149 protein-coding genes, 9 tRNA genes, 1 rRNA gene, 3 pseudogenes, 1 riboswitch and 1 other annotated feature are annotated in these 175,774 nt (G+C 39.0%); of the genes and pseudogenes, 132 read left to right on the top strand and 30 right to left on the bottom strand.

The window, feature by feature from the left end:
- Positions 1 to 10 precede the first annotated feature (10 nt).
- The 15 genes from rrf to gor all read left to right on the top strand — a co-directional run bounded on the left by rrf (position 11) and on the right by gor (position 7,945).
- Positions 11 to 126 (top strand): 5S ribosomal RNA (gene rrf / locus OZ002_RS07335).
- A 13-nt stretch (positions 127 to 139) separates the two neighbouring features.
- A tRNA-Val gene (locus OZ002_RS07330) sits at positions 140 to 212 on the top strand.
- 3 nt (positions 213 to 215) lie between these two features.
- Positions 216 to 288 (top strand) — tRNA-Lys (locus tag OZ002_RS07325).
- A gap of 7 nt (positions 289 to 295) precedes the next feature.
- Positions 296 to 377, top strand: a tRNA-Leu gene (locus OZ002_RS07320).
- Positions 378 to 393: 16 nt separating this feature from the next.
- Positions 394 to 466 (top strand) — tRNA-Thr (locus OZ002_RS07315).
- A gap of 11 nt (positions 467 to 477) precedes the next feature.
- Positions 478 to 549: transfer RNA gene (locus tag OZ002_RS07310), tRNA-Gly, on the top strand.
- A 16-nt stretch (positions 550 to 565) separates the two neighbouring features.
- Positions 566 to 651 (top strand) — tRNA-Leu (locus OZ002_RS07305).
- A gap of 10 nt (positions 652 to 661) precedes the next feature.
- Positions 662 to 735: transfer RNA gene (locus OZ002_RS07300), tRNA-Arg, on the top strand.
- A 21-nt stretch (positions 736 to 756) separates the two neighbouring features.
- Positions 757 to 830, top strand: a tRNA-Pro gene (locus OZ002_RS07295).
- A gap of 56 nt (positions 831 to 886) precedes the next feature.
- Positions 887 to 960, top strand: a tRNA-Arg gene (locus tag OZ002_RS07290).
- A gap of 135 nt (positions 961 to 1,095) precedes the next feature.
- On the top strand, positions 1,096 to 1,563 hold the full coding sequence (locus OZ002_RS07285; protein WP_002289036.1) for a CtsR family transcriptional regulator: 468 nt from the start codon (positions 1,096 to 1,098) through the stop codon (positions 1,561 to 1,563).
- A gap of 6 nt (positions 1,564 to 1,569) precedes the next feature.
- The gene (locus tag OZ002_RS07280; protein ID WP_002289035.1) at positions 1,570 to 4,062 is read left to right on the top strand and encodes an ATP-dependent Clp protease ATP-binding subunit; all 2,493 of its coding nucleotides are present in this window, start codon (positions 1,570 to 1,572) and stop codon (positions 4,060 to 4,062) included.
- Between the two features lie 220 nt (positions 4,063 to 4,282).
- On the top strand, positions 4,283 to 5,206 hold the full coding sequence (locus OZ002_RS07275) for a peptidase U32 family protein (RefSeq protein ID WP_156249330.1): 924 nt from the start codon (positions 4,283 to 4,285) through the stop codon (positions 5,204 to 5,206).
- A gap of 5 nt (positions 5,207 to 5,211) precedes the next feature.
- Positions 5,212 to 6,465: a peptidase U32 family protein gene (locus OZ002_RS07270; RefSeq protein ID WP_002318037.1), complete on the top strand. Its 1,254-nt coding sequence runs from the start codon at positions 5,212 to 5,214 to the stop codon at positions 6,463 to 6,465.
- A 133-nt stretch (positions 6,466 to 6,598) separates the two neighbouring features.
- Entirely contained in the window at positions 6,599 to 7,945 is a 1,347-nt protein-coding gene (gene gor / locus OZ002_RS07265) for a glutathione-disulfide reductase (protein ID WP_002307823.1), read from the top strand.
- A gap of 1,297 nt (positions 7,946 to 9,242) precedes the next feature.
- Here gor and menA read toward each other — a convergent pair.
- The 3 genes from menA to pplA all read right to left on the bottom strand — a co-directional run bounded on the left by menA (position 9,243) and on the right by pplA (position 12,337).
- Positions 9,243 to 10,196, bottom strand: a complete 954-nt coding sequence (gene menA, locus OZ002_RS07260) for a 1,4-dihydroxy-2-naphthoate polyprenyltransferase (RefSeq protein ID WP_002289029.1) — start codon at positions 10,194 to 10,196, stop codon at positions 9,243 to 9,245.
- Positions 10,197 to 10,208: 12 nt separating this feature from the next.
- Positions 10,209 to 11,312 (bottom strand): FAD:protein FMN transferase, encoded by a 1,104-nt coding sequence (locus OZ002_RS07255; RefSeq protein WP_002307822.1) that lies wholly within the window; start codon positions 11,310 to 11,312, stop codon positions 10,209 to 10,211.
- A gap of 89 nt (positions 11,313 to 11,401) precedes the next feature.
- On the bottom strand, positions 11,402 to 12,337 hold the full coding sequence (gene pplA, locus OZ002_RS07250; protein WP_002307821.1) for an extracellular electron transfer flavoprotein PplA: 936 nt from the start codon (positions 12,335 to 12,337) through the stop codon (positions 11,402 to 11,404).
- 301 nt (positions 12,338 to 12,638) lie between these two features.
- Between pplA and OZ002_RS07245 the strand changes: the two genes are divergently transcribed.
- The 4 genes from OZ002_RS07245 (at position 12,639) to OZ002_RS07230 (ending at position 17,035) form a co-directional block, all read left to right on the top strand.
- On the top strand, positions 12,639 to 14,573 hold the full coding sequence (locus tag OZ002_RS07245; RefSeq protein WP_156249329.1) for an NAD(P)/FAD-dependent oxidoreductase: 1,935 nt from the start codon (positions 12,639 to 12,641) through the stop codon (positions 14,571 to 14,573).
- 456 nt (positions 14,574 to 15,029) lie between these two features.
- Positions 15,030 to 15,446: a NusG domain II-containing protein gene (locus tag OZ002_RS07240; protein WP_156249328.1), complete on the top strand. Its 417-nt coding sequence runs from the start codon at positions 15,030 to 15,032 to the stop codon at positions 15,444 to 15,446.
- A gap of 13 nt (positions 15,447 to 15,459) precedes the next feature.
- Complete coding sequence (locus OZ002_RS07235; RefSeq protein WP_002289378.1) at positions 15,460 to 16,026, top strand: Gx transporter family protein; 567 nt, start codon at positions 15,460 to 15,462, stop codon at positions 16,024 to 16,026.
- A gap of 22 nt (positions 16,027 to 16,048) precedes the next feature.
- The gene (locus OZ002_RS07230; RefSeq protein WP_002289380.1) at positions 16,049 to 17,035 is read left to right on the top strand and encodes a polyprenyl synthetase family protein; all 987 of its coding nucleotides are present in this window, start codon (positions 16,049 to 16,051) and stop codon (positions 17,033 to 17,035) included.
- Between the two features lie 154 nt (positions 17,036 to 17,189).
- Here the strand turns inward: OZ002_RS07230 and scm are convergent, their stop codons facing one another.
- Complete coding sequence (gene scm / locus OZ002_RS07225; RefSeq protein WP_156249327.1) at positions 17,190 to 19,202, bottom strand: collagen-binding MSCRAMM adhesin Scm; 2,013 nt, start codon at positions 19,200 to 19,202, stop codon at positions 17,190 to 17,192.
- Positions 19,203 to 19,488: 286 nt separating this feature from the next.
- Here scm and OZ002_RS07220 point away from each other — a divergent pair, with 286 nt between their 5' ends.
- Complete coding sequence (locus OZ002_RS07220) at positions 19,489 to 20,013, top strand: DinB family protein (protein WP_002307817.1); 525 nt, start codon at positions 19,489 to 19,491, stop codon at positions 20,011 to 20,013.
- A gap of 316 nt (positions 20,014 to 20,329) precedes the next feature.
- Here OZ002_RS07220 and OZ002_RS07215 read toward each other — a convergent pair whose 3' ends face one another.
- The 4 genes from OZ002_RS07215 to OZ002_RS07200 all read right to left on the bottom strand — a co-directional run bounded on the left by OZ002_RS07215 (position 20,330) and on the right by OZ002_RS07200 (position 24,149).
- Positions 20,330 to 21,298, bottom strand: a complete 969-nt coding sequence (locus tag OZ002_RS07215; RefSeq protein WP_002328258.1) for a biotin--[acetyl-CoA-carboxylase] ligase — start codon at positions 21,296 to 21,298, stop codon at positions 20,330 to 20,332.
- A gap of 156 nt (positions 21,299 to 21,454) precedes the next feature.
- Entirely contained in the window at positions 21,455 to 22,261 is an 807-nt protein-coding gene (locus OZ002_RS07210; RefSeq protein ID WP_049142097.1) for an ABC transporter ATP-binding protein, read from the bottom strand.
- The gene (locus OZ002_RS07205; protein WP_002289390.1) at positions 22,258 to 23,163 is read right to left on the bottom strand and encodes an ABC transporter permease; all 906 of its coding nucleotides are present in this window, start codon (positions 23,161 to 23,163) and stop codon (positions 22,258 to 22,260) included. The genes OZ002_RS07210 and OZ002_RS07205 overlap by 4 nt, the downstream gene beginning before the upstream one ends.
- A 17-nt stretch (positions 23,164 to 23,180) precedes the next feature.
- The gene (locus OZ002_RS07200; protein ID WP_002322823.1) at positions 23,181 to 24,149 is read right to left on the bottom strand and encodes an ABC transporter substrate-binding protein; all 969 of its coding nucleotides are present in this window, start codon (positions 24,147 to 24,149) and stop codon (positions 23,181 to 23,183) included.
- Positions 24,150 to 24,876: 727 nt separating this feature from the next.
- On the opposite strand from OZ002_RS07200, the gene rpoB reads away from it, so the two are divergent.
- Complete coding sequence (rpoB, locus tag OZ002_RS07195) at positions 24,877 to 28,494, top strand: DNA-directed RNA polymerase subunit beta (RefSeq protein WP_002295964.1); 3,618 nt, start codon at positions 24,877 to 24,879, stop codon at positions 28,492 to 28,494.
- A gap of 78 nt (positions 28,495 to 28,572) precedes the next feature.
- Positions 28,573 to 32,226 (top strand): DNA-directed RNA polymerase subunit beta', encoded by a 3,654-nt coding sequence (gene rpoC, locus OZ002_RS07190; RefSeq protein ID WP_002295965.1) that lies wholly within the window; start codon positions 28,573 to 28,575, stop codon positions 32,224 to 32,226.
- A 595-nt stretch (positions 32,227 to 32,821) separates the two neighbouring features.
- On the opposite strand, the gene OZ002_RS07185 is transcribed toward rpoC, so the two are convergent.
- A complete protein-coding gene (locus tag OZ002_RS07185) occupies positions 32,822 to 33,847 on the bottom strand; it encodes a LacI family DNA-binding transcriptional regulator (RefSeq protein WP_002300082.1) in 1,026 nt (341 codons plus the stop codon).
- A gap of 273 nt (positions 33,848 to 34,120) precedes the next feature.
- Between OZ002_RS07185 and OZ002_RS07180 the strand changes: the two genes are divergently transcribed.
- From OZ002_RS07180 to msrA, 11 genes are all read left to right on the top strand, one after another.
- Positions 34,121 to 35,806, top strand: a complete 1,686-nt coding sequence (locus OZ002_RS07180) for an alpha-amylase family glycosyl hydrolase (protein WP_002307805.1) — start codon at positions 34,121 to 34,123, stop codon at positions 35,804 to 35,806.
- Between the two features lie 13 nt (positions 35,807 to 35,819).
- Positions 35,820 to 37,103: an ABC transporter substrate-binding protein gene (locus OZ002_RS07175; protein ID WP_002339684.1), complete on the top strand. Its 1,284-nt coding sequence runs from the start codon at positions 35,820 to 35,822 to the stop codon at positions 37,101 to 37,103.
- 69 nt (positions 37,104 to 37,172) lie between these two features.
- Positions 37,173 to 38,042, top strand: a complete 870-nt coding sequence (locus OZ002_RS07170; RefSeq protein WP_002302347.1) for a carbohydrate ABC transporter permease — start codon at positions 37,173 to 37,175, stop codon at positions 38,040 to 38,042.
- Positions 38,039 to 38,875, top strand: a complete 837-nt coding sequence (locus OZ002_RS07165; protein ID WP_002288133.1) for a carbohydrate ABC transporter permease — start codon at positions 38,039 to 38,041, stop codon at positions 38,873 to 38,875. Before OZ002_RS07170 ends, OZ002_RS07165 begins: the two co-directional genes overlap by 4 nt.
- Before the next feature lie 25 nt (positions 38,876 to 38,900).
- Positions 38,901 to 39,968 (top strand): zinc-dependent alcohol dehydrogenase, encoded by a 1,068-nt coding sequence (locus OZ002_RS07160; protein WP_049142101.1) that lies wholly within the window; start codon positions 38,901 to 38,903, stop codon positions 39,966 to 39,968.
- The gene (locus OZ002_RS07155; RefSeq protein ID WP_002288129.1) at positions 39,965 to 40,792 is read left to right on the top strand and encodes a sugar phosphate isomerase/epimerase family protein; all 828 of its coding nucleotides are present in this window, start codon (positions 39,965 to 39,967) and stop codon (positions 40,790 to 40,792) included. The genes OZ002_RS07160 and OZ002_RS07155 overlap by 4 nt, the downstream gene beginning before the upstream one ends.
- 44 nt (positions 40,793 to 40,836) lie before the next feature.
- Positions 40,837 to 41,862 (top strand): Gfo/Idh/MocA family protein, encoded by a 1,026-nt coding sequence (locus tag OZ002_RS07150; protein ID WP_125179130.1) that lies wholly within the window; start codon positions 40,837 to 40,839, stop codon positions 41,860 to 41,862.
- Positions 41,859 to 44,042 carry a glycoside hydrolase family 65 protein gene (locus tag OZ002_RS07145; protein WP_104857389.1) on the top strand — a complete coding sequence of 728 codons (2,184 nt, stop codon included), beginning with the start codon at positions 41,859 to 41,861 and terminating at the stop codon, positions 44,040 to 44,042. Before OZ002_RS07150 ends, OZ002_RS07145 begins: the two co-directional genes overlap by 4 nt.
- Positions 44,042 to 45,172, top strand: coding sequence for a glycerate kinase (locus OZ002_RS07140; protein WP_010723554.1), 1,131 nt, complete (start codon positions 44,042 to 44,044; stop codon positions 45,170 to 45,172). Before OZ002_RS07145 ends, OZ002_RS07140 begins: the two co-directional genes overlap by 1 nt.
- Positions 45,169 to 45,846, top strand: coding sequence for a beta-phosphoglucomutase (pgmB, locus tag OZ002_RS07135; protein WP_002288121.1), 678 nt, complete (start codon positions 45,169 to 45,171; stop codon positions 45,844 to 45,846). The genes OZ002_RS07140 and pgmB overlap by 4 nt, the downstream gene beginning before the upstream one ends.
- 83 nt (positions 45,847 to 45,929) lie before the next feature.
- The gene (msrA, locus tag OZ002_RS07130) at positions 45,930 to 46,457 is read left to right on the top strand and encodes a peptide-methionine (S)-S-oxide reductase MsrA (RefSeq protein ID WP_081156784.1); all 528 of its coding nucleotides are present in this window, start codon (positions 45,930 to 45,932) and stop codon (positions 46,455 to 46,457) included.
- Between the two features lie 200 nt (positions 46,458 to 46,657).
- On the opposite strand, the pseudogene OZ002_RS07125 reads toward msrA, so the two are convergent.
- Positions 46,658 to 47,344, bottom strand: a pseudogene (locus tag OZ002_RS07125) (prepilin peptidase).
- Positions 47,345 to 47,423: 79 nt separating this feature from the next.
- Between OZ002_RS07125 and OZ002_RS07120 the strand changes: the two are divergent.
- From OZ002_RS07120 to OZ002_RS07045, 16 genes and pseudogenes are all read left to right on the top strand, one after another.
- Positions 47,424 to 48,962 (top strand): gluconokinase, encoded by a 1,539-nt coding sequence (locus tag OZ002_RS07120; RefSeq protein ID WP_275038856.1) that lies wholly within the window; start codon positions 47,424 to 47,426, stop codon positions 48,960 to 48,962.
- Positions 48,963 to 49,081: 119 nt separating this feature from the next.
- Positions 49,082 to 49,549, top strand: a complete 468-nt coding sequence (locus OZ002_RS07115) for a Dps family protein (protein WP_002297290.1) — start codon at positions 49,082 to 49,084, stop codon at positions 49,547 to 49,549.
- A 534-nt stretch (positions 49,550 to 50,083) separates the two neighbouring features.
- Positions 50,084 to 50,512: a 50S ribosomal protein L13 gene (gene rplM, locus OZ002_RS07110; RefSeq protein WP_002323724.1), complete on the top strand. Its 429-nt coding sequence runs from the start codon at positions 50,084 to 50,086 to the stop codon at positions 50,510 to 50,512.
- Between the two features lie 15 nt (positions 50,513 to 50,527).
- The gene (gene rpsI / locus OZ002_RS07105; RefSeq protein ID WP_002287505.1) at positions 50,528 to 50,920 is read left to right on the top strand and encodes a 30S ribosomal protein S9; all 393 of its coding nucleotides are present in this window, start codon (positions 50,528 to 50,530) and stop codon (positions 50,918 to 50,920) included.
- Positions 50,921 to 51,436: 516 nt separating this feature from the next.
- A complete protein-coding gene (locus tag OZ002_RS07100) occupies positions 51,437 to 51,658 on the top strand; it encodes a hypothetical protein (protein WP_125179441.1) in 222 nt (73 codons plus the stop codon).
- Between the two features lie 79 nt (positions 51,659 to 51,737).
- On the top strand, positions 51,738 to 53,261 hold the full coding sequence (locus tag OZ002_RS07095; RefSeq protein WP_125179442.1) for a class I SAM-dependent DNA methyltransferase: 1,524 nt from the start codon (positions 51,738 to 51,740) through the stop codon (positions 53,259 to 53,261).
- On the top strand, positions 53,251 to 54,507 hold the full coding sequence (locus OZ002_RS07090) for a restriction endonuclease subunit S (protein WP_197322356.1): 1,257 nt from the start codon (positions 53,251 to 53,253) through the stop codon (positions 54,505 to 54,507). The genes OZ002_RS07095 and OZ002_RS07090 overlap by 11 nt, the downstream gene beginning before the upstream one ends.
- Before the next feature lie 3 nt (positions 54,508 to 54,510).
- On the top strand, positions 54,511 to 57,588 hold the full coding sequence (locus tag OZ002_RS07085) for a type I restriction endonuclease subunit R (protein WP_125179443.1): 3,078 nt from the start codon (positions 54,511 to 54,513) through the stop codon (positions 57,586 to 57,588).
- A 252-nt stretch (positions 57,589 to 57,840) separates the two neighbouring features.
- Positions 57,841 to 57,969 (top strand): annotated as a pseudogene (gene rpsI, locus OZ002_RS07080) (30S ribosomal protein S9); the annotation flags it as partial.
- A 441-nt stretch (positions 57,970 to 58,410) separates the two neighbouring features.
- Positions 58,411 to 59,655, top strand: coding sequence for an NAD(P)H-dependent oxidoreductase (locus OZ002_RS07075; protein WP_325083007.1), 1,245 nt, complete (start codon positions 58,411 to 58,413; stop codon positions 59,653 to 59,655).
- A 167-nt stretch (positions 59,656 to 59,822) separates the two neighbouring features.
- The gene (locus tag OZ002_RS07070; protein WP_002307777.1) at positions 59,823 to 60,206 is read left to right on the top strand and encodes a transcriptional regulator GutM; all 384 of its coding nucleotides are present in this window, start codon (positions 59,823 to 59,825) and stop codon (positions 60,204 to 60,206) included.
- 17 nt (positions 60,207 to 60,223) lie between these two features.
- Positions 60,224 to 60,763 (top strand): PTS glucitol/sorbitol transporter subunit IIC, encoded by a 540-nt coding sequence (srlA, locus tag OZ002_RS07065; protein ID WP_002307775.1) that lies wholly within the window; start codon positions 60,224 to 60,226, stop codon positions 60,761 to 60,763.
- 30 nt (positions 60,764 to 60,793) lie between these two features.
- Entirely contained in the window at positions 60,794 to 61,801 is a 1,008-nt protein-coding gene (gene srlE, locus OZ002_RS07060) for a PTS glucitol/sorbitol transporter subunit IIB (RefSeq protein ID WP_002307773.1), read from the top strand.
- A gap of 38 nt (positions 61,802 to 61,839) precedes the next feature.
- Positions 61,840 to 61,953: pseudogene (locus OZ002_RS07055) on the top strand (PTS glucitol/sorbitol transporter subunit IIA); the annotation flags it as partial.
- A 243-nt stretch (positions 61,954 to 62,196) separates the two neighbouring features.
- Entirely contained in the window at positions 62,197 to 63,138 is a 942-nt protein-coding gene (locus OZ002_RS07050; protein WP_002307771.1) for a sugar-binding transcriptional regulator, read from the top strand.
- Positions 63,139 to 63,298: 160 nt separating this feature from the next.
- The gene (locus OZ002_RS07045; RefSeq protein WP_002307769.1) at positions 63,299 to 63,658 is read left to right on the top strand and encodes a PTS glucitol/sorbitol transporter subunit IIA; all 360 of its coding nucleotides are present in this window, start codon (positions 63,299 to 63,301) and stop codon (positions 63,656 to 63,658) included.
- A 450-nt stretch (positions 63,659 to 64,108) separates the two neighbouring features.
- On the opposite strand, the gene OZ002_RS07040 is transcribed toward OZ002_RS07045, so the two are convergent.
- From OZ002_RS07040 to OZ002_RS07030, 3 genes are all read right to left on the bottom strand, one after another.
- Complete coding sequence (locus OZ002_RS07040; protein WP_231691964.1) at positions 64,109 to 64,822, bottom strand: Rgg family transcriptional regulator; 714 nt, start codon at positions 64,820 to 64,822, stop codon at positions 64,109 to 64,111.
- A gap of 450 nt (positions 64,823 to 65,272) precedes the next feature.
- Positions 65,273 to 65,512, bottom strand: a complete 240-nt coding sequence (locus OZ002_RS07035; protein ID WP_002307766.1) for a zinc ribbon domain-containing protein — start codon at positions 65,510 to 65,512, stop codon at positions 65,273 to 65,275.
- Positions 65,513 to 65,964: 452 nt separating this feature from the next.
- Entirely contained in the window at positions 65,965 to 66,705 is a 741-nt protein-coding gene (locus OZ002_RS07030) for a DNA alkylation repair protein (protein ID WP_231691965.1), read from the bottom strand.
- 1,229 nt (positions 66,706 to 67,934) lie between these two features.
- Here OZ002_RS07030 and OZ002_RS07025 point away from each other — a divergent pair.
- From OZ002_RS07025 to OZ002_RS06980, 10 genes are all read left to right on the top strand, one after another.
- A complete protein-coding gene (locus OZ002_RS07025; RefSeq protein WP_125179127.1) occupies positions 67,935 to 68,150 on the top strand; it encodes a hypothetical protein in 216 nt (71 codons plus the stop codon).
- Between the two features lie 2 nt (positions 68,151 to 68,152).
- A complete protein-coding gene (locus OZ002_RS07020; RefSeq protein ID WP_125179126.1) occupies positions 68,153 to 69,070 on the top strand; it encodes an ATP-binding cassette domain-containing protein in 918 nt (305 codons plus the stop codon).
- Positions 69,063 to 69,845, top strand: coding sequence for an ABC transporter permease subunit (locus OZ002_RS07015; protein WP_002307763.1), 783 nt, complete (start codon positions 69,063 to 69,065; stop codon positions 69,843 to 69,845). The genes OZ002_RS07020 and OZ002_RS07015 overlap by 8 nt, the downstream gene beginning before the upstream one ends.
- Entirely contained in the window at positions 69,846 to 70,526 is a 681-nt protein-coding gene (locus OZ002_RS07010) for a response regulator transcription factor (RefSeq protein WP_325083003.1), read from the top strand. It begins immediately after the preceding gene.
- Entirely contained in the window at positions 70,519 to 71,415 is an 897-nt protein-coding gene (locus OZ002_RS07005; protein ID WP_125179124.1) for a sensor histidine kinase, read from the top strand. Before OZ002_RS07010 ends, OZ002_RS07005 begins: the two co-directional genes overlap by 8 nt.
- A 196-nt stretch (positions 71,416 to 71,611) precedes the next feature.
- Entirely contained in the window at positions 71,612 to 73,261 is a 1,650-nt protein-coding gene (locus tag OZ002_RS07000; RefSeq protein WP_125179123.1) for a MutS-related protein, read from the top strand.
- Positions 73,262 to 73,576: 315 nt separating this feature from the next.
- Complete coding sequence (locus tag OZ002_RS06995; RefSeq protein ID WP_002287494.1) at positions 73,577 to 74,512, top strand: ABC transporter ATP-binding protein; 936 nt, start codon at positions 73,577 to 73,579, stop codon at positions 74,510 to 74,512.
- Positions 74,505 to 75,275 (top strand): ABC transporter permease, encoded by a 771-nt coding sequence (locus OZ002_RS06990; RefSeq protein ID WP_002287492.1) that lies wholly within the window; start codon positions 74,505 to 74,507, stop codon positions 75,273 to 75,275. The genes OZ002_RS06995 and OZ002_RS06990 overlap by 8 nt, the downstream gene beginning before the upstream one ends.
- 415 nt (positions 75,276 to 75,690) lie before the next feature.
- Positions 75,691 to 76,674, top strand: a complete 984-nt coding sequence (locus tag OZ002_RS06985; protein WP_002287490.1) for a tRNA dihydrouridine synthase — start codon at positions 75,691 to 75,693, stop codon at positions 76,672 to 76,674.
- Positions 76,675 to 77,244: 570 nt separating this feature from the next.
- A complete protein-coding gene (locus OZ002_RS06980) occupies positions 77,245 to 78,282 on the top strand; it encodes a zinc-binding alcohol dehydrogenase family protein (RefSeq protein WP_125179121.1) in 1,038 nt (345 codons plus the stop codon).
- 88 nt (positions 78,283 to 78,370) lie between these two features.
- On the opposite strand, the gene OZ002_RS06975 is transcribed toward OZ002_RS06980, so the two are convergent.
- Together OZ002_RS06975 and OZ002_RS06970 are read right to left on the bottom strand one after the other, a co-directional pair.
- Complete coding sequence (locus tag OZ002_RS06975) at positions 78,371 to 78,694, bottom strand: AzlD domain-containing protein (protein ID WP_002287484.1); 324 nt, start codon at positions 78,692 to 78,694, stop codon at positions 78,371 to 78,373.
- Positions 78,681 to 79,388, bottom strand: coding sequence for an AzlC family ABC transporter permease (locus OZ002_RS06970; RefSeq protein WP_002287482.1), 708 nt, complete (start codon positions 79,386 to 79,388; stop codon positions 78,681 to 78,683). The genes OZ002_RS06975 and OZ002_RS06970 overlap by 14 nt, the downstream gene beginning before the upstream one ends.
- Positions 79,389 to 79,473: 85 nt before the next feature.
- Here OZ002_RS06970 and OZ002_RS06965 point away from each other — a divergent pair, with 85 nt between their 5' ends.
- Positions 79,474 to 79,815, top strand: coding sequence for an FGGY-family carbohydrate kinase (locus OZ002_RS06965; protein WP_002301008.1), 342 nt, complete (start codon positions 79,474 to 79,476; stop codon positions 79,813 to 79,815).
- Between the two features lie 170 nt (positions 79,816 to 79,985).
- Here OZ002_RS06965 and OZ002_RS06960 read toward each other — a convergent pair whose 3' ends face one another.
- Positions 79,986 to 80,834, bottom strand: coding sequence for an SWIM zinc finger family protein (locus OZ002_RS06960; protein ID WP_002287480.1), 849 nt, complete (start codon positions 80,832 to 80,834; stop codon positions 79,986 to 79,988).
- A 597-nt stretch (positions 80,835 to 81,431) separates the two neighbouring features.
- Here OZ002_RS06960 and OZ002_RS06955 point away from each other — a divergent pair.
- Both OZ002_RS06955 and OZ002_RS06950 read left to right on the top strand, forming a co-directional pair.
- Positions 81,432 to 82,295, top strand: coding sequence for an AraC family transcriptional regulator (locus tag OZ002_RS06955; RefSeq protein ID WP_325082997.1), 864 nt, complete (start codon positions 81,432 to 81,434; stop codon positions 82,293 to 82,295).
- A gap of 99 nt (positions 82,296 to 82,394) precedes the next feature.
- Positions 82,395 to 82,883, top strand: coding sequence for an effector binding domain-containing protein (locus tag OZ002_RS06950; RefSeq protein ID WP_275038854.1), 489 nt, complete (start codon positions 82,395 to 82,397; stop codon positions 82,881 to 82,883).
- Positions 82,884 to 83,145: 262 nt separating this feature from the next.
- Here the strand turns inward: OZ002_RS06950 and OZ002_RS06945 are convergent, their stop codons facing one another.
- On the bottom strand, positions 83,146 to 83,613 hold the full coding sequence (locus OZ002_RS06945) for an Rrf2 family transcriptional regulator (RefSeq protein ID WP_002287477.1): 468 nt from the start codon (positions 83,611 to 83,613) through the stop codon (positions 83,146 to 83,148).
- Positions 83,614 to 83,735: 122 nt separating this feature from the next.
- Here OZ002_RS06945 and OZ002_RS06940 point away from each other — a divergent pair, with 122 nt between their 5' ends.
- Positions 83,736 to 84,587, top strand: coding sequence for an SDR family oxidoreductase (locus OZ002_RS06940; RefSeq protein ID WP_002325509.1), 852 nt, complete (start codon positions 83,736 to 83,738; stop codon positions 84,585 to 84,587).
- 250 nt (positions 84,588 to 84,837) lie between these two features.
- On the opposite strand, the gene nagE is transcribed toward OZ002_RS06940, so the two are convergent.
- From nagE to OZ002_RS06925, 3 genes are all read right to left on the bottom strand, one after another.
- A complete protein-coding gene (nagE, locus tag OZ002_RS06935) occupies positions 84,838 to 86,796 on the bottom strand; it encodes an N-acetylglucosamine-specific PTS transporter subunit IIBC (RefSeq protein WP_002332249.1) in 1,959 nt (652 codons plus the stop codon).
- Entirely contained in the window at positions 86,793 to 87,665 is an 873-nt protein-coding gene (locus tag OZ002_RS06930; RefSeq protein ID WP_002287471.1) for a PRD domain-containing protein, read from the bottom strand. The genes nagE and OZ002_RS06930 overlap by 4 nt, the downstream gene beginning before the upstream one ends.
- Positions 87,666 to 88,006: 341 nt before the next feature.
- The gene (locus OZ002_RS06925) at positions 88,007 to 88,879 is read right to left on the bottom strand and encodes a LysR family transcriptional regulator (RefSeq protein WP_002302687.1); all 873 of its coding nucleotides are present in this window, start codon (positions 88,877 to 88,879) and stop codon (positions 88,007 to 88,009) included.
- Positions 88,880 to 89,006: 127 nt separating this feature from the next.
- Between OZ002_RS06925 and OZ002_RS06920 the strand changes: the two genes are divergently transcribed.
- The 7 genes from OZ002_RS06920 to OZ002_RS06890 all read left to right on the top strand — a co-directional run bounded on the left by OZ002_RS06920 (position 89,007) and on the right by OZ002_RS06890 (position 95,768).
- Positions 89,007 to 89,576 (top strand): DapH/DapD/GlmU-related protein, encoded by a 570-nt coding sequence (locus tag OZ002_RS06920; RefSeq protein ID WP_125179119.1) that lies wholly within the window; start codon positions 89,007 to 89,009, stop codon positions 89,574 to 89,576.
- Positions 89,577 to 89,642: 66 nt separating this feature from the next.
- Positions 89,643 to 90,380, top strand: coding sequence for an SDR family oxidoreductase (locus OZ002_RS06915; protein ID WP_002307739.1), 738 nt, complete (start codon positions 89,643 to 89,645; stop codon positions 90,378 to 90,380).
- A gap of 230 nt (positions 90,381 to 90,610) precedes the next feature.
- Positions 90,611 to 91,879: a glycoside hydrolase family 73 protein gene (locus tag OZ002_RS06910; RefSeq protein ID WP_002287463.1), complete on the top strand. Its 1,269-nt coding sequence runs from the start codon at positions 90,611 to 90,613 to the stop codon at positions 91,877 to 91,879.
- A 487-nt stretch (positions 91,880 to 92,366) separates the two neighbouring features.
- Positions 92,367 to 92,831 (top strand): MarR family winged helix-turn-helix transcriptional regulator, encoded by a 465-nt coding sequence (locus OZ002_RS06905; RefSeq protein WP_002287461.1) that lies wholly within the window; start codon positions 92,367 to 92,369, stop codon positions 92,829 to 92,831.
- A complete protein-coding gene (locus OZ002_RS06900) occupies positions 92,815 to 93,444 on the top strand; it encodes a nitroreductase family protein (RefSeq protein ID WP_002287459.1) in 630 nt (209 codons plus the stop codon). The genes OZ002_RS06905 and OZ002_RS06900 overlap by 17 nt, the downstream gene beginning before the upstream one ends.
- Positions 93,445 to 93,796: 352 nt before the next feature.
- Positions 93,797 to 95,275, top strand: a complete 1,479-nt coding sequence (msr(C), locus tag OZ002_RS06895; RefSeq protein WP_002287458.1) for an ABC-F type ribosomal protection protein Msr(C) — start codon at positions 93,797 to 93,799, stop codon at positions 95,273 to 95,275.
- 46 nt (positions 95,276 to 95,321) lie between these two features.
- Positions 95,322 to 95,768, top strand: coding sequence for a DUF2798 domain-containing protein (locus OZ002_RS06890; protein ID WP_002287457.1), 447 nt, complete (start codon positions 95,322 to 95,324; stop codon positions 95,766 to 95,768).
- Positions 95,769 to 95,966: 198 nt separating this feature from the next.
- On the opposite strand, the gene OZ002_RS06885 is transcribed toward OZ002_RS06890, so the two are convergent.
- Positions 95,967 to 96,482 (bottom strand): PadR family transcriptional regulator, encoded by a 516-nt coding sequence (locus OZ002_RS06885; protein WP_002287456.1) that lies wholly within the window; start codon positions 96,480 to 96,482, stop codon positions 95,967 to 95,969.
- A 116-nt stretch (positions 96,483 to 96,598) separates the two neighbouring features.
- Here OZ002_RS06885 and OZ002_RS06880 point away from each other — a divergent pair, with 116 nt between their 5' ends.
- Together OZ002_RS06880 and OZ002_RS06875 are read left to right on the top strand one after the other, a co-directional pair.
- Positions 96,599 to 97,801 carry an MFS transporter gene (locus OZ002_RS06880; protein ID WP_002296013.1) on the top strand — a complete coding sequence of 401 codons (1,203 nt, stop codon included), beginning with the start codon at positions 96,599 to 96,601 and terminating at the stop codon, positions 97,799 to 97,801.
- Between the two features lie 370 nt (positions 97,802 to 98,171).
- Positions 98,172 to 98,498: a hypothetical protein gene (locus OZ002_RS06875; protein WP_002287453.1), complete on the top strand. Its 327-nt coding sequence runs from the start codon at positions 98,172 to 98,174 to the stop codon at positions 98,496 to 98,498.
- Between the two features lie 254 nt (positions 98,499 to 98,752).
- On the opposite strand, the gene OZ002_RS06870 is transcribed toward OZ002_RS06875, so the two are convergent.
- The 3 genes from OZ002_RS06870 to proB form a co-directional block, all read right to left on the bottom strand.
- Positions 98,753 to 99,097, bottom strand: coding sequence for a hypothetical protein (locus OZ002_RS06870; RefSeq protein WP_002307733.1), 345 nt, complete (start codon positions 99,095 to 99,097; stop codon positions 98,753 to 98,755).
- Positions 99,098 to 99,172: 75 nt separating this feature from the next.
- Entirely contained in the window at positions 99,173 to 100,420 is a 1,248-nt protein-coding gene (locus OZ002_RS06865) for a glutamate-5-semialdehyde dehydrogenase (protein ID WP_002298218.1), read from the bottom strand.
- On the bottom strand, positions 100,417 to 101,223 hold the full coding sequence (proB, locus tag OZ002_RS06860) for a glutamate 5-kinase (protein ID WP_002287451.1): 807 nt from the start codon (positions 101,221 to 101,223) through the stop codon (positions 100,417 to 100,419). The genes OZ002_RS06865 and proB overlap by 4 nt, the downstream gene beginning before the upstream one ends.
- Before the next feature lie 229 nt (positions 101,224 to 101,452).
- Here proB and OZ002_RS06855 point away from each other — a divergent pair, with 229 nt between their 5' ends.
- The 12 genes from OZ002_RS06855 to OZ002_RS06800 all read left to right on the top strand — a co-directional run bounded on the left by OZ002_RS06855 (position 101,453) and on the right by OZ002_RS06800 (position 111,834).
- Positions 101,453 to 101,980: a dUTP diphosphatase gene (locus OZ002_RS06855; RefSeq protein ID WP_002287450.1), complete on the top strand. Its 528-nt coding sequence runs from the start codon at positions 101,453 to 101,455 to the stop codon at positions 101,978 to 101,980.
- Positions 101,981 to 102,042: 62 nt separating this feature from the next.
- Entirely contained in the window at positions 102,043 to 103,413 is a 1,371-nt protein-coding gene (gene radA, locus OZ002_RS06850; RefSeq protein WP_002287449.1) for a DNA repair protein RadA, read from the top strand.
- Between the two features lie 33 nt (positions 103,414 to 103,446).
- Positions 103,447 to 104,604 (top strand): PIN/TRAM domain-containing protein, encoded by a 1,158-nt coding sequence (locus OZ002_RS06845; protein ID WP_002287448.1) that lies wholly within the window; start codon positions 103,447 to 103,449, stop codon positions 104,602 to 104,604.
- Between the two features lie 169 nt (positions 104,605 to 104,773).
- Entirely contained in the window at positions 104,774 to 106,234 is a 1,461-nt protein-coding gene (gltX, locus tag OZ002_RS06840; RefSeq protein ID WP_002287447.1) for a glutamate--tRNA ligase, read from the top strand.
- Positions 106,231 to 106,470 (top strand) — a binding site (T-box leader). Its footprint overlaps the gene before it by 4 nt.
- A gap of 85 nt (positions 106,471 to 106,555) precedes the next feature.
- On the top strand, positions 106,556 to 107,092 hold the full coding sequence (epsC, locus tag OZ002_RS06835) for a serine O-acetyltransferase EpsC (RefSeq protein ID WP_002287446.1): 537 nt from the start codon (positions 106,556 to 106,558) through the stop codon (positions 107,090 to 107,092).
- Positions 107,089 to 108,501 (top strand): cysteine--tRNA ligase, encoded by a 1,413-nt coding sequence (cysS, locus tag OZ002_RS06830; RefSeq protein ID WP_002322772.1) that lies wholly within the window; start codon positions 107,089 to 107,091, stop codon positions 108,499 to 108,501. Before epsC ends, cysS begins: the two co-directional genes overlap by 4 nt.
- Positions 108,498 to 108,893 (top strand): Mini-ribonuclease 3, encoded by a 396-nt coding sequence (locus OZ002_RS06825; protein WP_002293091.1) that lies wholly within the window; start codon positions 108,498 to 108,500, stop codon positions 108,891 to 108,893. The genes cysS and OZ002_RS06825 overlap by 4 nt, the downstream gene beginning before the upstream one ends.
- Positions 108,886 to 109,746 carry a 23S rRNA (guanosine(2251)-2'-O)-methyltransferase RlmB gene (rlmB, locus tag OZ002_RS06820; protein ID WP_002318842.1) on the top strand — a complete coding sequence of 287 codons (861 nt, stop codon included), beginning with the start codon at positions 108,886 to 108,888 and terminating at the stop codon, positions 109,744 to 109,746. The genes OZ002_RS06825 and rlmB overlap by 8 nt, the downstream gene beginning before the upstream one ends.
- 3 nt (positions 109,747 to 109,749) lie before the next feature.
- Positions 109,750 to 110,280 carry an NYN domain-containing protein gene (locus OZ002_RS06815; RefSeq protein WP_002318843.1) on the top strand — a complete coding sequence of 177 codons (531 nt, stop codon included), beginning with the start codon at positions 109,750 to 109,752 and terminating at the stop codon, positions 110,278 to 110,280.
- Between the two features lie 76 nt (positions 110,281 to 110,356).
- Positions 110,357 to 110,935, top strand: coding sequence for a sigma-70 family RNA polymerase sigma factor (locus OZ002_RS06810; RefSeq protein ID WP_002287436.1), 579 nt, complete (start codon positions 110,357 to 110,359; stop codon positions 110,933 to 110,935).
- Positions 110,936 to 111,049: 114 nt separating this feature from the next.
- Entirely contained in the window at positions 111,050 to 111,295 is a 246-nt protein-coding gene (locus tag OZ002_RS06805) for a Veg family protein (RefSeq protein ID WP_002287434.1), read from the top strand.
- 92 nt (positions 111,296 to 111,387) lie between these two features.
- Complete coding sequence (locus OZ002_RS06800; protein WP_252704083.1) at positions 111,388 to 111,834, top strand: GNAT family N-acetyltransferase; 447 nt, start codon at positions 111,388 to 111,390, stop codon at positions 111,832 to 111,834.
- Positions 111,835 to 111,893: 59 nt separating this feature from the next.
- On the opposite strand, the gene mscL is transcribed toward OZ002_RS06800, so the two are convergent.
- Positions 111,894 to 112,355, bottom strand: coding sequence for a large conductance mechanosensitive channel protein MscL (gene mscL, locus OZ002_RS06795; RefSeq protein WP_002287431.1), 462 nt, complete (start codon positions 112,353 to 112,355; stop codon positions 111,894 to 111,896).
- A 251-nt stretch (positions 112,356 to 112,606) separates the two neighbouring features.
- Between mscL and yfmF the strand changes: the two genes are divergently transcribed.
- The 7 genes from yfmF (at position 112,607) to rny (ending at position 122,208) form a co-directional block, all read left to right on the top strand.
- Entirely contained in the window at positions 112,607 to 113,875 is a 1,269-nt protein-coding gene (yfmF, locus tag OZ002_RS06790; RefSeq protein WP_002287428.1) for an EF-P 5-aminopentanol modification-associated protein YfmF, read from the top strand.
- Entirely contained in the window at positions 113,868 to 115,154 is a 1,287-nt protein-coding gene (gene yfmH, locus OZ002_RS06785; RefSeq protein WP_002287425.1) for an EF-P 5-aminopentanol modification-associated protein YfmH, read from the top strand. Before yfmF ends, yfmH begins: the two co-directional genes overlap by 8 nt.
- Before the next feature lie 737 nt (positions 115,155 to 115,891).
- Complete coding sequence (locus OZ002_RS06780; protein WP_002287423.1) at positions 115,892 to 116,815, top strand: RodZ domain-containing protein; 924 nt, start codon at positions 115,892 to 115,894, stop codon at positions 116,813 to 116,815.
- A 208-nt stretch (positions 116,816 to 117,023) separates the two neighbouring features.
- Positions 117,024 to 117,602, top strand: coding sequence for a CDP-diacylglycerol--glycerol-3-phosphate 3-phosphatidyltransferase (gene pgsA, locus OZ002_RS06775; RefSeq protein WP_002298210.1), 579 nt, complete (start codon positions 117,024 to 117,026; stop codon positions 117,600 to 117,602).
- 239 nt (positions 117,603 to 117,841) lie between these two features.
- The gene (locus tag OZ002_RS06770; RefSeq protein ID WP_002296026.1) at positions 117,842 to 119,083 is read left to right on the top strand and encodes a competence/damage-inducible protein A; all 1,242 of its coding nucleotides are present in this window, start codon (positions 117,842 to 117,844) and stop codon (positions 119,081 to 119,083) included.
- 108 nt (positions 119,084 to 119,191) lie between these two features.
- Positions 119,192 to 120,241, top strand: coding sequence for a recombinase RecA (gene recA, locus OZ002_RS06765; protein ID WP_002287328.1), 1,050 nt, complete (start codon positions 119,192 to 119,194; stop codon positions 120,239 to 120,241).
- Between the two features lie 410 nt (positions 120,242 to 120,651).
- On the top strand, positions 120,652 to 122,208 hold the full coding sequence (gene rny, locus OZ002_RS06760) for a ribonuclease Y (protein WP_002287336.1): 1,557 nt from the start codon (positions 120,652 to 120,654) through the stop codon (positions 122,206 to 122,208).
- 78 nt (positions 122,209 to 122,286) lie between these two features.
- Here the strand turns inward: rny and proC are convergent, their stop codons facing one another.
- Entirely contained in the window at positions 122,287 to 123,093 is an 807-nt protein-coding gene (gene proC, locus OZ002_RS06755) for a pyrroline-5-carboxylate reductase (RefSeq protein ID WP_002296027.1), read from the bottom strand.
- Positions 123,094 to 123,233: 140 nt separating this feature from the next.
- On the opposite strand from proC, the gene mprF reads away from it, so the two are divergent.
- The 9 genes from mprF (at position 123,234) to thiT (ending at position 134,015) form a co-directional block, all read left to right on the top strand.
- On the top strand, positions 123,234 to 125,807 hold the full coding sequence (gene mprF / locus OZ002_RS06750; protein WP_252704082.1) for a bifunctional lysylphosphatidylglycerol flippase/synthetase MprF: 2,574 nt from the start codon (positions 123,234 to 123,236) through the stop codon (positions 125,805 to 125,807).
- A gap of 153 nt (positions 125,808 to 125,960) precedes the next feature.
- The gene (gene ispE, locus OZ002_RS06745; protein ID WP_002296028.1) at positions 125,961 to 126,812 is read left to right on the top strand and encodes a 4-(cytidine 5'-diphospho)-2-C-methyl-D-erythritol kinase; all 852 of its coding nucleotides are present in this window, start codon (positions 125,961 to 125,963) and stop codon (positions 126,810 to 126,812) included.
- A 244-nt stretch (positions 126,813 to 127,056) separates the two neighbouring features.
- Positions 127,057 to 127,995, top strand: a complete 939-nt coding sequence (locus OZ002_RS06740) for a metal ABC transporter substrate-binding protein (protein WP_002287342.1) — start codon at positions 127,057 to 127,059, stop codon at positions 127,993 to 127,995.
- A 22-nt stretch (positions 127,996 to 128,017) separates the two neighbouring features.
- A complete protein-coding gene (locus OZ002_RS06735; protein ID WP_252704081.1) occupies positions 128,018 to 128,698 on the top strand; it encodes a metal ABC transporter ATP-binding protein in 681 nt (226 codons plus the stop codon).
- The gene (locus OZ002_RS06730; RefSeq protein ID WP_002287344.1) at positions 128,671 to 129,495 is read left to right on the top strand and encodes a metal ABC transporter permease; all 825 of its coding nucleotides are present in this window, start codon (positions 128,671 to 128,673) and stop codon (positions 129,493 to 129,495) included. Before OZ002_RS06735 ends, OZ002_RS06730 begins: the two co-directional genes overlap by 28 nt.
- Positions 129,496 to 129,661: 166 nt before the next feature.
- On the top strand, positions 129,662 to 130,480 hold the full coding sequence (purR, locus tag OZ002_RS06725; RefSeq protein ID WP_002287345.1) for a pur operon repressor: 819 nt from the start codon (positions 129,662 to 129,664) through the stop codon (positions 130,478 to 130,480).
- Between the two features lie 353 nt (positions 130,481 to 130,833).
- Complete coding sequence (gene glmU / locus OZ002_RS06720) at positions 130,834 to 132,207, top strand: bifunctional UDP-N-acetylglucosamine diphosphorylase/glucosamine-1-phosphate N-acetyltransferase GlmU (RefSeq protein ID WP_002298200.1); 1,374 nt, start codon at positions 130,834 to 130,836, stop codon at positions 132,205 to 132,207.
- A gap of 93 nt (positions 132,208 to 132,300) precedes the next feature.
- The gene (locus OZ002_RS06715; RefSeq protein WP_002287347.1) at positions 132,301 to 133,272 is read left to right on the top strand and encodes a ribose-phosphate diphosphokinase; all 972 of its coding nucleotides are present in this window, start codon (positions 132,301 to 132,303) and stop codon (positions 133,270 to 133,272) included.
- 5 nt (positions 133,273 to 133,277) lie between these two features.
- A riboswitch (TPP riboswitch) is annotated at positions 133,278 to 133,380 on the top strand.
- Positions 133,381 to 133,445: 65 nt separating this feature from the next.
- Complete coding sequence (thiT, locus tag OZ002_RS06710) at positions 133,446 to 134,015, top strand: energy-coupled thiamine transporter ThiT (RefSeq protein WP_002301201.1); 570 nt, start codon at positions 133,446 to 133,448, stop codon at positions 134,013 to 134,015.
- 80 nt (positions 134,016 to 134,095) lie between these two features.
- Here the strand turns inward: thiT and OZ002_RS06705 are convergent, their stop codons facing one another.
- Positions 134,096 to 134,869 carry a hypothetical protein gene (locus tag OZ002_RS06705; protein WP_002298196.1) on the bottom strand — a complete coding sequence of 258 codons (774 nt, stop codon included), beginning with the start codon at positions 134,867 to 134,869 and terminating at the stop codon, positions 134,096 to 134,098.
- Positions 134,870 to 135,135: 266 nt separating this feature from the next.
- On the opposite strand from OZ002_RS06705, the gene OZ002_RS06700 reads away from it, so the two are divergent.
- From OZ002_RS06700 to OZ002_RS06615, 18 genes are all read left to right on the top strand, one after another.
- Positions 135,136 to 136,836 (top strand): patatin-like phospholipase family protein, encoded by a 1,701-nt coding sequence (locus tag OZ002_RS06700; protein WP_049142423.1) that lies wholly within the window; start codon positions 135,136 to 135,138, stop codon positions 136,834 to 136,836.
- On the top strand, positions 136,806 to 137,024 hold the full coding sequence (locus OZ002_RS06695; protein ID WP_002287352.1) for a YdbC family protein: 219 nt from the start codon (positions 136,806 to 136,808) through the stop codon (positions 137,022 to 137,024). Before OZ002_RS06700 ends, OZ002_RS06695 begins: the two co-directional genes overlap by 31 nt.
- A 19-nt stretch (positions 137,025 to 137,043) precedes the next feature.
- Positions 137,044 to 137,934: a YicC/YloC family endoribonuclease gene (locus OZ002_RS06690; protein ID WP_156249306.1), complete on the top strand. Its 891-nt coding sequence runs from the start codon at positions 137,044 to 137,046 to the stop codon at positions 137,932 to 137,934.
- Positions 137,935 to 137,951: 17 nt separating this feature from the next.
- On the top strand, positions 137,952 to 138,236 hold the full coding sequence (locus tag OZ002_RS06685; RefSeq protein WP_002287356.1) for a hypothetical protein: 285 nt from the start codon (positions 137,952 to 137,954) through the stop codon (positions 138,234 to 138,236).
- Between the two features lie 730 nt (positions 138,237 to 138,966).
- Positions 138,967 to 139,581, top strand: coding sequence for a guanylate kinase (gene gmk / locus OZ002_RS06680; RefSeq protein ID WP_002287358.1), 615 nt, complete (start codon positions 138,967 to 138,969; stop codon positions 139,579 to 139,581).
- Positions 139,582 to 139,585: 4 nt separating this feature from the next.
- Positions 139,586 to 139,891 carry a DNA-directed RNA polymerase subunit omega gene (rpoZ, locus tag OZ002_RS06675; RefSeq protein WP_002287365.1) on the top strand — a complete coding sequence of 102 codons (306 nt, stop codon included), beginning with the start codon at positions 139,586 to 139,588 and terminating at the stop codon, positions 139,889 to 139,891.
- Between the two features lie 252 nt (positions 139,892 to 140,143).
- Positions 140,144 to 142,552 (top strand): primosomal protein N', encoded by a 2,409-nt coding sequence (gene priA, locus OZ002_RS06670; RefSeq protein WP_002287367.1) that lies wholly within the window; start codon positions 140,144 to 140,146, stop codon positions 142,550 to 142,552.
- Positions 142,553 to 142,566: 14 nt separating this feature from the next.
- Positions 142,567 to 143,058 carry a peptide deformylase gene (def, locus tag OZ002_RS06665; RefSeq protein WP_002287369.1) on the top strand — a complete coding sequence of 164 codons (492 nt, stop codon included), beginning with the start codon at positions 142,567 to 142,569 and terminating at the stop codon, positions 143,056 to 143,058.
- Positions 143,051 to 143,989 carry a methionyl-tRNA formyltransferase gene (gene fmt / locus OZ002_RS06660; protein ID WP_002301208.1) on the top strand — a complete coding sequence of 313 codons (939 nt, stop codon included), beginning with the start codon at positions 143,051 to 143,053 and terminating at the stop codon, positions 143,987 to 143,989. The genes def and fmt overlap by 8 nt, the downstream gene beginning before the upstream one ends.
- Complete coding sequence (gene rsmB / locus OZ002_RS06655; RefSeq protein ID WP_002298188.1) at positions 143,989 to 145,347, top strand: 16S rRNA (cytosine(967)-C(5))-methyltransferase RsmB; 1,359 nt, start codon at positions 143,989 to 143,991, stop codon at positions 145,345 to 145,347. The genes fmt and rsmB overlap by 1 nt, the downstream gene beginning before the upstream one ends.
- A gap of 12 nt (positions 145,348 to 145,359) precedes the next feature.
- A complete protein-coding gene (locus tag OZ002_RS06650) occupies positions 145,360 to 146,100 on the top strand; it encodes a Stp1/IreP family PP2C-type Ser/Thr phosphatase (RefSeq protein WP_002287376.1) in 741 nt (246 codons plus the stop codon).
- Complete coding sequence (pknB, locus tag OZ002_RS06645; protein WP_002287377.1) at positions 146,097 to 148,166, top strand: Stk1 family PASTA domain-containing Ser/Thr kinase; 2,070 nt, start codon at positions 146,097 to 146,099, stop codon at positions 148,164 to 148,166. The genes OZ002_RS06650 and pknB overlap by 4 nt, the downstream gene beginning before the upstream one ends.
- A 164-nt stretch (positions 148,167 to 148,330) precedes the next feature.
- Positions 148,331 to 149,230: a ribosome small subunit-dependent GTPase A gene (rsgA, locus tag OZ002_RS06640; protein ID WP_002287379.1), complete on the top strand. Its 900-nt coding sequence runs from the start codon at positions 148,331 to 148,333 to the stop codon at positions 149,228 to 149,230.
- A 12-nt stretch (positions 149,231 to 149,242) separates the two neighbouring features.
- Positions 149,243 to 149,893: a ribulose-phosphate 3-epimerase gene (gene rpe / locus OZ002_RS06635; RefSeq protein WP_002287380.1), complete on the top strand. Its 651-nt coding sequence runs from the start codon at positions 149,243 to 149,245 to the stop codon at positions 149,891 to 149,893.
- Positions 149,894 to 150,532 (top strand): thiamine diphosphokinase, encoded by a 639-nt coding sequence (locus OZ002_RS06630; protein ID WP_002287382.1) that lies wholly within the window; start codon positions 149,894 to 149,896, stop codon positions 150,530 to 150,532.
- A 154-nt stretch (positions 150,533 to 150,686) separates the two neighbouring features.
- Positions 150,687 to 151,541 carry a rod shape-determining protein MreC gene (mreC, locus tag OZ002_RS06625; protein WP_002296044.1) on the top strand — a complete coding sequence of 285 codons (855 nt, stop codon included), beginning with the start codon at positions 150,687 to 150,689 and terminating at the stop codon, positions 151,539 to 151,541.
- Positions 151,542 to 151,544: 3 nt separating this feature from the next.
- Positions 151,545 to 152,054 (top strand): rod shape-determining protein MreD, encoded by a 510-nt coding sequence (mreD, locus tag OZ002_RS06620; protein WP_002287385.1) that lies wholly within the window; start codon positions 151,545 to 151,547, stop codon positions 152,052 to 152,054.
- A gap of 254 nt (positions 152,055 to 152,308) precedes the next feature.
- A complete protein-coding gene (locus tag OZ002_RS06615) occupies positions 152,309 to 153,886 on the top strand; it encodes a C40 family peptidase (protein WP_002338733.1) in 1,578 nt (525 codons plus the stop codon).
- 67 nt (positions 153,887 to 153,953) lie between these two features.
- Here OZ002_RS06615 and OZ002_RS06610 read toward each other — a convergent pair whose 3' ends face one another.
- On the bottom strand, positions 153,954 to 155,753 hold the full coding sequence (locus OZ002_RS06610; protein ID WP_156249305.1) for a M3 family oligoendopeptidase: 1,800 nt from the start codon (positions 155,751 to 155,753) through the stop codon (positions 153,954 to 153,956).
- A gap of 122 nt (positions 155,754 to 155,875) precedes the next feature.
- On the opposite strand from OZ002_RS06610, the gene OZ002_RS06605 reads away from it, so the two are divergent.
- Together OZ002_RS06605 and OZ002_RS06600 are read left to right on the top strand one after the other, a co-directional pair.
- Positions 155,876 to 156,382, top strand: a complete 507-nt coding sequence (locus OZ002_RS06605) for a VanZ family protein (RefSeq protein WP_002287389.1) — start codon at positions 155,876 to 155,878, stop codon at positions 156,380 to 156,382.
- 78 nt (positions 156,383 to 156,460) lie between these two features.
- Positions 156,461 to 157,183, top strand: a complete 723-nt coding sequence (locus OZ002_RS06600) for a YebC/PmpR family DNA-binding transcriptional regulator (RefSeq protein ID WP_325082968.1) — start codon at positions 156,461 to 156,463, stop codon at positions 157,181 to 157,183.
- A 77-nt stretch (positions 157,184 to 157,260) separates the two neighbouring features.
- Here OZ002_RS06600 and OZ002_RS06595 read toward each other — a convergent pair whose 3' ends face one another.
- Both OZ002_RS06595 and OZ002_RS06590 read right to left on the bottom strand, forming a co-directional pair.
- On the bottom strand, positions 157,261 to 158,661 hold the full coding sequence (locus OZ002_RS06595; protein ID WP_002298179.1) for a L,D-transpeptidase family protein: 1,401 nt from the start codon (positions 158,659 to 158,661) through the stop codon (positions 157,261 to 157,263).
- A gap of 169 nt (positions 158,662 to 158,830) precedes the next feature.
- On the bottom strand, positions 158,831 to 159,805 hold the full coding sequence (locus OZ002_RS06590; RefSeq protein WP_002287399.1) for an L-lactate dehydrogenase: 975 nt from the start codon (positions 159,803 to 159,805) through the stop codon (positions 158,831 to 158,833).
- 352 nt (positions 159,806 to 160,157) lie between these two features.
- Between OZ002_RS06590 and pth the strand changes: the two genes are divergently transcribed.
- From pth to lysS, 12 genes are all read left to right on the top strand, one after another.
- On the top strand, positions 160,158 to 160,718 hold the full coding sequence (pth, locus tag OZ002_RS06585; RefSeq protein ID WP_002287401.1) for an aminoacyl-tRNA hydrolase: 561 nt from the start codon (positions 160,158 to 160,160) through the stop codon (positions 160,716 to 160,718).
- A 16-nt stretch (positions 160,719 to 160,734) separates the two neighbouring features.
- Complete coding sequence (mfd, locus tag OZ002_RS06580; RefSeq protein WP_156249304.1) at positions 160,735 to 164,256, top strand: transcription-repair coupling factor; 3,522 nt, start codon at positions 160,735 to 160,737, stop codon at positions 164,254 to 164,256.
- A gap of 14 nt (positions 164,257 to 164,270) precedes the next feature.
- Positions 164,271 to 165,866: a putative polysaccharide biosynthesis protein gene (locus tag OZ002_RS06575; RefSeq protein ID WP_156249303.1), complete on the top strand. Its 1,596-nt coding sequence runs from the start codon at positions 164,271 to 164,273 to the stop codon at positions 165,864 to 165,866.
- Positions 165,867 to 165,876: 10 nt separating this feature from the next.
- The gene (locus tag OZ002_RS06570) at positions 165,877 to 166,146 is read left to right on the top strand and encodes an RNA-binding S4 domain-containing protein (RefSeq protein WP_002287407.1); all 270 of its coding nucleotides are present in this window, start codon (positions 165,877 to 165,879) and stop codon (positions 166,144 to 166,146) included.
- A gap of 66 nt (positions 166,147 to 166,212) precedes the next feature.
- Complete coding sequence (locus OZ002_RS06565; protein WP_002287409.1) at positions 166,213 to 166,638, top strand: FtsB family cell division protein; 426 nt, start codon at positions 166,213 to 166,215, stop codon at positions 166,636 to 166,638.
- A gap of 45 nt (positions 166,639 to 166,683) precedes the next feature.
- Positions 166,684 to 167,154, top strand: coding sequence for a S1 domain-containing RNA-binding protein (locus tag OZ002_RS06560; protein ID WP_125179101.1), 471 nt, complete (start codon positions 166,684 to 166,686; stop codon positions 167,152 to 167,154).
- A gap of 119 nt (positions 167,155 to 167,273) precedes the next feature.
- Positions 167,274 to 168,719, top strand: coding sequence for a tRNA lysidine(34) synthetase TilS (tilS, locus tag OZ002_RS06555; protein WP_125179100.1), 1,446 nt, complete (start codon positions 167,274 to 167,276; stop codon positions 168,717 to 168,719).
- The gene (gene hpt, locus OZ002_RS06550; RefSeq protein WP_002287415.1) at positions 168,719 to 169,264 is read left to right on the top strand and encodes a hypoxanthine phosphoribosyltransferase; all 546 of its coding nucleotides are present in this window, start codon (positions 168,719 to 168,721) and stop codon (positions 169,262 to 169,264) included. The genes tilS and hpt overlap by 1 nt, the downstream gene beginning before the upstream one ends.
- 89 nt (positions 169,265 to 169,353) lie before the next feature.
- On the top strand, positions 169,354 to 171,465 hold the full coding sequence (ftsH, locus tag OZ002_RS06545) for an ATP-dependent zinc metalloprotease FtsH (protein ID WP_002287418.1): 2,112 nt from the start codon (positions 169,354 to 169,356) through the stop codon (positions 171,463 to 171,465).
- A 216-nt stretch (positions 171,466 to 171,681) separates the two neighbouring features.
- Positions 171,682 to 172,569, top strand: coding sequence for an Hsp33 family molecular chaperone HslO (hslO, locus tag OZ002_RS06540; protein ID WP_002298174.1), 888 nt, complete (start codon positions 171,682 to 171,684; stop codon positions 172,567 to 172,569).
- Positions 172,570 to 173,574 carry a tRNA dihydrouridine synthase DusB gene (gene dusB / locus OZ002_RS06535; RefSeq protein WP_252704079.1) on the top strand — a complete coding sequence of 335 codons (1,005 nt, stop codon included), beginning with the start codon at positions 172,570 to 172,572 and terminating at the stop codon, positions 173,572 to 173,574.
- A gap of 110 nt (positions 173,575 to 173,684) precedes the next feature.
- A complete protein-coding gene (lysS, locus tag OZ002_RS06530; protein ID WP_002296055.1) occupies positions 173,685 to 175,181 on the top strand; it encodes a lysine--tRNA ligase in 1,497 nt (498 codons plus the stop codon).
- The last annotated feature ends 593 nt before the right edge of the window (positions 175,182 to 175,774 follow it).

The following is a 175,774-nucleotide window of genomic DNA, read 5'->3' as shown; positions in this document are numbered from 1 at the left end:
AACACCACAGTGTGGTGGCGATAGCGAGAAGGATACACCTGTAACCATGCCGAACACAGAAGTTAAGCTTCTTAGCGCCGATTGTAGTGAGGGGTTGCCCCTTGTGAGAGTAGGACGTCGCCACGCTTAAGTTATCCATGGAGGTTTAGCTCAGCTGGGAGAGCATCTGCCTTACAAGCAGAGGGTCAGCGGTTCGATCCCGTTAACCTCCATATGAGCCGTTAGCTCAGTTGGTAGAGCATCTGACTTTTAATCAGAGGGTCACAGGTTCGAGCCCTGTACGGCTCATATTTTTGCGGGTGTGGCGGAATTGGCAGACGCACTAGATTTAGGATCTAGCGCCTTACGGCGTGGGGGTTCAAGTCCCTTCACCCGCATAATTTAAGTTTACATGCCGGCTTAGCTCAGTTGGTAGAGCATCTGATTTGTAATCAGAGGGTCGAGGGTTCAAGTCCTTTAGCCGGCATCTTTAAACACGCGGAAATAGCTCAGTGGTAGAGCACCACCTTGCCAAGGTGGGGGTCGCGGGTTCGAACCCCGTTTTCCGCTTTGCCAAAGCAATCGCGCCGGGGTGGCGGAACTGGCAGACGCACAGGACTTAAAATCCTGCGGTGAGTGATCACCGTACCGGTTCGATTCCGGTCCTCGGCATTTCAAATATGCGCCCATAGCTCAACTGGATAGAGTGTTTGACTACGGATCAAAAGGTTAGGGGTTCGACTCCTCTTGGGCGCGTAGTCTTTTTTATTTTTTTAACGGGAAGTAGCTCAGCTTGGTAGAGCACTTGGTTTGGGACCAAGGGGTCGCAGGTTCGAATCCTGTCTTCCCGATTTTTTTATCTTGCTTTTTGTTTTCAAATGATTTATAATTTTTTTAAATTGAATATGCGCCCATAGCTCAACTGGATAGAGTGTTTGACTACGGATCAAAAGGTTAGGGGTTCGACTCCTCTTGGGCGCGTCGATACGGAATAGTATATTCCGTATTTTTTTTTGTTGATTCTAAAGGATTTATTTAACAAAAAGCGTTCTTCTTTCTTTCTATTACCAAATTCGTTATAATTAAGGTCAATATTAGTCAAAGGGAATGAATAAGATGGCACATCAGAATACCTCGGATTTAATTGAATCATATATAAAGAAAATTCTGGAAAATAGTGAAATGATCGAGATTCGAAGGATTGAAATGGCAGACCTCTTTAACTGTGTTCCTTCACAAATCAACTATGTGATTAATACCCGTTTTACCATCCAACGTGGTTATCTAGTAGAAAGCAAACGTGGTGGTGGTGGTTATATACGAATTGCAAAAGTAAGGATTTCAGATAAAAAACAATTACTTGAGCAGATAAATCAGTTATTTGATGATACAATCAGTGAGAAAAATGCTTTTGCTATTATTCAAAAACTTTATGAAGACCAAATAATTACAAAAAAAGAAGGAAACTTGATGTTGAGTGCAATTGCAAAAAACACATTGAATTTCAATGAATATGAAGATCATACACGTGCTCGGATTCTCCGAGCATTTCTGGAACGTTTAAGTTATGAAGATGGGAAGTGAGATTAGATGGAAGAACTTTTTACTGAAAGAGCCCAAGCAGTATTAGAAATTGCACAAGAAGAAGCAAAACGATTGAAACATCAATCAGTTAGTTCAGAACATGTTTTACTAGCCTTAGTGGTCGAGCAAAATGGAATTGCTGGAAAAGTATTACGTGAAATGGATTTGAATGAAACGGAAATTTATGAAGAAATTGAACATCTGATTGGTTATGGTGGTATCCGTTCTTACCCTAAAGGAGTCTTTCTTCCATATTCACCAAGAATGAAACAAGTTTTTGCTTTAGCTAGCAGCGAAGTGAAGAAAACTGGTTCTCAAAAAGTTGGAACAGAACATATTTTGATGAGCTTATTAAAAGATGAAAGTATCATGGCTACTCGAATCATGATCAACTTAGGTATCAGCCTTTCAAAAGCCCGTCAAGTTCTGAAACAAAAAATGGGGCTAGCTGGTGATTCTGCTGGAAAAGGAATGAATCGTCGTAGAAATGTAAATGTACAAGATAAAAGGCAAACACCGCAAGGAACACCTACGCTAGATTCATTAGCACGTGATTTGACGAAATTAGCAAAAGAAAACAAGCTGGACCCAGTTGTTGGTCGTTCGAGAGAAGTGAAACGGCTTATCCAGATTCTTAGCCGACGGACAAAGAATAACCCTGTACTGGTGGGTGAACCTGGTGTAGGCAAAACAGCCATTGCTGAAGGGTTAGCTCAAAAAATCATTTTAGGTGAAGTGCCAGAAGACATGCAAGAAAAGCGCCTGATGATGCTTGATATGGGATCTTTGGTTGCTGGTACGAAATATCGCGGTGAATTTGAAGATCGAATGAAAAAGGTCATCGACGAAATCTATAATGATGGTCAAGTAATCTTATTCATTGATGAATTGCATACCTTAATTGGTGCAGGTGGAGCAGAAGGAGCAATTGATGCTTCGAATATCTTGAAACCGGCGTTAGCTCGAGGAGAATTACAAACGATCGGAGCAACGACCCTAGATGAATATCAAAAATATATCGAAAAAGATTCTGCATTAGAGCGACGTTTTGCTCGCATTCAAGTAGATGAGCCAACTCCTGAAGAAGCAGAAGTGATTCTTCAAGGATTACGTACAAGATATGAAGAGCACCATGGAGTGGAGATCACAGATGAAGCTGTACGAGCAGCAGTCAATCTTTCTGTTCGTTATATCACTTCTCGTCAACTACCCGATAAAGCAATTGATTTGATCGATGAATCAGCAGCGAAAGTCCGTTTGGATCAAACCGATCACTTAACAAAATCAACTGTGATCAAACTAGAAATCGATGAACTAGTACAAGAAAAGGAAGCAGCGATCCAAAAACAAGACTTTGAAAATGCTGCTCAATTACGCAGACAAGAAAAAGCACTACGTAAAAAGCTGCAAAAAGTTTCTGCAATTGAAGCAAAACAGGAGCAAGGTTATTCTGATCGTGTAACAGAAGAAGATGTTGCTACAGTTGTATCGGAGTGGACTGGTGTCCCTCTACAGCAGTTGGAGAAAAAAGAAAGCGAACGCTTGTTAGAACTGGAAGGACTTCTGCATGAACGTGTCGTTGGTCAAGATGAGGCTGTCAAAGCAGTTTCACGTGCGATCCGCCGTGCACGAAGCGGATTGAAAGATCCTGATCGTCCAATTGGTTCATTCATGTTCCTTGGACCAACTGGTGTCGGAAAAACAGAATTGGCCAAAGCACTTTCAGAAGTCATGTTTGGAAGTGAAGATGCCCTGATCCGTGTTGATATGTCAGAATTTATGGAAAAATACAGTACAAGCCGATTAATCGGGTCTCCTCCAGGATACGTAGGGTATGATGAAGGTGGACAGTTGACAGAAAAAATTCGTCAAAAACCATATTCAGTGATTCTCTTAGATGAAGTGGAGAAAGCACATCCAGACGTTTTCAATTTACTTTTGCAAGTATTGGATGATGGTCATTTAACAGATTCTAAAGGTAGAAAAGTGGACTTTAGAAATACAATCATGATTATGACTTCAAATATCGGAGCGACACAAATTCGAGAAGAAAAAAATGTCGGATTCAATGTCCAAGATGTTACTAAAGATCACAAAGCCATGCAAAAACGTATCTTAGAAGAGTTAAAGAAAGCTTTCCGACCTGAATTCTTGAATCGAATTGATGAGACTGTCGTCTTCCATTCATTGAGTAAAGATGAAATCCATACAATCGTCCAAATCATGAGCAAAGCGATTATCAAACGATTGAAAGAACAAGATATTCAAGTGAAAATCACACCATCTGCAATCGATGTGATCGGGAAAGCCGGATTTGATCCTGAATATGGTGCACGTCCAATCCGTCGCGCACTTCAAAAAGAAATTGAAGATCGATTGAGCGAGGCTTTGCTTGGCGGAGAAATTCGTTTAGGTGACCACGTAACAGTAGGTGCTTCAAAAGGTAAGATCACATTGAATGTTCGAGGACCTAAAAAGGAAACAGTAGGTTCCCTATAGTTACTTGGTCTGTGTAGCTGAATTTTTATAATAGTAAGACTTGATTAAGAGGTTGTGACAAGATTTTTGTCACAATCTCTTTTTATATTTGAACAGAATATATCGAACTTTATTTTGATTTTTTGTGAAATAATTTTCAAAAATCCGACTTTAAATAGAAGAAGTATTGGAAAGTTTTTAGAGCTATGCTACTATTATGAAGTTGTAGGAGGAGAAAATTATGATCGAACTCATAACCACAGTAGAAACTATTGAACAAGCAGAACAGTTGCTTGCTGCAGGTGCAGATACACTATATTTCGGTGAAGAGCAATTTGGATTGCGTCTGCCTGCTTCATTTACACAAGAAGAACAGCGACAATTGGTAGAATTAGCGCACAAGTATGGTAAAAAAGCGAATATTGCTGTAAATGGGATCATTCATCCTGAAAAAATGAAAAATGTACCTGAATATTTGGCTTTTTTAAAAGAAATAAACGTAGATGTGATCACAGTTGGTGATACAGGTATTATTTATACGATGAAAAAAAATCCTGAATTGCGTATACCGTATATTTATGATGCTGAAACATTAGTAACGAGCGCACGTCAAATCAATTTCTGGGCGAAAAAAGGCGCAGTTGGAGCAGTACTTGCTCGTGAAGTTCCTTTTGAAGAGATGAAGGCGATGGAAGAAAAACTCGATATTCCTGTAGAAACCCTTGTGTATGGTGCTACATGCATCCATCAATCCAAACGTCCACTGCTACAGAATTACTATAACTATACGAAACAAGACGAACAAAAAGATCGTGAAAGAGGTCTTTTTATCTCGGAACCTAAAAAAGAAGAGACACATTATTCTATTTATGAAGATAGTCATGGCACACATATTTTTGCCAGCAATGATCTGAATCTCTCGAATGAATTGAATGAACTTTATCAGCATCATTACTGTACATGGAAATTGGACGGATTATTTACTCCAGGCGAAAAATTCGTAAACATCACTCGACTATTCGCCGAAGCAAAAAAACAAATTTTAGAAGGTAGCTGGGATCAAGAAAAAGCGGAAAAAATGACTAGCGAAATCAGTAAATTGCATCCTGAAAACCGTGAATTAGATACAGGATTCTTTTATATTGATCCTTCTGCTATCAAATAAGGAGTATGATGAAAGAAATGACAGTAAAAAGAAAATTGAAACGACCAGAAATCCTAGCGCCAGCAGGAACACTGGAAAAGTTAAAAACCGCGATCCATTATGGAGCAGATGCAGTATATATTGGCGGGAATGCATATGGTTTAAGAAGCCGTGCAGGTAATTTTACTTATGAAGAAATGGCTGAAGGAGTTGCTTTTGCAAAAGAACATGATGCGAAGGTATACGTTGCTGCTAATATGGTCACCCATGAAGGAAATGAAGATGGAGCAGGGGAATTTTTCCGCAGTTTGCGTGATGTCGGTATTTCTGCAGTAATTGTTTCTGATCCAGCTTTGATCGAAATTTGTGCGACAGAAGCACCAGGTCTGCCGATCCATTTATCCACTCAAGCTTCAGCAACTAATTTTGAGACATTGGAATTCTGGAAAGAAGAAGGGTTGGAACGTGTCGTTTTAGCTCGTGAAGTTTCAATGGAGGAAGTGGCAGAGATTCGTAAAAATACGGATATCGAAATCGAAGCATTTATCCATGGTGCCATGTGTATCTCTTATTCTGGTCGATGCACATTGTCCAACCATATGTCGATGCGGGATGCAAACCGTGGCGGATGTTCTCAATCTTGTCGCTGGAAGTATGGATTGTTCGATATGCCTTTTGGTCAAGAACGAAACAGTTTAACTGATACAGGCGAAGTGGAAGAAGAATTCTCGATGAGTGCAGTGGATATGTCAATGATCGAACATATTCCAGAATTGATTGAAAACGGCGTAGACAGCTTCAAGATCGAAGGAAGAATGAAATCGATCCATTATGTATCTACGGTGTCAAATGTCTATAAAGCGGCTGTAGACAGTTATATGGAAGATCCTGAAAACTATGTCTGCAAGCAAGAATGGATCGACGAGTTATGGAAAGTAGCACAACGAGAATTAGCTACAGGTTTTTACTACAATACACCAACTGAAAACGAACAATTATTCGGTGAACGTCGTAAAATCCCAGTATATAAATTTGTCGGTGAAGTATTATCTTATGATGAGGCAACACAGATTGCTACGATACGTCAGAGAAACTTGTTTTCTGTAGGAGATGAAATCGAATTTTATGGTCCAGGATTCAGTCATTTCAGTCAAACCGTTGAAGTTATGCATAATGAAGAAGGCGAATCCATTGACCGAGCACCAAATCCAATGATGATTTTAACTATGCCAGTCGCACAGCCGGTGAAACCTGGAGATATGATCCGAAAACGTAAATAAGGAAAAAGCTGATATATCCCTGTTTTAAGCATCTTCGCATACAAAATTCAAGAAAAGTGTTACACTTGTTTTCTGTAGAAAAAGGATCGTTAAATAAAGGTTTTGATTGATCTCTTCAATAAGGAGGAACAAAATGCAAATATATGATTACATCGTAATTGGTGGCGGCTCTGGCGGTATTGCTTCAGCAAACAGAGCAGGGATGCATGGCGCAAAAGTTTTGCTGATTGAAGCGAATGAATTGGGCGGAACATGTGTCAACGTCGGTTGTGTACCTAAAAAAGTTATGTGGCAAGCAAGTACGATTTTGGAAACAATTGAACGAGATGCCTCAAGTTACGGTATCCAAGCAGATTTAAAAAATGTTGATTTCGCCGGTCTAGTAGAAAGACGAGAAAAATATATTGATTTTCTACACGGTGCTTATCAAAGAGGATTAGATAGCAATCATGTCGAGGCTATAAAAGGTTACGCTACTTTTATCGATAGTCAAACGATCGAAGTAAACGGTGAAACCTATCGTGCTCCTAAAATCTTGATCGCTACTGGAGGCCGTGCAAGTAAAATGACCATTCCTGGTGGAGAATACGCCATTGATTCAAATGGATTTTTTGAATTAACAGAGTTACCTAAGAGAGCAATCGTTTTAGGTGCTGGATACATTGCGGCTGAACTTTCAGGTGTATTTCGTGGTTTAGGTAGTGAAGTCATGTGGGCATATCGAAAAGAACGACCACTTAGAACGTTTGATAAAATGCTTTCGGACAATTTGATCCAAATGTACCAAGAAGCTGGAATAAAAACTTACGCACATCATATTGCTAAAGAAATTACTAAAAACAATGACGAATATACGGTGCTATTTGAAAATGGTGAAACCTTAACTGGTGATTGTGTACTTTTTGCCGGTGGACGTGTACCGAATACCGAAAAATTAGGTCTGGAAAATACAAATGTGGAATTGGACAAAAAAGGGTTTATCAAAGTAGATAAATACCAAAATACAACGGATGAACATATTTTTGCTGTTGGTGATGTGATCGGTAAATTAGATCTGACTCCTGTTGCAATCGCAGCTGGTAGACGTTTATCAGAACGTTTATTTAATGGAAAGAAAGATTCTTATCTTGACTATAAACTTGTTCCGACAGTCGTCTTTACGCATCCACCAATTGCAACAATTGGTTTGACAGAAGAAGAAGCATTGGAAAAATATGGCGAAAATGAATTGAAAGTTTATCGTTCACGCTTTACCCCAATGTACTTTGCATTAAATGATTATCGCCAAAAATGCGAAATGAAATTGATCTGTGTCGGAAAAGAAGAAAAAATCGTCGGCTTACATGCTATTGGTGTTGGTGTCGATGAGATGCTGCAAGGTTTTGCCGTGGCTATCAAGATGGGTGCAACTAAAGAAGACTTTGACAATACAGTAGCCATCCATCCAACAGGAGCGGAAGAATTCGTAACGATGCGATAATTTAATATTAACAGTTCCAACAGCTTTTTATTGAACAAACCATGTAAAACCAGAAAATCAGTATACTGATTTTCTGGTTTTTTGTTTTTTAGTTATTTATGTAAGATTGCTTCGATAATTCTCAAAACGAAATAAGTAGGGAAGTTGGAGATTTTGATTATCTTCGTAACTGACGAAGAGTAAATGAATCCATTTGGTATGCACTCTTAAGTTCAAAATATTGGTATCGATGTTTAAAAGAAATAGAAATGTATCGAAGAACAGATGATTAAAAAAGTGTGACTTTGTATAAATAAATTAGAAGAAGCAAACGAGGATGTTAAAAGAATACCATATAGTTACCAAACCAAGAAAGTTCTCGTCAAGTTCGCTGGTACGAATCAAATCAAGTGAAAAAAGGGACTGTGACAAAAGTTGTGTCATAGTTAGTCACTTTTTCCGAACAAATGGTGTTCTCCTGCCAACTCCCAATCACAAGACACAATATTCATAAAACATGAGAAGCTGTTTTTTGAACTTGTTCCTTGCGACTCGGAGTTAAACGGCAGACTCACGACCTCTTTCTTAAACGGTGTACAATCAGCTGTCCTTCGGTATTAGCTCAAAAAACGGCAAAATATGAGGGACTATTTTTCCATTTGTTTCTCTAATACTCAGGACAAAACGCTGATTTTACAACCTCTGATAAACGGTGTTCAATCAGCTGTCCTTCGGTATTAGCTCAAAAAACGGCAAAATATGAGGGACTATTTTTCCATTTGTTTCTCTAATACTCAGGACAAAACGCTGATTTTACAACCTCCTGATAAACGGTGTTCAATCAGCTGTCCTTCGGTATTAGCTCAAAAAACGGCAAAATATGAGGAACTATTTTTCCATTTGTTTCTCTAATACTCAGGACAAAACGCTGGTTTTACAACCTCTGATAAACGGTGTTCAAAAGCCAGTTTCTCGGTATTAAGCCAAATTTATGCAAAAATGTGGAAAGCTATTTTCACAAAATTTTTCTTAATACTCGAAACTAAGCGACTTTTTCAAAACCTCTGATAAACGGTGTTCAAAAGCCAGTTTCTCGGTATTAAGCCAAATTTATGCAAAAATGTGTAAAGCCATTTTCACAAAATTTTTCTTAATACTCGAAACTAAGCGACTTTTTCACAACCTCTCGATAAACGGTGTTCAAAAGCTTGCATCTGGGGTAATAAGCCCAACCAAACGAAAAATATAAGGAGCTATTTTTATTTGGCTGTTCTTATTACTTGATGCAGGGCAGTTTTTTCACAACCTCTTCATGCTGTTAAATGGCTTGCATAATGATTGTTAGTAATAGCCCCAATACATAACTGGCATTGAATAAGACCATATTTTTGATGGAATAGCTGAAACTGATAGGCTGGGGTAACGTTTGCTTGAATTGATCCAAATGCTTCTTCACAATTGGCAAAGTCAAGAAGGTGACTAAGATCGGCCATTCATAGATACCACTCAACAGTCCCATCAAAATCACAAAATAACAAGCATACATCAATAGTTGGAATAACACTGTCCCTGCAGGACGTCCGATATAAAAAACTAGTGTATAGCGATGATTTTCAATATCACGGTCAAGATCCCGCAAATTATTAGCCAACATGATATTGGCAATCGTAAACACCAAGGGTAAGGAAGCTAATACGATTGCTGCTATAGCCCAAAGATTTCCTACCAAAGCAAATTGTCCAGATGAAAAGTTGACTGTCAGATCATAGACATCTGAACCGAATGTATTGACATAAACGACCATGGCAAAAATTCCAAGGCCCATAGTCACCCCACTGAAAATTTCCCCTAAAGGCATTCGAGATAAAGGAATCGGTCCGAATGTATAGAATACTCCAATAAAACAACAGATAAATCCCATCAAAAGTAAAAGCCAACCCGTATTGATCGTTAAAATAACGCCGATAACAAAAACAAATGCAATCATAGCTAAAATCATGTTTCGAATCAATACAGGAGATAGATTTCTGCGGCCAATGACATTTTCTTCATACTTATATACTTCAGAATGAGCCTTTTCATAATCCATGTAATTATTGATAGCGGTAGTCGCTAAATCAAAAACTAGCATTCCAATAAAAAATAAAAAAGTGTTTAGCCAATGTATCTCATGAAAAAAAGCGATAGAGAATAATACCCCTACCGCAAAAGGAAATACACTAGCCACCTTTGTTCGTATTTCAACTACTTCTAAAAAGATTTTTAGTGTCATGGTTCGTACTCCTTATTTTAGTTCAGAACGGTCACCCATCGTGTAATGGGAGTCCTCCGATAATTTGAAGGTGTCTTTGATTGGATCGGTCACATATACTTTATCGTCTTTTGTCACGAAGATCGCTTCCGTCCCGTTATTCAATTCGCTTTCGACGTATTCCAGTCCTTTTTTCACACCCATTGAAAAGACTGCTGTAGACAACCCGTCACCATCAATTGATTTATCTGTTATGATCGTGACACTTGCGATATCATTGTCGAACGGATAACCCGTTTTTGGATCAAACAAATGATGGTATTTTTTGCCATCTACTTCTAAATAACGCTCGTAAATTCCAGAGGTAACTAATGTTTTGTTCCGTTCTTTAATAGAACCTAAAACAGATCCGCGAGCCATGTTCGGATCTTGGATGCCGACTGTCCAGTCTTGGTTTTCGCCTCTTGGGCTGTGGCCTAAGACATAGACATTACCGCCCAAGTCAACGATGGCAGTGGTCACTCCTTGTTTTTTCAAGACTTTCACTACTTCGTCCGTAATGTAACCTTTGGCGATTGCACCTAAATCGATGATCATTCCTTTTTCTTTTAGATAAACAGTTTTTTCTTTGTCATTTAGTTCGATCTTATGATAATCCACTAATTTCAATGCCTGATCGATTTCTTCTTGGGAAGGTTTTCTGGCGTCATCAAAACCGATTCGCCATAATTGTGTGATTGCACCAATCGCCATATCGAATCCGCCTTGAGAATCTTGACTATATTCGTAGGCCCGCTTGACTAACGTGTAGACGTCATCAGAAACTTTTACTGGTTTGATCCCAGCTTGCTCATTCACTTCATCGATCTCAGAACCTTTTTGATTGATCGTGATTTTATCACCAAGTTCTTTTACTCGATCGAAGGCAGGTTTCAATGCTGATTCTTTGCCTTCATCATACACACGGATACGAACGTAAGTCCCTAACAAGAACTGTTCATCAGAATACGGATCTTTTAATATTTTGGTAGACGCTGAACTTTCAGTGGTTGTTTTATTTGCTGAATTGCTGCATCCAGTTAGCACCATAAAAGAGATGCCCAGTGTGATTAAGGAAAATAGTAGTTTTTTCCGCATTTTTTTCCTCTCTTCATTTTGAAAGGTGAGACGACTGCCTAATCTGGCTATCGTCCCACCCTCCAACTTTTATTAGTATGATTATGTGATTATTTTTCTGTTACGATATTATCTACTTCGATTGTTTGAGTGTCGCCTTTTTCAGCTGCATTCACTAATTGTTGTGCGTACATGATGAATGAATGTGAGCTGTGTGTAGCACCTGTAACAACTTCTACATCAGCAGGTGAGCCATCTTCTTCGCCCATTGCTTTGACGAATTCGTCGTTCAGAGTAGGGATGTAAGTTTTTGGTTCTGTACCGCTTTTTGCTTTCATATTTTCATTATATTCTGTATCATCTTGTTTTGATTTACCGTCTTTGTCGATATAATCAAAGTTTGATTCAGTTACTTTGCCGCCAGCAACTGTCATTTCGAATTGCACACGGTAGCCGTTAGAGTAGTTCTTTTCTTCAAGCTTGTAAGTGCCGTCTTTCAAATCAGCACCATTGTCGATTTCGATTGTATCTGTGTTACCAGCTTGAGCAGCTTGGATCAATTGTTGTGCGTAGTTTTGGAAGCTTTCAGATGAGTGAGTAGCTCCAGTTACGACTTCCACACCGCTTGCGCTTTGTGCTTTTAAGAATTGGTCGTTCAACTCAGGAATGTATTTTTCTGGGTTTGTGCCAGATTTTGCTTCCATGTTTTTGTTGTATTCTGCATCTTTTGTTTTTGATTCGCCGTTTTCATTGACGTTATCATATTTTGATTCAGTGATTTTGCCGTCTTTTACAACCATTTCAAAGACTGCACGGTAACCATTTGAATAATTTTTTTCTTCTAATTTATATGTGCCGTCTTGCAAATCTCCGCCAGCTACAACTTTTGCAGATGATTCTGTTGTGCTTTTTGCAGTCGAAGATTGTGCTGTAGATGATTCAGAAGAAGAGTTTGAGCTTCCGTTGTCATCTGCGCCGCAAGCGCCTAACACTAGAGCTGAAAATGCTAATACGGCAAATCCAGTTACAAAACGTTTTTTCTTCATTTTAATACCCCACCATTCCATTTTTAGTCCACAATTTTTCTTTGTGATTCATTATACATTCTAATCTTTTTGGCCTATAAGTCAACTATTTTTGATAAATAACCCATGTAATATTTCAAACGTTTTCTTTCAGCAAATTTCGTGAAAAAACGCTTTATTTTAAAATTTGAAAAAAATCCAAAAGGAGTTAGACAAAAGAACAGAACATCTATATAATATATGGAGATTGTGTAATAAGTATCAAACTAAAAGAATTATCATATATTCATTATATAGATAGTCTATAAGGAGCGGATGATCAATGGCAAAGCAAAATATTGTCGTTGTAGGAGCAGGATATGCCGGTGTTTCAGCTACAAAATACTTGGCAAAGAAACTGAAAACAGAAGATGTAGCAATTACTCTGATCGATCGTCATTCGTACCATACTATGATGACCGAGTTGCATGAAGTAGCTGGCGGACGTGTAGAACCAGAAGCAATCCAATACGATCTGCAGCATTTGTTTGCTCGTCAAAAGAATGTACAACTTGTCACAGACACTGTAATCGGTATCGATAAAGAACAGAAAATCGTCAAGACCAAATTAGGTTCCTATCCTTTTGATCAGCTGATCCTTGGAATGGGCGGAGAACCGAATGACTTTGGTACACCTGGTGTCAAAGCACATGGATTCACCCTTTGGTCATTTGAAGACTCTGTAAGGATTCGTGAACATATTGAGAAAACAGTAGCAAAAGCTGCATTGGAACCAGATGATGAACTGCGTAAAGCCATGCTGACTTTCGTTGTCTGTGGTTCTGGATTTACCGGTATTGAAATGATTGGGGAACTGATCGACTGGAAAAATCGCCTAGCCAAAGATTATAAATTAGATCCAAACGAAATCACACTGATGGTCGTAGAGGCAATGCCGACGATCTTGAATATGTTGGATCGAAATGATGCTGCAAAAGCTGAACGCTATTTGCGTAAGCACAACGTGGAATTATTATTGAATGCACCAATCGTAGAAGTGGCTGCTGATCATATCAAATTGAAAGACGGACGCAACATTCCGACTCACACACTGATTTGGACAGCTGGTGTCAAAGGAACTTCTGACGCTGCTGACTTTGGATTAGAATCAGCACGCGGACAGCGGTTGATCGCCAATGAATATATGCAGGCAAAAGGCTACGAAGATAAAAACATCTATATCATTGGTGATTTAGTCTTTTATGAAGAGTTCCCAGGAACACCGACACCGCAGATCGTTCAAGCTGCTGAACAAACAGGACACACGGCTGCAGCGAATATCGTGGCTTCGATCAAAGGTGGAGAAAAGCACAAATTCAAAGGGAACTATCAAGGATTTATGGTTTCTATTGGAGCCAAATGGGGTGTGGCGAATTTATTTGACAAGATTCATCTAAGTGGATTTTTAGCTATCGTGATGAAACATATCGTTAATTTGAAATATTTCTTTGATATTCGTTCTGGTTATTATATGTTCCAATATTTAATGCATGAGTTTTTCCATATCAAAGATGATCGCAACGTGACTCGAGGACATTCTTCTCGTTACGGCAACGTCTTATGGAGTGTGCCACTTCGTATTTTCTATGGTTTAGTTTGGTTCGTTGAAGCCTCCAAAAAAATCATTGGTAATGGTGAAGTGTTAAAACCAAGTACTTGGTTTGGTGAAGGATCATGGTTCACTGGAAACAGTGTGTTCCCTTGGACATGGGAATACAATGTAACAGATGTTGCCAGTGGTGCTTCTGCTGCTGGTGATGCAACCACAGCTGCCAGCGGAGCAGGGGCAAGTGCCGGAGAAGCAGCGACTCAAGCTGCACATTTTGGTTTGAGTTATGCATACGGTGAAGAACCAATGGCTGTGATTGAGAAGTCACCAGACTGGTTCACAAAGATCATGCAAGTGATCATGCCAAACAATGATGTAGCAATGTTCTTCCAAAAATTCATGGTATTCTTTGAAATTTCCTTGGCATTAGCATTGATTGCTGGATTATTCACATGGTTATGCAGTGCGACAACGATTGTATTGGTGATCACGTTCTGCTTATCAGGCATGTTTTACTGGGTAAACATTTGGTTCATTTTTGTTGCTTTCGCATTGATGAACGGTTCCGGACGTGCGATTGGGTTGGATCGCTGGGTAATTCCATGGCTACAACGTACACTAGGTAATTGGTGGTACGGTAGACCAAGTTCCCAGTACGGCAAGAAATAAATAGATAAAGATCGTTATTTGAATGCAAGATTTCAATAGAAAGGGGCTGAGACAAACCGTCACAGCCTCCTTTTTATGTAAAATTAAAGGAATAAGATGCCCGAGATAAGCCTCCATGAGCAAGACACAGGTGTCACAACCTCTGTTACAACCTCTTGTTATAAACGGTGTTCCAGAAGTAGCTTCTTCGAAAAATAAGCCGAAATTTCACAAAAACTTGAAAAGTAATTTTCGTAAATTCCTTCTTATTTCTTGAAGTTGCCTACTTCTGTCACAACCTCTTGTTATAAACGGTGTTCCACCTGCTGCTTCTCGGTAATAAGCCCAAAGAATTAGAAAACATGGAAAGCTGTTTTCTATTCTTCGTTCTTATTACTCAAAGCAAGACACAGGTGTCACAACCTCTTGTTTTTATGCTAAAATTGGGTGAGTTAATCTGGAAAAAGGAGAACAAAAATGAGCCTTAAAGAATTTGCTGAAAAAAGTCTGCTCAAACCTTGGGATGTTTTTATTATTTTGCTTTTGACTGTTCTTTCTTTTTTACCAGTCATGATTTTTGGTCTTCAGCAAAACACCGCAACAGCAGAAAAAGAAGCGGTACTGCGTGTGGATGGCACAGAAATCAAAACATTCCCTTTGATGGCTGGAGAAGAGAGCTACACATATACTTACAAAGATGAACACGGAGATTATAACTTGATCGAGATAGATGGCGATCGAGTACGGATAAAAGAAGCAGATTGCGATGACCAGATCTGCGTACGTCGAGGCTGGGCAATGAAAAATGGCGAAACCATCGTCTGTTTGCCACATAAATTAGTGATCGAAGTCCGTTCAACAGATGGAGGTGACGAAGACAGTCTGATTTATTAGACCTTCACACACCATGAGTAAATTACAAAAAATGATTTATATTTCGCTGCTTGTTGCACAAGGAGTGATCATTGGTTTATTGGAAAATATGATCCCTTATCCTTTTTCTTTTGCGCCTGGTGCAAAACTAGGCTTAGCCAATCTAATCACGATCGTTGCCATTTTTACCATGAAAAAACGAGACAGCTTCTTACTACTTTGGTTACGACTATTCCTGACTACTTTGCTAGGCGGAACGATTTCCACATTCCTTTATAGTATGAGTGGTGCTTTGCTTAGTTATTTTGGAATGTTATTGGTCAAGCAATTAGGACCAAAACGTGTCAGTATCATCGGAATTAGTGCGGCCGGCGGTTTCATGCATAATGTCGGACAGCTTTTGATGGCTTCTTTCATTGCACAATCATGGACAGTCATGTTGTACTTGCCAGTCCTTTCAGTTTTAGGGATTTTATCAGGGATTGCAATCGGGATCGCAGCGAATTATCTTTTACGACATGTGCAGACACTTCAACGATTCCAAAAAGATTATGAGCAGGGAACCAAACAAAAATGGAGCCCAATGTTTACCAAAAAATAATCGTCACACAAGGAGTTTTTTTATGAAGCTACATCCAATGTGGGAAAACTATCCTGCTTTAAGTAAAGAATTGACAGAAACACTAAAACGGATGGAAGAAACTGTCCGCCTGAAAAACAAACCTGTCGAACAAGCAATCAAAGAAACGATCCATGCCGGCGGAAAGCTGTTGCGTCCTGCCTATCAGCTATTGTTCTCACAATTTGGACCAGAGCAAGATCGAGACAAAGCCATCGCTTTGGCAGCTTCTATCGAAATGCTCCATACGGCCACACTGATCCATGATGATATCGTTGATGAAGCGGATCTGCGACGTGGTCAGCCTAATATCCGTAGTCAGTTTGGTAATGTCGTTTCTGTCTATGCAGGAGACTATTTATTTGTCTGCTGTTTTAAACTATTGTCTGATTACTCCACTTCCTTGAAAAGTCTCCAATTGAATTCTCGCAGTATGGAAAAAGTATTGAATGGCGAATTAGGGCAGATGGATGATCGCTATAATTATGAACTTTCTGTAAAAGAATATTTGGAAAATATTTCAGGTAAGACAGCTGAACTGTTCCAATTAAGTTGTTCTGTTGGCGCTTTTGAAAGTGGAACAAGCGAGCGCTTCGCAAAAAAAGCAGGAGATATCGGACTTTCTATCGGGATGGCCTTTCAGATTATCGATGATATTTTAGATTATACAAAAGAGAGCCAGGAAATCGGCAAACCTGTACTAGAAGACATGCGTCAAGGGGTCTATTCTTTACCGTTGATCTACTCTTTGCAAAAAAACAAACCAAAGTTACTACCTTATTTAGAGAAGAAAGCGGCAATGACAGAAGAAGATGTCGACGCCGTACGCAAAATCGTTGAACATACAGGAGGCGTGGAAGAAGCTAGGAAGTTAGCGGCCTCTTACACAGAAAAGGCTTTGAAGGAAATAAAGAAATTACCTGCCACCTCTCTTCGAACAAAAGAGAATCTCTTTTCCCTTACCCAACTGATTTTGGATCGCAAAGACTGAATAGGGAAAGGTTCGATACGTAAATAAATTTCTCAGAAGGAAATCTACGTGTTTTTTGACAAATTGAATTGTAGTTCTTGTATTTATGATAAAAAGCAAAAATAAAGAGCAACGTCCGTTAGCGACGTTGCTCTTTTTTATCTTGAATATTTTTTTACCTTTTCGATTTCTTATAACTCATAAAAGTGATTCTTAAACCGATTACAAGTAATATAACGCCTGCGAGTGTTATCCAATTATTCGATTGACTTCCAGTTTTAGGAAGTGCTCTTTTTGATTTGTTTCCATTGTCATTGCTTGTTTTATTAGTTAAGTTAAAGTTCGTCCTGTTATCCGAACTTGTTTTTGAGAAGGAGACACTTGCATGACGTGTATCGCTTGTGGTAGACGACGTGTCTGTACTATCGCTTGAAGTTGATGAATCTGAGCTATCACTTGTGGTAGAGATTGTATCTGTACTGTCGCTTGAAGCTGACGTGTCCGTGCTATCACTTGTTGTGGTAGATGTATCCGTACTATCGCTTGAAGTTGATGAATCTGAGCTATCACTTGTGGTAGAGATTGTATCTGTACTGTCGCTTGAAGCTGACGTGTCCGTGCTATCACTTGTTGTGGTAGATGTATCCGTACTGTCGCTTGAAGTTGATGAATCTGAGCTATCACTTGTGGTAGAGGTAGTATCTGTACTGTCGCTTGAAGCTGACGTGTCCGTGCTATCACTTGTTGTGGTAGATGTATCCGTACTATCGCTTGAAGTTGATGAATCTGAGCTATCACTTGTGGTAGAGGTAGTATCTGTACTGTCGCTTGAAGCTGACGTGTCCGTGCTATCACTTGTGGTAGAGGTAGTATCTGTACTATCGCTTGAAGCTGATGTATCGGTACTATCACTTGTAGTGGTAGTTGAATCTGAGCTATCACTTGTGGTAGAGGTAGTATCTGTACTGTCGCTTGAAGCTGATGTATCGGTACTATCACTTGTAGTGGTAGATGAATCTGAGCTATCACTTGTGATAGAGGATGTATCTGTACTGTCACTTGAAGCTGACGTGTCCGTGCTATCACTTGTGGTAGAGGTAGTATCTGTACTGTCGCTTGAAGTTGATGAATCTGAGCTATCACTTGTGGTAGATGTATCTGTACTGTCGCTTGTGTCTGTCGTATCTGTACCATTGTCGCTGATAAATATTTCGTTAGGATCCCAACGATTGGTAGCTGCATCTAAAATCACATTTGTCCCTATAATCGTTCCGTCTTGGTTTTGAGTAATGCGGATAGTAGCATTAGGCGCAAGTATTGTTCCTTGAAAAGGAGCACTGATTGTCAAATCAGTCATCTCATTTCCAAAATTCCAAGAGATATTCGCATCCGAAAAATCTTCTGTTTCATGATTTGAACGATCATTGTATTTGATTGGTGACTGTACGTTCAATGCAGAAGAACTGTTGATGACATTAAATACAACTACTTGATCATTTGGATTGATGATTTGAAGTGGCGTATTCATCGTTAACACTTCTGCATCGATATTTACCAATAAAAACCCGGTATCTGATAAACCAGTTAAATCGATTGTCCGATTGTTCATGTCTGGAAAATCTGCAACAGTATATGTTTTAGCTGGAGTGATGGTTGCAAGATCATTTGCTGCTACATTCAATTTAGCAAATTCCTGCTCGAAATCAATATATTCATGCCCAGCACGATCTTTATAAAAATCATCTGGAGTTAAGTGATCAAGCCTGGATCCATTGACTGTAGGATGACCATCTTGAAGTGCTACATCCACGTTACTGCCAACGACAAATTTATTCATTCTTGTGCCACCTGTAGGTATGCCTGAAGAATTAGCGAAAGAATCAGTTTTTTGTATATAATTTATTTCTTGGTTCAATAAACCTTCATGAAGCTCTGTACCAAAATTATTTTTTGCATCAAGTTCATGTGTTGCTATATTTCCGTCTGTATGTGCATTCACAGTTGTCTTATTTTTAGCAAATACGTGGAATTGACTAGCAATTCCTAACAAGCCATAGTTACCAGTTAGATCATTATAAATATTCCCAGGGTCTTTAGGAATGTATGTTTCCGCTGAAACGGCCACACCATACGAAAAGATATTGAACAACAAAGCAACTAGGACTAGTAAACTTGCCCTTTTTTTCATTTTTCCCCTTCCTTTCCTTTCAAACATTTTCCTATTATACTCTTTTTCTCCTAGTCTTAAACTGTTCGTTTGAAAAATCATTGATTATTTATAGAATATTAATGAAACGTTCATATTGTTGCTTCTTGTTCAATTGATAGTTCGACACTATCTTTTTCTTTCAATCTCCAAACTATTGATGATGGTGACTGTTAAAGTGTAAAAAATAAGGGTGTGTAGTAACATATAAGTAGGTATCCTAGAATTAGGAAAAAGTAAGTAGGATAAATAAAAAGGAGGAAAATAAATGGATTATTTAGATATGCTATGCGAGAGTGTGGATCGGGCATACGATCGGTTTGAACGTTTGTTTGAAGGCGTCTCTATTGAGGAGGCCAATCGTTTTCCAGTGGAAGATAGAGCACCGCAGATCAAATCAATGACTTGGCTGGCTTGGCATACCGCTCGGGAATTAGATTTCCAGATTGCTGATTTAGCAGGAACCTCTCCAATTTGGCATAGTCAAGACTGGGAAAGCCGGTTTCCGATGACGATAGCAGATAACGAACAAGATTGGAAGCACAGTCTGGAACAAGCAAAGCAGATCCAAGCTAATCAAATAGAAGATCTGCTAGGATACTTGCGAGGAGCTGCTGATTTTGCTATTTCTTACTTAAGAAGGCTGGCACCTTCCGAGTTAGATGAAGTAATTGACGAGAACTGGACACCACCAGTCACCCGAGGAATGCGTCTCGTTTCTATTATTGATGATGCTGCTATGCACTCTGGTCAGGTGATCTATGCGAGACGTTTGTTGGGATTAAGAGATTAAGGCACTAGCTAAAAAAGAACTTACGGCAAAATAAGTCGCAAGTTCTTTTTTGTTTTTATCGTTACCCATGGTCTATCTATAAGATCGAAAAAGGAAGCGGCCTGCTATCTCTTTTGATCGTGTAAACTAATGACTCTCTTGTTTTTTGCATTGATTCATTTAAAGAAAGTGTACCATGCTTTATAGATATTTTTAGAACACCTTTTTCTAGAGGATAGAGAAACTGTCAGCTGATAGAATAAGGAGAGTCTTTTGAAGAGAATTCAGAAAAAAGGACACTGTATGAGATCAGGTGTCCTTTTGTGAAATCTGATAATTATTGCGTACGGATAGATGTGAGACTGATTTCGCCAGAAGACAAACTCATCTCCTGTTCATTTGTTTGGACGATCAGTTCGCCATGATCACCGATTTCTTTTGCAAGACCGACATAAGTCGTTCCTTTTTGATTGAACGACACGGTTTTTCCCAATACGAATGATTTTTCTTTATAGAAGTCCAACGCTTTTTCTGGGTGAGAAAGATAAGTGAACAATTCTTGCCAGATTTTGCTGATTAGCTGATTCCTTGTGACACTAGCTTGTCCGTCGGGAAAGACAGAGGTGGCTTTTTCTTGGAGATCAGCTGGAAAATGATTTTGAGGAACAGAAAAATTAAGCCCGATCCCAATGATGATATGACTGATCCTGCCGCTTTCCATATCACTGACTGCTTCAGATAAAATCCCACAGACTTTTTTTCCATCCATGTAGATATCATTGACCCATTTGATCGAAGCAGAACGACCGGTTACAGATTCAATGGCTTTCACACAGGCACTGGCTGCGATGATCGTATATTGAGGCAATTCATCAAACCGTTTGTCTGGATGGAGCAAGAGACTCATGTAGATTCCTCGTCCAGGTTCAGCGAAAAAAGGCCGTCCAAAACGTCCACGAGCTTGTTCTTGTGTATCAGCAACAAATAACTTCGAAACAGAATCTCCTTGAGCTGCTGCCAGTTTGGCATCTTTCATCGTAGATTCAGAAGTCAACATCGTTTGTACTTTCAAATCAGGAATAAACGACCGTAGCTCTTGCTGGATTTCTTTTGCATCTAGTACGTCAGAGGGCAGGTAACGATACCCTGTAGGCCCGTGCTCAAAACGATAGCCTGCCTTTTCCAATTCTTTGATGGCTTTCCAAATACTTGTCCGGGAAACTTCCAGTTGCTGTGCCAACTTTTCTCCGGAAAGAAAATCTGGTGTCTTTTTCAATAATTGAAGTACCTTGTCTTTCGTTGTCATGGCATCAAGCTCCTTTCTCATCCATTCTATCAGGAAGAAGGAGAGAACAAAATAGTTTTCGAAGAAACAACGGTTGATACATAAAGCAAAAACGAAAGAAGGAAAGAGAAAAAAGAAGAGGGTGGGCGTTCATTTTTTGTCCCAGCCTCTTTCTGATTATGAAGATAAAAGTACTTGATCGTCTTTTAATGCCGTGCCGCTGTTTTGTTTGAACAACGCTAATAATTGGGGCACTGTGAGCTGCTGTTTTTCCTCTTGCTGGATATCTACGACGATCCTTCCTTGATGCAGCATGATCAGTCGATTCCCATAGCGGATCGCGTCTTCCATGTCATGAGTGACCATAAAAGCAGTGAGATTCTGCTCAGTGATCAGCTTTTCTGTCAATTCCATCACCCTTTTGGAAGTAGCAGGGTCAAGCGCTGCAGTGTGTTCATCTAATAAGATCAGTTCTGGACGCTGTATTGTGGCCATCAATAGCGTAATAGCTTGACGTTGTCCTCCAGACAGCAAACCGATTTCTGAGGATAAACGATTTTCCAAACCCAAATTCAGCCGAGCCAGCTGGTCTTTGAAAAATGTTCGGTCTTGTGGTTTGACACCACGGAAGAAGCCGCGTTTTTTTCCTCGTTTCATAGCAAGAGCGAGGTTTTCTTCTACCGTTAAACGAACGGCTGTCCCTAGTTTAGGATCTTGGAATACGCGACTGATGGATTTCGAACGTTCGACAACAGATTTTTTCGTGATATTTTTTCCATTCAATAAAATTTGTCCCTGATCGACAGAAAATGTACCGGCGATGCTGTTCAGCAAAGTAGATTTACCAGCCCCATTTCCACCGATGATCGTCACGAAGTCGCCGGGATCTAAGGAAAGATTAATGCCTTTCAGGACATGATTTTCGTTGATCGTTCCTTTTTCAAAGGTATGATGGAGATTTTCCAATGTTAAGACGTCATTCATTTGACACTACCGCCTTTCTTTTTTTGAGGTAAATGGAATTTTTGCTGGATCTGCGGGAAAGAAAGACAGATCACTAGCACGAAAGCAGAAGCAAGTTTCGAATCACTTGGTTCAACATTCAGTTCGAAGACTAACGCTAAAATAAAACGATAAATGACCGCACCTAAAACGACAGTCAAGAGACGGAGAAATAGTGGCTGGTTACGTAACAAAACTTCTGCGATGATAATAGAAGCAAGTCCAATTACGATCGTTCCAATACCAGAATTCAAATCAGCAAAGCCGTTGTTTTGCGCAAGCAAGGAGCCAGAAAGAGCAATGCATCCATTAGAAATCATATAACCGATGATCTTCATATTATCTGTGTTGATCCCGTTTGCTTCGCTCATTGCCAGATTATCGCCAGTTGCACGAATAGCAAGTCCTGTTTCTGTACGTAAGAACAAAACAAGTAAACATACAACGATCAAAGCAAAAAGCAGACCGACGATCAGTACAGCGTTGTCTTTTGTTATGCCGAATGACTCGACCCAATGAAAGATCGTTGGCTGACCCAATAAAGAGATGTTCGGCGCACCCATCACACGGGATGTGACAGAATATAAACCAGTCATGGTGATGATCCCTGCAAGAAGGGCGGGAATTTTCAATTTTGTGTGAAGCAGTCCGGAAACAAGCCCTGCTGCCGCACCCCCTAAAAAGCCTAGAAGACAAGCTGTCAATGGATGATAGCCATTTGTAATACTTACTGCCGCGATCCCTGCACCTAAAGGGAAGCTTCCTTCAGCAGTCAAGTCGGCAATGTCCAAGATACGGAAAGTGACGTATACACCAATCGCAAGTAGGGCCCATAAGACCCCTTGCGATGCAGATGATAAGAAAAGAGAGAGCAAATTTGTCATGAGAATCCTCCTGTGTTTTATTCAGCTTCTTTGATGCTGTCTGGATTGATGCCTAATGCTTTGGCCATGTCTTTATTGACATACAGTTCCAAATCATTCGCTGTTTCGACAGGAAGTTCACTTGGCTTCTTGCCGTCTAAGATTTTTGCTGCCATGATCCCTGTTTGTTTGCCCAAGCTTTCGTAGTCGATTCCTACTGTTGCTAGACCGCCGTCTTTGACTTGATCAACTGCGCCAGCAACGACAGGTGTTTTTGTTTCTTTTGCGACTTCACCGACAACACTTGCCGCACTTGCGAACGTGTTATCAGTAGGAATATAGATTCCATCTACATCTTTAGCTAGACTTTTCGTCACTTGTTGGACATCATTTGTGGAATTTGCTGTCAGTACTTTGACTTTGACGCCCGCTTTTTTCAATTCTTTTTCTGCCAAATCAGCTTGGATCTTAGAGTTTGCTTCACCGTTGTTATACATGATGCCGATTGTTTTGGCGTCTGGCACGATATTTAACAGTAAGCCGATTTGTTTTTCGATTGGCACCATATCTGTCGTGCCAGTCACATTGCCGCCAGGTTTTTCATTGGATGTGACTAAATGGGCTTGTTCCAAGTCTGTGACCGCTGTGACAGTCATCGGGATAGTGGTTGTTTCATTTAATAAAGATTGTGCTGCTGGAGTGGCGATTCCAAGTAGCAAATCAGGATCTTCTTTGACGAGTTTCTCACTCATACTTTTCAGGTTGTCTTGATTGTTTTGGGCATTTTGATAATCGATTGTTAGATTATCGCCTTCTTTATACCCTTCTTCTGCTAATCCTTCTTTGAATCCTTTATAGGCAGCGTCTAACGAGTTATGTTGTACAAGTTGCAATACGCCAATTGTTTTTTGTCCATCTGATGCCTCTGCGGAATTGTCTTTTTGTGCGCAACCTCCTAAAGCTAGTAGCAGGGCAGCGCCTAATCCGATGATTATATTTTTTTTCATTTCTTTTTCCTCCTTAATTTTGGGAAACAAAAAATCCATTCAGACAAAATGTCCAAATGGATTGAAAAGTCGGAAAATAAATTGAAAAAGTAGAATGCTTGATACTTTTACTTTGTATTTTCACTGCTCAGCCACTTAGCATTTTGTCTACGTGGCTTTTTGCTGCAATACAAAGTTCTTTAGCCATCATAGATACAAACTGTCGTTTAACGTTTGTATCCATCATGATGAATACAAACCTATCTAAAGTAGCTAAAGTAAAAGTTATTCAGTTGTGTTGGTGCGATTTGGTTGATGTTGGTTCGCATAGAAGTTCCTCCACAAGATGAATTTTCTAAAGTATAACCGAGATAAAAAGGTCTGTCAATTAAGAATTGTCAGATAATTGAAAACATAAAATTGAAAACATTAAGAAAATATTGCGAAAAAGCAGAAGAAACGCCAGGAAGTGTTGACTTTTATAGAAAATAAGTGTAGTATATGAAGTTGCAAAAACTATCTGATGAAGAAAAGGCAGAAACGAAATATTGTCCGTTTCGGCTTTAATATAAGGAAACAAAAGTAGAAGCTCACGAAGTAAGGTTTCAAGAGAATGTTCTATTTTTGGTTTTTTTTTGCCTAAAAGCCGCAAAAAATGTCTGTTGTTACCTAAAAATAATATTTGAAATATTATTGTAACAATTGATCGGGTAGTCTTTTTGAATGACATTTTAGAGGGGTGAAGAGCTTGGCTGGACACGTAGTAAAATACGGAAAACATCGCGAACGTAGAAGTTTCGCAAGAATCAGTGAAGTGTTGGAATTACCAAATTTGATCGAAATTCAAACAGACTCTTACCAATGGTTCTTAGATGAGGGACTTAGAGAAATGTTTGAAGACATTTTGCCAATCGATGACTTCAATGGCAATCTATCTTTGGAATTTGTAGATTATGAATTGAAAGAACCAAAGTATACAGTAGCAGAAGCTCGTGCGCATGATGCAAACTACTCTGCACCATTACATGTAACATTGCGTTTGACAAACCGCGAGACTGGCGAAATCAAAGCACAAGAAGTATTCTTCGGTGATTTCCCATTAATGACAGAACAAGGAACATTCATCATCAACGGGGCAGAGCGAGTAATCGTTTCTCAGTTAGTCCGTTCACCAGGTGTCTATTTCCATGGAAAAGTCGACAAAAACGGAAAAGAAGGATTCGGTTCTACTGTTATCCCTAACCGTGGCGCTTGGCTAGAAATGGAAACTGATGCAAAAGACATCTCTTATGTACGTATCGACCGTACACGTAAGATTCCTTTAACCGTATTAGTTCGTGCGTTAGGATTTGGTTCCGATGATACGATCTTTGAAATCTTCGGCGACAGCGAAACATTACGCAATACAGTCGAAAAAGACTTGCATAAAAACGCAAGCGACTCAAGAACAGAAGAAGGTTTGAAAGACGTTTACGAACGTTTGCGTCCAGGCGAACCTAAAACAGCAGATAGCTCACGTAACTTGCTGAATGCTCGTTTCTTCGATCCAAAACGTTACGACTTAGCAAACGTTGGTCGTTACAAAGTAAACAAAAAATTAGATTTGAAAACACGTCTATTGAATCTGACATTAGCTGAAACATTAGTTGATCCAGAAACAGGCGAGATCATCGTTGAAAAAGGAACAGTTCTGACTCACCAAGTCATGGAAACACTAGCTCCTTTCATTGATAATGGCCTAAATTCAGTGACTTACTATCCATCAGAAGACGGTGTGGTCACAGATCCAATGACTGTCCAAGTCATCAAAGTATTTTCACCAAGAGACCCTGAACGTGAAGTAAACGTGATCGGAAACGGCTATCCAGAAGCAGCTGTAAAAACGGTTCGTCCAGCCGACATCATTGCTTCAATGAGCTATTTCTTGAACTTGATGGAAGGTATCGGCAATGTCGATGATATCGACCACTTAGGAAACCGTCGTATCCGTTCAGTCGGTGAACTTTTACAAAACCAATTCCGTATCGGTCTAGCACGTATGGAACGTGTGGTTCGTGAAAGAATGTCGATCCAAGATACTGAAACATTGACACCTCAACAATTGATCAATATCCGTCCAGTTGTGGCAAGTATCAAAGAATTCTTTGGTTCTTCTCAGTTGTCACAGTTCATGGATCAAACAAATCCTCTTGGCGAATTGACACACAAACGTCGTCTTTCAGCCTTAGGACCTGGCGGATTGACTCGTGACCGTGCCGGTTATGAAGTTCGTGACGTTCACTACTCCCACTATGGTCGTATGTGTCCGATCGAAACTCCTGAAGGCCCAAACATCGGGTTGATCAATAGTTTGTCCAGTTATGCGAAAGTAAATAAATTCGGATTTATCGAAACACCTTATCGTCGTGTAGACCGCGAAACAGGTCGTGTAACCGACCAAATCGACTACTTGACAGCAGACATCGAAGACCATTACATCGTAGCCCAAGCAAACAGCCCATTGAATGAAGATGGAACATTTGCTCAAGACGTTGTTATGGCTCGTGCTCAAAGTGAAAACTTAGAAGTATCTATTGATAAAGTAGACTACATGGACGTATCACCTAAACAAGTAGTTGCCGTTGCGACGGCATGTATTCCTTTCTTGGAAAACGATGACTCCAACCGTGCCTTGATGGGTGCCAACATGCAGCGTCAAGCAGTGCCGTTGATCAATCCTCAAGCACCATGGGTTGGTACTGGTATGGAATACAAATCAGCGCATGACTCAGGAGCTGCTTTGTTATGTAAACATGATGGTGTCGTTGAATACGTTGATGCTTCTGAAATCCGCGTACGCCGCGACAACGGTGCATTAGATAAATACGATGTAACAAAATTCCGTCGTTCAAACTCCGGAACAAGCTACAACCAACGTCCAATCGTTCATTTAGGTGAAAAAGTCGAAAAAGGGGATACTCTGGCAGACGGACCATCTATGGAACAAGGTGAAATGGCTCTAGGCCAAAACGTTTTAGTTGGTTTCATGACTTGGGAAGGGTACAACTATGAAGATGCGATCATCATGAGCCGTCGTTTGGTAAAAGATGACGTATACACTTCTATCCATATTGAAGAATATGAATCAGAAGCCCGCGATACAAAATTAGGACCTGAAGAAATCACACGCGAAATCCCTAATGTCGGGGAAGACGCATTGAAAGATTTAGACGAAATGGGCATCATCCGTATTGGTGCAGAAGTCCAAGATGGCGATTTGCTTGTAGGTAAAGTCACGCCAAAAGGGGTAACAGAATTATCTGCAGAAGAACGTCTATTGCATGCGATCTTTGGCGAAAAAGCTCGTGAAGTCCGCGATACATCATTACGTGTACCACATGGCGGCGGCGGGATCGTTCACGATGTGAAAATCTTTACTCGTGAAGCTGGAGATGAATTGTCACCAGGCGTAAACATGTTAGTTCGTGTTTATATCGTTCAAAAACGTAAAATCCATGAAGGAGATAAAATGGCCGGTCGTCACGGAAATAAAGGGGTTGTATCCCGTATTATGCCGGAAGAAGATATGCCATTCCTACCTGATGGAACACCAATCGATATCATGCTGAATCCTTTAGGGGTGCCTTCACGTATGAACATCGGGCAAGTATTGGAATTACACTTGGGTATGGCTGCACGTCAGTTAGGTATCCACGTAGCAACGCCAGTATTTGATGGTGCAAGTGATGAAGACGTATGGGAAACAGTTCGTGAAGCCGGTATGGCCAGCGATGCGAAAACTGTTCTGTACGACGGACGTACAGGTGAACCATTTGATGGACGTGTGTCTGTCGGTGTGATGTACATGATCAAACTTGCTCACATGGTCGATGACAAATTGCATGCACGTTCAATCGGACCTTACTCATTGGTTACACAACAACCATTGGGAGGTAAAGCTCAATTTGGTGGACAACGTTTTGGTGAAATGGAAGTATGGGCACTGGAAGCTTACGGTGCGGCTTATACTTTACAAGAAATCTTGACATACAAATCAGATGACGTAGTCGGACGTGTGAAAACATACGAAGCAATCGTCAAGGGTGAACCAATTCCAAAACCAGGTGTACCGGAATCATTCCGCGTATTGGTGAAAGAATTGCAATCACTAGGTCTGGACATGCGTGTCTTGGATATCGAAGAAACAGAGATCGAACTTCGCGACATGGACGATGAAGACGACGATTTGATCACTGTTGATGCTTTGACAAAATTTGCCGAACAGCAAACTGCCAAAGAATTAGAAAAGAAAGCTGCTGAACAAGTGGAAGATGAAAAAGACGATGTCATCCAAAACTTTGAAACCGCAGAAGATAATTTAGACTAATCCGGTCTATGAGCTGCAAGGCGGTCGAAGATCAGCCGTCTTGCGGTTTGCCATTAAATGAAATGGAGGGAACCCCTTTTGATCGATGTAAATAAATTCGAAAGTATGCAAATAGGTTTGGCTTCTCCCGAAAAAATCAGAAGCTGGTCTTACGGTGAAGTAAAAAAACCTGAGACGATTAACTATCGTACCTTAAAACCTGAACGCGAAGGGTTGTTCTGTGAGCGGATTTTTGGTCCTACAAAAGACTGGGAATGTGCCTGCGGAAAATACAAACGTATCCGTTATAAAGGAATCGTTTGTGATCGATGCGGAGTGGAAGTTACTCGTTCGAAAGTTCGCCGTGAACGCATGGGACATATTGAATTAGCAGCTCCTGTTTCACATATCTGGTACTTTAAAGGGATTCCTTCACGTATGGGTCTTGTATTAGACATGAGCCCACGCGCTTTGGAAGAAATCATTTATTTTGCTTCATATGTAGTCATCGAACCAGGAAATACGAATTTAGAGAAAAAACAATTGTTGACAGAACGCGAATATCGCGAAAAACGTGAACAATATGGACAAGAATTCCAAGCTGCTATGGGTGCAGAAGCGATCAAACAATTACTTGATAATGTTGATCTAGATGCAGAAGCAGCCGAATTGAAAGAAGAATTGAAATCTGCACAAGGACAAAAACGTACACGTGCAATCCGCCGTTTGGATATTTTAGAAGCATTCCGCGCTTCAGGAAATCAACCAAGCTGGATGGTTATGGACGTTATCCCTGTTATTCCACCAGATTTACGCCCAATGGTTCAATTAGAAGGTGGACGTTTTGCAACAAGTGACTTGAATGATCTTTACCGTCGTGTAATCAACCGTAATAACCGTTTGAAACGTTTGTTAGACTTGAATGCACCTGGAATCATCGTTCAAAATGAAAAACGTATGCTGCAAGAAGCAGTAGATGCATTGATCGATAACGGTCGTCGCGGACGTCCAGTTACTGGACCAGGTAACCGCCCATTGAAATCTCTTTCTCATATGTTGAAAGGGAAACAAGGTCGTTTCCGTCAAAACTTGCTAGGTAAACGTGTCGACTACTCCGGTCGTTCTGTTATCGTTGTTGGACCTTTCTTGAAGATGTACCAATGTGGACTTCCAAAAGAAATGGCTATCGAATTATTCAAACCATTCGTGATGCGTGAGCTTGTTCAACGCGAACTAGCTTCAAACATCAAAAATGCGAAACGTAAAATCGAACGTCAAGAAGACGAAGTATGGGATGTTTTAGAAGACGTAATCAAGGAACACCCAGTATTGCTGAACCGGGCACCTACGCTTCACCGACTTGGTATCCAAGCATTCGAACCAGTTTTAGTACAAGGACGCGCAATCCGTTTGCATCCACTTGTATGTGAAGCTTATAATGCCGATTTCGATGGAGACCAAATGGCTGTCCACGTTCCATTGAATGAAGAAGCACAAGCAGAAGCACGTATGTTGATGTTAGCTGCTCAAAACATCTTGAACCCTAAAGATGGTAAACCAGTTGTTACTCCTTCTCAAGATATGGTTCTAGGTAACTACTACTTGACAATGGAAGAAGAAGGACGCGAAGGCGAAGGAATGGTCTTCAGAGATCAAAACGAAGCCGTTATAGCATGGCGCAACGGATATGTTCATTTACATTCACGTATCGGTGTGAACCCTAACTCATTAGGTGAAAAACCATTTACTGAATGGCAAAAAGAACGTACGATGATCACAACAGTTGGTAAGATCATCTTCAACGAGATCATGCCTCCTGAATTCCCTTATCTGAATGAACCAACAGACTTCAACTTGACCGTCCAAACACCGGACAAATACTTTGTTGAAGCTGGTACTGATATTCCTGCACATATCAAAGAGCAAGAATTAGTATTACCGTTCAAGAAGAAAAACTTAGGAAACATCATCGCAGAAGTCTTCAAACGATTCAAAGTAACAGAAACTTCTAAGATGCTTGACCGTATGAAAGACTTAGGGTATAAACATTCAACACATGCCGGTATCACAGTAGGGATCGCTGACATCAGTGTACTGAATGAAAAACAAGAAATCATTGAAAATGCCCATAAACAAGTTGAAACTATTACAAAACAATTCCGTCGTGGTCTGATTACAGATGACGAACGTTATGAACGTGTCATTGCTGTTTGGAACGCTGCAAAAGACAGCATCCAACAAAAACTGATGGAAGGTTTGGAAGCGAAAAACCCAATCTTCATGATGTCTGATTCTGGAGCTCGTGGGAACATTTCCAACTTTACACAGCTTGCCGGAATGCGTGGGTTGATGGCCGCTCCTAATGGTCGAATCATGGAATTGCCAATCATTTCGAACTTCCGTGAAGGACTATCTGTCTTGGAAATGTTTATCTCAACTCACGGGGCTCGTAAAGGGATGACCGATACAGCCTTGAAGACTGCCGATTCAGGTTACTTGACTCGTCGTCTGGTTGACGTGGCCCAAGATGTAATCATCCGTGAAGAAGATTGCGGTACTGACCGAGGTCTTGAAATCCAAGCAATCCGTGAAGGAAATGAAATCATCGAATCATTAGAAGATCGTTTAGTGGGACGTTACACTCGTAAAGAAGTACGTCATCCTGAAACAAATGAATTGATCATTGCAGGAAACCAATTGATTTCCGAAGACATCGCAAAACAAATCGTTGATGCAGGTGTCGAAACAGTGACAATCCGTTCTGTCTTCACATGTAATACAAAACATGGTGTCTGCAAACATTGTTACGGACGCAACCTTGCAACTGGCTCTGACGTTGAAGTCGGAGAAGCAGTTGGTACGATCGCCGCTCAATCAATCGGTGAACCTGGTACTCAGTTGACGATGCGTACATTCCATACGGGTGGGGTTGCCGGAGACGATATCACTCAAGGTCTTCCTCGTGTCCAAGAAATCTTTGAAGCACGTAATCCGAAAGGGCAAGCAGTGATCACAGAAGTAACAGGGGATGTCATCGATATCTCAGAAGATCCTGCAACACGTACCAAAGAAGTAACAATCAAAGGAAAAACAGATACACGTACGTATACTGTTCCTTATACAGCACGTATGAAAGTAGCAGAAGGCGATATGATCCACCGTGGTGCACCATTGACAGAAGGATCAATCGATCCAAAACAATTGTTGCAAGTTCGCGATGTATTATCTGTTGAAAACTACTTGCTTCGTGAAGTACAACGTGTTTACCGTATGCAAGGGGTAGAAATCGGCGACAAGCATATCGAAGTAATGGTTCGTCAAATGCTGCGTAAAGTTCGTGTAATGGATCCAGGTGATACAGATATCTTACCAGGTACATTATTAGACATCGCAGACTTTAAAGATCAAAACTACAATACGCTAGTCTCAGGAGGCGTTCCTGCAACTTCTCGACCTGTCTTGCTAGGTATTACAAAAGCATCATTAGAAACAAATAGTTTCTTATCTGCTGCATCATTCCAAGAAACAACTCGTGTCTTGACGGATGCTGCGATCCGCGGTAAGAAAGATCCTCTTCTTGGTTTGAAAGAAAATGTTATTATCGGTAAGATCATCCCAGCTGGTACTGGTATGCAACGTTACCGTGACATGGAACCAAAAGAAGTCGGTGTAGCAAGCGAAAATGTCTACAGTATTTCAGATATTGAAGCACAAATGGCTGCAGAAGACGCAATGAACAATCAAACAAAATAGATATTTTACAAAAGAGGTTGTGACAAATTATTGTCACAACCTCTTTTTTGATTTGTCTAAAATAATTTGTCTAACTAGAAGAAAAGTGGGAAAGGATCTTACAACATCGGTTCGTATCCCATTAAGGTATCGGAACGATCATCTTCCCAGAGAAGTCAATCAATAAAAATAAAGATAGATCATTTTTTGAATGCAAAATAAATTCATGGGAAGATAGAGCGGTTATTTTTAATATTTTGCTAGCTATTAGTGAATAGTTCCTCGAATACAACAAAACCAGTAGACATGTCTAGTTATTCTATTTATGTTTTAGAGATAAGTATCCCCAAATAACATGGATTGAAATAAGGGTAAATGAGTTTAAAAAAATGAACTATAAAAACTTATACACAACGTGGTTAAAAATAGTTTTTTCTTCCCTGTGGAAAAAATAGTTTAACACAAACATTATAGTTATCCACAGCTATCTAAAATAGATGGAAAATAAAGAAAAATCCGCTAAAATACCGGGAGGGGGTAATGGAGGATGAGTGATTGAAAAAAGAACAGAGTAACTGACTTATCCTCAGTGTTTCTGTTCTTTTATAAATCTGCCCTACATTTCTTGTTGTTGGATCGAATCTGTGAGAGTAATCTCGGTTGAAAGAATGATTCTTTTTTCTTCTGGGTATTGGTGATGGATCAATTGGAATAAAAGTTCTGTGGCTTTGATTCCTAACTGATTTGTTGGAATGTCTATCCGAGTCAGCTGTGGCGAAAATAGGGAGGACAATAAGGGATCACTGAATCCTGCGATCGAAAGATCATCAGGTATCTGCTTTCCAGTTTGTTCTGCCACTTTGTAAATACTCAATGATTTTAATGCATCGGTAGAAAAAATCGCAGTTGGTCTTTCTCGCAGCTTCATTAAATCATTCATTGCTGCCATGCTGTCTTCTAAGCGAAAGCCGCCGTCTATGATCCATTCATTACGGATATCTAGGTGATGATCAAATAAGCATTGACGGTAACCATTGAGACGATCATTGGATACATAAACTTCTGTCGGAGCATGGAGACAGCCGATATGACGGTGTCCATTCTTGATCAGTGTTTCCACCAAATCGTAACTATCCTGGAAATTATCCGTGTCCACTGAGTAGATGTTCGTGTAGTCGTTTCCGACTTTTCCGATTACCACAATAGGAATATTGTATTGATCCAATTCAAAAAGAAGTGTTTCATCCATCGTAGAGCTTAAAATAATAATTCCTCGAATCATTTTTTCTTGGATCTTTTTCGCGCATTTTTCTAGCTCTTCTTCTGGTGTTTTTGCCGTTTGTAGAATCAAGTCGAAGTTATTTTGTTCAGAAACGGCAGAAATGGATTGAATAACATCTGAAAAAAAAGGATTGCCATAGGTCGTATGAGAAGTACGATGAGATAATGCTAGAATCGCGTCAAAACCATTTCCTGACAGTCCTCTTGCAATTTTGCTCGGTTCATAATTCAATTCTTTGATTGCTTGAAGTACACTTGCTTTTGCTTTATCAGAGATATTTGGCTGGTTATTTAATACTCTGGAGACAGTTGATTTGGAGACATTGGCTTTGTTCGCAATGTCATAAATAGTAGGTTTCAATTTTATATGCACCTCCTTTTTGGGAGCGTTTTAGAATAATTCCATAGTACAATAGACATTCTTTTTTGTCTATGATTTTGAAAATTTAGGAATAGCTTGCATGATCATGAGAGACCATATTTTTTTAAGAAGCTATTAACTATTGATACATAAGCTTTCTTATTTGTATTTTTTGTATATCAAAATTATTTAAAAAAATGCTATTGACAGTAAGCGTTTTCCATAATATGATCAAATCGTTGGGAACGCTCCCAAAAAAGAAAGGGGAATCCGATGTATACAAAACTTTTACAAGCGATTTATCGCGACTCAGATTTGGCTGAGAAAACCGCCTCTATGATTGAACAAAAAGTCAGTGATTATCAGCAGAAGAAAGGCCAGGCAGGCAAACTGCATTGGGACGAAGAAGATATTTTCTTGATTACTTATGGGGATCAATTTTTTGAAGAGCAGCAACCAACTTTGCGTACATTTAAAAAATTTTATCGGAAGTATTTGGCAGATACATTTAGTGTTGTTCATTTCTTGCCATTTTTTCCATATACATCTGATGATGGTTTCTCCGTTTTAGATTATCAGGCAATCAACGACCATTTGGGCACATGGGACGATGTAGAAGAAATGAGAAGCGAAACACGGTTAATGTTCGACTTTGTCTGCAATCATATGTCTGCCGAAAGTACTTGGTTTCAGGAATATTTAAACTTGAATGATACGTACAAAGATTTTTTTATTGATTTGCCACTGGATACAGATACAAGCAGCGTGACTAGACCAAGGACTAGTCCACTACTTACAACTTTCATCGACAAAAACGGGAAAGAAAAACATGTATGGACGACTTTTAGCGAAGATCAAGTAGATTTGAATTTTAAAAACCCAGAAGTTTTATTGAAAATGATCGATATTCTTTTGTTTTACCTAGAAAAAGGCGCTTCATTTATTCGTTTGGATGCTGTGGGGTTTTTATGGAAAGAACTAGGAACTTCTTGTATACACTTGCCAGAAACGCATAAGATTATTCAGTTATTCCGTGCAATCGTTGATGAAGCAGCTCCAGGAACGGTATTGATCACCGAGACAAATGTGCCACATAAAGATAATATTAGTTATTTTGGCGATGGCAGGAATGAAGCACAGATGGTCTATCAGTTTTCACTGCCACCTTTGACTCTTCACGCGATACGCTCGGGAAATACAAGTAAGTTGAAAGAATGGTTAGAAACAATCAATTTTACATCGAAAAAAACGACCTTTTTTAATTTTTTAGCTTCCCATGACGGAATCGGATTAAACCCGATAAGAGGTATTCTGCCGGAAAAAACGATCCTTGAATTAGTGGAACAGCTGAAGAAAGAGGGTGCCCGAGTAAACTACAAGAAAAACCCAGATGGAACGACCAGTCCATATGAGATAAACGCTACGTATCTAGATGCGTTAAGTTCTCCAACAGATACGACGGAATGGAGAAGCAAACGCTTTTTAGCAGCTCATTCATTTTTGGTAACGTTACCAGGCGTGCCGGCAATTTATATTCAAAGTGTGCTGGGAAGTCGAAATGATTACAAAGGCGTAGAAAAAACAGGAGAGAATCGAAAAATCAATCGGCAAAAATTTTTGTTAGCTGATATTGAGAAAGAGTTGCAGACAGATCCATTAAGAACAGCAGTATATGGTGAATTGACCCAGATGCTATCTATTCGAAAAAAAGAAAAAGCCTTCCATCCGAATAGTTTGATTTACTTACTGGACTCAGCAGATTCTTTTATCAGTTTTATTCGCGAAGCGAAGGAAGAGAAAGTCTTAGTTATCCATAATTTTTCCAATCAATCAGCAGGTTATCTTTTACCAAAAGGAGATTACCTAGACCTGTTTTCTGGACAAATTATCCATTGCAGTCAAGAGCGAAAGTTGATATTCCAGCCGTATGAATATATGTGGCTGAAAATAATAAAATAAGAGGTGGAAAAAAATGAAAAAAATTATTGTTACTATCTGTCTGCTAGCTACTGGATTTCTTCTTACTGCTTGTGGTGAAAGTCAAAGCTCTAACGAATCACAACAGACAACGATTCAATTCATGCACTCTTCTGTCGAACAGGAACGATTAAGTGTGATCAATGAACTGGTTGCTGATTTTGAAAAAGAAAATCCAGACATCAAAATCAAGCAAGTGCCGGTAGAAGAATCAGCGTTCAATACGAAAATCGTTACGTTAGCTCGTTCCGGTAAATTACCAGAAGTAATGGAAGTCAGTCAGGATTTTGCTAAAGTGATGGATAAAGATGAACTGATCGATCAGACGGCAGTCCAAAACGTTATCGAGGAAGCTGGAGAAGATAATTATTATGACGGAGCCAAAAACCTTGTTCGTTCAGAAGATGGAAAAAGCTATATTGCTGCACCAATTAGCGGCTGGGTTCAAGGTATTTGGTATGACAAAGAAAAATTATCAGAAGCTGGTTTTTCAGAACCAGAAAATTGGGATGATATTTTAAAAATTGCTCAACATTTCACAGATAAAGAGAATAAACAATATGGAATTGCTATGCCTACTGCTGAAGGAACAATGAGTGAGCAAGCGTTCTCTCAATTTGCTTTGTCAAATGGAGCAAATGTTTTGGATGATGAAGGCGAGGTAACGATCGATACGGAAAAGATGAGAGAAGCATTGTCGTTTTATCAAAACTTATCCCAATACACGATGCCAGGCTCTAATGATGTGACAGAAATCAAAGATGCTTTCATGAATGGAACAGCACCAATGGCAATCTATTCAACTTACATTTTGCCTTCTGTTTATGAAGCGGGGAACTCAGAAAATATCGGTTTTGCTATCCCAACACAAAAAGATCAAGCTGTCTATGGCACAGTATCTGGATTGACGATTTCTTCTGGTCTAGACGAGAAACAAAAAGAGGCTGCTGAAGCATTCACAGCTTTCTTATCTCAACCGAAAAACATGGAAAAGTGGGTCTTGATGTCTCCTGGTGGTGCTCAACCAGTGAATAAACAAGTAGTCGAACTGGATGGTTACAAAGAAAATGAAGTCATCAAGTCTTTTGGCGAGTTGCCATCTGAGATTGCTAGTGCTTTTGATGAAGTACAAGTCTTTGGACTAGTCGGGGAAAAGAATTTCACGAAAATGGGAGATATCACAAGCTCAGGTGTGATCGGAAAAGCAGTGAACCAAGTAACTGTCGGAAACGAAGATGTCGATCAATCTTTAGCTGACGCACAAAAAAATACGAAATAACAAGAAGTTCTGCCAATGGTGTTCGAAAAAAGTAGATAGCTATTGGCAGATTATCAGGGGGAGGTTTCAATGAATCGTCCAAGGAAACATTCTGACTTAAAATTAGCCATGGGACTTTTAGCACCAAGCATGCTTTTATTAGCTGTTTTAGTGCTGATTCCAATGCTTTCCAATATTCAGATCAGTTTTTTCGATATGCCGCTGAATCCTAACTTAGACGCCGTTTTTATCGGATTAAGCAATTATCTTGAAATTTTAAGTGATAGTGAATTTTATCGTTCTTTAGGTTTAACAGTTGCTTACACATTCTTAGTTGTAGCAGGCAGTACAGCTTTAGGATTAGCCGTAGCTATTTTGCTTAACCGCAAGTTCAGATTTAGGAAAACGGTGCGTTCACTGATTTTATTAAGTTATGTTACGCCATCTATTTCTTTGATTTTTGCTTGGAAATATATGTTCAATAATAGTTATGGAATCGTCAATGATCTGTTAGTAGATAGGTTGCAGCTTTTCAACGAAGCACCGCTGTGGTTCGACCAGCCAGTTGCTAGCTTCTTTATGGTCGTTTTGTTTGCGATCTGGAGATACTATCCGTATGCGTTTATTTCATTTTTGGCTATTTTGCAAACAGTCGACAAAACGCTTTATGAAGCAGCTGAAATGGACGGTGCAAATGCTTGGCAGAAGTTCAAGATCGTGACACTGCCGGCAATCAAACCAGTACTAGCAACTGTGATTGTTTTACGATCTATCTGGATGTTCTATATGTTTACAGATGTCTATCTACTGACGAATAAAGTCAATATCTTAGGCGTTTATTTGTATCAGACAGCCTTTGCGTTCAATGATCTTGGAAAAGCAGCAGCTATATCGATTCTATTGTTCATCATTATTGCAGCGGTCGTCTTGCTCTCACGAAAGAAGGTGGACTTGAAATGAAAAATAAAAAGAGCAGGAAAATCTTATTTTACGCGACGATTTTGTTGCTATTAGCTGTCAATTTGTTTCCATTTTTGATTATGCTGATGACATCATTCAAGGATTCACAAGAAGCAATTGCAACGACACAAACTATTTTTCCGAAAGAATGGACTTTTGAACATTATCAGGATATTTTCAATGCTGAGATTTTTCCATTCATCATGTATTTCAAAAATAGTTTAGTGATCTCCTTGATAGCCTCCGTAACTGCAGTAGTGATTGGGATCAGCGGGGCATACGCTTTGTCAAAACTACGCTTCAAAGCTCGCTCGAAAATCAATGCTAGCTTTTACACCGTTTATATGTTTTCCGGTATTTTGATCGTTGTTCCATTATTTAAAATCATTTCCGGTCTAGGTTTGTATGATACCAATACAGCACTGATTATCACGATGGTCGTTCAAACACTTCCTACTGCGATATTCATGCTAAAAAGTTATTTTGACACGATTCCGACTGATATTGAAGAAGCAGCAATGATCGATGGTCTTAGCCGGATCCAGATTATTATTCGGATCATTATACCATTGGCTATTTCTGGAATCATTTCTGTCTTCGTTTATTGCTTTATGGTTTCGTGGAATGATTATTTATTTGCTTCGATTTTCCTGTCGACCTCCGAAAAATTTACTTTACCAATCGGTTTGAACACATTATTCAGTACACCAGACTACATTTGGGGACGAATGATGGCCGCTTCATTGGTGACCGCTTTACCAGTCATCATTATGTATGCGTTATCTGAACGATTTATTAAAGGTGATTTAGTCGAAGGCGGCGTAAAAGGATAAAAAGAAAAGAAAGAGGAAAGAAAAGATGAAAAAATTAGTTGCATTAGAACCAAGAATAGCCGGATTCAAAGATTACGAAGACCGTGAGATCGAAAAGAACGAAGTACGTATCCGAGTAATTTTCGCTACTCCAAAACCAGGAACAGAAATTGTCGACTTTAGAGGATTAAGTCCATTTATCGATGAAGAATTTTCGGAAGAATGGCGCCTATTCTTGCCAAGAGAAGAAGGAAGCCAACGCGGTGTGGTATTTGGCGAATTTCAATTAGGAAATATGATTGTCGGTACGATCGAAGAAACGGGCAGTTTGGTGACAGAGTATCAAAAAGGAGAGTTAGTCTGCACTTATGGACCCATTCGTGAAACGCTGATTACAAACGGTGTTGATAATTATAAACTACGTAAACTTGATCGGTTGGATCAATGGAAAAATGCAGTATGTTACGATCCTGCTCAATTCGCTTTAGGTGGTATCCGGGAAGCACATGTTCGAGCAGGTGATGCTGTAGCAATCTTCGGTTTAGGCGCTATCGGGCAAATTGCGATTCAATTAGCTAAAAAAGCAGGTGCTACTACCATCGTTGGGATCGATCCCATAGCGCAACGTAGAGAATTAGCAGAAAAATACGGTGCCGATTACACGCTAGATCCTATGAAAGCAGATGTCGGTTTTCGTCTAAAGGAATTGACAGATAAACGTGGAGTAGATTCAGTTATTGAAACGAGTGGCAGTGCTGCCGCATTACAAGCTTCTTTAAGAGGGATCGGCTATGGCGGGATCATTTCTTATGTTGCCTTTGCTAAACCTTTTCCAGCTGGGTTTAATCTTGGTCGCGAAGCACATTTCAATAATGCAAAAATCGTCTTTGCTCGAGCATCTAGTGAACCAAACCCAGATTACCCAAGATGGAACCGTAAACGAATCGAGGACACATGTTGGGAATTATTGATGAACGGTTACTTGGATTGTGAAGAAATCATTGATCCAGTTGTGCCATTTGTAGAAAGCGCAGAAGCTTACATGCGTTATGTAGATCAGCACCCAGAAGAAAGTATCAAAATGGGTGTTCAAGTACAAGGAGGAGAACAATGAAATTCGGTACGCAAGATCAAGCATTTTTCCCAAGAGACATTTTAGAAAAATTTAGATTTATCAAAGACTGTGGATTTGAAGAATACGAAATCGACGGTAAGTTGTTAATAGAAAATATCGACACAGTCAAACAGGCAATCAAAGAAACAGGGATCCCAGTAGTGACAGCTTGTAACGGCTACGATGGGTGGATCGGTGACTTTATCGAAGAACGGCGTCTTAATGGTGTACGTCAAATTGCTGAGATTTTGCGTGCACTAAGCGAGGTTGGAGGCAAAGGAATCGTTATCCCAGCAGCTTGGGGAATGTTCACTTATCGATTACCGCCGATGGTTTCACCCCGAAGCAAAGAAGGAGACTATAAAGCAGTCAGCGAATCACTTCGTTATTTAGATAAAGTAGCCGAAGAAACAGGTACGGTTATTTATTTGGAGCCTTTGAACCGATACCAAGACCATATGATCAATTTGTTAGCGGATGCGCGTCATTATATTGACTCTAATCAATTGAAACATGTGCAGATCATCGCTGATTTTTATCATATGAATATTGAAGAAGATGATATTTCAAAAGCATTGACTACGCAAAAAGAGTATGTGGGTCATATCCATTTAGCAGATAATCATCGCTACCAACCAGGATCTGGCGCAATTGATTTTACTCGCCATTTTCAAACGCTACTTCAAAATGAGTATGAAGGTTATATGGTATATGAATGTCGTTTGCGAGGAGAAAATGAAGTGAAAATTTATCAGGAATCATTGCAATACTTGAAAAACTGTCTGGAAACAGCGCGTCATTTAAATGATTTAGAGAAAGAATAGAGAAAGAAAAACAATAAGTAAATAAGCAAAGGAGGGAGAAATAAATGAAGAAAGTAGCAATCATAGGCGCTGGACAAGTAGCAGAAAAAGTACATGCTGCTTATTATCAAAAAAGATCAGATGTCTTAGAATTGGCCGCTGTGGTTGATCCAGTCAGCCAGCGAGCAGAAGACTTTTGCCGACGTACAGGATTTTCTCATGCGTATACATCAGTTACACAAATGCTGAATGAGATTTCTCCCGATATCGTGAGTGTCTGTACACCCAATCGCTTTCACTTCGAACATGTATTGGCTGCCCTCGAAGCTAATGCTTCAGTGATGTGCGAGAAACCACCAGCTATGACAGCTGATCAAGCAAGAAAGATGGCAGAGACAGCCGATAAAAACGGGCAGATTTTGGCTTATGGATTCCAGCATCGTTTTTCTGACGAAGCAACAATGATCAAGAATTATCTTGATGTTCTCGGGGATATTTATTACGTAGAAGCGAATGCGCTTCGTCGGTCTGGTGTTCCAGGCTGGGGAACGTTTATCGACAAAGAACTTCAAGGAGGCGGGCCTTTGATCGATTATGGCATTCACATGCTTGATACAGCGATGTATATTACTGGATTTCCTAAAGTAAAAAGCGTTCGGGCGTACAGCTTCCAAAAAATTGGTACGAAAAAAAATTCAGGGAAATTCGGGAAATGGGATCCAAGCAAATTCACAGTAGAAGATGCAATTTTTGGCACACTGGAATTAGAAAACGGCAAGATCATCCAACTGAATACTTCGTTTGCTTTGAATATTAGAGAAGACAAACTGAATGTGGCTTTTTGTGGCGATCAGGCAGGTGCTAATCTGTATCCAGGCGAACTATTCGAAGATGTAGATGGAAAGCTGGTTTCCTTACAAAAGACCACACCAGTTAATGACCCACATGAACTAAGTATGGCTCATTTTGTGAATCGGGCGCTCGGTGACCAAACTCAGATGATTGCAGATGGCTGGCAAGGATATGTCATCCAGAATCTGGTGGAAAATTTATATCGTTCGGCAGAAACAGGAGAAGTTATTACCTTATGAAAGTAGAAGAAAAACAATTTGATTTAGAGTATATCAATAAGTATGCGAGTCAGATGACCATTGGGAATGGATTTTTTGGTATTAGAGGAAGCCAGGAGGAAGACTATCGGAATCAAGTAAGGGGAATGTTTGCAGCTGGTGTATATAACCGACCTTTAGGAGCAGAATCAGCCGAGTTAGTGAATCTTCCAGATGTCATCAGATGGGAAATAAAAATCGACGGTGAACATTTTTCTCTTGAGACGATGAAAGTTCTTGCATACGAGCGGGCACTAGATTTAGAAATGGGAGAGCTTAAACGCTATGCGCTCATTGAAACTGCTCAAGGAAAAAAAGTGGAAGTCATTACTTGTCGTGTGGCTGATCAAAATAATCTCCATCAGGCAGCCCTGAAAGTGGTCATCAAGCCGTTGACCGAAGACTGCCAAGTAGACGTGAAAACAGGTATCGATGGACAGCAAACCAATTTTGGTACACAGCAGTTGGTTGAAAAAGAACTGCGAGTATTTGGTGACGATTTGATCAGTGCATCCTACCAGACAACAGAAAGTAAAATTGATATTGGGATTGCAGCTAAATTCAACAAAGCAGGTGTATTCCAAGCAAAAAATCGCCGGATCACCGCTTCCTTTTCAGAAAAGATCAGAAAAAATACGTCCTTTACGCTGGAGAAGATCATCGTGCTCTCTACCTCTCTTCAGCAAACAGACCCGTTTAAGAAAAGTATTGCCCAAGCCCAGAAAAGCGTTAGTTATACAGAAATTTTAGAGCAGTCGATGTCTTATTGGACAGATTTTTGGCATCAGCATCGGATAACGATCCAAGGTGATTCTTCTTTCGATCAGTTAGCGATGGACTTCGCTGCTTACCATTTACAGATTATGACTCCCCGCAATGATCCAAGTGTTAGTGTAGGGGCGAAGGGACTAACTGGCGAAGGTTATAAAGGGCATGTTTTCTGGGATACGGAAATTTTTATCCTGCCTTTCTTTTTATATCAGTTTCCTGAAGTAGCAAAGAATTTGCTGCTGTACCGTTATGATCGATTAGAAGGCGCACGGCAAAAAGCAAGAGATTATCACTATCAAGGTGCACTTTTCCCATGGGAAAGCGCACACACTGGTCAGGAAGAGACACCCAAATTTGCTGCATTGAATATCAAAACCGGAACAAGACAAGAAGTTGCTTCAGCTGCCGCAGAACACCATATCAGTGCAGACCTTGCTTATGCCGTTCAAGAGTATGTCCAAGCAACAGAGGATCAATCGTTTTTAGAAACAAAGGGAAAAACGCTCATTCATGAAACAGCAGCTTTTTGGCTGAGCAGAGCTGTAAAAGTCGATGATCATTTAGAGATACACAGAGTCATTGGTCCAGATGAATACACAGAATATATCGACAATAATGCATATACGAACTATCTGGCGCATTATAATGTGGCCTTAGCTGTTAAATATCAAGCTGGCGATCCGCTTTTTTTGAAAGAATGTCAAAATTTTTTAGACAAGTTATATTTGCCAGTGCCTAACAAAGAACAGCTGATTCCGCAAGATGACACGTATCTCAGTAAGCCAGTTATTGATTTGACCACTTACAAAGAACGTCCTGGCAGCCAGTCTATTTTACTTGATTATGCCCGTAGCGAAGTAAATGAACTCCAAGTCAGCAAGCAAGCAGATCTTGTCATGCTGTTATACTTATTACCTGAGTATTTTTCTCAACCAATCGTTTCTAAGAATTTGCATTACTATGAAAACAAAACAATCCACGACTCATCGTTGAGTAAAGCGATTCACGCCATAGAGGCTTGTCGTATCCAAGAAATGGAATGGGCGTATCATTTATTCCAAGAAGCGTGCCTGATTGATTTAGGACCAGATCCGCATTCATCAGATGACGGAATTCATGCTGCTTCATTAGGAGCACTATGGCTAGCAGTTATATTTGGTTTTTCAGGTATTATAGTAACGAATGGAACTCTTTCTATTTCTCCAAGACTTCCTTCAGCATGGGAAAAAATTTCTTTTCCTTTTATTTGGAAAAATCACAGGTTGCTATTTGTTTTGACAAAAAAACAAATAGTAATAAAAAAAGAGACGAAAGAAACATTACCTATTTTTGTCAATGGAGACCAATACCAGCTGGAAAAAGAACTGATCTTGGAACGGAGGGGAAAATAATGCGTATTCTGATTGCGCCAGATTCTTTCAAAGAAAGTCTGACAGCCTTAGAGGCAGCACAAGCCATTCAATCAGGTTTTCAAGAAGTTTTTGTTCAGGCTGAATATGATCTGCTACCTATAGGCGATGGAGGAGAAGGAACGGTTTCATCATTAGCAGACAGTTTAAGGTTGAAGCGGCAAACAGCAGTCGTTACTAATGCATTTGGCAAAAACAAAGAAATCCAGTACGCTTCAGACGGTCAAACTGCGATTTTTGAAATGGCAGAAATCGTCGGATTGAAAGATGTCCCACTAAACCAACGACAGCCACTTAGGTTATCCACGCGAGGAGTAGGAGAACTGATACGACAATTGTTGCAACAAGGTGTTCGACACATCATCATCGGCGTTGGCGGAAGTAGTACCAACGATGGCGGCATCGGCATGGCAGAAGGTCTAGGTTATGCTTTTTATGATCAAGATAATCAAAAAGTAGAAGCACTGGGAGAAAATCTAGGTAAAATTGCTACAGTTGATAAAACGAACGTGCCTATTGAGCTGATTAAAGCCAAAATCACTGTCATTACTGATGTTACTAATCTTTTATGCGGAAAAGAAGGCGCTTCTTTTGTTTTCGGACCACAAAAAGGCTTGAAAGAAAATGAATTAGCAGTGGCTGACCAAGCCATGCATGATTTTTATATGAGATTTGCCCCTCAAGTAATCGAGGCATCGGGCAGTGGTGCTGGTGGTGGAATGGGTGCAGGACTGTTAGCATTTGCTTCAGGGAAAATAGTCTCTGGCATCGACTACGTATTGGATTTACTGGAGTTCGATAAACGGGTACAGCAAGCAGACCTCGTAATCGTAGGCGAAGGACGTCTAGATGGACAAAGTCTAAAAGGAAAAGCGCCAGTTGGGATTGCTAGAAGAGTACCAGAGGGCGTTCCTGTGATAGCTATTTGCGGAAGTGTTGGTAAAGGAAGCGAAAAAGCAGCAGATGTTGGCATTTCGGCCGTTTTTCCGATCCTTCCTGCAGCTGTGCCTTTACAAGAAGCTTTACAGCAAGCCACTGATAATCTTCATCGCACAGCTAAAAACATCGCATCTTTACTTCAAGTCGTTCATTTTCAAGGAGGTAATCGATGAAAATCAAAGCAGCACTATTCGATTTAGATGGCGTTCTTGTAGACACAGCTCGTTATCATTACGAAGCGTGGCTGGTTTTAGCTAACCAGCTGTCCATTCCATTCACTGAGAAAGAAAACGAGCAACTGAAAGGAATATCCAGAACCGAGTCACTAGAGCGATTGCTGTCATTTGGAAAAATGGAACAGAAATTCTCAGAAAAAGAGAAATCAGCCTTTGCTGAGCAAAAAAACAATCTATATCTTCAAGCGATTCAAAAAATGGATGAAACATCCGTTTTGCCTGGTGCAATAGCTGTTCTTGAGTACTTGAAAAAAACAAACATCAAGATCGGATTGGGATCAGCAAGCAAAAATGCACGTCTCATTTTAGAAAAAACGAATTTGACAAGTTATTTTGATGTCCTTATTGACGGCACGCAAGTATCAAAAGCAAAACCTGATCCAGAAGTTTTTCTCAAAGGAGCACAGCAATTGAATGTACCGCCAAATGCATGCTTGGTCATTGAAGATTCAGAAGCTGGCTGTCAAGCAGCTTTGGCTGGTAACATGCATGTATTGGGAATAGGTGAAAACATAAATCTTCCTTCTGCTGAATATGTGATTCCTGATTTAACCGTTTTTGATCAAGTACGTTCGTTTTGGCATTTATCAGAAGCCGTATCACGTATATAATAGTTTCCGTTTTTTTTGTCACAAGCAAAACGTTATCCTCCTTTTGGAAATCAAGGTATGATGAGAAAAAAGGGGGATTTTATATGACAAAAAAAGCAGTTTTCGCAGGCGGATGCTTTTGGTGTATGGTCAAACCATTTGAAGAGCAGCCAGGGATCATTTCTGTGACATCAGGTTATACTGGCGGGCATGTACCAAATCCAACTTATGAACAAGTAACAACAGGCACAACAGGGCATACAGAAGCAGTAGAGATCGAATATGATCCAGAAGTTATTTCTTATGATCAGTTGGTGGAAATCTATTGGCAGCAAACCGATCCGACTGACGCGTTAGGACAGTTCGCTGATCGTGGTGATTCTTATCGACCAGTGATCTACTATAATGATGAAGAAGAACGAAACATTGCAGAGCGTTCAAAACAAGCATTGCAAGACAGCGGGCGATTTGATAAGCCAATCGTGACAAAAATCGAACCAAGAAGCGAATTTTATCCTGCAGAAGATTACCATCAGGATTATTACAAGAAAAACAAGCTCCATTACAATCTTTATCGAGAAGGTTCTGGACGTGCCGGTTTCATTCGTCGACATTGGGGCGGCAAGAAATAAGAAGCCGAAAAAGCTACTTATGGAACACCGTATATCAGAGGTTGTAAAACCAGCATTTTGAGCTAATACTGAGGGTCAGCTGATTGAACACCATTTAGTGGAGAGGTTGTGAACCTGTCGCCTAGCTCCAAGTCACAAGGATTTGGTAAGAGAACACTATATATCAGAGGTTGTGACAAGTCGTTTGTCACAACCTCTTTTCAATACCTAAGATGAAGGACAATCAGCAACGCACTGCTCAAAAAAGGAATGAAAGGCAGTTTTTCCATCTTTTTTTTATGACAGATAAAGTAAACAGAAAAAACGGATATTCCAAACAGACTAGCAAGAAACAAGATCTGAAGCAACTCTTCCAGAGACAAGCCACCACTTCAAGAAAGCATCAACAGAGTATCACCAGCTCCGAGATAGGATTGACCATAGCGAAGGCACACACCGCCTACGATAAATGTTAACAGCACACTTTGCCATTGGAAGACGCCGGCCTGCAACCAAAAAATCCATAAGACTGCCCAGGAGCAGAATAGCGTGTGAGAATGGACCATGAAGTAAAATAAATCCATCAACGAAAATAGCAAAGCCGAAAGCATCCATATGAATGTCGAATAATTTCTTGCAGAAGAAAAAGTAAAGAACCAGGCAAAAAGACTACCACATAAGACTTCTGCCAACAAATAGTAGAAGGGCAACCGACACCGGCAATAGCGACAGCGAAATCGTTGGACGATGATCGAGAGAATCGGAATCAATTCATACCAAGAAAGCGAACGACAGCATTTGACACAATGAGATCTAGGATAAATAATAGAGTGACCTAACGGAATCCGCTGGGCGGTTAAACATAAAAATGACCCGATACAGCAACCAATGATAAAATAAAGTAACACGCTATCTCCCCCTTTTCAAAACCAAGATACGCAAGCTGAAACTAAATTTTTGTACATACATAAAATTTGAGGTGAAAAAATGAACGTTTCAATCGGATTAGATATCGGAACCACACAAACCAAAGCAGTTGCTTTCACAGATGAAGCCCAAGAAGCAGCATCCGCTTATTTTCGCTACCCTTTGATCCAAGAAACACAAGGGATGGCAGAACAAGATCAGGAATTGATCTTTCAAGGCGTCTGCACCGTTATAAAAGAAGTAATTAAACAGTTGCCTTCAGACACAATCATTCAATTTGTCTCCTTCTCCTCTGCGATGCATAGCCTGATATTGTTGGATGAAGAGAAAACACCGTTATCTCGAATGATCACTTGGGCAGATAATCGAGCAGCGGACGAAGCAGAAAAACTGAAATATACCGTGCTTGGCAAAGAATTTTATCGGCAGACTGGGACACCGATTCATCCAATGACACCATTGAACAAAATCAAGTGGCTGCAAAACAGCCAACCTGAATTATTCAAAAAAACTGCTTATTTTGTCGGTATCAAAGACTATATCTTTTATAGATTGTTTGGCGAACTGATCAGCGACTACGGAACAGCTTCAGGAACTGGATACTTTGATATCCATGAATTCCAATGGGCAGAAGAAGTGCTTGACTACTTGGACATTCGGATAGAACAATTGCCGCAAGTACTTCCTTCCACCTATCAAGTAACAGGTCTACCGTCAGAAACAGCAGCAGAACTAGGTTTACCAAATGATATATCATTTATTTTGGGAGGGGCAGACGGGCCGCTTTCTAATCTAGGGTTAGGTGCTTTTGGTGATACGATCGCCGCTTTGACCGTAGGAACGAGCGGAGCACTTCGTTTTATTACTACTCAGCCTCAGTTCCATCCAGAACTGGAGACATTTTGTTATGTTCTGGATCAGAAACATTGGGTAGTGGGAGGAGCGACCAGCAATGGTGCTGGCATCTTTGATTGGGCAGGGCATACATTTTTACAGGAAGTCGTTCAATCTGCTAAAGAAAAAGGAGAAAATCCATATGATGCACTGCTTTCGGCTATTGCTTTTGTGCCAGCGGGTGCCAATGGTCTGATTTTTCATCCCTATTTGCTTGGGGAGCGAGCACCGCTTTGGGACGCAGATGCGTTTGGCAGTTTTATCGGCTTACAGCGGCAACATACAGAAAAAGAAATGATGAAGGCGATTCTAGAAGGGATCTGTCTCAACCTTTATCGGATTTTAAAAGGAGTTTGCCAAGAAAATCAGCTCACAGAAATCCGTGCTACAGGCGGGTTTGCTCAATCTCCGATTTTTCGTCAGATGATGGCTGATGTACTGGGTTACCCGCTTGTTTTCCCTACTGTCACAGAAGCATCCGCATTAGGAGCCGTGATTTTAGGCTGGCGAAGCATTGGAAAGATTCAAAGTATCAGTGAAGCACAGGAATTGATAGAATTGAAAGAGCAAGTCGGAGTACAAGAAAACGATCATAAAAAATATCAGAAAATCTATCCATTATTTGTTTCGACACAAAAGCACTTAGCACAGACTTATCAGCAATTTGCTGAACTGCGAGAAGAATTAGCTGATTCTGAAAAATGATTGGCTTTACGGATAAAAAAGCGAAATGAAAATCGTTCTCAGGTAAAGGATTTTGTTGTACTTTTCATTGAAAGTCTACTATTATTTTAAGTGTAAGAAAATGTTAGGAGGCAAGAAAGATGAAATTCCAACAAACCAAAGAAGTATTAAATCAATTAGTTGCAGATCTAAGCCAAATGTCTGTTGTTGTTCACCAAACACATTGGTACATGAGAGGACCAGGTTTCCTTACATTGCACCCAATGATGGATGAATTCATGGATGATTTGAACGCTCAGTTAGATGAAGTATCCGAACGCTTGATCACATTAGACGGTTCACCTTATTCTACATTGCGTGAATTTGCAGATAACACGAAAATCCCTGATGAAATTGGCCGCTGGGATCGTACTATTCCAGAACGTTTGGAAACACTTGTTGCAGGCTACCGTTATCTAGCAGATCTTTACCAAAAAGGAATCGAAGTTTCTGGAGAAGAAGGCGACGATCCAACACAAGATATCTTTATCGAATTCAAAACAGCCACAGAAAAACGTATCTGGATGATCCAAGCTCATTTGGGCAAAGCGCCAGAGATCGACGCGTAAAAACTGTTGTTGAACTTGACCGAAAAAGAGGTTGTGAAATCAGCGTTTTGACCTGAGTATTAGAGAAACAAACGTCAAAATAGTTCCTCATATTTTGCCGTTTTTTGAGCTAATACCGAGGGTCAGCTGATTGAACACCGTTTACCAAGAGGTCGTAAACCTGCCGTTCAGCTCCGAGTCACAAGAAACAATTTCAAAAAACAGCTTCTTATGTTTTATGGATATTGTGACTTGTGACCGAGGAGTTGGCAGGAGACCGCCGTTTATTTAAAATAAGGGGTTGTGACAAGACTTTTGTCACAGCCTCTTTTTGTTTTTTATTTTGACAGGAAACGACCCTTTTATATAAAAGAAAGAAAAAGAAGTAAAGTTTCATATAAATTTTTCAATCAAGCAGAAAAACGTTGACATTGACTAGATTAGCGGGTAATATGTTAAATGGTATTGTTTGCCCCACAAAGAGCCCCGGAAACTCGAAGTGTATGTCAAACATCAGAACTTAAATTGGAGGAAAATAACGTGCGTACAACATATATGGCCAAACCAGGCGAAGTAGAACGTAAATGGTATGTAGTAGACGCAACTGATGTTCCATTGGGACGTCTTTCAACAGTTGTTGCATCTGTACTACGTGGTAAAAATAAACCAACTTTCACACCTCATTTGGATACTGGCGATTTCGTCATCGTCATCAATGCAGACAAAGTGAAATTAACAGGTAAAAAAGCGACTGACAAAATTTATTACCGTCACAGCAACTACCCAGGAGGATTGAAATCAATCACTGCTGGCGAATTGCGTGCTAAAAATTCTCGTCGTTTGATCGAAACTTCTGTAAAAGGTATGCTTCCTAAAAACACTTTAGGCCGCAAACAATTTACAAAATTGAACGTATACGGTGGAGCAGAACATCCACATGCAGCACAACAACCAGAAGTTTTAGACATCACAAACTTAATCTAATAGGAGGGAATTTCATTGGCACAAGTTCAATATATCGGCACAGGCCGTCGTAAAAACGCAGTTGCTCGCGTACGTCTAGTACCAGGAACTGGCAAAATTACTGTAAATAAAAAAGATGTTGAAGAATACATTCCACATGCTGACTTGCGTGAAGTAATCAATCAACCTTTCGCTGTTACTGAAACAAAAGGCGCATATGACGTATTTGTTAACGTAAACGGCGGAGGATACGCTGGACAATCAGGAGCTATCCGTCATGGTATCGCTCGTGCATTGCTAGAAGTTGATCCTGACTTCCGTTTAGCGCTTAAACGTGCTGGCTTGCTTACACGTGACGCACGTATGGTCGAACGTAAAAAACCAGGTCTTAAAAAAGCTCGTAAAGCTTCACAGTTCTCAAAACGTTAATATCGTTCGAGCAAAACACACCTTCTATTTGGAAGGTGTGTTTTTTATTTTAATTTCTTAAAAAATATATTTTTTCGTTTTGATCTCTCGCTATCTTAAGATATTATCAGTATCTAATGTTTTTTTATTTGAGATTATGTAGCTGCTTATCCATATTACATATAACTATAGTTTGGTTAGTAATAGTTTTCTGGTCCAATAAAAGATATGGAAGTTTAACATGAGGTGTTAGAGTTATAATTATTAATTCAAACTTTAATTAATAACACGCTATTTTTATTTTGCTAACTTTAGATTCATCATTAAATGATTGTATAGGCACTCAAAAATATAAGGAAAATATCCAATCAGTTGTTAAAGGAATTTTTAAAAGGTGATGAAAATAAATTAGTTAAAATTTATTCAAATGAAATTAAAAGTGTTGCGTATCTTTTATAAGAGACCTAAGTCTACAGAGTTGATTTATTAAGATTTATAGATATAATTGATTAAGTTAAATAAGGATGATGGATAAAAATGAATACAAAACGTACTTACGTGGAAATCGAAAAAGATTTCCATCATTTGAGGAAAAGGAACTATTATCCAAAACAGTATAATGAGAAATTACAAGCATTGATGGATGAGCTAAAAGAAAACTATGATTTTTCAGTTTATACAGAGGAGAATTCTAGAGCAATTGCTTTGCATTATCATATGTCTCAAAAATTTCAAACGGATAAACCCAATCTATTTTGAATGGGTTTTTTGTTGTCCTAAAACTGCTTAAAAGCTGTTATAATAGTAAAGCATGACAATGATTAGGAGGAAGTAAATAATGGTCTCAGCAGAACTTAAAATTGAAGATAAACTGTGGGCAGCTGCAGATAAACTAAGAGGAAGCATGGATGCTTCAGAATATAAAAATGTCGTTTTAGGATTAATATTTTTAAAATATGTTTCAGACAGTTTTGAAGAAAAGTATGAAGAACTAACCAAAGATGAGTATGCGGATCCGGAAGATAAAGATGAATATTTGGCTGATAATATTTTTTGGGTACCTGCTGAAGCAAGATGGGAAAAAATCAATCGTGATGCCAAAACGCCAAAAATTGGCGAAACGATTGATGAAGCGATGATTGCTATAGAAAAAGAGAATCCATCTTTGAAAAATGTATTACCTAAAAATTATTCAAGACCTCAATTGGACAAAACTCGTTTAGGAGAAACAGTCGATTTAATTACTAACATTAAAGTAGGGGATTCCGAAAACCGTAAAACTGATACTTTAGGAAGAACCTATGAATACTTTCTTGGAAAGTTTGCAAATGCGGAAGGAAAAGGTGGAGGGGAATTTTACACCCCACGTTCAGTCGTTTCGTTATTAGTTGAAATGTTAGAGCCATATGCAGGACGTATTTATGACCCTTGTTGTGGAGCAGGGGGGATGTTTATTCAATCAGAAAAGTTTGTAGAGAAGCATCAAGGGAAAATTGGTGATATTTCCGTTTATGGACAAGAATTTAATCCAACAACATGGCAACTTTGTAAAATGAATCTTGCAATCAGAGGAATTGACGGAAATATCGGCACCCATAATGCTGATACATTCCAAAATGATTTACACAAGGGGTTGAGAGCGGACTATATTTTAGCAAATCCTCCCTTTAATATTAGCGACTGGGGTCAAGAAAAGCTACTAGAAGATTCTCGTTGGAAATATGGTACACCACCAAAAAATAATGCCAATTATGCTTGGATTCAACATATGGCGTCTAAATTAGCACCAGAAGGAACTGCAGGTTTTGTATTAGCCAATGGAAGTATGTCTACATCAACAAAAGATGAGTTTGAAATTCGTAAAAATCTAATCGAAAATGATTTAGTAGAATGTATTGTGACCTTACCAAGTCAAATGTTTTATAATACTCAAATTCCTGCATGTTTATGGTTTGTAACAAAATCCAAAGCTAAAAAAAATGAACGCAATCATCAAGGTGAAATTTTATTTATTGATGCCAAAAATGAAGGATTTATGGCTGATAGAACAACAAAAGAGTTTAGTGAAGAAGATATTAAAAAAGTGGCAGATGCTTATCACGCATGGAAGGGAACCAATGACAAAGAATATACTGATGTAGCAGGTTTTTGTTTATCAGCTTCATTGGAAACTGTTAAGGAGCAAGACTATATTTTGACTCCGGGTCGTTATGTAGGTTTAGAAGATGAAATAGAAGATTCTGAGCCATTTGAAGAAAAAATGGAACGATTAACTACATTGTTATCGGAACAATTTATTCAATCTCATCAATTAGAAGAAGATATCCGAAAAGCACTTGGAGGGATTGGATATGAAATATGAAATAATTAAGCTACAAGATGTAGTCGATAAATTAGGAGATGGATTACACGGTACTCCGATATATGATAATAATGGTGAGTACTATTTTATTAATGGCAACAATTTAGATGACGGGAAAATTGTGTTTAAAGAAAATACTAAAAAGGTAAGCAGAGAAGAATATCATAAATATAAGAAAGATTTAAATGATAGGACAATACTAGTCTCAATTAATGGAACACTTGGTAATGTGGCTGTATATAAAAATGAAAAAGTAATGTTAGGGAAAAGTGCTTGTTATTTTAATGTTATAGAAAATGTGAATAAAGATTATATAAAGTACGTGATTATGTCTCCAGATTTCAAAAAATATCTAGAGCAACATTATACAGGAACTACAATAAAAAATGTATCATTAAAAACCATGAGAAATTATACATTTAAATTACCGAGTGAAAATCATCAATTACTTGTTTCTAAAATACTTTCCTCATTGGACTCAAAAATAGAATTAAACAATCAAATTATTTCTAATCTTGAAGAATTAGCTTCTACATTGTTCAAACGATGGTTTGTTGATTTTGAATTTCCAGATGAAAATGGAAATCCATATAAATCAAGTGGTGGAAAGATGGTTGATAGTGAATTAGGTAAAATTCCTGAAGGATGGGAAATAACTGAATTAAAAAGTATAGTTGATGTGGTTGATAATAGAGGAAAAACGCCACCTTTAGAAAAAGATAAAACAGATTTTCCTATTATTGATGTAAAGACTTTAAGTGGTAACGGTAGAGTTGTCAATTATAACAAGGCTCAAAAATATGTTAGTGAGGAAACCTATAGTTCGTGGTTTAGAAGTGGTCATCCCAAAATAAATGATATTTTGATATCGACAGTTGGGAGTATAGGTGAAATAAAAATGTTTTTGACTGATAAAGGAACAATTGCTCAAAATGTTGTTGGTTTAAGAGCTAAAAAACACTTAGAATATCATTTATACCAATTTTTATTATATAATAAGTCCAATTTGATTACTTATAATATTGGGAGTGTGCAGCCAAGTATAAAAGTTACTCATCTTCTTAAACACAAGGTACTTTTACCTAATAAAAAAGATTTAAACAAATTTAATAGTGTTATGATTGGTTTAACCGATAAAATTATTAATTTAAGTAAAGAGATAAACAGTCTAACAGAAATTAGAGATTCATTATTACCAAAACTATTATCAGGAGAAGTAGAATTACCAGAAGATGAGGAGGTATAATTTTTGGCTGAAGAATACAGTTTTAACGAAAATGAATTAGAATTAGTCGCTTTACGTTGGTTAGAAGAAGTGGGATATACTTCTGTTTCTGCCAAAGAATTAGAAGATAGTGGGATGTCTAAACGAAAGGACTACAAGGAAGTTGTTTTGATAGACCGTTTGAAAGAAGCTCTTGTAACAATTAATCCTGATGTATCGATGGCAGTAATTGATGATGCAATAAAGACGATTACTGTCCATAAACATCCCGATATGGCGGTCAATAATCAAACTTTCCATAGATATATTACAGATGGTATTGAAATTCCTACACGAGAAGGCAATCGCAATGTTACAAAACGTATTTTATTATTTGATTTTAATGAACCTAGAAACAATGACTTTTTAGCTGTCAATCAATTTATTGTAGAAGAGGATAATCAACGCAAAAGAACGGATATTATTCTATTTATCAATGGATTGCCTATTGTGCTGTTTGAATTGAAGAATGCTACGGATGAAGCGGTGGGTATTTCAGACGCTTATAACCAATTACAAACATATAAACAAGAAATCCCTTCATTACTTACGTTTAATGAATTCATGGTTGCTAGTGATGGAGTGCAAGCAAAAGTGGGGACTTTATCAAGTAATGAAGAACGTTTCATGGTTTGGCGAACAATTGATGGGAAAGTGGAACCTGGAACAGCTAGTAGTCAATTAGAAGTGTTGATAAAAGGAATGTGCAATCCAGAAGTACTACTTGATTTACTGCATCATTTTATCTTATTTAAAACTGATGGGGATAAAACGATTAAGATTTTAGCGGCTTATCATCAATATCATGCAGTGAATCGTGCAGTAGAAGAAGCAAAACGTGCGGTTAGCACTGAAGGAGATAATAAAATTGGGGTTGTTTGGCACACCCAAGGCTCAGGTAAAAGTCTATCAATGGTTTTTTATACTGGGAAATTGGTGCAAGAATTAAACAATCCGACTGTTGTAGTTTTAACTGATAGAAATGATTTAGATGACCAATTGTTTTTAACGTTTAGTCAATCAAGTGATTTATTACGGCAAACACCAAAACAAGCCAATGATGGGGATGAGTTAAAAGAGTTATTGTCTGTCAATGCAGGTGGCATCGTTTTTAGTACCATGCAAAAGTTTGCACCTAAAGAAGGCAATCAAATGGATATATTAACTGATAGACGAAACGTTATTGTAATGGCAGATGAAGCTCATCGTTCTCAATATGGATTTAGTGCGGATGTGAATGATAAAGATGGCACAATCAAATACGGGTATGCTAAATACTTACGAGATGCGTTACCTAACGCTTCCTACATTGGTTTTACAGGAACACCTATTTCTAGTGCAGACAAGTCTACAAAAGCTGTGTTTGGGGATTATATAGACGTATACGATATGACCCAAGCGGTAGAAGATGGAGCTACAGTAAAAATCTATTATGAAAGCCGCATCATCCCTGTATCACTTCCTGATGGATTAGATATAGATGATTTAGTAGAAGACATTGTGGAAGGTCAAGAAGATGATGTTGCTTCAAAAACGAAAGCAAAATGGAGTCGGATAGAAGCTATTACAGGTTCACAACCTCGATTAGAAAAATTGGCTCAAGATTTTGTGAAACACTTTGAAACAAGACAAGAGGCTTCTTTCGGTAAATCAATGATTGTTACAATGTCTAGAAGAATTGCGATTGATTTATACCAAGAAATAATTAAACTTCGTCCTGATTGGCATTCTGCTGATGATGATAAAGGGAAAATTAAGATTGTAATGACAGGTTCAAGTAGTGACCCAGATTATTGGCAACCTTTTATTGGGAATAAGACAAGACGTGATAAATTAGCGAAGCGAATGAAAGATGATTCTGATGAACTTCAAATTGTCATTGTTCGAGATATGTGGTTGACAGGTTTTGATGTTCCGTCTATGAACACGATGTATATTGATAAACCAATGCAAGGACATAATTTAATGCAAGCAATCGCTCGTGTAAATCGTGTATTTAAAGACAAAACAGGTGGATTGATTGTCGATTATATTGGGATTGCACCGAACTTGAAAAATGCTCTACAAGAATATACACCAAATGACCAAAAACAAGCAGGTATTGATACCCAAGTCGCTGTGAATTTAGTCAAAGAAAAATATGACTTGATTACCAATACGATTTTAGATAAATTCGATTATTCTGATTTCAATTCAACAGATTATGCGAAAAAATTACAAGTTATTACAAATGCTGCAAACTATATTTTAGGATTAGATGATGTTGAAGATGTTAAGAGGTTTAAAGATTTAGTAACGGAAATCACTCGAGCGTATGCTTTGTGTGTGACAGAGGAAGAAGTCCAACAATACAACGCTGAAATTGCCTTTTTTAAAGCTGTAAAAGTATATTTAATTAAATTAAACTTTGTAGATGGAGTAAAATCTCCTCAACAAATCGATGAAGAACTGAAGCAATTAATTTCTAAGTCTGTTGTAACGGAAGATATTGTGGATATTTACGATTCTCTAGGATTAGAAAAAGCTGAATTGTCTATTTTGTCTGATAAGTTTTTAGAAGAAATTAAAGAAATGCCACAGAAGAATCTTGCTTTACAATTACTTGAAAATTTATTAGCAGGAAAAATAAAGTCTATTCAAAAAACGAATGTTGTTCAAGCAGAAAAATACTCTGAACTATTGAAAAAATCAATCAATAAATACAATACTAGAGGAATTACTTCTGAAATTGCCATTCGTGAATTAATTGAATTGGCAAAAGACATGAAAACAATGAAAGAAGAAGGCGAAGAATTAGGCTTGACAGTCGAAGAAAAAGCCTTTTATGATGTTATCTCTAAAAATTCGGATGAAGATGAACAAGTTCTAAAAGATATTGCAGTAGGTATCGCTAAAACAATTGAAGAAAATATGACAATTGATTGGACAAAACGTAGTTCTGAGAAAGCCCGAATGAGAGTTGAAATCAAACGTTTTTTGAGAAAAAATAAATTTAAGACAGATTTAGAAACCATTGATTTAGTGATTACACAAGCAGAGCTAATGGCAGAAAACTTAGTTTAGAGGTAAAAATAGAAAAGCCTTAATTTTAGGCTTTTTTATTTTACCCACGTACATAGAAATTTTTTCCATATTTTAATAAATTGGGTCTATTTTATTTTTGAAATGTTATCTAATCCCTTGATACATATGGCTAAACTCCATTTAATTTTTGGGTCTGGATTTTGATATTTTGAGGTAAATCGAAGAATTTAATACTGTATTCTAAAGGGGAATAAATGGTGAAAAAAACCATTATAAACGTTGATATATAAGGATTTCCGTTTAACGCTTAAACGTGCTGGCTTGCTTACACGTGACGCACGTATGGTCGAACGTAAAAAAACAGGTCTTAAGAAAGCTCGTAAAGCATCTCAATGCTCAAAACGTTCATATATCTTGTAGATCAACGATTCAGACGCTTCACAACATTGTTTGTGAAACGTCTTTTTTGTTGTTGACAACATTTTTGTATGCTTTTTTGAGATAAATTACGTTAAGCAATTTCACCAACTGGCATTTGCATCACGCTAAGTGTTCACGTAAGTTCGAGTAATATTTATATCGATATAGATCAATGCATCTGGAATTTGTTCAAGGATGAGACAGATTTTTTTGCTATAAAGTAACATCGATGTATCTCGTCTTATGCATCATTGTCTGAACAAGATCTCTTTGACGACGATCAATCGAATTCATTTAGTATCTATAATAATGTAATTTGCGATAATAAGCCCTTTTTGTCGTTTGGTAATATAGTTGACATTTGACAAAAACAATGATATAACTATTTTGTAAAATCAAATGACGTAATTGTTGTCATTTGACAAATAAGGAGGAGAAATCATGACATTATATACAAAATTATTACAACGAGAAAAGGATGGCCACCCAATTAGAGTTGGAGTGATTGGCGCAGGACAAATGGGTTTTGGGATGATTTCTCAAATATCAACTATTCCTGGGATGATTGTCTCTGGTATCAGTGATATTAACCTGGAAGCTGCTAATCGTGCGGCAGAAGCTTATAAATCGAGTTCGGCTCTAAAACATGACATTTTGATCAGTCCAGATTTCAAAGACGTGATTAACTCAGATAAAGTTGAAATTATTGTTGATGCAACTGGTGTTCCTGAAGCAGGGGCACAAATTTCTTTGGAATCGTTGATGGCAAAAAAACATATTGTGTTGCTAAATGTAGAAATTGATATCACCATTGGCCCATTAATGAATAAAATGTATGGAGCTACTGATTTGATTTATACTGGATCAGATGGAGACGAACCAGCAGCAACAATGCAAATGTATGAATTTGCTAAAAGTATGGGTATGGAGGTTTTGGTTGTTGGTAAAGGAAAAAATAATAAATTGATGGTTCATGCCAATCCTGACACAGCAGCTGAAAAAGCAAAAAAACAAGTGATGAGTCCTAAAATTTTAGCCTCATTCCAAGACGGTACAAAGACAATGGGGGAAATGAACTTACTATCCAATGCAATGGGGTTTGTACCTGATGTGGTTGGAATGCACGGCATCTCAGCTGATTTGGATGGCACTGTCAATAAATTAGATCTAAAAGAAAATGGGGGAGTTTTAAGTAAATTTGGGGTTGTTGAGTATGTAGATGGTATTGCTCCTGGTATTTTTTGTATTGTTAAAGGACAAAATGAAGGCGTGGCCCACGAAATGAACTACTTGATGAAGAAAGGAGATCGTGATCACCACATTTTATATCGTCCATTTCATTTATGTTCACTTGAAACCCCAATTACAATTGCTCGTGCAGTATTGGAGCAAGATACAGCAATTTTACCTATGGGAGCACCAATTTCTGAAACAGTCTGTGTGGCGAAAAAAGATATTAAAGCTGGTGAAAAAATTGATGGTATTGGTGGATTCTGCGTTCGTGGTGTATTAGAAACACATGAAGATATGGTAACAAACGCTAATATTCCAATCGGGTTGATTGCTGGAGCAATTGCTAAACGTAATATTAAAGATGGTGCATTTTTAACGATAGAAGATGTAGAATTGGATGAATCAACTACAGTTTATAAACTACGCAAATTACAAGATGAAACATTTGCATAATTTGTAATAGATGATCTTCCTCCAGCTTTTTTTTGTACTTTATTATCTTTGTATGATACAAAACGGCTCCTATTCGTCTTGTGACGAGGGAACAATTCAATTACAATTAATAAAGATTGACATCACTATTTTCAATTGAAGAATGATGGCTGGAGGAGAGAGTTTTTATGCGAGGTTTAACCATTTTAGGAACACTTATTATCGTCGCTCAGGTGTTACTCAGTCTTTATCAAATCCGTTACTATAATGCTTTTATGAATAAACTAATTAAAAGATACGATACATGTCCTGGATACACGTTAACAACTGAAGTGGAAAAAAATTGGATTTCTTCGGTAGTACTCGTGGTTATAACAGATAGTCAAGATACTATTACAGAAGCTTATATATACGCTGGACTAACCATTTTTTCGCAGTTTAAACCGTGTGATGTTTTGACAGGAAAAACAATTTCACAAAATTTAAAAAATGAAATTGCCAAAGAAAAACCAACTCTTAAGCAGAGAGCGATTCATTCATTTTTATCCAAAAAAATGAAATCGGTTACTTAAAATAAGGAGGAAAAAAAATGAAATATATTGAATGGTTTGGCAAAAACTTTATTGGCTTATTTGAGGCTGGCGGAGAACAATTTATGGCTTTTATGACTGGTATTATTCCTTTGTTGATCGTTTTGCTGACGTTTACTTATTCTATTATTGCCTTTATTGGTGAAGAACGCGTAAATAAAGCAATTAAAGCAAGCGCCAAGTTTTTGCTGCTACGATATACTGTTATGCCAGTACTATCTGTTCTTTTATTGACAAATCCTATGGCTTACACATTTGGTAAATTCGTTGAAGAAGATGAAAAACCTGCCTTTTACGATGCAGTAGTTTCATTTCTACACCCAGTGACTGGCCTGTTTCCCTATGCAAACGCTGGTGAATTGTTTGTTTATCTTGGAATTGCCAATGGTGTTATGAAAGCCGGTTATGATCAAGGGAGTCTTGCAGTTCGTTATTTTTTATGTGGTATCGTTATAATTTTTGTACGTGGCTTCATTACTGAAAAAATCACTAAATTCTTAATGAAACGTGAAACATCAGCTAAAACAGAAGTGGCATAATCTGGCTAAACATATGTAGGGGGAAGAAATATGTATAAAAAAATTTTTGTAAAGAAGGGTAGTAATGGTTGGGGGCGAGGCTTAGAAATTCAACCAGAAGGTAAGAAAACAAAAATCATTTCTGTGACTGGTGGTGGGATTCACCCTGTTGCGCAACGGATGGCAGATTTAAGTGGTGCTGAAGTGATTGATGGTTTCTCTAATTCAGTTCCAGAAGAAGAAATCCTGGCAGCAGTTATTGATTGTGGTGGTACTGCTCGTATCGGTGTTTATCCAATGAAACGTATTCCGACCGTGGATATACTGCCATCTTCGCCATCAGGACCTTTATCAAAACATATTACAGAGGATGTTTTTGTGTCAGGTGTAAAGCCTGAAGATGTGGAAGTTGTGGGGGACGTGGTGACGACGGAAGCAAATGCGGCTACTAGTCCAGCTTCCGTCGTCGATGAAGACTTTGTTGAAACATATGCCAAAGTAAAAGCAGATCATGTCTCAGCTAATGCTAAGAAAGACAGTATATTAGTTAAATTTTCTCGTGGTATTGGGAAAGTCATGGGGATTTTTTACCAAGCAGGTCGCGATGCTGTAGATATGATTTTAAAGAACATCATTCCGTTCATGGCATTTATTTCCATGATTATCGGAATCATTAATTATACTGGTATAGGGGATTTAATTGCAAAAGGACTGGCACCTTTTTCTGATTCGATTATAGGCATGCTTGCGATTGCTTTTATCTGTAGTATGCCTTTCTTGTCACCGATTTTGGGACCTGGTGGAGTTATCGCACAGGTCGTTGGTGTATTGATTGGCACACAAATTGGTGCAGGAACAATCCCAGTTGTGTATGCCTTACCTGCATTGTTTGCGATCAATGCACAAGCAGGATGTGATTTCATTCCAGTAGGTTTGTCTTTAGGAGAAGCTAAACCTGAAACGGTACGCGTTGGTGTGCCTGCTATTTTGTATAGTCGCGTCATCACTGGCGTACTAGCAGTAGTTATTGCTTGGGTATTCAGTATTGGAATGTATTAAGGGAGGAAGATGATTTGGTTTAATGAAAAGTTTTAGAAGTAGGGAAAATGATTTCTGCATTTGAAAAAGAAAAATTACTGATTCTATTTGAACAAAATACAACAAATGAGTTAAAAACAAATTATGTGATTCATGAATTGGAGACAACATGAATACACCGTTACTTACGTTGGTGAATGTTACAAATAAGAACTTTAAAGAATTAAGACATATCTCCATCTATTTCAAATTCAGTAAGGTTGAAGCTCTTCTAGGCGCAATTGTTATAGAACCAGATAACTTTTCATCAATACAAGAAAAACGAATTAATCAATTTTTACTAATAATTTTTTTATCTGTGTCATATGCCAATCTATATGTTATATTTTACTAAAAAGGCAAATAGGAGAGATGTTATGGATCGCGCTGATGAAAAAGAATTGGTTAAAATTGCGTCAATGTATTATGAAGAAGGGATGACACAAGCAGAAATCGCGAAAATTATAGGCGTTTCTAGATCGTTAGTTTCTAAAAATTTAATTGATGCTAAGGAAGCAGGGCTTGTTGAAATATTCATTAATAGCAAGAGTGTTTACTCGGTAGAACTTGAAAGGAAACTTGAGCAAAAATTCAACCTGAAAAGCGCTATAGTCGTTGATACAATGGACTTAGCTGGATCTGAAGTTGATAAGATGATTGGTCGGCAAGCAGCTTTGTATTTGCAAAAAGCATCAAAAAAAGCAACAAAAATTGGAATGTCTTGGGGAAAATCATTGAGAAAACTAGTCGATAATTATCCTTTCACCAATCAACCTGATGTGACAGTATATCCACTGATTGGTGGTATGGGTGATGATTATGTTGATATTCATTCCAATCAATTGTCATATGATCTAGCAAGAAAAATGAGGGGAAAAGCTAAGTATCTTTACGCCCCAGCGTTAGTATCTAATCCACGTATTAAAGATGATTTATTCGAAAATCCTACTATCTATAGTGTTATAGAAGAAGGTCGTGATGTTGATATTGCCTTGGTTGGGGTTGCTAGTCCATTCGAGAAAAGTACTATGGCTGAAATCGGCTATATCAAAGAACAAGATATTTCTGAGCTAAAGAAAAGTGGGATTAAAGGAGATATTAACTCGCGGTTTTTTGATGAAAACGGTAAAGAGGCTGACTGTCAGCTAAATAAAAGTGTGATCGGTGTTAATCTGGAAGACATAAAAAAAATTCCTACGGTGATTGGTATCGCATATGGAATAGAGAAGGTTGAGTCAATAAAACTTGCTTTAGAACATCAATTAATTAATGTTATTGTAACTACTGATAAAGTGGTGAATGAGTTATTAATAGACTAGAATTAGATAATATGAAAGAGTACTGGACGCTACTTACACCATGTAATCAATAAATACGACTTGAAAATATATTTTTTTCTACGTTAGCTTAAGTTAAACTTAGTAAACAGTTTTGCTATGTAATTTCTTTAATTGTATTAATACGAGAGGAAGTGGCAAGATGTATAAAACAACAATCACTGAAATAGGGGACCTTGTACCAGATTTCCAAGAGGAGCGTCTTTTGATTCTTTTTGGTCCTAAAGCAACACCAGAATTACGCTCAATTAGCGTCATACATGATCATGTGGATGAAAAAAAGAATGTTATAGTAAAAGGTGGAAAGCTTACTATTGCTGGTAAAGAATATATAATTGGTGAGGTTGGTTCGGCAGCTAATGCAAACTTCAATGAATTAGGTCATGTTTCTATCTATTTCCGTGATGGTGAAAATGAAGTGTTACCAGGAGCAATAATTGCTAAACCCAATGAGTGGCCAGATTTTAAAGTTGGAGAGGAAATTATATTCTCTAATAAGTAACAACAAAGTCCACTCAACTATTTTGAGTGGACTTTGTTGAAAATTGAAAGATATCTCTTGATAAAACGTCCGATCATATTTAAATAAACTATTGGTATTTTTTGGATAAAAAGTAGAGGTTGTACTATTGAGAAGTAAAATAAAAATGTCTATTTTTATTTTACTTCTTTGGCATGTTCCTATAAATGGCATGGGTTTACGACTATTTGTAAACTAATACAAACCTTTAAGTAAATCATTTATTGAAGTTTCAAAAAAACGAATATCAGTCAATTCTATCATTACAAGGCGCTTTCTTGTTTTTGTAGGTGTTATTTTTTGATTTAGAAATTAAGTTGGTGAGGTACTTTTTCTTCTATTATGATGGAGAGTAGCAGATAAATGGACAGTTATTTGTCTAATAGCTAATTTTAATTTTTTAATCATTCGTTATTTTTAATAGAGCTGTTTTTAAGGATGAGTGCTTTTCTTTTCCTTTTGCTTTTTATATACTCTGGCTCTTTTGACGTGTTCTGCGGAGATTCGAAGGTAGGCCATACGTACTTCTTCATCTAGGAAGCAAAGATCACAGATTGTCTGGATTCGTTGGGTCTCTGAACGGATGAAATCATCGTCTTCTCGAAAAACAGCAGCAATCAATTCAAGTTGAGAAAGACGCAATGTGATGACTAAGCGTCCTTGTAAACTCGGATGTTCTTTCACTAAAGTTTGGAGGTCGGGAACTAAAGACAATGCTTCTTCATATCTATCAAAGAGTAGCTGGATCAAGGCATAGTTAAGTAGATGATTGGCATATTTAAAAGACCAGTCTTCTTCAAAATCACGGTAGTTCTGATAATTCTTTTTAAAGCGTGAGAGGAATAAAGGGCGGATATCATCTGCCAACATTGGCAAAATGATGCTTGCGTTATTCATTTCCTTTAGCGTCCACGTCTCCATCTGCATCAAATAATCTTCCATGAACTTCATTTCTTCGGTATTGACTTCGCTTGTCTGTGCATCGATTCGATCAATAATAGCGAGTAAGTGGATGAGGTATGCATAAAAACGTTCTTCTTTTTTCTTACTATCTTTGTACTTCAAATAAAACTTAGGTACTTTTTCCACATGTTGGAATCGTTGGGTTTCTTTAACACTAGCGCCAACTTCTAAAAGTAAGGTCATATGGGCATGACGTAACCCATGATTTGTTACTTTTTCTCTAATTTTTTTATTGTTGGTACAATCAGCACGTAACGGCTGGTTAACTTGGTCATTAGCGAAGAAAAAGGTTATCAAAGAAGCATAGAAAACGAAAAAATGGAAAAAAAGCTAACCTTAAGTAACATTGCGCTTTTAAAATAAATCAATTAAAACGTTAAGAAACCCATTTTTATGTATCTTTATCGAAGTCACGTGCATAAAAAGCAATACGGAAACTGAATATAGATTTGCAATAAATTTTTTGGTTTATATATTGATACACAAAATAAGAAACTCTTGAACTTGAATTAAACAATTTTCTCAAGAGTTTCTTATTTTGTGTGGGAAATAGATCGGTAGATTATTTCTGGTTTTAATTTGAGGTAAGTTTTAACGTATACTAAAAAATAAACTTTCTGAACTTTGAATAGATTAGTTCTTCCAAGCTGGTTGTTCAGACAAATATTGAATGGCTGCTAATTCGGCGTCCTCTGCTTTCATATTTTGGGAGCTAACCAAAAAGTTAGTCATTCCAATTTTTGCATCTTCATAGGACCACATGGTACCGTCTTCATTTGTACAGTGACTACAATAATTTTTAGATGAATCTCCTAAGGCAAAATCTGATTCCGCTTTCATTTCCATGCCACATGATACACAGTTTACAGACATTCGAATCACTCCTTATATTTTATATCAACTATTATAACAGATTACAACAGATTACAACAGATTACAACAGATTATAACAGAATTTTCTGAATATATAAGCGTATGGCTTTTATTCCAGTAATAGTGTATTTTTTCAAGTGAAGCCCTGAGTAATATCAAGTATGTTTTCGAGTCAATCATCTGGAAGAGCTCAGCTAGTTCTTTAATAGAAAAAGCGACGCTCTATTATTGATTTCCATTTTGTTTAAGTATTCTATTAAAAGTAGCGATAAGCGTGAGTTAGCTAATTTACCGAACTTTGTTTCGTTTGAGAATATATTTTTGAAGTTTTAGATTTGTTGTTAAGTGCGAAATAAAAGTTTACAATACAATCTTTGCAGATAATATATTCAGAAAAGTAATTTGATTTTGTTATACTAAAATTATATGGTGAAAAAAAGAACTATACGGAATTAGTTGTTTGTTTCAAATGAACTCTTGCCCATTTTAGATTTTTTAGAAATCAATCTACTTCTTTCTGGAACTGAAACTAATAAAACCAGTTCTTTAAGAGCATCTTTTCCTATCCATATCTTGCTTTTTATATCAGATTTAGTTAAATCATGAGCAATTTCTATACTCATTTCTTTTGCTGGAATATCTATTTTTCCCAACTCTCTAATCGCCCAAGAAATCGCTTTCTTTACATGCAATCGTTCATCGTTACTATAATTTTTGCATAGAAGAAGGTAATCAGAAATCTCTTTATGGTTTATGACTGAATGAGTGGACATAGATGCAATCAATGTAAAGGCTGCTCTTTTGTAGTATAAGTCGTTCATCGTAACCCACTTGTGAATATAGAAGTTAAAATGTTTAGAGTGAATTAAATTTGTTTTACAGAAAAGATCACACAAATCCCAAGAAACTATCCTCGACATAAACCAATCTATTTCATCAGGCGAATATTCAATTGTTTTCATGAGAAGTGTACCTAGTATCTTTGCCTCATGATAATTGGTTTCCCAAAGTGCCTTTATAAATTCCTTATTTGCGTTATCTTTCTTTAGTCGTGTAGCAATCTTCCTTAAACAAGCTGTACTGACACCAATTGTTTCTTTCTCGGGAATTCCGAGTTTTATTATATTGCTTTTGTATTTTTCTGACGAATACTGAGATAGTTCTTCCAGTAATGACATGATATTTTTTGTCACTTTAATCCCTCGCTTTCTTAGTGGATAATTTTTAGCGGATAATTTAATTATATATTAAAAACACTTAGATTTCTTGTTTTTGTCTATTAGAGCAATATTTTGACGTATATTTTGATAAATCGATGATTACTATATGAGTGTGGAGCAACACGGTTAATTCTTCCGTTAAAATATAACCTTTCTTTATTTAGACAAGGATGAACAAAATAAGTTGAAACAAATAATGATAGAGGTATCTGAGAGGATTAAAAATGATTACTAAAATACTACATTCAAATTTTCAGAGACTCAATTTCATTTTTGAATAAGCATAGATAGACGTTTCTAAATTATATGTTATAGTCGAATGTTATTATGAAAAAATTTGACCATAGTGCGTGTTGGATAATATAGATTTCTTTGGAATGATTTTATCAAACAATTTCAACAGTCAATAAGCTCAAAGAAAATTCTTCGAGTAAATAAATTTAATTCAAGGCCAGTAATTATTTTTTTCAATCCGTCAACTCGTCAAAGTTGATTTTTAGGGTGATAACTTATGGTAATGATAGGGGATTACTTCAAGTAGTTGTGAATAAACATATAACATAGAATCATTGCTTTTAGAGCTAAAAATCATTTAATATTCTTTAATAAAACCTTGATTTGATTAACTAGGTCTTAAAAAAGCCCGTAAAGCTTCACAGTTCTCAAAACGTTAATTGCGATTATCGTTCGAGTTCACGAGTTACGAGAATCGTACTGGGCGAAGCAATGCTGAGCGCAGTTACCTTGATTCTAACTTTTCTGGCACTTTCCACAATTTGGAAAGTGCCTTTTTTGTGCTTTTAGCTATGTTAATAGGTAGGATTCTTGGTCTATAATATCATTCGATCTATAAACAAACGGGAAAAAGATCAAGTATCTTCAAACAATATTATTTATCCGCTTCTGAGGTTGTGACAGAAGTGGTCAGCTTCAAGAAATAAGAAGGAATTTACAAAAATTGCTTCTCATGTTTGATAAATATTGTGACTTGTGACCGAGGAGCTGGCAGGAGAACACCGTTTATTCGGAAGAAGGGATTGTGAAAAGTCTTTTGTCATAACCTCTTATTTGGTAGCTAATTGTAAATCCCAAACGGCATGTATTATTTTTCATAAGTCCGTTTTTAAGGATTAATGTTTTCTTTTGCTTTTTATATGGTCTAGCTTCAGCGAGAAGTTCCAACGCATATACAAGGACGTCTGATGTCAACGATAACAACGATTACCATGGTGGCCAGTCCACTTGGGTTAGCACTGTTTGGTGCGCTCTTTGTTTGGCAGACAACTCAACCACGTCTGCGAGACAGTCTGATTTTTCTTGAAATTCAATTGGAAAATTTACACTTTCTTTATACATTTCTGGCTGCTTTCTTTATACCCGTCAACTATACTTCACTTATCAATAAGAAAGAAGGATAAGTATGGATTTTGGAAATGAAACGGTCTTGAAAGCAACTGGTATAACCAAAAAATACGGTGCTGCCAAAGCATTAGATAAAGTATCGATCAAAATCAAACGTGGAATGATCTATGGTTTGATTGGGGAAAATGGAGCGGGTAAGTCTACCTTTATGAGAACTATTATGGGTTTGATCTCGATTGATGAAGGTTCGATCGAATTATTTGGAACGACGGATTTGCAGGCAGCAAGACGACGTATGGGTCAATCGATTGAAACCCCTGCTCTTTATCCAGAATTAACTGCAAGAGATAACCTACGTATCCAAGCAGCGAACGGCGGTGTGTCGGATAGAGAAATCGAAGACCTGCTGAAAATGATGCGATTGGAAAATACAGGGAAAAAGAAAGCAAAGAATTTCTCTTTAGGTATGCGCCAGCGTTTAGCTATTGCAAATGCACTGATCACGAATCCAGAATTTTTGATTTTGGATGAACCGACGAATGGGATGGATCCAGCAGGGATGGCAGAAATGCGAGAAATCATCCAACGTTTGGTAAAAGAACGGGGCATCACCGTCTTGCTTTCTAGCCACTTGCTAGATGAATTGTCACAGATCGCCACTCACTATGGTATTTTGCATGAAGGACACTTGATCAAAGAATTATCGAAAGAAGAATTGGCACAAGAATCTCGTCAATTTATAAAAATTGACACTTCGGCGACGGAACAAGCAGTAACGGTTCTCGACTCTCTTGGTTATAGGGATTATTTTGTCCAATCTAGCCGTGTTATCCAGCTTTTTGAAGGAATTGACCAAGTAGCAGCCATCAATCAAGCATTGGTAGAGGCAAAAGTTCCTGTGGATGGTATCCACCTAGTTGGGCAAAAACTGGAAGATTATTTCTTACAATTAACTGGAGGCAATCCACATGTTTAATCTATTAACTGCTGAAAAAATAAAAGTATGGAAGAGCCGTAAAATGTGGGTCTCACTAGGACTGATGGTCGTACTTCCGCTTTTTTATTCTTGGAACGAATGGTATATGCATACAAAATACGGCAATGAATTAAACCAAGCAACGGATACAGTCATCAACGGTGCAACAGGGATTTTAATGGTGGAAAAAATGGCTGCATGGATTCTTCTGGCTTTCGCAGCATTTGCGTGCTTTTATATTGGGGAAGAATTTCAAAACGGTACGATTCGCAATACGTTATCTTTAGGACGGAATCGAATGACTTATTATGTGTCGAAACTTCTCGTTACGCTTTTGATCACAACACTTGGCGTGGTTTTGATTACGGGGCTAGCCATGATTGCTTACACACTTGCTTTCGGATTTGGTGAAGTTGAGGGAATCAAAAACTATGGAAATTATGTTCTAAAAGTATTTCCTGTATTGCTTCTGCTGACATTAGGGACATTATCTGTTCCAGTGGCTTTGACATTCATCACTAGAAGTACCAGTGTCAGTTTGCTTCTTTCTTTTCTTTATATCATGGGAACGGCCTTCGTTCCCGGTGTTTTCGCAAAAATCAAAGGCTTGGAATTTCTAACGGAGTGGTTTACGGAAACGTGGCTCATGTATACGGACTTTGCGCAACAAGCAACTTATTCGCAAGCACCGAAAATGATTCTGGTCAGTCTAGTAACAATCGTGGTATCATCAGCTCTAGGAATGTTTATTTTCCAAAAATCTGACATTAAGTAGGTGGTCCTGCTGGAAACTATTTTGGTTATCGAAGACGATGAAGCTGTTCATTCCTTACTGGAGGAGGTTCTTGAACAGAGATACAAACTTCTTGATGCTTATTCAGGTACGGAAGGAAAATTATTGTTAAGCACATATCCTGTCGATTTGATCCTTCTAGATCTTATGCTTCCAGGGCTTTCAGGTGAAGCATTGTTAGCAGAAATCCGACAGACATCGAATGTTCCGATCATCGTTCTTTCAGCAAAAAGCGATCAAAGAGATAAAGTTTCCTTGTTGGCAGCAGGAGCGGATGACTATGTGACGAAACCATTTGATATCGAAGAACTGTTGTTACGAATCGGCATCCAACTTCGTCATCATACTTCTGTCCAAGTAAAAGATCTGTCGCAACGCATCTATTACAAGGAAATCTTACTGGACAAAGAGTCAAGGGATGTAAATGTGAATGGTGTGGCTGTCCATTTGACAGGAAGAGAATTCGATCTGCTGAAGCTTTTTTTAGAACATCCGAAAAAAGTATTTTCGCGAGCAAATCTTTATGAAACAGTTTGGCAAGAACCATATTTTGATAGTGAGAAAACAGTGAATATGCATATTTCCAATCTTCGAGGGAAGCTAGCAAAGGCACATGCTGTGTATATTCATACGGTGTGGGGAGTGGTGTTTAGATTTGATTAAGTGGCTGTTGCTTCTCGTTGTTATCTTTATGGGAAGTTTTATTTTCTTCCTGCAAAGGGAAATCAAGCGATTAACTAAGAAAATCGCCACTCTTTCTGAACGACAAGAATATGGTGGTCGTCTTTCAGTCGAATTTCGAGAAAAGAATCTAATGGACCTAGTAGATGCACTGAATAGATGGGTGGATGAAAATGAACAAAAAGGACAAGTATTTCAAGAAATGGAAGAAAACATCAGACTATCGATTGTCGGACTTTCTCATGATCTCAGAACTCCTTTGACTGCTATTAACGGTTATGTACAATTACTGGAACAGGTAGAGGATACGGAGAAACGGGAGAAGTATTTAACGATCATCAAACAATCTGTTGCAAGATTACTCAGTATGACGGATCAGTTTTATGATCTTGCTCGAATAGAGACGAAGCAAAAAGAAATGGATCTCCATACGCTTTCTTTTTCTAAAGAGGTGGAAGAAGTATTTTTCTCTTTTTATGAACAATTTTCTGAGAAAAATATCCAGGTAGCGTTCGCTGAACACTCGATAAATACAACTGTATTAGCAGATCCGCTCATGTTGCTACGAGTGCTGCAAAATATCATACAGAATTTATTGCGTTATGCAGATGGACAAGCAAAGGTGACATTTTCAAAAGAGGATCCATTCATTCGATTAACAGTGGCCAATCCTATTAAACCAGGAGTGCAAACCTCTGTTGAAAAAGTCTTCCAGCGTTTTTATACCGAAAATACCAGCCGCACAAATACGGAATCTAGCGGAATCGGGCTTTACCTGTCAAAAAAATTGGTGGAAGGAATGGGGGGAGAGATGACCGCTAAATTAGACGGGGGCATCTTCTCCATCTCCGTCAAGTTGCGGAGGGTTTAATTGGCTCTAATTTACCTGAAGTGAATGACAAAAAAATTGTATCTCGTTTTAAAGACATCTTCTTTTTTGGAAGGTGTTTTTATTTTGGTGTGATTGATACGAATTAGGTAACGAAGACAGTTATTTTTGTACCCCCCTTTTCAAATAGCGCAACAGTGCTATACTAAAACTAACAAATCAAGGAACGGAGAGGGATATGGGCCAAAGAGAATTTATCGTTTTAATTATTATTGCAGTTGTTATTTTATTAGTTGTTTTAGACATTTTTTCACGTTTGAAAGTAAAGGAAACAGTTCGTAGTAATTGGGGAAAAATTCCTTATCAACCGAGATTTGATAAAGAAGAAAGTTTGAAGGATGCGTGGCTCACGGAGAAAAAATTCCGTTCATGGGATAGTGAAATCGACGATCTTACTTGGTATGACTTGGATATGTTCGAAGTATTTGAAGGGATCAACAGTACCTATTCTAGTGTAGGTTCAGAAGCGTTGTATCAGCGTTTACGCAGCTTTGATTTTGGAGAAGATTATCAGTTAGAAAAACTAATTGCTTTTTATCAGGAAAATCCTCAACTGAGAGAAAGAATCCAATATCAATTCGCTCTTTTAGGAAAAAAAGATCATAATTTTGCAAAACAATATCTAGCGGATGGAAAAAGTAAAAAGATTGGACGCGTAGGTTTATTTATTTTTCTTGGCTTGCTTCCGCTGGTGGGTGTAGGTTTGCTTCTTTTAGGGCAAGTACTAGGAATCTATCTAGCAATCGGTGGCTTAGTATTCAATACGGTCTATTATCTAGTGAAGAAACAAACACTAGAAACAGAGCTGAATAGCATGAGTTATTTGGTTTCAACGATTTCAGCCGCCAATCAGTTAGCAAAGATGACGACACCACTTCAAAAAGAGCTGAAACAGCAAACCAAACCATTAAGAGACATCCCTAAATTAGGTTTTTCATTTCGCATGAAGAGTGATAGTGAAGCAGAATTGATTTTTGAATATGTCAACATCATGTTCATGCTGCCATTTATCTCCTATCATTTCGTTCTCACTAAATTAGAAAAGCATTCAACTGAAGCCATCAAGCTGTGGGAATTGCTGGGAGAATTGGAAGTTGCAGCAGCCGTTTTGAATTATCGCACCTATATGCCGATCACTTGCCGACCAGAGTTTACTGAGGGCGGTGTGACAGCGAAAGATATCTATCATCCATTGTTAAAAGAAGCGGTAGTGAATCCAGTCAACTGGCAGAAGAATACATTAGTCACGGGTTCCAATGCATCAGGAAAATCTACGTATGTCAAAAGTATAGCCATCAGCTGTATTCTAGCACAGACGATCCAAACAGCGATTGCAGAACAGTTTACCCTGCAACCTGGACATGTGTTGACTTCCATGGCAATCGAAGATGATTTATTTGAAGGCGACAGTTATTTTGTTTCAGAAATCAAATCGATCAAACGTTTGCTGGACCAAGTGGCTTCCAAAGAACGCTGCTACTGCTTCGTAGATGAGATTTTAAAAGGAACAAATACGATCGAACGGATTGCTTCTTCCGCTTCAGTCGTTCGGTGGCTTGCGGAGTATCCATCTTTAGCATTTGTCGCCACACATGATATCGAATTGACAGAGATTTTAAAGAATTATTGTGAGAATGTCCACTTTGAAGAACAAGTAACAGAAGGAAAAGGAATCAGTTTTGATTTCAAATTAAAAGAAGGACCTTCAAGGACCCGAAATGCGATTGCCTTGCTGAAAGTTTTGGATTACCCAGAGACTTTAGTAGAAACCGCAAAAACGGAAGCCACGTCATTTGATGAAAAGCGGCAGTGGCATGTATTGGGATAGGCGAAGTGATCGAAAGTATTTATTGGATCAAAAATCTTGGCTTGTGCTTCCGCCGTTTATACGTGTTTAGAGCGTGAGACAAAAGTGTTCTTTACTTTTGTCTCACGCTCCTTTTGTTGCACATATGAATAGTAATCCTTTATCTTCGATTTGTTTTTTCTGAAAAGGTTGTCTGACTTCGTCCGATTGATGTCTTTCATTAGGAGATTTTCCTGAGCCCAGCAACCTGATTTTTCGCTGGAACCAAGTTGTTTTTTCATCTGCTGTATTCCATGATACAATAAAGAATCATGTCTATAAGGAGATAGGAAATAAATGGCAAATGCGCTTGAAATAAATAATTTGAAAAAGATCTATGGAAGTGGGGTCGAAGCATTGCGGGGAATCGATCTTTCGGTGAAAGAAGGAGATTTCTATGCGCTATTAGGGCCAAATGGAGCTGGGAAGTCTACAACGATCGGGATTATTACTTCTTTAGTCAATAAAACATCTGGAAAAGTGAATGTCTTCGGTTATGATCTGGACAAGGATCTAGTTCGAGCAAAGCAACAGATTGGATTGGTTCCACAAGAGTTCAATTTTAACCCTTTTGAAACGGTCCAGCAAATCGTCGTGAATCAAGCCGGTTACTACGGTGTCTCTCGCAAAGAAGCGATGAAACGCAGTGAAAAATATTTGAAGCAGTCCAATCTTTGGGAAAAGAGAAATGTCCGTGCACGTATGCTTTCCGGGGGAATGAAGCGAAGACTGATGATTGCTAGAGCACTGATGCATGAACCACGTTTGCTGATCTTAGATGAACCAACAGCAGGAGTTGACATCGAGTTGAGACGCGAGATGTGGGAGTTTCTACGAGAATTGAACGAAAATGGTACAACGATCATTTTGACGACGCATTATCTAGAAGAAGCTGAAATGCTTTGTCGCAACATCGGAATCATCCAATCGGGTGAACTGATCGAGAATACAAGTATGAAAGAGCTTCTGTCAAAACTGCAATTTGAAACATTTATCTTTGATTTAGCGCCATATGATACCAAACCTGTGATTGAAGGATATGCTTGTACATTTGAAGATGAGCAGACAATCGCTGTCGAAGTTGAACGAAATCAAGGGGTGAACGGAATCTTCGATCAGCTTACAAGACAAGGAATCAAAGTTCTTTCTATGAGGAATAAGTCGAATCGTTTAGAAGAACTGTTCTTGAAAATCACAGAAGAAAATAATCATACGGAGGAGAAAAATGTTTAATCTTTATTTTACTGCATTAAAAAGTTTAGCTATCAAGGAAACGAACCGCTATTTGCGTATATGGGTCCAAACACTGGTTCCGCCAGTGATCACGACATCCTTGTATTTTGTTATTTTCGGAAAAATGATCGGTGGGCGGATCGGTGACATGGGTGGTTTTTCATATATGGAATTCATCGTTCCTGGTTTGATTATGATGTCTGCTATCACTAGTTCGTATGCCAATGTTTCTTCGTCCTTCTTCTCTCAAAAATTTCAGAAAAATATCGAAGAAATCTTGGTAGCACCTGTTCCTACGCATGTGATTATTTGGGGCTTTGTGATTGGTGGTGTGGGTCGCAGTATTCTCGTCGGCTCTCTCGTAACGATCATTTCCTTGTTCTTTGTACCACTTCATGTGTATTCATGGTTCATGGTCATCATTACATTATTGATGACGGCAATCTTGTTTTCATTAGCAGGACTGCTCAACGGGATTTTTGCTCAGTCTTATGATGATGTATCGATCGTGCCTACATTTGTCTTGCAGCCGTTAACTTATCTAGGTGGCGTTTTCTATGCCATCTCTATGTTACCGCCCTTTTGGCAAGCTGTTTCAAAAGTCAATCCGATCGTTTATATGATCTCCGGTTTCCGTTACGGATTCCTTGGAACGATCGATGTGCCAGTAGCAACATCGATGATCGTACTTGTGTTATTCATCGTTGTTTTGTACGCCGTTACTTGGTATTTGATCAATAAAGGAAGAGGATTGAGAAGTTAGAAAAGAGGTTGTGAAATCAGCGTTTTGACCTGAGTATTAGAGAAACAAACGGGAAAATAGTTCCTCATATTTTGTTGTTTTTTGAGCGAATACCGAGGGTCAGCTGATTGAACACCGTTTAGTGGAGAGGTTGTGAAAAAGCTGTTCTGCATCAAGTAATAAGAACAGCCAAACAAAAATAGCTCCTCCTATTTTTCGTTTGGTTGGACTTATTACCGCAGATGCAAGCTTTTGAACACCATTTATTCCGGAAAATGGACTGTGATAAGATTTTTGTCACAGTCTTTTTTTTGCTCAATCAGAAACATCTTTTAAGCTGTTCACTTTGCTTCTTTTTTTGTTTCCTAGTATAATGACAATGTTTTTGAGAAAGATTGCGACTTCACTGCTTGATAGAATGGAGAGTAACAAATAAATGACTACTAATTTTTGGAAAGAGCTGCCAAAGCCTTTTTTTGTTTTAGCACCAATGGAAGATGTAACAGATGTTGTATTTCGCCATGTCGTAAAGCATGCAGCAGCACCGGATGTCTTCTTTACTGAGTTTACAAACTCAGACAGTTTCTGTCATCCAGATGGAAAAGACAGTGTACGAGGAAGATTAACATTTACAGAAGATGAACAGCCGATGGTTGCCCATATTTGGGGAGACAAGCCAGAATTTTTTAGAGAAATGAGCATTGCTATGGCAGAAATGGGCTTCCAAGGAATCGATATCAACATGGGCTGCCCAGTCCCTAATGTAGCAGAACGTGGAAAAGGCAGTGGCTTGATCCTTCGTCCAGAAGTAGCGGCACAATTGATTGAAGCAGCTAAAGCTGGCGGTTTGCCTGTCAGCGTCAAGACGCGTATCGGCTATACGGAAATGTCTGAGATGGAAGAATGGATCAGTCACCTACTTCATCAAGATATAGCCAATCTTTCTGTCCATTTGCGTACGCGTAAAGAGATGAGTAAAGTAGATGCACATTGGGAAGTCATTCCTAAAATCATTGCTTTACGTGACCAAATCGCTCCACAAACACTAATCACGATCAATGGAGATATCCCCGATCGCCAGACAGGAGAAGAATTGGCCGAGAAATATGGCGTTGATGGCATCATGATTGGCCGAGGGATTTTCAAGAATCCTTATGCATTTGAAAAAGACCCGAGGGAACATACAGAAAAAGAACTGATCGGACTACTTCGTCTGCAACTAGATCTGCAAGATCATTATTCAGAAATCATCCCGCGTTCCATCACAGGACTACATCGTTTCTTTAAAATCTATATCAAAGGATTTCCAGGAGCAAATGACTTGCGAGTTCAGTTGATGAATACGAAATCTACTGATGAAGTACGAGAGATCTTAGAGACCTTTGAAAAAGAACATCCAACGCTTTTCAGTGAACAATGATTTCTTGCTTGAACACCGTGAATTAGAGGTCGTGAAAAAGCTGTCCTGCATCAAGTAATAAGAACAGCCAAATAAAAATAGCTCCTAATGTTTTTGAATTGGTTGGGCTTATTACCGCAGATGCAAGCTTTTGAACACCGTTTAAGGAAGAGGTTGTGAAATCAGCGTTTTGACCTGAGTATTAGAGAAACAAACGGGAAAATAGCTCCTCATATTTTGTCGTTTTTTGAGCTAATACCGAGGGTCAGTTGATTGAACACTGTTTATATCAGAGGTTGTGAGCCTGCCGTTTAACTCTGAGTCACAAGGAGCAATTTCAAAAAACAGCTTCTCATGTTTGATGAATATTTTGACTTGTGACCGAAGAGTTGGTAGGAGAACACCGTTTATAAGAGGTTGTGACAAAAGTCTTGTCGCAACCTCTTTTTTAACCAAAAAAGTGCAAATAGTTTACTTTAAGTAAGAGAATAATTATGATGAATAAAAAAGGTGGAACAAATAGCATACTATATATATTGAAATGAACACTGTATGGATGCTCCAACTTGATGAAGCTAAGGAGGAATTCGTATGTCAGAAAAGGAATTAATGAAGGTAGTCGGTTTTTATGAAGGGTTGCCGATCGATGATCCAAAAAGCTTTATTGATGAAAAAGAACAGCTACCTGTACCCAGTTCACGGGATCTTCTGGTAAAAGTCAACGCAGTATCTGTTAATCCTGTCGATACGAAACTTCGCCAAGATAACGGGATAAGAAATGCTTTACGTATCTTAGGTTTTGATGGAGTCGGGAAAGTTGTTGCTGTAGGTGACGAAGTGCAAAAATTTTCTGTCGGCGATCGCGTTTTTTACGCAGGTACAACAACAAGAGCAGGAAGCAATCAAGAATACCAACTAGTTGACGAACGTATTGTCGCTCTTGCACCAAAAAATCTTTCAGATGAAGAAGCTGCAGCCTTGCCGTTGACCTCATTGACCGCTTATGAATTGTTATTTGAAAAATTTGGTCTAACTCCAGAAGAAAATGCCAATCGCGGGAAAAAAATCTTAGTGATCAACGGATCCGGGGGCGTCGGTTCGATTTTGAATCAACTAGCGCATTGGGCTGGCCTAGAAGTCTACGCGACTGCAAGTCCGAAGAATTTTGAATGGCTGAAAAAAACAGGTGTAGACTATCCAATCGATTATCATCACGACTTAAGTAAAAGTTTTCGTGAATTAGGAATCGATCAAGTAGAGTATGTCGCTGTATTATTCGATATTACCCGCTACTTTGATCAAATCAAGCACCTTGTCCGACCATTTGGACATGTGGGAACGATCGTAGGGATCAAAGAGCCGTTAGATATAGGTGTTTGGAAAAACCAATCTATCAGCTTCGACTGGGAGTATATGTTCGCTAAAACAGACTATAACTATGAAATCGAAACGCAAGGAGAAGCTTTAGCGCACATTGCTGCTTTAGCAAATGAAGGGATTATCCGCAGTACATTGAGCAAGGTCTATTCAGATGGGATGAATGCGAAGAACTTGAAACAAGCAACCAAAGACGTAGAAACAGGACATATGTTAGGAAAAGTCGTTGTTAGTGGTCCGTTCAACGGATAAGCAAGAATACGCCGATTTTTTTCTTATTTGACTTTGATAAAAACAAGAGCGCATGACAGTAATTTGCCATAAGCTCTTGTTTTTTTATTTATAATAAGCGAATCAACGAAAGGGAAAGAATTCCTGCCAAGACGATCACCAATAAGCTTTTTGAAAGAATAGCAGCTAAAAGTGTAGGAACTGAAGCCAAAGCATTTTCGAGATTGATCTGCGGCAGATGTCCGATATTTTGGGTAAATAGACTGCTGAACCATAAAGCAGACATAATGACGATCGGGACAAAACTTAAATACTCAAGCAACGGTTGCGGTAAATCGAATTTTTTCAGTAAGACAAATGGTAGGACCCTAGAAAGCCAAGTTGCTAAAGTACAACCTAAAATAGTCAGCAATGTAAACTCAAAAGAAGGCATGTTTGATCCACACCCCCAATCCGCACCCAATCAGTGTTACAACTACAATCACTAAGTTGCTTGGGATAAAAATCAGTCCGACATATACCAGAATCAAAGTGAGACCAATCAGGATCAACTGTAATCGTTTAGAGGTGTTTCTATCAGAAATGACTTGAAGATAAAGTAACCCGATAAACATAGCGACGATGGCGAAATCCAAACCAAACTTTTTCGGATCAGTAATAAAATTCCCTAAAAGTGCGCCAACAAGAGAAGAACCCACCCACGTCAAATAAGAAATCCAATTAGCTGTATTCATCCAACGAAAGTTTAACTTTTGTCCAGTATAGTTCAATTTATTCATTCCCAGTGCGAAACTTTCATCTGTCAGCAATGTGCCAATCAGCAGATTTTGAAGCAGCCGATTTTTCTTGAAATAAGGAGCAATCGTCATACTCATCAGAATCATTCGGGAATTGACTAGAAAGGTCGAGAAAACGATGGAAAGCAATGGGCTGTGACTAGCAAGCATGCTGACTGTGATAAATTGGGCAGAACCAGCATAGACCAGCAGGGACATCAACGTGACGACTAGTGGATGAAATCCGGCAGCTTTCCCAACGATACCAAATGCAAGTCCAATACCGATATAACCGAAAACGGTAGGTAACGTGTCTTTGATCGCAGTTTTTATATCTAACTTTTCATCCAATAACAAAACTCCTTTAGCAGGACATAAATTTTCATAATTGTCGTTAAACTTGTGAATATTCTAAATTTTTAATGAGCATTTGTCAATGGTGGGATTGAAACGTAAAGAACTAGCGGGTCGCAGATTTACACGTATTGTTTCGGTGGGAGGAGGCGCGAAAAATCTTGCATGGCTACAAATCCAAGCTGATATTTTCGATGCAACGGTCTATTGTTTAAGTGTGGAGGAAGGACCTGCATTAGGCGCAACAATGATTGCTGCACTAGGGTTAGGGTGGTTCGACACACCTGAAAGTTGTTGTCAGAATTTTATCCAATATACAGATGCAGTGGAACCTCTCTTACAAAATGTAGAAAAGTATCATAAAATCTATCAACAATGCCGGAAAATCTATCCAGCAACGAAGGAAATTTGTCATGACTTATAAAACAAAACGCGTACCTAATAGTCAAATGACTAATATTGGGTACGCGTTAAGTCTTCTTTACTTCATCCTTTGCATGATTCGTGTTTTTAAAGCAAGGTCTGCTGTATTTCTTGTGGATTTAGGATGGTTGTTATCGTTTACTTGCTATTTTTCATTGAAATCGTCTTTCTTTACCGTTTCTTTAGTTTTTTATCTATTTTTTTCTTTTGGTTAGAAAATTCTTTTTCCCGAAAGTCTTCTTTCAGGATTTTTATGGAGTAGCGTTTTGAATAAGAGGCGTCAGTATGATCGACTTGGCAGACGAACCAAGAGAACATTTGCCTTTTTTCTGCATGAGGTGCTTCTGCTAATAATTCTTTCCATAAATAATAACAGTCCTCTATCAGAAGAAGGGTTCGTTCATCCTCAGGCTCCCAATAGAATGTTTCGAGAGTAGCAATCACTTCATTGATCAATTCGAATGCGGGAAGATAGGCATTTTGCTGAATAAGCGATTCAACTGCTTCTTGGATGAACTTTCGCATCTCCATGATGAACTTCGCTGTTTTCCTGTTTTTGTTTTTCTTGATAATATGATCGTATTTATGGATGATAGTTGTTAATTTATCTGAATAATTTATTGCATGAAATGGCATCTTAACTTTGAAGCGTTCGATAAAGTGCGGATGTTCTATAAGAATCTCTGTTAAAAGCTCCCGTACAAGAGAGGAACTAGCGGAGGAAACAAGGGACGAGAGTTCGGAAAGTGAGTAGTTGGATTTTTTTATTGGACGTTCTTCGTAAGCGAATAAGACAGCAGCCATGTGTTTGCATTTTTTTCCTTCTATGGCATATAGACAATCACAAGTCATGTTGGTCTTTTCATCCCAAGTGATCACTACCTTATAATCTTCCGTGCCAGAAACTGTTGCGGACAAGTACTTGCTTGTATAGTTCAAATGACGGACAAAACCGTGCAGATGATAGCTGTAACCGCGTTCCAAAACGTTTTCAGGAAAATACTCAAGCCAATTATTCATCTAGTTCTCCTTTCATGAAACACTTATTTATATTTAGTATAAAGAAACATTTAAGAAAAAAGTAGCTGATTTTACATATTTGATAATCACTTTTGCTCGAATTGTCAAAAATTCATTCTCCTTTTCTTTTCTTAGAGAATGTGAGAAAAAGTAAAAGAATAGCGTGTTTTAAAGATGGAACTTTTTTTGTTTTTTATTTATCTGACAAAAATGAAGTGATTTTGTTAGAAATAAATAATTGTTCCAATTGATAAAAGAGGTATGATGTATCGCAAAGAAAAATCCAAGCAGCGTTCTGATCAGCAGTTTGAACAACAATTTGCTTTGTACAGTAGGTAGTAAGCGGATTAACTAAGGGAATAAAAGATATTTTTACCGCTTTGTTTACTTAGAATCTGTCTTCCCCAAAATTTATTTTTCTAAAGGTAAAACATAGATAGGCAGATAATACCAATTATCCGTTACGAAACGCTGCTTGAGAATTTTCTTTAGATCCATACAACATTTTCTACATCTGACTAAATTGGTTCCTGATTCATCAAGTAATTGACTTTCTTTGATAATATGATAAAAAGGCAAGCAAGGAGGAGGATAAATATGCTTAAAGATATGAACCAATTGATCGATTACATCGAAGAACATTTGACAGAAGGACTTTCCTATAAAATAATAGCCGAAAATACAGGAATCTCTGAATATCAGTTAAAGCGCATCTTTACGTTTATTGCAGGGATGTCGCTAATGGACTATATCAAAAACCGTAGATTGGCTTTGGCTAATCGCGATCTTCTAGATGGATCAAGAGTGACAGAAACGGCGTTTAGATATGGATATGAAACAGTCGAAGGTTTTTCAAGAGCTTTTCGTGATTGGTCAGGATATCTGCCTTCAGAAATCAGCAGATACGGCATACAAAAATCTTTTCCACGCTTGACATTTTTTATTGATGTCAGAGGAGGAAAATCGATGGAATTTCGTATCGAAAAGAAAGAACAGTTTTATGTGGCAGGTGTGGCGAAAAAAGTTCCTGTCAAATTTGAAGGAGTCAATCAAGAAATACAAAAGTTAGCGCAGACGATCACGGAGACTCAAAGGGAAGAGATGCATAAGTTAGGAGATTTATATCCAAATCAAGTAATCAACGTTTCTTATGGATTTGATGGAGACCGCTTGGAAGAAAAGGGCAGTTTGATGCACATGATTGGCTTTGCTACGACAAAAGAAAATCCGTACGCTGATTTAGAAATGCTTGCTATAGAAGAACACACTTGGGCCATTTTTCCTAATAAAGGGCCATTTCCCCAAACTTTACAAGATACTTGGGGGAAAATCTATGCAGAATGGCTTCCTTCTTCAGATTATGAGTTAGTCGAAGCTCCCGAGATCTCTTTTACAAAATGGGGAGAGGATTTCAGTAATGTTTACAGTGAGATTTGGATTGCAGTGAAAACAAAAAAATAGTTAAAAAATAAAAATATCCCTAGAAAAAAGAGCGTAATCGTGTCATTTCCCTTTAATTTTATGTAAGATGAACTTAATATAATAGAAAGGGTGGGAGAAATGGCAAAGTATAGGATCGAAGAAAAACCAGATTTTACGGTGACGGGTGTTGGTGTGGAATTGAAGAGTAGCAGTAGCAATACGGATTTTGTCGGTTTGGCTGCAGAGAAACAAGCATTTGAGCAAAAAGTTATCGGTAATGGAACAATAGATGCATTGAAACAAGCTGCTGAAAATCATTATTTCTTTACAGTCAACGAACCCTATAACGGGAAAATGATGTACTATGTCGGTGTTCAAACGATTCAGGATGTTCCAAACACTACGCGAATCATCCCATTTCCAAAAGGAATGTATCTCGTTGTAAGCGCTTTAGCAGAATCGCCCGAAGAATTAAGAAATGATTTGACGAATACGGCCTTTGGGCATGTTTTAAGAGAAGTAGAAGATTACGCCTATGTTGGGGGGCCAAATGCTGTAGTCGAAATGGGAGTTACCAACGGGAAATATATGGGAGAAATCTGGATACCGGTAGTCAATAAACCATGATAATATAGAGGTCGTGAAAGTAGCGCTTTGACCTGAGCATTAGAGAGGAAAAATGGGAAATAGCTTTCCATATTTTGCATTTTTCAGAACTAATGCCGAGGGTCAGCTACTTGAACACCGTTTATCAAGACGTCATGACTTCAGCGCTTTGACCTGAGCATTAGAGAGGAAAAAGGGGCATGACAAGGCTTTTGTCCCCCGGAGAATAAAAGAATTTATGTAGACGATTCCGATCAGAAAAATGCAGGTCCAGTAGAGAGAATTATAAAAATCTCTCTACGAGGCCTGTGTTTTCTGGTCTTTTTTCTTTTTCCAAAACGGCTATTTTATGTATCAGACTATCAAGTGTGATCTTAGCCATTTCTTCTTCTGCTTTTTTCTGCAGCCGAGCGTAGCTTTCTTCTAAAGCTTCTTGGATATTCGCACCAACGACGCAATTTGGATTTGTTTTTGGATCGACTTGGATAAGCTGTGTATTACCTTCGATGCTGCGATAGACATCTAGTAAAGAAATCTGATCTGGACTTTTGGCAAGGGAAGGCTGCGGTTTTCCGGTTTTTGTAAAGATCAAACCGGATTTTTTGAGCTGACTCATGATTTTACGTACATTTGCTGCATTTGTTTCGATACTACTGGCAATCATCTCACTAGAAAGTGATCGGGTATCTTGAAACATTTCAATATAGGCAAGTACATGGATTGCATCACTAAATTGCAGAGAATACTTCATCAGTTGTCATCCTTTCATTTTTTTTGCTTGACTTATCTTACCACACTCTTTATGATAAAGGTGTAATTTATAAATGTACAGCTGTAAATCTTAACAAATAAAAAGAATAGGGAGTGGCAAATATGCATTATTTAGTAACAGGAGCAACTGGAGGTTTTGGTGGTTATGCGCTGGAATTCTTAAAAAAGATGGTTCCACAAAATGAAATCTATGTACTAGTACGTAGTGAAGAAAAAGGAGAAGCGCTAAAAGAAGCTGGATTTAATATACGTATTGGTGATTATGATGATTTAGACTCAATGAAAGAAGCGTTGAAAGGAATAGATCGATTGCTTTTTGTCTCTGGCGTTCCAGGAAATCGTCAAGCCGAACATGAGAATGTAGTGAAGGCAGCACAAGCAGCTGGGGTATCTTATATCGCTTATACAAGTTTTGCAGATGCCGATCACTCGATCAGTGTATTAGCGCCAGATCACCAATTCACTGAAAAAATGATTAAGGATTCAGGTATTTCCCATACATTTTTACGGAATAATTGGTATGTAGAGAATGAATTACCTATCATTGGGCAGGCTTTAAAAACTGGTCAATTCGTTTATGCTGCAGGAAATGGAAAAACAGGTTGGGCATTGAAACGTGAATATGCAGAAGCTGCAGCAAAAGTACTAGTAGAAAGTGACTCTCCAGAAATCTTAGAATTATCCGGCAATCTAACTGACTATGAAGAATTAGCCAAGGCATTAGAGCGTGCGACAGGTAAAGAGTTAGAAATTATTGAAGCAAGTGATGCAGCGTTTGTCGAAAATCTAAAAGAAGCCGGATTCCCTCAAGAAGCAGCTGACATGTTTTTAGCGATCCAACATGATATTAAAAAGGATCAGTTAGCTATTTCCTCTGATGATTTAGAAAAAGTATTGGGAAAACCATTAACTTCTCTTGAAGCAGCATTAAAAGAAATATTGGATCAGGAATAATGTATAAAGAGGTTGTGAAAAAGCCGATTAGTTTTGAGTATGAAGAAAAATTTTGTGAAAAAGCTGTTCTGCATCAAGTAATGAGAAGAGTCAAATAAAAAATAGCTCTTCATATGTTACGTTTGGCTGGACTTATTACCGCGGAGTTGGCAGGAGAACGCCGTTTTTATTCGGAAAAAGGAGCTGAGACAAGATTTTTGTCTCAGCTCCTTTTTGTTTATCGATAAAAAAGTCTGGGGAAGACGATGGCTCAGGCTTTGTTGGAAACAGAGCCGATTTTATCATTTGCTTTTACATCACGTGCGGGTTCGATTTCTAAGCTTTGGACTTTGTCGCCATTTGTGAATACAACGACCATATCCGTGTTTTTGCCTGCAGATTGAATAGCGGCAAGATCAACTAAAGCAATCAATTGACCTCTTGCGACTTTTTGACCTTCTTCTACATATAAAGTGAATGGTTCGCCTTTTAAGTCAACAGTGTTGATGCCCATATGAAGCAAGACTTCGATACCAGCATCTGTTTGGATTCCGACAGCATGTTTCGTTGGGAAAATGTTTGTGATCGTACCAGCGATTGGAGAGAAGATTTCTCCATTTTCTGGTAATACAGCATAGCCGTCACCCATCATTTTTTCCGCGAATACATCATCTGAAACTTCAGTGATTGGAATCAGTTTCCCATTTGCGATAGCGTAAATATCTTGTTCGATCGTTCCACCGGCAAATGTTTCTGTTTTAACCACGGTGTTTGTTTGTGCAGGTCGTGCTGCAGCACCACCATGTAGTTTTGCCATCTCATCTGCAACGAATTGTACTTCTGTACCTACGATGACTTGCGCATTTTTTCCGTCGATGATCTTCATACCAGGTACGCCAGTGGCTTTGATTTTATTTTGATCGATCAGGCCTGTATCTTTGACTTGCAAACGAAGGCGTGTAGTACAGTTATCGATCGAAGTTACATTGTCGGCTCCGCCTAATGCAGCGTAGATTTTGCTTGCTTGTGCCGCATATTTATTGTCTGAATTAGTCGTTGCAGTATCGTCATCTGAAAGATCTGCTTCCTCACGGCCAGGAGTCATCAGATGGAATTTTTTGATAGCAAAGTTAAAGCCAAAGTAGTAAATCACTGCTGTTACTAATCCTTGGACGATCAACATCAATGGCTGATTCGCAATCGGATTTTTCAAAGATAGGAAGTAATCGACAAATCCGGCACTAAAGGCAAATCCTGCTGTCCAATGGAAGAATGCACTCACTGCTAAAGAAATCCCAGTGAAAATTGCATGCAAGACATATAATGGCCAAGCAACGAACATAAATGAAAATTCAAGTGGCTCTGTTACACCAGTAAAGAATGAAGCAAAAGCTGCTGCTAGCATCAATGAAGCTGTTTTTGCTTTGTTTTCTGGACGTGCATTTCTGTAAATAGCATATGCACCTGCTGGAAGACCAAACATCATGATTGGGAAAAATCCAGCTTGATACATTCCTGTTACGCCTTTTGTTCCTTCAGAAGCCAAGAATTTACCAATATCATTGATTCCTGCTACGTCAAACCAGAACACGGAGTTCATTGCTTGATGCAATCCTGTAGGGATCAGTAAACGGTTGAAGAAGCCGTAAAGACCCGCACCAACCCAGCCTAAACTCAAAATGAATTTAGCAAAAGAAACTAAAGCAGAGTAAACCGGAGGCCATACGAGCAGTAGCACTGCACTGATCAGCAGCATGACAAAGGCAGCCAAGATTGGCACTAGACGCTTGCCGCTAAAGAAAGATAAAGCCATCGGTAATTTTGCTTCGTGGAAACGATTATAAAGAGCTGCCGCAATCAATCCGGCAATAATACCAATAAATACGTTACTGATCTGAGCAAAAGATGGATCAACTGATTCTGGTTTGATATTCAATAAAGTAGCTACTGAATCAGTTTTTAAAACATTTACTGGAACTTCAAATGCGACCAAACCTGCCAAGGCAGCAGCACCTGATTTGTCCACTGACATCCCTAGTGCTAACCCAACGGCAAACAGCAAAGGTAATTGACCTAAAACTGCGTTACCGCCAGCTTGTAAAAAATGAGCGACAATGTCGTTACTATAAGATGCCCACCAGTTTCCGATCCCTACTAGTAGAGCAGCAGCAGGTAAGACCGCAACTGGAAGTTGAAGGGAACGTCCCATTCGTTGTAGATATGCTTTCAATTTTTTTCCTCCTCATGATTGTTAACATTTGTTTGTACGATTGCGCTTCTTAAACGCTCGATATGGATGGCCAAGTAACCCAGTTCTTCTTTCGTGATCGCGAGCTGGTATTCTTTGGTCAGCAACACACGGATTTTTTTAGAAATCTTATAGCTTTCTGGGTATTTTCGTTTGACCATTTCTACGATTTCCGTGTCTAAAACAGCATATTGTTGCGCATGGGTTCGTTGTAGAAGCAGTCGTAAATGATTCACCAGTCTTGAATAATTCAGTGAAAATGGTTCTGAATGGATATCTGTTTCCAATTCTGATTCCACTAAATGGATGATGTCAGATACAATCGTCACTTCACGGATACTGCGATGGTTATTGTTCCGACCGCTTCGTCCGCTGTGAATATGGATTGCGATATATCCTGCTTCGTCATAAGTATATGGAATCCCAAGCTCTTTTGTCAGATACTCTACTGCCCATTGAGCAATACTGAATTCATCACTGTAAAGCACTTCGATTTCTCTTAAAAGTTTGTTGCGGATGACGATACCGTTATTGATGTTCTCCGCAGAAAAAGCAATGTGGTCGGTCAAAGCGATCAATACATGTTCATTCAACTTTTCCATCAAAACAGTTTCCGCATGATCAATGATCGTTTCTGCTGCAAATAAAAAGCGTTCATCGATCTGATTAAGTAAATTTTGCAACTTGATTTGACCTTCTGGTTCCATGACAAATATCCGTTCGACATCACGATCAAAAATCAAATCATTTCTTTTTCTGTCAAATCCAATCCCTTTTCCAATAGCTACTTTTTCCTGTCCACCGTCATCTACCAATACTGCATTTTGATTAAAGATCTTTTTGATTTTCATGCGCGCACCCTTTTTGAAGATTTGGTTTTCACGTTTGCTAGACCAGTTGATTGCGGCCAAACAAAAATAGACACGAAAAACCTCCTAGGGAAACCATGTTCCTCAGAGATTTTTCATGCCTAGTATGATCTAGTCACATGAAACGAATTATTGTTAACGTAATCAATTTTATATAGACAGTTATGTTTTGTCAATTCTTTTTTTATAATTATAGTAATTTACTGGAATTATCAGAAATAAAAGGAAGGAACAAATTAAGAAACTTATGTTATTTAATCGTTGGATCTTTTGCTTATCTTATTCGTTGTTAAAAAGCTGAAAGCGAAGGAAAAAAACTCTACTTAACTGTATTTCTCCGTTAGGACATCTAAAAATTTACGAGCAGCAGGAGAAAGAGGCTGGTCTTTTTTCCAAATGAGATTCAGTGAAGCTTGTAATGGCGGATCGAGTGGGATGAATACTTTTTCCGTCCCATAAGTATTGATGATCCCATCTAGAGCTAATGCACCAAAAGTCCCGTTATCGACCATCAAAGAAGCATTGTACAATAAGTTATATGTTCCGACGATCGATAACTGATCTATGCTGAAACCTAGCCATTCAGCTAGTTGACTGTCCACTGACGTTTGCCGGGAAATGATCAAAGGAACAGTTTTCAGTTCCTGCGGATGGATGACTGTTTGCTTTGCTAAAGGATGATTCCGATGTATCAAAAGTCCCCAACGATCTTGGGCTGGCAGTCGAAATGACTGGTATTTTTGTTTGTTTGTCGGTTCGATTACGAGTCCAAAATCAAGTAATCCGCTATCCAGTTTGTCTATGATATCATCTGCATTCCCGCTATATAAATGAAACTGGATATCAGGATGCGCCTTGATCAACGAATGAAGGCTATCAGAAATGAAAGAGATTGCTTTAGTTTCGCCTCCGCCAATGTAGATTTCTCCAGAGATGATTGCGTCATTTGTTAAATTGTTCGCCGTTTTTTCTACCAACGACAAGATTTCTTTTCCTTTTGAATAAAGATATCGACCAGAATCCGTCAACTGTATCTCTCGGGAGCCTCGAGTGAAAAGTGTCACACCAAGTTCTTCTTCTAAATCTTTCAGTTGTTTTGAGAGAGTAGGTTGCGTGATATGCAGAGATTTTGCTGCTCGGCTGATATTTTTTTCTCTAGCTACTGCTAAAAAATACGTCAGTATACGAATATCCATTTTTTCCCTCCTGTTTTTAAAAAAGCATACCACTAAGTATAGTTAAAAGGAATAGTTAAGTATGTTTTATAAGTATTAGACATGATAAGCCGTCCGTTATAAAGTAAGGATAAAAGGAGGGAGCAAAATGACAAGCCTCATCGAAAAACAAATCGTCAATAAAGAGATTCGAGTAACGGATCCGCTCTTTGAAGTGATCCATCAGATCCAAGCTGAAAACGAAGAGCCTTTAGCAGCGCTGAATACTGGGTACCATGAACCAGCAGATATCCGCAAACGACTAGAAAATATCATTAGTGACAAAGTAGATGATACGGTGACTGTTCTGCTGCCTTTTTATACAGATTTCGGCAAACATATTAGTATAGGGAAAAATGTCTTTATCAATCGTCAAGTGATGTTCGTTGACTTAGGTGGCATCTGTTTAGAAGATTCAGTATTGATTGGTCCTCGTGTCAACCTCATCACGGTGAACCATCTAACCGATCCAAAAGAACGAAGAGGCTTGTCAGTAAAGCGAATCCACATCAAGAAAAATGCTTGGATCGGAGCAGGAGCAACTATTCTGCCAGGCGTAACGATTGGCGAGAATGCCATTGTTGCAGCGAATGCAACTGTTACGAAAGATGTCCCAGACAATACCATCGTTGCAGGAATCCCTGCCAAAATCGTCAAACCTGTCGAACGGATTATTTGAACAGTAAGATGAAATAAGAGATAGTGAGTATAAGCAAGAGATTTTTCAAAACAGGAGGAGAATAGAATGAATGATTTATCAGAAAAAGTGATTGTCATCATGGGCGCTTCAAGCGGAATCGGTGAAGCAACAACGAAGCTGTTAGCAGAAAAAGGGGCTAAACTAGTTATAGCTGCACGCCGAGAAGATCGCCTAAAAGCAATAAAAGAATCTTTACCAGAAGCTGAGCTATATATTCAAACAGCAGATGTAAGAGATTTTGCACAAGTCCAAGCAGTTATCAATTTAGCGATGGAAAAGTTCGGTCGAATCGATGTATTGTACAATAATGCAGGAATCATGCCAACCGCTCCATTAGTTGAAGGTCACCGTGATGAATGGCAAAATATGCTTGATATCAACATCATGGGTGTGTTAAATGGAATTTCCGCCGTACTTCCAATCATGGAAAAACAAAAATCTGGGCATATCATTTCAACTGATTCTGTGGCGGGACATGTTGTTTATCCTGATTCCGCCGTTTATTGCGGAACAAAATTTGCTGTCCGTGCAATCATGGAAGGATTACGTCAAGAGCAACGGCAAAATAACATCAAATCTACGATCATCTCTCCAGGAGCTGTTCAAACTGAATTATATCAAACCATCAGCGACAAAAAGGCTGCTCTTGAACTTCATGAAGCGCAAAAAGAATGGGGATTGACCTCCGAAGATATAGCTTCTGCTGTAGCATTTGCGATAGAAACGCCAGACCGGATGTCTGTCAGTAACATGATTATCCGTCCGACGACACAGGAAGTATAATCCATAACGGATAATATCCAAAGAGAATTACTTGTTAAATAGTTATTCAAACGACCATCAATTTAAGGCGTGAATGGAGAAGAATATTCTTCATTTACGTCTTTTTATGCAGAAAAAGCAAATTTATCAAAAAGAAAAAAATGTTATTTAAATATGGACATTGACTTGCTTTTACTTTTTTAGTTACACTGTTATTTAGGAAAAGTTTCATAATTCAAAGGAGAAAAAAGATGAAAGCAAAGAATTTATTATTTAGCGTTATTCTTTTAGGAAATCTAGCAGTTGCCAACACAACAGTGCTAGCTGAAGAATCGACAGAAACTGTCGCAACTCAGACATCGAGTTCTTCAGAAACAGGAATTGAAAACGATACAGAGAGTACTTTGCAGTCAGCTACTGTCTCAGAAAATACAATTTCAACCGAAGAACCAACAACTGAAACAACAGAACAAACACAAACCGAAGACAGTACATCAGCAGAAGCTCAGAACAATCCAGAGAATGCAGAAGAAATCACGAATCAATTGACAGATGGGCAAACATTGACACATACCCATCAAGCAGATTTGTCTGAATTCGAAAACTATACTGGCTATGCTTTTTATGCTCGCTCATCTGCTAATTCTCAACAAGCGTTCATTGATAGTATTGCCTCAACTGCACAAAGTTTGGCAAGTGCCAATGACTTATATGCATCAGTCATGATTGCTCAAGCCATCGTTGAAAGTGGCTGGGGGAACAGTACTTTGGCTTCTGCCCCTAATTACAATCTATTTGGGATTAAAGGAAGCTATAATGGCCAATCTGTTACGATGCCTACTTCGGAATATGTGAATGGGCAATGGATTACGGTGAATGCCGCTTTTAGAAAATATCCTTCGTACAAAGAATCATTGCAAGATAACGTAACGGTATTGAAGACGACTTCTTTTCAGCCAGGCGTTTACTACTATTCCGGTGCATGGAAAAGCAATACGAACTCTTACAAAGATGCTACGGCTTGGCTAACAGGTCGTTATGCCACTGCGCCTAATTATGGTTCTACATTGAACAATGTAATCGAAACCTATAATCTGACACAGTATGATACAGCACCAACTTCAACTTCTCCGATGTATCGTCTGTATAACCGTCATACAGGAGAACATTTATATACATTGAATGCCGGAGAAAAAAATTATCTGCCAACTGTAGGCTGGGAATATGAAGGGATTGCTTGGCAAGCACCAAACAGCGGACAACCTGTCTACCGTTTATACAATCCTTACAGTGGAGACCATCATTACACAATGGCACAATCTGAGATCAACTCTTTAACAAAAATCGGTTGGCGTTATGAAGGTCTAAGTTTTTATTCTGGTGGTTCCAAGCCAATTTATCGACTATTTAATCCAAATGAAAAAACTGGTACCCATCACTATACCTTGAGTGCTAAGGAAAGAGATTGGCTAACACCGATGGGCTGGAGATATGAAGGAATAGGATTTTATGGTTATTAAAAAGAGGTTGTGAAAAAGCTGCCCTGCATCAAGTAATAAGAACAGCCAAACAAAAACAGCTTTTCATGTTTTTTGTTTGGTTGAACTTATTACCGCAGATGCAAGTTTTTGAACACCGTTTACTCAAAAAAGGTTGTGACAACATCTTGTCATAACTTTTTTATTACCGTTTAAGCATACTGATCCAATTTCTAATATTCGACGGGATTCTTGCAAAAGGCGATTTCGGAAATTTTTGGCGGTGTAAAATTTTCTACTGCAGAAGAGCTATCTTCTATAGTTTGATAGGAATCAATAATCTTGGTTTTAGCGTTGTGCTTTCTTTATCATTTTTTCCGTTCATTCTACAAAAAATTTCTTTTCTCTATACTTTTATATTGAGAGCGTTTTTTTTTATTACACAGCTGATTCTTTGACTTTTTTCTTTTTTTATTCTATTATTGACAAGTCAATCGTTGACGAGTCAATTATTAGAGAGGAGGAAATTATGTCTTTAGAAGAGATTAGTCACCTTTTATATCAAATCAAATTAGCCGATCAAAAAATCGTCCAGATCTTTGAAGAAAATATCGGTATAAGTCTTACTAGATACGAGATCATGATGAGACTGAAAGAAGAAAATCCATTGCTACAAAGCAGTTTGCAAGAAAAGTTGCAGATTGATCAAGGAGCAGTTACTCGTCATCTGAAGGTATTGGAAGCAAATGGCTATGTTTCGCGTCAGAGAAATCCTCAGAACAACCGGGAAGTGTATGTAGCGCTAACAGAAAAAGCCCAGAAGAAAATCGAGCATTGTGAAATGGACCATAAAGATACAGGTTCCGTGCTATCCCCGGCTTTCAGCGATGTAGAAATGAAACAATTTCTAACACTTTTAGATAAATTGAATACCCAACTTTGCAATATAACAACAGAAACGAAAGAGGTTAATAATAATGGAACAAAAAAATGATTTTTCAACAATTATGACTGGTAGAAGATCCGTTCGCGTATATGATGAAACATACAAAATCCCACACGAAGAAATGCTGGAAATGATCAAAGAAGCGACGACTGCACCTTCTTCTGTCAATATGCAACCATGGCGCTTTGTGGTCGCTGAAAGCGAGGAAGCAAAAGAAATCTTGCGTCCTTTGATCCGTTTCAATACGAGACAAAATGATACTTCTTCTGCAATGGTCATGATTTTTGGCGATATGCAATGTTACGAATATGGCGAAGAAATCTATAACCAAGCTTACGAATCAGGGAAGATGCCAAAAGAAGTCAGAGATCAACAATTAGCTGCGATCATTCCTTATTACAAGAGTTTTTCAAGAGAAGAAATGAACGATGTAGTCAAAGTCGATTCTAGCTTAGCGGCTATGCAATTCATGTTAGTTGCGCGTGATCATGGCTATGAAACAAATCCAATTGGTGGATTCGAAGCAGATCAGTTGGCAGAGGCATTTGGTTTGGATAAAGACCGTTATGTTCCAGTTATTATTTTATCAATAGGAAAAGCGGTAGAAGAAGGTTACGAGTCTGTTCGTTTAGCACCAGAAAAGATCACTACGTTCGAATAAAAGGTTTTCAGTTACTATTCAGTAGCTATTGCTTTTTTTGAATCGTGTGTGGTAACCTAATAAAAAGGAGGTCGGAAAAATGACTGCATCGATGAAATTACGTTTCGAACTTTTGAATAACAACTAAATAAATTCAAAAGACATGTATAAACAACAATTTCATGGATGGAGTATGTCCATTTTTTCGAACGACAGTAGAATAGGTGAAAGCTATGACAGATTTGGTGATTTAGTCATAGTTATTTCGTTCAGAGTAGGAAAAGATGTGATGCAGTTTTTTTGCAAACAGATTTTTCTGCTCTTTTTTAGTATCGATAATTGTTGTTTTACATGAAATAGGAGTGTAAAACATATGGAAAATTTAGCAGTAAATATAACAAATCTACAAGTCAGCTTTGGCAACCAGCTAGAACTATCTATTGATTCTCTTCGTGTCTATCAGCAAGATCGTATAGGGATCATAGGAGAAAATGGTGTCGGTAAATCGACTTTGCTCAAACTAATAGCCGGTGAACTTTTTCCCGATCATGGGAAAATCCAAACAGAGATCACCTTCAACTACCTGCCTCAATTAACCTATCTCGCTGAAGCAAAGGACCTAAATTTGGAATTAGCCAGTCATTTCCAGTTAAGACTGGAAGAAACTTCAGAGCGGAAATGGAGCGGAGGGGAAGAACGAAAGATCGAGTTGATACGTCTTCTTTCTTCTTATGAACAAGGGATGCTTCTAGACGAGCCAACAACCCATCTAGATAGAAAAAGTATTGATCGACTGATTGAAGAGCTTCGTTATTATTATGGTACGCTGGTTTTTGTTAGTCATGATCGCTATTTTCTAGATGAGCTAGCATCGAAAATCTGGGAAGTAAAAGACGGAGAAATCCGAGAGTTTTCGGGGAATTATAGTGCCTATCTCACTCAAAAGGAATTGGAGAAAAAGACTCAGCTACGAGAAGCAGAGTCGATCATGAAAGAGAAAAAACGATTGGAAAAATCGATCCAAGAAAAGAAAAAACAAGCGGAAAAGTTGGAAAAAGTGTCCAGTAAAAAGAAAAAGCAACAAATCAGACCGGATCGGTTGTCTTCCTCTAAACAAAAAGACAGTGTACAAAAAGCCATCCAAAAGAATGCGAAAACATTAGAGAGAAGACTCCAAAAAATAGGAGAAACAACCAAGCCGCAGCAGATGAAACAAATCCGTTTTCCAGTACCAAAATCTCTTGAACTCCACAGCCGCTATCCCATCATGGGACAAAATGTCCAATTGGAAAGAAGTGGGAGAACATTACTGGTAAATGGTGATTTTCAGTTTTCTTTAGGTAAAAAAATCGCGATTGTCGGTGAAAATGGTTCAGGTAAGACAACCTTATTAGAACATATCCGCAAACAAGGAGAAGGAATCCTTCTCTCTCCGAAAGTAAGCTTTCAAGTATATCAGCAAAAGGGTTATCAAATGACATCTGAAGAATCCATCATTCGTTTTGTCATGAGACAAACAGAGTTTTCAGAATCGCTTGTCCGTAGTTTGCTGAATCACTTAGGGTTTGCTCAGGAAACTTTGACGAAACCGTTATGTACATTAAGTGGGGGAGAAGCGACCCGTCTGACGATTGCTTTGCTTTTTACTAAGCCAAGTAATGTGTTGCTGTTAGATGAACCGACTAATTTTATTGATATGGCAACGATCGAAGCTTTAGAGAAGCTAATGCAAATATATCCGGGAACGATTTTGTTTACTTCTCATGATTCTTACTTTGTCGAGCGTACGGCTGATGAAGTTTATGAAATAAAAGGGCAGAAAATAAAAAAAGTACTTACGAGAAATTTTTAAATGTGCTACGATGATTTTCGTGACAAATTTAAAGGAGTGGTACAGATTGCCTACAAATAAAAAAGAAGGAATAATTTTTACAACAATGATGTGTTTTTTGATGGTCTTGGGGATGAGCGCGTATAATTTATGGCTGCATCAAGATCTTCATTTATCAAGTTTGTTGATTGGTCTAGTGCCTGGATTCGTGGTGGCTTTCATTTTGGATGTCTTCATCATCGGTGTGCTGGCGAAAAAAATTGCCTTTAAACTACCAGTAAATCCAGAAAGCAAGGTCCAAATGATCTTAACTATTTCATGCTTGATGGTTTTAGGAATGGTGACATGTATGTCTTTATTCGGTGTGATCATGGAACAAGGAATACCTGATCAATTATTCTCTGCTTATATGAATGCTTGGAAAATGAATGTGATTGCCGCTTTACCGTTGCAGTTGATCATCGTTGGCCCGCTTTCAAGAAGTGTGCTAAAAGCAATTCAAAGTAATGAATGATGGAACACTGTTATTTGAAAAAAGGCCTTGGCATGCTTTTTGTCATAGTCTCTTGAATGCAGTTCTAGAAAAATAGTGATCCGAACGATAGGTTTTGGCCTGTCGTTCGGATCGCTTTTTCTTTTCCAACTGTATTGCTCTTTTATTGAAGATAATTTGCTCTTCAATAGATATTTCTAGAAAGGTTCTGTTTATCCCTTACTCAAAAAACTGCTGCATTTGTTCTCTTACTTGCTGACACCATTGGAGTTCCTGCTGACAAAGCATAATTCTGCGCTGGATCACAACATAACGTCCAAATTCTTGTTTCTTGTCTAGCGAGAGGTCATTCAATTTTTTTTGATTTTTTTGCATGATTTTGTTCAGCTGTTGTTCTCTAGTGAATAGCAGTCCAGTAGCTGTTGTTTTATCGAGCGTCGAAAAAGCATAGATTTTTGCTAGAAATTCATCTTTTTGCGTAGGAGCGGGAGTTTCCTCTTTGATCCATTCCTCTACAAGAGCACGTCCTTCATCAGTCAAGTGGTAGATCTTTTTTTGAGAGTGCTCGTCTTTGTCCAAAACGGTCACATAACCCTGCTGGTCTAACTTGGCAAGCGTTGTATAGATCTGACTGTGATGGGCTTCCCAAAAAATTGTGATCAGCTGCTTCAATTCATACCCAGAACGTGGTTTGGATAAAAGCACGCATAATAATATATAGGCTAAAGTATTCATAAAAATCCTACCTCTCGTCTTATTTTCTTTATTATATCACAGTAAAGTTTCCACGTTTTACATGTGCATATTGACATGTAAAATAAATCATGTATGATGCTAATAGAGAGAAAGGGATGGAAATATTGGAGAATCAAATAGATATACAAGAACAAACAAATGAAGAAACAAAGGGGAAAAGTTCAGCGCTAGTTGTAGCAGCTACCTGTATGATCGCTTTTATGGGAGTGGGTCTAGTAGACCCAATCTTAAAAACGATTGCTGCACAGTTAAACGCTACGCCAGCTGAAACGACCCTGTTATTTACTAGTTACATGTTAGTCACTGGTGTGGTGATGCTATTTACAGGTTTCTTATCTAGTCGGATCGGTTTGAAAAAAACATTGATGACAGGATTGTTTATCATCGTTGTATTCGCTGGTCTTGGCGGATTATCTGGGAATATCGGAATGCTGATTGGGTTACGTGCCGGCTGGGGTGTCGGGAATGCTTTATTTGTCTCTACTGCTTTAGCAACGATCGTCAGTATTTTAGTTGGTAACACAGAAAAAGCAATCATGATGTATGAAGCAGCACTTGGCTGCGGAATGGCTGTTGGCCCTCTAGTCGGTGGGGTCTTGGGCAGTGGTTCATGGCGTTATCCATTTTTTGGGGTAGCATTTTTGATGTTTTGCGGTTTTATAGCCCTAGCGGTACTTTTACCTGAAACTGAGAAACCAAAGAGAAAAGTAGGCCTTTGGGAAGGTGTCAAAGCGTTAAGCAATCATAAACTTCGTTCAGTTGGACTAATCGCATTGTTATATAATTTCGGATTCTTTACTTTACTTGCGTATGCGCCATTTTTATTGATTGGCTATTCTGAATTAGAAGTCGGTTTTGTATTTTTTGGCTGGGGTGTGCTTCTGGCTATTGCTTCGATTTTCGTTGCACCGGCTCTTGAGCGGAAGTTTACGACTTATCGGACAATTTTAGCAGCATTTGTCTTATTCATTATTTGTTTGCTGTTATTAGGAGCTGGAACTTCTATGCCAGTCCTTGTACCGATCAGCATTGTGTTAGCAGGATTTTTCCAAGGAATTATCAATACACTGTTGACGACGATTGCTATGGAAATACCAGGTCTGCAACGAAACGTTGCTTCGTCCAGCTATAGTTTTGTCCGCTTTTTCGGTGGAGCTTTAGCACCATTTATTGCAGGTGTGATTGGTGAACATATTGGTGAAAGCTATGCGTTTTATTTTGCAGGTGCCATTGTTCTTATCAGTGTATGTTGTATCATTTATCACCGTAATTATTTTGCTACAAATGAAGAAGAATAAGAAATCAGAGGTTGTGAAAAAGCTGTCCTGCATCAAGTCATAAGAACAGCCAAACAAAAATAGCTTCTCATATTTTACCGTTTTTTGAGCTAATACCGAGGGTCAGCTGATTGAACGCCGTTTACCAAGAGGTTGTGAGACTGTCGTTTAACTCTGAATCACAAGGAAAAATTTCAAAAAACAGTTTCTCATGTTTGTTGAATATTGTGACTTATGATTGAGGAGTTGGCAGAAGAACACCATTTATTCGGAAAAAGGGGATGTGACACGATTTTTGTCACATTCCCTTTTTTTCTCAAAATAATGAAACTGGAAAATTTTCAGTAGGTAAGCTAAAATTCATTTAAGAAAAAGAATGGGGGGATAATAGATGCTGGAAGAATATTTTCAGGAAGTCGGGTTGACACTCGTTGAATTACCCATTGAATTTTCAGATGATCGGTTGATTTATCGTGGCTATATCAAAGAATTGCCAATAATCAATGCGGAAGGCGAAACTAGAAAAGCGATGCAGCAAAAAATAGCTGGTATGTATCAGGTGTATCGGGAACAGCTACTGGCTGAATCAGCGGAAGAAGAAAAAGAAAAAACGATGAACTTGTCCATGGATGAGCTGCTTCGTTATTATGATGGCGAAACATTTGACGGATTTTCGCTTCTTAACGAAGAGGAAACAGATTTACCAGGCAGCTGGTAGGCGAACACCGTTTATATGGGAAGAGGCTGGGACAGAAGCGTTTAACTCCAAGAAATAAGAAGAAATTCACGAAAATTGCTTTTCAAATTTTTGTGAATTTCAGCTTATTTCCGAAGGAGTTGCTTCTGCTCCCGCCGTTTATACATGTTTAGAGCGTGGGACAAAAGTTTTTCTTTACTTTTGTCCCACGCTCTAAAAAGTCCGGCAGTTTTTTGCCGATCTTCAAGGCACTCTACTTATCGTACGGATATTTTTTAGCGGAAAGTCCGATTCAAGTGGTTTTTATTCAGCTGATATTTATAAGATAAGTGAAAAATCCCAGCAATCAGTAGCGTAATCGTGTAAGCGATTGAATGATCGAAAAAAGAATAGTAATTGATTGTCGCTAATAAGCATAATGCAACCATGTAACTAATGTGCAAGCGTGTAACCAGCCCTTTTGGCCCGATTTTGTCAAAATACTGCGACCATTTTTCCCGTTGACTCCCTATGCTTCGTTTTTTGAATTGAAAGAAAAGGGATAAAATACCGACTCCCAGAAAAGCAGCGATATTCAGAGAAATAAGGTAAATAAAAAAAATCATTAAAATTTCAAACATATTGACACCTTTCTAGTTGGATAGAACCTTTACAGAAAAAAGGCAAAAGGCGGGAATAATGTTTCACACGAAACATTATTCGCGGATTTGTCCATCGCCATAAATGATATATTTTGTGGAAGTTAATTCATTTAACCCCATTGGACCACGGGCATGCAACTTTTGAGTAGAGATACCAATCTCTGCACCAAAACCAAATACCGATCCGTCTGTAAAACGAGTGGAGGCATTGACATAGACAGCCGCCGCGTCCACTTCATTTAAGAAACGTTGACTAGCCGCATAACTATCTGTCACGATCGTTTCTGAATGTTTAGTATTATGCCGATTGATATGTGCAATTGCTTCATCCAAAGAATCGACCACTTTGACAGCAAGGATATAATCTAGATATTCAGTATCCCAATCTGTGTCTTCTGCTAAAGCAGCCGTCTCTAGATATTCTAACGCACGAGCATCCGCACGTAAAGAGACCCCGTGTTCTACCAGTTCTTTTTCAATAGCTGGCAAGAAAAAAGGTGCGATCTCAGAATGGATCAGCAATGTTTCTGCCGCGTTACAGACAGATGGACGGGAAGCTTTTGCATTGACGATGATGTTCACTGCCATAGATAACTGTGCTTCTTTATCGATATATACGTGATTATTTCCTGTACCTGTTTCAATGATAGGTACCGTTGCCTGTTCTTTGACTCGTTGGATTAATTTTGCTCCGCCTCGAGGAATCAGCACATCTAAGTATTCTGTCAATCGCATCAACTGTCCTGCAGTTTCATGAGAAGTATCATCGACAAACTGGATGGCATAAGGAGATTCGCCAGCACTGACCAGTACTTGCTGCAATAATTGGACTAATAATTGATTCGAGAAGAATGCTTCTTTGCCACCGCGAAGGATAACGGCATTCCCTGATTTGAATGCTAGACTAGCTGCATCTGTCGTGACATTTGGACGAGATTCGTAAATGATGCCGATTACGCCTAGTGGCACGCGCTTTTTGCCGATTCTCAATCCGTCGGTGTTCGTCCACATCTCATCTACTTTTCCAATAGGATCGTCTAACGAAGCAATTTTTTCGATCTCTGTAGCCATGGCATTGATTCGCTCAGGTGTCAGCTGCAAGCGGTCTTGCATCGTTTCACTGATATTGTTTTCGACTGCTTTTTCTAAGTCTTTATGATTTGCTTCAATGATCGCTTGTTGATTCTTTTTGATGGTTTGTGCCATTTGAACAAGTAGCTCATTTTTGCGGTTTGTAGGCATAAGTGCTAGTTGTTGCGCGCTATCTTTTGCCTGTTGTCCTAATTGCATCAAGTCAGTCATTTCAAGTCCTCCTTAAATAAAGTACCTACTTCTTTTCCTGCAAGAATATCAAAAATAATTGCCGGATTTTTTCCATTTGCTAAAATCATTGCGCTGTTTGCTTCAAATATCCTAGAAGCGGCTTTTAATTTACTCTGCATACCGCCTGTTCCAAATGTGCTACCAGCACCACCTGCTTGTGCCAGAATCTTTTCATCGATTTTATCGATATAGCGATACATCTGAGCCTCGGGATTTGTAGTCGGATTATCTGAATAAAACCCGTCGATATCAGAAAGGACGATCAAAAGGTCTGCCGCGACAAGTTTTGCCATGATGGCTGACAGCTGATCATTATCGCCAAATTTTGTCAGATGATCTAATTCATCCACTGCTACAGTATCGTTTTCGTTCACGATAGGGATCGTGTCCATAATCAAAAGCTGTTCCAATGTATTCCTCACATTTTTACGACTTTCAGGATAATCTACCACGTCTCTTGTCACGAGGATCTGTGCCGTCTGTTGATTATATACACTGAATCTTTGATTATAGATATTCATCAGTTCGGCTTGACCAACAGCCGCCGCAGCTTGCTGTTCAGGGATCAAAGTCGGACGTTCTGACAAATGTAATTTATGCATACCAACGCCTACAGCTCCTGATGAGACTAAGATCACTTCCTTTCCCCGATTTCTAAGATCAGAAAGGACAAAAGCTAACTGATCGATTGCCGCAAGATTGATATTTCCATTGGGATAAATCAATGTACTTGTTCCTACTTTGACAATAATTCGTTTTGCATTTTTAATTTCTTTACGCATGTGACACCTCAATCAAATATCCACTCATTAATTTCGTTCTATTCTACTTGTTTTGACGAGTAAAGTCATGTAAAAAATAGTTTTTTTGTACAACTTGCAGTCGTTTGGAAAAAGAACGAATTAATGGTTTACTTTAAGATAGCAGAATTTCTTGAAGAATTTGTAAAGAAAGTCTTTTACAGCCTCGGATATGTTAGAATAGGAGTAGTTTATTTAGGGAGGAAAACCGGTGAGAAAAAGAGGATTTGAAGTTATTTCTAAATATAAAGATCAAAATATCAATCTACCGCAGCGCGCTACACATCATGCTGCTGGCTATGATTTTGAAGCAGCAGAAGAGGTCGTGATTCCAAGTATCTGGAAAGCAGGCTGGAAAAAGGGGTTGGAAACAGTCGCAGATGGATTGAAAAAAGATGTATCAGAAAATGAAAAACAATTGAAACCAACCCTCGTGCCTACTGGAATCAAAGCTTACATGGGAGAAGATGAATTTTTGCAGCTTGCTAACCGTTCAAGCAATCCGTTGAAGCGGTTTTTAGTGTTGACAAACGGAGTAGGTGTGATTGACAGTGATTATTACAATAATGAGGCAAATGAAGGCCATATCATGTTCCAATTCACCAACTTTGGTTTCAAGGATGTAGTGATCAAAAAAGGCGAGCGTATCGGCCAAGGGATCTTTTTGCCGTTTTTAAAAGCAGATCAAGATCAAACGACTGCTCAACGTCAAGGCGGATTTGGTTCTTCCAGTAAATAAAACGTTAAAGATACTTAAGCTTGATTTAATGTCTCATGATTAGGATAAAAGGAGGCGGTACAATGGCAAAAAAATCAAAAGTACAATTTGTTTGCCAAAATTGCGGGTATGTGTCGCCTAAGTTCTTGGGACGCTGCCCAAATTGCGGAAAATGGAATACGATGGTCGAAGAAATCGAACAAGATACAACGGACCGCAGAACTCGGACAAGTTTGACAGGAGAAAAAGCAAAACCAACAAAAATCGCAGACGTCGTCCCTAAAAAAGAACCTCGGATCAAAACAAAATTAGAAGAACTGAACCGTGTGTTAGGCGGAGGTGTGGTGCCAGGGTCTATGGTCTTGATTGGTGGCGATCCAGGTATCGGGAAATCCACTTTGCTGTTACAAGTTTCTCAGCAATTAGCAGCCATAGGCGGAAAAGTTTTATATGTATCCGGCGAAGAAAGCGCAGAGCAGATAAAATTACGCGCGGAACGCCTCGGAAGTATCAACACAGAATTTTATCTATACGCTGAAACAGATATGAACGAAATCAGTCGTGCCATCGAACATATCTCCCCTGATTATGTTATCATTGATTCCATCCAAACGATGACGCAGCCAGACATCACAAGTGTGGCAGGAAGTGTCAGCCAAGTAAGAGAAACCACTGCAGAACTACTCAAAATCGCTAAAACAAATGGGATAGCCATTTTTATCGTCGGTCATGTTACCAAAGAAGGCTCGATCGCCGGCCCAAGAATGTTAGAACATATGGTGGATACGGTGTTATATTTTGAAGGTGAACAACATCATAGTTTTCGGATTTTGCGAGCAGTAAAAAACCGATTTGGCTCAACGAATGAGATTGGGATTTTTGAAATGCATGAGCATGGATTGGAAGAAGTCGCTAATCCTTCACAGATTTTCTTAGAAGAACGCCTAGACGGTGCAACTGGCTCTGCTATCGTTGTGGCAATGGAAGGGACACGTCCAATTTTGGTAGAGATCCAAGCATTAGTCACACCTACTATGTTCGGAAATGCCAAACGAACAACAACAGGTCTTGATTTCAATCGGGTATCTCTGATCATGGCAGTGCTGGAAAAAAGAGCTGGGTTGCTTCTTCAGAATCAAGATGCTTACTTAAAAGCTGCAGGTGGGGTAAAATTAAATGAACCAGCGATTGATTTAGCTATCGCTGTCAGTATTGCTTCAAGCTATAAAGAAAAAGGAACACAGCCAACGGAATGTTTCATCGGTGAAATTGGACTGACTGGAGAAATCAGACGTGTCAGTCATATTGAACAACGAGTCAAAGAAGTCCAAAAACTCGGCTTCACAAAAGTATACCTACCTAAAAACAACTTAGGTAACTGGGAAGCGCCAAAAGGAATCGAGATAGTTGGAGTAGCAACTTTGGCTGAAACGTTGAAGCGTGTGTTCCGCTAACTAATAAATGATTGTCGAAACGGAGGAAAAACGATGCAAAAACGTGTCATTACTTTGCTGATGATCATTGTCGGCGCAAGCTTGGGTATTTCATTTTTACCCTCAGCTTGGCAGGCAATCGGTCAACAGTCAAACGGATGGCTGAATAATACATTTACCAACAGCCTGTTAGGCGCACTTATTTTCTTTTTATTATCTTTGCTGTTGGCCAAACATATCTCAGCTATTATCAAACAAGTAGAACAAAAACTAAGTGAGGTCAGCTTGACTTATCTTCTCTTCGGTGCGATCGGTGCGATCATCGGATTGACTTTAGGTGTTGTGATCTCGACCCCTCTTTACAATATGGAAATTCCATTCGTCAATAGTGTATTGCCGATTTTACTGATGATCATCTTAGGCTATCTGGGATTGAGAATGGGAACGACACGAATCGAAGAATGGAAGAAAGTTTTTGGTTCACGAAGCAAAAAAATCGAGCAAGAAACAGCTAGTCAAGTTGAGAGTCAACTGTTAGAACGAAAATCAGGAGAAAATTTCCATAAATATAAAATCTTGGATACAAGCGTGATCATTGACGGTCGGATTTATGATATTACAAAGACTGGATTCTTAGAAGGAACCTTGATGATCCCTAATTTTGTTCTTTACGAACTACAATACATCGCGGACTCAGGGGATAGTTTGAAACGTGTGCGTGGTCGTCGCGGATTAGATATCCTAAATGCCTTGCAAAAAGAAGAGGGTATATCTGTCGAAATGTACGATGGAGACTTTGAAGATATCAGTGAAGTAGACAGCAAATTAATCAAATTGGCTAAGCTTTTAGATGGTGTCATTGTAACCAATGACTATAACTTGAATAAAGTTTCTGAATTCCAAAATGTACCTGTTCTTAATATCAATGCGTTGGCAAATGCCGTAAAACCAGTCGTCATCCCTGGTGAAACGATGAATGTTCTAGTAGTAAAAGCCGGGACAGAACGCCAACAAGGAGTAGCCTACCTAGATGACGGCACGATGGTTGTCGTAGAAGATGGACAGCATTACATGAATGAACGTATCGAAGTCGTTGTAACAAGTGCCCTTCAAACAGCTGCTGGACGCATGATCTTTGCTAAACCTGCACATGCAGGACGAGGAATCGACAATAAAAAAGAGACAGAGAAAAAGACTAAACAATCAAAATAAAAAAGAAATTCAGCCAACTGGTAAGGAAATTCAACCAGTTGGCTTTACTATTTACCTTAGAAAAGGTAAAATTTGTGCTGAGTGGCTTTAAATAAATGATATTTGAGAAGCCGTAACTGACGGAATTTTTGCTGTTAGTCAAAGTCTAGTTTGAAAGAAGAGGAAGAAAATGACGAAAGTACGCGTACGCTATGCACCAAGTCCAACTGGGCACCTGCATATTGGAAATGCAAGAACTGCATTATTCAATTATTTGTTTGCCCGCCACAATGATGGAGACTTTATTATTCGTATTGAGGATACTGACCAAAAACGTAATATCGAAGATGGCGAAAAAAGCCAGTTGGAAAACCTTGCTTGGTTGGGAATGAATTGGGATGAATCTCCTGAAAATCCTGGAGAATACGGCCCTTACCGTCAATCTGAACGTAAAGAAATCTATCAACCGCTGATTGATCAGTTGCTTGCTAGCAATCGAGCATACAAATGCTATTGCACAGAAGAAGAATTAGAAGCAGAACGGGAAGCACAACGCGCAAGAGGAGAAATGCCTCATTACGCAGGAACATGTGCGAACTTGACACCTGAAGAACAAGCAGAAAAAGAAGCACAAGGTCTAGAATCTGTTGTACGTTTCCGTGTGCCTCGCAATACAGAATACGCATTTACAGATATGGTGAAAGGCGCTATTTCGTTCGAATCCGATAATATCGGTGGCGACTTTGTCATCCAAAAACGCGATGGTATGCCAACTTATAATTTTGCTGTTGCGGTCGATGATCATTTGATGAAAATCACTCACGTTTTACGTGGAGATGACCATATTGCCAATACACCAAAACAACTGATGATCTATGAAGCATTTGGCTGGACACCACCAACCTTCGGACATATGACATTGATCATCAACAGTGAAACAGGTAAAAAACTAAGCAAACGTGACGAATCAATTTTGCAATTTATCGAACAATATCGCGAATTAGGCTATCTACCAGATGCAATGTTCAACTTTATTGCATTATTGGGCTGGTCACCTGTGGGCGAAGACGAAATCTTCGAACACCAAGAATTGATCAAAATGTTCGATCCAAAACGCCTAAGTAAATCACCCGCAGCTTTCGATGCGAAAAAACTGCAATGGGTAAACAACCATTACATCAAAGCAATGGATCTAGATGCATTTACTGACATGTGTCTGCCTTATCTAATCGCTGATGGACGTGTAGCAGAAAATCCAGATGAAAAGACAATCGAATGGGTGAAGAAGATCGTTAGCCTGTATCAACCTCAAATGAGCTATGCTGCAGAAATCGTTGATCTGTCTACGCTATTTTTCAATGAACATCCTGTATTGAATGAAGCAGCAAAAGAAGTACTTGCTGGTGAAACAGTTCCTACTGTTCTCCACGCATTCAAAGCACAGCTAGAACAAATGGAAGTAGTAGATGCTCCAACTGTCAAAGCTGCCATCAAAGCTGTTCAAAAAGAAACTGGCGTAAAAGGAAAAAATCTTTTCATGCCAATCCGTGTAGCTGTATCAGGACAAATGCATGGTCCAGAACTGCCTGAAACGATCGAATTGCTTGGTCGTGAAAAATCATTAGCACATTTAAATCAAGTACTGAACTAAACACGATGAACAGAAAAAAGTAAGCAGCTGATCATTACAAGAGAGATACCGGGTGGTGCAAGGTATCAATGAATGGTTGCCGAAATGCCTCTGGGAGTGGTCTTGGCGAAACACAGAAAACAGGAAAAACTGTTTTATAGGAAACAAAGTAGCCAAGAACGTATAACAGGCGTTAGCTGTCAGAGATAATCATTGATTATGAAGAAAAGTGGAACCACGCGGAAAGCGTCTTTTGATAAGGAAACTTATTTAAAAGGCGCTTCTTTTCTTTATAAGAAGATGATTTCCTACATAAAATTCTTACGAAAGGAGTGGAAAGTCATGAGTTGGTTTACCCGAGCGATTGATGCAGCAAAGAGAAACGATCCGGCTGCACGTTCGACAGCTGAGATCGTTTTGACATACCCTGGTTTTCATGCCTTGTTTTGGCATCGTTTCTCTCATTTTTTATATCAGCACCGGCTCTTTTTATTGGCGAAGATCAATGCTCAATTCTGGCGTTTCCTGACAGGTGTTGAGATCCATCCAGGAGCAACGATTGGCACTGGCGTGTTCATCGACCATGGAATGGGAATCGTCATTGGCGAAACCGCAGAAATCGAGGACGATGTGATTTTATTCCATGGCGTAACATTAGGCGGCACAGGAAAAGAAACGGGTAAAAGACACCCAACTGTTAAACAAGGAGCCATGCTCTCTGCGAATGCGCAGATATTAGGACCGGTAACGATCGGAAAAAACGCCAAAATCGGTGCAGGTGCCGTTGTGTTGAAAGATGTTCCAGACGACGCTACAGCGGTAGGAGTACCAGCAAAAGTCGTTCGAATCAAAGGAGAAAAAGTGAGGAGATCAGAATGATAAAAATCTACAATACATTGACCAGAAAAAAAGAAGAATTCATCCCTATACAAAAGGGACATGTCGGTATGTATGTCTGCGGACCGACTGTGTATAATTATATCCATATCGGAAATGCTCGTAGCACCATTGCTTTCGATACAATTCGACGCTATTTTGAATATCGAGGCTATAAAGTCGATTTCGTATCGAATTTCACGGATGTAGACGATAAAATCATCCGTACAGCAAACGAATTAGGTATTACAGCACCAGAAGTTGCTGATCGTTTCATCCGAGCATTTGAAGAAGATACGAAAGCGTTGAATGTCGAGCCTGCTACACTGCATCCAAGAGTCATGGATCATATGCCAGATATTTTAGCATTTATTCAAGTGTTGGTTGAAAAAGGCTATGCTTATGAATCTTCAGGTGATGTGTATTACCGTACCCGTAAATTTGAAAATTATGGGAAATTAAGTGACCAATCCATCGATGAACTGGAGGTCGGAGCAAGTCAGCGTACAGGGGAAGAACAGCAGCAAAAAGAAGACCCATTAGATTTCGCTTTATGGAAACAAGCAAAACCTGGCGAGATTTCTTGGGATTCACCATGGGGCAAAGGACGTCCCGGTTGGCATATTGAATGTTCCGTTATGGCAACAAAACATTTAGGAGAAACGATCGATATCCATGGTGGCGGGCAAGATTTAGAATTTCCTCATCATGAAAATGAAATCGCACAAAGTGAAGCGAAAACAGGGAAAAAATTCGCTAATTACTGGATGCACAATGGTTATGTAACGATTGGCGAAGACGATGAAAAAATGAGTAAATCTCTAGGGAATTTCATCACTGTACATGAAATGATCAAAAACGTTGATCCACAAGTCTTGCGTTTCTTCATGGCGACCACACAATACCGTCGTCCGATCCGCTACAGTGAAACGACGATGAAAGAAGCAGCCACCAATTTACAACGACTGAAGAATACGTTTGACAATTTGAAATTCCGCCAAGAAACTGCCTCAGAGAATTTGGCAGATGATGCGGATAAAATCGCTTTGTTAGAAAATTTAGAACAGCGATTCATCGAAGAAATGGACGATGATTTTAATGCAGCAAATGGGATCACAGTGGTCTATGAGCTTGCTAAGTGGCTGAACACTTATCTAGACCAGCCGAAAGTTTCTGCCGCTGTCTTGGCACAAGGAGAAGCTTTATTCTCGCAATGGCTTTCGATCTTCGGTATTTTATTTACAGCAGAAGAGTTATTAGATGAAGAGATTGAACAATTGATCGAAGAACGAAATCAAGCAAGAAGCAATCGTGATTTTGCCCGAAGCGACGAAATTCGTGATTTGTTGAAAGAAAAAGGGATCTTATTAGAAGATACACCGCAAGGAACCCGATGGAGAAGAGAAGCATGAGAGATTACACACAATTGAACGGTTTAGCCTTGGCTTATGTTGGAGATGCGATTTACGAAATCTATGTTCGTGACCACCTGATTGATCAAGGAGAAACAAAACCCAATAAGTTGCATCGTGCGGCAACGAATTATGTTTCTGCGAATGCACAAGCCTTTTTGATTCAGCAAATGCTGGAAGAACATCTTTTGACAGAAGAAGAAGAACTTTATTATCGCAGAGGAAGAAATGCTAAAAGCCATACGAGCGCAAAAAATGCTGATGTTACGACGTATCGGGTCGCAACAGGGTTCGAAGCGCTCATGGGCTATCTGCATTTGACAAAACAAACCGAGCGGATGGAAGAATTGATCCGCTGGTGTATTCAGAAAGTTGGTGAAAAAAATGGGTAAAGAAAGAACAAACAAACATCAATCGAAACGTGGATTTGAAGACAAAAAACAAAATAGATATCCAAATAAAAAGCAAACTGGACGAAATCAGTCAGTTTCTGATCAAAATGAAGAAGCATTAGAAGATAATTTCGTCTTTGGACACCATGCCGCAGTAGAAGCGCTACAACAAGGGCGAGGGAATAAACTCTTTCTTCAAGAAGATTCACGAGGAGAAAAAGTAGAAGAACTGAAAGAAATCGCACGTGAACAAGCTGTGCCAGTCAAATGGGTTCCTAAACAAAAATTAGAAACTTTGAGCGATCACGGCGTGCATCAAGGAGTCGTTCTTGCGATTACACCTTATGAATATTTATCCCTTGACCAACTGATTGAACGAACAAAAGAGAAAAAAGAAGACCCCTTCTTTTTGATTTTGGATAGCATCGAAGATCCACACAATTTTGGGTCGATTTTACGGACAGCAGACGCAAGTGGCGTCGATGGTGTGATCATACCAAAACACCGAGCAGTTGGAATCACACCTATCGTAACAAAGACTTCCACTGGGGCAGTCGAACATGTCCCTGTTGCACGCGTGACGAATTTGGTACAAGCTGTGCAACAGCTCAAAGAAACAGGATTTTGGGTATTTGGCACAGATATGACCGGCACAAACTTCCAAAAATGGAATGCCAAAGGATCAATTGCTTTAGTCATTGGTAATGAAGGCAAAGGAATGAGTCCAGGATTGAAAAAAGAAATGGATGAATTGCTGACGATCCCGATGACCGGGCACGTCCAGAGCTTAAATGCCAGTGTTGCTGCTGGTTTGCTTATGTATCAGGCTTTTTCCCAACGTCAGGGGGAGTAGACCATGAAAAAACAGCTGTTGATTGTAGACGGCTACAACATGATTGGTTCGTGGCCGGAACTTGTCCAGCTTAAAAAGCAGGACAAAATGGCGGATGCAAGAGAAGCTCTTTTACATCGTTTATCAAATTATGCGAAATATGAAGGACTGGAAGTCATCGTTGTCTTCGATGCCCAACTAGTTCCGGGCATCCAACAAAATTATAAGAAATACCAGTTGGATGTTGTTTTTACGAAAGAAGACGAAACGGCTGACAGTTATATCGAGAGAATCGCTGGTCAGCTGAATGACCGTTTGACACAAGTGACAGTGGCGACAAGCGATTTAGCAGAACAGTGGATGATCTTTTCCCAAGGAGCATTACGAACTTCTGCTTATGAATTATATAAGACGATAAAAAAAACGGAAAAAACAATAGCCCAAGAAAATAAAGATATGCATTTTATTGATTTCCGACGTAATTCTCCATGGAATGAAGAGCAGTTAAAAAAATTGTCCCAAAAATTGGACGATTTAATGAGAAAAAATAAATAACATATCGTTCTAATCAGTTCTATGAATCATTGATGATAAGATTCCTCCATAAACGAATTTATGGAGGAATTATTTTATGTCTGAGGAGTTATTGCGCGCTGCACGTAATGGTGACGAAGAAGCATTTGCTGCCCTGTATCAAAAATATTTTCCACTTTTACTACGTTTGAAAAACACCTATTATTTAAGAAATTATGTTTCTGAGGATTGGGAACAAGAAGCAAGGATCGCTTTATATCAGGCATTGAGAACTTACGAAAAAAGCAAAGGTGTTAGCTTTGGAAGTTATTATAAAAGCATTATAAGCAATCAAATCTATTCTCTATTGAGGAAGCAGAACGCGCTGAAGCGTCGTGATCAAAAAGATGAAGTCTCAATCGACCAAAAAATAGAGACAGAAGGACCAGACTTTTTAGCAGAGATCACATTGCAAGAACCTTTAGCGATTCAGCATCTTTTATTAAAAGAAGCAATCGAAAATTGCGAAATCCAGTTTTCAAAAATAGAAGCTAAAATTTTTCATTATTATATGCAAGGCGTTGATTTTGTAGACATGGCTGAATGTTTAGCAATGGATCACAAGCAAGTAATGAGCGCTTACGGGAGAGTAAAACTCAAAATAAAAAAACACTTGAAATTTTATAATGAGGAATAATTTAGAAAAATCTTAATGATCTTCTTATTTATTTTTATTGCATTTCTTTTTTTTTTATGGTAAACTTGAAAATTTTAAAAATATGTGGTATAGTTGATAGTAGAGGTGAACTGTATGCCAACAACTTTAGCTTCAATCAAGAAAGATTTAGAAGGTCGTATCGGCAGCCCAATCATGTTGGTTGCTCAGACAGGAAGAAAGCGTCAAACAGAACGCCGCGGCGTTTTAACAGAAACCTATCCTTCAGTATTCGTTGTTGATTTGGATCCTGAAGAAAATTCTTTTGAACGAGTATCTTACAGCTATTCAGATGTACTTACTCGGACAGTTGAGATCGAATTTTTAACTGAAGCAGTTTAAAAAGCAAACGAGCCTGAGATTCGTAAGGTTCGTTTGCTTTTTTGTGTGCGAATCGGTATGCTAAGAATAAAAAAGCAGGGGGCGTTTGCTTAGTGGAATATCAGGTAAAGAAATTTGAAGAATTGTCAACAGCAGAGTTTTACGAGATCGTCAAAGAACGAATCGCAGTTTTTGTTGTGGAACAACAGTGTCCTTATCAAGAAGTTGATGACATTGATGGACAAGCTTGGCATACGTTTTTTCAAGATACTGATGGGAAGATCCTTGCCTACACGCGAGTATATGAAGAAGCGGAGAGTATCCATTTTGGACGTGTCCTTGTTCATCAGGACAACCGTAAAGATGGGTTAGGAAAAAAGATTGTTCAAGAAACGATTAACATGATCCAGAAAAATTTTCCAGAAAAACCAATCGTGATCGGCGCACAAGAATACCTACAAGCTTTTTATGAGTCGTTTGGATTCAAGGCAATCTCAGATGTGTATTTGGAAGATGATATTCCACATATCGACATGAAAAAGGAACAAGTAGCAAGTTAAGAATCTAAAAAAAGAAAGCCGACACTGAAAATCGGCTTTCTTTTTTTTTAGATTCTTTATTATTTAGAAGTATCGGAAAGATTTGTTTGCTCTACTGGATGTGTATTGTCTTCTGCCACTTGTTTGGCAAGAAGATCGCGTATGTCACTAAGATAATCTTCTGCAGTAGGAGTTTCTTCTACTTCCACTTGCTCTTCTTTGGAGCGTAAATTCTTCGCACGGTTTGCCGCTTTGACAACTAAGAATAAGACAAAACCAGTGATCAGAAATGTAATGATAGCACTAATAACGTTACCAAACGCAAATGTGACGCCTTTTGTCGGCGACCAGTCAAGAATTGAAAGTGCTCCTTCTAAATCAGAAGTACCTGTGATCATTGCGACAAACCAACCTATTAGTGGTGTGATCAAGCCTTGCACCACTTGGTTTACGATGCTTGTAAACGCACTACCAATAACAACGCCGACAGCAAGATCCAAGACATCTCCACGCATGATGAACTCTTTGAATTCTTTGATCATGAATGACCCTCCCTTCTTTTATTTGTCTTTAGTATATCGAAAAATAAAAAATAAAAAAACAATATACGCTTTTAGCCGTCTGTTTCTTTTGATAAAAAACATCTATGCTATACTATAAAGTGTAACATCATTTAGAAAAAACGGCGAATTGCCTGAACTTATAAATTTCAAGCAGAGGAATAAGTAAAAAAGGCAGGTTGACCCATTAAAAGAGTAAGCGGGCAATCATCTGTGAAAAGGAGCATATAAATATGGTGTATCAATTGGCAGAAGGCGTGAATCTTCATGTCTTACCAACAAAACAATACAAAACGATCCGGATTTTTATCCGTTTTACTGCGCGTCTGCAACAAGAAGTCATCACGAAACGTTCACTTCTCAGCAGCATGTTGGAAACAAATAGTTTGAATTATCCGGATCAGACAAAGTTAAGTGCGCAACTTGCAGAGCTTTATGGCGCAAGCTTTGGATTATCAGTTAGAAAAAAAGGAAATTTACATTGGCTAAACGCAGGGATCAGTTTTGTGAATGGTGAATATGTCAATGATCCAAACCTTTTTTCTCAAGCGGTAGATTTTTTAAAAGAGGTTTTATTTTATCCAAATATTAAAAATCATCAGTTTGATCAGTTGACGTTTGACTTGGAAAAGAACAATCTGCGTCTATATTTGGAAAGTTTGAAGGAAGATAAACAAACTTTTGCTTCCTATGCCTTGCAAGAACTTTATTTTGAAAACAGCCCGGAACAAAAGATCCCAGGGTTGGGCGTAGTCGAAGATCTGGACAAGATCACTGCTAGTTCGCTAGCGTCCTACTATCAAGAAATGATGGCAAATGATCAAATCGACATTTTTGTTGTCGGCGATGTTGATCCGGACAAAGCAGCTGAAGCAGTTGGGCAATTACCATTTGAGTCGCGGGAAACAGTTTATCCAGATCTGTTTTATACCCAGCCTCAAGTGAATATCGTGAAGGAACGACAAGTACGTGAGCCAATCGTTCAAGCAAAGCTGAACCTAGCTTATCAGACAAATGTATATTACGATGAACCAGAACGTTTTGCGCTAATGGTCTTTAACGGTTTATTTGGCGGTTTTCCTCACTCTAAACTTTTCATGAATGTCAGAGAGAAAGAAAGTCTAGCTTATTATGCCTCTAGTAGCGTGGATACGTTCCGAGGATTCATGAGTGTCCAAACCGGTATCGATGAAAAGAACCGAAATCAAGTACTTCATCTGATTCACGAGCAATTAGAAAGTTTGCGAAATGGTGAAATAACAGAGTTGGAACTGTCTCAGACAAAAGCAATGCTGAGAAACCAATATCTGCTTTCTCTAGACTCTCCGCAAGCGGCAATCGAAGCTTCTTTTTTGGACAGCTGGCTGCCGGAAACAAAATTATCTGATGAAGAATGGTTGAAACGTATGGAGAGCGTAACGATCAAAGAGATACAACAAGTAGCTGAGCAAATCGAATTGCAGGCAATCTTCTTTTTAGCAGGAGGAAATGCAAATGAATAAAACAGAATATGAGCAAATCAATGAAACACTTTATCATGAAGTACTGCCAAACGGTTTGACCGTGTATTTGTTGCCTAAAAATGACTATCACAAGACATATGGTTTGTTCAGTACGAATTATGGTTCGATCGATAACGAATTTATTCCCTATGGTGAAAAAGAAAAGGTGAAAGTTCCAGATGGAATTGCCCATTTTTTAGAACATAAGTTGTTTGAAAAAGAAGATGGTGATGTCTTTCAATTATTTGGGAAACAAGGAGCTTCCGCCAATGCTTTCACAAGTTTTACGAAAACCAGCTATCTGTTTTCTACGACGGATCAGGTAGAAAAGAATCTGACGACTCTGATCGATTTTGTACAAGCACCTTACTTCACAGAAGAAACTGTAAACAAGGAAAAAGGAATCATCGGTCAGGAAATCCAAATGTATGAAGACGACCCTAACTGGCGGATGTTTTTTGGCATACTAAATAACTTGTATCCTACACACCCATTGCATATCGATATTGCGGGCACGGTTGAAAGTATCGACAAAATCACAGCTCAAGACTTGTATACGTGCTATCGGACGTTTTATCAGCCAAGCAATATGGTTTTATTTGTAGTTGGTAAGATGGAGCCTGAGAAATTGATGAAACTTATTCGGGAAAACCAAGAAGCAAAAAATTTCCCTCCAAAGCAAGAAATTGTACGTTATTTCCCTGAAAACACAAAAGAAATCATCAAACAAAGTGCATTGGAAGCAGCCATTACACGAGATAAATTTGTACTTGGTATTAAAGGATTAGACACATTGCCGCAAGAAGGAACAGAACTGTTACGCTATAAAACAGCAATCAATCTGTTGTTCCAAATGATTTTAGGCAATACTTCTCGAAACTATCTAGCGATGTACAATCAAGGAATTATCGATGACAGCTTTGGTTTTGAATTCAGCTTGGATCGTGAATTTCACTTTGCGGACTTCAGCGGAGATACGGACGAACCAGAGAAAGCAGCAGAAAAAGTCAAAGAAATCATTCTTGGATTCGCTGATGATCCGGAAGTGTCAGAAACAAATCTCGATTTGCTGAAGAAGAAAATGCTTGGACAATATTTCCAATCATTAAATTCGATCGAATATATTGCCAATCAATTTACGCAAAGTTTATTTGGCGATCGAACTTTATTTGATCTTCCTGAAATCATCGATTCGATCCAAATGAAAGACGTACTGGCAGCTGGGGAAGCATTTATAAGTGAAGAGGCCTTCAGCGAGTTTTACATGAGACCAAAATAAACCAGTATTTTATGAGGAAAAGTCTTAAATTTCGTTTTAGACTTGTAGTAGGAACCTCCTCCAAAATCAGCTTTTATGGTATTCTTAGTTGTGTTGGAAAAATTAGTGAGAAAATAAAACAAATCATGCTCTCTTTTAATCAACTTATATTAAAATAAAATCAAACGAAGTAATCAAAGAGGTTGTGACAGAAGTGGTCAGCTTCAAGAAATAAGAAGGAATTTACGAAAATTGCTTCTCAAATTTTTGTGATATTTCGGCTTATTGCCGAAGAAGCTACTTCTGGAACACCGTGTACCAAGAGGTTGTGAAAAAGCTGCCCTGCATCAAGTAATAAGAACAGCCAAGTAAAAACAGATTCTGATGTTTTTAACTTGGTTGGACTTATTACCGCAGATGCAAGCTTTTGAACACCGTTTAAGGAAGAGGTTGTGAAATCAGCGTTTTGACCTGAGTATTAGAGAAACATACGGAAAAATATCTCCTTATATTTTGTCGGTTTTTGAGCTAATACCGAGGAACAGCTGATTGAATACCGTTTAAGAAAGAGGTCGTGAGCCTGCGGTTTAACTCCGAGTCACAAGGAACAAGTTCAAAAAACAGCTTCTTATATTTATTGGATATTGTGACTTGTGACCGAGGAGTTGGCAGGAGAACAATGTTTATTCGGAAAAAAGGAGCTGTGACATGACTTTTGTCACAGCACCCAAACATAACGTCTTTCGTTGCAACAGCAGATGCTTCGGAGAATCAAACAGACTGGAGAAGATGAACGAGTGGCTTTTGAAACCATCGGAGAAAAATTACGGCAAGCACGCCTGAATAAAAAAATATCTTTAGATGAATTACAGCAGATTACAAAAATTCAAAAACGTTATTTGGAAGCAATCGACAATGATGATTTTGACCAATTGCCTGGTAAATTTTACGTGCGGGCATTTATTCGGCAATACGCTGAAGCTGTAGGAGAAGATGGAGACCATTTAGTCGATGTTTTTGATGGGAAAAGCAAATTGACAGGATCGGTCCCTGAACGTCCGCAGCCTGAAACAGTAAGTACTTCTAGAAAAGCAATGCATCAGGAAGAATCGCATCCAAGTCGCTTTTGGACAAGTCTTCCTGTCATTTTATTAGGATTGGTTGCTTTGGCGATTGTCGTTGTCGTGGGCTATATGACTTGGCAAGATCGTCAAGCTGATCCAATAATCGGAGACACAGCTTCTTCGCTTAAAGTAGAAGGATCAGTCGAGGAGTCCTCTTCCTCAGAGCAAAGCACGCAGACCAAAGAGTCTTCTACAGTAGAATCAACAACAAAATCAAGTGAAGAAAAGAAAATGGCAATAGCTACAGGAGAAGATTCTGGCAGTGCCATCGCAGTAAATATCACAGACGCTACCAAGCCTGTAACCCTTGAATTTACTGCTGTCAATCGTGTATGGTTAGGTGTGCTAGTAGACAATGCCTATGTTTATCAAGGGACACTGGCAGCAAATGAAACACAGAGTACCGTGTTACCGGAAACAGCAACAAATGCGACCATCACGATTGGTGCAGCAAGCAATGCAACGATCAAAGCGAATGGAGAATCCGTACCAGTTAATCCAGGGGAAAACAATCAGAGTCCAAAAAATGTGAACCTTACTCTTCAATACGCAGAATGATCGTATAAATTAGTTTACGCATCTGTTTACTTGTAGGTATAAAAAAGAAGGATCGTGACAAATCTGTGTCGCGGTCCTTCTTCGTTAATTCAAAAAGATCAATTTCAATAAAAATACTCCTTTGAATAAATTCATTTGGAAAAGTAAATAATATCGGTGGAAACTTCGCTGATAGTCACGTAGAATAGGGAAGAAAGGAGTCGATAGTGTGAATTTACCAAATAAATTAACTGTACTTAGAATTTGTATGATCCCGATTTTCATTTTGGTTGTAGGTTTACCTTTAGATTGGGGACAACTTAACGTAGGAGACACCACATTGGCTGTCACACAGCTAGTAGGTGCAGTTATTTTTGCTTTAGCTAGTATCACAGACTGGTTAGATGGAAAAATTGCCCGTGCGCGAGGCCTTGTCACTAATTTTGGCAAGTTTGCGGACCCGTTGGCAGATAAAATGCTAGTTATGACTGCTTTTATCATGTTGGTTGACCAAGGAAAGGCCCCTGGTTGGGTAGTAGCGATCATTGTCTGTCGTGAATTAGCCGTCACAGGCTTGCGTTTACTACTTGTCGAACATGGAGAAGTCATGGCTGCAGCTTGGCCGGGAAAAGTCAAGACGGCTACACAAATGGTTGCTATTATCTTGCTGTTTATCAATAATATCCCATTCAGCCTGATCGGTATTCCAGTAGATCAAATCATGCTTTATGCTTGTCTGATCTTTACTATCTATTCAGGTGTGGATTACTTCATCAAAAACAGCGGTGTGTTCAAAGGATCAATGTAAGTATCGTTTAGTGGAGAGGTTGTGAGCCTGCCGTCTAACTCTGAGTCACAAGGGATAATTTCAAAAAACAGCTTTTCATGTTTTATGTATATTGTGACTTATGACCGAGGTTTTGGCAGGAGAACACTGTTTATTTGGAACAAGGAGCTGTGACAAGATTTTTGTCACAGCTCCTTGCCCTCTTTTTAAATAAAAAAATATAAAAATACAGCGTATACTATATAAGGGAGCGGGAAGTAATGAAAGCAGAAATAATAGCTGTCGGAACAGAACTTTTACTAGGACAAGTCGTGAATACGAATGCCACTTTCTTGTCAGAACAGCTAGCTGATCTAGGTATCGAAGTTTATTATCAAACAGTTGTAGGAGATAATCAGCAGCGTTTAGAAGAGTTGATTGCTCTAGCTGAAACAAGAAGTGAACTCATACTCTTATGTGGCGGATTAGGACCGACAGAAGATGACCTGACAAAAGAAGCAACTGCGGCTCACCTCGGTAAGTCTCTCATACAAAATACGGAAGGATACAAAAAATTATTGGCATATTTTGAAACAACCCATCGAAAAATGACCAAAAACAATCTGCAACAGTCCCAGATCATCGAAGGCGGGGTTCCTCTACCAAATCGTACAGGGCTTGCTTTAGGGACTTTTTATCAAACAGATACACATGCGTATATCCTTCTTCCCGGTCCGCCTAATGAGTTGAAACCAATGTTTGTGGAACAAGTACGTCCTTTACTAGAGGAACGTTTTCCTTCTGAAGAAAAACTAATTTCTAAAGTTTTGCGCTTTTATGGGATTGGTGAATCGCGACTGGTCACTGAGCTAAAAGATCTGATTGAGACACAGATCAATCCAACGATCGCACCATATGCCAAACCAAATGAAGTGACCTTACGACTGACAGTGAAAACAAATGATGTTCAGGCAGGGAATCAAGCTCTTTTAGCATTAGAAGAAAAAATCCAAGAACGAGTAGGGGAATATTTTTATGGATACGGCGATGATAATTCGCTAGCAAAAGTCGTAGTGGAACTACTGAAAGAAAACAAGCAGACTGTAACAGCAGCGGAAAGTTTGACAGCCGGTGCCTTCCAAGCCGCATTGGGCGATATTGCTGGTGTATCTGAAGTATTTCCAGGTGGATTCGTTACCTACTCGCTCCAAACAAAAGCTGGTTTTCTGGAGATTGATCCGGAGCTATTAGCAGAATATGGAACAGTCAGCAAAGAATGTGTGGAGCAGATGGCCATTCAAGCACGTGAGATAGCAAGAACAGATTACAGTGTAGCTTTCACCGGAGTGGCTGGACCGGACACGTTAGAAGGTCAATCTGCAGGAACAGTATGGATCGCTATTTCATCTAAAGACGGCGTGGTTTCGGAAAAATATCACTTTGCCAGAGATCGTGCTGCTATCAGATATAATGCGGTTATGCAAGGATTTGATCTTTTGAGAAAACAGCTTTTAAGAAAATGATAAATGCGAATATTTGTTCGGTTTTTTCTTGCTTTTTTTCACTAAAAAAGATATGATAAGGATAATGAAATGTTGCTCTGATTTGTAAATATAAGGAGGATTATCGTATTGGCAGATGATCGTAAAGCAGCCTTAGATGCTGCACTGAAAAAAATTGAAAAGAGCTATGGTAAAGGCTCTATTATGAAATTGGGCGAAAAAATCGACCAGCAAATCTCTACAATTCCAAGTGGCTCTCTTGCGTTAGATGTCGCTTTAGGTGTCGGCGGTTATCCCCGTGGACGTATTATCGAAGTATACGGACCTGAAAGTTCAGGTAAAACAACAGTGGCGCTACATGCTATTGCAGAAGTACAAAAAAATGGCGGAACTGCCGCTTTCATCGATGCTGAGCATGCGTTAGATCCGCAATATGCACAAAAATTAGGTGTGAATATCGATGAACTACTTCTTTCACAGCCTGATACAGGAGAACAAGGTCTGGAGATCGCTGATGCTTTAGTATCAAGTGGAGCTGTAGACATCGTAGTAGTCGATTCAGTTGCCGCTTTAGTTCCACGAGCAGAAATCGACGGCGAAATGGGCGACTCACATGTCGGGTTACAAGCACGTTTGATGTCTCAAGCATTGCGTAAACTCTCTGGTTCGATTAACAAAACAAAAACAATCGCTATTTTCATCAACCAAATCCGTGAAAAAGTAGGCGTGATGTTTGGGAATCCTGAAATCACGCCTGGAGGACGCGCATTGAAATTTTACGCAACGATCCGTTTAGAAGTACGCCGTGCAGAACAATTGAAACAAGGAACAGATATTGTTGGTAACCGTACAAAGATCAAAGTCGTGAAAAACAAAGTAGCTCCTCCTTTCAAAATCGCTGAAGTAGATGTCATGTATGGCTTAGGTATCTCACAAGAAGGAGAACTTCTAGACATGGCAGTAGAAAAAGACATCGTTGATAAAAGTGGTGCTTGGTATTCTTATAAAGAAGATCGGATTGGCCAAGGACGGGAAAACGCTAAAATCTATATGGCTAATCATCCTGAAATGATGGCAGAAGTTTCTGCTCTAGTTAGAGCAGCTTATGGTATTGGCGAAGAAGTCGCTGTCCCAGAAGATGAAAAAGGACAAGAAGAATTGCCTTTAGTAGAAGAATAAAAATCATGATAAACAAAAACGGCTGGTCTGAAGAGCAGGTACTCTCCTTGACCTGCCGTTTTTTTATTGAATAAAGAAATCGTGAGTTATTTAATTATACGAGTGGGTACATAAAATAAAAATATCTGTTCATCTACAAAGAATAATTTAATAGAAAAGTTTCTCAACTTAAAGGTTTACCTATATGAAACTAGTGTCATTTATTTTAAAAACCATCGTTTAATGAATAAGTAGAAAGCCGTTTCTTTGTTTATTTAAAGTTGACACTACGGGGTACAAACATTAGAATAAAGTTGTGCATGTTTTTTGTACACATATATGCGAAGATGCATATTGACAAGTTTAGAATAATTTATCATAGAAGCTGTATAGATGATAAAAATGAAAAAGATAGTATGGAGGTGGATTTTATGGTATTCAACATTCTCCTCGCTATCATCGGTTTAATTGTCGGTCTTGGTTTAGGGTTTATGGTCGCAAAGTCACGTCACGAGAAAGAAATAGCTGGTGCACAATCATCAGCTGCTGGAATCATCGATAGTGCAAAAAAAGAAGCAGAAACTCTAAAAAAAGAAGCATTGTTAGAAGCTAAGGAAGAAAATCAGAAATACCGTTCTGAAGTTGAAAGTGAGCTGAGAGAAAGTAAGTTAGAATTAAAATCTCAAGAGAATCGTTTGATTCAACGCGAACAAACGCTGAATCGTAAAGATGACTCGTTAGAAAAACGCGAGAACTCACTTGAAAGTAAAGAAGAAGCACTTAGTTCAAAACAGCAATTAATTGAAGAGCGAGAAAAAGACGTTGAAAAAATGATTGAAGATCAACAAAAAGAACTAGAAAAAATTGCTGGTTTATCAAAAGAGGACGCACGAGATGTCATCATGAAATCGACTGAAGAAGAGCTGAATCATGAGTTAACTCTAATGGTAAAAGAATCTGAACAGCGTGCCAAAGAAGAAGCAGATCGCAAAGCGAAAAACTTATTATCATTAGCGATTCAACGCTGCGCAGCAGATCAAGTTTCAGAAACCACTGTTTCAGTCGTTACCCTTCCGAATGATGAAATGAAAGGTCGTATCATTGGACGAGAAGGTCGTAATATTCGAACGCTTGAGACGCTGACTGGTATCGATTTAATCATCGATGATACACCGGAAGCAGTTGTTCTTTCCGGATTCGATCCAATCCGAAGAGAAATCGCACGGATGACCTTGGAAAAACTGATACAAGATGGACGAATCCATCCAGCGCGTATCGAAGAAATGGTCGAGAAATCTCGTAAAGAAATGGATGAACGTATTCGCGAATACGGGGAAGAGGCAGCGTTTGAAGTCGGTGCTCATACACTTCATCCAGATCTAATCAAGATCATCGGACGTCTGCGATTCAGAACTAGTTATGGACAAAACGTCTTGAAGCATTCGGTCGAGGTTGCAAAATTAGCTGGTATCTTAGCAGCAGAGCTTGGCGAAGATATCCAATTAGCAAAACGTGCCGGGTTGCTCCATGATATTGGGAAAGCACTTGACCATGAGATTGAAGGATCTCACGTTGAGATCGGTGCGGAATTAGCTGCCAAGTACAAAGAAAACCCAGTAGTAATCAACGCGATCGCTTCTCATCATGGAGATGTGGAAGCTACTTCTGTTATCTCTGTCCTTGTAGCTGCAGCAGATGCGCTCTCAGCAGCAAGACCTGGTGCGCGAAGTGAATCATTAGAAAACTACATCCGTCGTTTAAGAAGTCTGGAAAATATTTCGAACAGCTTCGCCGGTGTAGAATCAAGTTACGCAGTTCAAGCTGGACGCGAAGTTCGGGTAATGGTCAAGCCAGAAGAAATCTCGGATTTAGACGCTGTTCGTTTAGTACGTGATATTCGTAAACGAATCGAAGAAGAACTGGATTATCCTGGACACATCAAAGTAATCGTTATTCGGGAAACTCGTGCAACTGATTATGCTAAATAATAAAAAATACAAAAGAAGAGCCGCGGCAAAAGCCACAGCTCTTCTTTTTTTGTAAGGCACGAAAAAACATTGCTATCATTATTTTTTATTCAACATCTCAAGATCTTTCTCGATTGTCGTATTGATTCCTTTGATGATGGCTGGGATGAATCCTGCTTCTTCTAGCGCAACTACACCGGCAACGGTCGTACCACCAGGAGAAGAAACTTGGTCTACAAGTTCCCATGGATTTTTATCACTTGAAAGGAATTTTTGACAAGAACCCATAATTGCTTTTGCAGCAATTTCAGTTGCTGTCTGTTTGGACAAACCATTTAATACACCAGTCCGTCCCATCGCATCGATCAGCATGTAAACGAATGCGGGTGAGCTGCCAGCAAGGCCAATGAATGTACTGAAATCTGATTCTGCTAAAGGATAGACGCTGCCGATTGCTTCAAAAATCATCGTAGCTTGCTGAAGCTGTTCCTCCGTGGCAGCTTCATTTTTGCAAATCGCAGAAACGCCTGCTCCTACGCTGACATTGACATTCGGCATCACACGTACGATGGAGGCCTGAGGATCTTCAAGCGCTGTTTCTAAATCTGTTAATGATTTTCCTGAAGCAATAGAAATGAATAAGACTTTCTGGCTATATTCTCTTAGTTCTTCCAATACTTTTTCAATGATTTTTGGTTTCACGGCTAAAAGAACGATATCTGATTGTGATGCAACTTCCTGATTACTTTTGCATGCATGGACGCCAGTTTCAGCAGCAAATTTTTGTGCATTTTCAAAATGTCCACTGGAAACGAACACCTCTTCTTTCGAGACTGTTCCTTTTTTTAATAAACCATCAATAATAGCTTGTGCCATATTCCCTGTGCCGATAAATCCTACTTTCATGTTATCCTCTCCTTTAGCATTAGGATATCTTTCTTTTTCTATCATCGCAAGCAAAGAACAGGTCTAAAGTGGAAAAATTAAAATAAATAAGATAACATTGGGGTATGACACAAAAGTATACAAGTTAGGAATGGGAAAATGTGAAAAATAAACGATACTTGATGCTGCAATGGATAAAGGAACATAGTCTGATTTTAAAACTGATTTTTTTCGGCTCCGTGTTAGTCTTTGTGGCAAATCAAGTCGCAAATATTGCTAATGGCATGAGTTGGCAAGATATTTGGCAAAGGATGGGACAACAAAGCCACATGACGATCCTGCTCATGATTCTGGCTGGACTGCTGGGTGTCACTCCGATGTTGTTGTATGATTGGGTGACGATCAGAGTCTTAGAAAAACAAGGAAAACCAAAAATGGAAAGAAAAGAGTTTCTTCTTGCTGCGTGGGTAACAAACACGATCAACAATCTCGCCGGTTTTGGTGGTGTGGTAGGAGCAAGTCTTCGGGCTAGTTTTTATGGAAAGCAGACAAATAGAAAAATGGTTTTAGTCACTGTATCAAAAGTCGCACTATTTATGCTGACTGGTTTGTCTGTATGGTCGTTTCTTACATTTATTGATGTCTTTTTTATTCAGTCAGAAAGTATTTTTCGAAGCTATTGGATCTGGCTTTTCGGCGGTAGTTTTTTAGCACCAGTCATTTTCTTTTTTGCTTATCTAAAGAGAAAGTCATTGTTCTTCGAGTTTTATCCAAAAGGCTTGCTTGGTCTGCTACTGGCATCCTTTGGACAATGGACGGGAGCCCTTGCGGTATTTTTGATCATCGGCAAGTTGATGAGAATAGATATTTCGATGCTTTCGATCTATCCTATGTTCATGATTGCTACATTGATAGGAATGCTGACGATGGTCCCAGGTGGAATGGGGACTTTTGACGTTTTGATGATCTTAGGAATGAGTCAATTGTCTGTTCGGCAAGATGTAGCAGTAGTTTGGCTATTATATTATCGGTTGTTTTATTATGTTCTACCTTTTATGACGGGACTTCTATTGTTCATCACACATACAGGAGTCAAAATCAATCGATTTTTAGATAACATTCCGCGACTGTTTTTCCAAAAGGTTGCGCATATAGTGCTCGTAAGTGCTGTCTATTTTGCGGGAATCATGATGGTACTTCTATCAACAATCACTAATCTGTCTGCAATCAGTCGGCTATTTCAAGTATTATTGCCGTTCTCATTCAATTTTTTAGATCAGACAGTGAATCTATTGGTTGGCTTTTTATTACTCGGCCTTGCTCGAGCACTTTCAGTAAAAGTCAAAAAGGCATTTCTGCCTACGATTGCTTTACTATCTTTTGGTATTTTAAATACAATCACACGTACGTTATCTTGGCAGTTGATATTGGTATATGTCTTGATTCTGTTAGCTGTGTGGTTATCCAGAAAAGAATTTTATCGAACAAAATTCGTTTATTCTTGGGGAGCTATAATCTTTGATGCTAGCTTGTTCGGCTTTTTGTTTATCATTTACGCAATTGCAGGCTATCACAGCGGACGCTTTTTAGTCGGTCGAATAACAGGAAATCATTTTATTTTGTTTCCTTCAGATGATGTGTGGTTCTCAGGGCTTATTGGTTTGGGCATCTCATTGCTAGCTTTAGTGGCGCTTTATCAATATTTAGCTGAAGATACTACGAAGCTTGGCAGTGAGTACGAAAAAGACCGTTTTGACCGTTTATTGGAAACATACGGAGGCACAGCTACAAGCCATCAGCTTCGCTTGTCAGGTTACAGTTATTTTTATTACCAAAAAGACGACCAAGATCAAGTCGTTTTTGGTTATCAGATCAAAGGAAACAAATGCTTTGTTTTAGGAGATCCAGTTGGCAATCCTAAAATGATGCGGGCAGCAACGAATCAGTTTATGAAACAAGCAGATTGTTTAGGCTATCAGCTTGCGTTTTATAAGATATCAGAAAGCTACGTAGTGATGCTTCATGAATTGGGTTTTCACTTCACGAAAGTAGGCGAAGCAGGGATTGTTGATCTAGCAACAGAAGACTTGTCTCGGCTGAGTCAGCAACTTGAATATCAACGTTTGATAAAAGAAGGATACCATTTTACTTGGTACGATCAACTGCCAGAAGAATTACATCAAGCTGTAAATGAAGTTTCACAAAAATGGCTTCAAGGTGCACGAGAAAAATACTTCTCTGTGGGTCGATTTGATAAATCATATGTATTATCTAGCGGTGTCGGTATTGTCCGTAAAGATCAAAAAGTCGTTGGCTTCATCACCGCTCAGCCGATGACGAAGAAGCAGGCGGGATATGATTTGTTGCGGGTCTTACCTAAAGAATCTGAGGAATTAGCTGACTATCTGTTAGCCAATCTGTTTATTGTATACGAGAAAATGGGCTACTCGGAAGCCAATCTAGGCTTAGCTCCATTAGCTAATGTTGGAGAAACAGATTTTTCTTTCTTTCAAGAAAAAGTCATGCATATCGTATATAATTATGGTAATTTTTTCTATTCCTTCCAGTCTGCTTATGAAAAGAAATTAAAATATGTCGATCATTGGGAAGGACGTTACTTTGCTTATAGGAAAGGAAGTAATTTCGGATTTGCTACCATGCAGCTACTCAGTCTGATAGGAAAAGAAAAAGGAAATGTTCCGAGTTTGGCAGAAGAAGTGCTCACAGAATTATAAGAATCACTAGAACTTGTTTGGATTATGAAGAGAAAATTCTGTGAAAGCTGTTGAAACGATGACAAAATCAACCACTAGGCAGACATAAGCTATACTTTTATTTTTCCCTATGATAGAATACTTGCGACTTAGACTTTTCGAATGGGTGAGAGGATGGAATTGATTGAAAAAGCGCCAGCCAAGATAAATTTAGGACTGGATGTATTATATAGACGGCAAGATGGGTATCATGAGTTGGAAATGGTGATGTCGAGCGTAGACTTGGCAGATCATCTATTTTTTGAAGAAATAACAGAAGACAAAATCATTGTAGAAACAAATAAAGCATTTTTACCGGTAGATGAACGGAACAATGTTTATCAAGCTGCTTTATTGCTAAAAAATAAATACAATATCAAAACCGGTGTCAAGATCTTTGTTAAGAAGAATATTCCAGTAGCAGCTGGATTAGGCGGAGGAAGTACAGACTGTGCAGCTGCTCTAAGAGGGATCAACCAATTATGGAATCTGGGCTGTTCGTTAGAAGAACTGGCAGAAATCGGTTTGGAAGTCGGTACAGATGTTCCTTACTGTGTCTACGGAAGTACGGCATTTGTCGGTGGCAAAGGGGAAGAAATCCAAGTATTACCTTCTATGCCACAGTGCTGGGTTGTGTTGGTCAAACCAAGAATGAGTGTCTCTACACGTACAGTGTTTAGAGAAGTAGATACGCAAGCCATCCAACATCAAGACATCCACGGACTTGCTGAAGCCATCCGAGAGCAAGATTATCAGCAGATGATCAAAAAAATGGGAAACAGTTTAGAAGATATAACGGGAAAGCGGCATCCAGTCATCCATCAAATCAAAGAGCGTATGATCAAGTACGGAGCAGATGCCGCATTGATGAGTGGAAGCGGACCAACCGTTTTTGCCTTGTGTCAACATTATTCAAGAGCGCAGAGAGTATATAATGGGTTAAAAGGTTTTTGTGAGGAAGTTTATTTAGTACGAACCCTGCAATAAAATATAAGAAGTAAAATAGGTGATGAAAAACTGAGGAATCCTAAAATGGTATTCTTCAGTTTTTTATTGTAGTGAAATGGCTAGATATGAGCAGCAACTCATCCATTTTACGATTTAATCAAGAATATACATGCTTAAATCAGAAATTGATGGATTTCTATTGACTGTGTTTTTTTATTTTGATACATTAGTTCACGTTAATAAATCGTAAAATTCCGATTTGTTCATTGAAAGGAGCATATAAATGAAAAAATATCTTTTGACAGCTACGGTAATGATAGGTGCTTTACTGTTTGCAGCATGTGGAAATACGAACAAGGAAGCAGACAAAAAAGAGGATTTGACGATCGTTACGACTTTTTATCCGATGTATGATTTTACAAAAGAGATCGTAGGGGATGAAGGAAACGTAAAACTTTTGATCCCTGCTGGAACGGAGCCGCATGATTTCGAACCAAGTGCAAAAGAAAGAGCAGAAATTTCCGATGCAGATGTTTTCGTGTATAATAGTTCAGACATGGAATTTTTTGTGGATTCGTTAAAGGATTCAGTGGATAGCAAACAGACCTTGATGATCGAAGCAGCTAAAGGAATCGACCGTTTAGAATCGCAAGAAGCAGACGAACATGAAGAATCAGAAGAAGGGCATGGTCATTCACATGAATACGATCCACATGTTTGGCTCGATCCGGTATTAGCTATAAAAGAAGTCAGAACGATTGCTGAAGAATTAGGCGAAAAATATCCAGATAAAAAGGAAACTTTTACGAAGAATGCCGATGCTTATATCAAAAAGCTTGAAGCACTGGATCAAAAATACTCCGATGAGCTAAAAGATGCAACAAACCGCACATTTGTCACTCAGCATGCTGCTTTTGCTTATTTAGCGAATCAATACGACTTAAAACAAGTAGCGATTTCGGGCGTTTCACCAGATCAGGAACCCACACCAAGTCGCTTAGCTGAGCTAAAAGAATTTGTGAAGAAAAACAACATCAAAGTGATTTATTTTGAAGAAAATGCCTCTTCGAAGGTAGCTGAGACATTGTCGAATGAAACAGGAGTGAAGCTAGAAGTGTTGAATCCTTTAGAAAGCTTGACTAATGAACAAATCAAAGCAGGCGAAAATTATATTTCTGTCATGGAAAAAAATCTGAAAGCTTTAAAAGAAAGTATCAATTAAGTTTTAGAATGGAGGTTGTAAGGTGCGTTATATCGAAATATCTGATTTGACCTTTTACTATGATGATGAACCTGTACTAGAAGATGTCTCTTATCATGTAGATGCGGGTGAATTTGTCATTTTAACTGGAGAAAATGGAGCAGCCAAGTCAACCTTGGTGAAAGCATCGTTAGGATTACTGAAACCTTCAAAAGGAATGATAAAGATTGCTGAGAAAAATCAAGAAGAAAAAAAATTAAGTATCGGTTATATTCCTCAACAAGTTGCATCTTTCAATGCAGGTTTTCCTAGTACGGTGATCGAATTAGTCCGTTCAGGAAGATATCCAAGAGGCCGCTGGTTCAAGCGTCTCTCTGAAAAAGATCATCAACATGTACAGCGTGCTTTAGAAGCTGTAGGGATGTGGGATATGCGAAATCGGCGAATAGGTGAATTGTCTGGCGGACAAAAGCAGCGAATCAGTTTAGCGCGTATTTTTGCTACTGACCCTGACTTATTTGTTCTTGATGAACCAACAACAGGTATGGATGAAGAATCCAGAAATGAATTTTATCGTCTTCTCCGACATAGTGCGCATGTCCATGGGAAATCAGTTCTAATGATCACCCATGATCATGAAGATATCAAACAGTATGCGGACAGACAGATCCGACTGGTGAGAAAGGAGGATTCTCAATGGCGTTGCTTTCATATGAATTCATGAGAAGAGCGTTTCTTGCCGCTATCTTCATTGCCGGAATCGCCCCGATGCTAGGTGTGTTTTTAGTGATCAGAAGACAATCGCTGATGGCTGATACGCTTTCTCATGTCTCTTTAGCAGGGGTAGCGTTAGGATTCTTTTTGAACCTTAATCCTACACTTACGACCATGCTAGTCGTTGTATTAGCAGCTGTGATATTGGAGTATCTGCGAACGATCTACCGAACCTATTCAGAAATCTCCATTGCCATTTTAATGGCTGGTGGTTTGGCGCTAGCGTTAGTATTGATGAATTTGAGCGGAGGGAATTCAGCAACAAGTATCCAATCCTATCTGTTTGGTTCGATCGTGACCATTACATGGGAGCAAGTCATCTTTTTAGGAATCTTATTCGTTGCCATCGGTATATTGTTCTTTTTATTCAAACGGCCGATGTATGTTCTGACTTTTGATGAAGATACCGCCCACGTGGATGGGCTACCCGTTCATTTGATGTCGATGATGTTCAATGTGATTACTGGTGTGGCTATTGCTGTGATGATCCCGATTGCCGGTGCACTTTTGATATCCGCAATCATGGTTCTTCCCGCAGCAATCGGTATGCGATTAGGCAAAAGCTTCAATGTCGTGATTGCTATCAGTGTTTGTGTAGGATTTCTAGGGATGCTGTCAGGACTAACTAGCTCGTTTTATCTAGATACACCTCCAGGAGCAACAATCACATTAGTCTTTATTGCTTTGTTCCTGATTGTAAATATCATCAAACGAATATTGGTTGCCTTCAGAAGAAAAAATAACTAAATTATAAAGAAAAGAAGCCTTATAAAAACGAAAAATTTTTTATAGGCTTCTTTTTATTTTAATAAATACCGAACTATTTTCTTATTTTTTCATAAAATGCTCGAATTTTTGAAGAAAAACTTATATAATGTAAAACGATAAAATTTCTTAAAAGGAGTTGGAATAGGTGAAAGTACGTCGCAGTGAACGTCTAGTTGACATGACACAGTATTTATTGAATCACCCGCATGAATTGATTTCCTTAACAAGCTTTGCCGAACGTTATGAATCTGCTAAATCTTCTATCAGTGAAGATTTGGGAATCATCAAGAAAACATTTAAAGAACGAGGGTATGGAACCTTGGAAACAATCCCAGGTGCTGCAGGTGGTGTATTGTTCATCCCTGAAATTTCATATGAAGAGGCGAAAAAATATATTGAATCTCTAGCAGAACGTCTATCAGAACAAGACCGTCTGCTTCCAGGAGGATATGTTTATCTCTCTGATTTGTTAGGAGAACCTGAACTGCTGCGTCAAGTTGGAAGAATCATTGCTTCTAAATACCTTGGTGAAAAAATCGATGCTGTAATGACTGTAGCCACAAAAGGCGTACCTATTGCCCAAGCTGTGTCCTATTATCTGAATGCGCCATTCGTTATTGTACGCCGGGACTCAAAAATAACAGAAGGATCAACAGTAAGTGTCAACTATGTGTCTGGATCTTCTGAAAGAATTGAAAAGATGGAACTGTCTAAGAGAAGTTTGAAACGTGGTTCACGTGTCCTTGTAGTGGATGATTTCATGAAAGGCGGCGGAACAGTCAACGGAATGAAGAGCTTGATTGAAGAATTCGAATCAGAACTTGTTGGCATCACTGTATTTGCCGAATCAAAATTCAACGGTCATCGCGCCATCGATGATTATACTTCACTGCTTTATGTCAAAGATGTAGATACTCAAACGAAAAATATTACGGTTGTGCCGGGAAATTATTTTTCAGAATAAGAGGTTGTGAAAAAGCCGCTTAGTTTCGAGTAGTAAGAAAAATTTTGTGAAAATGGCTTTCCACATTTTTTCATAAATTTGGCTTAATACCGAGAAACTGGCTTTTGAACACCGTTTAACTCTAAGTCACAAGAAACGATTTCAAAAAACAGCTTTTCATGTTTTATGAGTAGTGTGACTTGTGACCGAGGAGTTGGCAGGAGAGCACCGGTTACCAAATAGATAGGCCGTTATGGTCTATCTATTTTTTTATCCAGAAAACGCTGGGATAAAAGAAAATCACTTGTTTTGTTGAAAAAATGGGTATACTGGGATAAACTGAAATCAGCAAACTATATTTAGGAGTGACGCAGTTGGACGCACGTTATGCAATTATTTTGGCGGCAGGGAAAGGTACCCGCATGAAGTCAAAATTATATAAAGTTTTACATCCCGTTTCTGGTAAACCTATGGTAGAACATATCATTAATCGGGTCAGTGAAACGAAACCAGATGAAGTGATTACGATCGTTGGACACGGAGCAGAACAAGTTAAAGCACAACTAGGAGAACGCAGTAAATATGCGTTACAAGCAGAACAATTGGGAACAGGACATGCTGTTTTGCAAGCTGCTTCTTTCTTGGAAGGAAAAAAAGGAACAACGTTAGTTATCAGTGGCGATACACCATTATTGACTACTGAAACGCTGAACAATCTTTTTGAATATCACCAAGGAAAAAATGCAAGTGCAACGATCTTGACGGCACAAGCAGAAAACCCAACAGGATATGGACGAATCATCCGTGACCATATTGGGATTGTAGAAAAAATCGTGGAACAAAAAGATGCAACACCAGAAGAAGCTCTTGTACAAGAAATCAATACAGGAACTTACTGTTTTGACAACGAAGCTTTGTTCGATGCATTAAGCAAAGTTGGAACAAACAATGCTCAAGGTGAATACTATCTAACAGATATCATCGAAATCTTAAAAGAAGAAGGCAATACAGTTGCTGCTTATCAAACGGATGATTTTGAAGAATCAATGGGAGTCAATGATCGGATCGCGTTAGCTAAAGCAAATGAGATCATGAGAAAGCGAATTAACCAGATGCATATGGTCAATGGCGTAAGCTTTGTCGATTCAGCAACGACATACATCGATGCAGGCGTAGAAATCGGTCCAGACACATTGATCGAAGCAGGTGTACAAATCCAAGGAAATACAGTCATCGGTTCTGATTGTGTCATCGGGGCACATTCAAAAATCGTAGACAGTAGGATTGAGGATCACGTCGTCATTGAAAACTCAGTCATTGAAAGCAGCCATGTCAAGAAACATGCAGATGTGGGACCTTATGCACATTTACGACCAAAAGCTGAAATTGGCGAAAACGTCCATATCGGAAACTTTGTGGAAGTGAAAAATGCTCAAATCGGCAAAGGAACTAAAGTCGGTCACTTGACTTATGTTGGTGATGCTACGCTGGGAGAAGAAATCAATGTCGGATGTGGTGTTGTCTTCGTCAACTATGATGGAAAGAACAAACATCATACGACTGTCGGCGACCACAGCTTTATTGGTTCTAGCACGAATATCATCGGACCTGTCGAGGTAGCTAAAAACAGTTCGATTGCTGCCGGGTCAACAATTACAGACAATATTCCAGAATATGCGCTGGCAATTGCGAGAGCAAGACAAGTCAATAAAGAAGGATATGCAAAAAAACTCCCTTATCTAAACTAAGACTTTTGCAAAATCACTTGATTTATTTAAAAAATATGACTACTATTTATTAGGTAGAATTCTAGAGTTGTGAAAAAGAAAGTGGAGGTCCCCATGTCAAAACATTACTTTGACCCAAGATTAAAAATTTTTGCGTTAAATTCCAATCGCCCATTAGCAGAGAAAATTGCAGCAGCAGTCGGCGTCGAGTTAGGAAAATCATCTGTTACTCAATTTAGTGATGGAGAAATTCAAGTAAACATTGAAGAAAGTATTCGTGGATCGCATGTCTATGTTATTCAATCAACGAGCAGCCCAGTCAATGATAACTTGATGGAGTTGCTGATCATGATTGACGCACTGAAACGAGCAAGTGCAAAAACAATCAACGTAGTCATGCCTTATTATGGCTATGCGCGTCAAGACCGTAAAGCACGTGCACGGGAACCAATCACAGCGAAATTAGTAGCAAACATGATTCAAAAAGCTGGTGCAACAAGAATGCTGACTTTGGACCTTCATGCAGTCCAAATCCAAGGTTTCTTTGATATTCCAGTCGATCATTTGATGGGTGCGCCACTTATTGCCAATTATTTCTTAGAAAAAGGAATCAAAGGCGATGATGTTGTCGTTGTTTCACCAGACCATGGTGGTGTCACACGGGCACGTAAATTAGCGGAATTTTTGAAATCTCCGATTGCGATCATCGACAAACGCCGTCCAAAAGCAAATGTTGCAGAAGTAATGAATATCATTGGACAAGTCAAAGGCAAAACTTGTGTACTGATCGATGATATGATCGATACAGCAGGTACGATCACATTGGCTGCCAATGCTTTGAAAGAAGCTGGTGCAACCAGTGTGTATGCTTCATGTACACATCCAGTATTATCCGGCCCTGCTTTACAAAGAATAGAAGATTCAGCTATCGAGCGTCTAGTTGTTACAGACTCGATCTATCTTCCAGAAGATCGTAAAATCGACAAAATCGATGAGGTAAGTGTTGGCGGACTAATGGGAGATGCAATCAAACGTATCCATGAAAACAAACCAGTTAGTCCATTGTTTGAAACAAAAAATAAATAATAAATAAACTCACAAAGGGGAGTCCAATTGGGCTGAGATTGAATCTATTTCTAAACCCTTCGTACCTGTATCGGTTATGCGAGCGTAGGAATTGTGAATAAACAGCTGTTTGACTATTTTCGAAAGCTGCTTCCTCCTTTGTGACTTTTTTATTCAAAGGAGGAAGTTTTTTTATGGGAAAAAATAGAGTTTGGGTAGAAGGAACGATTGTTGCAGCGTTAGCGATGGTGTTGTCGTTGATTCCGATCCAGATCGGCAGCAGTTTTTCTATTTCATTAGGGCAGATTCCATTGACTCTTTTTGCGTTAAGAAGAGGGACAAAGGCAGGGATGCTGGCAGGTTTCATTTGGGGCATCCTACATTTTCCGTTGGGACAAGTTTATTATTTAAGTGTCGTTCAAGTGTTGATTGAGTACCCGATTGCCTATACTTTTGCAGGCGCAGCAGGGCTCATGGCTTCAAATGTCCAAAAAGGCTATGTAGACGATAATACGAAACAAATTAGAAAAAGCATCGTGTTTGGTGCATTGATTGGCGCACTTTCCAGATATTTTTGGCATTTTATTGCAGGAGTGGTTTTCTGGGGAGCGTATGCACTATGGGGGATGAATCCTTGGCTCTTTTCTTTCGTAATGAATGGTGCCAGCGGGTTGAGTACAGCTATTGTAACGATCATCGTTTTATTAGGGATCCAACAAACGATTCCTTCGATTTTTGTGCCAGATAAACGACAGGAGCTGTAAATAAAAAAGAAGCAAGAAACTTGAGACAGAATCATGTCCTAGTTTCTTGTTTCCTTTTTATTTTTTGATAAGAAATAGATCTACTTCAATGGCAGATAAGAAAGATCGGCATCTTCTACCAATTGCCAGTGTCGATCGGTGACAGAGTAGATTAAAGTAGCGATGATTTCCTCTTCTCGATACCGGGTGCCTTTTAATTTCCAAATATAATCTTCAATCACATAGATTGGGATACGATATTCACCATCGATCAAACCAACTTGATCAAAAGAAAAAATGATCCCTTCCTGCATCAAATTACGCATTTCTTTCAATAATTCCACACTGATTTTTTCAACAGGTGTTTCTTTTTTGAAAAAAGATTTTTTTACATTGATCTTATCTGACAAGATCGAACTTAATTTACTAGCAAAAATCCTATAAAATTCATCTAAATAGCGATAATAAATCCGATTCAGCTGATCATTAAGATCGAAGTATACAAAATTATTCTGTAGTTTATAAAAAAACGGCGAATGAAGATGTGTTTTCATATGACCAAAATATAATAATTCTGAAATTTCTAAAGGTGTCAATTCTTTCAGCATCGTTAAATCAGTAAAGTCGATCCACTTCAATTCATCGAATCCACGCCTGTTACGAGAAGAGGAAAAGAAACGCTGAATATTTTCTGTACCACGGATTACTTTCAGCCCTGTATGGGATTCATATTCTCCAGCAGAAGCAGATGGATCAAGCAAGAGCAAGTTTTGAGGAAAATGCACGATACTGTTTGCAAAGTCAGTAGCAGTCAGCCCTTTTGTTAAAACAGCATTACTTGTGGTATCAATATGTACATAAACTGACTCAGTCATCATGTTCCTCCTCTTATTTCCTCTTAATCTCTTTTATTTTACAACATTTGCATTAAAAAAGCTTGTTTCTTTTATTTTAAAATTCCATTACAAAATCACGTTTTCATTGAAAACACTCTCATTTTCAATTAATTTTTGTGATTTTTGTATTTTTTTATTTAAAGGAGGTTTTATGAATTGTTTTCTTATGGAATCTACAAAGTCGAATACGAGACTCATGACCTTTTTATGACGTACTGGTATACTTGAAGAAAAAGGAGAGAGCGATGGAGATAAAAAAAGTTTACTTTTCACAGAAAATGTCGCTGTATTCGCCTATCCAGCAAGCAAAACAACCCCTTCCATTTTTTCAAAGTCATCAAGAAAGTAGAGACGCTTTTTGGCGTTCTGCAAAAAAGCAATGTGCTTTTAAAGCAGTATCGAAAAAATATACCGTCTATTTTACTATTGCTAAAAGTAGAGGAGATGTTATTTTTAATAATCTGTTGATTGAAGGTGAAACTTTTGAATGGAAAAAATTTTTTCGGTATATGGAAGCTTGCGCTCGTTTTTTTATTAAAGAAAACTGTTGTTTTTTATTTCAATCTCCTCTATCAGAAGAATGGTTGCGTATTTTTCATAAAAACGGCTATCAAGGAACCACACAATTAAATAAAAAGCTGGTCTATCATACAGCACTTGTTTTAGGTGGAGGAGGAGCGCACGGTGCTTATCAGATTGGTGTGTGGCAGGCGCTGAAGGAACATGATATCAACTTTGAGATTATCACAGGTACCTCGGTAGGTGCGTTGAACGGCGCATTGATTTTACAAGGAGATATGAAAAAAGCTGTGAATTTATGGAAAAAGCTGTCGACAAGACAAGTGCTTGCGTTACCAGAAATGGCTGCGGTTGAAGACCTTCGTGAACGCTTCTATCGAGAAAGACGCCAAATGACGAAAACAGCACTAATTGAAGGCGGGGTTTCTTCTGCTCCATTGGAAAAGATGGTCAAAGACAATTTGGATTTGTCCTTACTCAAACATAATCCCAAAATACGTTTATATACGGTGTCTACTAAACTGCCAGAACTAGCGGAAGTAGTGACTGATATCCAACAGACAAAAACAGAAGAAATACCAGATTGGATACTCGCCTCTGCTTCATTTTATCCCGCTATGGCTTATCGAAAGATCGGAAAAAATAAATATGCAGACGGTGGGTATCGCAACAAAATACCTATTGATATTGCGATTAACAAAGGAGCAACAGAGGCATTTGTCGTAGATGTGCAAGGGCCAGGCCCAGCGAAAAAAATTCGTATGCCAGACATTTTTATCCATTGGAAATGTCAAACATTATGGACACTAGGCAGCTTTCTGCTTTTTGATAGCCAAAGGAACCAATTAAATTTACAATTAGGCTATCTGGAAATGAAAAAACGATTAGGCTGTTACTATGGGAACTGGTATACATTTCATTCTGTTAAACCTGCAAGAACATACTGGCGAGGATTTTTGTCTTACTTAACAAAAGAAATTCAGTTAGAATTATCTTTTTTCAAAAGCATAAAATTTTGGCAAAAACTGCGTAATTTATATAAGAACAGGGTCGTACCAGAGACATGCGGATTGGCGATGCTAGAACTTTTAGCAAAAAAACATTTTTTACTGCCCAATGAAATCTATCAAGTAGACATGATGATTCAAATGATCTGCCAACAAGATATAAAAAGTATGCCGGATGATTTATTGGCACAAATTGGTCAATTAAGTACTGAAGAATGGCGAAGGTACCGAAAATACCAGCAAAAAATACAAAATGAGCGCACGAAAACTGTTTATTTTGATTTTCTGCTACAAGGAAAACGCAAGGATCGTTTGCAGCATGAATTGCTTAAGCAACCAGTTGACACATTACTGATCCTATATTTATATTATCTCAAGGAGGAACAACCATGGCACAAGAATTTTCATATGAAATCGTAGAAGAAATCGCTATATTGTCAGAAAACAACAAGGGGTGGCGTAAAGAACTGAACCTAGTCAGCTGGAATGGTCGCCCGCCAAAATTCGATCTTCGAGATTGGGCGCCAGACCATGAAAAAATGGGGAAAGGCCTGACATTGACGAACGAAGAGTTTGAACAACTGCAAAAAGCAATAGAAAATATGTAATGAGGAAGGACCCTGTCGAATGAAAAGTATGACTGGTTTTGGCAAAGCCATCCGCGAAACAAAAGCGTATCAGTTAGATATTGAAATAAAAAGTGTCAACCAGCGTTTTCTAGATGTTCAAATACGAAGTCCTAAAATCCTGAACTTTATTGAAAACGATTTTCGTCAGCTTATTAAACAGCAGTTAAGCCGCGGTCGAATCGAAGTATTTGTGAATCTAGCTTATATTGGCGAAAACGAAAAACAGATCGTCATCAACTGGGAATTGATTGATTCACTTATCACTCAATTGACAGACGGAATTCAACAACGATACGGTAGTCAAAATCAAGTGTCAATTAGTCGGATGGCGGAACGCTTCGCGCTGGACGAAAACTTCGTAACGGTAGAAGAAAAACCGGAAGAGAGCATGGAAGAATTGGCACAGTTAGCTCTAGATACATTGAAAAGCGCACTTGACTCTATTGAGGTGAGTCGAGAAAAAGAAGGTCAAGCTTTAGCTTTAGTGTTGAAAAAGAATACTGAAGAATTCAAAGAAGTACTAAAAAAACTCGATAGTTTTGTAGAAATCTATGAAAAGGAATTTCAAATAAGGTATCAAAAAAAGCTGGAGGAATTTCTTGGAGCGAAAGTCGATGAGCAACGGTTGTTGACGGAGCTAGCCATCTTGTTGGAACGCGGAGATATTCACGAGGAACTGGATCGTCTGGCGATCCATGTACAAAAACTAGATGAACTTATCGAAGCACAATGTCCTGTAGGTCGGGAATTAGATTTCCTGATCCAAGAAATGAATCGGGAAATCAACACGATCGGTTCCAAATCAAATGCAATCGAAATTAAAAATCAAGTCGTCCAGTCTAAGACGATCTTAGAAAAAATCAGAGAACAAGTACAAAATATTGAATGACGAAAGAGGTAGAGATAATGAAATACTATGACGTAACGTTCCACGAATTAAGTGGAAAAACTGTTGTAAAACGGGATATCCCTTCTGAAAAAAACGGCTTTGACGTATGGAAAGATGCCTGTGCAGACTATAATGAGAACGAACTGTTTATTTTGATCAACGACGGTGCTTACGTGACGATGAATCGGAAATTTATTGTTCGAATCGACACAGAAGAGGTAGAAGATCCGACAGAAAAAGCACGTTCTCGAAAAGATGAGATCATGGGTGTAGTGAATACTTTGTCCAATATGGGCTTTTAGCAAGGATGCTGAACAAAGAAATACAATAAATAATCAGAATTGGATTTCTTCGCTTAGCTTCTTTGCTCTAGGAATACATTTAAAGGTTGTGACAAAATTCGTGTCACAATCTTTTTTTATTTTGAATAAGTGATGTTCAAAAACCATTTTCTCGGTATTAAGCCAAATTTATGCCAAAATGTGAGAAACTATTTTCACAAAATTTTTCTTCATACTCGAAACTAATCGGCTTCTTCACGACCTCTTATACACGGCGTTCAAAAGCTTGCATCTGCGGTAATAACCCCAACCAAACGAAAAACATGAGAAGCTGTTTATGTTTGGCTGTTCTTATTACTTGATGCAGGACAGCTTTTTTACGACCTCTCATACACGGCGTTCAAAAGCTTGCATCTGCGGTAATAAGCCCAACCAAACGAAAAACATGAGAAGCTGTTTATGTTTGGCTGTTCTTATTACTTGATGCAGGACAGCTTTTTTACGACCTCTCATACACGGCGTTCAAAAGCTTGCATCTGCGATAATAACCCCAACCAAACGAAAAACATGAGAAAGTGTTTATGTTTGGCTGTTCTTATTACTTGATGCAGAACAGCTTTTTTACGACCTCTTGGTACAGGGTAGCTTTTTTACCAATTTCTAGCTATAATTAAAGATAACCTTGAAAGTTGCAGAAAAAAAGTGCAAAATAAACGATAAGTACAAAAAGACTAGTTGAAAGGACGTCGTCATGTCAGAGCGTGGATTATTAATCGTGTTGTCTGGTCCATCCGGTGTAGGAAAAGGCACAGTACGAAAAGCAATTTTTGAGAGTGAGGATAATGATTTTCAGTATTCGATCTCAATGACTACCCGTAAAATGCGTGAAGGGGAGGTCGAAGGCGTTGATTATTTCTTCCGAAGCAAAGAAGAGTTTGAATCAATGATCGAAGCTGGAGAGATGCTGGAATACGCAGAATATGTCGGGAATTATTATGGAACTCCTTTGTCATATGTCAACAAGACATTGGATGAAGGAAAAGATGTTTTCTTGGAGATTGAAGTCCAAGGAGCAAAACAAGTCAAAGAAAAAGTGCCCGATGGTGTATTCATCTTTTTGACTCCGCCAGATTTAGCGGAATTAAAATCACGGATCGTAGGCCGAGGAACAGATGCAGATGAAGTAATCGAAGAACGAATGAAAGTTGCAAAAGAAGAAATCGAAATGATGGCTCTTTACGACTATGCTGTTGTAAATGATGAAGTGCCGCTAGCAGTTGAACGAATCAAAAACATTATTGCCAGCGAACATTTTCGAGTAGATCGCGTAATCGGTAAATATATTAAAATGTTAAAGGAGATGTAGTCTTATGATGTTAAAACCTTCAATTGACTCACTATTAGATCGTGTAAATTCAAAATATTCTCTAGTGATTTTAGCAAGTAAACGCGCGCATGAATTGGATGCAAGTGCACAGCCTACTCTAGATTCTTTTGATTCAGTAAAAAGCGTCGGTCAAGCTTTAGAAGAAATCGATGCAGGAAATGTAGTCAATGATCCACATCCTGAATTAAAACGTGAACGTTTGAAGATGGAAGAAGAGGAACGTCAAGCACAAAAAGAGCGTGAACAACACGAATTGGAATCACGTATCCGTGAAGAGCAAAAAATGTAATAAAGAAAAATAGAGCGAACATCTAAAAAGAAAAGCAAACCCAGCTGTTTCCTTTTCAAACATTCGCCACTTATTGTCTGGTAGAAAAGGCTGTGTCTGAACTTTTTGACACAGTTCTTTTTTTTCTTATCTGCTGTTAATTTTTTGTTAGGATTTGGCAGAAAATAAGACAAATCCATCGATCTCTAGTAAAATAGGCAAGGAACTTTTTGTCGCTTGATAAGAAAAGACAAAAAAAGGAGGAAACGAACCATGACATTAACAGCTGAAGTCATTGTGGACGTACCTACTATGCAGACCGATCAGCCATTCACTTATTTGGTTCCCTCTGAAATGGAAACAGCTTTGCAAGTCGGGATGCGAGTAGAAGTCCCTTTTGGTAATGGCAATCGTCATGTCCAAGGATTTGTTATGGCTATCCAAAAATCAGAAGAATCAGCTAATCCATCTTTGAAGGCAGTTATTCGTTTGCTAGACCTTGCTCCGGTGGTCAATGAAGAATTGCTTTCATTAGCTGATTATATGAAAAAAATTACTTACGCATTCAAAATCACTTGTCTACAAACGATGCTTCCGAGTGTGATGAAAGCAGAATATGATAAATTGATCTATCCTTTGGCAGATACACCAGAAGTTCAGGTATTGTTTGATCAGCGGGAAGTGATTTCCTGGAAGGAAGCAGAAGAAGAAGGCAGCCTTTCTCAATTGATTCGCTGGCGCCAAGAGCAATTAGTAGATATCAAATATGAAGTCCATACACGAAATAAAGTAAAAACGATTCGTTTGGTCCGTTCTTTGTTAACTGAAAAGCAAATCGAAGAAGAATGGGCAAAATTACGGCAAAATGCCAAGAAACAAAAAGAACTTCTTTTGTGTTTATCTGAACTGAGCCAAGAAGAACCAATTGCTTATTTCAAAAATAAAGGAATCAGTACTGCTGTCTTGAATCAAGGAAAAGAAAAGGGCTGGCTGGAGTTTATAGAATCAGAACGTTATCGCGACCCTTATAAAGACCGAGTATTTGACCAAACGACGGCATTGGAACTGAATGCAGAACAAAAAAATGCTGTCGAACAAATCATCACAGCAGGTCAGCAGCAAAAAGATCAGGTCTTTTTGCTGGAGGGAATCACTGGCAGCGGGAAAACAGAAGTATATCTTCAGGCAATCGCTGATGTTTTGTCAGAAAATAAAACGGCTATTATGTTAGTGCCTGAAATCGCATTGACTCCGCAAATGGTCGAGCGATTCAAAGGACGCTTCGGAGAATCAGTTGCGGTCTTACATAGCGGACTTTCCCAAGGTGAAAAATATGATGAATGGCGCAAGATTGAGCGGGAAGAAGCGCAAGTAGTAGTAGGCGCACGATCTGCTATTTTTGCCCCGCTGAAAAATATCGGGCTGATCATTATCGATGAAGAACATGAATCAAGTTACAAACAAGATGAGACACCGCGTTATCATGCGAGAGATCTAGCAATTTGGCGCAGTAAATATCATCATTGCCCCATAGTTCTAGGAAGCGCGACGCCCTCTTTAGAATCAAGAGCACGAGCTCAAAAAGGCGTTTATCAGTTATTGCAGTTGAACCACCGAGCCAAAGCAGCTGCACAGCTTCCAGCTATTGAGATCGTAGATATGCGTGAAGAGTTTCAGAATCATCGGACCTCTACTTTTTCTGCTAATTTGCAGGAAAAAATACAAAATCGATTAGACAAAAAAGAACAAACTGTCCTACTGCTCAATCGTCGAGGATATTCGTCTTTTGTGATGTGTAGGGACTGTGGATTTGTTCTTCCATGTCCTAATTGCGATATCTCTCTTACACTGCATATGGATACACGTTCAATGCGCTGCCATTATTGCGGACATGAAGAACCTATTCCCAATCGCTGTCCTAATTGTGGCGGCAATAAAATCCGCTACTATGGAACAGGTACTCAAAAAGTAGAAGAGGAACTCCGAGAACTTTATCCGCAAGCTAGGATTTTGCGTATGGATGTAGATACCACTCGAAGAAAAGGGGCACACGAACAGATTTTACAAAAATTCGGTGCAAAAGAAGCAGATATATTATTAGGGACACAAATGATTGCTAAAGGTTTGGACTTTCCAGAAGTGACATTAGTTGGGGTGTTGAATGCTGATACCTCCCTGAATTTACCGGATTTTCGTTCTAGTGAGCATACATTCCAATTGCTTACCCAAGTTTCAGGACGAGCAGGGCGAGCGGAAAAAGCAGGCGAAGTCGTGATCCAAACATTCAATCCTCAACATTACGCCATAGAATTGGCTAAAAAACAAAATTATGAGCAGTTTTATCAGCAGGAAATGCATGTACGGCATCGTGGAGGCTATCCTCCTTATTACTTTACTGTGAAAATAACCGCCAGCCATCCTGAAGAACAAGTAGCGGCAAAGAAAATCTTTCAGATTGCCAATCAGCTAAAAGAAGTGTTAAGCCCTCAAAGCTTGCTATTAGGGCCAACGCCCAGCATGATTTTGAGAGTGAAAAACCGATATTATTATCAACTAATCATCAAATATAAACATGAACCGAATCTTCCTCATGTTTTGGATGAAATTTTGAATGGAAGCCAGAAAGAACAGCGACAAGGTCTTTTTGTGGCAATTGACAACGAACCATTAAACTTTATTTAAGAAAGGGCCAAATTATGCGCTATCCTATATTGATCCACCCTAATGATAAATTAAAAAGAACTGCTCAGCCAATCGATGTAATCACGGACGAGACAATCGCTTTATTAGACAATTTATATGAGACAATGATTGCGAATGACGGAATAGGGATCGCTGCTCCTCAAGTAGGACAAAACAAGAGAATTGCTGTGATCGAAGTAGATGAAGGCGAGAAATTTGAACTGATTAACCCAGAAATCATCGAAGCAAAAGGTGAAAGCCTTGACGTAGAAGGTTGTCTCAGTATTCCGCATGTCTATGGAACGGTCAAGCGAGCAGATGAAGTGACCGTGCGTTATTATGATCGAGACGGAGAAGAGATAGAAGTGACGGCATTTGGCTATTTAGCCCGTGCCTTCCAGCATGAAATCGATCACTTAGACGGTATCTTGTTCATTGAGAAAATGATACAGCAGATCCCGGAAGAAGAACTTGAAGAATATATGGAGGAACATCTTGATGACTAAGCTAGTATTTATGGGCACACCTGCTTTTTCTGTGCCGATTCTTGAAGGGCTGATAGAATCAGGTTACGAGATCCAGGCAGTGGTAACACAGCCCGACCGTCCAGTTGGGCGGAAACGAGTAATTACGCCGACACCGGTAAAAGAAGCTGCTCTGAAGCACGGTATTCGTGTGCTGCAGCCAGAGAAAATCTCCGGTTCGCCAGAAATGGAAGAAATCATTGAATTGGCGCCTGATGTGATCGTCACTGCGGCATTTGGCCAATTCTTGCCTGAAAAGTTATTGCAAGTACCAAAATTAGGGGCAATCAATGTCCATGCTTCTTTACTTCCTAAATATCGGGGAGGTGCGCCTGTTCATTATGCCATCATGAATGGGGAGAAAGAAACTGGTGTAACGATCATGGAAATGATCAAAAAAATGGATGCAGGCGGAATCTATGCGCAAGAAAGCATACCAATCACTAAACAAGATGATGTAGGGACGATGTTTGAAAAGCTTAGCCTTTTAGGAAGAAAGCTATTGCTAGAAACATTGCCCAATATTTTGGATGGACAAAAACCAGTACCTCAAGACGAGTCAGAAGCAACTTTTTCGCCAAACATCACACGGGAACAAGAAGCAATCGATTGGCATAAAACTGCAGAAGAAATTGACAACCAAGTACGCGGAATGCGTCCTTGGCCAATTGCATTCACGACCTATGAGGGCATACGCTGGAAATTATTATCGGTTGAAGTATTGGCAGAAACTACAGACAAAGCACCTGGTACGATCATCCGGAAAGACAAAAAAAATCTATGGATTGCTTGCGGTAAACAGACCGTCTTAGCCATCAATGAATTACAGCCAGCTGGTAAAGGAAAACAGGCCGTACATGATTTCCTTAACGGAAGCGGTCAGCAAGTTCAGATTGGTCAGCAGGTGAAATAATGAAAAAAATCCCTAAAAAAATGAAAAAATCAGTACGATATATGGCATTACTGACATTAGAGCGAGTGAACAAGGGTGGCGCCTACTCGAATCTTTTGTTGAATGAGATGATCAAACAAAGCGAGCTAAATCAAAAAGATGTGGGTTTATTTACAGAATTGATCTACGGTACGATTAGCCATCAGCGACTATTGGAATTTTACGTTGCACCATTGATCGCTAAAGCAAAAAAAGTGGATGACTGGGTCAAGACGCTTCTTTATCTTTCTGTATACCAATTAGAATTTTTAGATAAAGTCCCTGCACATGCTATTTTAAACGAGGCGGTCGAAATCGCAAAAGTAAAAGGAAATCCTGGGACAGGGAAATTTGTAAATGGTGTCTTGAGGAATTATCAGCGTCAAGGAGCACCAGATCTGCAAGGCATTGCTGATCCTATCGAAAGACTTTCTGTCAAAATCAGCCTGCCTCTATGGATGACGAAACGACTGGTGGATCAAATCGGATACGAAGAAACTGAAAAGCTCGGTTTATCGCTATATCAGCCTAGCCATGCTAGTGCCCGAGTAGATACACGCCGACTTTCCAGAGATCAGGCCATCACTGTTTTGCAAGAAGAAGAGATCACAGCTGAAAAAAGCCAAGTCAGTCCATACGGTATAGTAGCGAAAAAAGGGCATTTAGCTTCTAGCTCATTGTTCCACGATGGCGTCATGACGATCCAAGATGAAAGTTCGATGCTTGTAGCGCCGTCTATGCAAATCGAGCCTGAACATCATGTCTTAGATGCCTGTGCAGCACCCGGAGGTAAGACGACGCATATTGCTTCTTTTTTAGATCCGTCATGCGGTGGAGAAGTGGTCGCTTTAGATGTACACGAACACAAAGTCAAACTCATTGAAGATAATGCAGCACGTCTAGGTGTCTCTTCTGCTGTCTACGCTCAAAAGATGGATGCTAGAGAAGTCAGTAAACAGTTCGAAGCAGAGCAGTTTGATCGGATTTTAGTAGACGCGCCTTGTTCAGGTCTTGGGCTGCTTCGGCGAAAACCAGATATTCGTTATAAAAAACAGCCGGATGAATTAGCGAATTTGCCAAAAATCCAATTGGAAATTTTAGAAAGCTGCGCACCAGCTTTAAAGTCTTCCGGTATTCTGACTTATAGTACTTGTACGATCTTAAAAGAAGAAAACCAAGACGTTGTTTCTGCTTTCTTGGAAAGACACCCTGATTTTGAGAGGATTGATGTTTTGACCAATCCTATGCTACAATCATCAATCGAAGAGAAAATGTTGACTTTGTATCCGCATCAGTTTTACACAGATGGATTTTTCATTTGTTGTTTGCGCAAAAAGTAATGAGGTGAAAAAATGCAGATTGAATATCAATCAGATGTAGGAAGACGACGTAACACAAATCAAGACTATGCCAGTGTATTTACCAGCCGTTCAGGTCTCAAGCTTGCTGTATTAGCAGACGGGATGGGTGGTCATCGTGCCGGAGACATTGCCAGTCAGATGGCGGTAACGAATCTAGGCGAAGCTTGGGAAAAACAAGAAGCTGTTGACGATGAAAAAATCGCCCAATGGTTCATTCAATCGATTCAAGAAGAAAATATGCTGATTTATCAGCGTGGACAAGAACAGCCGGAATATAACGGTATGGGAACAACAATCGTAGCGGCCGCTCTGTCAGATGACTGGTTCACGATTGCCAATGTTGGGGATAGCAGAGCTTATTTGATTCGTGAAGATAAAATCATGCAATTGACGGAGGATCATTCTTTAGTCAATGAACTAGTCAAATCAGGAGAAATCAGCGAAGAAATGGCAGTGAACCATCCAAGGAAAAATATTTTAACACGTTCTGTCGGCATGCCTGGAACAGTCGAAGTAGATGTTTCTACTCATCTTTGGCAACTAAAAGATCGACTGCTGTTATGTTCAGATGGCTTGACGAACATGCTGTCTGAAGAAGAAATAGGAACGATCATCAATCAAGAAGGCCCATTGTCTCATAAAGTAACTGAGCTGATTGATCGTGCCAATGAAGCAGGCGGAGCGGATAATATCACCGTTCTTCTTATCGAATATAAGGAGGACAGTGTATGATCGAGTTGGGCAAAAAATTAAATGGCCGTTATCAAATCACTGGAAATATCGGTAGCGGTGGTATGGCAAATGTATTTTTGGCGCACGATTTAATCTTGGATCGTGATGTAGCAGTTAAAGTCTTACGATTTGACTTTCAAAATGACCAGACCGCGATTCGACGATTTCAGAGAGAAGCTTTAGCAGCAACAGAACTCGTTCATCCAAACATTGTTAGTGTTTACGATGTTGGTGAAGAAGACAACATGCAGTATCTGGTGATGGAATACGTCAAAGGAATGGACTTGAAACGATATATCCAAACACATTATCCTGTTCCTTATGAAACAGCAGTAAATATTATGCAGCAGATCCTTTCTGCTATTTCTTTAGCTCATAACCATCAAATCATCCACCGAGATTTGAAACCCCAAAATGTACTGATCGATAATGAAGGTGTTGTAAAAATCACGGATTTCGGGATTGCTATCGCTTTATCTGAAACATCGATCACGCAGACGAATACGATGCTAGGATCTGTTCATTATCTGTCCCCTGAGCAGGCCAGAGGAAGTATGGCAACGAAGCAGTCAGATATTTATGCTTTAGGGATCATCCTTTACGAGATGTTGACGGGTAGCGTACCGTTTGATGGTGAATCTGCTGTAACAATTGCTTTAAAACATTTTCAAGATGATCTTCCATCTATAAAAGCACTTGATCCAAATGTGCCACAAGCACTGGAAAACGTGATTTTACGGGCAACGGCTAAAGAACCTGCAGACCGTTATAAGTCAGCCGAGGAAATGTCTGATGATCTTTCTACAGTATTATCACCAGCTCGTGCAAACGAAGAAAAATGGCAGCCTCATGTGATGGATAATGAAACAAAAGTTATCACACCCCTTACGGAAGATGCACCAATGCCTGATTCATTCAAATCTATGCCTCTGCCAAAAGACAAGCCAGAAAACGAAACCTTACCAGAGGAGGAAGAAGTTCTGCCTGATCCTAAAAAGAAAGGACAGAAAAAATGGTGGCTGATCCTATTAGCTATTCTTGCTGTTTTAGGAATCGGAACAGCTGTATTCTTTGCTTCTGGAGGGCGAGGAGAAGTTGTTGTTCCTGATGTTTCTGATCTTTCTGAAGCTTCTGCTAGAGAAACACTCGCAAAAGCGAAATTAGAAGTAGCAACAAAAACAGAAGAAATTGCAGATGACAAAATCGAAGAAGGTAATGTAGTGAAGACAGACCCGGCAGCGGGAACGACAGTCAAGCAAAAACGCGAAGTCACTCTGTATATTAGTAGCGGCACGAAAAAAATCAAATTAGATGATTACAGTGGTAAAAGTTATGAAGATGCCGAAGCAAGTTTGAAAGAATTAGGGTTTTCTGCTGACTTGATTCAAAAAGAAGAGGAATTCAGTTCAGAGGTAGAAAGCGGAATGATCATTTCGCAATCTCCATCAGAAGATACAGAAGTCGATCCTAAAACAGACACGATTACTTTCACAGTCAGCAAAGGACCAGAAACAGTGACTTTGAGTAGTCATGTAGGAGAAAACTACGAAACTGTTCGTAATTGGCTTGTTACACAAGGATTCAATATCAATAATATTAGTGCTACTTATGACTATAGCGACACTGTACCATCAGGTTCGATCATCAGTCAGGATCCAGCCTCGGGTGAAGTTGTAGCAGAAGAAACTTACATCAATTTTGTCGTAAGCCAAGGAACAGAGCCTAAATTGAATGATATCTCCGGCTATACAAAAAGCGAAGCACAAAGTTATTTAGCTAGTGTCGGTGCAGAATATATCGGGCATGAGACTTCCGAATATTCAAACACGGTGGATAAAGATAAAGTGATTCGTACAGTACCAGGGGCAGGAACGACAATTACCAAAGGAATGGTTGTGAACGTAATTTACTCTAAAGGACCAGATCCAGCGTCTTCTAGTTCTGAAAAAGACTCTTCAGACAGTTCTAGCAGCTCAAGTAGCTCCAGTAGCACAAGCAACTCTTCAAAAGAAGAATCTTCCAGCTCCACAAGTTCATCAGCTAGCACCTCAGAAAGTTCAAAATAAGTGCTGAATAAAATATATCAGAAGGGAATGCGACATTGATTTGTTGCATTCTCTTTTTTGTGTTTCTATCTCTTTTGATCAATTTTCAAGCCTTATACTTTGAGAAGTTTGCATGGAATAACACCTACTTTCCTCTTCGTATGGTAAAATAAACAAAAACGGAGGTGGCACTTATCAAAGGACAAATCAGAAAAGCAATCAGCGGTTTTTACTATGTATACGCAAACGGAGAGACCTATCAAACAAGAGGAAGAGGAAATTTCCGGAATCGGAAAATCACGCCGCTTGTCGGAGATCAGGTGATCTTTGAGAGTGAAAATCAAACAGACGGCTATCTTCTGGAAATCTTGCCGAGAAAAAATCAATTAGTTCGCCCACCAGTCACAAATGTTGATCTTGGAATCATTGTCACAAGTATCGTAGAGCCTGCATTTTCTTATAATCTACTTGACCGCTTTCTAGTTACCTTGGAATACGAGTCGATCGAACCGATTATTTTTTTGACAAAGACCGACTTGTCAGACGACCCAGAAAAAATCGAAGAGATCAAGCAAACCTATACTAAAATAGGCTATCCGGTGATTGTACCCAATCATACGGGTGATACGACAGAACTGATCCGTTACTTCCCAGAACGGCTATCGGTCTTTATGGGTCAGTCTGGAGCAGGAAAATCGACGCTACTGAATCAAATATCACCGGAACTGAATTTAGCAACAGGAGAGATTTCTGATGCACTTGGAAGAGGACGGCATACAACACGTCATGTGGAACTGATTCCTATCTATGGTGGGTTAGTAGCAGATACACCAGGATTTAGCTCGATTGACTTTTTGACAATTGAAGCAGGAGAACTGCCGAGACAATTTCCGGAATTTGTAGAAGCTTCTGTCCATTGCAAATTTAGAGAGTGCATGCATGCTAAAGAACCTGGCTGCGAAGTAAAACATAGAGTAGAAACAGGTGGTATCGCACAGACACGTTACGACAATTATTTGCAATTCTTACAAGAAATCGAAAAAAGAAAACCAATGTATGCAAAAAAAGAAGGTAAACGAAAATAGGAGGAAACAAGAATGAAGATAGCACCATCCATTTTGAGTGCAGATTTTGCCAATTTACAAAGAGACATTGAGTTAGTGGAAAAAGGAGGCGCAGATTACATCCACGTAGATGTAATGGATGGCCAATTTGTCCCAAATATCACATTAGGGCCAAATATTGTTCAGGCAATCCGTCCTGTTACTAAATTACCGTTAGACGTCCATCTGATGATCGTTGATCCAGAAAACTACATTCCAGCATTTGCAAAAGCTGGAGCAGATATCATTACTGTCCACGTCGAAGCAACTCCTCATATTCATCGGGCACTTCAAATGACAAAAAGCTTAGGAGTTAAAGCTGGAGTAGTTATCAATCCAGGAACACCAGTCTCCATGATCAAACATGTTTTGCCTTTGGCTGATCAAGTACTAGTCATGACTGTCAATCCTGGGTTCGGCGGACAAAGCTTTATTGAAGAAACAGTAGAAAAAATTACGGAACTCGCTGATCTACGTAGAGAGAACAATTGGACTTATGCAATCGAAGTAGATGGCGGAATCGTTCCAGAAACAGCAAAAATCTGTAAAGATGCAGGGGCGGATGTCTTCGTTGCAGGATCATATATCTATGGAGCCGAAAATCCAGTCGGACAAATCGAACGATTAAAAGAGGCATTAGACTAAATGAAAATTTTATTAGCTGCTGGAGGTAATCCGCAAAACTGGCCGCAGTCTCTGCTGTCCAAATACGATGCCTATGTCGGGATAGACCGTGGTGCGCTGTACCTGCTTCAAGCAGGCTACCCAGTAGATCTGGCAGTGGGTGATTTTGATTCATTGTCGAACGAAGAGCAGAAGGAAGTATTTGCAAAAGCCAAAGAGTATACCCGTTCCCCTGCAGAAAAAGACGATACAGATACACAGTTAGGTATCTTAAAAACATTTGAACGTTACCCGCAAGCGGAAGTCACTTTGATTGGAGCTACGGGCGGAAGATTGGATCATCTTTTAGCCAATCTCTGGTTAGGTATGGAACCTCGCTTCAAACCCTTTGCCCATCAGCTTATTATCAGAGATTGTCAAAATTATTTGTCTTATTATTTGCCTGGAGAGCATATAGTAAGACAGATACCAGATATGAAGTATTTAGCTTATTGCTGCTTGACTCCCGTCTCGAATCTTACATTAAAAGGCAGCAAGTATGTATTGGAAAATAAAGAAGTAGAATATCCGACATCTTATGCAAGTAACGAATTTCTTTCAGATACCGCAGAATTTTCTTTTTCAGATGGTATGATTGCAGTTATTCAAAGCAAAGATTGATCCATAAACAAATAAAAAAATTTGTCTTTCAGGCTAAAAATGACAGAATCTATTATTTGCTAAAAAAAAGCTTAAGAGGAGCAACTTACCTTTTGTTTCACGGCATTTAGTGATAAAATTGAACACAAGAGTCTAATTAATTCGAGGTGTCTTTGTGAAGAAGTTCAATCCTAATAAAAATATTATTATTACCTTGGTTATTGTTATCATCGTGGTGACGATACTAAGTGTGACCGCTGCGCAGCGAGCGAATGAAGGAAAGCCCAATTTCTTCCAATCCATCGTTAATGACAGTGTTGCAATGGTTGATAAAACAATCTCTGCCCCAGTACGGTGGGTACGAAATGGAGTAGATTCTGTCCATAATCTTTTTTCAACTTATGCCGAAAATGAGCGGCTAAAAGAAAAAATCGATAGCTATGATGACGTTTCACAGCAAAACAAGAATTACGAGAGAGAAATCGAAGCGTTGAAAAAAGAACTTGAGTTGAATCAGACGCTGACTAGTTACGAAAAAGTAACGGCAAATGTCATTACTCGTTCGCCTGACAGTTGGCAGGACATGCTGATCGTAGACAAGGGTTCTAAAGACGGTATCGAAGCAAATATGGCAGTCATGTCGCAAAAAGGATTGATTGGCCGAGTGATCGAGGTCAATACGGCTTCGTCTAAAATCGAATTACTGTCATCCTCTAATGAAAGCTCCAATCATTTTCCAGTACGGGTATCTTCGGCTAATGGCGAAGCGTTTGGTTTGCTTAAAAACTATGATGAAAAGCTCCATGCCTTAGTGGTGACCCAATTAACTGGTGATACGGATATCAAAGAAGGGGATGTTGTCCAGACATCCGGTCTTGGAGGGAATTCTCCAGCTAACTTGCCGATCGGTACGGTTATTAAAACGAAACCAGATAGTTATGGGCTGGATCGGGAAGTTTATGTGAAACCTTATGCAGAAATGTATGACGTGTCAGTTGTGACGATTGTCCAACGGCTAGCGGAGGATTAGTCCATGTTGAAGAAAGAAACAATGAAGTACTATCTGCCAATCGTTTTGTTCTTTTTGATGTTGATAGATGGTCATTTAACAAGAATGCTAGGGGAGTGGTCGAAAGGCACCTATATGTCAAATGCCCACTTTCTGATATTGGCATTATTATGTTGCAGTATGGCGTTTGAAAAACGTTATTTACTGATTACCACGATTGTTCTCGGGGCTATCTATGACGCTTACTATATTGGCGTTATCGGTATCTATGCAGTAGCTCTCCCTTTAATTGTATGGTTGATGTATGTAATGAAAGACGTTATCCATGTCAACATCTTTACTGAATTTTTCAGTATGATCATCTTTGTCACGGGTTATGAATTGTTTACGATGGTGGTCCAGTTGATTTTTAAATTAGCAGTAGTAAATAACACGTATTTTATTACAAGGTTTTTAGGACCTACACTGCTGTTGAACATGATTATATTTGTATTATTCATTTTTCCATTTAAGAAATTATTCAGTGATGAATAATTTCTTTTTTTATTTTTAGGTCGAAAGCGAAAAAGAATCGTTGTTATCTTAAGAAATGCTAGACTTAACGCGGCTTTTTCATGATCATTTTCTGAAACGAACAGTTTTGTCATTTTTAAAAGTTGTTTTGAAACATTTTTGTAACATAACTATTATATCGTTGACATACTGCTATGGTACAATTTTTATATCGTTAAGAAAGACTTAAATATATTTAGATATTTATTAAATTAAGCCAGTCGGAGGAATGAAGAGTGAAAAAGAGTTTAATATCAGCAGTAATGGTATGTTCAATGACCTTGACTGCCGTAGCATCACCGATCGCTGCCGCGGCGGACGATTTTGATTCTCAGATACAACAGCAAGATCAAAAGATTGCAGACTTGAAAAATCAACAAGCAGATGCACAATCACAAATCGATGCCTTAGAAAGCCAAGTTTCTGAAATCAACACACAAGCACAAGACCTATTAGCAAAACAAGATACATTGCGTCAAGAATCTGCACAATTAGTAAAAGACATTGCAGATTTACAAGAACGTATTGAAAAACGTGAAGATACAATCCAAAAACAAGCACGCGAAGCACAAGTAAGCAACACAAGCTCAAACTACATCGATGCTGTATTGAATGCTGATTCATTAGCAGATGCTATTGGACGCGTTCAAGCAATGACAACGATGGTAAAAGCAAACAACGACTTGATGGAACAACAAAAACAAGATAAAAAAGCTGTAGAAGACAAAAAAGCTGAAAACGATGCTAAACTAAAAGAATTAGCTGAAAACCAAGCTGCTTTGGAATCTCAAAAAGGCGATCTTTTATCTAAACAAGCTGATTTGAACGTACTGAAAACTTCATTAGCTGCTGAACAAGCAACTGCTGAAGACAAGAAAGCTGACTTGAACCGTCAAAAAGCTGAAGCTGAAGCAGAGCAAGCTCGTATTCGTGAACAACAACGTCTAGCAGAACAAGCTCGTCAACAAGCTGCACAAGAAAAAGCTGAAAAAGAAGCACGCGAACAAGCAGAAGCTGAAGCACAAGCACAAGCTACTCAAGCTTCATCTACTGCACAAAGCTCAGCAACAGAAGAATCATCAGCTACACAATCTTCAATGACTGAAGAATCATCATCAGCTACACAATCTTCAGCAACAGAAGAATCAACAACACCTGAATCTTCAACAGAAGAATCAACAGCGCCTGAATCTTCAGCAACAGAAGAATCAACAACAGCGCCTGAATCTTCAGCAACAGAAGAATCAACAACAGTGCCTGAATCTTCAACAACAGAAGAATCAACAACTGTACCTGAATCTTCAACAGAAGAATCAACAACACCTGCGCCAACAACACCATCAACAGATCAAAGTGTTGATACAGGAAACGGCACAGGAAGTAGTACTCCGGCTCCAACGCCAACACCAACACCTGAACAACCAAAACCTGTAACACCTGCTCCAGCTCCTTCTGGAAGTGTGAATGGTGCAGCAATCGTAGCAGAAGCTTACAAATATATTGGTACTCCATATGTTTGGGGCGGTAAAGATCCAAGTGGCTTTGACTGCTCAGGGTTCACACGCTATGTTTACATGCAAGTAACTGGTCGTGACATCGGTGGTTGGACAGTTCCTCAAGAATCAGCTGGAACAAAAATTTCAGTTTCTCAAGCAAAAGCTGGAGACTTGTTATTCTGGGGATCACAAGGCGGAACTTACCACGTAGCGATTGCTTTAGGCGGAGGACAATATATCCATGCTCCTCAACCAGGCGAAAGCGTAAAAGTTGGTTCAGTTCAATGGTTTGCCCCTGACTTTGCTGTCAGCATGTAAGAATGATTAATCAAAAAGAGTTAGCCCATTCTGGACTAACTCTTTTTTTATTGTGATAAAATAGAAATCAGATAAATTCTTCTGTCAATTCCATGAACGTTTGGATATCTTCAGTCACCATGTCGATACCTGCTTGCCAAAAATCTGGTTGGGTAAGATCGACATTCAAATGTTTCTTCGCAAGATCTTCCGTCGTCATTGAGGCAGTATCGCGTAGTAAATGGATATATTCTTCTTCAAAATTTGCTCCCTTTTGGTTGGCGTAAGCATAGATGCCCAAACTAAAGAGGTAGCCAAATGTGTATGGGAAGTTATAAAACGGTACGTCATCAATAAAGAAATGCAATTTTGCAGCCCAGAAATATGGATGGTAAGTAGCTAAAGCTCCTTGATAGCCTTCTTTTTGCGCCTCAACCATCATCTCTGTGATCTTATCTTCTGAGACTAATCCTTCTTGCCGTGCTTCATAGAATCGATTTTCAAAAATGAATCGGGAATGGATATTCATGAACATAGCTAAAGCATTTTGCAGTTTTGTATCTAGCAAATTGATTTTTTCTTCTTTTGTTTTTGCGACTTTTAATGTAGCATCGGCTACGATCAGTTCTGCGAATGTACTTGCTGTTTCTGCGACATTCATGGCATATTCGCGATTTAAAGAAGGTAAATCCCACATCGTGCTGCTATGGAAAGCATGTCCTAGTTCATGAGCAAGTGTCGCAACCTCATTAACAGAATTACTGTAGGTCATAAAGATCCTTGATTCTTTTGTTTCTGGTAACTCAGTACAATAACCACCAGGACGTTTCCCAGGACGATCTTCTGCTTCGATCCAGCTCTTTTCAAAAGCAGATTGGGCAAATTTAGCCATTTTTGGACTGAATTTGTTAAAGTTTTCGATAATAAATGCTGCTGCTTCGTCAAAACTAAAGGTTTTTTCTTTCAAATCGCCTAAAATAATAGGTGCATCTTGATCTTGCCATTCCATTTTTTCTTTACCGAAAAGATTAGCTTTTCTAGTCAAGTAATCAACAAGGGGTTGTTTGTTTTTCTGGATTGTATCCCACATGACAGACAATGTTTCTTTCTTCAACCGATTGTACTCTAATGGTTTTTGTAGAAAATCTGTGACACCATGAAGTTCATAGTCAGAAAGTCTAAAACCATCTAAATGATTCAAAGTATCCGTGAAGAGGGGTGCCTTTTCTTTCCAGGCTTCTTCCCATGCTGCGAAAAGTGTTTCTCTGATTTTTGGATCTGGATCGCCCATCATCTTATTGAAGGCTTGTCCAGCAGATAATTCGACTACTTGTCCATCTTGTTCGAAGGGAATCGAAATGCTGGCTACAATCGTATCATAATGACTGCTCCAAGCATTTAGACCATCTAAAGAAAGCGTATTTATAATGTTTTCTTCAGCTTCTGATAATAATTGTGAGCCATCACGACGAATCTCGTTTAAACGAAAAGCAATTGTTTCAAGCGAAGATTGAGAAAGCATCTGATTCCAATCATTGTCAGATATTTCTGCAAATTTCTTTGACAATACAGTTTCGGCTGATTGCAGACGAGGCAGCATTGCGTAAAGCTTGCCCGATAAGACCTTTGCATCTGAATCATTGACATTGGCAGAAAGCAATGCAGTAATATAGCTGCTGCATTGGGTAAAGCCATTCGTAATCGTTTCTTGCAATTGAAGAATAGCGTTTAACTGCTCTGCATTGTCAGAACTAGGTGACCATTTTGTTACGCGGTGATAATACTCGTTCATTTGGTCTTCCAATTGCTTCATCCGTTGGTTCAAAGCATCAGAATGACTGCCTCCGGAAAAAATAGAATCTAGATTCCAATTTAATGAATAAATCATGAAAAAACTCCCTTCATATTGTAATACAAAATTAAGTATAGCACTTTTTTATGGAAGAAGTCTCTATGAAAATGATTGTTGTTTCTTCAAAAAAAGTCTAAGATAAAATACAGAGGTGACTTATGAATTCTTCAAAAAAACAAATGAAAAACGGAAATATTTATTTAGTAATCGCACTGATAGTCGTTATAATCTTATTTTACAGTTCTTCTCAAACTTACGGACAGCAATCACAAGTTTCGCGATTAGAAAGCTGGCTGCCTAATCAGCCATTTAAAGACACATTAGCGGGTATACGTTTTAATTATGGTGGAAGTATGGTGAGTATCGACCATCTGGGCTACGCCAAATTTTTAGAGTTCTTTTTAAGGAAGGGCGCACATTTCGGTACCTATTTTATTTTGGGAGGCAGCTTGTTTTTAGGTGTTTTCCCCAAACTAAAAATTTGGTGGCTGACAGCGATCCTTGCTTGGCTTTCAGCAACAGGGTACGCAGGTTTGGACGAATTCCATCAGATGATGACCGGTGGACGAACACCTATGTTCCAAGATGTCATGTTGGATTCGATCGGTGCTCTGACTGCTGTGATATTATGTGTGCTTTTTGCGGCATTCAAGAAGCGTTTATAGATTGGCTGTGGCTTTGTTTTTTTGTGAAATAGTACTAGAATAGAAGTGTATTCTCAAAAGAACAAGGGAGGAAAAATCATGTCAGGACATAGTAAATGGCATAATATCCAAGGAAGAAAAAATGCCCAAGATGCAAAACGAGGGAAAGTCTTTCAGAAACTTTCTCGTGAAATTTATATGGCAGCTAAAGCAGGCGGTCCTGATCCATCTATGAATCCAGCTTTGCGGCTTGTTGTGGACAAAGCAAAAGCTGCAAATATGCCTAACGACAATGTGGAACGGGCGATTAAAAAGGCTACGAGTGCCGTAGATGAAACGAATTACGATGAAATCACGTATGAAGGATATGGTCCGGGTGGAGTAGGAATCTTAGTCCATGCATTGACAGATAACCGTAATCGGACAGCGACAAATGTCCGAGTAGCTTTTACTCGAAACGGTGGATCACTGGGAGAAACGGGTTCAGTCAGTTACTTGTTTGACCGCAAAGGATATATCGCTATTGAACGCGATGGGTTGACTGTTGATGAAGAGACGATGTTTGAGGATGTATTAGAGGCGGGGGCAGAAGATCTGCAAACTTCTCCTGAAGTATTCGAGATTTATACTGCACCAGAAGATTTTGCTGCTGTACGAGATGAGTTGGAAAAAGAGTTCACTTTGGCGCAAACAGAATTGACGATGATTCCACAAACGACGATTGATTTAAATGAGGAACAAAAAGAGCAATTGGAACGTCTAGTAGATAAGCTAGAAGACGATGATGATGTTTCAGAAGTCTTTACTGCTGCTGAAATGTAAGTAGCACATGGTTAGATAATAAAAAGAAAACACCTGTACCAATCGTACGGGTGCTTTCTTTTTATATATTATTTTTGTTAGAAGACCAATACAGGCGTTCCTTTTTCGACCATCCCGAATAATTCCTTCATTACACTTGGTGGGGTGTTGATGCAGCCGTGTGAACCGCGGGTTTTCCATAAGTCTCCACCGTATTCAGGTTGCCAGTCTGAATCGTGGATACCAACACCTGTCCAGTCAATCGGCATCCAGTAGTTTACCGGACTCTCGTAAGGTGTTCCATCGTCATTTGTTCCTTTTAAAGTTGCATCTTCTTCTTTATTCCAAACATAGAAGACTCCAGCAGGTGTAGGTGTAGTTGGCTTTCCGGAAACGATATCTGTTTCAAGGGCCACTTTTCCGTCTTTGTAATACCACATATGCTGGTTCTCCAGATCAACTTCGATATACGTATCTTCGATCAATGGATGATCAGCGGTTGTGCCACCTTGCACAATGGGTGAACGAGTAAAATCTTGGCCTGCCAGAATCGCTTTTTTCAATGCTTCTGTCTCGCTGTCTGTTTGGATCGTCCAACTGTAAGTGCCAACTGGGACCGTAACTTCTCCTCTTTTTGTACTTTTAAATTTTGTGTCATTCGTACTTGTGTTATACTTTGTGCCTAAATCTGTTACATATTGACGTACTTGTTCTGTATCTAAATCGACTTTTCCATCATTGTAGGTCAGCCAACTCATAATATCACTTGATGGGATCTGGAAAGTCTCACCGTTTATACTGTAAGTAGCTTTTACATTTGCGATAGCATTCATGGATGCGAGTTGTTCTTTCAGTGAGCTGTCTTCAGATGTTACTTTTGGTTTTTCTTTGAATTCAGTCAATTCAATTGTATCTTTACCAGAGTTTACCGCACTTTTTAATTGTTTGACCGCAGCATCGACGTCGATCGTATTTCCATTGACTTCAGGCTTGATAACGAAAGAGTCACCTGCTTTTTCGATCGTTGCATCAGTAGTAGGTGTCCGGTCTTTGTTCAAATCAGTCAGCTTAGTTGTCAATGTCTGAACGGTAGTGTCTAGTTTTTGGTGGTTTTGACTGACAGGATCTATTTCTTGTTTTTCTGCCGCTGAGACATAAGTCATTCCCCAAGTCCATCCGTTTTGTTCATTTAGGATCGGAGAAAGCTCCGAAGTGAAATCATCTTTGTAGCCGAGCTCGGATTTTGGTACTTCCTGCCAGACTTTTCCATCTTCTTTAATAGCCAGTTTTTTATCAGAATAAGCTTCTTTTAATTTTTCATTTGCTTTTTCGACTGTTAGATTGCTGACATTTATTCCATTTATTTCTGTATTCGGCAAAAAATGCTTTGTGTAGTATGTACTGCGATAGGTATAAAAGCTGATCAGCACTAAGAGAACACCAAGAGCTGAAAGCAAAGCAACATGTTTCGATTTTTTTCGATGCGAAGATCTTGTCATATCGACAACTCCTTAAGTAAAAGTTTAGGGTGGAACGGTCTCATGATAGCATAATTTAGAGGAAAAGACGAAGGTTATCTCTACTTTATGAAAAAATTTAGAAACCATAAGGGTGATAAAATAAAAAAACGGAAAACACCGAATAGATGTTTTCCGTCATGTTCAAAGATTATTCAGCGTCTAGTTTAGCAAAAGCTTCATCTAGAATTTCTTTTAATTGCTTAGCAGAAGCAGCCATACGGTCTTGCTCGCTGTCACTTAAAGGAATTTCGATTACTTTTTGGATACCTTGACGGTTGATAACAGCAGGTGCACCAATGTAGATGTCGTTCAATCCATATTCGCCATTCATGAATACTGATAAAGGAAGAACAGCATTTTCATCATCTAAGATGGCACGAGTGATACGTGCTAATGCTACTGCGATACCATAGAAAGTAGCGCCTTTTTTCTCGATAATTGTGTAAGCAGCGTCACGTACGCCAAAGAATAGGTTAACCATAGCTTCTTCATCGATTTCTGGGTTGTTTTTTACCCATTCATAGATTTGCAAGCCGGCAACATTTGCATGTGACCAAACTGGGAATTCTGAATCTCCGTGTTCACCTAAGATGTAAGCATGGACGTTACGTGCATCAACGTCAACTAATTCCGCAAGTGCTTGACGGAAACGAGCTGAGTCAAGAGAGGTACCTGAACCGATTACGCGTTCTTTAGGGAAACCTGAGAATTTCCAAGTTGAGTAAGTCAAAATATCTACTGGGTTAGCGGCAACTAAAAAGATACCGTTAAATCCTGATTCAACGATTTGTGTGACAACATCGCGGTTGATTTTTAGGTTTTTGTTTACTAAGTCTAAACGAGTTTCACCTGGTTTTTGTGGTGCGCCAGCTGTAATAACAACTAAGTCAGCATCATGTGCGTCTGCGTAAGTAGCAGAATAGATTTTTTTAGGTGAAGTAAATGCCAAAGCGTGAGACAAGTCAATTGCGTCTCCTTCAGTTTTAGCAGTATTGATATCCACGATACCTACTTCTTGAGCGATATTTTGAGTAACTAGAGCAAAGGCATAGCTAGAACCTACGGCGCCGTCTCCAACAAGAATAACTTTTTGATGATCTTTTTTTTCTGCAGCTGCAGTCATTTAGTATCAATCCTTCCATTGATTTGTTTTTTCCCATGCTTATGCTAACATTTCTCAAGCCCCATGTCACGCTATTTGGCTATAAAATATAACAGATAACAAGGTTGTATTATATGTAAAAGCTTACATGTGCGTTATTTCACTATTTTTATATATCAATTATTTCATTAAACTTTGAAGAAATTTTTAATTTCTTTATCATTTATTAACGATTCTCTTTTAGCCGAAACGCCTTGTTTTGTGTTATACTATGCATTGACAAGTATAAAAAAGAAAAAAGCTCGATGGACTGGACCGCTAATTAGCAGTCCAGCCTTTTGTGCTGCTTTTTAGAATTAGGTGGAAAACAAAAATGAAAATGATCGTCGGGTTAGGAAACCCAGGTACCAAATACCAATATACAAAACACAATATCGGCTTTATGGTCGTGGATAAAATTGCACGCGAGCATCAAGCTACTTTCAAAAAAAATCCGTTCGAAGCAGAAGTTGCCGAATTTTTTCATAATGGAGAAAAGATCCTTTTAGTCAAACCACAAACATTCATGAATGAATCTGGTCGTGCAGTCGGCCCACTAATGACTTATTTTGGGATTTATCCAGAGGAATTAGTCGTAATCTACGATGATTTGGATCTGGCAGTGGGAAAAATCCGGCTCCGTCAAAAGGGAAGTGCCGGCGGGCATAACGGTATCAAAAGTATTATTTCCCATTTGAATACGAATGTCTTTGATCGAATCAAGGTGGGAATCGGCAGGCCAGAAGGGAAAAAAACAGTAGTCCAGCATGTGCTTAGTCCTTTCAGCAAAGAAAATCAGCCTTTGATAGAAGAAAGCATGTGTCAATCTGTTAAAGCAGTCGAATATCTCATAGAAGGGCATTCGTTCGTGGATGCGATGAATCGATTCAATTGAGGAAGGAGGAAAAGGAATGGATATTATTCAATTAGTCGGAAAAGATCCGCAAGTAAAAGAATGGGTCAGCAATTTAGAAGAAAAAATGCCTAGACAACTAATCACAGGATTAGCGGGCTCAGCGAAAACACTTCTATTTGCTCGAGCGTTTAAGAAAACAAATAAAAACATGATTATTCTGATGCCAAATTTGTATTATGCGAATCAGTTAGCAGAAGATCTGCAACATGTGATTCCGCAAGATCAGATCCATTTATTTCCAGTGGATGAAGTGCTTTCTGCTGAAATGGCCTTTTCTTCTCCAGAAGCGCGAGGCGAGAGAGTCGCAACGCTTAACGCACTTCAAGAAAAAAAAGCAGGTATCTATTTGTTGCCAGTCGCATCTTTGCACAAGCGACTGCCGAATAAGAAAACTTGGCTACAGGCGCAATTGAATTGGCATATTGGTGATGAGATAGACGTGGAAAATCTTCCTCGCCAATTGACTTTGATGGGCTATGTACGAGAAGAGATGGTCGCAAAACCGGGAGAATTCAGTATTCGAGGAAGCATTATCGATATTTACCCGTTAGCGACAACCTATCCTGTTCGTGTAGAACTATTTGATGTAGAGATAGATTCTATGCGGTATTTTGAAGCAGAAACACAACGCTCAATCGAAAAAACGGAAGAAATCTGGGTTTCCCCAACGAGTGAACAAGTCTACGGACCAGAGGATCTAGAACATGGAATAGAGCAAATGCAAAAAATGCTAGAAAAACGGCTTGCTGCGACCACAGAAGAAGCAGACCGCGAGTTTTTGCAAGATTACTTCGGTCAGCTTACTTCAAGCTGGCAAGCAGGTGTCCCGACAGAAGAAGCAAAATTCTACTCAGATCTTCTTTACCAAGAATCTGTGACGATCTTGGATTATTTCCCTTCAAATAGTTTACTAGTCGTTGATGATTATCAGCGAATCATGGAAACAAATCGGGAAATCGAAAGGGAAGCGGCAGAATGGCAGACTCAAAAAATCAGCGAATTGCGGGTGTTTTCTGAGCAGACATTTTCAGCAGATATACAAAAAATCGTGCAGAAGGAAAAGTTCACCACAACCTTTTTCTCGCTCTTTCAAAAAGGAATGGGAAATCTTCGCTTCCAAGCAATCCATAATTTTCAATATCGGACGATGCAACAGTTCTTCGGACAAATGCCATTGCTGAAAACAGAAATGGACCGTTGGCGCAAGCAAAAGCAAACTGTTGTGATTTTTATTCCGACAAAGGACAGGATACGCAAAGCAGAACAAATGCTTCGAGATGAAGACATATTAGTAGTAGAAACAGAAAAAAATGCATTGATCAGAGGACAAGTGCAATTAGTTGAAGGAGCTTTGCAAGCTGGTTTTGAACTTCCTCAAGAAAAAATAGTAGCTATCACAGAAAAAGAAATTTTTCAAAAAACAACAAAAAAACAAACGAGACGTCAAACAGTAACAAACGCAGAGCGATTGAAAAGCTATAATGAATTAAAAGCAGGAGATTACGTTGTCCATGCCAATCATGGTATCGGGAAATACATCGGGATGGAAACGCTAGAAGTAGATGGCGTTCACCAAGACTATATGACTATTTTGTACCAAAACGACGATAAACTGTTTATTCCTGTTACTCAACTGAACCTGATCCAAAAATACGTCGCCTCTGAAGCCAAAGCGCCTCGCATCAATAAGCTAGGCGGAAGTGAATGGACGAAAACCAAGCGAAAAGTCTCTTCAAAAATCGAGGATATCGCTGACGATCTAATCAAATTATATGCCGCAAGAGAGTCAGAAAAAGGATATGCTTTTGGACCTGATGACGCCTACCAAAAAGAATTCGAAAATGCCTTCCCCTACTCTGAAACTGATGACCAGTTGAGAAGTGCAGCGGAGATCAAACGGGATATGGAAAAAGAAAAACCAATGGATCGACTACTCGTAGGTGATGTTGGTTATGGGAAAACAGAAGTAGCGCTTCGAGCGGCCTTTAAAGCGATAAAGGAAAGCAAACAAGTAGCCTTTTTAGTTCCAACAACGATCTTGGCACAGCAGCACTATGAAACGATGCTGGAAAGATTTGAAGGTTTCCCCGTAAATATCGGGCTATTAAGTCGTTTCAGAACAAGAAAGCAACAAAAAGAAACCATCGAACAACTGCGTACAGGTCAAGTTGATATTGTTGTAGGGACCCACCGAATTTTGTCAAAAGATATTGAATTTAGCGATTTGGGTCTACTGATCATTGACGAAGAACAACGTTTTGGTGTAAAACATAAGGAACGATTGAAACAGTTACGTGCACAAGTGGATGTTTTGACTCTGACTGCAACACCGATTCCGAGAACTTTGCATATGTCGATGTTAGGCGTGCGGGATCTTTCAGTAATCGAAACACCGCCTGCGAATCGTTATCCGATCCAAACATATGTTATGGAAAAAAATCCTGGGGCTATTCGCGAAGCAATCCATCGAGAAATGGGACGAGGTGGACAAGTATTCTATTTATATAATCGGGTAGAAACGATCGAACAAAAAGTAGAAGAAATCCAAGAACTCGTTCCGGAAGCACGGATCGGTTATGCTCATGGGCAAATGACAGAGGCGCAATTAGAAAATACGCTTTTTGAATTTATTGAAGGTCAGTATGATGTTCTTGTCACTACAACCATCATTGAAACAGGAGTAGATATCCCGAACGCAAATACGTTGTTCGTTGAGAACGCTGATTATATGGGATTATCCACGTTATACCAATTGCGAGGGCGGGTAGGAAGAAGCAGCCGTGTCGCATATGCTTACTTTATGTATGAGCAGCAGAAGATCCTTAACGAAGTCAGTGAAAAACGTCTTCAGGCAATCAAAGATTTTACAGAACTGGGATCTGGATTCAAGATTGCGATGCGTGATCTTTCCATTCGTGGTGCAGGTAATCTCTTAGGTGCTCAGCAGCATGGATTTATTGATGCAGTCGGTTTCGATATGTATTCTCAAATGCTAAGCGAAGCTGTTTCTCGTAAACAAGGAAAGAATAGTCAAGTGGAGAAGACCACTGTTGAGATCGACCTCGGTGTCGATGCGTATCTACCTGAAACATACGTGGCAGATCAACGGCAGAAAATCGAGATCTATAAACGAATTCGTGAACTTGATTCGCAAGAAATGCTAGATGAACTAGAAGATGATCTGCTCGACCGTTTTGGAGAATATCCAGAAGAAGTAGCACATCTCTTGACAATTGGGCAGATCAAAATGGATGGCGATCGAGCGCTCCTAGAAACGATAAGGAAACAGGAGGCGCATATAGTCTTTACTCTAAGTAAAGTTGGAACAAAACGCTATAGTGTGGAACAGTTATTCGAAGCACTGACAGCGACAAAACTAAAAGCCAGTCTAGGCGTTGAAAAAGAACAGATGGTGATACGCTTGACGATCCCCAACCAAATGGAAGAAGCAGTATGGCTTCAGGAAATCCAAAAGTTTGTCAAAGCGTTGCGTGAGCAAAAATATCTGTCAGCGTAGGAAGGAGCAATGATTTGGATCATAAAGAAATGCGGCGCGTCATGCAAGGAGCATTTGTATTGACGATTGCTTCTTTCATAGCAAAAGTATTAAGTGCCCTTTACCGAATTCCCCTCCAAAACTTAGTCGGCGACGAAGGTTTTTATGTTTATCAGCAAGTTTATCCAATTTATGGGATAGCAATGACTTTAGCTTTATCCGGTCTTCCGCAGTTCATATCAAAGTACGTTGCAGAAAGAAAGAATCCTTTCGAGCGAAAGCAAGCTTTGCAAAATCTTTATCCCTTAGTATTTTGGACAGGTGTCTTTTTGTGGTTGTTTGTCTTTGCATTTAGCAGCTGGATTGCTTGGATGATGGGAGACATACAATTGAAACCGCTGATCCAAGTAGTTTCCTTTACCTTTTTGCTGATGCCTGGTCTATCTTTTTATCGAGGGAATTTCCAAGGAAGATTCTTGATGGAACCAACTGCTGTTTCTCAAGTAGTTGAGCAGTTCGTTCGTGTTTTTGTGATTGTCTGTAGTGCGTTTGCTTTTAGAAAGCTTGGATGGACGGTGTACCAAACAGGGACGGCAGCAATGAGTGGAGCTGTTTTTGGCGGTTTATGCGCATATGGGATCCTTCACTACTATGAACAAAAGATTCATGGAGGAGCGTTAAGCTTCCGACGGTTTCCATTGTTCAAACAGCCGTCAAAGCCCTTGATCCGGCGTTTTCTGGTAGAAGGCGGACTGGTTTCGATTTATAGTGGATTGCTTATCTTTTTCCAGCTGATCGACTCTTTCTTTGTAAAAAATGCTTTGGAAGTTTACGGACTGTCAGAATACGGTGCGAAGATAGCAAAAGGGGTCTATGATCGAGGTCAGCCTTTAGTACAATTAGGTTTAGTGATTGCCACTGCATTAAGTGCGACATTCCTGCCTGCGTTGACTCGTCATTTGACCAACCGGATCTATCGTCAGTTTTTACAGACAGCCAAAATCTATCTTAGATTGACGACCGCTTTAGCATTAGCTGCGTCTTTGGGATTAGCCTTGCTGCTCCCTTATATCAATTATGCGTTGTTTAAAGATTATGCGGGAAATGCAGCGCTTGTATTATTTGTTTTTTCCATTGCTTTCACTGCAGTCATCCAAGCTTATCAAAGTATTGCTCAAAGCAAGAACTCGTTTCGCCCTTCTTTAAAAGGCGCAGGATGGGGACTATTGGTAAAAGGATTGACTACTTCTTTTCTGACCGGTTTATTAGGAACAGCAGGTGCAAGCCTGTCTACCCTTTTAGGATTAGGTGTGACGCTTTGGTATTTTGTTCGAATCGAAACAAAAGAGCTAAATGCTTTTTGGAAAGAACGGCATTTTGGACGGAAGTTGATGATCAGCCTTCTTTGTATGACAGTAGTACTGCTGCTGTATTATGGTGTATTGAATATAGTATTTGGTCCTGTAACTCATCGTTCCACTGCTTTTTTTGTCAGCGTGATAGGAGTTGGGATCGGGGCTTCTGTGTTCATTTATGCAGTGATCCGTCTTCGTCTGTTTACAGTACGAGAATGGCTAATGTTGCCTTTTGGTAAGAAAATCCTGCGATTAAATAAAAAAATTAAAAAGTGAGGAATAAGATATGCGATTAGATAAATTTTTAAAAATTTCCCGAATCATCAAAAGACGATCAGTAGCAAAAGAAGTAGCTGATAAAGGAAGAATTCAAATCAACGGTAAATTGGCGAAATCTTCCAGTGATGTCAAAGTAGGCGATATTTTGAAAGTCCAGTTTGGCAACAAAACGTTGGAAGTGAAAATTACGGAATTACATGAATCAACCAAAAAAGAAGATGCACAAAAAATGTACGAAATTATTTCTGAAAATCGCACAGAAACACTAGAGAAATAGATTAGACAAGCTTTCACGATATTGGTATAATGAAAAAGACAATCAAAAAGATTGGAGCGAATACAAGTGACGAAAAAAAGCAATAAAATCGCTGCGCTAGATACGGAATATGCAAAGAAAAAGTATGCTGAATTTCAGCAACAACAACGTCAACTGATTTTTCGAAGACGCAGACTGGCTGCAATTTTTGTTGGTGCTTTGGTCATTTTCGCGATAATAGGTGTGCAGATTTTCCATGACATGCAAAGGATGCATCAATTGAACGAATTGAGAGTCGAAGCAAATACTGAAATGAAAGAAGTCAACGCAGACGTTGATCAGCTGCACCAAGATGTTTCATTGCTGAAAGATGATGAGTATGTAGCTAAACTTGCCAGAAGCAAATTCTTTTACTCAAAAGACGGTGAAAAAGTTTATCCTATATTAGAATCAAATACAGACAGCTCGACAAATGAAACAGATCAATCAACTAGTTCTACAACTGCAAAATAAGCAGGAATATAAAAAAGGGAAATAATTAGGAGGAACATTTTTTTTATGTCAATCGAGGTAGGAGCAAAACTGCAAGGAAAAGTATCAGGAATCACAAATTTTGGTGCGTTTATTGATCTAGGTGCTGGAAAAACGGGTCTAGTTCATATTAGCGAAGTGTCAAATGGCTATGTAAAAGACATCCATGATGTTTTAAGTGTAGGAGATGAAGTAACAGTCAAAGTTATTTCAGTAAATGATGATGGAAAAATCGGACTATCTATCCGGAAAGCGCAGGAACAACCTGCTGAATCTAGAGAAGAAAGCCGTCCTAAAAAATATCAACAAAAAGATCCCCGTGACAACCGAAATCGTCCAGCACAGAAAAAATCTTTTTCTCGCAGTCAACCTTCAGCTCAAAAAGAAGACTTCGATTCATTGATGAGTTCATTTTTGAAAGATAGCGATGACCGCTTATCTTCATTGAAGCGAAACACAGAAGGAAAGCGCGGTGGCCGTGGCGGACGCCGCAGCTAAAAAGCCGCAAATAACGATAGTGCGACTATTTGGGTCATAGTATCAACAGAGGGCAGGTTAATTGTCGTTTTAGACGTTTTCCCGCTCTCTTTTTTTTAGGAAGAAAGGGTGTGGAAAGGATGAACGTTGAAAAAGGCGGGAAAAAAACACCGCTATTACAGCAGTCATTTATTCGGCACGGGAATGAACAAGGATTCTGGCAACAAGGATCGAGAATTTTAGCAGCGGTATCAGGTGGTGTTGATTCGATGGTTTTGCTCCATTTACTTTTACAAGTGCAACGCCAAATCGGTTTTTCTTTAGGTATCGTCCACATCAATCACCAATTAAGAGAAGAATCAGCAGAAGAAGCTGCCTATCTTCGCTCATATTGTGAAGAGAAGAATCTCCCTTTCTATGTAAGTATTTGGGAAGATCCAGCCAAATCCGCCATAGAAACAGAAGCTCGTAACTTTCGTTATCAAGAATTCACTCGCGTGATGGAAGAAGGACAATATGACACATTGATGACTGCTCATCACGGAGATGATCAAATCGAGACGGTGTTAATGAAAATCGTTCGTGGGGGACAGTTAAATACTTTTTCTGGAATCAAAGAAGTACAACCATTTGCTGCTGGCAGACTGGTTCGTCCGTTGCTGAGTTTTAGCAAAGAAGACCTATATACTTATGCAGCGGAATCGCAGCTTGTTTACTTTGAGGATCAGACAAACCAATTGTTAGATGTCCAGAGAAATCGGCTTCGTCATTTGGTAGTTCCTCAATTGAAACAAGAAAATACACAGGCGTTGAGACATTTCCAGCAATTTTCGCAACAGATCCAATGGGCAGACCAAGTCATTCAAAAATATATGGGACAGTTGATCGAAAAGGAAGTCGAACAGTGGGAGGAACAATTTCGATTTTCTGCAGAAATGATTGAAGAAATGACAGATGCTGAACGATACTATTTTTTTTACTCCTTTTTCGACAAAGCATTCTCAAAAACAGGGATTATTTTGAAAGAACAACAAATGGAGTCGATTTTAGACCAGTGGCAACAGAAAAAAAGCCAATGGCAACTCAGTATTGGCAATAATTGGATACTGAAAAGAGAGTATCATTTTGTTGTACTCGCTAAAAAAGAAAAACAAGCAACTAGCCAGACAGAAGACCAGCGCTTGTTGCTGATTCCAGAACAAGGAATATATTTGAATGAAACAGAATGGATTGGTCTGGTCAAACCTGAAAATGCAGGGGACATCAAAGCAACAGATTCATGTTCTCTATTTTCTCATGACATTTGGATTCCTGCTGATGTGCAACTGTATGTCGAAAAAAGAAAAGCAGGAGACCGCATTAAATTAACAGAGAATCTCACAAAAAAAGTATCTAGATATTTTATTGATCAGAAAGTACCTAATTCACAAAGGCAGCATGCTTGGATCATTACAGATGCCAAAAGAAATATATATAGCTTGATACCTTTTGCCTTTTCATATTTGAGTATTCGTGAAGAAACTGATAAAATACACTACATACTTCTTTACAAATATCAAAAAGAAGCAATTGGAAGGAGAACCTGATGTTGGAAAAGGATATTGAGAGAATTTTGATCTCACAAGAAGAGATACAAGTTCGTTGCAAAGAACTAGGCAAAGAGTTAACAGAAATTTACCAAAACACCAATCCCCTAGTAGTAGGTGTCTTAAAAGGAGCGGTACCATTCATGGCAGATATCGTTCGTTCTATCGATACGTATTTGGAATTGGATTTCATGGATGTTTCAAGCTACGGGAATGCAACAGTCTCGTCAGGGGAAGTAAAAATCGTCAAAGACTTAGATACGAATGTAGAAGGTCGCGATCTGTTGATCGTTGAAGATATCATTGACAGCGGAAGAACACTTGCTTATTTAGTGGATCTTTTCAAATACCGCAAAGCAAAATCAGTCAAAATTGTTACACTACTTGACAAACCTGAAGGAAGAGTAGTAAATATCGAAGCAGATTATGTTGGCTTCAACGTACCAAATGAATTTGTGGTCGGTTATGGCTTGGATTATGCAGAAGCATATCGTAACCTTCCGTACATCGGTGTATTGAAACCTAGTGTTTATCAATCAAATTAATGCTGTATCTCAATTAAATTATGGTACAATAGAATGGTCAGGATTGATAAAAAACTGTTAAATTAAATTGACGCTTAGGGAGGGCAACTATGAACAAAAAGAACAACGGCATGATGAAAAATGCCTTGTATTATGTCCTCGTAATCTTAGCGATGGTAATGGTCGTTTATTTTATTTTTGGTAATAACGGCCAGCGATCGTCAGATATCGAGTACTCAAAATTCACAGAACAACTACAAGCAGGCAAGATCAAAGAATTTGAAGTGCAGCCTGCAAATGGTGTATATAAGATCACTGGTGAATACAAAGAACAGCAGACCGTCGCTAACAGCGGTGGGTTAGCTATCTTAGGTTCAACAGATACGACTACTACCCATTTCACAACAATCATTTTGCCAAATGATACAACATTGAGCCAAGTAACAGAACTGGCAAAAGAAAACAAAGTTGCTACAACAGTAAAAGAAGAATCAAGCAGCGGTATATGGGTTTCCCTATTGCTTAGCTTCTTGCCAATCGTAATCATCATCTTTTTCTTTTACATGATGATGGGACAACAAGGCGGCGGCGGTGGCGGTGGCGGCCGTGTCATGAACTTTGGTAAATCAAAAGCCAAAGAAGCAGACAAAAAAGCTAATCGCGTACGTTTTTCTGATGTAGCGGGTGCGGAAGAAGAAAAACAAGAACTAGTTGAAGTTGTTGAATTTCTGAAAGATCCTCGCCGATTTGTTGAATTAGGTGCCCGTATCCCGGCAGGTGTACTTTTAGAAGGACCTCCAGGAACAGGTAAAACCTTATTAGCAAAAGCTGTTGCCGGAGAAGCTGGAGTACCGTTTTACTCGATCTCGGGTTCTGATTTCGTAGAAATGTTTGTCGGTGTTGGAGCAAGTCGTGTTCGTGATTTGTTTGAAACAGCGAAGAAAAACGCACCAGCTATCATTTTCATTGATGAAATTGATGCGGTAGGTCGTCAACGTGGTGCCGGTATGGGCGGCGGACATGATGAACGCGAACAAACATTGAACCAATTGCTTGTAGAAATGGATGGCTTCGACGGAAATGAAGGAGTAATCGTCATTGCTGCAACCAACCGTTCTGATGTACTAGACCCAGCGTTACTACGTCCGGGTCGTTTTGACCGCCAGATTTTAGTTGGACGTCCAGATGTAAAAGGTCGTGAAGCAATCTTGCGAGTCCATGCACGGAATAAACCGATGGCAGATGACGTTGACTTGAAAGTTGTGGCTCAACAGACACCAGGTTTTGCCGGAGCAGATTTAGAAAATGTCTTGAATGAAGCAGCGTTAGTAGCTGCTAGAAGAAATAAAAAGAAAATCGATGCTTCTGATATCGATGAAGCGGAAGATCGCGTGATTGCAGGTCCAGCTAAAAAAGATCGCGTAATCAGCAAAAAAGAACGCGAAATGGTTGCTTATCACGAAGCTGGGCATACGATTGTCGGATTAGTATTGAGTCGCGCTCGGGTCGTCCACAAAGTAACGATCATCCCTCGCGGACGCGCCGGCGGATATATGATCGCTTTACCAAAAGAAGATCAGTTCTTGATGACGAAAGAAGATATGTTTGAACAAATCGTAGGCTTACTTGGTGGACGTACAGCTGAAGAAATCATCTTCAATGTCCAATCAACTGGTGCTTCCAATGACTTTGAGCAAGCGACAGCTCTAGCACGAAGCATGGTAACAGAATATGGAATGAGTGATCGTTTAGGTCCTGTTCAATATGAAGGAAACCATCAAGTGTTTGTTGGCCGCGACTATGGTCAAACAAAAGCTTACTCTGAACAAGTCGCTTTCGAGATTGATCAAGAAGTACGAAAAATCTTGATGGAAGCTCATGATAAAGCTCGAGAAATCATCGAAGCTCATCGTGCACAGCATAAACTGATTGCTGAAAAACTTTTGGAATTCGAAACATTGGATGCCAAAGCAATCAAGTCATTGTTTGAACACGGTGTGATGCCTGAAGGTACTGAGTCAAATGATTATCCAAGCGAAAAAGAAGCGAAAACTTTTGAAGAAGCAAAACGTGCTTTGGAAGAAAAAGACGCTGAAAAACAAGCGGAAGAAAAACGTGATTTTGAAGAAGCAAAACATGAACTGAATGAGGAAAATAAAGCAGAACATGATTCAGATTCTCAACAATCAGAAGATAATCATTCAGACGATCAATACAAATAAAAAAATATAGGTCAATTGATCTGATATGACTCCCGAAAACCGGAACAAAAACCGGTTTTCGGGAGATTTCTTTATTTAAGTTGTAAATAGGATGATGTCCTGTTTTCTAGATGATTCTGAATTATTTTTAAAAGAAGCATTCCAAAGTTGAAAAAAGCAGTAGTTGCTAGTATGATTCACTATGAGTTTAAAAACGGAAAAAGGAGTACATAACAAATGAAAGATTATTTGGTTAAGGCACTTGCTCACGACGGATTCGTCCGAGCATACGCCGTTCAAGCAACAAATACCGTAGCGGAGGCACAAAGACGTCATGATACTTGGCACACCTCCTCAGCTGCTTTGGGACGGACATTGGTCGGTAGTCTGCTACTTGGTGCGACGCTCAAAGGAGAAGACAAACTAACTGTTCGAATCCAAGGCGATGGTCCAGCAACAGGAATTGTAGTAGATGCAAATGGAAAGGGAGATGTGAAAGGTTACATCAAAAATCCGCATCTCAGTCTTCCTCTAAATAGTGAAGGTAAAATCGATGTGCGGGGAGCAGTTGGAACACAAGGAATGTTTACTGTCACAAAAGACTTAGGATTAAAAGAACCTTTTTCTGGGCAAACGCCGATTGTTTCTGGAGAAATCGCTGAAGATTTTACTTACTATCTTGCTATCTCAGAACAAATCCCTTCAGCTGTTGGACTGAGTGTATTGGTCAATACTGACGACAGCATCAAGACGGCGGGAGGATTCATGATCCAAATCATGCCAGGTGCCGATGAAGAAACAATCAGCAAGATCGAAGAACAATTAAAAACGACACCAAGAATCTCTACCCTCTTAGATGAAGGACAGACACCAGAAGAAATATTGAAAGGATTGCTTGGTACAGAAGAATTGAACATTTTGGAAAAAATGCCTGTTCAATTCAAATGTGACTGTTCAAAAGAAAAATTTGCAGAAGCAATTATCGCGTTAGGTGCAGAAGAAATCCAAGCAATGATAGACGAAGATCACGGTGCAGAAGCGGTTTGTTCTTTCTGTAATAACAAATACAAGTATAGTGAAGAAGAATTAGCTGGATTGAAGAAAGAAGCCTTAGGAGGGATTTAAGTGGAACACACATGGAAAATCGGCAATGTGGAAATCCCTAATCGTGTCGTTGTTGCACCGATGGCTGGAATAACAAATTCAGCATTTCGAGTCACTGTCAAAGAATTTGGTGCAGGCTTAGTCGTATGTGAAATGATCAGTGACCAAGGTATTCATTTCAGAAACAAAAAAACTTTAGAGATGCTCCACATTGAAGAAACAGAACATCCATTAAGTTTACAGATATTTGGCGGAAATAAAGATAGTCTAGTTGAAGCTGCTCAATTTGTCGAAGAAAACACAGCTGCCGATATAATAGATATCAATATGGGCTGTCCAGTAAATAAAGTGATCAAAGCAGAAGCAGGAGCAAAATGGCTTTTAGATCCTGAGAAAGTATACGAAATGGTCCAAGCTGTTTCTTCAGCAGTAGATATCCCAGTAACAGTCAAGATGCGTATTGGTTGGGATGAAGAGCACGTCTTTGCTGTAGAAAATGCATTAGCAGCACAATCAGCTGGAGCAAGTGCCATCGCTATGCATGGACGTACACGGGTTCAGATGTATGAAGGAAAAGCGGACTGGGAAGTATTGAAAGAAGTGAAAAAACATTTGACGATCCCATTTATGGGGAACGGGGATGTCAAAACGCCAGAAGATGCAAAACGGATGCTTGACTATGTCGGTGCAGACGGTGTGATGATTGGTCGTGCAGCGCTGGGCAATCCATGGATGATTCACCGCACACAGCATTATCTCGAAACAGGAGAACTGATTCCTGAACCAACACCAGCCGAAAAAATTGCTATAGCTAAACTTCATTTACAACGCTTAGCAGATCTCAAAGGAGAAAAAGTAGCTTGTAGAGAATTCAGAACACATGCGGCTTATTATTTAAAAGGGATTCCTCGAGCAGCGAAAGTGAAAGTAGCAATCAATCAGACAGAAAAACAGCAAGAAATCAATGACCTGCTGGATCAATTTGTAGAAAAAGCGGAAAAAGTACTATTGAAACAAACGTTGTGATTTCTAAGTTTTTCGTGAATTTTCAAGCCGAAATTCCAAGTTCGGCTTGCTTTTTTTGTGTTTCATTGGCATTATAGGAAAGAGATTAACATGAGAATGGAGGAACTTTTGTGACACAGGAACAACAACATCAAGTAGAAGATTTAAATGATCAAATGCTTGTACGTCGTCAAAAAATGGAACAATTGCGTGAAGATGGAATCGATCCATTTGGAAAACGATTTGAACGCACGCACAACTCAGAAGAATTGCATGAACTATTTGATCCAAGAACAAAAGAAGAACTAGCAGAAATGGGATTGACCGCTAGTGTAGCTGGTCGTATGATGACTCGCCGAGGAAAAGGGAAAGCTGGATTTGCGCATCTACAAGATCGTGAAGGCCAAATTCAAATTTATGTAAGAAAAGACCAAGTAGGTGATGAGGCCTATGAAGTATTCAAACATGCAGACCTTGGAGATTTCTTTGGTGTAACTGGACAAATCATGAAAACAGACACAGGCGAAGTTTCTATCAAAGCTTCAGAAATCACGATTTTGTCAAAAGCACTTCGTCCACTGCCAGATAAATACCATGGCTTAACGAATATTGAACAACGCTACAGACAACGCTACTTGGATTTAATCAGTAATCGCGAAAGCTTTGACCGATTTATGAAAAGAAGCCAAATTATCAGCGAAATCCGTCGCTATTTAGATGGCAATGGCTATATTGAAGTAGAAACACCAGTATTGCACAATGAGGCAGGTGGAGCTGCCGCACGCCCATTTATCACGCATCATAATGCACTGGACATTGATTTATATTTGCGTATTGCGCTAGAACTTCATTTAAAACGACTAATTGTTGGCGGAATGGAAAAAGTTTATGAAATCGGCCGCGTTTTCCGTAATGAAGGAATTGATACTACACATAATCCAGAATTTACGATGTTAGAAGCATACACAGCATATACTGATTTCAATGATGTAATGAATCTGACAGAAGGTATTATCCGTAACGCAGCTGAAAAAGTACTAGGAACAGCAAAAATCACATATGATGGACAAGCTGTCGACTTAGAAAGTGACTTTAAACGCATCCATATGGTAGATGCAATCAAAGAACAAACTGGTGTAGACTTCTGGCAAGAAATGACATTGGAAGAAGCATTAGCTTTAGCCGAAAAACACAATGTAGAAGTAACCGAAGCTATGGGTGTCGGACATGTTATCAATGAATTCTTTGAAACATTTGTTGAAGAAACATTGACACAACCGACGTTTGTATACGGACATCCAGTCGAAGTTTCGCCTTTAGCGAAGAAAAATCCAGAAGATCCTCGATTCACAGATCGATTCGAACTATTCATCGTGGGGCGCGAATTTGCTAATGCCTTTACAGAACTGAACGATCCAATTGATCAAAGAGAAAGATTCGAAGCGCAAGAAAAAGAACGTGAACTAGGAAATGACGAAGCTCACGGTGTAGACGAAGACTTCTTGGAAGCCTTAGAATACGGTATGCCGCCAACTGGTGGTCTAGGTATCGGGATCGACAGATTAGTAATGTTGCTAACTGATGCACAATCAATTCGGGATGTTTTGCTATTCCCAACAATGAGATAATCGAATAAAAGCTGTCTAAGGAATTCCTTAGGCAGCTTTTGCTGTGTAGAAAGGAATAAATAATAACGAAAGTTCAAAAGCTAATGCCGACTATTCTAGACATTAAAGAAGACGAAAACGAACGATAAAGAAAGAAAAGTTATGAATAATCGTTTATTGAAAAAAACTTGAAAAAATACAAAAAATTCGTTGACCAAGCTAAATTTAGTTGGTATATTATTACTTGTCCAAAAGACAGAAGAAAATATTTATTCAAAAACATAACAAAAAAGTTATTGACATGTTACTAACGACATGATAAGATAACTGAGTCGTTAAAAAAGAACCACTTGCGAAGCTTGGTTCTATCGAAAAAAACTTCAAAAAAGTTCTTGACAAATAACAAACGATAAGTTATGATAAATGAGTTGCTGAAAGATTTCGAAAAATGAAATCGAAAAAAACTTTTAAAAAAGAGTTGACAATCACTTGTCTCTCTGATATGATATAAAAGTTGCTACGGCAGCCAAAAACGAATCGGGAAACACTCCCGATGAAGTAGACCTTTGAAAACTGAACAAAGTAAGACAAACCAAATGTGTAGGGCGTCTTGA

The sequence above is a fragment of the Enterococcus sp. E4-150 genome, assembly GCF_035726465.1.
In the GTDB taxonomy this organism is placed as follows: domain Bacteria; phylum Bacillota; class Bacilli; order Lactobacillales; family Enterococcaceae; genus Enterococcus_B; species Enterococcus_B faecium.
The sequence above is the reverse complement of the archived record's forward strand: the minus strand, read 5'-3'. Positions and strand labels throughout refer to the sequence as shown.

Bases quoted from the DNA above. Each gene is read 5' to 3' on its own strand.
- rny (WP_002287336.1), top strand. From the start codon at position 120,652: ATGGTATTCAACATTCTCCTCGCTATCATCGGTTTAATTGTCGGTCTT.
- rplM (WP_002323724.1), top strand. From the start codon at position 50,084: ATGGCCAAACCAGGCGAAGTAGAACGTAAATGGTATGTAGTAGACGCA.
- OZ002_RS06690 (WP_156249306.1), top strand. From the start codon at position 137,044: ATGAAAAGTATGACTGGTTTTGGCAAAGCCATCCGCGAAACAAAAGCG.
- OZ002_RS07095 (WP_125179442.1), top strand. From the start codon at position 51,738: ATGGTCTCAGCAGAACTTAAAATTGAAGATAAACTGTGGGCAGCTGCA.
- OZ002_RS07170 (WP_002302347.1), top strand. From the start codon at position 37,173: ATGAATCGTCCAAGGAAACATTCTGACTTAAAATTAGCCATGGGACTT.
- OZ002_RS06685 (WP_002287356.1), top strand. From the start codon at position 137,952: ATGAAATACTATGACGTAACGTTCCACGAATTAAGTGGAAAAACTGTT.
- OZ002_RS07040 (WP_231691964.1), bottom strand. From the start codon at position 64,822: ATGACCTTACTTTTAGAAGTTGGCGCTAGTGTTAAAGAAACCCAACGA.
- srlE (WP_002307773.1), top strand. From the start codon at position 60,794: ATGTATAAAAAAATTTTTGTAAAGAAGGGTAGTAATGGTTGGGGGCGA.
- rlmB (WP_002318842.1), top strand. From the start codon at position 108,886: ATGGGTAAAGAAAGAACAAACAAACATCAATCGAAACGTGGATTTGAA.
- tilS (WP_125179100.1), top strand. From the start codon at position 167,274: ATGAACGTTGAAAAAGGCGGGAAAAAAACACCGCTATTACAGCAGTCA.
- OZ002_RS06570 (WP_002287407.1), top strand. From the start codon at position 165,877: ATGCGATTAGATAAATTTTTAAAAATTTCCCGAATCATCAAAAGACGA.
- OZ002_RS06825 (WP_002293091.1), top strand. From the start codon at position 108,498: ATGAGAGATTACACACAATTGAACGGTTTAGCCTTGGCTTATGTTGGA.
- OZ002_RS06960 (WP_002287480.1), bottom strand. From the start codon at position 80,834: ATGAATAATTGGCTTGAGTATTTTCCTGAAAACGTTTTGGAACGCGGT.
- OZ002_RS06705 (WP_002298196.1), bottom strand. From the start codon at position 134,869: ATGACTGAGTCAGTTTATGTACATATTGATACCACAAGTAATGCTGTT.
- OZ002_RS06965 (WP_002301008.1), top strand. From the start codon at position 79,474: ATGGTGGGATTGAAACGTAAAGAACTAGCGGGTCGCAGATTTACACGT.
- rpe (WP_002287380.1), top strand. From the start codon at position 149,243: ATGAAGATAGCACCATCCATTTTGAGTGCAGATTTTGCCAATTTACAA.
- fmt (WP_002301208.1), top strand. From the start codon at position 143,051: ATGACTAAGCTAGTATTTATGGGCACACCTGCTTTTTCTGTGCCGATT.
- OZ002_RS06590 (WP_002287399.1), bottom strand. From the start codon at position 159,805: ATGACTGCAGCTGCAGAAAAAAAAGATCATCAAAAAGTTATTCTTGTT.
- pknB (WP_002287377.1), top strand. From the start codon at position 146,097: ATGATCGAGTTGGGCAAAAAATTAAATGGCCGTTATCAAATCACTGGA.
- OZ002_RS07285 (WP_002289036.1), top strand. From the start codon at position 1,096: ATGGCACATCAGAATACCTCGGATTTAATTGAATCATATATAAAGAAA.
- OZ002_RS06715 (WP_002287347.1), top strand. From the start codon at position 132,301: ATGTCAAAACATTACTTTGACCCAAGATTAAAAATTTTTGCGTTAAAT.
- thiT (WP_002301201.1), top strand. From the start codon at position 133,446: ATGGGAAAAAATAGAGTTTGGGTAGAAGGAACGATTGTTGCAGCGTTA.
- OZ002_RS07020 (WP_125179126.1), top strand. From the start codon at position 68,153: ATGGATTTTGGAAATGAAACGGTCTTGAAAGCAACTGGTATAACCAAA.
- OZ002_RS07100 (WP_125179441.1), top strand. From the start codon at position 51,437: ATGAATACAAAACGTACTTACGTGGAAATCGAAAAAGATTTCCATCAT.
- OZ002_RS07180 (WP_002307805.1), top strand. From the start codon at position 34,121: ATGTATACAAAACTTTTACAAGCGATTTATCGCGACTCAGATTTGGCT.
- OZ002_RS07270 (WP_002318037.1), top strand. From the start codon at position 5,212: ATGATGAAAGAAATGACAGTAAAAAGAAAATTGAAACGACCAGAAATC.
- OZ002_RS06910 (WP_002287463.1), top strand. From the start codon at position 90,611: ATGAAAGCAAAGAATTTATTATTTAGCGTTATTCTTTTAGGAAATCTA.
- OZ002_RS06920 (WP_125179119.1), top strand. From the start codon at position 89,007: ATGACAAGCCTCATCGAAAAACAAATCGTCAATAAAGAGATTCGAGTA.
- OZ002_RS06905 (WP_002287461.1), top strand. From the start codon at position 92,367: ATGTCTTTAGAAGAGATTAGTCACCTTTTATATCAAATCAAATTAGCC.
- OZ002_RS07035 (WP_002307766.1), bottom strand. From the start codon at position 65,512: ATGTCTGTAAACTGTGTATCATGTGGCATGGAAATGAAAGCGGAATCA.
- OZ002_RS06810 (WP_002287436.1), top strand. From the start codon at position 110,357: ATGTCTGAGGAGTTATTGCGCGCTGCACGTAATGGTGACGAAGAAGCA.
- proC (WP_002296027.1), bottom strand. From the start codon at position 123,093: ATGAAAGTAGGATTTATCGGCACAGGGAATATGGCACAAGCTATTATT.
- scm (WP_156249327.1), bottom strand. From the start codon at position 19,202: ATGAAAAAAAGGGCAAGTTTACTAGTCCTAGTTGCTTTGTTGTTCAAT.
- OZ002_RS07145 (WP_104857389.1), top strand. From the start codon at position 41,859: ATGAAAGTAGAAGAAAAACAATTTGATTTAGAGTATATCAATAAGTAT.
- OZ002_RS06930 (WP_002287471.1), bottom strand. From the start codon at position 87,665: ATGAAAATCAAAAAGATCTTTAATCAAAATGCAGTATTGGTAGATGAC.
- gltX (WP_002287447.1), top strand. From the start codon at position 104,774: ATGACGAAAGTACGCGTACGCTATGCACCAAGTCCAACTGGGCACCTG.
- ftsH (WP_002287418.1), top strand. From the start codon at position 169,354: ATGAACAAAAAGAACAACGGCATGATGAAAAATGCCTTGTATTATGTC.
- radA (WP_002287449.1), top strand. From the start codon at position 102,043: ATGGCAAAAAAATCAAAAGTACAATTTGTTTGCCAAAATTGCGGGTAT.
- OZ002_RS06610 (WP_156249305.1), bottom strand. From the start codon at position 155,753: ATGATTTATTCATTAAATTGGAATCTAGATTCTATTTTTTCCGGAGGC.
- proB (WP_002287451.1), bottom strand. From the start codon at position 101,223: ATGCGTAAAGAAATTAAAAATGCAAAACGAATTATTGTCAAAGTAGGA.
- OZ002_RS06880 (WP_002296013.1), top strand. From the start codon at position 96,599: ATGGAAATATTGGAGAATCAAATAGATATACAAGAACAAACAAATGAA.
- msrA (WP_081156784.1), top strand. From the start codon at position 45,930: ATGACAAAAAAAGCAGTTTTCGCAGGCGGATGCTTTTGGTGTATGGTC.
- OZ002_RS06955 (WP_325082997.1), top strand. From the start codon at position 81,432: ATGCTTAAAGATATGAACCAATTGATCGATTACATCGAAGAACATTTG.
- cysS (WP_002322772.1), top strand. From the start codon at position 107,089: ATGATAAAAATCTACAATACATTGACCAGAAAAAAAGAAGAATTCATC.
- OZ002_RS07120 (WP_275038856.1), top strand. From the start codon at position 47,424: ATGAACGTTTCAATCGGATTAGATATCGGAACCACACAAACCAAAGCA.
- mreD (WP_002287385.1), top strand. From the start codon at position 151,545: ATGTTGAAGAAAGAAACAATGAAGTACTATCTGCCAATCGTTTTGTTC.
- OZ002_RS07015 (WP_002307763.1), top strand. From the start codon at position 69,063: ATGTTTAATCTATTAACTGCTGAAAAAATAAAAGTATGGAAGAGCCGT.
- OZ002_RS06630 (WP_002287382.1), top strand. From the start codon at position 149,894: ATGAAAATTTTATTAGCTGCTGGAGGTAATCCGCAAAACTGGCCGCAG.
- OZ002_RS07160 (WP_049142101.1), top strand. From the start codon at position 38,901: ATGAAAAAATTAGTTGCATTAGAACCAAGAATAGCCGGATTCAAAGAT.
- pth (WP_002287401.1), top strand. From the start codon at position 160,158: ATGAAAATGATCGTCGGGTTAGGAAACCCAGGTACCAAATACCAATAT.
- OZ002_RS07045 (WP_002307769.1), top strand. From the start codon at position 63,299: ATGTATAAAACAACAATCACTGAAATAGGGGACCTTGTACCAGATTTC.
- OZ002_RS07115 (WP_002297290.1), top strand. From the start codon at position 49,082: ATGAAATTCCAACAAACCAAAGAAGTATTAAATCAATTAGTTGCAGAT.
- srlA (WP_002307775.1), top strand. From the start codon at position 60,224: ATGAAATATATTGAATGGTTTGGCAAAAACTTTATTGGCTTATTTGAG.
- OZ002_RS06925 (WP_002302687.1), bottom strand. From the start codon at position 88,879: ATGGATATTCGTATACTGACGTATTTTTTAGCAGTAGCTAGAGAAAAA.
- OZ002_RS07215 (WP_002328258.1), bottom strand. From the start codon at position 21,298: ATGACAACGAAAGACAAGGTACTTCAATTATTGAAAAAGACACCAGAT.
- hslO (WP_002298174.1), top strand. From the start codon at position 171,682: ATGAAAGATTATTTGGTTAAGGCACTTGCTCACGACGGATTCGTCCGA.
- yfmH (WP_002287425.1), top strand. From the start codon at position 113,868: ATGAATAAAACAGAATATGAGCAAATCAATGAAACACTTTATCATGAA.
- OZ002_RS07200 (WP_002322823.1), bottom strand. From the start codon at position 24,149: ATGAAAAAAAATATAATCATCGGATTAGGCGCTGCCCTGCTACTAGCT.
- OZ002_RS07275 (WP_156249330.1), top strand. From the start codon at position 4,283: ATGATCGAACTCATAACCACAGTAGAAACTATTGAACAAGCAGAACAG.
- OZ002_RS07220 (WP_002307817.1), top strand. From the start codon at position 19,489: ATGGATTATTTAGATATGCTATGCGAGAGTGTGGATCGGGCATACGAT.
- OZ002_RS07150 (WP_125179130.1), top strand. From the start codon at position 40,837: ATGAAGAAAGTAGCAATCATAGGCGCTGGACAAGTAGCAGAAAAAGTA.
- OZ002_RS07205 (WP_002289390.1), bottom strand. From the start codon at position 23,163: ATGACAAATTTGCTCTCTCTTTTCTTATCATCTGCATCGCAAGGGGTC.
- OZ002_RS07025 (WP_125179127.1), top strand. From the start codon at position 67,935: ATGTCAACGATAACAACGATTACCATGGTGGCCAGTCCACTTGGGTTA.
- OZ002_RS06770 (WP_002296026.1), top strand. From the start codon at position 117,842: ATGAAAGCAGAAATAATAGCTGTCGGAACAGAACTTTTACTAGGACAA.
- OZ002_RS06865 (WP_002298218.1), bottom strand. From the start codon at position 100,420: ATGACTGACTTGATGCAATTAGGACAACAGGCAAAAGATAGCGCGCAA.
- OZ002_RS06650 (WP_002287376.1), top strand. From the start codon at position 145,360: ATGCAGATTGAATATCAATCAGATGTAGGAAGACGACGTAACACAAAT.
- OZ002_RS06945 (WP_002287477.1), bottom strand. From the start codon at position 83,613: ATGAAGTATTCTCTGCAATTTAGTGATGCAATCCATGTACTTGCCTAT.
- OZ002_RS06915 (WP_002307739.1), top strand. From the start codon at position 89,643: ATGAATGATTTATCAGAAAAAGTGATTGTCATCATGGGCGCTTCAAGC.
- OZ002_RS06740 (WP_002287342.1), top strand. From the start codon at position 127,057: ATGAAAAAATATCTTTTGACAGCTACGGTAATGATAGGTGCTTTACTG.
- OZ002_RS06990 (WP_002287492.1), top strand. From the start codon at position 74,505: ATGTTTAATCTTTATTTTACTGCATTAAAAAGTTTAGCTATCAAGGAA.
- hpt (WP_002287415.1), top strand. From the start codon at position 168,719: ATGTTGGAAAAGGATATTGAGAGAATTTTGATCTCACAAGAAGAGATA.
- OZ002_RS06980 (WP_125179121.1), top strand. From the start codon at position 77,245: ATGTCAGAAAAGGAATTAATGAAGGTAGTCGGTTTTTATGAAGGGTTG.
- OZ002_RS06560 (WP_125179101.1), top strand. From the start codon at position 166,684: ATGTCAATCGAGGTAGGAGCAAAACTGCAAGGAAAAGTATCAGGAATC.
- OZ002_RS06985 (WP_002287490.1), top strand. From the start codon at position 75,691: ATGACTACTAATTTTTGGAAAGAGCTGCCAAAGCCTTTTTTTGTTTTA.
- priA (WP_002287367.1), top strand. From the start codon at position 140,144: ATGACATTAACAGCTGAAGTCATTGTGGACGTACCTACTATGCAGACC.
- OZ002_RS07090 (WP_197322356.1), top strand. From the start codon at position 53,251: ATGAAATATGAAATAATTAAGCTACAAGATGTAGTCGATAAATTAGGA.
- OZ002_RS07050 (WP_002307771.1), top strand. From the start codon at position 62,197: ATGGATCGCGCTGATGAAAAAGAATTGGTTAAAATTGCGTCAATGTAT.
- OZ002_RS07210 (WP_049142097.1), bottom strand. From the start codon at position 22,261: ATGAATGACGTCTTAACATTGGAAAATCTCCATCATACCTTTGAAAAA.
- OZ002_RS06975 (WP_002287484.1), bottom strand. From the start codon at position 78,694: ATGCCTTCTTTTGAGTTTACATTGCTGACTATTTTAGGTTGTACTTTA.
- OZ002_RS07240 (WP_156249328.1), top strand. From the start codon at position 15,030: ATGAGCCTTAAAGAATTTGCTGAAAAAAGTCTGCTCAAACCTTGGGAT.
- yfmF (WP_002287428.1), top strand. From the start codon at position 112,607: ATGGTGTATCAATTGGCAGAAGGCGTGAATCTTCATGTCTTACCAACA.
- OZ002_RS06900 (WP_002287459.1), top strand. From the start codon at position 92,815: ATGGAACAAAAAAATGATTTTTCAACAATTATGACTGGTAGAAGATCC.
- def (WP_002287369.1), top strand. From the start codon at position 142,567: ATGCGCTATCCTATATTGATCCACCCTAATGATAAATTAAAAAGAACT.
- gor (WP_002307823.1), top strand. From the start codon at position 6,599: ATGCAAATATATGATTACATCGTAATTGGTGGCGGCTCTGGCGGTATT.
- OZ002_RS06780 (WP_002287423.1), top strand. From the start codon at position 115,892: ATGCTTCGGAGAATCAAACAGACTGGAGAAGATGAACGAGTGGCTTTT.
- OZ002_RS07075 (WP_325083007.1), top strand. From the start codon at position 58,411: ATGACATTATATACAAAATTATTACAACGAGAAAAGGATGGCCACCCA.
- OZ002_RS07070 (WP_002307777.1), top strand. From the start codon at position 59,823: ATGCGAGGTTTAACCATTTTAGGAACACTTATTATCGTCGCTCAGGTG.
- OZ002_RS06695 (WP_002287352.1), top strand. From the start codon at position 136,806: ATGGCACAAGAATTTTCATATGAAATCGTAGAAGAAATCGCTATATTG.
- rsmB (WP_002298188.1), top strand. From the start codon at position 143,989: ATGAAAAAAATCCCTAAAAAAATGAAAAAATCAGTACGATATATGGCA.
- ispE (WP_002296028.1), top strand. From the start codon at position 125,961: ATGGAATTGATTGAAAAAGCGCCAGCCAAGATAAATTTAGGACTGGAT.
- OZ002_RS07280 (WP_002289035.1), top strand. From the start codon at position 1,570: ATGGAAGAACTTTTTACTGAAAGAGCCCAAGCAGTATTAGAAATTGCA.
- OZ002_RS06700 (WP_049142423.1), top strand. From the start codon at position 135,136: ATGGAGATAAAAAAAGTTTACTTTTCACAGAAAATGTCGCTGTATTCG.
- OZ002_RS07165 (WP_002288133.1), top strand. From the start codon at position 38,039: ATGAAAAATAAAAAGAGCAGGAAAATCTTATTTTACGCGACGATTTTG.
- OZ002_RS06845 (WP_002287448.1), top strand. From the start codon at position 103,447: ATGCAAAAACGTGTCATTACTTTGCTGATGATCATTGTCGGCGCAAGC.
- epsC (WP_002287446.1), top strand. From the start codon at position 106,556: ATGAGTTGGTTTACCCGAGCGATTGATGCAGCAAAGAGAAACGATCCG.
- OZ002_RS06940 (WP_002325509.1), top strand. From the start codon at position 83,736: ATGCATTATTTAGTAACAGGAGCAACTGGAGGTTTTGGTGGTTATGCG.
- OZ002_RS07155 (WP_002288129.1), top strand. From the start codon at position 39,965: ATGAAATTCGGTACGCAAGATCAAGCATTTTTCCCAAGAGACATTTTA.
- OZ002_RS06995 (WP_002287494.1), top strand. From the start codon at position 73,577: ATGGCAAATGCGCTTGAAATAAATAATTTGAAAAAGATCTATGGAAGT.
- mfd (WP_156249304.1), top strand. From the start codon at position 160,735: ATGGATATTATTCAATTAGTCGGAAAAGATCCGCAAGTAAAAGAATGG.
- OZ002_RS06885 (WP_002287456.1), bottom strand. From the start codon at position 96,482: ATGAATACTTTAGCCTATATATTATTATGCGTGCTTTTATCCAAACCA.
- menA (WP_002289029.1), bottom strand. From the start codon at position 10,196: ATGACACTAAAAATCTTTTTAGAAGTAGTTGAAATACGAACAAAGGTG.
- OZ002_RS06870 (WP_002307733.1), bottom strand. From the start codon at position 99,097: ATGTTTGAAATTTTAATGATTTTTTTTATTTACCTTATTTCTCTGAAT.
- OZ002_RS06605 (WP_002287389.1), top strand. From the start codon at position 155,876: ATGAATTCTTCAAAAAAACAAATGAAAAACGGAAATATTTATTTAGTA.
- OZ002_RS07000 (WP_125179123.1), top strand. From the start codon at position 71,612: ATGGGCCAAAGAGAATTTATCGTTTTAATTATTATTGCAGTTGTTATT.
- rpoZ (WP_002287365.1), top strand. From the start codon at position 139,586: ATGATGTTAAAACCTTCAATTGACTCACTATTAGATCGTGTAAATTCA.
- OZ002_RS06595 (WP_002298179.1), bottom strand. From the start codon at position 158,661: ATGACAAGATCTTCGCATCGAAAAAAATCGAAACATGTTGCTTTGCTT.
- OZ002_RS07245 (WP_156249329.1), top strand. From the start codon at position 12,639: ATGGCAAAGCAAAATATTGTCGTTGTAGGAGCAGGATATGCCGGTGTT.
- OZ002_RS07235 (WP_002289378.1), top strand. From the start codon at position 15,460: ATGAGTAAATTACAAAAAATGATTTATATTTCGCTGCTTGTTGCACAA.
- OZ002_RS06875 (WP_002287453.1), top strand. From the start codon at position 98,172: ATGCTGGAAGAATATTTTCAGGAAGTCGGGTTGACACTCGTTGAATTA.
- OZ002_RS07230 (WP_002289380.1), top strand. From the start codon at position 16,049: ATGAAGCTACATCCAATGTGGGAAAACTATCCTGCTTTAAGTAAAGAA.
- OZ002_RS06950 (WP_275038854.1), top strand. From the start codon at position 82,395: ATGGCAAAGTATAGGATCGAAGAAAAACCAGATTTTACGGTGACGGGT.
- pplA (WP_002307821.1), bottom strand. From the start codon at position 12,337: ATGAAGAAAAAACGTTTTGTAACTGGATTTGCCGTATTAGCATTTTCA.
- OZ002_RS06815 (WP_002318843.1), top strand. From the start codon at position 109,750: ATGAAAAAACAGCTGTTGATTGTAGACGGCTACAACATGATTGGTTCG.
- OZ002_RS06600 (WP_325082968.1), top strand. From the start codon at position 156,461: ATGTCAGGACATAGTAAATGGCATAATATCCAAGGAAGAAAAAATGCC.
- OZ002_RS06730 (WP_002287344.1), top strand. From the start codon at position 128,671: ATGGCGTTGCTTTCATATGAATTCATGAGAAGAGCGTTTCTTGCCGCT.
- mscL (WP_002287431.1), bottom strand. From the start codon at position 112,355: ATGATCAAAGAATTCAAAGAGTTCATCATGCGTGGAGATGTCTTGGAT.
- OZ002_RS07175 (WP_002339684.1), top strand. From the start codon at position 35,820: ATGAAAAAAATTATTGTTACTATCTGTCTGCTAGCTACTGGATTTCTT.
- gmk (WP_002287358.1), top strand. From the start codon at position 138,967: ATGTCAGAGCGTGGATTATTAATCGTGTTGTCTGGTCCATCCGGTGTA.
- OZ002_RS06805 (WP_002287434.1), top strand. From the start codon at position 111,050: ATGCCAACAACTTTAGCTTCAATCAAGAAAGATTTAGAAGGTCGTATC.
- OZ002_RS07255 (WP_002307822.1), bottom strand. From the start codon at position 11,312: ATGCGGAAAAAACTACTATTTTCCTTAATCACACTGGGCATCTCTTTT.
- OZ002_RS07140 (WP_010723554.1), top strand. From the start codon at position 44,042: ATGCGTATTCTGATTGCGCCAGATTCTTTCAAAGAAAGTCTGACAGCC.
- pgmB (WP_002288121.1), top strand. From the start codon at position 45,169: ATGAAAATCAAAGCAGCACTATTCGATTTAGATGGCGTTCTTGTAGAC.